The sequence below is a fragment of the Halomonas sp. PA16-9 genome, from assembly GCF_009728585.1.
GTDB classification, from domain to species: domain Bacteria; phylum Pseudomonadota; class Gammaproteobacteria; order Pseudomonadales; family Halomonadaceae; genus Vreelandella; species Vreelandella titanicae.
On the sequence record NZ_CP040451.1, the window covers coordinates 3275836 to 3505456 of the forward strand.

At 53.9% G+C, this 229621-nt stretch carries 218 protein-coding genes and 16 pseudogenes (2 of these 234 running past the window's edge); 103 read left to right on the forward strand and 131 right to left on the reverse strand.

Annotated elements, in window-relative coordinates; genetic code table 11:
- Window positions 1-793 (forward strand): annotated as a pseudogene (locus tag FDY98_RS15285) (heme biosynthesis HemY N-terminal domain-containing protein) (it extends 484 nt beyond the left edge of the window).
- Between the two features lie 60 nt (window positions 794-853).
- On the opposite strand, the gene mscL reads toward FDY98_RS15285, so the two are convergent.
- Both mscL and FDY98_RS15295 read right to left on the reverse strand, forming a co-directional pair.
- Window positions 854-1381: a large-conductance mechanosensitive channel protein MscL gene (gene mscL / locus FDY98_RS15290; RefSeq protein ID WP_022521214.1), complete on the reverse strand. Its 528-nt coding sequence runs from the start codon at window positions 1379-1381 to the stop codon at window positions 854-856.
- Between the two features lie 150 nt (window positions 1382-1531).
- Window positions 1532-1975, reverse strand: coding sequence for a universal stress protein (locus tag FDY98_RS15295; RefSeq protein ID WP_027957998.1), 444 nt, complete (start codon window positions 1973-1975; stop codon window positions 1532-1534).
- Window positions 1976-2184: 209 nt separating this feature from the next.
- Here FDY98_RS15295 and FDY98_RS15300 point away from each other — a divergent pair, with 209 nt between their 5' ends.
- Window positions 2185-3087 carry a LysR family transcriptional regulator gene (locus tag FDY98_RS15300; RefSeq protein WP_009286235.1) on the forward strand — a complete coding sequence of 301 codons (903 nt, stop codon included), beginning with the start codon at window positions 2185-2187 and terminating at the stop codon, window positions 3085-3087.
- Between the two features lie 18 nt (window positions 3088-3105).
- Here FDY98_RS15300 and FDY98_RS15305 read toward each other — a convergent pair whose 3' ends face one another.
- The 23 genes and pseudogenes from FDY98_RS15305 to salA all read right to left on the reverse strand — a co-directional run bounded on the left by FDY98_RS15305 (window position 3106) and on the right by salA (window position 24143).
- Complete coding sequence (locus FDY98_RS15305; protein ID WP_027957999.1) at window positions 3106-3909, reverse strand: universal stress protein; 804 nt, start codon at window positions 3907-3909, stop codon at window positions 3106-3108.
- A gap of 28 nt (window positions 3910-3937) precedes the next feature.
- A complete protein-coding gene (locus FDY98_RS15310) occupies window positions 3938-5134 on the reverse strand; it encodes a benzoate/H(+) symporter BenE family transporter (protein ID WP_027958000.1) in 1197 nt (398 codons plus the stop codon).
- Between the two features lie 74 nt (window positions 5135-5208).
- Window positions 5209-5940: an ABC transporter ATP-binding protein gene (locus FDY98_RS15315; RefSeq protein WP_022521209.1), complete on the reverse strand. Its 732-nt coding sequence runs from the start codon at window positions 5938-5940 to the stop codon at window positions 5209-5211.
- Window positions 5937-6704, reverse strand: coding sequence for an ABC transporter ATP-binding protein (locus FDY98_RS15320; protein WP_027958001.1), 768 nt, complete (start codon window positions 6702-6704; stop codon window positions 5937-5939). The genes FDY98_RS15315 and FDY98_RS15320 overlap by 4 nt, the downstream gene beginning before the upstream one ends.
- A 3-nt stretch (window positions 6705-6707) precedes the next feature.
- Window positions 6708-7766 (reverse strand): branched-chain amino acid ABC transporter permease, encoded by a 1059-nt coding sequence (locus FDY98_RS15325; protein WP_155705947.1) that lies wholly within the window; start codon window positions 7764-7766, stop codon window positions 6708-6710.
- A 12-nt stretch (window positions 7767-7778) separates the two neighbouring features.
- Window positions 7779-8639, reverse strand: coding sequence for a branched-chain amino acid ABC transporter permease (locus tag FDY98_RS15330; protein WP_027958003.1), 861 nt, complete (start codon window positions 8637-8639; stop codon window positions 7779-7781).
- Between the two features lie 65 nt (window positions 8640-8704).
- Window positions 8705-9877 carry an ABC transporter substrate-binding protein gene (locus FDY98_RS15335; RefSeq protein WP_027958004.1) on the reverse strand — a complete coding sequence of 391 codons (1173 nt, stop codon included), beginning with the start codon at window positions 9875-9877 and terminating at the stop codon, window positions 8705-8707.
- A gap of 89 nt (window positions 9878-9966) precedes the next feature.
- Window positions 9967-10455, reverse strand: coding sequence for a benzoate 1,2-dioxygenase small subunit (benB, locus tag FDY98_RS15340; RefSeq protein ID WP_027958005.1), 489 nt, complete (start codon window positions 10453-10455; stop codon window positions 9967-9969).
- Window positions 10456-10481: 26 nt separating this feature from the next.
- Window positions 10482-11849, reverse strand: a complete 1368-nt coding sequence (locus FDY98_RS15345) for a Rieske 2Fe-2S domain-containing protein (RefSeq protein ID WP_101148319.1) — start codon at window positions 11847-11849, stop codon at window positions 10482-10484.
- Window positions 11850-11892: 43 nt separating this feature from the next.
- A pseudogene (locus tag FDY98_RS29615) lies at window positions 11893-12545 on the reverse strand (dioxygenase family protein).
- Window positions 12512-12910, reverse strand: coding sequence for a dioxygenase (locus FDY98_RS29620; RefSeq protein WP_442907935.1), 399 nt, complete (start codon window positions 12908-12910; stop codon window positions 12512-12514). Before FDY98_RS29620 ends, FDY98_RS29615 begins: the two are co-directional and overlap by 34 nt.
- A 526-nt stretch (window positions 12911-13436) precedes the next feature.
- Complete coding sequence (locus FDY98_RS15355) at window positions 13437-14681, reverse strand: benzoate/H(+) symporter BenE family transporter (RefSeq protein ID WP_027958975.1); 1245 nt, start codon at window positions 14679-14681, stop codon at window positions 13437-13439.
- A gap of 63 nt (window positions 14682-14744) precedes the next feature.
- Window positions 14745-15428 carry a benzoate diol dehydrogenase BenD gene (benD, locus tag FDY98_RS15360; RefSeq protein WP_340146594.1) on the reverse strand — a complete coding sequence of 228 codons (684 nt, stop codon included), beginning with the start codon at window positions 15426-15428 and terminating at the stop codon, window positions 14745-14747.
- Window positions 15416-15538, reverse strand: a complete 123-nt coding sequence (locus tag FDY98_RS28335) for a hypothetical protein (RefSeq protein ID WP_340146595.1) — start codon at window positions 15536-15538, stop codon at window positions 15416-15418. Before FDY98_RS28335 ends, benD begins: the two co-directional genes overlap by 13 nt.
- Window positions 15535-16560, reverse strand: coding sequence for a benzoate 1,2-dioxygenase electron transfer component BenC (benC, locus tag FDY98_RS15365; protein ID WP_027958973.1), 1026 nt, complete (start codon window positions 16558-16560; stop codon window positions 15535-15537). The genes FDY98_RS28335 and benC overlap by 4 nt, the downstream gene beginning before the upstream one ends.
- 24 nt (window positions 16561-16584) lie before the next feature.
- The gene (gene benB, locus FDY98_RS15370; RefSeq protein WP_027958972.1) at window positions 16585-17073 is read right to left on the reverse strand and encodes a benzoate 1,2-dioxygenase small subunit; all 489 of its coding nucleotides are present in this window, start codon (window positions 17071-17073) and stop codon (window positions 16585-16587) included.
- A gap of 33 nt (window positions 17074-17106) precedes the next feature.
- On the reverse strand, window positions 17107-17895 hold the full coding sequence (locus tag FDY98_RS28340; protein WP_340146898.1) for an SRPBCC family protein: 789 nt from the start codon (window positions 17893-17895) through the stop codon (window positions 17107-17109).
- 239 nt (window positions 17896-18134) lie between these two features.
- A pseudogene (locus tag FDY98_RS28345) lies at window positions 18135-18473 on the reverse strand (Rieske 2Fe-2S domain-containing protein); the annotation flags it as partial.
- An 89-nt stretch (window positions 18474-18562) separates the two neighbouring features.
- On the reverse strand, window positions 18563-19537 hold the full coding sequence (gene catA / locus FDY98_RS15380; protein WP_027958958.1) for a catechol 1,2-dioxygenase: 975 nt from the start codon (window positions 19535-19537) through the stop codon (window positions 18563-18565).
- Between the two features lie 66 nt (window positions 19538-19603).
- Window positions 19604-19894 (reverse strand): muconolactone Delta-isomerase, encoded by a 291-nt coding sequence (catC, locus tag FDY98_RS15385; RefSeq protein WP_027958957.1) that lies wholly within the window; start codon window positions 19892-19894, stop codon window positions 19604-19606.
- A gap of 58 nt (window positions 19895-19952) precedes the next feature.
- Complete coding sequence (locus FDY98_RS15390; RefSeq protein ID WP_027958956.1) at window positions 19953-21071, reverse strand: muconate/chloromuconate family cycloisomerase; 1119 nt, start codon at window positions 21069-21071, stop codon at window positions 19953-19955.
- Between the two features lie 518 nt (window positions 21072-21589).
- A complete protein-coding gene (locus FDY98_RS15395) occupies window positions 21590-22762 on the reverse strand; it encodes an ABC transporter substrate-binding protein (protein WP_027958955.1) in 1173 nt (390 codons plus the stop codon).
- Between the two features lie 67 nt (window positions 22763-22829).
- Complete coding sequence (gene salA / locus FDY98_RS15400; RefSeq protein ID WP_051430625.1) at window positions 22830-24143, reverse strand: salicylate 1-monooxygenase; 1314 nt, start codon at window positions 24141-24143, stop codon at window positions 22830-22832.
- Window positions 24144-24345: 202 nt separating this feature from the next.
- Between salA and FDY98_RS15405 the strand changes: the two genes are divergently transcribed.
- Window positions 24346-25251: a LysR family transcriptional regulator gene (locus FDY98_RS15405; protein ID WP_027958953.1), complete on the forward strand. Its 906-nt coding sequence runs from the start codon at window positions 24346-24348 to the stop codon at window positions 25249-25251.
- 13 nt (window positions 25252-25264) lie between these two features.
- On the opposite strand, the gene FDY98_RS15410 is transcribed toward FDY98_RS15405, so the two are convergent.
- From FDY98_RS15410 to FDY98_RS15420, 3 genes are all read right to left on the reverse strand, one after another.
- The gene (locus tag FDY98_RS15410) at window positions 25265-25672 is read right to left on the reverse strand and encodes a nuclear transport factor 2 family protein (protein WP_022521199.1); all 408 of its coding nucleotides are present in this window, start codon (window positions 25670-25672) and stop codon (window positions 25265-25267) included.
- A gap of 39 nt (window positions 25673-25711) precedes the next feature.
- Window positions 25712-26533, reverse strand: a complete 822-nt coding sequence (locus FDY98_RS15415) for a 3-keto-5-aminohexanoate cleavage protein (protein ID WP_022521198.1) — start codon at window positions 26531-26533, stop codon at window positions 25712-25714.
- 113 nt (window positions 26534-26646) lie between these two features.
- The gene (locus tag FDY98_RS15420) at window positions 26647-28149 is read right to left on the reverse strand and encodes an SLC13 family permease (protein ID WP_027958952.1); all 1503 of its coding nucleotides are present in this window, start codon (window positions 28147-28149) and stop codon (window positions 26647-26649) included.
- Between the two features lie 919 nt (window positions 28150-29068).
- On the opposite strand from FDY98_RS15420, the gene FDY98_RS15425 reads away from it, so the two are divergent.
- From FDY98_RS15425 to FDY98_RS15470, 11 genes and pseudogenes are all read left to right on the forward strand, one after another.
- Window positions 29069-30013 carry an IS5 family transposase gene (locus tag FDY98_RS15425; protein WP_022519777.1) on the forward strand — a complete coding sequence of 315 codons (945 nt, stop codon included), beginning with the start codon at window positions 29069-29071 and terminating at the stop codon, window positions 30011-30013.
- Window positions 30014-30271: 258 nt separating this feature from the next.
- Complete coding sequence (locus FDY98_RS15430; RefSeq protein WP_022521196.1) at window positions 30272-31354, forward strand: TRAP transporter substrate-binding protein; 1083 nt, start codon at window positions 30272-30274, stop codon at window positions 31352-31354.
- A 2-nt stretch (window positions 31355-31356) separates the two neighbouring features.
- Complete coding sequence (locus FDY98_RS15435; RefSeq protein WP_022521195.1) at window positions 31357-31983, forward strand: TRAP transporter small permease subunit; 627 nt, start codon at window positions 31357-31359, stop codon at window positions 31981-31983.
- The gene (locus FDY98_RS15440; protein ID WP_022521194.1) at window positions 31976-33334 is read left to right on the forward strand and encodes a TRAP transporter large permease; all 1359 of its coding nucleotides are present in this window, start codon (window positions 31976-31978) and stop codon (window positions 33332-33334) included. The genes FDY98_RS15435 and FDY98_RS15440 overlap by 8 nt, the downstream gene beginning before the upstream one ends.
- 54 nt (window positions 33335-33388) lie before the next feature.
- Complete coding sequence (locus tag FDY98_RS15445) at window positions 33389-34012, forward strand: isochorismatase family protein (RefSeq protein ID WP_022521193.1); 624 nt, start codon at window positions 33389-33391, stop codon at window positions 34010-34012.
- A gap of 254 nt (window positions 34013-34266) precedes the next feature.
- Entirely contained in the window at window positions 34267-35244 is a 978-nt protein-coding gene (locus FDY98_RS15450) for a helix-turn-helix domain-containing protein (RefSeq protein WP_022521192.1), read from the forward strand.
- 440 nt (window positions 35245-35684) lie between these two features.
- Window positions 35685-36689, forward strand: coding sequence for a SphA family protein (locus tag FDY98_RS15455; RefSeq protein WP_009286253.1), 1005 nt, complete (start codon window positions 35685-35687; stop codon window positions 36687-36689).
- A gap of 31 nt (window positions 36690-36720) precedes the next feature.
- A complete protein-coding gene (locus FDY98_RS15460) occupies window positions 36721-37605 on the forward strand; it encodes a hypothetical protein (RefSeq protein WP_196518049.1) in 885 nt (294 codons plus the stop codon).
- On the forward strand, window positions 37566-37778 hold the full coding sequence (locus tag FDY98_RS26275; protein WP_196518050.1) for a hypothetical protein: 213 nt from the start codon (window positions 37566-37568) through the stop codon (window positions 37776-37778). The genes FDY98_RS15460 and FDY98_RS26275 overlap by 40 nt, the downstream gene beginning before the upstream one ends.
- Before the next feature lie 279 nt (window positions 37779-38057).
- Entirely contained in the window at window positions 38058-39515 is a 1458-nt protein-coding gene (locus FDY98_RS15465; protein WP_022521191.1) for a benzaldehyde dehydrogenase, read from the forward strand.
- Between the two features lie 98 nt (window positions 39516-39613).
- Window positions 39614-40419, forward strand: a pseudogene (locus tag FDY98_RS15470) (transposase); the annotation flags it as partial.
- Between the two features lie 163 nt (window positions 40420-40582).
- Here FDY98_RS15470 and FDY98_RS15475 read toward each other — a convergent pair.
- Complete coding sequence (locus FDY98_RS15475; RefSeq protein WP_022521188.1) at window positions 40583-40936, reverse strand: IS110 family transposase; 354 nt, start codon at window positions 40934-40936, stop codon at window positions 40583-40585.
- 507 nt (window positions 40937-41443) lie between these two features.
- On the opposite strand from FDY98_RS15475, the gene FDY98_RS15480 reads away from it, so the two are divergent.
- The 8 genes from FDY98_RS15480 to FDY98_RS15515 all read left to right on the forward strand — a co-directional run bounded on the left by FDY98_RS15480 (window position 41444) and on the right by FDY98_RS15515 (window position 49824).
- Window positions 41444-42295, forward strand: a complete 852-nt coding sequence (locus FDY98_RS15480) for a fumarylacetoacetate hydrolase family protein (protein ID WP_022521187.1) — start codon at window positions 41444-41446, stop codon at window positions 42293-42295.
- Between the two features lie 7 nt (window positions 42296-42302).
- Window positions 42303-43133, forward strand: a complete 831-nt coding sequence (locus FDY98_RS15485) for an IclR family transcriptional regulator (protein ID WP_022521186.1) — start codon at window positions 42303-42305, stop codon at window positions 43131-43133.
- 232 nt (window positions 43134-43365) lie between these two features.
- Window positions 43366-45057 carry a bifunctional 3-(3-hydroxy-phenyl)propionate/3-hydroxycinnamic acid hydroxylase gene (locus tag FDY98_RS15490; protein WP_230804236.1) on the forward strand — a complete coding sequence of 564 codons (1692 nt, stop codon included), beginning with the start codon at window positions 43366-43368 and terminating at the stop codon, window positions 45055-45057.
- Between the two features lie 115 nt (window positions 45058-45172).
- Window positions 45173-46159, forward strand: a complete 987-nt coding sequence (locus tag FDY98_RS15495) for a TRAP transporter substrate-binding protein (protein ID WP_022521183.1) — start codon at window positions 45173-45175, stop codon at window positions 46157-46159.
- 57 nt (window positions 46160-46216) lie between these two features.
- Window positions 46217-46732 carry a TRAP transporter small permease gene (locus FDY98_RS15500; RefSeq protein ID WP_022521182.1) on the forward strand — a complete coding sequence of 172 codons (516 nt, stop codon included), beginning with the start codon at window positions 46217-46219 and terminating at the stop codon, window positions 46730-46732.
- Complete coding sequence (locus tag FDY98_RS15505) at window positions 46729-48009, forward strand: TRAP transporter large permease (RefSeq protein WP_022521181.1); 1281 nt, start codon at window positions 46729-46731, stop codon at window positions 48007-48009. The genes FDY98_RS15500 and FDY98_RS15505 overlap by 4 nt, the downstream gene beginning before the upstream one ends.
- A 119-nt stretch (window positions 48010-48128) precedes the next feature.
- Complete coding sequence (locus tag FDY98_RS15510) at window positions 48129-49055, forward strand: VOC family protein (protein ID WP_022521180.1); 927 nt, start codon at window positions 48129-48131, stop codon at window positions 49053-49055.
- A 217-nt stretch (window positions 49056-49272) separates the two neighbouring features.
- Entirely contained in the window at window positions 49273-49824 is a 552-nt protein-coding gene (locus FDY98_RS15515; protein ID WP_196518051.1) for an aldehyde dehydrogenase family protein, read from the forward strand.
- 83 nt (window positions 49825-49907) lie between these two features.
- On the opposite strand, the gene FDY98_RS15520 is transcribed toward FDY98_RS15515, so the two are convergent.
- Window positions 49908-50585 (reverse strand): IclR family transcriptional regulator domain-containing protein, encoded by a 678-nt coding sequence (locus FDY98_RS15520; protein ID WP_196518052.1) that lies wholly within the window; start codon window positions 50583-50585, stop codon window positions 49908-49910.
- Window positions 50586-51026: 441 nt separating this feature from the next.
- Between FDY98_RS15520 and FDY98_RS15525 the strand changes: the two genes are divergently transcribed.
- The 8 genes from FDY98_RS15525 to FDY98_RS15555 all read left to right on the forward strand — a co-directional run bounded on the left by FDY98_RS15525 (window position 51027) and on the right by FDY98_RS15555 (window position 57722).
- Window positions 51027-52046, forward strand: coding sequence for a cupin domain-containing protein (locus FDY98_RS15525; protein WP_022521176.1), 1020 nt, complete (start codon window positions 51027-51029; stop codon window positions 52044-52046).
- A 30-nt stretch (window positions 52047-52076) separates the two neighbouring features.
- Window positions 52077-52823, forward strand: a complete 747-nt coding sequence (locus tag FDY98_RS15530; RefSeq protein WP_196518054.1) for a fumarylacetoacetate hydrolase family protein — start codon at window positions 52077-52079, stop codon at window positions 52821-52823.
- Window positions 52783-52917 carry a fumarylacetoacetate hydrolase family protein gene (locus tag FDY98_RS29625; RefSeq protein ID WP_442907964.1) on the forward strand — a complete coding sequence of 45 codons (135 nt, stop codon included), beginning with the start codon at window positions 52783-52785 and terminating at the stop codon, window positions 52915-52917. Before FDY98_RS15530 ends, FDY98_RS29625 begins: the two co-directional genes overlap by 41 nt.
- Before the next feature lie 13 nt (window positions 52918-52930).
- Entirely contained in the window at window positions 52931-54106 is a 1176-nt protein-coding gene (locus FDY98_RS15535; RefSeq protein WP_022521174.1) for a 3-hydroxybenzoate 6-monooxygenase, read from the forward strand.
- A 170-nt stretch (window positions 54107-54276) separates the two neighbouring features.
- Entirely contained in the window at window positions 54277-55278 is a 1002-nt protein-coding gene (locus FDY98_RS15540; RefSeq protein ID WP_022521173.1) for a TRAP transporter substrate-binding protein, read from the forward strand.
- 48 nt (window positions 55279-55326) lie between these two features.
- Complete coding sequence (locus tag FDY98_RS15545; RefSeq protein ID WP_022521172.1) at window positions 55327-55845, forward strand: TRAP transporter small permease; 519 nt, start codon at window positions 55327-55329, stop codon at window positions 55843-55845.
- 4 nt (window positions 55846-55849) lie between these two features.
- Window positions 55850-57109: a TRAP transporter large permease gene (locus tag FDY98_RS15550; RefSeq protein ID WP_022521171.1), complete on the forward strand. Its 1260-nt coding sequence runs from the start codon at window positions 55850-55852 to the stop codon at window positions 57107-57109.
- Window positions 57110-57248: 139 nt separating this feature from the next.
- Window positions 57249-57722 (forward strand): MarR family winged helix-turn-helix transcriptional regulator, encoded by a 474-nt coding sequence (locus tag FDY98_RS15555; RefSeq protein ID WP_035538076.1) that lies wholly within the window; start codon window positions 57249-57251, stop codon window positions 57720-57722.
- A 105-nt stretch (window positions 57723-57827) separates the two neighbouring features.
- Here FDY98_RS15555 and pobA read toward each other — a convergent pair whose 3' ends face one another.
- On the reverse strand, window positions 57828-59012 hold the full coding sequence (gene pobA / locus FDY98_RS15560) for a 4-hydroxybenzoate 3-monooxygenase (protein ID WP_022521169.1): 1185 nt from the start codon (window positions 59010-59012) through the stop codon (window positions 57828-57830).
- Between the two features lie 142 nt (window positions 59013-59154).
- Here pobA and FDY98_RS15565 point away from each other — a divergent pair, with 142 nt between their 5' ends.
- A complete protein-coding gene (locus FDY98_RS15565) occupies window positions 59155-60072 on the forward strand; it encodes a helix-turn-helix domain-containing protein (RefSeq protein ID WP_022521168.1) in 918 nt (305 codons plus the stop codon).
- Here the strand turns inward: FDY98_RS15565 and FDY98_RS15570 are convergent.
- The 13 genes from FDY98_RS15570 to FDY98_RS15630 form a co-directional block, all read right to left on the reverse strand.
- A complete protein-coding gene (locus FDY98_RS15570) occupies window positions 60065-61516 on the reverse strand; it encodes an aldehyde dehydrogenase (protein WP_022521167.1) in 1452 nt (483 codons plus the stop codon). The two genes, FDY98_RS15565 and FDY98_RS15570, sit on opposite strands and share 8 nt — an antisense overlap.
- A gap of 65 nt (window positions 61517-61581) precedes the next feature.
- Window positions 61582-62871: a TRAP transporter large permease gene (locus FDY98_RS15575; protein ID WP_022521166.1), complete on the reverse strand. Its 1290-nt coding sequence runs from the start codon at window positions 62869-62871 to the stop codon at window positions 61582-61584.
- Entirely contained in the window at window positions 62861-63388 is a 528-nt protein-coding gene (locus FDY98_RS15580) for a TRAP transporter small permease (RefSeq protein ID WP_022521165.1), read from the reverse strand. Before FDY98_RS15580 ends, FDY98_RS15575 begins: the two co-directional genes overlap by 11 nt.
- A 12-nt stretch (window positions 63389-63400) precedes the next feature.
- Window positions 63401-64426, reverse strand: a complete 1026-nt coding sequence (locus tag FDY98_RS15585; protein ID WP_022521164.1) for a TRAP transporter substrate-binding protein — start codon at window positions 64424-64426, stop codon at window positions 63401-63403.
- Window positions 64427-64750: 324 nt separating this feature from the next.
- Window positions 64751-65395, reverse strand: a complete 645-nt coding sequence (gene pcaG / locus FDY98_RS15590; RefSeq protein WP_022521163.1) for a protocatechuate 3,4-dioxygenase subunit alpha — start codon at window positions 65393-65395, stop codon at window positions 64751-64753.
- Between the two features lie 15 nt (window positions 65396-65410).
- Entirely contained in the window at window positions 65411-66133 is a 723-nt protein-coding gene (gene pcaH, locus FDY98_RS15595; RefSeq protein WP_022521162.1) for a protocatechuate 3,4-dioxygenase subunit beta, read from the reverse strand.
- 125 nt (window positions 66134-66258) lie between these two features.
- Window positions 66259-67206 carry a pca operon transcription factor PcaQ gene (gene pcaQ / locus FDY98_RS15600; RefSeq protein ID WP_022521161.1) on the reverse strand — a complete coding sequence of 316 codons (948 nt, stop codon included), beginning with the start codon at window positions 67204-67206 and terminating at the stop codon, window positions 66259-66261.
- A gap of 317 nt (window positions 67207-67523) precedes the next feature.
- Window positions 67524-68693, reverse strand: coding sequence for a bifunctional 3-oxoadipate enol-lactonase/4-carboxymuconolactone decarboxylase PcaDC (gene pcaDC, locus FDY98_RS15605; protein WP_022521160.1), 1170 nt, complete (start codon window positions 68691-68693; stop codon window positions 67524-67526).
- A gap of 11 nt (window positions 68694-68704) precedes the next feature.
- Entirely contained in the window at window positions 68705-69907 is a 1203-nt protein-coding gene (pcaF, locus tag FDY98_RS15610) for a 3-oxoadipyl-CoA thiolase (RefSeq protein WP_027958846.1), read from the reverse strand.
- Between the two features lie 26 nt (window positions 69908-69933).
- Window positions 69934-70707 (reverse strand): CoA-transferase subunit beta, encoded by a 774-nt coding sequence (locus FDY98_RS15615; protein ID WP_022521158.1) that lies wholly within the window; start codon window positions 70705-70707, stop codon window positions 69934-69936.
- Window positions 70707-71540, reverse strand: a complete 834-nt coding sequence (locus FDY98_RS15620; RefSeq protein WP_022521157.1) for a CoA transferase subunit A — start codon at window positions 71538-71540, stop codon at window positions 70707-70709. Before FDY98_RS15620 ends, FDY98_RS15615 begins: the two co-directional genes overlap by 1 nt.
- Window positions 71541-71739: 199 nt before the next feature.
- Window positions 71740-72987, reverse strand: a complete 1248-nt coding sequence (locus FDY98_RS15625; RefSeq protein ID WP_340146596.1) for a class-II fumarase/aspartase family protein — start codon at window positions 72985-72987, stop codon at window positions 71740-71742.
- Between the two features lie 198 nt (window positions 72988-73185).
- Window positions 73186-73869, reverse strand: a complete 684-nt coding sequence (locus tag FDY98_RS15630; RefSeq protein ID WP_022521154.1) for a TetR/AcrR family transcriptional regulator — start codon at window positions 73867-73869, stop codon at window positions 73186-73188.
- A 168-nt stretch (window positions 73870-74037) separates the two neighbouring features.
- Here FDY98_RS15630 and FDY98_RS15635 point away from each other — a divergent pair, with 168 nt between their 5' ends.
- From FDY98_RS15635 to FDY98_RS29630, 19 genes and pseudogenes are all read left to right on the forward strand, one after another.
- On the forward strand, window positions 74038-75129 hold the full coding sequence (locus tag FDY98_RS15635; RefSeq protein WP_022521153.1) for a DctP family TRAP transporter solute-binding subunit: 1092 nt from the start codon (window positions 74038-74040) through the stop codon (window positions 75127-75129).
- 88 nt (window positions 75130-75217) lie between these two features.
- Complete coding sequence (locus tag FDY98_RS15640) at window positions 75218-75715, forward strand: TRAP transporter small permease (RefSeq protein WP_022521152.1); 498 nt, start codon at window positions 75218-75220, stop codon at window positions 75713-75715.
- Window positions 75712-76977, forward strand: coding sequence for a TRAP transporter large permease (locus FDY98_RS15645; protein WP_022521151.1), 1266 nt, complete (start codon window positions 75712-75714; stop codon window positions 76975-76977). The genes FDY98_RS15640 and FDY98_RS15645 overlap by 4 nt, the downstream gene beginning before the upstream one ends.
- A 28-nt stretch (window positions 76978-77005) precedes the next feature.
- Entirely contained in the window at window positions 77006-78877 is a 1872-nt protein-coding gene (locus FDY98_RS15650) for a bifunctional sugar phosphate isomerase/epimerase/4-hydroxyphenylpyruvate dioxygenase family protein (protein WP_022521150.1), read from the forward strand.
- A complete protein-coding gene (locus FDY98_RS15655) occupies window positions 78874-79752 on the forward strand; it encodes a shikimate dehydrogenase family protein (protein WP_022521149.1) in 879 nt (292 codons plus the stop codon). The genes FDY98_RS15650 and FDY98_RS15655 overlap by 4 nt, the downstream gene beginning before the upstream one ends.
- Before the next feature lie 333 nt (window positions 79753-80085).
- Window positions 80086-80751, forward strand: a complete 666-nt coding sequence (locus tag FDY98_RS15660) for a GntR family transcriptional regulator (protein ID WP_158414237.1) — start codon at window positions 80086-80088, stop codon at window positions 80749-80751.
- A 650-nt stretch (window positions 80752-81401) separates the two neighbouring features.
- Entirely contained in the window at window positions 81402-82388 is a 987-nt protein-coding gene (locus tag FDY98_RS15670) for a TRAP transporter substrate-binding protein (RefSeq protein WP_022521147.1), read from the forward strand.
- Window positions 82389-82392: 4 nt separating this feature from the next.
- On the forward strand, window positions 82393-82860 hold the full coding sequence (locus FDY98_RS15675; RefSeq protein ID WP_022521146.1) for a TRAP transporter small permease: 468 nt from the start codon (window positions 82393-82395) through the stop codon (window positions 82858-82860).
- Window positions 82861-82888: 28 nt separating this feature from the next.
- A complete protein-coding gene (locus FDY98_RS15680; RefSeq protein WP_027958702.1) occupies window positions 82889-84166 on the forward strand; it encodes a TRAP transporter large permease in 1278 nt (425 codons plus the stop codon).
- Window positions 84167-84637: 471 nt separating this feature from the next.
- The gene (locus tag FDY98_RS15685) at window positions 84638-84901 is read left to right on the forward strand and encodes a hypothetical protein (protein ID WP_155705949.1); all 264 of its coding nucleotides are present in this window, start codon (window positions 84638-84640) and stop codon (window positions 84899-84901) included.
- Window positions 84894-85844, forward strand: a complete 951-nt coding sequence (locus FDY98_RS15690; protein WP_051430510.1) for an NAD-dependent epimerase/dehydratase family protein — start codon at window positions 84894-84896, stop codon at window positions 85842-85844. Before FDY98_RS15685 ends, FDY98_RS15690 begins: the two co-directional genes overlap by 8 nt.
- On the forward strand, window positions 85841-86581 hold the full coding sequence (locus tag FDY98_RS15695; protein ID WP_022521142.1) for an SDR family NAD(P)-dependent oxidoreductase: 741 nt from the start codon (window positions 85841-85843) through the stop codon (window positions 86579-86581). Before FDY98_RS15690 ends, FDY98_RS15695 begins: the two co-directional genes overlap by 4 nt.
- Window positions 86581-87369 (forward strand): sugar phosphate isomerase/epimerase family protein, encoded by a 789-nt coding sequence (locus tag FDY98_RS15700; RefSeq protein ID WP_027958704.1) that lies wholly within the window; start codon window positions 86581-86583, stop codon window positions 87367-87369. The genes FDY98_RS15695 and FDY98_RS15700 overlap by 1 nt, the downstream gene beginning before the upstream one ends.
- Window positions 87370-87443: 74 nt before the next feature.
- The gene (locus FDY98_RS26280; protein ID WP_027958705.1) at window positions 87444-87686 is read left to right on the forward strand and encodes a sugar phosphate isomerase/epimerase; all 243 of its coding nucleotides are present in this window, start codon (window positions 87444-87446) and stop codon (window positions 87684-87686) included.
- Window positions 87687-87690: 4 nt separating this feature from the next.
- Window positions 87691-87744: pseudogene (locus FDY98_RS28350) on the forward strand (hypothetical protein); the annotation flags it as partial.
- Between the two features lie 71 nt (window positions 87745-87815).
- Complete coding sequence (locus tag FDY98_RS28355) at window positions 87816-88025, forward strand: hypothetical protein (RefSeq protein WP_027958706.1); 210 nt, start codon at window positions 87816-87818, stop codon at window positions 88023-88025.
- On the forward strand, window positions 88012-88152 hold the full coding sequence (locus FDY98_RS28360; RefSeq protein ID WP_340146905.1) for a hypothetical protein: 141 nt from the start codon (window positions 88012-88014) through the stop codon (window positions 88150-88152). The genes FDY98_RS28355 and FDY98_RS28360 overlap by 14 nt, the downstream gene beginning before the upstream one ends.
- Before the next feature lie 74 nt (window positions 88153-88226).
- Entirely contained in the window at window positions 88227-89177 is a 951-nt protein-coding gene (locus FDY98_RS15710; protein WP_027958707.1) for an AEC family transporter, read from the forward strand.
- A 51-nt stretch (window positions 89178-89228) separates the two neighbouring features.
- Window positions 89229-89864, forward strand: a pseudogene (locus FDY98_RS29630) (SDR family NAD(P)-dependent oxidoreductase); the annotation flags it as partial.
- Window positions 89865-90010: 146 nt separating this feature from the next.
- On the opposite strand, the pseudogene hglS reads toward FDY98_RS29630, so the two are convergent.
- From hglS to FDY98_RS28365, 9 genes and pseudogenes are all read right to left on the reverse strand, one after another.
- Window positions 90011-91369 (reverse strand): annotated as a pseudogene (gene hglS, locus FDY98_RS15720) (2-oxoadipate dioxygenase/decarboxylase HglS).
- A gap of 47 nt (window positions 91370-91416) precedes the next feature.
- Window positions 91417-92913 (reverse strand): tripartite tricarboxylate transporter permease, encoded by a 1497-nt coding sequence (locus FDY98_RS15725; RefSeq protein WP_022521135.1) that lies wholly within the window; start codon window positions 92911-92913, stop codon window positions 91417-91419.
- 27 nt (window positions 92914-92940) lie between these two features.
- On the reverse strand, window positions 92941-93447 hold the full coding sequence (locus tag FDY98_RS15730; RefSeq protein WP_022521134.1) for a tripartite tricarboxylate transporter TctB family protein: 507 nt from the start codon (window positions 93445-93447) through the stop codon (window positions 92941-92943).
- A gap of 72 nt (window positions 93448-93519) precedes the next feature.
- Window positions 93520-94506, reverse strand: a complete 987-nt coding sequence (locus FDY98_RS15735; RefSeq protein WP_027958710.1) for a Bug family tripartite tricarboxylate transporter substrate binding protein — start codon at window positions 94504-94506, stop codon at window positions 93520-93522.
- 225 nt (window positions 94507-94731) lie between these two features.
- Window positions 94732-95775: a Gfo/Idh/MocA family protein gene (locus FDY98_RS15740; protein WP_027958711.1), complete on the reverse strand. Its 1044-nt coding sequence runs from the start codon at window positions 95773-95775 to the stop codon at window positions 94732-94734.
- A 30-nt stretch (window positions 95776-95805) separates the two neighbouring features.
- Window positions 95806-96255, reverse strand: a complete 450-nt coding sequence (gene aroQ / locus FDY98_RS15745; RefSeq protein ID WP_027958712.1) for a type II 3-dehydroquinate dehydratase — start codon at window positions 96253-96255, stop codon at window positions 95806-95808.
- Window positions 96252-97118, reverse strand: coding sequence for a shikimate dehydrogenase family protein (locus tag FDY98_RS15750; protein ID WP_027958713.1), 867 nt, complete (start codon window positions 97116-97118; stop codon window positions 96252-96254). The genes aroQ and FDY98_RS15750 overlap by 4 nt, the downstream gene beginning before the upstream one ends.
- A 57-nt stretch (window positions 97119-97175) precedes the next feature.
- Entirely contained in the window at window positions 97176-98705 is a 1530-nt protein-coding gene (locus FDY98_RS15755; protein WP_340146599.1) for a bifunctional sugar phosphate isomerase/epimerase/4-hydroxyphenylpyruvate dioxygenase family protein, read from the reverse strand.
- A complete protein-coding gene (locus FDY98_RS28365; RefSeq protein ID WP_340146600.1) occupies window positions 98684-99019 on the reverse strand; it encodes a sugar phosphate isomerase/epimerase family protein in 336 nt (111 codons plus the stop codon). Before FDY98_RS28365 ends, FDY98_RS15755 begins: the two co-directional genes overlap by 22 nt.
- Before the next feature lie 465 nt (window positions 99020-99484).
- Here FDY98_RS28365 and FDY98_RS15760 point away from each other — a divergent pair, with 465 nt between their 5' ends.
- The 7 genes and pseudogenes from FDY98_RS15760 to FDY98_RS15790 all read left to right on the forward strand — a co-directional run bounded on the left by FDY98_RS15760 (window position 99485) and on the right by FDY98_RS15790 (window position 106683).
- A complete protein-coding gene (locus FDY98_RS15760; RefSeq protein WP_027958714.1) occupies window positions 99485-100486 on the forward strand; it encodes a tripartite tricarboxylate transporter substrate binding protein in 1002 nt (333 codons plus the stop codon).
- Window positions 100487-100544: 58 nt separating this feature from the next.
- The gene (locus FDY98_RS15765; protein WP_022521126.1) at window positions 100545-101021 is read left to right on the forward strand and encodes a tripartite tricarboxylate transporter TctB family protein; all 477 of its coding nucleotides are present in this window, start codon (window positions 100545-100547) and stop codon (window positions 101019-101021) included.
- A gap of 21 nt (window positions 101022-101042) precedes the next feature.
- A complete protein-coding gene (locus FDY98_RS15770) occupies window positions 101043-102545 on the forward strand; it encodes a tripartite tricarboxylate transporter permease (RefSeq protein ID WP_022521125.1) in 1503 nt (500 codons plus the stop codon).
- Between the two features lie 74 nt (window positions 102546-102619).
- A complete protein-coding gene (locus tag FDY98_RS15775; RefSeq protein ID WP_022521124.1) occupies window positions 102620-103282 on the forward strand; it encodes an HAD family hydrolase in 663 nt (220 codons plus the stop codon).
- A gap of 114 nt (window positions 103283-103396) precedes the next feature.
- Complete coding sequence (locus FDY98_RS15780; protein ID WP_022521123.1) at window positions 103397-104191, forward strand: IclR family transcriptional regulator domain-containing protein; 795 nt, start codon at window positions 103397-103399, stop codon at window positions 104189-104191.
- A gap of 143 nt (window positions 104192-104334) precedes the next feature.
- A pseudogene (locus FDY98_RS15785) lies at window positions 104335-105184 on the forward strand (DUF72 domain-containing protein).
- Window positions 105185-105339: 155 nt separating this feature from the next.
- Complete coding sequence (locus FDY98_RS15790; protein WP_027958716.1) at window positions 105340-106683, forward strand: sodium-dependent transporter; 1344 nt, start codon at window positions 105340-105342, stop codon at window positions 106681-106683.
- Window positions 106684-106772: 89 nt separating this feature from the next.
- Here the strand turns inward: FDY98_RS15790 and FDY98_RS15795 are convergent, their stop codons facing one another.
- Window positions 106773-106988, reverse strand: a complete 216-nt coding sequence (locus FDY98_RS15795; RefSeq protein ID WP_022521120.1) for a PA3496 family putative envelope integrity protein — start codon at window positions 106986-106988, stop codon at window positions 106773-106775.
- A gap of 325 nt (window positions 106989-107313) precedes the next feature.
- Here FDY98_RS15795 and hexR point away from each other — a divergent pair, with 325 nt between their 5' ends.
- The 3 genes from hexR (at window position 107314) to FDY98_RS15810 (ending at window position 111670) form a co-directional block, all read left to right on the forward strand.
- Window positions 107314-108168 carry a transcriptional regulator HexR gene (gene hexR / locus FDY98_RS15800; protein WP_022521119.1) on the forward strand — a complete coding sequence of 285 codons (855 nt, stop codon included), beginning with the start codon at window positions 107314-107316 and terminating at the stop codon, window positions 108166-108168.
- A gap of 77 nt (window positions 108169-108245) precedes the next feature.
- Window positions 108246-110444, forward strand: a complete 2199-nt coding sequence (gene uvrD, locus FDY98_RS15805) for a DNA helicase II (protein WP_027958717.1) — start codon at window positions 108246-108248, stop codon at window positions 110442-110444.
- Between the two features lie 131 nt (window positions 110445-110575).
- The gene (locus FDY98_RS15810) at window positions 110576-111670 is read left to right on the forward strand and encodes a TRAP transporter substrate-binding protein (protein ID WP_022521118.1); all 1095 of its coding nucleotides are present in this window, start codon (window positions 110576-110578) and stop codon (window positions 111668-111670) included.
- A 79-nt stretch (window positions 111671-111749) separates the two neighbouring features.
- Here the strand turns inward: FDY98_RS15810 and FDY98_RS15815 are convergent, their stop codons facing one another.
- The gene (locus FDY98_RS15815) at window positions 111750-112166 is read right to left on the reverse strand and encodes an acyl-CoA thioesterase (RefSeq protein WP_022521117.1); all 417 of its coding nucleotides are present in this window, start codon (window positions 112164-112166) and stop codon (window positions 111750-111752) included.
- A gap of 208 nt (window positions 112167-112374) precedes the next feature.
- Between FDY98_RS15815 and FDY98_RS15820 the strand changes: the two genes are divergently transcribed.
- The 7 genes and pseudogenes from FDY98_RS15820 (at window position 112375) to FDY98_RS15850 (ending at window position 118914) form a co-directional block, all read left to right on the forward strand.
- Window positions 112375-113262 (forward strand): PstS family phosphate ABC transporter substrate-binding protein, encoded by an 888-nt coding sequence (locus FDY98_RS15820; RefSeq protein WP_230804270.1) that lies wholly within the window; start codon window positions 112375-112377, stop codon window positions 113260-113262.
- A 134-nt stretch (window positions 113263-113396) separates the two neighbouring features.
- The gene (locus FDY98_RS15825) at window positions 113397-114512 is read left to right on the forward strand and encodes an ABC transporter permease subunit (RefSeq protein ID WP_022521115.1); all 1116 of its coding nucleotides are present in this window, start codon (window positions 113397-113399) and stop codon (window positions 114510-114512) included.
- Window positions 114509-115932: pseudogene (pstA, locus tag FDY98_RS15830) on the forward strand (phosphate ABC transporter permease PstA). The gene FDY98_RS15825 and the pseudogene pstA overlap by 4 nt, the downstream one beginning before the upstream one ends.
- A complete protein-coding gene (pstB, locus tag FDY98_RS15835; protein WP_009286293.1) occupies window positions 115926-116741 on the forward strand; it encodes a phosphate ABC transporter ATP-binding protein PstB in 816 nt (271 codons plus the stop codon). The pseudogene pstA and the gene pstB overlap by 7 nt, the downstream one beginning before the upstream one ends.
- Before the next feature lie 31 nt (window positions 116742-116772).
- Window positions 116773-117498, forward strand: a complete 726-nt coding sequence (phoU, locus tag FDY98_RS15840; protein ID WP_009286294.1) for a phosphate signaling complex protein PhoU — start codon at window positions 116773-116775, stop codon at window positions 117496-117498.
- 78 nt (window positions 117499-117576) lie between these two features.
- Entirely contained in the window at window positions 117577-118332 is a 756-nt protein-coding gene (gene cysZ, locus FDY98_RS15845; RefSeq protein WP_009286295.1) for a sulfate transporter CysZ, read from the forward strand.
- 87 nt (window positions 118333-118419) lie between these two features.
- The gene (locus FDY98_RS15850) at window positions 118420-118914 is read left to right on the forward strand and encodes a copper chaperone PCu(A)C (protein WP_022521113.1); all 495 of its coding nucleotides are present in this window, start codon (window positions 118420-118422) and stop codon (window positions 118912-118914) included.
- Window positions 118915-119006: 92 nt separating this feature from the next.
- Here the strand turns inward: FDY98_RS15850 and FDY98_RS15855 are convergent, their stop codons facing one another.
- From FDY98_RS15855 to FDY98_RS15885, 7 genes are all read right to left on the reverse strand, one after another.
- Window positions 119007-119357, reverse strand: coding sequence for a hypothetical protein (locus FDY98_RS15855; RefSeq protein WP_022521112.1), 351 nt, complete (start codon window positions 119355-119357; stop codon window positions 119007-119009).
- Between the two features lie 477 nt (window positions 119358-119834).
- Window positions 119835-120137, reverse strand: a complete 303-nt coding sequence (locus FDY98_RS15860) for a hypothetical protein (protein WP_022521111.1) — start codon at window positions 120135-120137, stop codon at window positions 119835-119837.
- Between the two features lie 650 nt (window positions 120138-120787).
- A complete protein-coding gene (locus FDY98_RS15865; protein WP_022521110.1) occupies window positions 120788-121102 on the reverse strand; it encodes a hypothetical protein in 315 nt (104 codons plus the stop codon).
- A 304-nt stretch (window positions 121103-121406) separates the two neighbouring features.
- Complete coding sequence (gene phoR / locus FDY98_RS15870) at window positions 121407-122699, reverse strand: phosphate regulon sensor histidine kinase PhoR (RefSeq protein WP_155705950.1); 1293 nt, start codon at window positions 122697-122699, stop codon at window positions 121407-121409.
- Window positions 122700-122701: 2 nt separating this feature from the next.
- A complete protein-coding gene (gene phoB / locus FDY98_RS15875) occupies window positions 122702-123391 on the reverse strand; it encodes a phosphate regulon transcriptional regulator PhoB (RefSeq protein WP_009286297.1) in 690 nt (229 codons plus the stop codon).
- A gap of 125 nt (window positions 123392-123516) precedes the next feature.
- Window positions 123517-124407: a 4-hydroxybenzoate octaprenyltransferase gene (ubiA, locus tag FDY98_RS15880; RefSeq protein ID WP_022521108.1), complete on the reverse strand. Its 891-nt coding sequence runs from the start codon at window positions 124405-124407 to the stop codon at window positions 123517-123519.
- Between the two features lie 35 nt (window positions 124408-124442).
- On the reverse strand, window positions 124443-125018 hold the full coding sequence (locus FDY98_RS15885; protein WP_035538082.1) for a chorismate--pyruvate lyase family protein: 576 nt from the start codon (window positions 125016-125018) through the stop codon (window positions 124443-124445).
- 199 nt (window positions 125019-125217) lie between these two features.
- Here FDY98_RS15885 and FDY98_RS15890 point away from each other — a divergent pair.
- The 4 genes and pseudogenes from FDY98_RS15890 to FDY98_RS15905 all read left to right on the forward strand — a co-directional run bounded on the left by FDY98_RS15890 (window position 125218) and on the right by FDY98_RS15905 (window position 128104).
- A pseudogene (locus tag FDY98_RS15890) lies at window positions 125218-126344 on the forward strand (NAD(P)/FAD-dependent oxidoreductase).
- Between the two features lie 108 nt (window positions 126345-126452).
- Window positions 126453-126725: an HU family DNA-binding protein gene (locus tag FDY98_RS15895; protein WP_007112276.1), complete on the forward strand. Its 273-nt coding sequence runs from the start codon at window positions 126453-126455 to the stop codon at window positions 126723-126725.
- Complete coding sequence (locus FDY98_RS15900) at window positions 126725-127081, forward strand: hypothetical protein (RefSeq protein WP_022521104.1); 357 nt, start codon at window positions 126725-126727, stop codon at window positions 127079-127081. The genes FDY98_RS15895 and FDY98_RS15900 overlap by 1 nt, the downstream gene beginning before the upstream one ends.
- Before the next feature lie 78 nt (window positions 127082-127159).
- The gene (locus tag FDY98_RS15905) at window positions 127160-128104 is read left to right on the forward strand and encodes a LysR family transcriptional regulator (protein ID WP_009286301.1); all 945 of its coding nucleotides are present in this window, start codon (window positions 127160-127162) and stop codon (window positions 128102-128104) included.
- On the opposite strand, the gene FDY98_RS15910 is transcribed toward FDY98_RS15905, so the two are convergent.
- The 5 genes from FDY98_RS15910 to FDY98_RS15930 all read right to left on the reverse strand — a co-directional run bounded on the left by FDY98_RS15910 (window position 128083) and on the right by FDY98_RS15930 (window position 133104).
- Complete coding sequence (locus FDY98_RS15910; protein ID WP_022521102.1) at window positions 128083-129633, reverse strand: aldehyde dehydrogenase family protein; 1551 nt, start codon at window positions 129631-129633, stop codon at window positions 128083-128085. The genes FDY98_RS15905 and FDY98_RS15910 overlap by 22 nt on opposite strands.
- Entirely contained in the window at window positions 129633-130535 is a 903-nt protein-coding gene (locus tag FDY98_RS15915) for an NAD(P)-dependent oxidoreductase (RefSeq protein ID WP_009286303.1), read from the reverse strand. Before FDY98_RS15915 ends, FDY98_RS15910 begins: the two co-directional genes overlap by 1 nt.
- A gap of 101 nt (window positions 130536-130636) precedes the next feature.
- A complete protein-coding gene (locus FDY98_RS15920; protein ID WP_027958722.1) occupies window positions 130637-131794 on the reverse strand; it encodes a M20 aminoacylase family protein in 1158 nt (385 codons plus the stop codon).
- A 10-nt stretch (window positions 131795-131804) separates the two neighbouring features.
- Window positions 131805-132299, reverse strand: coding sequence for an ABC transporter ATP-binding protein (locus FDY98_RS15925; RefSeq protein ID WP_027958723.1), 495 nt, complete (start codon window positions 132297-132299; stop codon window positions 131805-131807).
- Window positions 132286-133104, reverse strand: coding sequence for a DUF3100 domain-containing protein (locus tag FDY98_RS15930; RefSeq protein ID WP_027958724.1), 819 nt, complete (start codon window positions 133102-133104; stop codon window positions 132286-132288). The genes FDY98_RS15925 and FDY98_RS15930 overlap by 14 nt, the downstream gene beginning before the upstream one ends.
- Window positions 133105-133275: 171 nt before the next feature.
- Here FDY98_RS15930 and yccS point away from each other — a divergent pair, with 171 nt between their 5' ends.
- Window positions 133276-135480, forward strand: a complete 2205-nt coding sequence (yccS, locus tag FDY98_RS15935) for a YccS family putative transporter (protein WP_022521098.1) — start codon at window positions 133276-133278, stop codon at window positions 135478-135480.
- 9 nt (window positions 135481-135489) lie between these two features.
- Here yccS and recG read toward each other — a convergent pair.
- Together recG and FDY98_RS15945 are read right to left on the reverse strand one after the other, a co-directional pair.
- A pseudogene (gene recG / locus FDY98_RS15940) lies at window positions 135490-137567 on the reverse strand (ATP-dependent DNA helicase RecG).
- Complete coding sequence (locus FDY98_RS15945; RefSeq protein WP_022521096.1) at window positions 137564-138493, reverse strand: hydrogen peroxide-inducible genes activator; 930 nt, start codon at window positions 138491-138493, stop codon at window positions 137564-137566. Before FDY98_RS15945 ends, recG begins: the two are co-directional and overlap by 4 nt.
- Window positions 138494-138715: 222 nt before the next feature.
- Here FDY98_RS15945 and FDY98_RS15950 point away from each other — a divergent pair, with 222 nt between their 5' ends.
- The gene (locus tag FDY98_RS15950; RefSeq protein WP_022521095.1) at window positions 138716-139597 is read left to right on the forward strand and encodes an SDR family oxidoreductase; all 882 of its coding nucleotides are present in this window, start codon (window positions 138716-138718) and stop codon (window positions 139595-139597) included.
- Here FDY98_RS15950 and FDY98_RS15955 read toward each other — a convergent pair.
- The 4 genes and pseudogenes from FDY98_RS15955 to gmk form a co-directional block, all read right to left on the reverse strand.
- Complete coding sequence (locus FDY98_RS15955) at window positions 139594-139983, reverse strand: RidA family protein (RefSeq protein WP_022521094.1); 390 nt, start codon at window positions 139981-139983, stop codon at window positions 139594-139596. The two genes, FDY98_RS15950 and FDY98_RS15955, sit on opposite strands and share 4 nt — an antisense overlap.
- A gap of 97 nt (window positions 139984-140080) precedes the next feature.
- Window positions 140081-142224, reverse strand: a pseudogene (locus FDY98_RS15960) (RelA/SpoT family protein).
- Window positions 142225-142256: 32 nt separating this feature from the next.
- On the reverse strand, window positions 142257-142514 hold the full coding sequence (rpoZ, locus tag FDY98_RS15965) for a DNA-directed RNA polymerase subunit omega (RefSeq protein ID WP_007112267.1): 258 nt from the start codon (window positions 142512-142514) through the stop codon (window positions 142257-142259).
- A gap of 118 nt (window positions 142515-142632) precedes the next feature.
- The gene (gene gmk, locus FDY98_RS15970) at window positions 142633-143265 is read right to left on the reverse strand and encodes a guanylate kinase (RefSeq protein ID WP_022521092.1); all 633 of its coding nucleotides are present in this window, start codon (window positions 143263-143265) and stop codon (window positions 142633-142635) included.
- Between the two features lie 148 nt (window positions 143266-143413).
- Between gmk and FDY98_RS15975 the strand changes: the two genes are divergently transcribed.
- Window positions 143414-144109, forward strand: a complete 696-nt coding sequence (locus FDY98_RS15975; protein ID WP_022521091.1) for an extensin-like domain-containing protein — start codon at window positions 143414-143416, stop codon at window positions 144107-144109.
- 15 nt (window positions 144110-144124) lie between these two features.
- Here the strand turns inward: FDY98_RS15975 and FDY98_RS15980 are convergent, their stop codons facing one another.
- From FDY98_RS15980 to FDY98_RS15995, 4 genes and pseudogenes are all read right to left on the reverse strand, one after another.
- Complete coding sequence (locus FDY98_RS15980; protein WP_027958727.1) at window positions 144125-144376, reverse strand: hypothetical protein; 252 nt, start codon at window positions 144374-144376, stop codon at window positions 144125-144127.
- 121 nt (window positions 144377-144497) lie between these two features.
- Window positions 144498-145710: pseudogene (locus FDY98_RS15985) on the reverse strand (MFS transporter).
- A 158-nt stretch (window positions 145711-145868) separates the two neighbouring features.
- The gene (locus FDY98_RS15990) at window positions 145869-146189 is read right to left on the reverse strand and encodes a helix-turn-helix transcriptional regulator (protein ID WP_022521088.1); all 321 of its coding nucleotides are present in this window, start codon (window positions 146187-146189) and stop codon (window positions 145869-145871) included.
- The gene (locus tag FDY98_RS15995) at window positions 146186-147529 is read right to left on the reverse strand and encodes a type II toxin-antitoxin system HipA family toxin (RefSeq protein ID WP_027958728.1); all 1344 of its coding nucleotides are present in this window, start codon (window positions 147527-147529) and stop codon (window positions 146186-146188) included. The genes FDY98_RS15990 and FDY98_RS15995 overlap by 4 nt, the downstream gene beginning before the upstream one ends.
- A 150-nt stretch (window positions 147530-147679) precedes the next feature.
- Here FDY98_RS15995 and FDY98_RS16000 point away from each other — a divergent pair, with 150 nt between their 5' ends.
- Window positions 147680-148306, forward strand: coding sequence for a DNA-3-methyladenine glycosylase family protein (locus tag FDY98_RS16000; protein WP_027958729.1), 627 nt, complete (start codon window positions 147680-147682; stop codon window positions 148304-148306).
- 3 nt (window positions 148307-148309) lie between these two features.
- Here FDY98_RS16000 and FDY98_RS16005 read toward each other — a convergent pair whose 3' ends face one another.
- The 3 genes from FDY98_RS16005 to FDY98_RS16015 form a co-directional block, all read right to left on the reverse strand.
- On the reverse strand, window positions 148310-149185 hold the full coding sequence (locus FDY98_RS16005; RefSeq protein ID WP_027958730.1) for a pirin family protein: 876 nt from the start codon (window positions 149183-149185) through the stop codon (window positions 148310-148312).
- 113 nt (window positions 149186-149298) lie between these two features.
- Entirely contained in the window at window positions 149299-150339 is a 1041-nt protein-coding gene (locus FDY98_RS16010; protein WP_027958731.1) for a zinc-dependent alcohol dehydrogenase family protein, read from the reverse strand.
- Between the two features lie 61 nt (window positions 150340-150400).
- Window positions 150401-150781 carry a hypothetical protein gene (locus FDY98_RS16015; RefSeq protein ID WP_340146601.1) on the reverse strand — a complete coding sequence of 127 codons (381 nt, stop codon included), beginning with the start codon at window positions 150779-150781 and terminating at the stop codon, window positions 150401-150403.
- A 286-nt stretch (window positions 150782-151067) separates the two neighbouring features.
- On the opposite strand from FDY98_RS16015, the gene hsdR reads away from it, so the two are divergent.
- Together hsdR and FDY98_RS16025 are read left to right on the forward strand one after the other, a co-directional pair.
- Window positions 151068-154601 (forward strand): type I restriction-modification system endonuclease, encoded by a 3534-nt coding sequence (gene hsdR, locus FDY98_RS16020; RefSeq protein ID WP_027958733.1) that lies wholly within the window; start codon window positions 151068-151070, stop codon window positions 154599-154601.
- A 168-nt stretch (window positions 154602-154769) separates the two neighbouring features.
- On the forward strand, window positions 154770-156395 hold the full coding sequence (locus tag FDY98_RS16025; protein ID WP_027958734.1) for a class I SAM-dependent DNA methyltransferase: 1626 nt from the start codon (window positions 154770-154772) through the stop codon (window positions 156393-156395).
- Window positions 156396-156594: 199 nt separating this feature from the next.
- Here the strand turns inward: FDY98_RS16025 and FDY98_RS16030 are convergent, their stop codons facing one another.
- Entirely contained in the window at window positions 156595-157539 is a 945-nt protein-coding gene (locus FDY98_RS16030) for an IS5 family transposase (RefSeq protein WP_022519777.1), read from the reverse strand.
- Here FDY98_RS16030 and FDY98_RS16035 point away from each other — a divergent pair.
- The 5 genes from FDY98_RS16035 to FDY98_RS16055 all read left to right on the forward strand — a co-directional run bounded on the left by FDY98_RS16035 (window position 157531) and on the right by FDY98_RS16055 (window position 163690).
- Window positions 157531-159288 (forward strand): restriction endonuclease subunit S, encoded by a 1758-nt coding sequence (locus FDY98_RS16035; RefSeq protein WP_196518058.1) that lies wholly within the window; start codon window positions 157531-157533, stop codon window positions 159286-159288. The genes FDY98_RS16030 and FDY98_RS16035 overlap by 9 nt on opposite strands.
- A gap of 25 nt (window positions 159289-159313) precedes the next feature.
- Window positions 159314-160912: an AAA family ATPase gene (locus FDY98_RS16040; RefSeq protein ID WP_027958541.1), complete on the forward strand. Its 1599-nt coding sequence runs from the start codon at window positions 159314-159316 to the stop codon at window positions 160910-160912.
- Window positions 160912-161721 carry a hypothetical protein gene (locus tag FDY98_RS16045; protein ID WP_027958540.1) on the forward strand — a complete coding sequence of 270 codons (810 nt, stop codon included), beginning with the start codon at window positions 160912-160914 and terminating at the stop codon, window positions 161719-161721. The genes FDY98_RS16040 and FDY98_RS16045 overlap by 1 nt, the downstream gene beginning before the upstream one ends.
- Before the next feature lie 341 nt (window positions 161722-162062).
- Window positions 162063-163202, forward strand: coding sequence for an ImmA/IrrE family metallo-endopeptidase (locus FDY98_RS16050; protein ID WP_027958539.1), 1140 nt, complete (start codon window positions 162063-162065; stop codon window positions 163200-163202).
- Window positions 163199-163690, forward strand: a complete 492-nt coding sequence (locus FDY98_RS16055; protein WP_027958538.1) for a DUF4411 family protein — start codon at window positions 163199-163201, stop codon at window positions 163688-163690. Before FDY98_RS16050 ends, FDY98_RS16055 begins: the two co-directional genes overlap by 4 nt.
- Window positions 163691-163765: 75 nt before the next feature.
- Here FDY98_RS16055 and FDY98_RS16060 read toward each other — a convergent pair whose 3' ends face one another.
- Both FDY98_RS16060 and FDY98_RS16065 read right to left on the reverse strand, forming a co-directional pair.
- On the reverse strand, window positions 163766-164644 hold the full coding sequence (locus FDY98_RS16060; protein ID WP_027958537.1) for a YicC/YloC family endoribonuclease: 879 nt from the start codon (window positions 164642-164644) through the stop codon (window positions 163766-163768).
- 105 nt (window positions 164645-164749) lie between these two features.
- Entirely contained in the window at window positions 164750-165766 is a 1017-nt protein-coding gene (locus FDY98_RS16065; RefSeq protein WP_009286319.1) for a substrate-binding domain-containing protein, read from the reverse strand.
- A 300-nt stretch (window positions 165767-166066) separates the two neighbouring features.
- On the opposite strand from FDY98_RS16065, the gene FDY98_RS16070 reads away from it, so the two are divergent.
- The 7 genes and pseudogenes from FDY98_RS16070 to rph all read left to right on the forward strand — a co-directional run bounded on the left by FDY98_RS16070 (window position 166067) and on the right by rph (window position 173024).
- A complete protein-coding gene (locus FDY98_RS16070) occupies window positions 166067-167050 on the forward strand; it encodes a substrate-binding domain-containing protein (RefSeq protein WP_035538034.1) in 984 nt (327 codons plus the stop codon).
- A gap of 76 nt (window positions 167051-167126) precedes the next feature.
- Window positions 167127-168254 carry an ATP-binding cassette domain-containing protein gene (locus tag FDY98_RS16075; protein WP_196518060.1) on the forward strand — a complete coding sequence of 376 codons (1128 nt, stop codon included), beginning with the start codon at window positions 167127-167129 and terminating at the stop codon, window positions 168252-168254.
- A gap of 32 nt (window positions 168255-168286) precedes the next feature.
- Window positions 168287-168613, forward strand: coding sequence for an ATP-binding cassette domain-containing protein (locus tag FDY98_RS26290; protein WP_196518062.1), 327 nt, complete (start codon window positions 168287-168289; stop codon window positions 168611-168613).
- On the forward strand, window positions 168606-169604 hold the full coding sequence (locus FDY98_RS16080; RefSeq protein ID WP_022521073.1) for an ABC transporter permease: 999 nt from the start codon (window positions 168606-168608) through the stop codon (window positions 169602-169604). The genes FDY98_RS26290 and FDY98_RS16080 overlap by 8 nt, the downstream gene beginning before the upstream one ends.
- Window positions 169605-169798: 194 nt before the next feature.
- Window positions 169799-170592, forward strand: a pseudogene (locus FDY98_RS28370) (ABC transporter permease).
- A gap of 13 nt (window positions 170593-170605) precedes the next feature.
- A complete protein-coding gene (locus tag FDY98_RS16090; protein WP_027958533.1) occupies window positions 170606-172162 on the forward strand; it encodes an FGGY-family carbohydrate kinase in 1557 nt (518 codons plus the stop codon).
- A gap of 139 nt (window positions 172163-172301) precedes the next feature.
- Window positions 172302-173024, forward strand: a complete 723-nt coding sequence (rph, locus tag FDY98_RS16095; RefSeq protein WP_196518269.1) for a ribonuclease PH — start codon at window positions 172302-172304, stop codon at window positions 173022-173024.
- A 58-nt stretch (window positions 173025-173082) separates the two neighbouring features.
- Here the strand turns inward: rph and FDY98_RS16100 are convergent, their stop codons facing one another.
- From FDY98_RS16100 to FDY98_RS16155, 14 genes and pseudogenes are all read right to left on the reverse strand, one after another.
- The gene (locus tag FDY98_RS16100) at window positions 173083-173427 is read right to left on the reverse strand and encodes a RidA family protein (protein WP_027958531.1); all 345 of its coding nucleotides are present in this window, start codon (window positions 173425-173427) and stop codon (window positions 173083-173085) included.
- Window positions 173428-173469: 42 nt separating this feature from the next.
- A pseudogene (locus tag FDY98_RS28375) lies at window positions 173470-174587 on the reverse strand (NAD(P)/FAD-dependent oxidoreductase).
- Window positions 174587-175975 carry an FAD-dependent oxidoreductase gene (locus FDY98_RS16110; protein ID WP_027958529.1) on the reverse strand — a complete coding sequence of 463 codons (1389 nt, stop codon included), beginning with the start codon at window positions 175973-175975 and terminating at the stop codon, window positions 174587-174589. Before FDY98_RS16110 ends, FDY98_RS28375 begins: the two are co-directional and overlap by 1 nt.
- A complete protein-coding gene (locus FDY98_RS16115; protein WP_081742576.1) occupies window positions 175972-176277 on the reverse strand; it encodes a (2Fe-2S)-binding protein in 306 nt (101 codons plus the stop codon). Before FDY98_RS16115 ends, FDY98_RS16110 begins: the two co-directional genes overlap by 4 nt.
- Complete coding sequence (locus FDY98_RS28385; RefSeq protein WP_340146602.1) at window positions 176252-176656, reverse strand: NAD(P)/FAD-dependent oxidoreductase; 405 nt, start codon at window positions 176654-176656, stop codon at window positions 176252-176254. The genes FDY98_RS16115 and FDY98_RS28385 overlap by 26 nt, the downstream gene beginning before the upstream one ends.
- Before the next feature lie 27 nt (window positions 176657-176683).
- A complete protein-coding gene (locus tag FDY98_RS28390) occupies window positions 176684-177316 on the reverse strand; it encodes an NAD(P)/FAD-dependent oxidoreductase (protein ID WP_340146900.1) in 633 nt (210 codons plus the stop codon).
- A 60-nt stretch (window positions 177317-177376) separates the two neighbouring features.
- Window positions 177377-178171 carry an ABC transporter permease gene (locus tag FDY98_RS16125; protein WP_027958527.1) on the reverse strand — a complete coding sequence of 265 codons (795 nt, stop codon included), beginning with the start codon at window positions 178169-178171 and terminating at the stop codon, window positions 177377-177379.
- Between the two features lie 11 nt (window positions 178172-178182).
- The gene (locus tag FDY98_RS16130) at window positions 178183-179085 is read right to left on the reverse strand and encodes an ABC transporter permease (protein WP_027958526.1); all 903 of its coding nucleotides are present in this window, start codon (window positions 179083-179085) and stop codon (window positions 178183-178185) included.
- 99 nt (window positions 179086-179184) lie between these two features.
- On the reverse strand, window positions 179185-179337 hold the full coding sequence (locus tag FDY98_RS29635) for a TOBE domain-containing protein (RefSeq protein WP_442907965.1): 153 nt from the start codon (window positions 179335-179337) through the stop codon (window positions 179185-179187).
- Between the two features lie 71 nt (window positions 179338-179408).
- A complete protein-coding gene (locus tag FDY98_RS16135) occupies window positions 179409-180140 on the reverse strand; it encodes an ATP-binding cassette domain-containing protein (protein WP_196518071.1) in 732 nt (243 codons plus the stop codon).
- 94 nt (window positions 180141-180234) lie between these two features.
- Window positions 180235-181269, reverse strand: a complete 1035-nt coding sequence (locus FDY98_RS16140) for an ABC transporter substrate-binding protein (protein WP_027958524.1) — start codon at window positions 181267-181269, stop codon at window positions 180235-180237.
- Window positions 181266-181406 (reverse strand): hypothetical protein, encoded by a 141-nt coding sequence (locus FDY98_RS16145; protein WP_155705954.1) that lies wholly within the window; start codon window positions 181404-181406, stop codon window positions 181266-181268. Before FDY98_RS16145 ends, FDY98_RS16140 begins: the two co-directional genes overlap by 4 nt.
- Before the next feature lie 47 nt (window positions 181407-181453).
- Window positions 181454-182362 (reverse strand): LysR substrate-binding domain-containing protein, encoded by a 909-nt coding sequence (locus tag FDY98_RS16150; RefSeq protein ID WP_027958523.1) that lies wholly within the window; start codon window positions 182360-182362, stop codon window positions 181454-181456.
- A complete protein-coding gene (locus tag FDY98_RS16155) occupies window positions 182359-183291 on the reverse strand; it encodes a LysR family transcriptional regulator (protein WP_081742575.1) in 933 nt (310 codons plus the stop codon). Before FDY98_RS16155 ends, FDY98_RS16150 begins: the two co-directional genes overlap by 4 nt.
- 97 nt (window positions 183292-183388) lie before the next feature.
- On the opposite strand from FDY98_RS16155, the gene FDY98_RS16160 reads away from it, so the two are divergent.
- On the forward strand, window positions 183389-184501 hold the full coding sequence (locus FDY98_RS16160) for an NAD(P)/FAD-dependent oxidoreductase (RefSeq protein WP_027958521.1): 1113 nt from the start codon (window positions 183389-183391) through the stop codon (window positions 184499-184501).
- Window positions 184502-184566: 65 nt separating this feature from the next.
- Window positions 184567-185316 (forward strand): transporter substrate-binding domain-containing protein, encoded by a 750-nt coding sequence (locus tag FDY98_RS16165; RefSeq protein ID WP_027958520.1) that lies wholly within the window; start codon window positions 184567-184569, stop codon window positions 185314-185316.
- A 98-nt stretch (window positions 185317-185414) separates the two neighbouring features.
- Here FDY98_RS16165 and FDY98_RS16170 read toward each other — a convergent pair whose 3' ends face one another.
- On the reverse strand, window positions 185415-186182 hold the full coding sequence (locus FDY98_RS16170) for an exodeoxyribonuclease III (RefSeq protein ID WP_009286323.1): 768 nt from the start codon (window positions 186180-186182) through the stop codon (window positions 185415-185417).
- Between the two features lie 141 nt (window positions 186183-186323).
- On the opposite strand from FDY98_RS16170, the gene pyrE reads away from it, so the two are divergent.
- Window positions 186324-186989: an orotate phosphoribosyltransferase gene (pyrE, locus tag FDY98_RS16175; RefSeq protein ID WP_027958519.1), complete on the forward strand. Its 666-nt coding sequence runs from the start codon at window positions 186324-186326 to the stop codon at window positions 186987-186989.
- On the opposite strand, the gene FDY98_RS16180 is transcribed toward pyrE, so the two are convergent.
- Entirely contained in the window at window positions 186990-187460 is a 471-nt protein-coding gene (locus tag FDY98_RS16180) for a tRNA (cytidine(34)-2'-O)-methyltransferase (protein WP_022521067.1), read from the reverse strand.
- Window positions 187461-187570: 110 nt separating this feature from the next.
- Between FDY98_RS16180 and rep the strand changes: the two genes are divergently transcribed.
- Window positions 187571-189640, forward strand: coding sequence for a DNA helicase Rep (gene rep, locus FDY98_RS16185; protein ID WP_027958518.1), 2070 nt, complete (start codon window positions 187571-187573; stop codon window positions 189638-189640).
- Between the two features lie 106 nt (window positions 189641-189746).
- Here rep and FDY98_RS16190 read toward each other — a convergent pair whose 3' ends face one another.
- Complete coding sequence (locus FDY98_RS16190) at window positions 189747-190622, reverse strand: c-type cytochrome (protein ID WP_027958517.1); 876 nt, start codon at window positions 190620-190622, stop codon at window positions 189747-189749.
- A gap of 184 nt (window positions 190623-190806) precedes the next feature.
- Entirely contained in the window at window positions 190807-191757 is a 951-nt protein-coding gene (locus tag FDY98_RS16195; RefSeq protein WP_027958516.1) for a GNAT family N-acetyltransferase, read from the reverse strand.
- A 169-nt stretch (window positions 191758-191926) separates the two neighbouring features.
- On the opposite strand from FDY98_RS16195, the gene FDY98_RS16200 reads away from it, so the two are divergent.
- From FDY98_RS16200 to FDY98_RS16210, 4 genes are all read left to right on the forward strand, one after another.
- Window positions 191927-192607 carry a response regulator transcription factor gene (locus FDY98_RS16200; protein ID WP_027958515.1) on the forward strand — a complete coding sequence of 227 codons (681 nt, stop codon included), beginning with the start codon at window positions 191927-191929 and terminating at the stop codon, window positions 192605-192607.
- On the forward strand, window positions 192604-192813 hold the full coding sequence (locus FDY98_RS28395; protein WP_340146603.1) for a hypothetical protein: 210 nt from the start codon (window positions 192604-192606) through the stop codon (window positions 192811-192813). Before FDY98_RS16200 ends, FDY98_RS28395 begins: the two co-directional genes overlap by 4 nt.
- Window positions 192814-193005: 192 nt before the next feature.
- Window positions 193006-193986: an ATP-binding protein gene (locus tag FDY98_RS16205; RefSeq protein WP_340146604.1), complete on the forward strand. Its 981-nt coding sequence runs from the start codon at window positions 193006-193008 to the stop codon at window positions 193984-193986.
- 131 nt (window positions 193987-194117) lie between these two features.
- Window positions 194118-194717 carry a CBS domain-containing protein gene (locus FDY98_RS16210; RefSeq protein WP_027958514.1) on the forward strand — a complete coding sequence of 200 codons (600 nt, stop codon included), beginning with the start codon at window positions 194118-194120 and terminating at the stop codon, window positions 194715-194717.
- A gap of 89 nt (window positions 194718-194806) precedes the next feature.
- On the opposite strand, the gene nhaD is transcribed toward FDY98_RS16210, so the two are convergent.
- From nhaD to FDY98_RS16235, 5 genes are all read right to left on the reverse strand, one after another.
- Window positions 194807-196273 (reverse strand): sodium:proton antiporter NhaD, encoded by a 1467-nt coding sequence (gene nhaD / locus FDY98_RS16215; RefSeq protein ID WP_022521061.1) that lies wholly within the window; start codon window positions 196271-196273, stop codon window positions 194807-194809.
- A 157-nt stretch (window positions 196274-196430) separates the two neighbouring features.
- Window positions 196431-198257: a glutamine--fructose-6-phosphate transaminase (isomerizing) gene (gene glmS, locus FDY98_RS16220; RefSeq protein WP_027958513.1), complete on the reverse strand. Its 1827-nt coding sequence runs from the start codon at window positions 198255-198257 to the stop codon at window positions 196431-196433.
- 187 nt (window positions 198258-198444) lie between these two features.
- Window positions 198445-199815 carry a bifunctional UDP-N-acetylglucosamine diphosphorylase/glucosamine-1-phosphate N-acetyltransferase GlmU gene (gene glmU / locus FDY98_RS16225; RefSeq protein WP_027958512.1) on the reverse strand — a complete coding sequence of 457 codons (1371 nt, stop codon included), beginning with the start codon at window positions 199813-199815 and terminating at the stop codon, window positions 198445-198447.
- A 1-nt stretch (window position 199816) separates the two neighbouring features.
- On the reverse strand, window positions 199817-200986 hold the full coding sequence (locus FDY98_RS16230) for an FAD:protein FMN transferase (RefSeq protein WP_027958511.1): 1170 nt from the start codon (window positions 200984-200986) through the stop codon (window positions 199817-199819).
- A gap of 12 nt (window positions 200987-200998) precedes the next feature.
- A complete protein-coding gene (locus FDY98_RS16235; protein WP_027958510.1) occupies window positions 200999-201799 on the reverse strand; it encodes an undecaprenyl-diphosphate phosphatase in 801 nt (266 codons plus the stop codon).
- 217 nt (window positions 201800-202016) lie between these two features.
- Between FDY98_RS16235 and FDY98_RS16240 the strand changes: the two genes are divergently transcribed.
- Window positions 202017-203210, forward strand: a complete 1194-nt coding sequence (locus FDY98_RS16240; RefSeq protein ID WP_022521056.1) for a cation diffusion facilitator family transporter — start codon at window positions 202017-202019, stop codon at window positions 203208-203210.
- A 26-nt stretch (window positions 203211-203236) separates the two neighbouring features.
- Here FDY98_RS16240 and mgtE read toward each other — a convergent pair.
- The 19 genes and pseudogenes from mgtE to argC form a co-directional block, all read right to left on the reverse strand.
- A pseudogene (mgtE, locus tag FDY98_RS16245) lies at window positions 203237-204618 on the reverse strand (magnesium transporter).
- A 173-nt stretch (window positions 204619-204791) separates the two neighbouring features.
- On the reverse strand, window positions 204792-205220 hold the full coding sequence (locus tag FDY98_RS16250) for a F0F1 ATP synthase subunit epsilon (protein WP_027958509.1): 429 nt from the start codon (window positions 205218-205220) through the stop codon (window positions 204792-204794).
- Between the two features lie 24 nt (window positions 205221-205244).
- Window positions 205245-206624 carry a F0F1 ATP synthase subunit beta gene (gene atpD / locus FDY98_RS16255; protein WP_009286338.1) on the reverse strand — a complete coding sequence of 460 codons (1380 nt, stop codon included), beginning with the start codon at window positions 206622-206624 and terminating at the stop codon, window positions 205245-205247.
- A 73-nt stretch (window positions 206625-206697) separates the two neighbouring features.
- Window positions 206698-207585, reverse strand: a complete 888-nt coding sequence (gene atpG, locus FDY98_RS16260) for a F0F1 ATP synthase subunit gamma (protein ID WP_009286339.1) — start codon at window positions 207583-207585, stop codon at window positions 206698-206700.
- 68 nt (window positions 207586-207653) lie between these two features.
- Window positions 207654-209198 carry a F0F1 ATP synthase subunit alpha gene (atpA, locus tag FDY98_RS16265; protein ID WP_009286340.1) on the reverse strand — a complete coding sequence of 515 codons (1545 nt, stop codon included), beginning with the start codon at window positions 209196-209198 and terminating at the stop codon, window positions 207654-207656.
- 16 nt (window positions 209199-209214) lie between these two features.
- On the reverse strand, window positions 209215-209751 hold the full coding sequence (locus FDY98_RS16270; protein ID WP_027958508.1) for a F0F1 ATP synthase subunit delta: 537 nt from the start codon (window positions 209749-209751) through the stop codon (window positions 209215-209217).
- 11 nt (window positions 209752-209762) lie between these two features.
- Window positions 209763-210233 (reverse strand): F0F1 ATP synthase subunit B, encoded by a 471-nt coding sequence (locus FDY98_RS16275; RefSeq protein WP_022521052.1) that lies wholly within the window; start codon window positions 210231-210233, stop codon window positions 209763-209765.
- A 76-nt stretch (window positions 210234-210309) separates the two neighbouring features.
- Complete coding sequence (gene atpE / locus FDY98_RS16280; protein WP_022521051.1) at window positions 210310-210537, reverse strand: F0F1 ATP synthase subunit C; 228 nt, start codon at window positions 210535-210537, stop codon at window positions 210310-210312.
- A 76-nt stretch (window positions 210538-210613) separates the two neighbouring features.
- Complete coding sequence (atpB, locus tag FDY98_RS16285) at window positions 210614-211441, reverse strand: F0F1 ATP synthase subunit A (RefSeq protein ID WP_009286341.1); 828 nt, start codon at window positions 211439-211441, stop codon at window positions 210614-210616.
- 32 nt (window positions 211442-211473) lie between these two features.
- Window positions 211474-211866: an ATP synthase subunit I gene (locus FDY98_RS16290; RefSeq protein ID WP_022521050.1), complete on the reverse strand. Its 393-nt coding sequence runs from the start codon at window positions 211864-211866 to the stop codon at window positions 211474-211476.
- A gap of 205 nt (window positions 211867-212071) precedes the next feature.
- Window positions 212072-213001 carry a ParB/RepB/Spo0J family partition protein gene (locus FDY98_RS16295; protein ID WP_009286342.1) on the reverse strand — a complete coding sequence of 310 codons (930 nt, stop codon included), beginning with the start codon at window positions 212999-213001 and terminating at the stop codon, window positions 212072-212074.
- 15 nt (window positions 213002-213016) lie between these two features.
- Window positions 213017-213784, reverse strand: coding sequence for a ParA family protein (locus tag FDY98_RS16300; RefSeq protein ID WP_009286343.1), 768 nt, complete (start codon window positions 213782-213784; stop codon window positions 213017-213019).
- A 61-nt stretch (window positions 213785-213845) separates the two neighbouring features.
- Window positions 213846-214505 carry a 16S rRNA (guanine(527)-N(7))-methyltransferase RsmG gene (gene rsmG, locus FDY98_RS16305; RefSeq protein ID WP_009286344.1) on the reverse strand — a complete coding sequence of 220 codons (660 nt, stop codon included), beginning with the start codon at window positions 214503-214505 and terminating at the stop codon, window positions 213846-213848.
- A complete protein-coding gene (mnmG, locus tag FDY98_RS16310) occupies window positions 214502-216406 on the reverse strand; it encodes a tRNA uridine-5-carboxymethylaminomethyl(34) synthesis enzyme MnmG (RefSeq protein WP_027958507.1) in 1905 nt (634 codons plus the stop codon). The genes rsmG and mnmG overlap by 4 nt, the downstream gene beginning before the upstream one ends.
- Window positions 216407-217023: 617 nt before the next feature.
- Window positions 217024-217794, reverse strand: a complete 771-nt coding sequence (locus FDY98_RS16315) for an amino acid ABC transporter ATP-binding protein (protein WP_027958506.1) — start codon at window positions 217792-217794, stop codon at window positions 217024-217026.
- Window positions 217795-217805: 11 nt separating this feature from the next.
- Entirely contained in the window at window positions 217806-218477 is a 672-nt protein-coding gene (locus FDY98_RS16320) for an amino acid ABC transporter permease (RefSeq protein WP_009286346.1), read from the reverse strand.
- A 118-nt stretch (window positions 218478-218595) separates the two neighbouring features.
- The gene (locus tag FDY98_RS16325) at window positions 218596-219372 is read right to left on the reverse strand and encodes a transporter substrate-binding domain-containing protein (RefSeq protein ID WP_009286347.1); all 777 of its coding nucleotides are present in this window, start codon (window positions 219370-219372) and stop codon (window positions 218596-218598) included.
- Window positions 219373-219533: 161 nt separating this feature from the next.
- The gene (erpA, locus tag FDY98_RS16330; RefSeq protein WP_007112206.1) at window positions 219534-219887 is read right to left on the reverse strand and encodes an iron-sulfur cluster insertion protein ErpA; all 354 of its coding nucleotides are present in this window, start codon (window positions 219885-219887) and stop codon (window positions 219534-219536) included.
- Window positions 219888-219990: 103 nt separating this feature from the next.
- Window positions 219991-221025, reverse strand: coding sequence for an N-acetyl-gamma-glutamyl-phosphate reductase (argC, locus tag FDY98_RS16335; RefSeq protein WP_027958504.1), 1035 nt, complete (start codon window positions 221023-221025; stop codon window positions 219991-219993).
- A gap of 134 nt (window positions 221026-221159) precedes the next feature.
- Here argC and FDY98_RS16340 point away from each other — a divergent pair, with 134 nt between their 5' ends.
- From FDY98_RS16340 to FDY98_RS16360, 5 genes are all read left to right on the forward strand, one after another.
- Entirely contained in the window at window positions 221160-222995 is a 1836-nt protein-coding gene (locus FDY98_RS16340; RefSeq protein ID WP_027958503.1) for a chloride channel protein, read from the forward strand.
- Between the two features lie 9 nt (window positions 222996-223004).
- A complete protein-coding gene (gene hemJ / locus FDY98_RS16345) occupies window positions 223005-223436 on the forward strand; it encodes a protoporphyrinogen oxidase HemJ (protein ID WP_022521043.1) in 432 nt (143 codons plus the stop codon).
- Window positions 223436-224245: a bifunctional hydroxymethylpyrimidine kinase/phosphomethylpyrimidine kinase gene (gene thiD / locus FDY98_RS16350; RefSeq protein ID WP_022521042.1), complete on the forward strand. Its 810-nt coding sequence runs from the start codon at window positions 223436-223438 to the stop codon at window positions 224243-224245. Before hemJ ends, thiD begins: the two co-directional genes overlap by 1 nt.
- A gap of 36 nt (window positions 224246-224281) precedes the next feature.
- Window positions 224282-225562 carry a glutamate-1-semialdehyde 2,1-aminomutase gene (gene hemL, locus FDY98_RS16355; RefSeq protein WP_009286351.1) on the forward strand — a complete coding sequence of 427 codons (1281 nt, stop codon included), beginning with the start codon at window positions 224282-224284 and terminating at the stop codon, window positions 225560-225562.
- An 80-nt stretch (window positions 225563-225642) separates the two neighbouring features.
- The gene (locus FDY98_RS16360) at window positions 225643-225987 is read left to right on the forward strand and encodes a hypothetical protein (protein ID WP_340146605.1); all 345 of its coding nucleotides are present in this window, start codon (window positions 225643-225645) and stop codon (window positions 225985-225987) included.
- Window positions 225988-226122: 135 nt separating this feature from the next.
- Here the strand turns inward: FDY98_RS16360 and FDY98_RS16365 are convergent, their stop codons facing one another.
- From FDY98_RS16365 to FDY98_RS16390, 6 genes are all read right to left on the reverse strand, one after another.
- Window positions 226123-226830 carry a hypothetical protein gene (locus FDY98_RS16365; protein ID WP_155705956.1) on the reverse strand — a complete coding sequence of 236 codons (708 nt, stop codon included), beginning with the start codon at window positions 226828-226830 and terminating at the stop codon, window positions 226123-226125.
- 59 nt (window positions 226831-226889) lie between these two features.
- Complete coding sequence (locus FDY98_RS16370; protein WP_051430503.1) at window positions 226890-227441, reverse strand: hypothetical protein; 552 nt, start codon at window positions 227439-227441, stop codon at window positions 226890-226892.
- Window positions 227442-227696: 255 nt separating this feature from the next.
- Complete coding sequence (locus FDY98_RS16375; protein ID WP_027958501.1) at window positions 227697-228527, reverse strand: CsgG/HfaB family protein; 831 nt, start codon at window positions 228525-228527, stop codon at window positions 227697-227699.
- Between the two features lie 70 nt (window positions 228528-228597).
- Entirely contained in the window at window positions 228598-229011 is a 414-nt protein-coding gene (locus tag FDY98_RS16380; protein ID WP_051430502.1) for a curli assembly protein CsgF, read from the reverse strand.
- A complete protein-coding gene (locus FDY98_RS16385) occupies window positions 229011-229532 on the reverse strand; it encodes a CsgE family curli-type amyloid fiber assembly protein (RefSeq protein WP_027958499.1) in 522 nt (173 codons plus the stop codon). The genes FDY98_RS16380 and FDY98_RS16385 overlap by 1 nt, the downstream gene beginning before the upstream one ends.
- A 24-nt stretch (window positions 229533-229556) precedes the next feature.
- Window positions 229557-229621 carry the final stretch of a response regulator transcription factor gene (locus FDY98_RS16390; protein ID WP_027958498.1) on the reverse strand. The gene runs 628 nt beyond the window's last position, so the window shows 65 of its 693 coding nt (coding positions 629-693); its start codon lies off the right edge, out of view; its stop codon occupies window positions 229557-229559.

Here is a 229621-nt window from a genome sequence, read left to right on the forward strand (position 1 = left end):
AAATGATGATTGAGCGTCAGCAGCCGGAAGAAGCCCTGGCGATTCTGAATCGCCTGGATAAGAAGCTCTCCAACCACCCCAGGTGCTCAAGCTACTCAAGCAGGTGCATTTAAGCGTCAACGATTGGGAAGGCTTACGGCGTTTGATTCCACGCTTGGCGGCGCAGAAGCTCATCACCCAGCAAGAGCGTGAGCAGTTGGAGTTTAAAGCCTACCGCGAGCTGATCGTGTTTGAAGCGCAAAACCCCACCAACATTGAGCGAGTGCGTGGCCTTTGGGCTGATATGCCCGACTACCTGCGCGGCAACACCGAGCTGATCGTGCTATACAGCGAAGCGCTGATTCAAGCCCACGAAGAGCCCATTGCCGAGCGCTTGCTCAACCACTCGCTGGATCACCACTGGGACGCACGCTTAGTAAAACGCTACGGCCTGCTGAATGTGAACGCCGGTCGCCAACTAGTTAAAGCCGAGAAGTGGCTGCAGGAGCGCCCCAACGACCCCGAGCTGCTGCTCGCCTGCGGTCGCCTCTCGCTGCGCACCGGCCAGTGGCAAAAGGCGTTGGAGTACTTTGAAGCCAGCCAGCGGCAGCGCCCTAATGGCGAAGTTTGCGCTGAACTTGCACGTCTCTATGCAAGCCTTGGCGAGCATAATAAGAGCCAGCTCTACTATCGCCACAGCGTCGAAATGCTGGCCAAATCGCTGCCATCGCTGCCGCAACCCAGCGATGCTAACGACAGCAAAAAGCCCGGCAGTAAGCAAAAAGACAGCAAAACCATTAAGAAAAGCGCCTAGGGTTGCTGCTGGTATAACGTGAAAGGGCGCCACTTCAGCAGTGGCGCCCTTTTTAGTGGCTCAAGGTTTGGCGGGTGGCATTTGCGGTGGCGCAGAGGTAACTTCAACCGGCGTTTCAGCCTCCGCTGGCTGATCCAGCATTGCTGTGCAGTGGCCACAGCGCGTGGCTTTGATCGGCACCACCATCAAACAGTAAGGGCACGGCTGCTCCGTAGGGTTCGCAGGCGCTACCGCCTCTTCGCGCTTTAATCGGTTAATGGTGCGTACCAATAAGAAGACCACGAAGGCGACAATCATAAAGCTGACCACCGCATTGATAAAAAGCCCGAGGTTTAGCGTTACCGCCCCTGCCGCCTGGGCATCCGCCAGCGTCGCATAAGGGCCGCCCACCGCCCCTTGGCGTAACACTACAAACAGATTGGAAAAATCCACACCGCCCACCAACAAACCAATCAGCGGGTTCATCACATCCGCCACCAGGCTCTGCACAATCAGCGTAAACGCCCCACCGATAATGATCCCCACCGCCATATCGACGACGTTGCCTTTTACCGCAAACTCTCGGAATTCCTGGAAGAATTTTGCCATGTTCAAACGTCCTAACGTCTCGTTTTAGCCAATACCCTAGGTTATAGCGTCTTGCTAAAAGCATGGGCTAGGGTGTGTTAGACGGCAAGTAAATTTATGCAGGTTGAAGACTATTTCGGGGGAGGTGCGGGCAGATATCGACGTTGCTTTTTATTGACTCACCGTAATCACAGGACACTTGGCTGAATGGCCCACTTTGTGCGATACGCTGCCAATCACCACCCCCGCCAAGTCGCTTAACCCTCGGCTTCCCATCACAATGGTATCGATATTATTGGCGTTGGCAGCCTCTATAATGGCGCGGGCTGGGTCACCTTGCGTCAGCAACTCTTCAATGTGCTTAGCGCCCTCTGCCTGCGCGGAACTCACCGCCTGGGCCAATAGCTGTTCACCCACCTTCTCGCGTTCAGCAAGCGTAGTGCCTGCATCAATAGCACCAATGCCCCACACCAGTGTGGTCGTATAGGCAAGCGTTTCAGGTACATGTAATAAATAGAGCGTTGAGCCTTCTCTATCCAGCAGCTTACAAGCCACCTTCAAAGCTTGTTTAGCGCTCTCAGAGCCGTCGACAGGAACTAAAATACGCGCATACATGGCAGGTCTATCCCCTTTTATTCTAGCGTTCATTACTAAAGTCGTAGTCGATATTTCGCTTTTAAACGTTTAAATGCTGGTAGCGTTATGGCGCTTGGTTAGGCTGGTTTTAAAGTTGCCTTCAATACGTGAAAAGCATCACCAGCATGCTAACAAGCGAATGACAAAGCCAATATTGTTTAAGTAGCCGCTCATACCTTGGAGGTATCATGGAACTACGCCACCTGAGGTACTTCTGCGTCGTCGCTGAAGAGCTTAACTTTACCTGTGCGGCTGAACGGTTGCATATGTCTCAACCGCCTCTTTCCCGCCAAATCAAACAATTAGAACAAGAGGTGGGAGCTGAACTGTTTGAACGAAGCTCAAGAGGATTGCGTTTGACGCCGCCAGGTGTCTTTTTTCAGCAGCACGCTCTGCAGATTTTAGAGAAAGTGGAAGTCACCATCGACGCCACTCGACACATGGCGCGTAGCAAGCGGGCACTATTCGGCATTGGCTTTGTACCGTCCGTTTTTTACGGGCAGCTCCCAATGCTCGTGCGTGATTTGCGCCGCATGGATAATGTCGAGCTCTCCTTGGCAGAGCTTACGACAGTACAACAAATTCAGGCGCTCAAAGCGGGTCGCATCGACATGGGCTTCGGGCGTTTACGTATTGATGACCCCGACGTCGAGCAGGAAATTCTCTTCGACGAGCCATTAATTGCAGCTCTATCTAGCGGTCACCCGCTAGAGGGCACAACCCCTAGCTGCGAAGAGCTGGCCCGCTACCCTCTAATCCTTTTTCCCGCAAAACCACGTCCTAGCCTTGCCGATATGGTATTGGGAATTTTCCGCCGTCAAGGATTAAAGGTCGAAGTTGTGCAGGAAGCCAACGAGGTTCAAACGGCACTTAGCCTTGTCGCTTCCGGCATTGGCATTACGCTGGTTCCAGAGCAGGTAAAGCGTGTCCAACGCGATGGTATTTGCTATGTACCATTGGCCGATAAATCAATTACATCCCCCGTTATCTGCAGCCGTCGGCGGGGCGAAAAACCCTCCCCGCTTATGCAGGAAGCCAATGCTATTTTAGAGGTACTCGTTGAAAATCGCCGCTCTGGGCGCTACCCATAATGGCAGCAAGCCAGTGATTCAAGGTCGCAGAACAGCCACAGGGCAAGAAGCTTCATGCAGCACTTCGTGGCTGACACTGCCCGCCACCACCTGCGAAAGGCCGCTACGCCCATGGGTGGTCATGGCAAGCATCGTATTATGGCTACCCGCTAAATAACTGACGATAGAGTCGGCGGGGTCGCCATGAAGCACCTCCCAGTCTACTTCCAGTTTTTGCTCACTTTCGACACGGCGTGCCAGCGCGTTTAGATAGGCTGACTCCATCACATCGGTATGACCTAACGCTGTTGATTTTCTGGCAGCAGAGGCATCTATCACTTGCAACAATTGCAAACGAGCTCCCAAACGCTTCGATAAAGTTGCTACATAGGGCAAAATTTTCTCGGATAGCTTAGACCCATCAACACAAACGGCTAATACGTCGACCCGCTGGTGGGCTCGACTGTCATAACGGGGGCCACACAAATAAACCGGGCGGTGGGCTCGGCGAACAACTCCCGCCGTTACGCTACCTATTAGCATTTCTGACACGGGCCGCCGACCGTGCGCCATCATGCATAGACCGCTACTTTCTTGGCTGGCAAGATCACCGAGATACTCCTTGGCACTGTCATGGGCAACCACATCGAGTACTACCGCCTCCAGATGATGAGCCGCAATTCGCGCCTGCAACGTAGAGCGCCGCGCTGCTATATCGCCCTGCATCGGCACCACTGAGATAACGTTTACATCCGCTCCCAATTGCGCCGCAAATATCTGGCCAAATGCCAAAGCACGTAAGGAGTCTTCACTATCATCCATCGCCACAAAGATCTTTTGCATGGTTACACTCCGGCTACCACTACAGTAGCTACTGTTGTTTTTGAGTTTTCTGTTCAAGCGAGCGAAAGCGTCTATGCAGCAGGTTATAGGCAAGCGACCCAGCGACCACCCCCCAAAAGGCAGAGCCTAAGCCTAAAAAGCTAACGCCCGATGCAGTGGCAATGAAAGTAATGACAGAGGCTTCCAGGTGGCTCTTTTCGGCCGCAAAAGCACTAATATTGCTGGTAATAGCACCAATCAGCGCAAGTCCTGCGAGTACTGCCACAAACTCCCTCGGTAGCGAGGTAAACAGCGCCACAATAGTGCCCGCAAAAATAGCGCCAAACAGGTAGAAAACCCCGTTTGCCACCCCGGCGACATAGCGCTTATCAGGATCTTCGTGGGCCTCCTTACTCGTACAGATTGCTGCTGTAATCGCCGCGATTACAGTGGTAATACCGCCAAAAAAGGCGGTAAAAAAGGAAGTTACACTAGCCACGATAACGATTGGCCTAGCTGGGGTGGAGTAACCAGAAGTGCGCAGAATCGCCATGCCGGGCAAGAATTGTCCCGTCAAACTCACCAATACCAGGGGAATGGCCAGACTCAAGGTCGCATTCCAGGACCACTCGGGGTGGATAAACTGGGGATCGGCAAACTGGAGAGACACCCCCTGCAGACTGGCGCCCTCTAACAAGACTGCCATAGTGATACCGGCTATTAAAAGCAGTACCAAGCTGTAGCGCGGGGTAAGCCGCTTAAAGAGCAGGTAAGCGATAAACATACCAATCGCCAGTGCTGGCACGCTCTCCAATGAAACGAAGACTCCCACCCCGAACTGGAACAGAATGCCTGCCATCATCGCGCTAGCTATGCCCGGCGGTATCAGCCGGATAATACGGTCAAAAGAGCCCGTAACGCCGATCAGAAAAATGATCACGGCGGCCGTTAGGTAGGCGCCCACCGCTTCATTAAGCGTCAACCCTGGAAACAGTGTTACCAACAACGCAGTCCCCGGCGCCGACCAAGCGGTCACTACCGGCACTTTTAACCACAGGCTTAAAAAAATACCTGAGACAGCTGCGCCGATTGAGATGGCCCAAACCCAGGACGTCATCATGGTGCTGGATATTTCGGCGCTCTGAGCCGCCTGGAAAAAGATGGCGAGTGGCCCAGAATAAGAGACCAGCACCGCTACAAAGCCAGCAGTGATTGCTGGAATCGACAGATCCTTTTGCAATTGCATGCAACACACTTCCCCGTGTCAGTATTTAACGAGTATCCAACAGCTCCGGCAAGCACCTGCTTGCCGGAGCTGTATCAAGCAACGCCGAGGTGGGTTTCAAGAATTGATGGATTATCTTTTAGGCCCTGAGAATCACCGCTATAGACCACTTCCCCCTTGACCAGTAGCAGGTGTTTTTCTGCTATCTTCAGAAGGTTATCGATATTTTTATCGACGATAATGGTAGAAATTCCGGTCGCTTTGATCTCACCTATGATCTTCCAAATCTCATCGCGAATCAGCGGTGCAAGACCTTCGGTCGCTTCATCAAGGATCATCAGATCAGGGTTGGTCGTCAGCGCACGGCCAATAGAAAGCATCTGCTGTTCGCCGCCTGAGAGAAAGGAGCCATCATGATTGATACGTTGGCCCAGGCGCGGGAACGTATCCAGAACGCGCTCTAGCGTCCAGGGAGACTCCCCCCGCTCATTGGGACGTGCAGCCATAATCAGATGCTCACGCACACTGACGCCTGGAAAAATACCGCGTCCCTCCGGCACGTAGCCAATCCCTTGGCGAATCAGTTGCCAGGGGCGCCGCTTGGTCGCCGAGACGCCCTTAATAAACACCTCGCCACGCCGAGGTGGGACAAATCCCAGTATCGACTTCAGCGTCGTGGTCTTGCCCATACCGTTGCGGCCCAGCAGACTCAGCGTCTCACCAGGCATCAGGGTCAAATCCACCCCATGCAAAATATGGCTCTCACCGTAGTAAGTGTGCAGCCCCCGGGCATCAATTAATGGCGTATTGGTTTGCTCTGCGCTCATGCGGTTGCCCCCTCTTCATGACGCCCCAGGTAGACATCGCGTACCTTTTCGCTGGTGCGTATCTGCTCTGTCGGGCCACTCTCCAACACACAGCCATCGACCATGACGGTAATGCGATCAGCCAAGCGGAAGACCGAATCCATATCGTGCTCAATCAACACCAGCGTGTAGCGATCCGTTAGGCTGGCGAGCAGTTCGGTGACTTGAGCGGTCTCTTCACGCCCCATTCCCGCCATTGGCTCATCAAGTAGCATCAGCGATGGTGCCGTCGCCAATACCATCGCGATCTGCAGCTGGCGCTGCTCGCCATAGCTCATATCGGATGCGGTCGTATAAGCACGGTGGTTCAATTGGCAGGTATCCAGTACCTCCTGAGCGCGCTCGCTTACCTGCCGCGCGGTTTGGCGCGAACGCCAGCTGCCAAACACACCGCCCATGTGGATACGCGCCGCTAGTTCGCAGTTCTGCAGGCAGTTGAGGCGTGGGAATATGTTGGTTTTCTGGTGGCTGCGGCCAATGCCCAAGCGTGCGATCTGGCGCGCGCTTTTACCCTGGATCGGCTGACCGCGATAGAGCACCTGGCCTTCAGAAGGAGGGATCTCACCAGAGAGCAGGTTGATTAGCGTACTTTTACCCGCGCCATTAGGGCCCAAAATAGCGTGGATTTCATTAGATTTAACGTCAAAATCAACGTCGTTGACTGCCACTAAACCACCAAATCGGCGAGTCAACCCATGCGTAGCTAAGATGACTTCATCGCGCATAGCTTAGCCCTCCTTATTGTGGGTAATGGGTTGAACGGAGGGAGAGGCTTTGGGGTTTTCGACGGTTTCAGTCGTCGTTTGACGCTTGCGATTCCAGGGTGGTGCGATAATCAAGCCCGCAATACCACGTGGAAGGACTAAAACGGCAGCGATGATAGTCAGCCCCATGAGTATCGGCCAGTGGGTAGTCATATGCTCGTAGGTAAAGAGCAGAATCTCATAAGCGAAGGCGCCTAAAATGGGGCCAAAGATGGTGCCCATGCCGCCTAAAATAAGCATCATTAGCACTTCGCCAGAGGTATGCCAGCCGAGCTGAGCCGGATTAGCGAAGCCGTACTGCATCGCCGCTAACATGCCAGCAATCGCTGCCATCACCCCTGCGATAACAAAGGCAACCAGTTTATAGCCGCTGGTGGCATAGCCTAAGGCCTGCATTCGGTGCTCGTTGTCATGAATACCGTCGAGCACTTGACCAAAGTAGGAGCGAGTGAGCCAGCGTAGAAAGAAGTAGCCGAGAAGCAGCATCCCTAAACAGAAGTAAAAGAAGCTGTAAGGGTTATCAAGATCTACCAGCGTACGCTCCCCTAACGCCAAGCTCGGTCGGAACATAATAAAAACACCGTCGGTCCCTCCCGAGAACTGAGACGTACTAATGAAGTAGTAAAGCATCTGGCCAAATGCCAGGGTTGTCATGATGAAGAAGATACCTTTAGTGCGGATCACTAAAATGCCTATCACTAATCCCACACAGGCAGAGACGCCCATGACAAGTGGCAGCATCCACCACATTGACGCCGGACTAAAGTCAGGGCTGGCTAACGCCAGGGTGTAAGCGCCTAAACCGAAGAAGAGCGCATGACCCAGGCTGACTAAGCCCACGATGCCAACTAACAGATCCAGGCTCATGGCAAACAGTGCCAGGATTAACATCAGTGTTAGTTTCTCTAACATGAAATTAGCCTGATTACCGAATACGGCTTCTCCCCATAGAGGAAAAGCAGCCACCAACGCCGTTAATACCAGCATGATGAACGCAACGCGTTTAGGATATTTATGCAACATTTCTTACTCTCCTCACGCGAAAAGGCCACGCGGTTTCACCAGCAATACCGCTGCCATAATCAGGTAGATCACCATGCTGGCAAGGCTAGGGATGAGCACTGCCCCAAAGGTGGTGGCCATGCCAATAATAATGGCCCCCCAAAAGGCCCCCTTAATGGAACCAATACCGCCGATGACGACAACCACAAAGCAAGTGATGAGAATGCTATCGCCCATGCCTGGCGCAATGGAGGTGAGCGGTGCGGCGATCATCCCTGCAAAGGCAGTGAGCGCAACACCTACGCTGAAGATGAGCGTAAAGAGGGTACGCACATTGATTCCCAACCCTTCAACCATGTCACGATTAACCGCGCCGGCCCGAATGATGATGCCCAGCCGCGTATGGCGCATCACCCAATAGATCACCCCAGCCAATGCTAGGCAGACGCCCATCACAAAGAGGCGGTAGACCGAGTACTGTAGGTTGTCGGTCAGTTGAATACTGGCATCAAACGGCGCGGGCACCGCAACACGATGCACATCCCCTCCCCAAATAATCCGCTGCGCCTCGTTGAGCACTAAAATCAGTCCAAATGTCAGCAGCACTTGATAGAGGTGATCGCGCTTATAGAGCGTATCTAGAAACAGCCGCTCAATGATGAGCCCCAGTGCAATAGCGATGGGGATAGCCGCCAGAATGGCCAGCCAAAAATTGCCCAAGCGCAGGGTCAGGTCGTAAGCCAAATAGGCGCCAATCATATACATAGCGCCGTGGGCTAGGTTGATGATTCCCATAATGCCGAAAATCAACGTCAAACCGCTGGCAATCAAAAAAAGCAGCAGACCGTACTGCAGACCATTAAGTAGCTGTACGCTGAAAAATGCGAGATCCATAAGATCCCTCCGAGAATCAGAGTGAGGGGCAGGTCATGCCTACCCCAGAGTGCATACAGATGTTGTTACATCTGGCAGGCTTCATCGGGTACTTCTAGATTCTCATGAGCGATACGAACGACTTCGTGCTTGCCGTCGCGAATCTCGCGCAGATAAACATTTTGAATGGGGTGGTGGGAGTCGGAGAAGCTCAAGGGTCCACGCGGACTCGCCAACTGAACATTGGCCAAGACATCAATCAAGCGCTCCTGATTTGAGGTATCGCCACCCAGTACTGAGAGAGCCTGAACCAACATCATGCCCGTGTCGTAACCCTGTACCGCGTAAGTATCGGGCAGTTCACCGTAGGCTTTTTCGTAGGCCGAAACGAAGGATTGGTTCGCGTCATTTTCGAGGGTTTCGGCGTAGTGCAGCGTGGTCATAACCCCTTCGCCTGCGTCGCCCAGGGCCGCTAAATTACCCTCGGTAAGGAAGCCTGACCCCAGCAACGGGATGCTCTCTTTAAGACCTGCCGAGGCATAATCCCGTACAAAGCTGACACCGCCACCGCCCGCAAAGAAGGTATAAACAGCGTCAGGCTCAAGGCTAGCAATTTGCGTCAAGTAACTCTGAAACTCAGTACTGGGAAACGGAACTAAAATCTGCTCGACAATCTCACCGCCCTCAGCGGTAAAAGCCTCCTCGAAACCTGCCAGATCCTCTTTACCACCGGCATAATCCCAGGTGATCGTCACAATTTTGCGATGCCCTTGATCGTAGGCCACTTTGCCCATGGGATAGCTGTCTTGCCACATACTGAATGAAGTGCGGAAGACATTCGGCATGCACAGCTCATTAGTAGCGGCACCCAGCCCCGCGTTGGGAATAATTGTAATCGCGCCTGTCTGCTTAGCCACTCGCAGCATGCCCATGGCAACACCGGAGTGTACGGGCCCAATGACGAAGTCAACATCGTCTCCGTTAACTAGACGGCTCATGTTCTGAGGTGCTTTGGAGGGGTCAGCCTCTGAATCAAGCTCAACGTACTCCACATCACGACCACCTAACTGACCGCCCTCTTGCTCAATGGCAAGTTTCAGGCCGTTAGTAATGGCTTCTCCAAGTGCCGTATAGGTACCTGAGTAAGGGAGCATCAAACCTAGTCTCACCGGATCTTCATTGGCGATGGCACTGCCTGCTGACAGCATAGCAGTAGCGCTTAGGAGCATGGCAAGAGAGGTCTTTTTAAATGTTTTCATTATATTTTCACCAGGGTTGAGTTGTTGTTGGGTGGTTATTAGCAAGGTGGATACCGCAATAAGTGACATCCCTGTCTTATCTCTATCGATTACACGTGATACACATCGATGACTTGATGGATATAGTCGTTATTCAACTGCACGACTTTTCTTGTGATCAGCGGGCTCTCTCCCGATACGTCCAGGGTGTAGAAGCACGTGCCGAAGAAGCTGTCGGTCTTCTTGTAGCGGTGGTTGAGCGTGTGCCAGTTGAACCGCAGCTCCACCGTGTCACCCTCTTGGGACAGGATCTCCAGGTTGGACACCTGGTGGGTGGTGCGCGGCTCCGGCGTACTGGCCCCGCTGCGCTCGGTCTTGATGCGATACACTCGATCTTCCAACCCTTCACGGTTGGGGTAGTAGATCAGCGAGATCTCGCTGTGCGGATCGCGGGTGAGCTGGTCGTCATCGTCCCAGGCCGGCATCCAGAACTCGGCGTCTTTGCGGTACAACGTGAGCCACTCGTCCCACTCCCGGTCGTCCAGCAGCCGTGCTTCGCGGTACAAAAAAGCTTGGATATCGTGATAGCTAATGCTCATGGCACTTATCTCCTCTCTTCTGGCGCTTAGGCGGACGCGGTGGCGATAAACTGGCTGCGCTCTTTGTCGATGGCGCGCAGCATTTCGCTGACCCAGTGCTTGTGGTGCAGCACGTAGAGCCCTTCGTCTTCCGGGGAGGCGCCGCTGAGCAGGGGCTTCATGTCGATCGCTTGAGCCGTTTCATCGGCGCCTTCGATCCACTGTTGGGCCCCGCGGGAGAGGTCGTTCCATTCGGCCAGCGCCCCGTTGTAGCCCTCTTGGCAGGCGCGGAACTCTTCAAGGTCGTCGGGGGTGCCCATGCCGGAGACGTTGAAGAAGTCTTCGTATTGACGGATGCGCACACGCCGATCTTCGGCGGCTTCACCTTTGGGGGCGAAGCAGTAGATGGTGACTTCGGTTTTGTCCACGGCGATGGGACGGATCACGCGGATTTGCGTGGAGAACTGATCCATCAGGTAGACGTTGGGGTAGAGGCAGAGGTTGCGCGTTTGGTTGACGATGGAGTCCGCGCGCGCGTCACCCAACTGCTCCTGGATCCAGTCTTTGTGTTGATAGACCGGGCGCACTTCCGGGTTAAGCAGTCGGGTCCACAGCATCATGTGGCCGTTTTCATAGGAGTAGAAGCCACCTTTGCTCTTCGACCAACCGTCGGCGTCCACCGCTTTGGTACCACCGGCGTCGTAGTTGCGACGCTCCATGGTGGAGGCGTAGTTCCAGTGCACGGAGCTGACGTGATAGCCATCAGCGCCGTTTTCGGCCTGCAGCTTCCAGTTGCCGGTGTAGGTGTAGGACGAGGTACCGCGCAGGATTTCCAGGCCTTCGGGGGCTTGATCGACGATGTTGTCGATGACCTTGGTGGTTTCGCCCAGGTGTTGTTCGAGCGGTTGTACGTCGTCACTCAAGCTGCCGAACAGGAAGCCTTTGTAGTTTTCAAAGCGCGGCAGGCGCTTGAGGTTGTGGGAGCCATCCTGTTTGAACTGGTCAGGGTAGGCGCCGTTCTTCTCATTTTTGGCTTTGAGCAGTTGGCCGTCGTTTTTGAACGTCCAGCCGTGGAACGGGCAGGTGAAGGTACCTTTGTTGCCGCGCTTACGGCGGCACAGGGTGGCGCCACGGTGGGCACAGGCGTTAATCAGGCCATGCAGTTCGCCCTGCTTGTCGCGGGTAATAATCACCGGCTGGCGACCCATGGTGACGGTCATGTAGTCACCCGGCTCTGCGACCTGGCTCTCGTGGGCCAGGAACAGCCAGTTGCCTTCGAAGATGTGCTTGAGCTCAAGCTCAAAAAAGGCGGGGTCGGTGAACATGCTGCGGTGGCAGCGGAAGATGCCGTTATCAGGCTCATCTTGGACAGCGCCGCGCACGCGGGCTTCGAGCTGATCAAGCTGCGTGGTCATGATCTCTCTCCTCGTATTGATGATGTCGCGCTGTTATGTCTTGCTAAGGCGGACCAAGGGGAAGACCCACATTGCTCAAGGCATGAGGGTTATACCTTGGCGGTACCGGCGAGCTGGCTGGCAAGATCCTGCTCGTCTTCCTTGGCGCGGGGACGGGCGTGACGCACTTGCAGCTCGGGGGCTTCGGTTTTAGCCAGTTCGACGTTAAACACCACGTGGAGAACGGGCCCTCCAGGTCACGCTTGGCGATCTCGGCCGGATCTTCGATCCGCTCGGCGGGCACCACCAGCTCTTCCCGTGTCGCGAAGGCGAAGTCGTCAAAGGTGTAGGGGTCGCCCGCCAGGTTGATCTGGGTGGTCAGGTGCTGATGGCCCGGGGCGGAGACAAAGTAGTGGATATGCGCTGGGCGTTCGCCGTGACGGCCCAGGGACTTGAGCACTACATCAGTGGGGGCGCCTTCGGGGACGCCGTAGCCGGAGGGAATGATGCTGCGCGCGGTGTAGCGGCCTTCGCTGTCCGCATAGATCGTGCGGCGCATGTTGTACTCATCCGGGAGGGATCAAAGAACGAGTAGCCGCCCTTGGAGTTGCAGTGCCAAATTTCAACCTTAGCGCCGGGGATCGGGGTACCGTCGACATCGCGCACCTGACCGGTCAGCCACATCACCTCGGCATCAGGATCACTGCCGTCGTCCATGCGGGCGAAGCCTTCCGCTTCCGGGGCACCGGCCACGTAGAGCGGGCCTTCGATGGTACGCGGGGTGCCGCCGGTGCGCTTGGCTTCGGCATCGATGGCGTCCTGGCGCATGTCCAGGTAGTGATCAAAACCAAGCCAGGAGAAAGCAGGCCGAACTGGGTCTGGCCGCCCAGAGCGTTGAGCAGGTTGATCGCTGCCCAGTATTCTTCCTCAGTGACATCGAAATCATCGATCAGCTTGAACAGGTCGCCCACAAGGCGGTGCACAATTTGCTTGGCGCGATCGTTGCCACCGGTCTGGTCAAAGCCCGCAACGGTTTTGACAAAGTCTTGCACTTCGGGAGTATCGAATATCTTCACGGTCATGGTGAAACCCTATCGTTGGTTTTCTTGTTGTCTGGGAGCCCGGCGATAGTGGTAGTACGTTTTGAAGAGTAAATACGCCTATCAAGGGCCTAAAGACGACAGTTGTTGTTATGTTCGTCTCTAATATCGATCATGCCGCGACTTCCAGACCAATATCGTTTGAGTTCCTTTCCATACTTCATAGGTATCTCAGAGGGGGGTATTTTGAATATTTGTTTCCTAGGTAGAGCCAGCAAAAAACAGCTAACTTTCTATTTTAAAAGTAAAATCGTTAAATATTAATACTAAGCCTGCTAATAATGCCCAGCCAGACTCATCATTAACTTAACCTTTAAACCGATATCGTGGTTTTTGGGTGGCATAACATTCAGCTGACCTGCTCCAAAGGAGGAACAATTAATTTCAACTTGCGACAAAAGGATAAAGGGACAGTTAAACGTAAAATGGGACAAAAAAGACCCGCACTGCAAAAGCAGACACGGGTCAAGGAGGATAACCACTATGAAGTTGCAGGAGTTGTGTGAGATCAGCCGCTCTTTTTGGCTACCTCGCGGGTAAATATGAACTCGAAATCCTTGGTTTCAAAGATGGCCGAAACAATCACGCCCAGAACTAACGCCCAGAACGTGGCGCCAATACCGAGAATCTGAATTCCCGACGCGGCAATTAGAAAGGCAAACAGTGCACCTATTTCATGCTTCTTGCCTGAAAAGGCGATAGCCATCGATGAGGTGATTACGCGCATCAGTGCCAGCCCGGCGATAATGGCGATAAAGTAGCGCGGCGTAGCCTCCAGTAGACTAACCACATAGCCGTAGAAAGGGGCAGCAACCACAAAAATAGCTCCTGCAATCACCGCCGCTACCCAACGTTTGTCATGAGCCCCTGCTTCCGGTGAGGCACAGACTCCGGTCATGGGGGCGGCAATACAGGTACTGTGCAGATTGAAAAAAGCCGACACCATAGTGCCTAAACCGCCCACTGCTGTGATCGCATTAGCGGGCACTTCTTTGTAGCCCATTCCCTTCACTAGGCCGACGCCCGCTGGCGTTTCCATACCCACCAAAATGATCGCAAGTGGTAAGCCGTAGGTTAGGAAGGCACCCAGCGTGAACTCGGGAACGATGAATTCGGGAAAACGGATCGTCGCCTCGATACCAGACAGGTCAACGCCGGTTGCCATCAAGTACACAATGCCCGCCAGCATCGCCACAACCAGAGGCGGAACCTTACGTAAGAGGCGAGCAGAGAGGAAAAAAGCCAGGATCATGATAGAGGCTGGCACGATAGCGCTCTCCAACGGCTTAACCATGTTGAGGCCAAAGCTAAGTAGCATACCGCCCACCATGCCCATCACTATTGGCATCGGTATCAAACGCATAACGATACCCATCACCCCGGTCACGCCAGCAACTAGCGTAATAGCCCCCGCAATCAAACTTGCACCTAATGCAGCCTCTAAGCCGATTACAGGGATAACCGCTGCGAACATTAATGCACCGGGGATGGAGTTAGCCATTGGCAACGGCAAGCGGTAATAGGCCGGCATGAAGAGTCCAAACAGGCCGTTGATCATCAAGTAGCTGATCACCCAGATCATGATGAAGGAGGAGTCCAGGCCCGCAGAGGTGCCGGCACTAATGTGAACGACCCCAACGCTGAGCCCTAAAATTCCCGCCACTAGCCCAGTACTGGCGTTGTCGGCATTGAGGTCGCGCAGGAAATCGCGAGGCGCATGCCGTAGGCTGACGCCTTTCTCAATATGTTTCACGGTCTACTCCAGGGGATTATTGTGCTTAGAGTGATTGCTAGTTTTATCTAGAATTCACTATTGCTAACCAAGGTCACCGCCCGCTACGGGCAATACACTACCGGTGATATAACTGGCCTCGTCGGAAGCAAGGAATAGAATTGGCGCAACCATTTCATCCAATGTTCCATAGCGGCTCATCAAGCAGCTCTGCTTAGTCTGATCGATATGTGCTTGAAACCACGCCTTCTCAGTCTCGTTACTGGGCGTTGGCGTTCCACGCGAAATACGCCGTGGCGGGGCTTCGGTGCCACCGGGTGCCGTGGCGACGACACGAATACCGTGCTCGGCATACTCAAACGCCAGCGACGCAGTCATCGCATTGATACCGCCCTTTGCCGCCGAGTAGGGGATACGGTGAATACCCCGCGTTGCCGCTGAAGAGACATTGACGATGACACCGCTGCCCTGCTCAACCATTGTTGGCAGCGCCGCACGACAGCACCAAAGTGTAGGCATTAGAGAACGGTTGATCTCTGCGGCGATCTGCACCTCGCTAAACTCAGTAAAAGGCTTGAAGTTAATCGCGCCGCCAACGTTATTAACCAGAATATCGATACGACCAAAGTGAGAGAGCGTCGCCTGCATGACTTGCTCGGCGCCTTCCCATTTTTCTAGGTCGGCTTGTACCGCAATCACTTCGCAGCCCGGCTGGCTTAGCCCAGCAACGATCTCGTGGATATCATCAGCGCGATCTACCAATACCAAGCGCGCACCTTCAACGGCGGCGCGCTCAGCAACCCGCTGCCTTGAGCAGCACCCGTGACCACCATTACTCGATCTTGAAAACGTGGGCCGTCAAAACGTTGATTGCTCATGCGCTCTCTCCCACTTGATTAGGTGTGAACTTCTCATAGTGGAAGCTCTGGGGCTCGATTCCTTCAGCGTCGAAGTACTTCAACACAGCATCTACCATCGGGGGCGGACCACACAGGTAAACGTCCACATCGCCGTCATGCATTACCTCGGTGTCCATGTGGTGCGTCACGTAACCTTTACGCGAATGCTCGCTAGCCTCGTCGACCACTACGGTGGCGTAGGTAAAGCTAGGAATTTTTTCTACGAAGGCATCTAACGCATCCGTTTTGACTAGGTGGTCATCTTTATTGACGCCGTAAATCATATGAATCGGTGCATCACAGCCCTTTTCGACCAATTGCGCTAACATGGAGAGAAACGGAGCCAACCCAGTACCACCTGCCAGCATTAGCACCGGGCGCTTCACTTCCCTCAGGTAGAAGCTACCTAGCGGGCCAGTCAGCGTAAGCTTTTCACCCACCGCCGCGCGCTCGGTCAGGTAGCCGCTCATTACCCCGTTGGGGATGTTGCGAATTAAGAAGGTGGCGCGCTTATCCCCCGGCAATGAGCTGAAAGAGTAGGAGCGGTGCACCTCAGTACCGGGCACATCAATATGAATGTACTGCCCCGGCAGAAAGGCGAGGCCCTCGGCATCATCCAAATCAACGACGAGCTCAATACTATCTTCGGAAAGTTGCTCAACTGCTGCTACCGTGCTCTCAACCTTGCCCACCTGTGTTTTACATAGCGTGGATGCCACTGGCACTTGAATAACGCAATCCGAAGAAGGCACCATCTGACACGTGAGCACCTGGCCTTCCGCGGCTTCCTCATCGGAAAGCGCATCTTCCAGATACTCGTCACCCATGTCGAATTCGCCCTGTTCGCAGTGGCCTTTGCAGGTGCCACATACGCCGTCAGAGCAGTCCATCGGTAGGTTTACTTTCTGCCGGTAAGCAGCGTCGAGAACAGTCTCCCCCTCTTTACAGCCAATGAACCGGGTCACGCCGTCCTCAAAGTTGAGGGCAATGGTATAACTCATGGTTAACTCTCCTCTCTCCTCAGGTCACACGTGATACACGTCGATAACCTGATGGATATAGTCGTTATTCAGCTGCACGACTTTTCTTGTGATCAGCGGGCTCTCACCCGATACGTCCAGGGTGTAAAACGACGTGCCGAAGAAGCTGTCGGTCTTCTTGTAGCGGTGGTTGAGCGTGTGCCAGTTAAAGCGCAGCTCCACCGTATCGCCGTCTTGGGACAGGATCTCCAGGTTGTTAACCTGGTGGGTGGTGCGCGGCTCCGGCGTACTGGCCCCGCTGCGCTCGGTCTTGATGCGATACATTCGATCTTCCAACCCTTCACGGTTGGGGTAGTAGATCAGCGAGATCTCGCTGTGCGGATCGCGGGTGAGCTGGTCGTCATCGTCCCAGGCCGGCATCCAGAACTCGGCGTCTTGGCGGTACAGCGTGAGCCACTCGTCCCACTCCCGGTCGTCCAGCAGCCGCGCTTCGCGGTACAAAAAAACTTGGATGTCGTGATAGCTAATGCTCATGGCACTTTTCTCCTCTCTTCTGGCGCTGGGCAATTAGGCGGACGCAGTGGCGATAAACTGGCTGCGCTCTTTGTCGATGGCGCGCAGCATTTCGTCGACCCAGTGCTTGTGGTGCAGCACGTAGAGCCCTTCGTCTTCTGGGGAAGCACCGCTGAGCAGGGGCTTCATGTCGATGGCTTGGGCCGTTTCATCGGCGCCTTCGATCCACTGTTGGGCCCCGCGGGAGAGGTCGTTCCATTCGGCCAACGCACCGTTGTAGCCTTCTTGGCAGGCGCGGAACTCTTCGAGATCGTCGGGGGTGCCCATGCCGGAGACGTTGAAGAAGTCTTCGTATTGACGGATGCGCACACGCCGGTCCTCGGCGGCTTCACCTTTGGGGGCGAAGCAGTAGATGGTGACTTCGGTTTTGTCCACGGCGATCGGTCGAATCACGCGGATTTGCGTGGAGAACTGATCCATCAGGTAGACGTTGGGGTAGAGGCAGAGGTTGCGCGTTTGGTTGACGATGGAGTCGGCACGGGCCTCGCCTAACTGCTCCTGGATCCACTCTTTGTGCTGATAGACCGGGCGCACTTCCGGGTTGAGCAGTCGGGTCCACAGCATCATGTGGCCGTTTTCATAGGAGTAGAAGCCGCCTTTGCTTTTCGACCAACCGTCGGCGTCCACCGCTTTGGTGCCACCGGTGTCGTAATTGCGGCGTTCCATGGTGGAGGCGTAGTTCCAGTGCACGGAGCTGACGTGGTAGCCGTCGGCGCCGTTTTCGGCCTGTAGCTTCCAGTTACCGGTGTAGGTGTAGGACGAGGTACCGCGCAGGATTTCCAGGCCTTCGGGGCTTGGTCGACGATGTTGTCGATGACCTTGGTGGTTTCGCCCAGGTGTTGTTCGAGCGGTTGTACGTCGTCACTCAAGCTGCCGAACAGGAAGCCTTTGTAGTTTTCAAAGCGCGGTAGACGCTTGAGATTGTGGGAGCCATCCTGTTTGAACTGGTCAGGGTAGGCGCCGTTCTTCTCGTTTTTGGCTTTGAGCAGTTGGCCGTCGTTTTTGAACGTCCAGCCGTGGAACGGGCAGGTGAAGGTGCCTTTGTTGCCGCGCTTGCGGCGGCACAGCGTGGCGCCGCGGTGGGCGCAGGCGTTAATCAGGCCATGCAGCTCGCCCTGCTTATCGCGGGTGATAATCACCGGCTGGCGGCCCATGGTGACGGTCATGTAGTCACCTGGTTCAGCGACCTGGCTCTCGTGGGCCAGGAACAGCCAGTTGCCTTCGAAGATGTGCTTGAGCTCAAGTTCAAAGAAGGCGGGGTCGGTGAACATGCTGCGGTGGCAGCGGAAGATGCCATTGTCGGGGTCGTCTTGGACGGCGCCGCGCACGCGGGCTTCGAGCTGATCAAGCTGGGTGGTCATGATCTCTCTCCTCGTATTTATTATGTCGCGCTGTTATGTCTTGCTCAGGCGGGCCAAGGGGAGGGCCCGCCTTGCTCAAGGTATAGGGGTTAAACCTTGGCAGTACCGGCGAGCTGGCTGGCTAGATCCTGCTCGTCTTCCTTGGCGCGGGGACGGGCGTGACGCACTTGCAGCTCGGGGGCTTCGGTTTTAGCCAGTTCGACGTTAAACACGACGTGGGAGAACGGGCCGTCCAGGTCACGCTTGGCGATCTCGGCCGGGTCTTCGATCCGCTCGGCGGGGACGACCAGCTCTTCGCGGGTGGCAAAGGCAAAGTCATCAAAGGTGTAGGGGTCGCCCGCCAGGTTGATCTGGGTGGTCAGGTGCTGATGGCCGGGAGCGGAGACGAAGTAGTGAATATGCGCCGGGCGTTCGCCGTGACGGCCCAGTGACTTGAGCACCACATCGGTGGGGGCGCCTTCGGGTACGCCGTAGCCGGAGGGAATGATGCTGCGCGCGGTGTAACGGCCGTCGCTGTCTGCGTAGATCGTGCGGCGCATGTTGTACTCATCCTGGGAGGGATCAAAGAACGAGTAGCCGCCCTTGGAGTTGCAGTGCCAGATTTCAACCTTAGCGCCGGGGATCGGGGTACCTTCGACATCGCGCACCTGACCGGCCAGCCACATCACCTCGGCATCGGGATCACTGCCGTCGTCCATGCGGGCGAAGCCTTCCGCTTCCGGGGCACCGGCCACGTAGAGCGGGCCTTCGATGGTGCGCGGGGTGCCGCCGGTGCGCTTGGCTTCGGCATCGATGGCGTCCTGGCGCATATCAAGGAAGTGGTCAAAGCCGAGACCGGGCGAGAGCAATCCGAACTGGGTCTGGCTGCCCAGGGCATTGAGCAGGTTAACGCCCGCCCAGTACTCTTCCTCGGTGACATCAAAATCATCGATCAGCTTGAACAGGTCGCCCACAAGGCGGTGCACAATTTGCTTGGCGCGATCGTTGCCACCGGTCTGGTCAAAGCCCGCAACGGCTTTTAGGAAGTCTTGAACCTCGGGCGTGTCGAATATTTTTACAGTCATGGTGAAACCCTCTGTTTGTTATGGGGTGTTGTTGTAGTCATATGATCTGGCGTGTTACGTGGAGAGCTATCTATCGTCATCGCGCACTGAAGAGGGGTGACGACACAGCGGTTTGACGCTGATCTCCATATAGGGGAAGAGCGGCAGATTGCTGACCAGCTCTTGCAGCTCGGCGTTGTCTTCCACGTCAAAAATACTGACGTTCGAGTAGCTACCCGCCACCCGCCACAAATGGCGCCACTTACCCTGGCGCTGCAGGTCTTGGGAATACGCCTTTTCCGTTGCCTTGATCTTGGCTGCCTGCTCGGCAGGCATGTCGGGCGGCAACTTAACGGTCATCTCAACTTGAAACAGCATATGGCTCTCCTCTTTCATCGCGGGCGATCACAAGCGATGGCTTTATTTACTGCGGCTTTTACTTACGTGAGTAGTGCGCCAACTTATCTTCATCCAGGGTGATGCCGAGGCCAGCCCCTTGCGGTAACTCCACTCCAAACTCGGTGTAGTTGAGAGGGGTAACGACGATGTCGTCTTGCAAAAGCAGCGGGCCGAACATTTCCGTGCCCCAGGCCATTGCTGGCAGCGTTGCCCAGGCGTGTAGAGAGGCAGCCGTACCGATAGTGCCTTCCAGCAGGGTGCCGCCATATAAGCCAATGCCAGCCGCTTGGGCGACGTGAGCCAGCTCAAGTACCCCGTAAATACCGCCGGATTTGGCGATCTTTAGCGCAAAGGCACCACTGAAGCCGCCGCACACTAGATCAAGCCCGTCGCGGGCATCTTGCACGGCCTCGTCGGCGAGCATTGGCACATTGAAGCGGTTAGCCAAGCGAACTAAGCCGGCATGTTCACGAGCGCCAATGGGCTGCTCAATTAACTCGATGCCAGCATCCTGTAGCACCTGAATACCGCGAACGGCGGTGGATTCATCCCACGCCTGATTAACATCAACTCGCACGCTGGCCCGATCACCCAGCGCTTCCTTGATCGCCGCCACATGGCGCACGTCCTGATCCACCGGGTTAGCACCAATTTTTAACTTGAAGGCGCAGTGCTGACGCTGTTCTAAACGCAGCATGGCCTCATCAATATCTTTGGCGGTATCACCGCTGGCTAGCGTCCATAGCACGGGCAAGTGATCCTGACGTACGCCGCCCAGCAGCTCGGCGACGCTCAATCCCAAGCGTTTGCCCTGAGCATCCAACAGAGCCGTTTCTAATGCAGATTTGGCGATCATGTTACCGCGAGCATGACGGTTAAGCCGGGCACGCAACTGGTGGACATTGTTGGAGGGCTGGCCGACCAGCAAGGGGGCTAGATAAGTATCAATATTGCGCTTAATGCTCTCCGGGCTTTCCGGACCATAGGCCAGGCCACCAATCGTGGTGCCTTCGCCAAGCCCTTCGATACCGTCGGAGTGGCGCATGCGCACAATCACCATGGTTTGGCAGGCCATGGTGGTCATGGAGAGTTTGTGAGGGCGGATGGTCGGTAAGTCGACCAGCAGCGTCTCAATATGTTGGATGACGGTTGACATGCAGGCTCCAGCGTCTGGCAATCGTTGACTTGATGTCAGTTTGATTGCGCGAGGAAGAGGGAACCAATATTGTTTAGGTGCTTAGCCATACCGAGGAGGTATCAACACAGGGAGATGACTGCTTGTTTTTTTAGCGGGTAACTACCTTTATTTAACCACCCCGCCCTCTGCTCAGCTTCTCCAGCTCTACTCACATTCTGTAATTTTATATATTAATCAATAGCTTGTTAAATATGGTGGCGTTTTAACGGCGGTTTACCCATAAATGAGCGGTGTAATGATGGGTAAGGCATAGCAACACGGTGAGTACATAATATCTGCGACTAACTATTAAGGTGGCGGCATACTTGCCCCCACGCCACAGCCAGCTGGGTGGCTATCTCTTTTACGACAAAAGAATAAAACACATCATTGAGGCATGAGGCGTAAAGCAAAGGAAAGGAAAGGCAGCACGACGCTAGTCACACGATTTAGTCATACTGCCAACAATAAGAGGCGCTAATTCTCTTAAAACTCACTTACATCTGGCAATCAGCATCTGGTGACTCGAGTAGCTCATGCGCTACCGATAATACCTGGTGCCGACCATCGCGGATCTCACGCAGGTAGATATTTTGTATCGAGTGGTGGGACTTGGAGAATCGCAATGGCCCACGTGGGCTCTGCAGCTCAACGGCAGCGAGTGCGTCAATGAGTGCATCGCGGTCAGTGGTAGCACCTTCTACTGCATCAAGCGCTTGTATGAGCATGGCACCCGTGTCATACCCATGCACGGCATAGGCATCAGGCATCTCGCCGTAAGCCTCTTGATAAGCAGCTACGAAGCTCTGATTTTCTTCACTCTCCAGCGTTTCAGCGTAGTGTAGGGTCGTCAACACCCCCTCGCCCGCGCCCCCCAATGCTGCCAAATTACCTTCGGTCATAAAGCCAGAGCCCAACAGGGGAATATTTTCCTTAAGTCCGGCTGCAGCGTAGTCACGCACAAAGCTGACACCCCCTCCACCCGCGAAGAACGTATAAACCGCGTCGGGGTTGAGGCTGGCAATTTGCGTCAAATAACTTTGAAACTCAGTGCTGGGAAAAGGAACCAGAATTTGCTCAATAATCTCACCACCGGCTTCCGTAAACGCCTCCTCAAAAGCAGCAATATCCTCTTTACCACCGGCATAATCCCAGGTGATCGTTACCATCTCACGGTGACCGCGATCATAGGCTACTTTCCCCATGGGATAACTGTCCTGCCACATGTTATGCGAAGTACGAAAGACATTGGGCATGCAAAGTTCGTTCGTTGCCGCCCCCAAACCAGCATTGGGAATAATGGTAATAGCGCCGGTTTGCTTGGCAACGCGAAGCATCCCCATAGCCACACCTGAGTGGACAGGGCCAATAACAACGTCGACCTCGTCACTGTTAACTAATCGGCTCATATTCTGGGGGGCCTTGGAGGGATTGGCCTCGGAGTCAAGCTGGACATACTCGACTTCACGCCCTCCAAGCTGTCCACTATTCTGCTCAATAGCGAGTTTCAAACCATTGGTAATAGCCTCGCCCAGTGCCGTGTAGGTACCCGTATAGGGCAACATTAACCCCAGCTTTACAGGCTCGCCATCTTCAGCCATCGCAAGTTGCCCTGCCAGCAAAAAGCCTGCTCCAAGTAACGACGTCAGTGTTGTATTATTTGTTTTCATCGTTGCACTCTTTGTTGTAGTTCGTCTTTATAAAAGAAGTTATTGCTTTAAATGGGTAGCTTTTGGCTTACCCCCAGTTCTCGCTTGCTTCAAACTTCAAGCTATTTTTAGCGGCAATCACATCATCGTGCGGGTCATGATTCCAGAGCCACTCGAAGCGACTTTCAAGATTGTTAATTAGCTCGGCTTCATCGTCGCCGATGCCCTCTCCTGCATATTCGTAGACATCGCCCGCCTCATGGGAGGTACGCTGCACTTTGCAGGTACGGCTATGGCGTACTTGTTCAAAGGCAGACAACACAGTACTCACGTTGTTGCTACGGCAACTGGCATCCGCCAGCAGAGTCGCCAGCACATAGGCGTCCTCCAGCGCCTGACCGGCCCCCGCCCCCTGGTGAGGCACTAATGCATGGGCGGCGTCGCCAACGATCAGTACGCGGTCGCGTTGGTAGCGGGCAAGCTCAGGTAACTCATGCAGCGCCCAGCGCGTTGGCTCAGAAATGCATTCAAGAATGGCTTGGCAAGCCGGACTCCAACCTTCAAATACTTCTAGCATTTCCTCCTGGTTGACGGCTTGAACCCACTCTTCGCCTTCGGGCAGTTTAGGGTTCGGTATCGAACGATCCGTAATGAAGGCCACGACGTTAACGAGTTGGGACTGCTTAACCGGGAAGGTCAGAATATGGCGATCTTTGCCAAGATACATCTGAGGCACCAAGGCCAAGCGCCTCTCGCTGCCTTTAGCCTTTAGAGCAGCCTCTAGATCCCTGGTGGGAATCATGCCGCGATAAGCGTAAGTGCCACTCCAGAACGGAGTAATTTCACCGTACTGCTCCGGGGGTAGCACATGGGGGCGCACCGCCGACTTAATGCCGTCAAAGCCGATGATCACATCACCAGTAAAGTGAGTGCCATCATCGAAGCTGGCGGTGGCGCTGTCGGCGTCTTGCTTAACGTCTATACAGCGTTTGCCGAAGTGGGCGATACCCTCAGGCAGATTGGCAACAATCGCATCAAGAAAATCGGCACGATGCACCGAGGATTGGCCAACGCCAGGGGCTAAACTGGCGGTTAAGTAACCATCATCACTACCACGCCGCCATTCAAACCAAACATCCTCAAAGGGCGCTGGTGAGGAGTCGGCAATACGCTGATACGCGTCTTCCAACCCCAATAGCTGAATGGCTTTTACCGCATTGGGGCCAAAGGAGACACCCGCACCAATCTCTGAGAACTGAGGAGCCGCTTCGAAAAGCTGAACATCAAGCTGACTATCACGGGACAACGCGACGGCGAAGGCCACCCCTCCGATGCCACCACCTACGACGCCAATCGAAAGACGTTTTGGCTGTATATTTGCTACTGTGCTGTTAGCTACCATGATTTAACTCTGCTCAGGGGCTTATCGTTATGTGTTGAGCGTTATGCTCTCCCCTAACGCTATTCGGAAGCGCCAACTGCCACCACACAGCTTCCTTCATTCAGACTATAAACGGCGCTAATAACAAGATGAATCAACCAGTTAAAAACCTCTCTGACGACTGCATTCGACTATTGTGGAATACGTTGCGAGGCGCAAGGTGATGGAGAAACTTGCCAACATTGACCTGAATCTGCTGGTTGTTTTTGACTTGTTGTACCAAGAACAAAATACACAACGGGTGGCGCTGCGCTTGGGTATCACCCAACCGGCGGTGAGCCATGCACTGAAGCGTTTACGCCACTTGCTGGAGGACGAACTTTTCGAGCGCACGTCGCAAGGTCTGCAACCTACGCCCCGTGCCAGTCGACTGCACCCCGGCATTGCGGATGCGTTGGCACGAATGAACGACACGCTGAACCTATGCGACGATTTCAACCCCGCTAAGAGTGAGCGCACTTTCCATATCAACATGACCGATATCGGTGAAATAGTTTTTCTCCCACGCCTGCTGCAACATCTTTCACGCCATGCGCCGGGGGTTTCACTCAACACCGTGCGCAGCCACCATAATGACCTGAAAAACGAGATGGAGGAGGGAGAGATAGATTTGGCAGTTGGCCTGATCCCACAATTAGGGGCAGGCTTCTACCAGCAGCGACTGTTTGTACAACGCTACGTTTGCTTAATGCGCGAGCATCACCCGCTCGCTGCAGAGGAGTTTAGCCTTGAGGCGTTTCGCACAGCGCATCACGCTGTGGTGGTTGCCCGGGGAACCGGGCATGGCATTATCGAAGAGCAGCTTGCGCACGCTGGGGTTGTGCGCCCAGTTCGGTTAACACTGCCGCATTTCGCAGCGGTTCCCTATATCGTCAGCAGCAGCGATCTAGTGGTGACGGTTACCGATAAATTAGCCGAGGCAACGCGAACACGTTTCGGGTTAGCCATTCGTGAGCATCCCCTAACGTTCCCAGAAATCCCGATTAATCTTTTCTGGCACCGTCGCTTTCATCAAGACCCAGGCAACCGCTGGCTGCGTGGGCTGATGTTTTCTCTGTTCTCTGAATAGAGGTCATTAACGCCTAGGAGTTCGGCTTCGCCCACGCGGCGCGGGTGCTATGGGCTGCCGTTTTATTGGTAATTTTCCAGATGCCGTCGACCTTCACCAGGGCAATCACATCGACCCAGGAATCCGCCAGATTGTCGCTATTATCAAAGCCTAGCAGTACGCTGGCGACTTCTCCCGCCTGGGTGACGGCAATAAAGCGGCTCTTCACTTTACGGTGGCTAGCCGCCCAGCGCTCGAAACGGTCGCTGATCAAGTCAGTCGCCAACTTGCCACCAGCATCCACAGCAAAAATCCACGCATCCTTATGAAACGCCTCCTCCAGCTTTTCTCGACCGCCTTGAAAGCCATCCACATATAGCTGCACAACCCGTTTGATCTCATCGATCTCGGGTGCATCGCCCACAACAGTGATATTCGTCATCTTTTTACTCCTGCTTATTAATTGCTATTTTTGTACTGTTTATAACCCAAGCATCTCACGGGCCTGCTGCCACGTAGCCACGGGGCGCTGATATTTTTCGCATAAGGCGACGGTACGCGCGACCAGCGCGGCATTAGAGGGTGCCAGCGTTTTGCTATTCAGGCGAACGTTATCTTCAAGACCGGTACGGGTATGACCGCCAGCCGCAATCGACCACTCGTTAAGCAGGTATTGATTGGCGCCAATACCCGCACCGCACCACTGAGCCTCTGGCGCCAAGCGCTTGAGCGTCTCGATATAGAAATCAAACGTTGGCTTATCCGCTGGCATTGAATTCTTAACGCCCATCACAAACTGCACATAGAGCGGTGTCTTTAGCTTGCCTTGTTTGGAAAGCGCCACCGCTTGATGGATATGCGACAGATCAAACGCTTCAATTTCGGGCTTAATACCGTACTTGAGCATTTCCTCTGCAAGCCACTCCACCAACTGCGGCGGATTCTCGTAAACACGATTAGGGAAATTGTTGGACCCCACCGACAGGCTGGCCATATCAGGTTTCAATGGCAACATCCCGCCACGTGCCTCCCCTGCGCCGGAACGCCCGCCAGTTGAGAATTGAATGATCATACCAGGGCAATGCTTCTTGAGCCCTTCCATCAAACGACCAAACTTCTCGGGATCGGAGGAAGGTGTTTGATCATCGTTGCGCACGTGGCAGTGAGCAATGACAGCTCCTGCTTCGAACGCCGCCTGGGTGCTTTCAATCTGCTCATCCACCGTAATCGGCACGGCTGGATTGTTCTCTTTACGCGGCAGACTGCCGGTAATAGCGACGCAAATAATGCAGGGTTGAGACATAAACACCTCTCTCTGTTCTTATTGCGAACATAAATTTGCATTGCGAACAAAATAGACTGGATACTGATTAGCGTCAAATCGAAATCACTGCCAATGATGTTGTTCGTCATATTTTAGAAAGAGACATCGAAAACCAGAGGAACAATGGTGTAGAGCGCGACCATGATCACTAACAAACCGATGACATTGAGCCAAATACCTGCCCGAATCATGCTTTTGATGGGAAGATCCCCTGTTGCGAAAGCCACCGCGTTGGAAGGTGTTGCGACTGGCAACATGAAGGCGCAGCTCACGGCAAAGGTAACCACGATGGTCATCAGGAAGGGCTCAATGCCCAGCCCAACGGCGATAGATCCCATGATGGGGAAGAAGGCAGCTGCCGTCGCCGTATTGCTGGTTAGCTCGGTCAATAGGATAATCACGATAGCGGTGATGGCTAGAATCAAAATTAGGGGCAGTCCCGACAATCCCGATACGCTCTCGCCAACCCAGGCGCTTAAACCGGTGGCGGTGAACTGGGCTGAAAGTGTTAGGCCACCACCAAATAGAATCAGTACTCCCCAAGGCACGTCCCGCGTAGCCGACCACGCCAGCAATGCCCCTTTTCCTCTAGAAGCAGGAATTACAAACATTAGAATTGCCGCGAGAATCGCCACGCTGGTGTCGTTGATGTTGGAGAGCCAAGGCAGCGCATTCTGCACAAATGGAAATTGCGCGATTAATGGCAAAAATACCCAGCAGAACACTGCCCCAGCAAAGACCATCAATACACGTGATTCTTCAGGCGATAGTCGGCCCATACCCTTGAGTTCTGTCTCTATCATCGCTCGGCCTCCCTGAATATTCTCAACTTCCGAGCGGAACACCAGTTTGTTCAGGACTAGCCAAGCCAGCATCAGCATAGTGAATGAGAAAGGCACACCTACCAGCATCCAGTGACCAAAACCGATGCTAAGCCCGTGAGTGTCTTCCATGTAGGCGCGCATTAGCGCCATCGGTGGCTGACCGATCAGCGTCGCCATGGAGCCGATGGTGATGGCATAGGCGATGCCCAGTAGCACAGCAGCAGAAAACTTGGGCGTGTCATCACCGTTACCCAGCGACTTCACTAACGCAATGATCGAGACACCGATTGGCACCATAATCACTGCGGTTGCTGTATTGCTCACCCACATGGTGATGAACCAGCTTGCGAACATCAGACCGAAGACAATTTGAGCGGGTTTAGTACCCACGGTGAGCACCGTCAGTAACGCGAAGCGACGATGTAAATTCCAGCGCTGCGTTGCCAAGCCCAGCAGTACGCCACCCAATACTAGAAAGACAATGCTGTGAGCATAGGGCGAGGCGGTCGCTCCGACCGAGGCAATATCGAAAAAAGGGAACAGTACAAGCGGCAACAGCGACGTGACAGGAATGGGAATCGCCTCTGTCATCCACCAGGTGGCCATCAGCATAGCAATGCCTGCTACAAGACGAGCGTTGAAGGCTAGCGTTTCGGGTAAAAGGAAGAAAACACCCAAGCCAATGACAATGCCCATGACGAGCGAGATTGGTTTGAAAGCAGAAGCTTCAGCGTAGGGCGTTTGTTCAACGGCCACGGTGGTTTGCGACATGATCATTTTACCCGCAGAGCAATAACAGTGCAGGTGAGTGTTACTGCTCGGGTTCACTGATTCCAATACTTATCGGGTTGTTACCTATACCCAACCGATCAATGAGTCAAGACTGCAAAAATGCCTATGTAACGATAAAAAACAGAAATTTAGCCGTTATTTAGTTGTCACACTCATTGGTGAGGCACATTTTCAAAACGCAGGCTTACGGGGAATCCAACTTTTTTCACATTGGGTAATGTGCGACCAATAAATGACACTGTAGATGTCGTTATCTTTCGATGGCCGGTCGCCGGGAACTTGGAAGTACATTAACGAGTATGGGGTGGTAAGAAACACGAATCGAAAACTGACAATAGCACCGTGTTTGTCAACGGAAACCAGACGAAGTAACTAGTCACACAGCATCCGCAAACCTTGGGCACACCAGATCGGAGATAAGACGCGGAGTATTCTAGAGACGTTGTGAGTGCAATAGCATGATTTAAACCGTACACCCCCAGAGTTGGACTAATGGTAATACCGCATGACCGTTGATGACAGAACAATCCAAAGTGGCTAGATTCCCAACACATCTAACCTCTCCGCCCTCGCGCGAAAACAGCTGCAAATAAAAGCTACTATATAACAGCACAGGATTTAATCGAAAAAACCTATGAGCCCCCTTGGATCAGAAGAATGAACCGTCCTTGAATTTGTATTACAGTGAAAAATAAATCTTTAGCATAAAGGACTAAAGTATTATTTTATAAGTTCATTACACGATAATTTTTCATTCAAAGCACAGAGATCGTGATTTTATTCGTCTAAAAGGAAGCTTTTCATGTAAGAGTATTCTAAATACTAAGGAAGCTCTGAAAAAGTCACTGCCATCAGTGATAATACGGCTATCGTCAACTGCATAGGATTCAGTGCTGCCATGGATCAAATCACCTTCTCCGAAGCCGAGTACCAGAACAAGAAGAGAAAGACCCGCCGCGAACTCTTTCTGGAGCGGATGGACAAGCTGATCCCCTGGACGCAGCTGGAGAAGAAGGTAGTCCGTTATTACCCCAAGGGCGAGAGCGGGCGGCCTCCGTATCCGTTGTCTGCCATGCTCCGCGTCCATTGCATGCAGTTGTTTTACAACTTGAGCGATCCGGCCATGGAAGACGCCCTCTACGAGATCGAGTCCATGCGCCAATTCGCCGGTTTGAAACTAGACCGATTGCCGGACGAAACCACGATTCTCAAGTTTCGCCATTTTCTGGAACACCACGGCCTTGGCAAGGTGCTGTTCCAGGAAGTGAACAACCACCTAGAGAAAAATGGCCTGATGCTGCGCGAAGGGAGCATTGTCGATGCCACTATCATCTCTGCGCCTAGTTCCACCAAAAACAAAAAAGGCGAGCGCGATCCGGAAATGCACCAGACTAAAAAAGGTAGCTCTTGGCACTTTGGCATGAAAATGCATATAGGTGTCGACGATAAGCTTGGGTTGATTCACAGCATCGAGACCACGGCTGCCAATGTCCATGACATTGTGCCTGCCGATAAGCTCCTTCACGGTGAAGAGCAACGCGTCTTCGGTGATGCCGGTTACCTGGGTATTCAAAAACGCGACGAGCACAAGCACCGCAACGATATCTCTTGGTATATTGCCAAACGGCCTGGCACCCGCAAGAAGCTAGATGCCAGGCGACAGAAAGTCGAAAACATCAAAGCCAGTATCCGTGCCAAGGTGGAGCACCCCTTTCGGTACATCAAACAAGTTTTTGGTTATGGCAAGGCTCGCTATCGTGGACTGGCCAAAAACACTCAGCGCCTGCACTTGCTGGCGGCGTTCAGCAACCTGCTGATCAGTGAGAAATACCTATGGGAATAGGGCGATTGCGCTCCTTTCCCGCTCAATGAGCGGGAAAGGAGCAAAAATACACAAAGAAAGGGAGAAGAGTGTCTAAATTTTCGATTTTTGTAGGCTCAAGTAAGCGTTGATGAATATCGGCAGTTATTCAGACCTTCCCTAAATAAGACAAACCTTTAAGGCATGCCTTTAAACCTATTAAGTATTTGCTCTAGATTGCAGCGGTTGTGACCCTTTCAAGGCTAACAAACATACTCAAACATAAAATAAGGTAATGAGATGACTACAAAGAGCCTTGGACACTTAACAACCACCGCACGCATTATCCCGCTGGCAGCCGCTATAGCGGCGGCAGCAGTAGGTACTGCACACGCCAGCGAAAGGCTAGATGTCGCGAGCGCCTACTCTACTCAGAACCTGTTTGGCCAGAGCGCCAAGAACATCTCCGAAAGAATCAAAATGATGTCGTCAGGTGAGTTTGAGTTCGCCGTCCATGATCCGGGCGAACTCGTACCTCCGTTTGAGATCTTCAACTCTGTCTCGTCTGGTGCCATCCCCGCCGGCTGGACCAGCATCGCCTATCTTTCCGGCAACTTGCCCATTGCCAATCTCTATGGCGCTCTACCCTTTAGCCCACCCGCAGAGGCAGTGTTCTCCTGGACGTCTGCTGGCGAAGGAAGCGAGCTGTTGCAGAAGGCGCTGGACCCTTATAACGTCAAGTTCCTGGCTTGCTCCTACCTACCCCAAGAGCCAGGCGGCTGGTTCAACAAGGAAATCAACAGCACCGATGACTTGAACGGCCTGTCGATGCGAATCTCTGGGCTGGGCGCACAGGTTCTAAACAAATTCGGCGCTTCAACACAATTGATTCCCGGGAACGAAGTCTACCTCTCGCTTGAGCGTGGTCGGGTTGATGCCGCCGAGTTCTCGATTCCCCAAGTTGATAGTGCGATGGGCTTGGACGAGATTGCCGAGTATTACTATTTCCCCGGCTGGCAGCAAGGGGCAGGCTGGCTTGCACTGCTCATCAACCAGAGCGTCTGGGACGGATACAGCGATGCTCAGCGTGGGCAGATCAGTACCGCTTGTCAGGCCAATATCCAGAAAGAGGCTGATGAGGTGATCCCGGCCCAGGTAGAGACGCTACGTGAACTGGAAGAGAGTGGCGTCAAGATCCGCCGATTCCCTGATGAGGTTCTCAATGCCCTACACGATAGTTGGGATGAAGTGCGCAGCGAACTAATGGCTGAGAGTCCCGAGTTCGACGAAGCGTACACATCACTAATAGAGCATGCCGAAAAGATGCAGCAGTGGCATGACCTCCAAACCCTTCCTAGCAAAACAGATGTCCAAGGGGACTGACTATGACTACGGCCCCTCTCGCCCCTTGGCGTGAGCGTGGCGCTGCGGTCTCTTCCGCCCTGTCTCGACCCTTGGTCGGGCTGGGGCTGTTGGTAGGTCGCGTCACCAGCTGGCTGGTATTGCTGGTGATGGCGGCTGTCCTGTTGACCGTACTGCTCAACGCTACTGGCATCAACGAGATTGCTCGCTGGAACGATAAGGTGCTCCTTTTCGGAAATGCCCTGACCATCAACAGCATCACTGAGCTTCAGTGGCACCTTTTCGGTGTCTTGACACTGTTCGGAGGCACCTACGCCCTACATCACGATACCCATGTGCGTGTCGATCTGATTTATCACCGCTTATCGCCTAGTCATCGCGCCATGGTTGATGTGATCGGTCACTTGGTGTTGCTGATTCCCTTTTGTCTACTGGTCGCTTGGCTTTCTAAGCACTTCGTGACGATGTCCTTCTTGACAGGGGAGAAATCGAACTACGGGGGACTCACGGATCGCTATCTGATCAAGGCCATACTTCCCATCTCTCTGGTTTTCTTAGCCTTGGGAGCCCTTGGTCAAGTATTCGAGAAGCTAACCATCATCCTTGACCCGCGAAAAGCGGAGACAGATCACGAGGTCAACAATGGCTGAATTCATCAGTGAATATTATTTGGCGATGTTGATGGTGGTATCGCTGCTGGCCGGTATTTTTACCGGTTATCCTGTAGCGTTCCTGTTAGGCGGGCTAGGCATTATTTTCGCCTTCATCGGCGGCATTCCCGTTCCTTTCTTGGCCACAGTAGGATCACGTATCTACGGTGGTGTGGTCGAGAATTGGTTGATGATCGCCATCCCGCTCTTCGTGTTTATGGGCCTAATGCTTGAGAGTTCCGGCGTGGCGAGGCGATTGCTACTAACCTTGCAGCGTGTATTCGGGCGGACGCCCGGTGGACTCGCCATTTCTGTAGCTATTCTGGGCGTAGTGATGGCTGCCAGTACGGGCATTATTGGTGCGTCAGTGGTTATGCTTGGCCTTCTAGCGTTACCCGTGATGATGCGGCAAGGTTATCACCCGGAGATGGCCTGTGGGGTGATAGCGGCTTCCGGTACGCTTGGGATTCTCATCCCACCTTCCATCATGCTGGTTCTCATGGGCTCGATACTTCAAGTATCGGTAGGAGACTTGTTCAAAGCCGCACTAATTCCCGGGCTGTTGCTCGGCGCCCTCTATGTTGCTTACCTATTGATCATCGCTCGTATCAAGCCCCATTGGGCGCCGCTGCCGGACCTCGACGCCACTGACACCGACACATCTCCTCTCATGTTAGCCTTGGCGCGGGACCTGTTTGGCCCATGCGTGTTGATCTTCGCCGTACTGGGTTCAATCATGGCAGGGATAGCTACACCGACGGAGGCGGCGGCAATCGGTGCACTGGGCAGTGTGATCCTTGCGCTGCTGATGCGCAGTATTAGTTGGAACACACTTAGTAAAACCGTACAGGAGACCGCCCGCACATCGGCGATGATTCTGTTCGTCGTGATCGGTGCTACCAGTTTTTCTGTCGTCTTCAAGCGGTTGGGTGGTGATTACATGATCGAGGCCTTGATCACTGGTACGGGGCTTGGGCCCTATGGTTTGCTACTGCTGATCATGGGCTTGATCTTTGTGCTTGGTTTCTTTCTGGAATGGATTGAGATCAGCTTCGTGGTTCTCCCCTTAGTGGCTCCGGTGGTAGAAATACTGGATTTCGGGTTGGGACTAAGCAGTCAAGCCATTCTGATTTGGTTTGCCATTTTGGTCGCCATAAACCTACAAACGAGTTTTCTCACACCGCCCTTTGGCTATGCGCTGTTCTACCTTAAGGGAATTACGGAAGGTAAGATCGGAATCGGCACTATTTATCGTTCGATCATCCCGTTCGTCCTTCTTCAGATCACTGGGTTGGCTCTGTGCATATTCTTCCCTGCAATAGCGCTCTGGTTACCTGGTTTGTTGCCATGACTCCTTCGACACTATTTCCTATTTAGCCCATAGACATTTAAGAAGGAATGAGTAATGAAATTTGAACTAAACAACCCCACAAAAACTGCTCTTCTTGTCATTGACATGGAAAATGATTTTGTTAAGCCAGGTGCACCGATGTGTGTACCCATGGCTACTAAAGCTGTACCGAATATCAAGAAACTGATAGATGTCTGCAGGAAAAAGGGCGCCACGGTAATTTACACAACTCATGTGCACGGAAAAGATCGTGGCGACATGGGGCTGATGTCAGGTTTCTGGCCGCCTATCGACAGCCAAGAAGCTCTTGTTGATAACACACCAGGTACCGAAATATACCCTGACATCGCTCCTCAAGAAGGAGAGCTTGTCATCAAAAAGCATCGCTACAGTGCTTTCTACAACACGGATCTTGAAACTCAGCTTAGAAACAGAGGGATTGATACGCTTGTTATTACTGGCACTGTTACCAACATGTGCTGTGAATCGACTGCTCGAGGTGCTCAGTTCAGAGACTACAAAACCATTTTTGTTTCGGACGCTACCGGTACCATGTACCATCCAGACCTGGGTGCCGGTGCTATGAGTGCCGAAGATGTCCAAAAGGCGACACTAACAAGCCTTTCATTCTGTGTTGCTGAGATTGCATCGACTGATGAAGTCATAGAAAGACTTTGAAGCAAACAATATATTGCTGTTCATGAATTAAAAAAAGGGGATGAAGGCAGAAGCCAAAAAACCAGTTTCAACAAGGTCCTCCCTATTACTATTATTGCTGCTGCCCCTGCACTGACGCTCCCGGGGGGTCATCAACGCTTAGAGCGCTTAATATTCTTGAATACCGTATAGCCGCCAGCAACTGCTGCAATGGGCCAGCCTAAAGCTAAGGATGTACTTTTTAATAGCCACCTCACACAAAATGAGTGCGCACCATGAGACATTTTTCCAGCGTTAGCACAGAGCATTTCAGCCATACTAAACGCCTTAAAGAATGGCAAGATGTCATGAGTATTCATCTGGGGAAAACCCCGGAACGCATCCGGCGATTGGAAAGTACTTCGGTTTCACCACTATACAAAGAACCATTCAAGGGACGACTTGAATACGGCGCGCTTGGTGAGTTGCAATTCTGCAGAATGGTTTGCAGCCCTCACCGATTTTCTCGACGCATTAATAAAACCGCATATCGGGATGCTCACCCTGGGTTGCTGGTTTTACAAATGGGCGGAGTGAGCCAGGTTGAACAAAGTGGTAAAAGCTCTACCTTCACTCCCGGAGACCTCCTCTTTCTAGACTGTGGCCGACATTTCACTGTTACAAGTACCAAAAACTGTGAGTATTTAATGCTTCTTTGTGGCGATCTTGGCACGCCTGCCACCATCCCAAAAGATTTACGCATAAATAATCGGAATGGACTAGGCCGAATGCTCCATAATTTTATTGTCGACGCCTATACACAGTACCCTCTCCTGAACGATGCCACATCCTGTTCGCTAGGCAAAAGTATTATTTCCTTGCTCCAGAACACGGTTGAAAACAAGAACAAGGAAGAAGAGCTTGAGCATAACCCGCGCTTATTTAAGAAAAACTGGATAAAAGATTTCGTTGATAGGAACCTTTCTAGCCATGAATTAACCGTAGAGCGAATAGCCCAGATTGCGCAGTGCTCTACACGAACCCTTCATCGCGCATTTGAAGATGAAAGTGAGTGTAGTTTAAGTGAGTATATCTGGCAGCGCCGCTTAACCCGCTGTGCAGAAGACCTTCGAGACCCAAATAGCATAGGGCGCACGATTAGTGATGTAGCACATAAATGGGGTTTTACCTGTAGTGCACACTTTAGCAGATCATTTAAAGCTTCTTATGGCGTTTCACCGCGAGTCTTTCGCGATTCAGCCAGGGCCGGCTGATATTTCAAAACTTAATTTTACTTAACAAAATTAACGAAAAGCTATTAAGCAAACCCACTCATCTCTATCGGCTACCCATTGCTATGAGCCGAGCTACTTTCGAAGCCCTCCTCGCTCAACACAGGCTAACCATCGTATTCTCGGACAATATGTTGTTTGACAGTTGGCAGAGCTCCAGGCCCACCCCTCTTGCTTTCAATAATCACCTTCAAAAATGCCTCCCCGTATCTTGCAAAGGGGGGGCCATGAGCTTGAACTTTAAGTAACTCGCATACGCTACGACTCATGAAATGTCGTAATGGCACAGCTGTTCAAATATGTCGCTTTCAGACAAGACACGATCTTTTTTCTCTCCTAAAGTCAGGTGCAACAGAGGCATTAGGCCTCTGCATTAAAACTTAAACACCCAAAAACACTATAACAACAACAGGCCTTGATGTATGAATAAAGCTCCCATGTACGCACGTGCAATAATATCGTCGTCTCTATTTGCCCTGGTATGTTCTTCTGCCTTGGCGGCAAATGGTCCACCCCCACCTGCCGTTAGTCAGCCAGGTGGCATAAACCTTGGTAATACCAGTTTCTATGACGGCTTCGCTGGGCCGCCTGGACTTAATCACAATATTTACTTACAGCACAGTAGAGCAACGTCTTTCCGCGATAACGATGGCAATGATAATAAGGTTTTTGATAACCCAGAGTTCAGTGCCACCACTTTAGTAAATCAATTTACTTACTACTCACCAAAAACAATTGGGAGAGGAGGGCATTTAGGCTGGAGCATCATTCTACCAATCGTTTCACTCGATGCTGATTTTGGGGCTAAAGGCCCTCAATTAAAAGACAACGGCACAGGTTTTGGAGATATATCTCTTGGCCCAATGGTTCAGTTTGATCCAATAGTCGACGCTCAGGGACGGCCTACGTTCGTTCAGCGTTTGGCGCTTGATGTTTCGTTGCCTATAGGTGAATACGATGAGACTAAAGACTTTAATCCCGGTTCAAATTTTTACTCGATAAACCCTTATTGGGCGGCAACGTGGATGCCTGCTGAGCGTTGGGAAATGAGCTGGAGGCTGCATTATTTATACAACTTCAAAAACAGCGATCCTGCCAGCAGTACCTACCAGCTGTTCAATGGTGATCCAGTTCGCGATACCCAAGCAGGCCAAGCCGCCTGGTCAAACTTCGCCGCCTCTTATGAAGTCATTCCGAACGTGTCAGTTGGCTTAAATGGATACTACTTTAAGCAACTGGAGGACGACAAAGTCAATGGACAACGTCTTGAAGATTCGCGAGAGGAGGTATTAGGCATTGGACCAGGGCTATTGTGGAAAAACACCAAAGGGCCATGGCTTTGGTTCAACGTATATCACGAGACAGAAGTCGAAAATCGCGCAAAAAACGACTTCTCAGTCCAAGCGCGCTTAGCGTATCCACTTTAATTAAAATGAATCTACCACGAGGTGTAAAGCTATGAATAAGCCAAAAAAATGGATCGCAGATAAGATCGAGAGCCTCGATCCCTATAAAGATTACATCGAAATATGGAGACTTTCAAGCAGTTATCGCTTGAATGACTTCATGCAAAATTTTATTTATGCATTGACCTTCCCCAACTTTATCGTAACGGACTGGGGGTCAAAAGCTGTCTGGCGTGAAGATGGAGGGAAAGTACTTCACCAATCCACCTCGCGGGTTGAGCAGACGGGCAGTGCCAATGCTCTTTGGTGGTTCTATGGCCCTAACGATGAGAGAACTCTCAAATCTATTGAGAGTATAAATAAGCTTCATGTTTATTGGGCCAAAAAGTACCCTGGCGCATTCTCCTATAATGAAGATTACATCTATACGTTGGCGTTTTCTGCAACCACAATGCATCGCCTAAAACTGAAGATGGGGGCCCCTGGTATATCTGAAAAAGAGAAAATAGCGGCTCACCTTTTTTGGCGTGACATGTCTAAACTTTTTTATGCAGAAAACGGTCAACCCATCACAGGCTATCCAAATAGTTTTGAAGAGCTAGTAGAGTTCTGTGAGCAGTATGAAAACACTCCTAGGCCGACACCCGAGCGAGCCAACTTGGTAGCTAATGCTATCTATGAGCAGTTTGTTTTCAGGTTTTTTCCACCCCCGCTTCACTGGTTTGGCCATCAGCTAATTAGGGCCATGTCGCTACCCACTACGCTAAAAACGCTCGGTATCGACCACCCGACCCAATGGCTGCGGAGATTCTCCCGAAGCTTATGGGCTATATTTTCTGGCAGATGGAAGAAAACGCTGACGACCCAACCGAAAGCTATATCGAAGAAAGATTGCGGATGTCAAGCGAAGAGAAAAAAAGTATTCGGAGCGAGATAAAGGATCTGGATGGACGCTTTCCTGAACACTTTGCTCAACAATATAAGGACGACCCCAAATTTATTGGCTGTCCATACCATGCAGCCCTGGAGGCAGCAGCTTCTAGTAAAAAAAGTAACAGTGAAGATAATTTTGTTGACGAATTAGAGAAGAAGGCAGGGGCTTTAGACTAGGAGACTTCGGGGGCAATGAAGCATAAGTAGAACTTAGAATAAGATATTGTTGCTGACTTGCCCCTTATCCCAGTAAAACAATGATTTTTTGCGGCAGCCACAAACACGTAGTACAGAAACACGTAGTACAGAAACACCAAATAATATTTCGTCTACCTTTCTCCTCAATTGGCCTACTTCCTAGAACAGTTATATTTCCACATCAGCATATCAGTTGTTTCCGAATTAAAGCCATCTCAGTTAGTCATTACACTCGCAAATACAATAAGGAATATTTACATGAATGAGACTTCACCCATCTGGGAAGACAAAATTTACCTGGGACAGTGGCAAACTGCTGAAGGGCCTCAGGCTGCCGTAATTGGACCCGCCACCGGCGAAGTCCTCGCTAAAGTTCAGACGGCTACTCCCGTAGACGTAGGTCGCGCTGCACTTATCGCTAACTCAGCTCAGCAACATTGGGCCACGTTACCTTTCGATCAAAAAGCAGAGATCCTACGCCGGGCCGCCGCCCTGCTCAAAGAGCGGGCCGAAGAAATCAATCGCTGGAATATTCGTGAGTGCGGCTCTACAGCAGCCAAGGCTGAATGGGAACTGCAGGTTACCTATGAACAGGCCCAGATGGCCGCAGCACTCCCCATGCAACCCAACGGACAGATCTTCCCTTCTAGCATGCCAGGTCGTCGCAATTACTGGAAGCGGGTACCCATTGGCACAGTGGGGGTTATAGCTCCTTGGAACTTCCCCATCCTCTTAGCCATGCGCTCGGTCTTTCCTGCCTTAGCCATGGGCAACTGTGTGATCCTGAAGCCAGCCCCAATGAGCGCTATCTGTGGAGGTGCTTTGATGGCCGAGGTTCTAGAAGCAGCTGGCTTGCCGGAGGGCGTGTTCCACGTACTACCAGGTGGGCCCGAGGTGGGTGAGGCGTTGGTTCAACACTCGGATGTCGGCATGATCTCCTTTACGGGCTCTACCGCCGTTGGCGAGAAAATCGGCGAGACGTGTGGGCGCATGCTCAAGAAATGCGCCCTTGAGCTTGGCGGTAACAACGCGATGGTGATTTTGGACGATGCTGATTTAGATGCCGCTGCCTCTTCCGCAGCCTGGGGGGCTTTTCTCCACCAGGGTCAAATCTGCATGCAGGCAGGACGGCACTTAGTGCACCGTTCAGTGGCGGACAAGTACATGAACAAACTCGCCGAGCGGGCCACGCGCTTAGTCACGGGTGATCCTTGGAAACAGCAGGTACACCTCGGCCCGTTGATCAACGAGACCCAAGCGCGCCGCGTTGAAGAGATCGTGAACCGCTCTGTGGCCATGGGTGCTAACGTTGTCGCTGGCGGTAAACGCGATGGCAACTTCTTTGAAGCCACGGTTCTTAGCGGCGTGACGCCAGAAATGCCTGCCTTTGGCGAGGAGATTTTCGGTCCAGTGGCGCCGATAACACTCTTCGATAGTGACGAAGAAGCCATCGCCCTGGTCAACGCCTCGCCCTACGGACTCGCCGCTGCCATTCATTCTGCCTCCACGGAACGTGCCCAACGCTTCGCCGAGCGCATCCGCGTGGGGATGGTGCATATCAACGATCAGACTGTGAATAACGAATTCCAGGTACCCTTCGGTGGCATGGGCCGCTCAGGTACCAGCGGTCGCTTCGGTGGCCCCGCAAACCTGGATGAGTTCACCACCACCCAGTGGGTCAGTGTTATGGAACAAGGTATCCAGTATCCCTTCTAGCGCTCAATGAATTAAGCATTTGCTATTGATACGACGTCACCCCTTGATTGAGTAGCGCTACACTTTAGAGTCCGATCCTATGGGTAAGGAGATGGGACATGAAGAAGCGTTTCAGCGAAGAACAGATCATTGGTTTCCTGGGCGAAGCAGAAGCGGGACTGCCCATTAAGGAGCTATGCCGTCGGCACGGTTTCTCAGAAGCCAGTTACTATCTATGGCGCAGCAAGTTTGGTGGTATGAGCGTACCCGATGCCAAGCGACTCAAAGAACTCGAAGCCGAAAATGGACGATTGAAAAAACTGCTCGCGGAGTCGCTACTGGAGATGGAGGTCACTCGCGAGGCGCTGAGAAAAAAGTGGTGAGTGTACCTGCACGCCGAGATGTGGTGCGCTTTATGGTGTCACGTGGCCTCAGTGAGCGCCGAGCGCTCCGTGTCATCCGTATGAGTGCCAGTGCATTGCGCTATCAATCGGCTCCTGACCGTAATGAAGCATTGCGTGAACGCATTGTTGCCTTGGCCCATCGGCATCGTCGCTATGGCGCTGGCATGATCTATCTGAAGCTGCGTCAAGCCGGTGAACAGGTCAATCATAAGCGAGTCGAGCGTCTCTACGCAGCTGCTCGGTTGCAGGTAAAACGCCGCAAGCGCAAGAAGGTTCCCACGTCTGAGCGGATGCCCCTTGGCCGCCCTGGGGCCGCCAATCAAGTCTGGTCAATGGATTTTGTGTTTTACCGGACGGCATACGGGCGCGTGATCAAGAACCTCACCGTCGTCGACGACGGTACCCATGAAGCCGTGGCAATCGTGCCTGAGCGTCCCATTGGCGGACTTTTTTTAACACGTATTCCTGATCATCTGGCTTTACAACGTGGTCTACCTAGCGCCATTCGGACAGATAACGGACTACCTAAGGAACCCGCTCAATATGCACACAAAATCTCACTTCGTGCTCAACATGGGAACACTTGCTCACTACTCAGGCTCATGCGTCGCAACCATATCTAAAGGGTGCTCACCATTTCATTCACTAACGGATCGTAAAATGGTTGCATCATGCCCTGCTGCATCAAGTACATGATAACCCGCGCGTCTTTTTTGTCGTTTTATCCCAGCTTTTAAACAACATTTCACGCGCTCTGGCGCAGGCTAAAGACGACACCATATGGCACAAGGCCCCTTGAGACCTTAAACAATAGGCAATATTACGATGAAAGTCAGCCGTTGGCTCAAAGGCCACCAAAATATCTTCAGCAGATGCTTCTGCTGCATTAATGAGGTTCTGATAACCCATTAACGTGTTAGGAAACTTAAACGTTTTGGTACGACCTGACGGCCATAAAATGACCGCATCATGGGACGTTTTAGCAATGTCGATGGCGATCATCACCTTCACAGAGCTATTCTTTACGTTGTCAGCCATGTGTACATCTCCTAAATCCACTGATTGGCATCAAAGATTTTGGTACAGATGGCTGGCTCCAACCTGCTTATTCAGCAAGTACTACGGGCCAGAACATATCAGCGGTAAGTTATCGGCATGGGCGGAAGGTCGAGGTATTCAGCTCATGTTTATCCAGACAGGAAAGCCCCAGCAGAATGCTTATATAGAACGCTAAAATCGAACGGTCGCTATGACGGGTTAGCCCAATACTCTCTTTCAAAAAAAATTGACCTTGCCCTGAGCAAATTCACCAATAGACATTGGTCGTAGCCATAAGCGCTAATTATGGTGCTTAACACAAAAAAAAATCCATTCCTCAACGATATACGATTACAAAGCAATGTGTGTATAAAATCCTACATTGCGGGATATATTGAAATTACTCTATTGTGGCACTAGAATCATTTCAATAGAGTAAATAACATTAGTCGCTATCGTCGCTTGCTCACCTCTTCCGCCTCGCTAGCCCGAGAGAAAGGTTAAAATATGAAACTTGTTACATTCCGTTATCAGAACACCATCAGCATCGGTTTAGTGGATGGCGGCCGGGTCCTCGATCTCGCTCCCCTTGCCGATCGTCTAGGTGGTTCACTCAAGGAAATGATACGTAAAGGTGTTCTTTCCGACTTGGTGGGATTTGATACCTCAAGCTTAAATTCATTAAGCCTAGACGAAATTGAGTTTCTGCCGGTCATTCCGGATGCTGGCAAGATCCTCTGTGTGGGCATCAACTATACGACGCATGTGAAAGAGACGGGGCGTGATATGCCGATGCACCCGATGATATTCACCCGCTTCGCTGACTCCCAGGCGGGTCATCTAACGCCGATCATTCGGCCGTTTGTCTCGCACAAGCTGGATTTCGAGGGGGAACTGGCTGTGGTGATCGGCAAGACCGCGCGCCACGTCAAGGCTGAGAATGCCCTTGAATACGTTGCTGGCTACTCTTGCTATAACGATGGCAGCGTACGCGATTACCAAAAGCACACTATCCAGTTTATCCCCGGCAAGAACTTCCCTAACACGGGGGGATTTGGCCCATGGCTTGTGACTAGCGATGAGATTCCCGACCCGCAGGCGCTACACCTGACCACCCGCCTGAATGGCGACGTCATGCAGGACACCGATACCAGCGATATGATCTTTGGTGTGGCGGAACTGATTGAATACTGCAGTACATTTACCGAGCTGGCTCCGGGCGACGTTATTGTCTCCGGCACCACTGGCGGCGTGGGCGCCTTCCGCGAACCCCCGGTTTGGATGAAACCAGGTGATAGCATCGAAATTGCTATCTCGGGCATCGGTACCCTGCGCAACACTATCGCAGACGAGGCGTAATCAAGTTATGAGTCAACAGCATCCCGTGGCCCTTGATCGGCATATTGAGGAGCAGGCTTCCCGAGCAGGCAGAAGCAGCAAGAGCAATAGCAGTCTGGAAAGAATGCTGGTGATTCTGGATCTGTTCTCGGAAGAGGTACCGATCTGGTCGGTAGAGGCAATGTGCGATGCGCTGGGCTATACGCGTTCGACTGCTTATCGCTATACCAAGGAGCTGGCCGAAGCGGGGTTGCTGTTTCAGGTTGAGCCCCGGCGCTACGGCCTAGGCTCAAGAATCATCCAGTGGGATAGACAGCTGCGACTGACTGATCCCTTGGTAAAGGCGACGCGAGAGATCGAGCCTGAACTCGATGTCTTCGACGGTGAGCAGATCTGGATCGTATGTCGGCTATTCAATGATCAAGTGATTTGCGTCCACAGCCATGGTCACCTGAAAGAGCCTGTTAGCTATGCACGGGGTACGCCACGCCCGCTGTTCATGGGGGCGACATCGAAAATCATATTGGCCTACCTGCCTGCTCGCCAGCATATGCGGCTTTTCTTAGAGCATCAGCATGAGGTAGTGAAAGGAAGCTTGGGCTCGTCGTGGGAGGAGTTTAAGGACGTCCTCCAGACGATCCGGCGGCAGGGCTACAGCGAATCTCACGGTGAGGTGGATCCAAACCTCTTCGGGCTTGCCGCTCCCATCTTTGATGGTAACGGCAAGGTCATCGCCAGTCTAAGCTGCGTAAGACCACAAACGGCCTACCGTGAAGACCAAGCGGAGGAGCAGCGCCAGATAGTGATGGCCCTTGCGAATCGCCTAACCGAGAAGTTAACGCAGTTGATTAATTCGTAAGTTACAGATGATGTCTTGAGAAGATGCATCGAGGGCATGTAGCAAGGATATATAGCAAGAACAGTAGCAATAAGAGTGACGACTGAATCTATGCGCCAGAGTATCAGAATGACCGGAGGTAGGTCTTCCTGCACAAATAACACCCCGTTTCCTTCTTAACGCGATTTTTGTCGTCTGCCCTGGGCAGAGGGGAAGGATGCGTCTTAATGACGGTGTCGTAAGGACAACAGTAATGAAACAACAACCTGACAATACCAGTACCGCCGCTTTTTCACTAGCCGACCGCTTCTCTGTCATTATTGTCGGAGGTGGCCCCAGCGGGTTGACCCTGGCCAATCTGCTGGGAACCTATGGGGTTCGCACCCTGGTGCTTGAACGCAATCTCTCGACGGTGACCGAGCCGAGGGCGGTATCCATCGATGACGAGTCTATGCGAACCATGCAGGCCATTGGGCTTGAGGAGAGAGTACTTGCATGCTGCGCTCAGGACTATGGCTCGGTCTATCTGGACCTCAAGCGCGTGCCCTTCGCCAACATTGAACCGAGAGGGCGTGAGTATGGCTATGCGCGGCGTAATGCTTTTCACCAGCCAGAGTTGGAGGCAATCCTGTGTAACGGGCTCAAGCGCTTTGCCCATGTTGAGGCGCGCTTCGGCCATCGTGTTGTCGACTTTGTACAGGACGTCGATTGTGTGCGTTTAAGGGTCGAGACTGATGAGGGGCACTACGAGGTTGTTGCCGAATACATGGCGGCAGCCGATGGTGGACGCAGCTTTGTGCGCAGCGAATTGAATATCAAACTGAAAGGTCTTACCTACGAGCAGAAGTGGTTGATCATCGACCTCAAAGGGACGCAGGACAATTTCCGCCAGACTCGCGTCTACTGTGATCCAGCGCGTCCCTGCATCAACCTGCCTGGTCCCGGTGGCAGCCGCCGTTTCGAATTTATGCTGCTGCCCGACGAAGATGAACAAAAAGCAGTAGAAGAAGGGTACGTTCGCCAGCTGATGGCTGAGCATGGCCCGGATCGCGACGCAGAGATCGTCCGCAAACAGGTATATGCCTTTCATGCCCGCGAAGCTGAGAGCTGGCGTCAGCAGCGCATCTTCCTGCTCGGTGACGCTGCCCACTTAACCCCTCCATTCGCTGGTCAGGGCATGAACAGCGGCCTGCGCGACTCGGTGAACCTAGCCTGGAAGCTAGCTTGGGTGCTCAAGCGCAAGTTGCCTGAAACGCTGCTAGAAAGTTACGAAGAAGAGCGCAAACCGCACGCCTGGCAACTGATTGAAATGGCCGCCATGCTCGGCAAGTTCATGATGCCAAAGAGCCGTATACACGCAACATTGTTGCAGACTGGCCTGCGCTGGCTGAGCGTCTACCGCCCTGCTCGTGACTACGTTACCCAGATGCGTTACAAGCCGACGCCGCGTTTCGTCAGCGGTTTCTTCATCAGCGACGCTGCCTCTGCCCGCAAGACACGCACAGGACGATTGATTGCCCAGCCGATGCTTGAGAATCCCAATAGCGAGATGGCGCTGTTGGATCGCTACATCGACGGCCACTTCGCACTTATCACTTACCACCCTGATGCGAAGAGGGCGTTCGACGCTATCCAGCCTTGGCTCGAGTACCTACCGGATGATCTAAAGAAAGTGTGCGTTACTCCGCGCAACTACAACCCTGTTCCCGTCGAGGGTATAGAGGTATTGCGAGATGCTCACAGCCAAGCCAACGACTGGATATTCAGGGCGCATGGTGGCGAGCACGTCTTTTATCTGGTAAGGCCGGATCGCTACACCATGGCGGTTCTTAACAAGAACAATTTGCCCACGGATGCCATTCACCTGGGTGAGATGCTGCGCCCTCCCGAGTTCAGCGCTTTAGGTAATTCTCATCAGCCTTTGAGTACCGCCGCTACCCTGTAAAACCCAGCAACACCTACATTTTCCCGTCGATAGCAGGATGAGTACCCACGGTTAAGGGTAATCGTCTGGAAGGTGGATTCTTGAAGATAACTACTACAACAATACGGAGTACGACATGAAATTATCGAGCTTCAATCCCCTGTTAGTTGGCCTTGCCTGCGCTGCTGGCAGCCTTATGGTGTCCGCCACTGCGCAGGCCGAGACGCTTCGGCTCAGCACACCAGTACCGCCCAGTCATATCTTCAGCAAGGTCTCTGAACGCCTCGCGGGAAATCTCGGTGAACGCTCCGACGGGCGTTACGCTATAGAGGTATCCCCCTATGGCAGGCTGGGTAACGATAACGAGCTGATCCAGCTCCTCCAGCATGGCGCGGTGCAGTTCGGCGTGGTTCCCGCCGCATCGCTCTCCAGCCGCGAGTCCTCCTTTAATGGCTGGTTTCTACCTGGCGAATTCGAGAACTACGACGAGGCCGGAGCGGCAACACAGTTGCCAGCTGCCCTTAGTATGCTCGAAAAGCTGGAGCCCCAGGGCATGATCGGTCTCGGTTACATCATCGCCGGGATGCGGCACGTGCTGTCGACCGATTCGGTCGAGTCCATAGATGACTTAACCAATCAGAAGATCCGTGTCTTCCCCAATCCTGTCTTCAATGACTGGTGGCTGGCCAACGGAGCGGCGCCCACCGCGCTACCGACCTCCGAAGTCGCACCGGCACTGACCACCAATCTGTTGAATGCCGTCGACGTTGACCTTGACTTCGTCACTGCCCTGAAACTTTACCAGCAGGCTCCACACTTGGCACTCACCAACCATATGGCCTTCCCCGGCGTAGTGCTGGTCTCCAAAGCTTGGTGGGATAATCAGAGCGAAGCCGATCAGCAGATGATCCGCGAGGTCTTCCAAGAAGCCGAGCAGTGGGGCATTGAGGAGCAAGCACGTGTCGAGGAGGAAAATCTCGCCACGCTCAAGGACGCTGGCGTAGAAGTGGTCGAGATCAATACCGCTGGCTACGCAGAGACGGCTGCTGCAGTGCGTCAGACATATATCGATAGCGACCCGTTAATCGCCGAGTTCTATCACCAGGTCGTGACCAATCAATGAAGTGTGGATGCAGTAATGGCGTGGCCCAGGTCACGCCCATGCCGCATAGGGGGCATTATGCTTAACATATTGAAGTGGTGCGATAGCGCGCTGGCCCGACTGGAAACATGGGTGCTTATTATCCTGACGGGACTGCTGGCCGGACTGCTGGTCGCCCAAGTGGTGTTGCGTTATATATTCGGCACCCCACTTTTTTGGGCCGAGGAGGTGGCGTTGCAGATTCTAGTGGCCATCAGCTTCATTGGTGTCAGCCATCTACTTTATACCCGCTCGCTGGTGCGGATCGACATCATTCCCAGTCTTCTGCCCGAACGAGCGGCCCATTGCCTTGAGGTCTTTTTTTGCCTGCTCGGCCTATGTGTTTTGGCGATCTTCACCGCACTGACGTGGCAATGGATTGCCTCACCGCATACGCAAATCGAGTTGTCGCCAACGACGCAACTGCCGCGTTGGTACTACTTCAGCGTGATGCTCGTGGCGCTGATGGTCATGAGTTACCACCAGTTCGTCAGCCTTCTACTCTCCATCCATCGGCTGGTTAGCCACGAAGCCTCCGAGAGGGTGTGCACATGATCACCTTTTCCGTTTTCTTTATTACGCTGTTTCTCGGATTGCCTATTCTGCTGACGCTGATGCTGGGCACCCTGGTGTTCCTGCATCAAAGCGACCTGCTGTTGCTCTCCAGCAGCCTGCCCCTGCAGTTTTACGGTGCCCTAGAGAAGAATGGCCTGCTCGCCATTCCACTGTTTATGCTGGTGGGCGAGTTGATGAACCGAGGTGGGCTGACCGATCGCCTTGTCGAGCTGGCCAACCTGCTGCTTGGGCGCATGCGAGGCGGTCTAGCTTACGTCAACCTGCTGACTAACGCAGTGGCGGCCTCTATCCTGGGCTCTGCCATTGCCCAAATCGCGGTGATGAGTAAGGTCATGATCCCCGCCATGGAGAAGCAAGGTTATAAACGCGACTTCGCAGCGGCGGTGACCGTTTCTGGTGGTTTGTTGGGGCCGATCATTCCTCCCTCAATGATCATGATTATCTACGGCGTCATCGCGCTGCAGCCGATTTCCGCGCTGTTTTTGGCGGGGCTGCTACCCGGACTGCTGATCTTTCTGGGTTTTGTCGTCGTGGTGATGATGCTCGGCTTTATCCATGACTTCCCCAAGCTGGAGCGGACTGCACGGCGCAAGGTGAGCCTGATAGGGCTGCTTAAGCAACTTTCTCCGCTAATGATTCCGGTGTTTATCATTTTCGGCATCTCGGCAGGGGTGATGACACCCACTGAGGCGGGTGCCGTGGGCGCTCTGCTGGCACTAATCATCGGTAAGTGGATTTATCGCTCCATCCTTTGGAGCGACCTACCGGAAATATTCAAACAGGTCGCCCTTAACACCGCGTTGATCACAGGCCTTATTGCGGCGGCGACTATGTTCGGCTGGGCGCTCTCTTTTGTGGGCGTACCGGACCGCATCGTTGCGATGATTAATGCATGGACCCAATCGCCCTGGGTGTTCCTGCTGCTTATCAACCTGCTGGTCGTGGTACTAGGGATGTTCCTGGAGAGCATGAGCATTCTGATTGTGTTAGTGCCCATCGTCCTGCCAACCGTGCTGGCATTGGGCATTGATCCAATCCATTTCGGCGTGGTGATAAGTTTGGCGACTCTTATTGGCCTCGTGACACCACCGGTGGGGCCGGGCCTGTTTGTCGTTACCTCGACCACTCAAGTATCCATGTTCGGGCTGTTCAGAGCCATGATCCCATTTTTGATTGCCATGTTCGTGTGCATGGCAATCATCAACCTGGTGCCCGCCTTGTCGCTGTGGCTTCCGCAGCAATTAGGGCTTAGCTAATTAGCATAATGCACCAGACATGTCAGAGACGGCTTAACAATCAGCCATCTTGGTTAAACCAGAGCACCCTTGAATTAACAAGGCTACATTTCGGCAACTCACTAATCCTGGAGTAAATAATGAATAACAACCGACTGCTCATTGATACGAACCCTTCACAGCAAAAGCTGAGTGGGACGCGCGTCTCTCATATCGGTTTCCGTGTACCTGATATTGAGGCAACCACAGTTTTCTACCAGCGAGTATTAGGTATGGCAGTGCATGAAAATTCCTTGGAGGGCGTGGTACGTCTAGGCTGGGGAAGTGGGCACCACGTCATCGAACTAACATCGGGAAAGTACGCGCTAACCCACTTCGGATTTGAAACACAGGATAGCGAATCGATCAACGCACTGCAAAGCCGGCTAGAAGATGCCAATGTGGTCGTAAGGGCACTGGATGCTGCCTATATGGATGCAGCTGTTGGCGATCCGCAGGGCATTGAGTTTGAAGATCCCGACGGCAACCGAGTGCACTTTCATACGGCAATGGATCACCTAGGGGAACACCAAGCGGACATAGGGCGTCGGCCGATTCGCTTTCAACATACGACGGTTGGTAGTGACGACGTCAAACGGATGGTGGCGTTCTACGCCAATATTGTTGGTTTTTCTCTTTCCGACCAGCTTAGTAATGGCAATTTTGCGTGGCTGAGAAGTGATCGTGACCACCACACCTTAGCGGTTGTTGACATTGGAATGCGGGGTCAGTTGGACCATTACTCATTCGATCTCAGCGAGTGGGAGGATTTCAAGCAGTGGTGCGACCGACTAACCGATCTTAACGTAGAGGTTACCTGGGGGCCTGGCCGCCACGGTCCTGGCAACAACCTGTTCGTGTTCTTCGATGACCCAGCAGGAACTCATATCGAACTGTCGGCGGAAATGGAGAAATTCCACGACGATTTGGTGACGTATGTTCCTCGTCTTTGGGAGCCGACACCGCGCAGCGTCAACCTGTGGGGAGGCCAACTATCCAAATTCCGCAAAATGGCTAAAGAAGCGTGAAATGACATAAGGCCTTGTTCCATAGACCCTCTTCCATCTGTGGAAACAGATTGTCGGCGACCTCGGCTCCACGGGGTTGTCGACCCTTAGTCTAGATAGGCCAGTTTAGGTTTTTCAGTCATGAAGAAGGAGATCGTTTTACATGATTGTGCTGGAAAATCAAATTTTTCCGTATAGTAGATCGCCACTTAATACATCGTTCAGTGACGGAAAATACATGAAGAATCTCTCCGACCGGGCCGCCCGCTTAGTCACAGGTAACCCTTGGACACAACAGGTACACCTCGGCCCATTGATTGATGAGACACAAGCTAAGCACTTCGAGGAGAGCGTGAACCGCTCAGTAGCAATGGGTGCCAAGGTAGTCGCTGGCGGTAAACGCGATGGCAACTTCTTTGAAGCCACGGTTCTTAGCGGCTTGACGCCAGAAATGCCTGCCTTTGGCGAGGAGATTTTCGGCCCTGTAGCCCCCATTACACTTTTTGATACCGATGAGGATGTTATCGCATTAGTCAATGTTTCCTCCTATGGGCTAGCCGCCGCTATTCACTCCACATCTACAGAGCGAGCCCTGCGCATTGCTGATCGCATCAAAGTAGGCATGGTGCATATTAATGATCAGACGGTAAACAATGAGTTTCAGGTACCCTTCGGTGGCATGGGCCGCTCAGGTACCAGCGGTCGCTTCGGTGGCCCCGCAAACCTAGATGAGTTCACCACCACCCAATGGATCAGTGTGATGGAGCAAGGTATCCAGTATCCCTTCTAGCGCTCAATGAATTAAGCATTTGCGATTGACAAAAAGCCCTGTGCTGCGAAAGCAGGCACGGGGCAAAATAGATGGCGTCTTCATCACTTCTGCAATTGAGCCAAGTGCTGCATTTTACTGGTCATTTCTTGACCTGCTGCTGCTACAACGGGCATCAAAAAAGAGGTTACTTCCTCTGTTGCGACGGTTATCGGTAAGACGAGGCTAACACTTCCAAGAACTCGCTTGTCGTCATAAATAGGGGCTGAAATCCCAGAGGCACTTGTTCCAAGCTCACCTGCCGTGATAATAGCAGGCTGGCTTCTAAGCTCTCGAAGGCTTCGCTTGACCTCTGTCCAGTTGGCGCCAAGGCCAAACTGGTTGAATTTATCAGGAGCGTGGTTGAAGTAGGCTCTAGCTTGGCGTAAGGGTAAGTTGGCCAGAATCACTTTTGATGCAGCGCCTTGATATAAAGGTCGCGGCTGGCCACGCTCATAGCTAATCTCATGGTGCTGATAAGTCTCGAATTCCTCATGCACACACATTACTTGGCCGCGGAAGTAGCGGCAAAGGATGGCGATACTGGCAGAAGGTGCCGTGCTGAGCATTTCTCGCATAATACTTCTCGCCGCATGAATCATTGGATCGCCAATCCTTAGTTTACGGTCCAGCTCAATTATCGCCGGGCCAAGTACATACCTCCCTGTCGTATAGGCTGAAATATAACCGGCCGAGGCAAGCGTTCTAAAGTAACGGTAGGTCTGGCTGGCCGAAATCCCCAAGTGTACAGACGCCTCATCGACCGACCACTCCCTTTTTCTTCATCAGCGAACAGGGAAAGTAATCGCAGCAGCCGTTCCTGAGAATTCTCTTTCAAAGCCACCTCAACATTTCCCGTCTGTTAATAGCGCCCTTAAACCACTGCGCGCATCTTTTGCAAAGCTCACTAGGGGCTTACAGCAATAACTGACTGTCACACATGACCATCAGTTGCCTCAATACGCTGTGATTGCTTAAAAAAATTTTTGAGCGCCCAGCACCATAGCCTGTATCAAAGCCTCCAGAAGATAATACTTTTGTCGCAAATACATATTTTTGCCTTGACCCCAACCGCATAAAAAGCAAAATTATCACAATACGAAAAAAATTGTTTTATTTAAGGCAGAGACAATAATTGCTGATCCTTACAAACACGACATCAGTTGAATCTTAAGGAGGGGGCGATGACCGCCATAGCATTTAAAGAATTAATCTCCAAAGACAACATGGCACCACTCTGGGAAGTGCTGCGAGGTTTGACACCGCGTGAACCTAAACAAGTACTGGAGCCTGTTATCTGGCGTGATAAAACGATTCGCAAGAATATGGAGATGGCCTGTGAAGCCATTTCTGCTGAGGATGCCGAACGTCGCGTACTGGTGCTGGAAAACCCAAAGCTACGCGGTAAATCCTTGGTGACCACCTCGCTATACGCAGGCATTCAGATGATTTTGCCTGGCGAGGTAGCACCCAGTCATCGTCATACGGCTTCAGCATTGCGTCTGATTCTCAGTGGCGAAGGTGGCTTCACTAATGTGGACGGTGAAAAAGTAATGATGAGCCCTGGTGATTTCGTGATCACACCATCAGGGGTGTTCCATGACCATGGTGCCGAGGGAAGCGACTCGGTGATGTGGCTGGATGGCCTTGATGTACCTGTCGTGCAAATGCTTAACGCGGGCTTCTCTGCTGACGCCCCGCACAAACGCCAGGAAGTTCGTCGCCCGGCAGGCGATTCTGAAGCGCGTTTCGCATCCGGGTTAAGCCCAGTTGGGTATCAGTGCAATGGCACGACGAGCCCTTTGTTCCACTACCCCTATAAGCGCACCCGGGCAGCGTTAACCAAGCTCGCTGAGAGTGGTAATTGTGATCCTGCAGCTGGACTCAAGCTGACCTTTACCAATCCCACCAATGGTAAATCACCGATCCTTACCATGGGCGCTTATATACAACTTCTGCCACAAGGGTTTCAAGGTGTGGAGCATAGGGAAACAGATGGCGCGGTCTATTGCGTAGTGGAAGGTAGTGTCCGCGTTCAGGTCGAAGATCAGGAGTGGACGGCAAATCGGCACGATGTGTTTGTGGTTCCTGGCTGGGCCTGGCGTCGCTTCGAAGCCTCCGATGAATGTGTTTTGTTCAGTTTTTCCGATCGCCCTCTTCAGGAACATTTGGGCTTTTGGAAGGAAGAGAGAAAAAACGCGTAACCACTCCCTAATAAAAAGGATAAACATTGTATGAAAATCTGTTTGTTCAATAACCATCGCCTGGGTGTCGTAGAGGGTAACGAAGTATTGGACGTCTCAAGCGTCCTACCACTTATCGGTACCGCGGAATATCCCTACCCTCACGGAGATCAACTGATTGCTTGCCTACCAGAATTAATGCCTGCCATAGCTGATGCCCTACAATTCGCTCGGCGTTATCCTCTCAGTAAGGTGACATTGCGCCCTCCGGTTGCCAATCCAGGCAAGGTTATCGCGGCCCCTGTCAACTACCAAGCCCACCTAGATGAGGCAATTAAGGATACAGCTACCTTCTCCCGCGCACATGTGCGGAAGATACAGGAGACAGGACTGTTTCTTAAAGCTACCAGCTCAGTGGTCGGCTCCGATGATCCTGTATGCATCGGACTTCCGGATCGCCGAACTGACCATGAAATTGAATTGGTTGCCATCATTGGTAAGCGTGCCAAGAACGTTTTAGCCAAGGATGCGCTCTCCTACGTGGCCGGATACAGCATCGGCCTGGATATTACCATTCGTGGGCCAGAGGAGCGCAGCCTGCGTAAGTCTCTAGATTCCTACACAGTGCTGGGCCCCTGGCTGGTGACCGCCGATGAGATAGAAAACCCTCATGCATTAGCCATGACCCTTGATGTGAATGGTGAAGTGCGACAAAGCGCCAATACCAAAGATCTGATCATGGACGTAAGCCGAACTTATAGAGTTCGCCTCCAAATTCTACACCCTCGAGCCTGGTGATCTGTTGTATACCGGAACACCAGAGGGGGGGGGCCTATCCGGCCTGGTGACACCATTAATTGTGAGATTGAGCGTATTGGTAATATCAGTGTGAACGTGGAGGCATCATGAGCACTCAGCAGCCTATTCTTATTATCGGTGGCGGGATTGGTGGCCTTGCATCGGCACTGGCCTTGTCTCGCCTCGGCATCCCAACATTGGTTATTGAGCAGTCCGATGAGTTTCGTGAAGTGGGGGCTGGTATCCAAGTAGGACCGAATGGCTTCCGCGCCCTTGATCGCCTAGGGGTATTGGCGCAGGCACGTGAACTGGCGGTGTTGCCAGATGAGTTGATCATGATGGACAGCGTCAATGCCACGCCGGTCGTTGAGATCCCGGCGGGTGACTCATTCATCAAACGCTTTCAGTACCCCTATGCACTGATCCATCGTGCCGACTTGCACAACGTACTGCTCGACGCGTGTCGTGCATCGAGCAAGATAGCGTTTAGAACCTCTACTAGGGTCACCTCCTTTTCAGAGGCCGATGGCGAGATGAGTGTCACAACAGATCAGGGAGAGATAATCTCAGGAAGTGCTTTGATAGGGGCCGATGGCCTATGGTCTAAGGTTCGCGAGAGCATTATCGGCGATGGCGCTCCGAGGGTTTCCGGCCATATTGCCTATCGTGCGGTACTGCCTATCGAGGAAGTGCCAGAAGCCTATCGCCGTAATGCCATGATTCTGTGGGGCGGCCCCAAAAATCACCTCGTACAGTATCCGTTACGTGGAGGAAAGCTCTTCAACCTGGTTGCCGTGTTCCATAGCGACCGCTATGTGGAAGGCTGGAATACAGAGGGCGATCCTGAGGAGCTCAAGCGTCGTTTCGCTGGAACCTGCGATACGGTTCAAGAACTGTTAGCCAAGATTGATAGCTGGCGTATGTGGGTGCTGTGCGATAGAGAGCCTGTGAAAGAGTGGAGCCGTGGCCGTGCCACCCTGGTCGGAGACGCTGCTCACCCAATGTTGCAATACCTTGCCCAAGGCGCCTGCATGGCTATGGAGGATGCTGTTGTGCTAGCCGATGAGGTTGCCCACTGCAGTAACGATATTGCCAGTGCCTTTCAGGCGTACCAGCAGCGGCGCTACCTGCGCACCGGACGCTGTCAGATCATGGCCCGCGTTCACGGTGAGTTCTACCACGCGACGGGGGTTACGGCTGAACTGCGCAATGCCATGCTCGCTTCGCGGACGCCAGAGCAGTCTTATGAAGGACTGTCTTGGCTATATGACGAGGATATTTGACGCACCCCTAGATATAAGTAATTTCTAACAAAAAAGTAACCGCTGTTTACAACTCTTGCAAATTACCATGCCCATAAGATTTCAGAATTTCGCTTTTAACTTATGATTTTATAAGAGCACAACTAATTTGCAGTGAGTAAGAAAAAAACTCTAAAAACAAGGTGAATACAATGACAAACATGCTAAGCACTACAACTCGCTATCTTTGCGCAATTCCGTTAGGCCTAGCGTTAATTGCCAGCGCACAAGTCGAGGCCAAAGAGCTACGCCTGGGATTAATTACCCCACCTCAGCATATTTTGAATCAAACCGCCCAACGCCTAGCCGACACAGTGGCAGAGCGAAGTGATGGTGAGTTAACCATTACCATTTTCCCCTCCGGCCAGTTAGGTGATGAATCGGCCATGTTCACCCAAATGGAGACCGGACTGCTAGACATAGGGCTTATGACCGCTGCAGCTACCAGCCAGCGTGAACCAGCTTTCGTCGGTTGGTTCACTCCCTTCCTCTTTTCCAGCGTAGAGGAGGCGGCCAAGGCCACCGAGACAGACGCTGCTCAGCAGATGCTGGAGAACCTGGAGAGCAAAGGTCTGCACGCATTCGGCTATACCTTTGCGGGCATGCGCCATATTCTTATGCGCGAAAGCGCTGTTAACAGCGCTAAGGATGTTAGCGGCAAAAACATCCGCATTATTCCGTTCGCAGCGATGAATACCTGGTGGCGAGCCGTTGAGGCTCGGCCCACCCCTACAAGTTTACCGGATGTTTACCAAGGCCTCCAAAACGGTATGCTGGATGGTGTGGATATTGACCTCGATGCCTTAGTAGGTTCGGGCTTTTATGAAGTAGCGGAGCATCTAACACTGACTAGCCATATGGCGTTTCCTGAGGTAGCCATAATGGGCCAAGCATCCCGCGCTTCACTTAGCGATGCAGAACGCCAGCTAATTGATACCGCCATGGCTGAGGCACTTGCCTGGGGTACTGAGACGGAAATTGCAGCAGAAGCGAGCAACCGCACCTTGCTCGAAGACCGCATTAATGTGTATACGCTAGAAAGCGCTGAAGACACTTTCAGCACGGCGAACCAAGCGTTCGCTGAGCGCTTTGGCGATCATCCGCTTATCCAAGCATTCCAGCAACAGTCCACCGAACTCCTTAACGCTGAATAAAACGCGTCGGGGCGCTTCTGCGCCCCGAACCAAAGAGGCGTACCCAAGATGTATTTTCCCCAAGACACCTGGCTAACCAAGGCGAGCCGACAGCTAGCCAGGGCTGAACAGCTGCTCTGCAACGTACTGATAATAGCTTTTAGCGCGTTGCTTATTGCTAATGTTTTCGCACGATACGTACTCAACAGCCCACTTTTTTTTGCCAATGAGCTAGCCGTCTATATTCTGATTTGGATGGCGTTTCTCGCCATCTCTATCGCCATACATAACGACCAGCACGTACGTTTGACCATGCTGATTGCGATACTGCCTAAAGCGGCTCAGCGCGTTTGCTATTGGCTTACCGAGCTGATCTGCCTGGCGATAATGGTTACTGTCCTGTGGTACGCCATCGCTTGGCTGCGGTCACCTTCGATCCACTACGATATCGCTATTACGCTCGATTGGCCCAAGTGGCACTTCTATCTCATCGTGCCGCTTTTCTGCGTCACATCGATTTTTCACCTCATCGCTAGGCTTTTTGATCGCTCGCGAGCGGGTTTTGTCCTAGCCAACGACGAGGAATGACCCAATGACGCTTGCGGCTTTTATTGTGTTAATGCTGCTTGGAATGCCAATTGCCTTTGTCCTCCTGGCTTCAACACTTACCTTCGTGATCACTTCCGGCAACTACCGTCTATTTGAAAACCTACCCCAGGTTATTTTTGGCTCGCTAGAGGTATTTGATCTGCTGGCGATTCCCTTATTTATCCTGTTGGGCGAAATCATGAATGAGGGTGGTATTACACGTCGCATTATCACTGCCACACGTGCCTGGTTTGCGTGGATTCCTCACAGCATTGCCTATGTATCCCTCACCTCGAACTTGATGCTTGCCTCTATTATGGGTTCAGCGACGGCACAGATCGCTATTATGAGCCGAGTAATGACTCCCGAATTGGAGCGTGATGGTTACAACAAGGGGTTCGCCGCGGCGTTGACGGCAGGTGCTGGCCTGCTGGGGCCGATTATTCCACCGTCAATGGTGTTTATTATCTATGGTGTCATTGCTCAAGTGTCGATTGGTGCCATGTTCATGGGTGGTATTCTTCCTGGGCTACTGCTGTTTATACTGATCAGCGGCTTAATCGCGATCATGGCGCGTCGCGCGCGTAAGAAAGGAAGCGTTGATCAGGAACGCACACCTCTATGGCGTGCGACTCGTGGCGCACTGCTCACACTTAGCATTCCCATCGTCATTGTGGGCGGTATCGCATTTGGCATAGTGACGCCTACTGAATCCGCGGCGGCTGCGACGCTAATGGCGGTGGTGATAGGCGCCCTCTTCTTTCAAGAGCTTAAATGGGGGCAATTACCTGGCGTTTTGAGCCGAACAGCGCGCAATACCGCCATTGTGCTATTTCTGATTGTCGCTGCGAAAGCCTTTGGTTGGGTACTGGTGTACAACCAGATACCTCAACAGGTAGCCGGACTAATGCAAGGCACCACCGAAAGCCCGCTGGTATTTATGCTTCTGGTGTTTGTGATGCTGATGGTAGTAGGCATGGTGCTTGATGGGATCGCCGCGTTGATCATTCTAGTGCCAATTTTGCTCCCGGTGGCGCAGCAAAGTTATGGGATTGATCCTGTCCACTTTGGCATCGTCACCTGTATGACACTAAGCCTGGGACTGTTAACGCCCCCGGTGGGTGCAGGGCTCTATGTTGCCTCCGCTATCAGCAACGTTAGCTTGCCCCGCATTACGAAGTGGATCTTGCCTTTCATAATAGCGGCTTGCCTCGTCATTTTGGCGGTCATCTTTAATCCCTGGCTCGTTAACGTTTTCCGTTAACTCTAGCCGCTACCTCCGGCTTACTCTTTATCGATGTGGGGCACTGGCTAGTATCATGCTGGCCAGTGCTCCCATCCAGTGCCTATTACAGAAACTTCTGCTATGGTCACAGCGTATTTTATCCTTTATAAGACCCGACATGACCCGTTCACCCCTATCTGAAGCTTTTGAATTACCTGGCAATCTTTTAAGACGCTGCCACCAAATTAGCGTGGCTATTTTTCTGCGCAAGTGCGAGGCGTTCAACCTTACCCAACTGCAATATATAATCCTCTCTGCGCTTGAAGAGATGGGAGCCAGTGACCAAATCACCCTAGGTGGCTATACGGCGTTGGATCGCAATACCATCGCGGTCGTGGTTCGGAAATTAGAGGAGCGCGGTCTCATTACCCGGCACCGTAACCCTGAAGATCGTCGTTCGATGGTGGTGAAGCTCACCAAGGAAGGAGAGGCGTTACGAGAAGCCGTAGAGCCTGCTGTTGAAGAGGTTCAAAGTGATATCCTGGCGCCGCTTAACGCCGAGGAGCAACAGATGCTGCTTTCTCTACTGCAAAAGATCGCTAACGATAATAATCATTTAAGCCGTGTGCCCGTGCGCTTAAACGAAAGATAGCACTGTCAACAACTTCACGAAGTTTCATGGTATTTAAGCAAAAAAGCCCAAGCGATCACTTGGGCAATGAGAACAGAATGAGAGTAAAACGTTAAGTATTAACGGCTACTCAAGCGACTCATAGGGCAAACCGACATAATTTTCGGCGATGGTGGTCATGCCTGCTTTGGAGCTGGTTACGTAGTCCAGCTCGGCCAACTGCATGCGGCTGTTGAAATCTTCCTCATCAGAGAAATTGTGCAGCATGGAGGTCATCCACCAGGAGAAGCGCTCCGCCTTCCAGATACGCTTCAAGCACGTTTGCGAATAGCGCTCGATCAAATCCGTGCGGCCTTCCTGGTAGACCTTCACCATTAGCCGATAGAGCGTATTGACGTCGCTGGCGGCCAGGTTAAGCCCTTTAGCACCGGTGGGCGGTACAATATGCGCCGCATCGCCGACCAGGAACAGCCGCCCGTACTGCATTGGTTCGACCACATAGCTGCGCAGCGGTGCGATGCTCTTCTCGATGGAAGGCCCGGTGACAAGCTTGGCGGCCACCTCGTCTGGCAGGCGGCGTTTGAGCTCTTCCCAAAAACGCTCGTCCGACCAATCTTCTACCTTTTCATCCAGCGGTACTTGAAGGTAGTAACGGCTGCGGGTGGCGGAGCGCATGCTACACAGACTGAAACCACGCTCGTGGCTTGCGTAAATCAACTCATCAGAGACCGGAGGAGTATCCGAGAGCATCCCCAGCCAGCCAAACGGATAAACTTTTTCAAACTCTTTGATGCGGTCTTGAGGAATCGTCTGGCGGGAGACGCCATGATAGCCATCACACCCGGCGATGTAGTCGCAGTCGAGCCTAACCGTTTCACCACTGTGTTCAAAGGTGAGATAGGGGCTGTCACTCTCCAGGTCGTGGGGCTGAACGTTTTCTGCTTCATAAAGCGTTGTCGCGCCAGCGGCGGCGCGTGCCTCCATCAGATCCCGCGTCACTTCGGTTTGGCCGTATACCATGACTTTGCTGCCGCCGGTCAGTTCATCCAGTGCGACCCGCACGCGGCGGTTGTCGAACACAAGCTCAAAACCGTCATGGGGTAGGCCTTCTTTATCCATGCGCTGGTCAACACCCGCTTCGCGCAGCAGGTCTACCATGCCCTGTTCCAGCACACCGGCGCGGATACGGCTCAATACATACTCACCGCTGCGCCGCTCAACAATCACATTATCAATGCCTTGACGATGCAGCAGCTGTCCCAGCAATAGGCCTGAAGGCCCTGCGCCAATAATCGCGACCTGTGTCTTCATAGGGATGCCTCATCATTGTCATTATCTAAAACTTATGACTTGTATTTTTCAATGAAACACGCCGCATAATAAGGCATGATCTAGATCAATTATTGGACATTTAGCGTGTTATTACCCAACCTTAGTCGTAGAGGAGATATAGATGATGACAGCCTCGTCGGCAACCTCCGTTCCGGTATTTAAGCTCTATGGCGAGACGCAGCACTGGCCCACGCCCGACTTGCTCCACTGTGAGTCCATCCCCGAGCGCAGTCGTCTGCACGACTGGCGTATCCGGCCGCACCGCCATGCCGACCTCGTGCATATTCTGTTTATTTCTCACGGTAGCGTTGAGTTAGAGCTGGAGGGAACAAGCCACCAGCTGCAAAGCGCCAGCGCTATCGTGGTGCCCGCAATGGCTATTCACGGCTTTCTCTTTTCACCGGATGTGGAAGGACACATTATTACTCTGGCCAAGCCGCTGGCCGACCACTTACATGCACTAATGGGTGAGAGCAGTACGCTAAAAAAAGCCGACTTCTACTCTCTACCCCAGGCAACTCAGGCTGAACGAATTGCCACGCTGGTGGCTCAGATCGACCAGGAGTACCGCCAACCCGCCCCCGGACGCAACAGCCTGCTCGAAGCGCTTATCCAAGCCTTGGTGGTAGAGCTATCGCGTCTTAATACCGCTGGGCATCCAGCAAAACGTTATGGCCCCCGCCAAAGTGACAAGGGGCGGCAGCATATAGAGCACTATCAAGCGCTGGTCGAAGCGCACTATCGCGAACAACCTAGTATTGAGGCGTTAGCCGAGCAGGTAGGGGTGAGTAGCGCGCACTTGAATATGCTGTGTCGACAAATCGCCGGTCGCAGCGCCCTGCAATTGCTGCATGAACGCCTACTACTAGAAGCCAAGCGCCAGCTCACCTATACCAATATGACCATTGGCCAAGTCTCTGACAGCTTAGGCTTCTCTGAACCGGCTTACTTCACGCGCTTTTTTAAGCGTAATACAGCGCTTTCGCCGCGTGAATTTCGGCTGCGTCAAACGGTGGCGGTTAACGAGATCACTAAATAGGATAATGCCTTGGCCCTAGCTGCATCGTCATCCAGCGTAACTCTGTGAACTCTTCGATGCCTGCCTTACCGCCAAAGCGTCCGTAGCCGCTGGATTTCACTCCGCCGAAGGGCATTTGCGGTTCATCGTGTACCGTGGGCGCATTGATATGGCAGATACCCGTTTGTAAGCGCCCTGCCACTTTCATGGCGCGTGCGCTATCGCGGCTGAACACCGCTGATGAGAGGCCGTACTCGCTATCGTTAGCGATGCGCACTGCCTCTTCTTCACCATCAACACGGATCACTGCGACGACCGGGCCAAACGACTCTTCGCTATATAGCCGCATAGCACTGGTCACACCATCGATGACCGTGGCCTGCATCACCACGCCCTCGGCTTTACCACCCGCGGCTAAGTGCGCGCCTTGAGTGACTGCGTCATCGATGAGGCTATTTAGTTTTTCACCTGACTGCGCGTTGATTAAAGTGCCCAGGCTGTTGCTTTCATCACGTGGGTCGCCTGCTTTTAGCGCCTGAGCCCGCGCGGCAAACTTCTCCACAAAAGTATCCGCCACTTGGTTATCAACAATAACCCGCTCGGTGGACATGCAGATCTGGCCTTGGTTAAAGAACGCGCCAAAGATTGCCGCGTCCACGGCAGCGTCTATGTCGGCATCATCCAATACCAAAAACGGTGCCTTGCCACCCAGCTCAAGCAGCACGGGCTTTAAATACTTGGCCGCTTGCTCGGCAATGATTTTTCCAACGCCCGTGGAGCCAGTGAAGTTAATCCGCCGCACAGCAGGATGGGCAATTAACGCGCTTACCACGTCAGCGGCATCTTCAGGCGCGTTGGTAATCACGTTGACGATGCCCTCGCCCAACCCCGCTGCTTGCAGCACTTCACCAATTAAATGGTGTGTCGCTGGGCACTGCTCAGAAGCCTTCAAGATCACGCTATTACCACACGCTAAGGGCGTAGCAATGGCTCGCGTACCCAGAATAATCGGCGCATTCCAGGGCGCAACACCCACGACGACGCCACACGGGATGCGCACGCCCATGGCTATGCTGTCAGGCACGTTAGAGGGGATGATATCGCCCTGGATCTGGGTGGTTAACGCCGCCGCCTCACGCAGCACATCAGCCGCCACTTTAACGTTAAAACCTGCCCAGCCAAGGGTAGCGCCAGTCTCTTCTACCATCCGATCAATGAAATCCGCTTGGCGCTGCTCCATTAGTTCGGCGGCTTTCAGCAGCTTGGCGCGCCGCTCCCCAGGGCCCGTTTGTGACCATGCCTCAAACGCCTGGCCTGCGGCGTCGGCGGCCGCGTTAGCGTCACCGACACTTGCCGCCGCAGCAGTGGTCACCACTTCACCGCTTAACGGATTCGCACGGGTAAAGGTGGCTGTATGCTCGGCAGGGGTAGATTGGCCCGCTAACATTAGCTGAGTGGTGAACATGTCATAAGCTCCTGTAGTTGTGGTTGTGATCGCGCTGGCTTGAATAGAGGCAAGCGTACTTGCCGCTAGAGTAGAAACAGCGTGCTTAAAATGGGGAAAGCAATTAATAACGCCAGCCGTATCAGGTCGGAGACGACAAAAGGCGCCACCCCTTTAAATATCTCCCCCAGCCCCACGTGCGGTGCCATCGCTTTAATCACGAACACGTTCATCCCCACCGGCGGGGTCATCAGCCCCAGTTCAACGGTCAGTACGGTCAAAATACCGAACCATACCGGGTCGATACCCATCGCCTGAATAATCGGATAAACCACCGGTACGGTGATTACTAGCATGGCGATGGAGTCCATAAACATACCCAGCACAAAGTAGAGCGCCAGAATGCACAGCACCACGACGATAGGGGTTAGATCCATGCCGTAGAGCAGATCAGTAATCGAAAATGAAATACGCGACACCGAGATGAAGTAACCGAGCGTCTCAGCTCCCACCAGCATAAAGAAAACCACCGCAGACAGCGCCAAAGTCTCTTGTACGCTGTGCCATAGCTGCGCACCGCGCATGCCTTTCACTAGGGCGTAAAGCAGCGTGGCGAACGCACCGACGCTAGCGCCCTCCGTCGGTGTAAAGGCACCAAAATAGATACCTAAAATCATCACCAGAAAAACGCCAAAGAAGGGCACTAAGCCGGTTAGCGAGAGCAGTTTCTCTTTCCAAGCAGTGGGTTCACCCGCCACGGCAAGGGAAGGGCGCAGGTACATGACTACTGTAATGGTCAGTGAATACATCACCAGCCCCAGCAGACCGGGAATCAGCCCTGCCATGAACATATCGCCAACGGACTGTTCGGTAAGAATGGCGTAGATAAGCAGCGCGATACTGGGCGGAATCATAATACCCAGCGTGCCGCCTGCAGCCAGCGCGCCGGTCGCTAAGCCACGGTTATAGCCATAGCGCTCCATCTCCGGCAATGCCACCCGGGTCATGGTGCTCGCCGTGGCTAACGAAGAGCCGGAGATAGCGGAGAAGATACCGCAAGAGCCCACGGCCGCAATCGCCAGGCCGCCCTTCCAGCCACCGCAAATCACCCGGGTTGAATCAAATAGTTTACCGGCCATCCCCGAATGAGCAGCCAGCACACCCATTAAGATAAACATGGGCACGGCGCTGAAGCTGTAGTTGGAAAGTACCTCTACCGGGACGGTTTTTAACTGAGCGACAGCTGCGTCCCAGCTAATGATCTGGGCAAAGCCCACCACCCCCACGATCAGCATCGTGAGAGCAACCGGCACGCGCAGAATCATCAATACCAATAAAAGCCCTAACCCAATGGCACCAATCGCTTCACTCCCCATGAGCTGCCTCCTCACCTGCGGCATAAATCATGCCCAGCAACGCATGAATAAAACTACGCAGCCCGAGCAGCAAGCTGAGCACCGCTGCCAACTGGAAAATGGGGCCCATCGGCAGGCGCAGGTCTTGGGTTATTTCGCCGTGCCGACTGGCCGCTGCGGCCGAATCCAGCAAGCCCACAAATAGAATGAGCCCCAGCGCCATAAAGCCGAGGAAAAAGAACCCTTGCAAGCGATTTTTTATCGCTTGCGGCAAGCCGTGAGAGAACGCCTCTACCACCACTTGGCTTTTCTCCACATTAGCGGCCATGGCGGCTAATAGCGCAAACAGCATCAAATAGCTGACCAGCTCTACGCTGCCAGAAACGCGCAGTGCAATCGCACCTTCCGTTACACGCGATAGATAACGCGTACTTACATCGGCAATGGTCACTGCCAGCAGCCCAATCAGTGCGATGCCAGCCACCAAGCGACAAATGAGGGCCAGCCAGTGGCTGGCCCTGTAGAGAGTAGACTTCATAAAACCTTACCCCTATTGGGTACCACAAGACTCACTGGCTGCCAGTGCTGCTTGATATACATCTCGAACCTGATCCAGACCGCGCTCTTCCAACTGCGTTAGGTAGTTCTCAATGCCCGTTTCTAGCGGTTCCTGCCAGTCAGGATGCTCTAGCGGATTGGCGATTTCACGAATGGTATGGCCAGCGTCGGCCGCCTCTTGTTTACCTTCCACATCTAGGCGATCAAACACCGCACCGGCGTTTTCAGCCCATTTCATGCCTGAGTTATTATCGATCACCGCCTGCTGTTCGGGCGTCAAATTATCGTACGAACGCTGATTCATGGTGGCGACAAAGATCAACGTGTAAAACGGTACTTCAGTGTGGTAGCTCACCAACTCGTTAATGCGGAAGCCTTTTAAACCTTCCCAAGGAAAGCTCAAGCCATCAATCACGCCGCGCTGCATGGAGGTATAGATGTCTGGCGCTGGCATACCCACCGGGCTTGCACCCATATTTTCCAGCATCTCACCCGCCACAGCGGTGGGGCGGCGTATACGCAGCCCTTCCAGGTCGGCAGGCGTTTGCACATCGGTGTCGATGGTGTGGATGCCACCGGGGCCCGTGGTAAACATAAACAGCGGGCGGGTGTCTGCGTATTCGCTGTCCAAATGGCCGTCATCATAGAGCGTTTGCAGTACGCAAGCACCTTGCGTTGCCGTACTCGCTACCCCAGGTAGTTCAACGATCTGTGAGAGGGGGAAGCGACCGGCAGTATAGCCCTGGGCGGTGGCGCCAATATCGGCTATACCGTTGGCAGCGGCTTCATAAATGGAATCCGGTTTGGCTAGGGTACCGGCGGGAAACATTTGAATGGTTAGTTCACCATTGGATTCTTCTTCAATGGTATCAGCCCACGCCTGCAACACATCTTGGTTAACGCCTGAAGGGCCAGGCCAAAAGTGCGCCATACGCAGCGTAGTTTCTGCCTGGGCAGAGCTAACGGCAAGGCCAGCAATCGCTGCCGCCAACACACAACGGGATAGGGACATTTTCATAGGAACCTCCAGGACTTTCTTGGATTATTGTAAGTTCGTATAGCGAATACTAGTTCGCTTTAAGCATTCACATTAATTCACTATGAGGCGTAGGGCTAATCGACATTCGTCTATGTTCAGGCTATGTCGCCCGGTCTTTTCAGCTTCCTGCCTCGCATCACCAGTGTTGCTGCTTTCACGCCGTCTCCAAAAGGTACAATGACGGGTAAAAGTTGGATTTTTACAAGATCAATGCCCGACCAAGGTCGAACCCAAACAAAAAAAGCGCTGCTTACGGATAAGCAACGCTTTTCAGTTTTATTTACAAACTTTGCAGACGAGGGGCTAGAAATCAAAAAACACCGTCTCGCCTTCGCCTTGCAGGCGGATATCCAAGCGATAACGCACTTTGCCATCAGCTTCTTCCCGCTTGGCAATCAGGGTTTGCCGACGCGCCGGAGACTCGATACGTGATAGCACCGGGCACTGCGCATTCACTTCAGCCTCATCATCAAAATAGAGCCGCGTTTGCAGGTGGATGTTCACTCCACGGGCAAACAGCGTCAGGTTAATATGCGGTGCCATTAACTGCCCGCTAGGGTGCTCCACCGCGCCGGGCTTGATGGTGGTTAACGACCACTCGCTACCATGATCAAATGTGGTGGCGGTACGCCCAAAGCTGTTGAACGGCTTGCTGAGGTCGTAATCGGCTTGATAGTGGCCGTTGGCATCAGCTTGCCACGCCTCGACAAACGTATCGCGCACCAGATCACCGTTGCCGTCGATGACGGTACCGACCACTTCGATATGCTCACCCTCAGCATTGGGTTTGGCCATCTCGTTCCAGATCTCTTCCTCACGGACGGGGTTGCCTGCCGCTGCGAGTGCAAGACCAATATGCACGTAGGGGCCAGCGGTTTGCGAGGCAGTTTCACGCAGCATCAGCGCGCTGGTCGGCTGGCTGTTGGGCTGAATAGAAGGCTGTTTCATGATGTATCCTCGCCCTTATTGGTTTTCAAAGTAGGTTTGCAGCTCGCCGCGCACCACAATGTCAAAGCGATAGGCTAGGCAATCCATTGGCTTGCTGTGGGCCATATCCAACCGTCCGATCATAGTTTCAACGGCGTCAGGGTCCTTCAGCGTATGCACAATCGGGCAGAGAGGAATCAGCGGATCGCCCTCAAAATACATCTGGGTAATCAACCGAGTAGAGATTGAAGGGCCGGTGACTGATACGTGGATATGCGCGGGTCGCCAGCTATTCATGTCGTTGGGCCATGGGTAAGGACCAGGCTTGATGGTACGGAAACGGTAAAAGCCTTGGTCATCGGTCAAACAGCGACCTACACCGCCAAAGTTAGGATCCAGCGGTGCCAGACACTTATCGTTTTTGTGGCGGTAGCGACCACCGGCATTGGCCTGCCACATTTCCACCAGCGTGTGCGGTACTGGCTTACTGAACTGGTCGACAACTCGGCCAAACATGATGATCCGTTCACCTTGCGGCAACCCCTGACCTTGGCTGAAATTCATCAGTAGGTCGTTGTCATGCGGCCCCATGCGCAGATGACTAAAATTGGGACCAGTCAACTCAGATACGGTCGGCTGCTGCATGCTCACTAGCGCTTGCTGCGGCGAGCGTGCCACCGAAGTTTTGTAGCCCGGCGCGTAGGCAGGCGGGTGCCAGTTGCGGTCACGGGTCACAAAGCGGTTATGATTATTTTGCATGGCAAAATGCTCTTTATGGCTACAGGGGCAGAGGGGCATTGCCCCTTTACACTTTTACTCGCAAAGTGTGACCTGCGGCTCAGCCCTTGCCAATTGAAGAGTCATCTTCGCCCATAACTCATAGGTTATGGCTTTTGCGACCTTGGTTGAATGCGCTCAGCTGCCACCTGGCGTAGGGTTTCGCAAAACGCTTCACGGGGCAGCGACGTTTCCATGCTCGCATTCGTACAAATGCCCACCGAACCACCATGGGCTTCAAACGGCAGCGCGACCTTCACCAACTGACCTTTTTCCAATTCTTCGGCCACCGCTTCCCGGGGGGCTATCCAGAGCGCATCACTCTCCAGAGTGTAGCGATAGCTAACGGGCAGCGAGAGAGTTTCCAGCAGCCGCGGCGGCAGCTTAATGGCATGGCGCACGCAGAAACTGTCCACCTGCTGTCGCAGCGTGGTCTGCGGCGGCGGTAGCGCCCAGGGATAGGCAACCAGTTGATCCGCCGTGACCGGCGTGACGTGGGCAAGCGGGTGCTCTTTTCGCGCGACGATAACCAAAGGCTCATAATAGAGGTGTTCAAAGTAGAGGTCGCCAATCTCTCGCGCCTCGGTCATCCGCCCAACCACCATATCCAGCTCGCCCAGGCGCAGGCGCGACAGTAAATAGGCGCTGGCCCCGGTCACCACCGATACACTGGTATCGCCCTGGCCCGGCGGCGCGGCGGTATGCCAGCGCTGTATCGCCACTGGCAACAGGCGGCTCTCAACAGTGGAAAGCGCCCCGACGCGCAGCCAACGCCCGCCCCGGTGGGCATCGCCAATAGCGCTGACGCCTTCATCCAGCGCCCGTATGGCAGGGCCTGCATGTCGGAGCAGCGTCAACCCCGCTTGGGTAAGCGACACGCCTTGCGACGTGCGTTCGAAAAGCGGCGCTTCAAGAATCTCCTCAAGCTCGCGTATTGCCTTGGAAATGCCCGGTTGAGTAATCGCCAGCGCCTCGGCAGCACGCGCAAAGCTGCGCCGCTTGGCCACTTCGAGAAACGCCATCAAGTGACGTAGTTTGATTCGAGCGTTCAGCATGGCGTTCTATATCAGCGAAAAAAGATGCCCTACTTTCGCCGATTAGCGCAAACAATGAAAACGCTAAATTGACGCGAGTACGGTAAGCCGTGTGTCAGCCTGCACGCAGCTGGATATAACCAAGCTGCAAGCAAGGAGTAGCTCTTTTGCGATAGAGCGTTTCATCACTTAACCCTCTTGTTGTCTTTGTTGAGGGGTACAGCACCATCACACTGCTTTTGGCTATGCCGGGGTGTTGGCACTTCGATCAGCAATGGCTCACTCACTTTGCAAATGCATTGTTCTTAAAAAAAACAACCGCTCATGGAGCCACTAATCTACTCACCCCAGCCCAACTCCTTAGCGAGGGCAAAGGCGTGATTGGCGGCCGGAACGCCACCGTAAATCGCCACGTGCATCAGTACCTGGCGCAGTTCAGCTTCTGTCAGCCCAATCCGCTTAGCCGTTTTTAGGTGCAGCGTTAACTCTTCACGGCCAAGCGCGGCGAGAATACCGGTGGTAATCATGCTGCGCTCGCGGCGGGTTAGGTCGTCATTGGTCCAAAGCTCGCCCCAGGCCAGGCGGGTAATCATCTGCTGGAAGGGGGCGTCCAGGCTGTTGGCGTTGGCGGTAGAGCGCGCTACATGCTCGTCTCCCAGTACCTGCTTGCGGGTCTCCAGGCCTGTGGCGTAAGCCACGCCGTGGTTCGCCACGTCGCCCAAATCGGCGGCGAGCACCGTGAGTAACTTTTGTGCGAAGTGCGCCGGGGCTTCTACCGAGGGCACGTGGCCCACGCCGTCAAAAATCTCCAGTGGGACGCCGCCGAGTTCCTCAGACAGCGCTTCCAGCGTCGCGGGCGGGGTGGCCATATCTTCGCTGCCGCCAAATAGCTGCATTTCTACGTGCTTCGACGCCAACTTACCGGCAAACGTATCGCGGCCAAGCATTTCGCACAGCTGAGCGTAGGACTCATCGTCGCCACGGCCCATTTGTACGCACCATCCCGCTTGCAGCGCCGGGCTTGCCTCAAAGGCCTTTGGTGCAAACCAGCGCGGCACGATCTCTTCAGACATCGCCGCCAAGCCTTCCTGCCGCACGCGGCCTGCGCGGGTATTCCATAAGTCCGGGTTGCCGATCACTGCGCCGGTGTTGGTCAGCGTCGCAGTAAGCAGGCGGTCAGGGTGCGCCGCAATCAACTGCTGGCCGACCACGCCACCAATTGAGGTACCGGCGAAGTGAAAGCGCTCAGCGCCAGCAATATCTGCCAGCGCCAACGCTTCAGTGGCCAGGTCAGCGGGCGTAATCTGCTCACCGCTGACCGCTTGGCTTGCGCCGTGGCCGGGTAGATCCCAGGTCAGCACTCGGTAGCGGGGCAGCAGCGCGGGGATCACGTCGTCCCATACCGCTTGGCTCATGCCCAGCGGATGCGCCAGCACGATAAGTGGATTCACTTCCGAGCCGAGCAATCGGTAAGCGACGCTGCGGCCATTGATGCTATGAAATGCCATGATGGTCTCCGTTAAACGCGTTCAATCAGCGTGGCGATACCCTGCCCCACACCTACACACATGGTACACAGTGCGTAGCGCTTGCCGCTGTTTTGCAACTCATGGGCGGCGGTCAGCAACAGGCGGGCACCGGACATACCCAGCGGGTGCCCCAGCGCAATCGCGCCGCCGTTCGGGTTGACGCGTGGGTCGTCGTCGGCCAGGCCGAGGTCGCGCATACACGCTAACGCTTGGGCGGCAAATGCCTCGTTGAACTCAAACACATCGATATCGTCCATGGCAATACCGGTGCGCTTCAGCAGTTTCTGCACTGCCGGTACCGGCCCGTAGCCCATGATGCGCGGCTCGACGCCTGCCGTGGCCATACCAATAATTTTCGCCATCGGCTTAAGACCGTGCTGTTTGACCGCCGCTTCGCTGGCCACCAGCATGGCTGCCGCGCCGTCGTTGACACCGGAGGCGTTACCCGCCGTGACGCTGCCACCTTCACGAAAAGGCGTCGGTAGGCCTGCGAGCTTCTCCAGCGTGGTTTCCCGCAGATGCTCGTCCTGGTCAAAGATCAGCGGTGCCTGCTTGCGTCGCGGGATTTCGATGGCGGTGATTTCCTGGGCAAAGCGCCCGGCCTTTTGGGCGGCAGCGGCCTTCTGCTGAGAGCGCAGGGCAAAGGCGTCCTGATCTTCGCGAGAGATATTGAACTGCTCGGCGACGTTCTCTGCGGTCTCCGGCATGGAATCGACCCCAAACGCTTTCTTCATCAGCGGGTTGACCAAGCGCCAGCCAATGGTGGTGTCTTCGAGTTTTTGACTACGGGCGAAGGCGCTATCGGCCTTGCCCATCACGTAGGGCGCGCGAGACATGGACTCCACGCCGCCGGCCAACGCCAGCTCCATTTCACCCGCTTTAATGGCGCGAAACGCGGTACCCACCACGTCCATACCCGAGCCGCACAGGCGGTTCATGGTCGTGCCGGGTACCGAAGTGGGAATGCCCGCCAGCAGCGACGACATGCGCGCCACGTTACGGTTATCTTCCCCGGCCTGATTAGCACAGCCCATGAAGACTTCTTCAATGGCGGCAGGGTCGAGATCCGGCGCTTCTGCCAGTACGGCTTTAAAAATCGTCGCGGCAAAATCATCCGGGCGTACGCTGGCCAGGGTGCCACCAAAACGTCCCACGGCGGTGCGGCGGGGATGACATAGAAAGACGTCTTGCATAACAACATCGCTCATAAATAGCTCCTTTATGCGTCCGCGTGGGCCCGTTCGGTGCGCGCTTTGAGCTCACGCAAAATCGTCAGCTCGTTTTCGCTGGGCTCTGGAGTGCTTTCGAGCTGTTCGGCAAAGCGGATTTCCCAGCCGGTCGCGTCAATAACGTCTTCGCGGGTAACGCCAGGGTGCAGCGATACCACCACCAGCTCCTTGGTCTCCGGATCAGGCTTCATCACGCACAGGTCGGTAATCACCCGGGTGGGGCCTTTGCCGATATTAGGTACGTTATCGCGCCCTTTGCCGTCGCGGCCAAAGCCTAGCGTGGTGACGAAATCGACGTCTTTCACAAAGGCCCGCTTGGAGTGCTTCAAGGTGATAAACACTTCACCGGCATTGGTGGCGATTTCTGGTGCGCCACCGCCGCCCGGCAGGCGTACCTTAGGCGCTTTGTAATCGCCGATCAGCGTGGTGTTAAGGTTAGCAAAGCGGTCGATTTGCGCGGTGCCTAAAAAGCCCACGCTCACTTTGCCGCCCTGTAGCCAGTAGCGGAACATTTCGGGCACTGCCACGGTGGTCAGCGCTGACTCACACAGTTCGCCATCGCCGATGGAGAGCGGCAGCGTATCGGGCTTGGTTTGCAGCGTGCCGGACTCATAAATCAGCACCACATCAGGGGCGTGAGTCAGCCGCGCCAGGTTGGCGGCTTCCGAGGGAAGGCCGATGCCCACAAAGCAGGTCATGCCATTTTCAAGTGCCCGCGCAGCGGTCACCGACATCATTTCAGAAGAGGTATATTCCAGACTCATTAGGCTTTCTCCCCTGCATGATGTTGGGCAACGTTATAGACGTTGTCATCGAGCCACTGGGTGAAGGTGTCGCGGTCGCGAGCAATCGCATCCCACTCTTTATAAAAGCGGTTGCTGCGGCCGTAGTAGCCGTGGGTGTAGGAAGGCAGCGCGCCTTTCTCCGCTACCGCAACGGCGCTGATGGCCCAGCTGGGAATCACGCAGGCGTTGGGGGTAGCCCCCAGGCCATCAACAATCTCTTCCACCGTGACAATACTGTGCTTGGCGGCGAGTACGGCTTCTTTCTGTACGCCAACGATACCCTCTACCAGCACGTTTCCCTGACGATCCGCCCGTTGGGCGTGGATAATTGAGACGTCCGGACGCACCGACGGCACGGCGGCCAAGCGCTCACCGGTGAACGGGCACTCGATGAATTTGATTTGATCGTTGACGCTGGGCAGTTCGCTGCCGATGTAGCCACGAAAAACAGCCAGTGGTAACCCCGCGGCGCCCGCTTCGAAGGCGCAGGCCATGGCAGCGTGGCTATGCTCAAGAATCTCGATCTTGCACGGCCAGCCTTTCTCAACCGCATCACGCAGGCGGTGTAGCGATCCCACACCAGGGTTACCACCCCATGAGAAGATCACTTTTTTAGCACAACCCGCGCCAATCATCTGATCATAGATGATATCGGGGGTCATGCGGATCAGCGTCAGGTCACGTTTTTTCTGACGGATCACTTCGTGACCGGCAGCAAACGGAATCAGGTGGGTAAAACCTTCCATGGCCACGGTGGCGCCGTCTTGGACGTAGCGCGCTACCGCGTCATGCAAGCTGAGAAACTCGGCCATGATGGGTGCCTCTTAGCGGGTCGTTGGCGTATTTGTTAGTGAACTACAGCATATTGTTCGTTGAGCGAACATAGATCCTCTATACGAACAATCTACTGCTGAACATTCATTGGGTCAAACCCAACGGCGTCCACCTCACGGCCTACCGAATCCATCACCCCTTTCACAATCGAACTTAACGCTTTGTTTTTAAATACGCTTATTGGATTTCTAGCCATTTTCTGGCGCGCATGACCTGGGCCGCGCTGCTACCAAGGTATAAAGCGGGGTCGCAGGCATTACGCAGCGCCTCGGGGTCTACGGCCCCTTTCACATCAGGATGATGGGCGAGCACATCAGAATAGGTGCGTGCTTCCCGGCGTGAGGTTTCTGCTGCTTCTGCGCTAACAGCCTTGGCTCTATCCGTGCCTAGCGTAGGCGCCAGTATACGTGCGACGGGCTCCGCCATAATGCCGCCGCCAGTGGCCGACAGATTGCGCCACATGTTGTCGGGGTACACCTCGAGCCCCTCCAGCAGCACGGCCACTTGCTCTAGCGCACCCTCTACCAGCAGAGCGCTTTCCATCAGTGGCGCCCACTCCGCGTGCCACTCCCCCAATCCACGCTCAAGGGGTTGGGCGGCAGCGTTGATCAAAACGCTGGTGTGGCCATGCACTTGCCGCGCCGCGCCGCGAATCAGCGCGCTGCGTACTGGATTACGCTTATGGGGCATGGAGGAGGACTCCCCCATCCCGGGTGCCGAGGGTTCCGCGACTTCGCCGACCTCGGTCTGGGTGAGTAGCGCCACATCCAGGGCGATTTTTTCAGCGGCACCGGCGACCGCGTCTAACCCCGTACCGATGGCATGAATGGGGTAGCGGTCGGTATGCCAAGGCAGCACCGGCACCGCCAAGCCTAACCGCTCGGCCAATGCGTCCATCCACTCAAGCCCAAGGTTATCCCAACCCGAGTGCACGCCCACCGCGCCACCAAACTGAACGGGTAGCTCAACAGCGCTTAAACGGCGGCGCGCCTGCTCCAGGCCAATTGCCCAGTGAGCCACCTTCACCCCAAAAGTAACGGGGAGTGCCTGCTGCATTAACGTTCGACCCACCATGGGCGTATCAGCGTGAGCGTTCATCAACGTGAGCGCCGCTGAACGGCAGCGCACCAACAGTTCATCCAGCGCTGCCAAGCGTGGTTTAAGTAGGAGCATCAGCGCGGAGTCGACGACATCCTGGCTGGTCGCCCCTTGATGCCAGTAACGCTTGATGTCATCGGAAAGCAGCGAGCGGCTCTGCTTTACAAACGGAATCGCCACATTGCCACCGCTGGCGATGCCCGCTGCGATCTCTTCGCTATTGAAAGCCGCATTTTCCAACTGTTCGTGCATTTGCTGGCTAACCCCAGCAGGTACCGCGCCGCTGGTTTCCTGTACCTCGGCCAGGGCTAATTCAAAGGCCAGCATGGCATTCACCATGGCGTCATCGTCACACTCAGCGACGGCGCGCTCTCATAAAAGGATGCTTTAAAAATCCAGCAGGCATGGGCGTTACGCCTCCTATTAACGTTGTTCAGAACCAGCAAAACAGTTCATAAAGGCACGACTTAGAACAGAATTGTACATATGTTCGTCATTCGAACCATACGCTAAATAGGCCGGTACTTACGATTGCGACAGCGTGGCGTCAGTGCCCACGTAGCGCAGCACCATCTCGGTAACGTGATCTTCTAGTTTGCGCTGGTTCTCAGGCGCGGCTTGTTGCCAATCAAAAATCCGCGAAAAGGTGTGCTGGTTTGAGACATTGAAAAACGACAGCGCGCTAATCAGCCAGTGCAGTTCCCGAGGATCCAAGCCTTCACGAAAACAACCCTCTTCTACACCGCGGATATAAACGTTGGTGAGTACATCAATCACCCCGGCATTGAGTGATTGAATCAACTCTGACTGCGCTAAAAAGCGGCCATGATGAATATTTTCGATCATTACCAGGCGAATAAAGTCAGGGTTTTTGGCGTGGTGGCAGAAGGTAAAACGCACCAGTCGGCTAAGCGCCTCGAGCGGGGCCAGGTGGTCAAGATCCAGCTCGGCCTCCTGCAGGCGCACTTTCTGGTAGGCGGCTTCCAAGGTGTGTAGGTAGAGCGTCTCTTTATCATTAAAGTAGTAGTAAATCATGCGCTTAGAGGCGCGTGTTTTCTCGGCGATCTCATCGATCCGGGCCCCAGAGAGGCCTTTTTCTGAGAATTCGCGGGTAGCCACCGCAAGAATATCGGCGCGTACGGATTCGGGGTCATTTTTACGCCGTCGCCCCGCGGCAGGGGGACTGGCCTTGGTAGAAGGAGCTGTCATAGAGCATGCCTTTTATTGTCGTGGTCGTCTTTGGTCTAGTATGCCATAGCTTGACTGAACGTACCATTTCGTACATTGTTTATTGTGACAGGATGGAACGGCTAAACACGCCACTGCTTTAGGCTTTTCCAGACCTTATAACAACGGCCCGACAAGAGGACAACAACAATGTCTCTGACCCCTATGTTTACAAGCCCTATGTTTACCAACCCCAAGTTTATGGCCCCAAGGTTTACATTGAAGCAACTGCCTTTGAAACGCGCGCTGACGGCGGCCCTCGCGACGGCAACGCTGGTTGCCGCAGCGAATGCTTCTGCCCAAACGCTACGCTTTGCCCACGTCGACCCCGATGACTGGACCACCTCCAAAAAAGGCGCGGCGGGTCAGGTGTTTAAAAATCTGATAGAAGCCGAAACAGATCTCACCGTAGAGCTCTACCCCGCCGGAGCACTAGGTGGCGAAACCGAGCTGATTGAAGGCGCTCAGGATGGCACTATCAGCATTGCGATGGTCTCCGGCGCCTATGCCAACTTCTGCCCGGCGGTCGCTGTCACGGATATCCCGTACACCTTCCCGTCTGCGCCAGTGGCGTGGCAAGTGATGGATGGCGAGTTTGGTACAGCGTTGGCCGAGCACTGCTTGCAGGAAACCGGCCTACGCACGCTGGCTTACGGCGAAACGGGCTTCCGCCACTTCACCAACTCCGTGCGCCCGATCAACTCGCCTGAGGATATGGAAGGCCTGAAGTTCCGCGTTCAAACCATTCCGCTCTACCTGGAAATGGTTAGCGCTTTGGGTGGCGAGCCCCAGGGTATTGCCTGGGGTGAAGTACCCACAGCGCTGGCTACCGGCGTAGTCGATGGCCAGGAGAACCCGATCTCCGTGATCTACGGCAATAATTTCTATGAGTTTCAGGATTATTTGACCCTGGATCGCCACGTTTACGGCGTCGATCACCTGCTGATTAACGATGAGATCTTTCAGTCGCTAAGCGAGGAAGAGCAAGCTGCCGTTAAGCGTGCCGCCGTGGTTGCGGGTACCACCGGCCGTGCCATTCAGCAGTTCAACTCGGCTGAGGGGATCACCAAACTGGAAGCAGAGGGCATGGAGATCACCCAGCCCACCGCTGAGCAGATGGAGGCCTTCCGCGAAGCCGCCCAGCCGCCGGTTCAGGCGTACCTGACCGAAGAGCTTGGCGATGACGCAGAGTGGATTGAGCGCCTTTCTTCCGCTGTGGAAGAGGCGTCCGCGCGCTTCTAACCCCTGCCTAAACAAAGCGCGTTGCGAGTGGGCCTTAGGTGGCCCACTCGCGACCCTGCGTGCCTGACTATCGATCGAAGGTGCTCTTATGTCTCATCTTCTCGCCCGGCTACACCGCGGCCTGATCCTGTTCAATGGCAGCTTGGCAGGGCTTGCCATGGTGCTTATTTTCCTGCTGGTCGCGGGCAATGCCTTTGCGCGCTACACCTATGGCGGCTCCATTACCTGGGGAGAAGATACCGCCATCTATTTGATGATTTACGGCCTAATGTTTGGCATGTCCTGGGCGTACTTGCAGGACAAACATATCGGCTTTGACCTTATTCGTCGTCTACTGCCGCCGCGCTGGGTGCGCTGGCAGGCCGTGGCCGTTGACCTAGTAGTGCTTGTGGTGGGCATTGGCTTGATGTGGTCAGCCGTTGAATTCCTCGCCTCCCGCGGAGGCCGCACCTCATCAAGCACGGGGATGCCGATGTGGCTGTTTCAAGCCTCCATGCTAATTGGCGGCGGGTTGCTCAGCCTCTCTGCACTGGTGATGGCGGGCCTGCGTCTGAGCAATCAACAGGACGAGGAGACATCCGCATGATCTTTATACTGCTTCTAGCCCTTATTCTGCTTGGTGTGCCGTTTGCCTTTGCCATCCTCGGTTCGCTAACGGTGCTGATGAGCACCGGCGATTTGCCCTACCACATCCGTATCGTCTCTCAGCAGTTTTTCGGCGGGATGGAGTCTTTCCCGCTGCTGGCCATACCGCTGTTTATTTTGGCTGGCGAGCTGATGAACGAGGCGGGTATCACCCACCGGATTATTAACCTCGCCACCGCTATCGTCGGCCGTCTTAAAGCCGGACTGGCACACGTGAATATCTGGGCCTCGGTGATTTTTGCTGGCCTTTCCGGCTCGGCGATTGCCGACACCTCCGCGTTAGGGCGGGTGTTCATACCGTCAATGGAAAAAGAGGGCTACCCCCGGGATTTTGCCGCTGCGCTCACAGCTGCCTCTTCGGTCATTGGCCCGATTATTCCACCCAGTATTCCGGTGATTATCTATGCACTGACGGTGTCGGGTGTGTCGGTACCGGGACTGTTTTTGGCTGGTATCGTGCCGGGCTTTTTGCTGGCATTGGGGCTCTCCATCTACGTCTACTTTTTTGCTGGTGACCTTGGCGCCACCCAGTCAAAACAGCAGTCGCGCCGCCACGCCCTTCTCCACGGTCTGCTGCCTGCGCTCATGCCAGTGTTTGTGGTCGGGGCCATTCTTGCCGGTATCGTCACGCCCACCGAGGCGGCAGCCTTTGCCGTGGTCTACGCGCTGATTCTGGGCGTGGTGCTCTACCGCAATATCAAACTGGTGAACCTGCCCGCTATCTTCGCCCGGGCCATGCGCGACAGCGCGGTGATTATGGTGATCATGGGCGCCGTAGCGGCGGCCAACTGGGTGTTAACGTTTGAGCGCGTGCCCAACATGCTCACCGAGTGGGCACTGATGAGTATCGATACCCAGTGGACCTTCCTGATCGCCGTGATTCTGCTCCTGTTGGTGGTGGGTCTGTTTTTAGAGGGTATAGCGGCGATCTTGGTGCTCGTGCCGATCCTCCATCCCATTGCCATGGCGTTGGGTATCGACCCGCTGCACTTCGGCATCGTGGTGATCTTCAATCTGATGATGGGGCTGATCACGCCGCCCATGGGACTCTGCCTTTTTGTCGCAGACTCCGTCTCCGGCGTGGGAATGGGGCCAATTATCCGCCGCATTCTGCCGATGCTGGGCGTGCAGTTTTTGATTCTGCTGCTGATTACTTTCGTCCCCGCACTGGTCACCTTCCTGCCGCGACTGGCGGGTTACTGATGCTATTCAATGTAAGGAGCGTGATGCCATGTACTCATCCATTGCCACGGTTTGCCTAAGCGGCTCCCTGGAAGAGAAGGTAGACGCCATTGCTCAAGCCGGCTTTGAGGGGCTTGAGCTGTTTGAAAATGACCTAACGGCGTTTCCCGGCACGCCGCGGGAAGCGGGTGAGTTGATTCGCGCCCGCGGCCTTAAGCTGGTCACGCTCCAGCCGTTTCGCGATTTCGAAGGGCTGCAGGGGCGCGCACGGGAGCGGGCCTTTGACCGCGCCGAGCACAAATTCGACCTGATGGAGGAGCTGGGTACGGATCTGCTCATGGCGTGCAGTACCGTTCATCCCGACGCACTACCAGGCTTAAGCCGCGCCGCCGATGACTACTATGAGCTGGGCGAGCGTGCCGCGCGGCGTAATCTCCGCGTGGCCTATGAGGCGCTGGCCTGGGGTCGGCATATTCACGACTACCGCGATAGCTGGGAGGTGGTTCGCCGTGCAGCCCACCCCAATGTCGGCCTGGTGTTGGACACCTTCCATATCTTCTCCCGCCAGACCGAGCTGGGCACCATTGGCCGCATTCCGGGGGATCGCATCTTTCTGGTGCAGACCGCCGATGCACCGCGTCTCTCCATGGATCATCTGTCGTGGAGCCGCCACTACCGCTGTTTCCCTGGCCAGGGCGAGCTGCAGATGGATAAATTCATGGCCATGTTGGATGAGACCCGTTACGACGGCCCGCTCTCCCACGAGATCTTTAACGATGTCTTCCGCATGGGCCACAGCGACCAGACGGCCCGGGACGGGCTGCGTTCCTACCACTTGCTACGCAGCATGCAGGGCGACAGTGGCATTCCCGCACCGCAGCCGGTCGAGTCGGTCGCCTTTCTGGAAATTGCCGTTGAGCCTGCGGATTTAGCACCGCTGCGCGAGCTGCTCAGTGCGTTGGGTATGGCCTGCGTGGGGCGCCACCATACGCTTAACGCCGAGCGCTGGGCGGCAGGTGACGTTAATCTGGTGCTTAATGCCGAATCGAGCTTTACCGGCCGCACGCCAGGACGCGATGCCACCGCAGTAACGGCGATTGGCCTGCGCGTGGCAAATGCCTATGAGGCGTTTAAACGTGCAGACAAACTTGGCTACGATATTGTCGAACCTGAAGAAGTGGGCGCCAGCCACCGCATGAGCGCCCTGCGCAATGTGGATGGCAGCCTCTCCTACATTATTGATGACTCGCAGCTAAGCCGCACCTGGGATCGCGAGTTCCCTGTCGATGTGCAGCCGGTTCCTCAGGGGGCGCTGGTGGATATCGACCATATCAGCGTGGCGCTCTCCTACCACGACTACCTCTCGCTGATGCTGCAGTACCGCGCTATTTTCCAGCTGGCGCCAACACCCTCCTTCGATGTCACCGATCCCCGCGGGCTGATCCAAAGCCAAGTGCTGCAGAACTACAACGGCCGCTTTCGCCTGGCGCTTAACGCCAGCGCCTCGCCGGATACCGCCAGCAACCGCTTTGTGCGCCAATACGGCGGCTCGGGGATTCATCATGTCGCCCTGCGCACCAACGCCATGCGCGACACCAGCGCTGCGCTGCAGCAGGCGGGCACGCCGGTACTGCCAATCCCCGGGAATTACTACCGCGACCTGGCCGCGCGCTTCGACCTACCGGCGCAAACCCTGCAATGGATGCAAGCGCACCACATCCTCTTTGATCAGGACAGCGACGGTGACTTCCATCAGCTGTATACCCAACCCGGCCGCCAGGCGTTCTTCTTTGAGCTGGTGCAGCGTGAAGGGTACCAAGGGCTGGGGGCGCCGAACGCCTTTGTACGCGTCACCGCGCAACAGCGTTTGGAAGCGGCTATTAGCAGTCGTCATCAAGACAAGGGGGAGAGCCAAGCATGATCAAACTGGGGCTAGTAGGCGAGGGTATAGCAAAATCACAATCTCCCGATCTCCATGAGCGCTTGGGGGAATCATTGGGAGTGCCGGTGCGCTACGATTTAGTCGACAGCCTGGGGGTGACGGGTTTTGACTTTCCCAGCGCTATCCAAGCACTGCGCAGTGAGGGCTACCGGGGGACCAATGTCACCTTCCCTTTTAAGGAGAGAGCCGCGCAGCTGGCCGATATCCGCGGTGAAGGGGTGCGCCGGGTAGGCACCGCCAACACGCTGCTGTTCGATGAGCGCGGTCTACGCGCTGAAAACACCGATTACACCGGTTTTATCAGCGCCTACCGCCACTCTTTCGGCGACCAACCCGCGGGTGAGGTACTGCTGATTGGCGCCGGTGGCGTTGGGCGTGCGGTAGCGTGCGCGCTGGGAGAACTTGCCGTTAGCCACATCAATATTCTTGAACATGACACTGCCCGGGCAGAGAGCCTCAGCCGTGATCTTAACGCGATGGGCATTAAGGCGACGTGCATCACGCCAGAGCAGGCTCAGCGAGAACTGCCTCATTGGCAGGGCGTGGTCAACTGCTCCCCCATTGGTCACATCAATCACCCCGGCTGCCCCATCGATACCGCTGGGCTGAGTAGCCAGCACTGGGTCTTTGATGCGGTTTACATCCCCGCCCACACCGAGCTGTTAAACGCCGCCCACCAGGCGGACGCCAAAACACTGTCGGGTGTTGACCTGTTTGTGTTCCAGGGCGTGGATGCGTTTCGCTTTTTCACCGCCGATTGCATCGCCTCCGAACAGATCGATCCGCATGTGATACCGCTGCGTACGCATTATATTGAACAGTTGGTCTCCTCTTCTGCTCAATTCGTAACATAAAGCTCGGGCCATGAAGCACGAACAGATGCAAGGGAGCTGCGTTTTCGTTCTTAAAGCACCAACGTCAACCCTTGTCAGAACGACAGGTCTATGAGGAAACTCAACCTAATTCCCCTTTTCAGGTTACATGATAGCTTCAACCAGAGAGTGCTATATAAATCGACATGATCTACTTCAATACGACTTATTTTCAGAGTTGTATTTGGAAAGATAGGCACGTAAGAAATTGAATACTGTATGCTAATGGTAGATTTTTTTTTATAGTGGCGATTTATAGTGGGCTATAAAAGCCGGAAAGAGGGTAACTAGACCAATATGCCCAGCAAGCAAACCATGAACTTAGGACGCATTAAACGTCCGCGAACTCTAGCGATGGAAGTAGCGGATGAACTGAAGGCGGCAATCATCTCCACCAAGATTGGTCTAGGAGAAATACTTTCGGAAGAGCGTGTAGCGACCGAAATGGGTGTTAGCAGAACCCCTGTCCGCGAGGCTTTCTCGATTCTTCAGCACCAGGGGCTGCTTACAGTGCTACCTCGTCGAGGCAGCATTGTCTTCCGTCCAGATGCTAGCGACATTGAGATGCTGGTCGACTTCCGCCGGCAAATGGAACTGGGTGCAGCGAAGCTGGCTATTAACAGTGCGCCCGCCGAAACGTCGTCTGCACTGAACCGTATAATTGAAAGCATGGGCCACGCGCGTAACAACGATGAGTTACTAGCCTACACCGAGGCTGACGACGCCTTTCATGCCACTTTCTTCGAATTCTGCGGTAACCCTTATTATGGACAAGCTTACGAGCTGATCTCGGGGCGTATTAGTGCACTTCGTGCGCACCTTTCCGTGCCGCTGCAGATTTACCGCACGAAGGCTTATGACGAGCATTTAGCCATCGGGAACGCCTTCGAGGAAAGGGACGAGGAAAAGCTTCTGATTGTCTTGGAGCAGCATATCTCAGCAATGACAGAAAACTATGTGAAGGCGCTTGCCTCACTCTAATACCTGCCGAATTGACAGCCATAGACTCGGTGCCCTGTTTCGCATAAGAGTGATATTGCCTATATACGGCATACGTGGCTTTCAATCCTTCCCTCAGCTATTCAAACCAATCGATAACGAGGGCTTGAACTTTGTTTCGCAGAATTCAGGCCTGACATGTCATTGGTCCTGTTTGCTCGCTGAATGCGGCGTTCTCTATCTAAGCTCAACCACCTCGGATTCATACTAGCAATAGCAAAGAGACTAGCTTAGCCCCAAGGAACTGCTAACAGCACCTCACTTACCCGCCATCCTGTTACACAATCCAATATCTTCCAGAGTCACTCAGCGAAACGCCATGGTTTACCAGGGAGCATGACGTTGCGTCTGAGACAGAGGCAGAGGCAGAGGCAGAGGCAGAGGCAGAGGCAGAGGCAGAGGCAGAGGCAGAGGCAGAGGCAGAGGCAGAGGCAGAGGCAGAGGCAATGCTAACCCGTTGAAAAGACTGAATGCAGGCTTTTTTCATTCATTGAGAGCCCGTGCTTACGTCCTGCCATAAGGCAAAGATACTCCTGAGTGATCATTTATCTGCTTGTTGACATACTGTATGTCAGTGAATTAGATTTCTATCAGTGAGGCCGCCAGTAATCTTAAAAACAAAGGAAAACAAAATGTTTAAGAAGCCCCTTACCTTAGCGGTTGCTGTTGCAATAACGCTGGGAACCCAATACGCCACTGCACAAGATACGATCACGCTTCGCGTAGCACACTCTATGCCTACATCTCATAGCTACCAGTCCTGGATTGAGGATTTCGCGGTCGAGCTAGAACGCTTGGCTCCAGGTAAAATTGAGGTCGAAGCTTTCCCGAATGCCCAACTCGGAACCGAGACGGAATACCTTGAAGGTATGCAGTTTGGTGTGATTGAAGGAGCCGTAGTCGGACGCCACGGCCAGATTGATCAGCGACTCGAAGTTCTAAATTTGCCGATGATCTACAGAGATGCCAACCATCTAGATGAGGTCCTACGCAGTGGTAGTGAGGTTCAGCAGACGTTAGATGACATCATGTACGAAAATGGCTTCAAGGTGCTGGGTTGGGGGGAGCTGGGCTTCCGCGACATTACCACTTCTGGAGTACCAATCCGCAAGGCCCAAGACTTGGAGGGGCTCGATATCCGAGTGCCGAATGTCGAGCCATGGCTCATCGCCTTTCGTGAATGGGGCGCAAACCCTACACCGCTCGATTTTTCTGAACTCTACTCGGCACTTCAGCAAGGCGTAGTGGACGCGCAGGAAAACCCACCTGAGGTTATCGTTAACTCACGTTTCGATGAGGTTCAGGACACGCTTTCGCTGACTGAGCATGCCTCGATCCCATCGGAGTTCATTGTGTCTGCCCGCTTTTGGGAAGGCTTAGACTCCGATTTGCAAGAAGCCGTCATGGAAGCAGCGACGATCAGTCGTGATGCTCAGGTGCAAGCTACACGTGAAGCTAACGAAGCGTTGGTGAATGAACTGTCCGACCGTGGTATGACCATCGTTTCAGATGTGGATCGTGAGAGTTTTCGCGTTGGTGCCGAGGCTTCATGGGCAGCCTATGAGGATCGCATTGGCGCCGATCTAATTGAAGCCGTCCGCACCGCTGGCCAGGATTGAAACCATGGAACTGATTAGCCGGATCCTGAAGATCCTGATCGGCCTACTGCTGGCTGCGCTAGTGGCTGTCGTCACGCTGGGCGTTGTCTATCGCTACTTCCTTCAGTCTTCTCTTTATTGGGGGACTGAAGTGCCGAACATCATCCTGGTCTGGCTGGTCTTTCTCGGCAGCGTTGCCGCTTATCACCAGCACTCGCACATCGCTTTCACAGTGGTGAGCGAAATGCTGCCAGGCTGGCTCGGTCGCTGGAACGCGGTGATTGTGCTGATGGTGACGCTAGTCTTCTTCGGCATCATGTTGTGGCAGGGCGTTCTGCTAACACAACAGGGTATGACCTCGTTCACTGAAGCGTTGCGCATCTCTAAAGCATGGGTATATGGCGCTATACCCTTTTCCTCGGCGCTGATCGTGCTCATGGTGCTAGAACGGTTGGGCCCGGCATTAAAGGCTGCGGTCAGACGCGACGCATAATAAAACTAATCCGATAGGAAACTAACAAATGCTGCTGACAATCGCACTCGTCTTTGTCTTGCTGCTGCTCATTGGCGTGCCCATCGGTTTCGGTATGGGGCTTGCGGCTACCATCGCTATTTGGCTGGATGGCAGCTACCCGCTGCTGATCATCGGGCACAAAATGGTGAATGCCATTTCGTCGTTTTCGCTGGTTGCGGTGCCGCTCTTCATTCTTGCAGGAGCATTGGCTGGCGAAACGTCTATTGCGCAGCGTCTAGTGCGTTTCGCCGATGCAGTTGTTGGGCATATTCGTGGTGGCTTGGGACAAGTGAATGTTGCCGCCTCCATGTTCTTTGGCGGTATCTCCGGGTCGGCGGTGGCCGATACCGCGGCGCTCGGCTCACTCATGGTACCGCCAATGGAACGGCAGGGTTACACCCGAGAAGATGCGGGTGCCATTACCATTTGCTCATCCACCATCGGCGTACTGATACCACCCTCAATTCCCATGGTGCTCTACGGTATTACGGTGGGTGAAAGCGTGGGTCAGCTATTTCTCGCGGGGATTGTGCCTGGCTTGTTAGTGGGTCTGATGCTGATGGCGGCGGTCTTCACGATGGCCAAACGCAAAAAGTGGCCACGCCGCGAACGCCGTGCCACCCGCAGGGAGCTTTGGGAGAGCTTTAAAAGTGCCTTTCTTTCGCTGCTGCTTCCGGTCTTCCTGCTCGGTGCCATTGTAAGTGGACTGACGACGGCGACAGAGGCGGGCGTTATCGGCGTGATCTATGCGCTGCTGCTAGGCGGTGTGGTCTATCGTGATCAGACGCTGATACAGATGTGGAAGGTTCTGGTTAACTCTGCGATCAACACGGCCGTGCCACTGTTTATCCTCGCTACCACCTCCGTTACAGCCTGGATTGTTGCTGTGGAGAGATACCCAGACACCTTGGTACGCTTTTTTGACACGGTTGGATATGGCCCCTGGATGATCATCCTATTGATCATTCTCTTTTTGCTGGTGGTTGGGATGTTCATGGATCTTGTCCCGGCACTGGTGCTCTTCGCCCCAATACTGCTGCCTGTGGCAGAGGCGGCAGGCTACGATTCAGTGCACTTCGGCATCATTATGATCATGACGTTAGGGATTGGCCTGGTAACGCCACCCGTGGGCAACTGTATCTATCTAGGCTCGGTGATTGCGCGAGTCGGTGTTGGGCGCCTATCTATTGCCTCGTTGCCTTTCCTGGCCGTCAACATGCTGGCGCTGTGCCTCGTGGCCTTCTGGCCTTGGCTGACGCTGGCACTACCAAAACTATTCTACTGAGTCATCAGCTGCAGTTCCTTAGGCAATGCGGCAGGAGAACCAAATAATGACGGGATTTTTGGGGCAAGGAATACTTGCCAATTGGGGCGGTGTGACCGAGGTAGCAGAGACGGATTACAACGCTTGGCACAGCCTTGAGCACATGCCTGAAAGAATGTCGGTTCCGGGATTCCTTCGTGGTCGACGCTGTATTGCGGTGGAAGGAACGCCGGCTCACCGTCGCTACTTTATGATGTATGAGACTCGCACGCTTGAGACATTAGAGTCTTCGCCTTATCTTGCGCGCCTTAACGACCCAACGCCCTGGACGCAGCGAATTTTATCGGAATACATAGCGCCCTCGCGGACGATTTGCCGTGTCCTTGGCAGTGCAGGGCGTGGTGTCGGGGTTGGATCGCCACTTTTGAGTTTGGAGAAGATAAGCGAGACACGGCAACCGCATTCGCTAACGGCGACTGGATAGATAAGATAATGCACCTTGATGGCATATTGGCAGCTCATGCGCTCGAAGGTGATCCTACCACTGGCCAGCAGCCCACAAAGGAGAAAATCTTCCGCGAATCTCGCGATAAAGACATTACCGTCGCCGTTGCTCTGTTGGTTGAAGGAATGGATCGTGCCTCTGTTGAGGCGGCGATAGTGGCGCTTAAGAATCACCTGGGAGCACTTGCGTCTGACTGCATCACGCTTTACCAAACCCAGCACGTACTGAGCGATGTCGATGCCCATGAGTGATCTTGCCTTCCCTCCACTCCCCTCCGCAGAGGCGCCCAAAGTTCTTGTGACTGGGGCCGCGGGTTTCATCGGCGCTTGGACACTGCGCGCACTACTCTTTGAGGGCTACTGCCCCGTCGTATTTGACTTGAAAGAGGATCGCCGTTTGGTGGCCGCGATCTGTGGCTCGGATGCCGCCAACATGCTCAATTGGCACATAGGCGATATCCGGGACACCGATCAGTTGCAAGCAGCAGCCATGGGGACGGAGCGCATCATTCATCTAGCAGGCATGCTGACTCCCGGCTGCCGTGCTAACCCTCGGCTCGGGGCTGAAGTGAATCTGATCGGCCTGCTTAACGTCTTTGCTGTCGCACAAACACTCAACCAGAAGAGCGTGATCTACATGAGTTCTGCCGGGGTTTACGGCCCTAGCGGGGGCTCAACCCCCCAGCCAACAACGCTGTATGGGGCCTTTAAGTTGGCCGGCGAAATCTGCGCGCAGTCTTTCTGGGATAATGATGGGCTCGCCTCCGTCGGGGTGCGGCCTTATGTGGTTTACGGGCCTGGTCGCGAGATAGGCCTTTCTGCTGGACCAAGCCTTGCTGCACGTGCTGTGGCTGAAGGTCGATCGTTCACGATTCCCTTTACAGGGTTGCTTGACATGATTTATGTCGCAGACGTGGCCACAGCCTTTATGGCCGCACTGAAAGCCGATATTGCGGGCGCGCACGTGGTGAATTTGTTCGGCCAAAGAATCGAGGCCGTCGAGGTGGCGCGCATGCTTGACGAGCAGGCCAGCGAGGATATCTCGGTTACAGCAACGGGGGATCCGATGCCAATTGTGCTTCCGCCACCCGATGACAGTGCAGCCATATTGGTGGACTGGTCGCCCACACCACTTTCTCAAGGGCTGAAACAGACGATCAAATATTACCGAGCGAACGCTGGAGTAGAATCATGACAAGGAAGCTGGAAGGGCAAATCACGATCATTACCGGAGGGGCTCGCGGCATTGGACGTGGGATCGCTAAGCGCCTGGCGGCAGACGGCGCGCAGGTCATTATCTGGGATATCCGGCCCGAGTATTTCGACTCAGTGGCTGCGGGTTTCGAGCCAATTGACACCATGGCCGTCGATGTTGCTGATCCCGAAAGTGTTGCCACTGCCGCTCAAACAGTGCTGACTACGTATGGCGCTCCATCTATTGTTGTAAATAACGCGGGAATTAATGGGCCCGTCGTCCCCGTGACTGATTATGATTTCGAGACATGGCGACGGGTGATACAAGTGAACCTTGATAGCGTGTTCCTGGTTAGCCGCGCCTTCGTACCCGCCATGGTTGAAAAGAGCTACGGACGCATTGTTACCGTCGCCTCCATTGCTGGAAAGGAAGGAGTACCCGGCATCGCTGCCTACGCTTCGGCTAAAGCGGGAGCCATCGGTTTCACGAAGTCGCTCGCGAAAGAGCTAGTGACCAGCGGGGTTACTGTTAATGCTGTGGCCCCGGTAATGGTTGAAACAGAACTATTAGAGCAAATGACGGCAGAGCATATCGCTGCTTCGAAAGCGAAGATCCCGATGCAACGCCTACTCGGTATTGAGGAGCTGGCAGCTGTCGTGGCCTTCGCAGCTAGTCCTGAATGCTCATGTACCACGGGCTTCGTGTTCGATGCATCGGGCGGGCGGGCGACTTACTAATGGCTCATCCCATCGGACTCGCGCATTTGAGTGCAATGGAACTCGAGCCTGCTGCGCTCATCGACTTGGCGGCCGACACTGGGCATGCTTCGGTCGCGCTGCGCCTACATTCAGCGGCGGCCGGCACGCCCGTCTACCCGATGGTTCCTGGCTCTGTCGAGACACTGGCGCTGCGTGATTATGCCCATTCCCGGGGCATAGCTATTAGCGAAATAGAGCTAGTGCCGATCACCCACAACCTTGCGCCGGACACCCTACGACCTCTTCTGCAAGTAGCAAAGGAGCTGGGAGCAACCGGATTGATTGTTACCGGTGATATCGATGATCGAGCGTTGTTGATTGACCGCTTTGCAGCAATCTGCAAAAACGCAGCAGCACACGGGCTGCTTGTCCATCTTGAATTCATGCGCTGGCGTGCTGTTGGCACGCTCTCGGATGCACGTGAGGTGGTAGAGCGCTCCGAGCAGCATAATGCACGAATTCTGGTGGATTTGTTGCATCTTGCCCGCTCAGGCGGAACTGCTGAAGAGTTAGCCACGCTGCCACCGGATTTCGTCAATCTGGTGCAGATTTGCGACGCCACGGCTGAGCTTCAAGGCGATATTATTGCCGAAGCACGTGGCGGTCGACTCATGCCTGGTCAAGGCGCACTACCCATTCAGGACATGCTCTCAGCTCTACGCGGTACATGGAACGCAGCTCTTGAACTACCTGGCATGGGTGAAGGAGACGCTAGGCGTACAGCACTGGCCGAAGCACGGGCACAGGTTGAGAAGCTGTGTAGGTAAAGCACCCACGCTAGTCACCTTCCTGCCACGCCTATTGGGCTACTGATATTACTCAATGCAAGGAGCGTGATGCCATGTACTCATCCATTGCCACGGTTTGCCTAAGCGGCTCGCTCGAAGAGAAGGTAGACGCCATTGCCCAAGCTGGCTTTGAGGGGCTTGAGCTGTTTGAAAACGACCTAACGGCGTTTCCCGGCACGCCGTGGGAGGCGGGGGAGTTGATACGCTCCCGCGGCCTTAAGCTGGTCACGCTGCAGCCGTTTAGCGATTTCGAAGGTCTCCAGGGCCGCGCGGCGACACCTGCGTGTGGCCTATGAGGCGATGGCCTGGGGCCGCCATATTCACGACTACCGCGACAGCCGGGAGGTGGTGCGCCGGGCGGCCCACCCTAATGTCGGCCTGGTGCTGGACACTTTCCATATCTTCTCCCGCCAGACAGAGCTGGGATGCAAGCGCACCACATCCTCTTTGATCAGGACAGCGACGGTGACTTCCATCAGCTGTATACCCAACCCGGCCGTCAAGCGTTCTTCTTTGAGCTGGTGCAGCGTGAAGGGTACCAAGGGCTGGGTGCGCCGAATGCTTTTGTGCGCGTCACCGCGCAGCAGCACTTGGAAGCGGAAATTAACGGCAGCGCTCAAGATGCCGCTGTTTGACCCTGACCGTCTGCGGGCTGAAAACACCGATTGCATCGCCTCTGAACAGATCGATCCGCATGTGACACCGCTGCGTACGCATTATATCGAGCAACTTGTCACGCCTTCTGTTCACTCCATGCCATGAAGCGCAAGAGAAATAGCGTACAATTATTCGTTATTCGAACTTAACCATTTGCCTTCATGCGCTAAGGGGCCGCCATGCTCACTATACTTGGGATTACCACGCCCATATTCCTACTCATTGGCTTAGGCTATATAGCGAGATGGAGCGGTATTATTCAGCGCGATCAGATGCAGGGGGTGGGCGTATTTGTACTTTACTGCGCGCTGCCCGCGCTCGTGATTCGTGCGTTAACCCAGCAGCCTCTGGAAGATATTTTCAAGCTCAACTACCTGGTTGCTTACGGCCTGGGCTCTATCGCCGTGTTTAGTGGGGGGTTGCTGCTCTGCTTAAAACGACAGCGCCAGCCCCTTAACGCCAGTGCCATGCAGGCACTCGGTATGGCTGCGTCCAACAGTGGCTTTGTCGGCTACCCGGTGGCGGCCATGGTCATTGGCTCCCCAGCGGCGGTGCTCTTGGCGCTGAATATGGTCATTGAAAACCTGCTTATTATTCCCGCCGCGCTGATTTTAGCTGAAATGGGCAGCCATCAAGGTTCCAGCGTATGGAAAACGGTCAAACACACAGCGCTTAGCCTAATCAAAAATCCGGTGCTGATTGGTTTACTGGTCGGCATTAGTCTCGCGGTATCCCACGTGCAGATACCTGGCCCGCTGTTTAAAGCCATTGATATGCTAGCCGATGCAGCTGGCCCTGCGGCGCTTTTCGTCATTGGCGGGGCGCTGTTTGGCCTGCAGGTGAAAGGAATGGCCAGGGACGTTGGCCAAATAGTGGCCGGCAAACTCCTCTTTCACCCACTGGCTATATTCATCGCCTTTTATCTTGTCCCAGGTATCGACCCACTTTATATGGCCGGTGCGCTGCTGTTTGCTGCCGCTCCGTTGATCAGCATTTACCCCCTACTCGGCCAGCGCTATGGCTTAGCCGGGGTGAGCGCGGCGGCTCTGCTGGTGGCGACTATAGCCTCCTTCTTTACGCTTAGCCTAATAATTTGGTTGATGACGATGTCGGGACTGATGACGTTTTAACGTTTGGGTTTATACAAAAACAAAGATTGATGACCGCCAAGGATAACAAAAATGCATTCACACTCTGATCAAAGCAGAACATCTCAGCATCACTGCGCCGTGGTGACCGGCGGGGCTAGAAACATCGGCCAAGCCATTGCCCTGCGTCTCCAGCAGGAGGGTTACCAGGTTATCGTGGTAGATATTGTTGAGCCGGAAGCAGCGTCTTTGCAAGCTGATGCCGTCCTGGTCGACCTTGCCGATGCCGATGCCTCTCGCCGGGTGATGGCGAAAATAGCCGAGCGCCATACGGTGACCCGGTTGATCAATAACGTAGGCATTGTCGCCCCCGCGCTGCTTGAAGAGACGCGGCTTGAAGACTTCGACACATTAATGCACCTGAACGTCCGCTCGGCGCTGATATGCACACAGGCACTGCTGCCTTCCATGAAAGCAGCCGGTATGGGGCGCATCGTCATCAATGCCAGCCGCGTGGTGCTCGGCAAAGAGGCGCGCACCATTTACAGCGCCACGAAAGGAGCGCTGCAGTCTATGGCGAGAACCTGGGCGTTGGAGCTGGCGGAACACGGCATCACGGTTAACTGCGTTTGCCCCAGGGCCCTTGCTACCAGTGCCTTTTGGGAGAATAATCCTCCCGATTCTGAGCGCGCCCGTCGCATCATCGATAATATTCCGTTAAAGCGTATGGGTCAGCCCGAAGACGTAGCCCAGGCCGTCAGCTTCTTTTGCGACGACCGAAGCGGCTTTGACCGGCCAAACGCTGTTTGTTTGCGGCGGTGTTACGGTCGGATAGGCCAACCAAGGGCAGCGCGCTCAGCGCAGGCTACTCCCCCTTATGCGCCGCCCAGCTCGGCAAGTGCCTGGGCCAGCGAGTTGGCTTGGCGACGCTCATACAGCGCAATTTCATCCGTCACGGGCGGTGCCCAGGGCCTGCTCAAACGTCTGCTGGCTGGAGTGGCTGCTGTACTCATCGCGCGTCCCATCGCCCAGGTTAGACTGGAAGATGCCCGCCGCACTCACCGGCAGAAAATCTTCGTAGATCATGGGCGTTGCCACCAGCGCACCCGTTGCTAAAAGCCGTTCGATGTTATCGCTAGTGGCGTCCTCTGCCGTGTAGCCCGGCACTGCACGGTATGGAAAAATGCCAGCTCTTGGCGGCGCAGCGCGTCTTGATCATCAGGAAACTCAGCAAACGCTTGGGCTAAATGAGCTTGATGGTCAGCATTAGAAACGGCTGGATCGCCCTGACGTGAAGCAGCCAGCAACTGGTCGTAAAGCATTCGCCCTTTACGGGTCAAGGCAACCCCGCGCTGCTCGATTTCACCAAAGCGCGCCGTATGCTGGCCTTCTGCCTCATCCGCAAAGTAGATGGACTCCTCCAGTGCTTTAAAACTGGTTTGCCGTAATAGAATCGGGCAGTGGCGCCTAGGCGGCCCTTCAATAATCGCCTTCGGGGTAATACCTTTTGTCGGCATGCGCTGCTGCACCGCGTCTATGTCCAGGGTACGCGGGGTCAAGTGGTTGATATGCGGCCCGCGGAAGCAAACCACATCCGCGATCAAGCGATGCTCTTGGTGTAGCGCTTGATAGGTCGCTAAATCGACGGTGGCATCACGGTGCCAGCGGAAGGTTTCCAACGCCTCAACCACAAAGGTTTCGGCCTCGGCTTCGTTGAGCCCACCCTGAGCCTCAAAGCGTTCGATCAGGGCGACGGCCTGCGGGGTGACGATCTCTCGCGACGCTATAATCGCCGCCGCCCGTTCGCGCAGCTCGGCATCCGCAATGAGCTCAAGCCGGAGTAACGACGTGAACAAACGGAAAGGGTTTAACTTCAGCGCTTCATCGTCGATGGGACGAAACGCCGTTGCATGAACAGGCACGCCAGCGACTGAAAGGTCATAGTAACCCACCGGAAACATGCCCATAACGGCAAACATGCGGCGCAACAGCGCCAATTCTTCGGGGCTGCCCACTCGGATGGCGCCATGTCGCTCAACGTGCAACCGCTCCATCTCACCGTTTGCAGTGAGCGTGTCCGCTAGCCTGACATCGCGCTCAATGACCTCTCGATTAACATCCGCCACCAGCGAGAGCAGCGTGCCGTACTGGGGTACCTCTTGCTGATACATATCGGACATCGCTTGGGAAAAGCGGTCACGGATACGATCGGCACTATAAAAGTGGTCACTCATTGACTTGTTCTCTTGTCACATTCAAATGTTTGTAAAGCCTTAGCGGTTTAGGAGGTCTTAGACGTTATAGGACGCTTCCTGCGCGCCTCCCAAAAGCGATAAAACGCCAAGCCAATCGAGCCCACTGTCAGGGCAATAAAGAACCAAGTAATCGGGCCACGTACAAAAATTGATAGGTCATTGGAGCCGATTAAAAGAGAGCGGCGCAGGTTATCTTCAAACATCGGACCCAGGATAAAACCAATCAGAAACGGAGCTGCGGGTATCGCCGCCCGATTGAAGATATATCCCAGCACACCGAAGGCCAACATCAACCCAACATCGAAGGTATCGTTATTGACCGCATAGGCGCCGTATACGCAAAACATCAGGACGATGGGAAACAGAATCGGCTTTGGAATATCAGCAATTAATGAGAAGTACTTAATTGCCACATTACCCACCACCAGCAAAATAACGGAGCTGAGCATGATGCCCATAAACAGCGCATAAATCAGTGATAGGTTCTCTTGGAACATCAGCGGGCCAGGCGTCAAACCATGCACCATAAAGGCGCCGAGTATAATCGCGGTAATCACATCACCAGGAATACCTAACGAGAGCAGAGGGATCATGGTAGCGCCCGCGACGCCATTATTGCCCGCCTCCGCGGCCGCAACACCCTCGACTTCACCTTTACCGAAATTAGCCTTATTAGGCGAGCGCCTGCGCGCATCGCTGTAAGAAATAAACGCCGCCGCGGTGGCGCCAGTACCCGGTATCGCGCCGATGATGACCCCAATTAAACTGCCCCGTACGATGCTCGACATGCAGCGCTTCAGTTCGGAAAACGCCAAGCCAGCACCACTGGCCTTAGCCTTAATATGCGGCACCGCTTTTTTGCGATAAAACTCAATAATCTCCGGTATGGCGAATAGACCAATCAACAAGGGAATAAAGGAGATGCTATCCATTAAGTTGTAGCTGCCAAAGGTCAACCGCTGAGAGCCAAAGACATCGTCAAGCCCTACCATGGAAAGCAGAATGCCCAGCAAAGCCGCCATTAAGCCCTTAATCATCGAGCCACTGGCCAAGGAAATAATAATGGTCAGCGAGAAGCAGATCAGCCAGAAAAATTCTGGGGCGCCGAAATTAAGCGCGATCTTAGCCAGATAAGCGGCAAAGAAGATAAGCGCGATGTTGGAGATAAAATCGGCGATAACCGAAGAGTATAGCGCCGCCTTGAGGGCTTTCTTCGCATGCCCCTGCTGGGCCATGGGATAGCCGTCAAGCAGCGTACAGGCAGAAGCAGGAGAGCCTGGCGTGCGTATCAAGATCGCCGTAATCGAACCACCGTACATCCCCCCTTTGTAAATCCCCACCAGCAGCAAGATGGCGGCAATCGGCTGCATTGAGAAGGTGAAGGGTAGCGCTAATGCCACCGCCATTGTCGCGGTTAATCCTGGGATCGAACCCACCACCACACCGATGACAACCCCCACGGCGATCGCCAGGAAGTTCTCCAGGGTAAAGAATAGGTGTATGACTTCCGAAAAATTTTCCATAGCTCACCCAGTACGAGAATCAGTCAATCAGAGCCAAAACGGCATTATCGGAAGCGGTACATTCATCACTTCAACAAATAAGAATGTCACGACGATGGGAAACAGGAAGGCCAAGCTATACACCCACCATGTGCGCACAGGGTGGGCCACAAACAAGACGAGCGTTGCAAGGATGCCACAGAACACCGCGCCCATCGTTTCAAACAGGGCAACGTAGATCACTAACGCAACGACCATCATAAAGAAACGCCGCGGCGAGCCCTTTTCAATCGCTCGCTCATCTTCCTCGCGAGCACCTGTTACCAGTAAGCCTTGGAGGATGAGCAGAATGGAAAACAGCAAAATCAACCAACCCACGATCGTAGGCAGCCAGCGGGGCGACATCATCGGGTTTTGCAGAATGGGCGGCTCATTGATGTAGTTGGGTACCAGGTAAAAGACCAGCACAAGGGCAAATCCCAGCAGGACAACGCCTGCTATTACATCGCCGATGTCCTTTATCTTCACCCTGCGATGGGAATCCGATGTCGTCATCGCTGCCTTCTCCTAACAAATAAGAGAGGCGAGGACATAGCCCTCGCCTTAGCTTATTGGGGGTTACTGAACTTATTGACTGATACCAGCCTGCTCGGCAACCTCTTCCCAGCGCTGCAGGTCATCGGCGATAAACTGTTTGAACTCATCACCGGCCACTTGGCCCGGCTCAGCACCCAGCTGTTCGGCGAAATCCAGAAACTCTTCGCGCTCCATGACATTGGCTAGCGCTTCTCGCATTGTGCTCTGGGCCTCTTCAGGGAAGGAGCTGTGTGCAATCAGGCCGAACCAGGCAGTCGTGATGAACTGGTCGAGGTTATATTCACCGATTTCTGACAACGTCGGGACATCAGGAAGGTACTCGGAACGCTCGGCAGAGGTAACCGCCAGCGCGCGTAGATCACCTGAACGTATGTGCGAGAGCACCGCTGGCATGTTCTCAAACGAAACATCCACATCGCCGCTCAGCAACGCAGGAAGCGCCGCGCCGCTACCCGCAAAAGGCACTGCCGTCATATTCGTTTCGGTCAGCGTTTTGAATAACTCACCCGACATATGAATGGAGCTACCTACGCCGCTGTGGCTGAAGGTCATGTTGTCTTCTTTCGCAGCTTCGATAAACTCAATGACATTCTCATAGGGGCTGTCTGCGGGTACCACCATGACATTGGGGATATCGATCATATTTTGTAGAAAGACGAAATCTTCAACGGGGTCATAGGCCAGGTCTGGGTAAATCGCGGCACCAATCGTGTGCCCTGGGGATGCCATCAGGATGGTGTGGTCAGCATCACGGCCACCGCGGGCGAGCCGACCGGTGCCTACAGTGGAGCCCGCGCCTGGGCGATTTTCTACAATGACATTGGCATCAAGTTCTTGCTGGAGGAGATCAGCAACGCGACGCGACAAGACATCGGTAGTGCCACCCGGCGCATAAGGAACGACCAGGCGAATATCGCTAGTCGGCCACTCATTGGCGCTAGCGGAGGAAACAGTGAGACCGAGAGCCAAGGCGCTGCTGCAAACGGCGAAACAGGTTGCGGCAAAGATTTTTTTCATTTTAACTTCCTATTATTGCTTTGTTTTTATGTTCGCATTTCGTACATCTATTCGCGCTACATACAGCAAGATTACTCTTTTACTTTAGTCATAAAAAACACGACTTTAGTATAAATATCTAAAACTAAAGAATATTTAACTTAATAGGTTTAACAATAGACAGTATTCTAACTATCAGAAATGTTAACTCTTGTTGTGGAACGACAACTTATTTTGATAACTCGCCTAGAGTGCTATACACCGGCCTGTGGCAGCCGCATCGTAAATCGCCTCAACGACTCTTAGGTTTTGCAAACCATCGTGCACGCTGACCAAGGGCGTTGCTTCGCCGCGGATAACGGCGACAAAATGAGCAAGTTGGCAAGCCAAAGGGTCATCGCGGCGAACATCGAGTGTCAGCTCATCAAACGGTTCCCACCATGAAGCAACTTGCTCCTCACAGTAGCGTTTGATGCGCAGCGTCGGTACCGACAATGACCCCTGAGTACCGGCCACCAGATAACACTCCTCATCGGGGTAATGCGCGTAGACAGGATCCTCACCGCTAGACTGCTCCCAGCTACGCGGCGTGGCCGCCGTATCGCTCAGTAAAAATGTGCCCAGCGCGCCGTTAGCAAACTGAAAGTTAATGGCCGCGGTATCTTCCACGGTGAACTGGCGCGTGGCCTGGGAGGTCATCGCCTGCACATGGGTGATATCGCCCAACAGTGAGCGCAGATTACCAATCTCATGGATTAGGTTGATCAACACAGGCCCACCTCCCGGCTCCCTGCGCCATGCAGCCTCGTCAAAATAGCTATCCGGCTTATAAAAAAGCGCGCTTCCCTGAATAGCGACCGGCTGCCCAATCACCCCTTCGGCAATGATGGCACGCGCTTTGGCTAAAATGGGGCTATGGGCCCGGTGATGACCGACTAAAAGAGGGACTGAGGAAGTGCTTGCCGCGTTCAACAGCCGCTCGCCTTCCGCCACGCTATGCGCCACGGGCTTTTCAATTAGCGCAGGCACACCTGCTTCTATGCACAGCAGGGCTTGTTCCACATGTAGCGCGTTGGGGGTTGCCAAAATCACCCCGTCTACTGTTTGCCGGGCAAAAAGCGTGGGTAGATCCTGGTGGTGCTCAACGGCCAACGTATTGGCAAGGGTTTGCGTTGCAGCCCCTGGGCCAACAATGGCGGTTAGCGCTACCTGGGCACTCTCCTGGATCAAGCCGATATGGCGACGACCGATAACACCCGCCCCCACCAAGGCTAGTCGAAGTCTGGTCATGACAACCTTCTCAACTATTAATGGATCACCCTAGGAGATGCTCGCCGCTTTCATGATCGCATCCAGCGCGGCCTGATAACCCTGTGTGCCCAGCCCGGCAATGACGCCATCGGCACGCAGCGATACATAGGAGTGGTGACGGAAGCTTTCGCGCTTGTGTACATTAGAGATATGCACTTCGATGACCTTACCCTCAAAGGCGTTAAGCGCATCCAGAATCGCTACTGACGTGTGGGTATAGGCAGCGGGATTGATAATAATTGCCTGGGTACCATCAAGCCGTGCCGCATGAATAGCATCAATCAGCGCGCCTTCGTGGTTGCTCTGCAGGCAGTTAAGCTCCCAGTCAGCCATGACGGCTTTTTCACGTAGCGCGTTATTGACGTCTTCAAGGGTCTCATAGCCATAAATTTCCGGCTGGCGGGTACCGAGCAGATTCAAATTAGGTCCGTGCAGCACTAATACTTTACCTTGGCTCATTCGTCAGTTTCCTTGAGTAGTTCGCGACGGTAGTGGGCAAATAGCGTGGTTGACTGCTGGTCAGCCGCCTCGCGTTTAGCTTCATCTTCACAGAACAGCTTAAAGGCGTCGACGCCCTGATACACAAACAGGCTAACCCCGCTAACCACCGCAGCGCCCGCTTGCTTTGCCGCGGAAATAAATTCAGTGACGGCGGGCACGTACACCGCATCAAAAATCCAGTGGTGCGCCTGCACCAGCTCTGCAGGCAGCGGGCAGCCGGGGCTTTTTTCGTGCCCAATCGGTGTACAGTTTACTAGCCCATCGCAGTGGGGCACGGTATCAGCCAGCTGCGCGGCGGTAATGGTCGATGCAGTGAAACCGTGTTGCTGTAGCTCCTTGGCCAGCTGGCGCGACTTGGCGTCATCCAGATCCATCAGGATTACCTCGCTTGCACCCAGTTGCCCCAGGCCAAAAGCAACGGCTTTGCCGACGCCGCCGGTGCCCATCAACAGTACGCGGCCCGGTTTGCGCTCACCTAAGGTGGCACGAAAGCCACTCATAAAGCCGGTAAAGTCTGTGTTCTCCGCGATGATTTCGCCGTTTTCAAACACCAATGTATTGGCAGCGCCGACCATTTTTGCGCCCGTGGATAGACGGGAGGCCAGCCCAACGGCGGCCTCTTTCCAGGGAAATGTCACATTAACTCCGCGATAGCCTGCGGCGATGACTTTATCTACCTGTTTTGCCAGTGACTTAATCGGTTGCTCGTTGGCATCAAACAGGTCGTAAGTAGTAGGTATGCCGGTGAGCTGCCCCAGCCGAACATGCAAGTCCGGTGAACTGGAGTTCATAATCGCTTTACCGATTAGGCCAAGTTTCATTGCTATCCTCCCGAGCAGTGCCGCTTTGCACCGCCGCATTGTTTTCGTTTTGTCTAATTAGCGCTGGGCGGCCTGAGCGGCCAGGCGAATACCCGCGTTGGCAGCACCAAACTGCTGGTAGGTTCCACGCCGCTCAACGATTTCGAAGAAGAATCGGCCCGAGAACGTTTCGGTATAGGCGTGGAGAAAGTCGCCTTCGTCGTTGCGATCAAACAGAATATTGCGCTTACGCATTGCCTCTAACAGCTCCTCTTCCAGCCCGTAGCGTGCTTCAAGATCGTCGTAGTAATTCTGCGGAATTTTCAGCAGCGGCAAGCCGCGCGTTTGTAGCTCATCAACCGTGGCGAAGATATCGTGGCTTTCAAAGGCGATCTGCTGCACGCCACCGCGAAACTCGCTCAGAAAACGCCCTGGCTGGGTATCCTGGGCCTGTGAAACCGTCAACGGGATGCGAATACTCTGCTCTGGGCTAATCACCGCTTGGCTGATCATCATGCCCCTTGGGTCGATGATCTCGTTCTCTGCGGCCGCGTTAAATCCAAATACGGTGCGGTGAAAGAGCTGCCAACTGAGTAGCTGCGTAGCGGGCAGTACGTAAGAGAGGTGATCTACCCGGGTGAGACCGGCCTCATTGCGGCTCTCTTGGTCAAACAGTTCAAAATCGGTTCGCCACTGCAAGTCCTCAGCCGCTTGATCATCCACCAGGTAAACAAGGCTGCCTTCTATACCCCGCAGCGCTGAGATTTCCATCTCGCCTTCGCCCACCTGGCCACGGAATGTCTGTGCTTTAAATGCTTTTGCACGGGCAAGCCCGCGTTCAACATCATCAACACGGAAACCCACCGCACACACTGAGGTGCCGTGAAGCAGCCGGAAAGTATGGGCAAAGCTGTCCGTTTCAAAATTGAGCACCAGATGAATCTCACCCTGCTTCCAGAGCTCGACATTTTTGGAGCGATGGCGGCCTACATGACGAAAGCCCAGTGCATCGATAAATTCGCCGAGCGGCGCGGCGCTCTCTTCGTCGAGGGTAAACTCTATAAAATGAATGCCGTTGTAGTTGGGCGCCGGGGGAATAGGGCTTGCCCAGGGGCCCTCCTCGATAAGGTTTTCGAGCAGAATGAGCGAACGAAGACCATCCAGGGCAGTGATTTCAGTTGGTGCGGCGCGAAAGGCGTCGCTAAAAATTTCCAGCGACAGCGGGCCGTCGTAACCGGTTTTGGCGAGTTCGGCCATGAAGGCTTTCAGCGGTAGGCGACCTTGGCCGGGAAAGCAGCGGAAGTGACGGCTCCACTGCAGTACATCCATATCCAGCAGCGGCGCATCTGCCACCTGGACGAAGAAGATCTTTTGTTTAGGGATTTTGCCGATGGCAGAGAGATCATGGCCACGCGATAGAATGTGAAAGCTGTCGAGCACAATGCCCAAATTAGGATGATCGACGCGCCGCACGGCTTCCCACGTATCGCGGTAGTCAGAAATATGCCTCCCCCAGGCCAACGCTTCAAACCCCACCCGAATATTCCGCTTCGCTGCCAGCTCGGCAAGCTCGCGCAAATCGGCCACTACGCGATCCATATCGTCCATGGCCTGAGGGATACATTGCTACACACCAGCAGAAAATCAGTGCCTAACTGCTCCATCAGTTCAAATTTTCGCTCTGCACGCTTTAGATTGCGGCTGCGCTGCGGCTCCGGCATCGCCTCAAAATCGCGAAACGGTTGAAAGGCAACGATCTTCAGCCCCAGGCGCTCACACAGCGCACGCACTTCCTGCGGCGAGCCATCAAAAGAGAGCAGGTCGTTTTCAAATATTTCTACGCCATCAAAACCGGCACGGGCAATGGCTTCCAGCTTAGTTCGCAGGTCTCCGCTTAAACAAACAGTGGCGATTGCGCGCATAGCATCCTCCCAGGTAGTGCTTTCAAGCGAATGAGCTCTAGCACCACGACTATTATGTGTCGCTATGGCTGAGCTAATGGCTTTCAGTATAGGTGACCATTGTTCGCATAGCGTTCTTTAGTTCGCATTATGCACGATAGGACGGGGGGTGGCAACCTGTTCCCTATACGACTAACACGACACCTATCAAAAACCGTTACTATATAGAGGTAATAGAGGTTTATTGTTATCAGAAACAATGGCTAATGCGCCCAAAACTCTATTAACACCTGCTAAAACAGCATGTTTAGTACTGCCTTGTAACGGCCATCACGCAATATTAAACCTTGGTCTTATACGAAGGTTTGTTGATTGACAGCCGCCATAGCGATCACTAGTGTTCGCCTTAAGCACTTAAGTTCGTAAGGCGAACTAATATCGCCTTTGGCAGCAACTAATATAATAACTCGTTGGAGGATAAGCATTATGACTAAGCCACTTTTCACCCAGTTGGCTATCGCTATCGGCTCTTTGGCAGTCGCGGGGGGCGCCCTCGCCGATTATCCTGACCGTAACATTCAAGGTACCATCCAGTGGGGAGCCGGGGGCGCCACCGACAACGTCGTACGCAGCCTGACGCCCCACGTGGAAGAGGTTCTGGATACCACTATTGTTCTCACCAACCGTCCAGGGGGTACTGGCGTTATTGGCATGAACCACGTCATGCGCCAGCGCCCTGACGGCTATAACCTGCTGTTTGGTGCAGAGAATCCCCAGCTATACCCACTAATGGGCTTAGCCGATTTCACCTACGATGATATGTATCCTATCAATATTATCGGCCAAGGCCGGGTGGTTATTGCCACCCATCCTAATAGCCCATTCGATACTTTCGCTGAGCTGCTTGAGTACGCCCACGAAAACCCCGACGAGCTCAAAATGGGCGGTACCGGTGCCGGTGGCTTGCCCAGTACGATTCACGCAATGATCAACTCTGTCGACGATCTTCATGTTCGCACAGTGACCTTCGGTGGAGATGGACCTGGTGTTACGGCACTGCTGGGTGAACATATCGACTTTATGCCGCTAAGTCTTTCTGCTGTGGCCGAACAAATCCGCGCGGGCCGCCTGAAGGGCCTGGCCGTGCTGGGTAGTGAAGAACTGGAGGATCTGCCGGACGTTCCGCCGATCACCGATGCTATCCCAGAGCTTGATTCATTCTTGCCTTGGGGCCCGTTCTGGGGTGTCTTTGTGCGTGAAGATACACCCGATGACGTAAAAGCTACCTTGGAAGATGCTTACGAGCAGGCCGTTGCCAGCGATGGTTTCCAAGAGTTCTTAGCTAATTTTGGTGGCGAATCGCTCAACCTCAACGGTGAAGAAGCGCAGCAATACCTGGATAACTGGCAATCCGTCACAGCATGGTCAATGTTCGAAGCGGATGCGGTCGAAAAATCCCCTGAAGAGTTAGGTATTCCACGCCCCTAACGCTATCTTCCTATGACTTAGGGGACAGGATTACCACCTGTCCCCTTGGAGTCTCTGTATGACTAAAAAAATTGAGCGCGTTCGGGCGGGAGAAAAGGTCTTTGACTGGTTGCTTCTGCTGTTTAGTGTCGGCGTCCTCTACGAGGCTTATCGTATCGATAATGGGGTGCAGCTGAACTCCGCTGGCTCATTTCCTGTCGGGCTCGCCTTGATAATGCTCGCTTCCTCAATAGCCATTATCTTCAGCCATCGGCGCAAGCAGCGAGATCCCCAAATTCACAGCGCTAGCCAAGAGTTTAAAGTGTTTTTACATGAGCATTTTAAAACGCATATTGTGGTGTTCTCGATAGTATCGATGCTCTATTTAGTAGCTATCGTATGGACAAGCTTCTATGTAAGCACCTTTATCTTTTTAGCCGCTATGTTCATTTATTATCGTCAAGGAAAAATCATTAGTTCTCTAGTGATTGCTTCGCTTGCCATTGCGGTAATTTATGTACTTTTCACGATAGTGTTTCGTGTCTATCTTCCTTGATAATGAACCCCGAGGCATCCAATGAGTGATACCTTCTCCTATCTGCTCATGGCTTGGCTTGATCCAGGTCTATTGGGCTTAACTGCCCTGGGCGTGATCGCCGGTATTTACATCGGCGCTATTCCCGGCCTCTCGGTTACGATGGCCGTCTCCATTCTGATTTCATTTACGTTTTCCTGGGACATTAATAACGCGCTAGCGCTGATGGTGGGTATTTATGTCGGCGGCGTTTACGGCGGTTCGCGCACGGCCATCCTGCTCAATATTCCTGGTGCCCCATCAGCGGTCACAACTGCTTTCGACGGTTACCCGTTAGCCCAGAAAGGTGAAGCGGGCAAAGCGATCGGTCTGAGCACCGTGATGTCGGTCATCGGTGGCTTGATTGGTGTGGCCGTACTCGCTGCCACGGCCCCGCACCTTGCCGATCTTGCTCTTAAATTTGCCCCCCGCGACTACTTTTTAATCGCCGTCATGGGTTTACTATTGGTCAGCTCGCTATCGGGTAAATCGCTTGCACGCGGTATTTTCTCTGTCGCCCTGGGGGCCACCATTGGGTTGGTCGGCATGGACATGGTAACCGCCCAGCCACGCCTAACCATGGGTAGTATGGAACTGCTGGGCGGGATTCATTACGTGGTGGTCATGATTGGCCTGTTTGGTGTCGCGGAAGCGTTTTACCAGCTACATAATATGGCCAAAGTGCCCGTTAAACAGAACGTCGATAAGATCGTTCCGCCTCTTAATATGGTGCTCAAGTTTTTACCGCTTTCTTTACGCACGTCTATTATCGGCGTCGTGGTTGGCGCTCTCCCCGGTACTGGCGGAGATATTGCATCACTGTTTGCTTATGATCACGCCAAGCGCACAGTTAAAAACCCTGAAGTGCCTTTTGGTGAAGGCGCGTATGAAGGGCTTGTGGCACCTGAAACCGCCAATAACGCAGCAGTGGGTGGCGCTTACGTACCTATGCTTACCCTCGGCATGCCGGGTGACGCAGTCACCGCCGTTATTATCGGTGCACTAGTCATTCATGGCCTGAATCCAGGCCCAATGCTGATGATCGAAACACCCTATATCTTTTGGTTTACGGTCGGCAATTTAGCATTGGCCAATATATTCCTGCTCATCTTTGGGCTCACCGGTATTAAGCTTTTTTCAAAAATTGTTGAAGTGCCTAAAGCCATTATGATCCCGCTGATATTGGTGCTGTGTGTGGTAGGTACCTACTCGCTTAACAGCAGCATGACAGAAGTTTATTGGATGCTAGGCTTTGGCATATTGGGCTACTGGCTGAAGATGTTTGGCTTTCAGATGGGCCCGATTATTCTCGGTGTCATTCTTGGCCCGCTGCTGGATGAATCTTACCGACAGGCTATGTCATCGGTCGGTGACAGCAGTACGGATTTCCTACTCGCGCTGGTAATCAACCCACTTTCATTAGTGCTTACCTCAGTGATTGTGCTGGTTTTACTAGGCAATACTCCCCTAAAAAGTTGGTTATATTCACGCTTCAAACGTAGCTAATGTTCGTGTAACGGCACTTGTCGCCTAGGTATAGTGCCGTTTTTTGCCTGGAACCTAGCCAGCGGAGTAGTTCCGTGAGTGATGACGATACGATTCCTTCTTATGCATTGGTGTTTGACTTCGATGGCGTTGTTCTCGATTCAGCAACCCTAAAACGCCAGGCGTTTGCCGACGTATACTGTCAAGCGCCGGAAGCTCAGTACCGCGCCATCGTGGCCTACCTTAGCAGACGCGGTGGTCAGCCTAGAGAGGTCAAGTTTCGCCATATTGAAGAACACATCCTGGGCAAGCGAGCCAGTGACGCACGTATTCAGGCGCTTTGTGAGCAATTTAAAGCCAGTGTCGAAGAGCACTTACTGACCGCACCGCCCATTCCCGGAGCGCTAGAATTTTTAAGCGATTGGCACCACCACCAGTGGCTATATTTGCTCTCTGCCACCCCCGAACAGGAACTCAAGGCCATTGTGGAGCAGCGCCAGTTGGCGCCTTACTTTAAAGAGGTGGTGGGAGCGCCCCCAGACAAAGCCACGGGCTTACGCAACTTACTCACCCGACACCAACTAGCAGTGAAAGCCACCGTTATGATTGGCGATTCGTATAATGACTATCGCGCCGCACGCTCAAACGGAACGCTTTTTGTCGGTGTTACAGCGAATCCCGCTCAATCTCCTTTCCCAGCCGATGTCATCACGATTAAAGATCTACGCACATTGGTTCAAGCGCTCAACCGTTTATAGCGCCGTACACGGCGAATATATTCGCCAGCCAAAGTCGCGCATACATGTTCGCCATTCGAACAATATGCTATATTGATCTTTAAAATTTACGCCTATTCCGATGAGTGGACACCGATGGAAGAACAGCTTCAGGATGAAATGTTAACCCCCGATGACCGCGACTTCGTGACCGCGCTGGCGAGTGGCCTGGAAGTGATTTTAGCATTTGATGAGGGCCACCCAAGGATGACGCTTAGCGAAGTGGCCGCACGCACAGGCATGAACCGGGCCAAGGCCCGACGCTTTCTGCTCACCCTGCATGCACTCGGCTATGTGCGCAAACAGCAGCGCTACTTTGAGCTAGCGCCGCGAGTACTGCAACTGGGTTACTCGTTTTTGTCCGCCAATAATTATCGCAGCGCTATTCAGCAGTATTTGGAGGAGATAACCAACGAATGCGGTGAGTCATCCTCATTGGGTGTACTTGATGGCGATGATGTCATTTATGTTGCGCGCTCAGCGGCGCGTCACCGCTTGATGGCCATTACTCTGTCCATAGGAACCCGTTTACCGGCCGCATACACCTCAATGGGGCGCGTTCTGCTAGCCCAGCTGTCAGAGGCTGAGTTGGATGCCTACTTAGAGCGAATAACCCTACAGCGCCATACGGATAAAACCTTTACCTCTAAAAGCGAACTAAAAAAGTGTATTCACAAGGCCCGCCAGCAAGGCTACGCCATTGCCGATCAAGAGCTGGATTCAGGCTTACGCTCGCTGGCGGTACCGGCGTTTGATGCGAATGGCAAACTGTTAGGGGCTATTAACATTAGTACCAACGCGGCACGTATCGATTTAGACACCCTGCTCAAAGAGTACTTGCCGCTGCTGCAATCAAAAGCGCGTCTTATCCGCACCACCATTAGCTGCTAACCCGCCAGTGCGCCAGCCTCTGCTCACCCACGGCATACTGGCGCCGCATCTATAGACGTTTTAGAGCCGCCATTCACGCTTAACGGGCAAGGCTCTTAACCTGTTACATTAGCGCTTGATCTTGTCGATGTAGGCTGGCACCCATGACGCTTCCTCTTTATCTAGGCTTGCCTATGTGGGCCAATCAAGACTGGCTGGGCAACCTTTATCCACGCCACGCCAAAACTGAGCTGCTAAGCGATTACGCGGCGGTGTTTTCCAGCGTTGAGGGCAACACTACCTTTTATAGCGGTACCCCAAAGCCGGACACCATTGCTGCCTGGGCGCGCCAGGCACCATCCCACTTTCGCTTTTGTTTTAAATTACCTGCCAGCGTAACCCACGATCAACGGCTAACGCGGTTAGAGGAGGCCTGGGCATTTTTAGCGGCGCTAGAACCTCTGCACGACCGCCTTGGCCCCACCATGGTGCAACTACCACGAGATTTCGGTCCCCAAGAGCTTCCCCAGCTTGAAGCGCTACTTGCCGCTTGGCCTACCCATTTGCCTTGCGCGGTCGAGGTTCGCCATCCTGAGTTTTTCCACAAAGGGGCCGCCGAAATTGCCCTTAACCGCCTGTTGATAACTTATTCGGCCAACCGCGTGATGCTCGACGTGCGCCCGCTCTTCTCAACCCCGGCAAATGACCATTTGGGCTTGGCCCACGCCCAGCAAGAAAAGCCGAAACTCCCGCTACACGTGCTTTCCACGGCAAATTTTCCTGTCATTCGCTTTATTGGCCATATTGACAAAACGATTAATAGTGACTACTTCACCGCCTGGAAAGCCCGCCTAAAGCTGTGGATAAGTCAGGGGAAACCCCTTTCTTTTGCATACTGCGGACAACCGCGAGTCTCCCCACATGGCCCGCTTACTCTATAACGCACTAGGAGAAGTGACGCCATTACCCGCTCTTGGCCCCTTCGCGGGTGAAAAGCAAAGCCAACTGTTTTAACCCACCTTTTTAGGTCAGCTAACTGGCATGCTTGCGGTCGATCAGATAAATTGCGCTTACTTTCGGAAAAGCACGCTGGCAATGACGCAATTTTCCGAAAACTAGCGTGTTCAACACGCAGTGACTTACACAACAATCGACTTAATGGGTGATGTATGGCGAAGCTTGCGCATGCGCAGTGGTCATCGCGAATGACCTTTGTGCTGGCCGCCGCTGGTTCGGCGGTGGGTCTAGGGAATATCTGGAAATTTCCGTATATGGTGGGTGAAAGCGGCGGCGCTGCTTTCGTATTTGTGTATTTGCTCTGTATCGCGCTGATCGGCTTGCCCATTCTTGTCTCTGAGTGGCTATTGGGGCGGCGCGGCCAGAAGAACCCCGCCAGCACCATGTCAGAACTGGCGCGCACGGCGAAAAAGCCCAAAGCCTGGGCCATCGTGGGCATTAGCGGCATTGTCGGGGCCTTCTTGATTTTATCGTTTTACAGCGTGATTGGCGGCTGGTCGCTCTACTACACCGTCAACTCGGTGAGCGGTACTTTTAGCGGTCAAGATGCCGATGGCATTGGCGCGCTATTTAATGGCATGTTGAGTAACCCTGGGTTGCTGCTGCTGGGCCACTCCGTGTTTATGCTGCTGGTCATTGGGATTGTCGCCCGCGGCGTTACCAAAGGCCTTGAAGGCGCTGTACGCATTCTGATGCCAGTCCTCGCACTGCTGTTGGTCGTGCTGATTGGTTACGGCATGACAACCGGCCACTTTGGCGAGGCGTTGACGTATATGTTCAACCCGGACTGGAGCAAGCTCACAGCAGAAACTGTGCTAGCCGCCTTGGGCCACGCCTTCTTCACCCTCTCACTGGGTATGGGCATCATGATGGCTTACGGCTCTTATCTGGACAAAGAGATCAATCTGCTGCAAACAGCCCGCACGGTCATTATCATGGATACCGTCATCGCTTTAGGCGCGGGTTTAGCTATCTTCCCGATCGTGTTTGCTAATAATCTGGATGTCGCTTCGGGCCCAGGGTTGATTTTCGTCACCCTACCGCTGGCCTTTGGCAATATTGATGGTGGTTTACTGTTAGGTTTGATGTTCTTTCTGCTACTGACATTTGCGGCATTAACATCGGCCATTTCACTGCTTGAGCCCGTGGTGGAATTCATTGAAGAGCGCACGCCGCTAGGCCGCGTCATGGCTACCGTTGTGGCCGGTGTGGGTGCTTGGTTACTGGGTATTGCAGCGCTGCTGTCATTTAACGTGTGGAGCGAACCGCTGCTGTTTGGACTGGGCGTGTTTGACCTGCTGGATACGCTGACCAGCAAAATAATGCTGCCGCTGACGGGGCTGGGTGCAATCCTATTCACCGCTTGGTGCCTGGAGCGCAGCAGTGTGGAAGACGAACTGGGTCTTTCAGCGACCGGCAAGAGCGTATGGAACATCATCGCGCGCTATGTAGCGCCCGCTGGCGTTATTGCCGTGTTCGTAACAGGGCTAATCTAAGCTGAGCCGCCAAGGCCCTGCTAACCGGCAGGGCAGCGTGGTTCTGCGCAGATAATAGTTGCGCCCCTAACCTCTTGGCACCCTAAAACTTAGTGCAATTCGCTCTCTTGCCGATCTTCATCAGGCAAGGGGGCGATATCCCGCGATAACTTTTGAAACTCACGATGAAGCTCAATACCCCGCCGCGCTCTTAAGCTGCGTTGGGCAGCGCTGCGCTGGCGCTGGGCATGCTCATCGACTTCCATACTCATAAAGATGTCGAGCAATTCGCTTTTAACCGAGGTAATTCGTTCGACGTTTCTCATAATCGACGTTCCTCCAGATGAATATGCCTTCGTCCACCTGCATCCGTGACGACTGTGATGATGCAGTGCGGCACTTCAATTATTACTATAACCTACTTGACAAAATGATGACCAATCTTAAAAAAACTGACTAACGACCTTAAACGCTGTTGGATCGCTGCCTAATAGTTTGTGGCCCTATGGGCTCATTGAGGCATACTGTCCTTATCGCATTGAAGCAATACGAAGCATCACAGTGAGCAGATAGGCAGAAACGGTCGTTTAAAACGACTGTATATTGGCGTACTGTTAACTACCTGTTGGTTGAGCACCCAAGGAGCTGAACGTGAGTCGCGCCCTGTTCGATGAAATGAGACGCCGCATGGAGCACTTTCGACGCTCCGAGCAAAAAGTGGCGCGGTTTGTACTGCGCAACCCCGAAGAGGTCATCCACATGCGCATTGTGGATCTGGCCACCGAAGCCACCGTTAGCGAACCTACCGTGGTGCGCTTTTGTCGTGCGCTGGGGTGCAATGGCTTTCAGGATTTCAAGCTACAGCTGGCGCAAATGCTGGCCAGCGGCAGTCAGTTCGCGCAATTCTCCATGAACGACAGCGACTCGGTCGCTGAATTTTCCCACAGCATCTTCGATTCGACCGTGGGTACACTGCTCTCGGTTCGTGACCGGCTGGATAACGATGCCCTGGGCCGTGCGGTAAACGCCCTGGCGATGGCCAACCGGGTCGAGTTCTATGGCTTTGGGGCTTCCGGTGCAGTGGCCTTTGATGCCCAGCACAAGTTTTTTCGCCTGCAGATCTCCACTTCTGCCTACGCCGACCCGCATATGCAGAATATGTCGGCAGTGACCTTGAACGATGGCGATGTGGTGGTGGCAATTTCACAAACCGGCCGTACCAAAGCGCTAGTCGCCAGCGTACGCCTGGCTCGCGAGGCGGGTGCAACAGTCATTGGCCTGTGCCCCAGCGGCTCGCCACTCGCCGAAGAGGTCAGCCTGCCGCTGTATATCGATGTTCATGAAGACACCGAGATTTACACCCCGCTTAGCTCGCGCATTGCCCATCTGGTGCTGATCGATGTACTCGCCGTGGGTGTGGCCAAAACCCGCGGGCCGAAACTCGCCGAACAGCTCAAAGCGGTTAAAAAGAGCCTAAATACGCTGCGCTTTCCTGAAGAATCCTAATCGTTAACCTGTATACACAGCCAGTTCGCTGGCTGTGCTAGACTAGCCGCCTATTTTTTGATCCGGCAGCGGCTACTATGGACGACGTCACGGCGATTCTCGATCAGCTCAACTCCGCCCAGCGCGAAGCAGTGAGCGCCCCCCAAGGTAATCTGTTGGTGCTCGCAGGCGCAGGCTCCGGTAAAACCCGCGTGCTGGTGCATCGCATCGCCTGGCTGATGCAGGCCGAAGGGCTGTCCCCTTATGCCCTGCTGGCAGTGACCTTTACCAATAAAGCCGCCAAAGAGATGCGCACCCGCCTTGAGGCACTGCTGAGCATCTCGATGCGCCATGTATGGGTGGGCACCTTTCACTCCATCGCCCACCGCCTGCTGCGCACCCACTGGCAGGACGCCAAGCTGCCGCAACACTTCCAGGTTATCGATTCTGACGATCAGCTACGCCTGGTCAAACGGTTGCTGAAAGATTACTCCATCGACGACGAACGCTTCCCACCCCGCCAAGTGCAGCACTTTATCTCCGGCTGCAAAGAGGAGGGGCTGCGCCCGCACCAGGTCAATGTGGATGGCGATGCCTACATGGGCCAGATGGTTGAGCTCTACGAGCGCTACCAGCTCACCTGCGAGCGCGGCGGCCTGGTCGATTTCGGTGAACTGCTGCTGCGAAGCCTGGAGCTACTACGCGACAACCCGGCGCTGTTAAACCACTACCAGGAGCGCTTTGGTCATGTACTGGTAGATGAGTTCCAAGATACCAATACCCTGCAATACGCTTGGCTAAAACTGCTCACCGGCATGAAGACGCCGATGACGGCGGTGGGTGATGACGACCAGTCGATCTACGGCTGGCGCGGTGCCAAGGTGGAGAATATCAGCCGCTTTGAGCAAGAGTTTCCGCAAACCCACACCGTACGGCTTGAACAGAACTATCGCTCCACCAGCGCCATCCTGGAAGCCGCCAATACGCTGATCAGCCACAACAGCGAGCGGATGGGTAAAAACCTGTGGACTAACGGCATCGAAGGCGAGCCGATCTCAATTTACGCTGGGTTTAACGACCTGGAAGAAGCCCGCTATATCGTCGATACCATCAAGGAGAAGGTCGACGAAGGCTTTAACCGCCGTGATATCGCGATTCTCTACCGCTCAAACGCTCAGTCGCGGCTGCTGGAAGAGACGCTGATTCGCCAAGGCATGCCCTACCGTATTTACGGCGGCCACCGCTTCTACGAGCGCCTGGAAATCAAGAATGCCCTGGCCTACCTTCGCCTGATGCTCAACCGCGACGACGATGCCTCGCTGGAGCGGGTGATTAACGTACCCACTCGCGGCATCGGCACGCGCACGGTCGAGATTGTCCGCCTGCGCGCTCGGGAACAAAGTATCCCTCTCTGGCAAGCGCTCCACGATGCGATTAACGACGGCACCTTGAAAGGCCGCGCGGCCAATGCCGTGCAAACCTTCGCCAACCTGATCGAGCAGCTCGATAACGATGCCTCTGGCATGGCGCTGCACGAAATTATCGATCACGTCACGATACACACGGGTCTGATAGAGCATCACAAAAGTGAGCGCGGCGAGAAAGGCCAAGCGCGGGTCGAGAACCTGGAAGAGTTGGTTACCGCTGCCCGTGCCTTTACCCAAGGCGATGTCTTTGAAGCGCCTGAAGCGGGCGAAGGCATGGCGGCACTGGAAGCATTTCTCTCAGAGGCCGCTCTTAACGCAGGCGACCACGAAGCCGAAGAGTTTGAGGACAGCGTACAGCTGATGACGCTGCACTCCGCCAAAGGCCTGGAGTTCCCGGTAGTATTTATTGCAGGTGTCGAGGAGGGGCTGTTTCCACACAAGATGTCCCTGGAAGAGCCGGGTAGGCTCGAAGAGGAGCGCCGGCTCTGTTACGTCGGCGTCACACGCGCTATGCAGAAGCTCTACCTCACACACGCCGAAACCCGCCGCCTGCACGGCAAAGAAGTGTTTCCACGCCCGTCGCGTTTTTTGCGCGAACTACCGCCGCACCTACTCGAAGAAGTCCGTCTGCGCGGGCATATTTCCCGCCCAGTCACCGCGTCGCGCACCTCCTTTGCTCAGCAAAGTGTCGAGAGCAGCGGTGATATACCCGCCTTACATGTCGGCCAAGGCGTTGAGCACCCGGTGTTCGGCGAAGGGATTATTCTTAACGCGGAAGGCGAAGGTGCCCGCGCCCGGGTACAGGTCAGCTTTGAAGGCGAAGGGGTCAAATGGCTAGTGCTTGGTTTTGCTAAGCTAACGCCGCTTTAAGCCGCTACGCGCGTGGCGTTGAGTGCAATGGCTTGCCGATTAAAACCCGCTTAGCGCATACTGGCGAACGGACATTGCGCCTTTGTGCGCGCTGACAAAAAAATCCTATAATCTCCGGAGTTTTGCTCACCATGCAACGCCGTCACTTCCTCAAAACTGCCAGCCTTGGCGTCGCCGGGGCCGTTGCCGCCCCCTTCGTAACCACCTCAAGTGCTCGCGCTCAAGAAACCTTCACCTGGGACATGGTCACCTCGTGGCCAAAAAACTTCCCTGCCCTGGGTACTGGTGCGAATGATTTCGCCCGCCGGGTAGAACAGCTTTCCAACGGCCGCATGCAGATCCGCGTCCACGGCGCGGGTGAACTGGTACCTGCCCTGGAAGTCTTCGATGCGGTAGCAGCTGGTACCGCTGAAATGGGCCACTCTGCCTCTTACTACTGGCGTGGCAAAGTCGCTGCCTCACAGTTCTTTACCGCTGTACCCTTCGGTATGACGACTACCGAAATGAACGCCTGGTTGTACCACGGCGGCGGTCAGGAGCTTTGGGATGAGATCTACGCCAATCACAATCTGAAGCCGTTTGCCGTGGGCAATACCGGCACGCAGATGGCGGGCTGGTTCAAGAAAGAGATCAACTCACTCGACGACATGCAGGGGCTGAAACTTCGCCTGCCGGGCCTGGCGGGTGAGGCGATGAACGGCATCGGCGTCAGTACGGTTACTATGCCAGGCTCAGAAATTTTCACCTCGCTGCAAACCGGCGCGCTGGATGCCGCTGACTGGGTGGGGCCGTATAACGATATGGCATTCGGCCTGCATCAGGTGGCTGACTACTACTACACCTCGGCGTGGAACGAGCCCTCTGCGGTACTGGAAGGGACGATCAACCTGGATGCCTGGAACTCCCTGCCAGAAGACCTGCAGGACGTGATCCGCGAAGCGGCGCGGGCGTCTAACCTGGCCATGATCAGCGAATTTGCCTTCCGCAACGCGCAAGCACTGGAAACTCTGGTCGATGAGCATGGCGTTCAGCTACGTACTTTCCCTGACGACGTAATGGCAGCGCTTCACACCTCTTCACTGGAAGCCATCCAGCGCCAGGTCGACAGCGACGAAGAGTCTCGCCGTGTTTACGAGTCTTATTCAGCTTTCCAGAAGCTGCTGCGCCCGTTCAGCGATGTGGGTGAATACGCCTACCTCAAGAACCGCGATAACGTCGACGGTTAATGAGCCGCTAGACAAATAAACGATAAGCACGACAAAAGGGCGCCCTAAGCGCCCTTTTGCTATTTCAAGTTGAAGTGAGCTAGTCGCTATGTACTGCTCGGATGCGCCCATTATCGTCCAGCGCAACCATCACAAAGCGCGCCTCGGTAACTTTTTGGCGCTCCTCTATGCGTTGCCCATGGGGAGGACGCACCCAGACCTCCACATCAATCTTGATCGAGCTATGACCAATTTCTTGCACTTGGGTGTAAACGCTGACCATTGAGCCAACGCGCACCGGGCTTAAAAAGTCCATGGCTTCAATCGCCACGGTCGCCGTGCGACCACCCGCTTCACGACCGGCCGCCAGCTCAGCCGCCTGGTCCATTTGATTGACCAGCCATCCACCGGGTATATCACCATAAAAATTGGTATCTTGGCGGGAAGCCAGTAGTTTTAAAGTAAGCTGCCCTTGAGGGGCCGGTACGTCATCCAAATCGGTTTCCAGAAGAGTCATGAGTTAGTCGCTTAGTCAGTTTATTGTTGTAAACGTTGCAGAGTGGCACGTTGTTTATGCGTGTTGCTGCATCGCAACACAAAGGAATGAATTTAGTTAACCATAAGAGGACGCTCGTTTGAATACTCGTTTGACGACTCTTTGCATTAATCGGAGGTTAACTTCCGCCGTCCGTCGCACCGTATTGAGCGGAGTGGCGTTTATACTGATGCTGATAACGCCCCTGACCTGGGGGCAGCAGCCAACAGTTATTAGCGGCACCTTGGGCGCGGTGGGCTCCGACACTATGGCGGGGCTAATGCTGCGCTGGGGTGAAACCCTCACCACCCGCTATCCTGACGTAAAGCTGCAGTTTCAAGCAAGTGGTTCAGCCAGTGCGCCCACGGCGCTGATGGCTGGCACCACCCGGCTTGGTCCGATGTCTCGTCCGATGACCAGCGAAGAGCGTGATAACTTTATTGAGCGCTATGGCTATCCACCGCTGGAATTAAAAGTCGCCCGTGACGCACTGATTGTAGTCGTACACCGCCATAACCCCTTGCGCGCTCTGACCCGCCAGCAGGTTGATGCGATCTTCTCAACCTCGCTGGCCTGCGGTGGTGAAACGCCGATCAGGCGCTGGGAGCAGCTATCGGCAACCCGTGACTGGTCATTTGGTAGCATTGCGCTGCATGGGCGTAACCTTGCCTCGGGTACCCATGGGCTATTTCAACAGCGGGCGTTATGTGGCGGTCTTTTTCGTAACGACATTAGTGAGCACCCCGGCTCATCGGCGGTGGTCGCGGCCGTTGGCGAATCTGCCAATGCGATGGGCTATGCGGGGTTTAACCACCTCACCCCAGCCGTGCATGCATTGAGCCTGTATAACGATGATGGCATTGCGATACCGCCCGATGAAGCGGCTATACAGAGCGGTGACTACCCGCTGTCGCGCTATCTTTACCTCTATGTGAACCTACCGCCGGGGGAGAACTTACCCCCCGCCGAGCAGGCACTGCTCAAGTTGATTATGTCCGATGAGGGCCAGCAGATTGCGCGCGCATCCGGCTTTGTACCATTAACCTCCAGTGTCCTTAGTGCACAACAGAGGTGGTAAACCACTGTCATCTAACTGACACATAATTGTCTTAGGGTAGGGATCCTGTCTATGTACTGTTTTTCACCACATCCTGGTTTTTCACTACCTATTGGTCAGCGCTATGATCACCTCGGTTTTGCCATGATATCCACATGACCCTACCTCGGTTAACCTCTACTCGACAGCCGCTTAGGCTGCTGCAAGACCGCATGGCCACCGGTTTAATCACCGCTGGCGGCATAGGTGTGCTGTTGGCAATCCTGGCTATCGGTGTCTTTTTGGTATGGGAAACCCTGCCGCTGCTGGCGATTGGCGATACCTTAGCGCTGGCTAAGCTCTCTCCCCTGGCGTGGGGCACGCTCAAAGCCGCCCTAGCCGCACTGCTGTTCGCCATTCCCGTGGCCTTGGGGGCCGCCATCTACTCCGCGCTGTTTATGTCAGCGCGCCTGCGCTCGCGGATCAAGCCCGCGCTCGAAATGATGGAGGCGATCCCCGGTGTGGTGGTGGGCTTTATTGCCGGGCTTATTTTGGCACCTTGGGTAGAACGCCATCTCGCCAGCGCTTTGGTGCTGATCATTTGGCTGCCGCTTAGCGCAGCGCTTGCCGGCTTACTCTGGCAGTGGGCCAAAACACGCCTACGCCGCCGTTTACCGCTCTCTTGGGCGGGTCTCTGGCTAGTTCCCTGGCTCTCTGTAATGGTGGCGATAGCACTATGGCTCGCGCCCTGGATGGAGCAGCAGTGGTTAGGCGGTGATTTACGCCAGTTACTCGACCAGCGCTATGGCATGGATTACGCCACCCGTAACGCACTGATTGTCGGCATTGCCATGGGCTTTGCCGTTATTCCCAGCATCTATTCACTGGCAGAAGACGCGCTCGCCGATGTGCCTGCCAGCTTAATCGAGGGCGCCCAGGCGATGGGGGCCAGCCGCTGGCAGGCGCTATGGAAAGTGGCGCTGGTGGCAGCGGGCCCAGGTATCTTCTCGGCGATAATGATCGGTGCGGGCCGGGCGGTGGGCGAAACCATGATAGTGCTTATGGCCAGCGGTAATACGGCTCTGTTTAGCGCCAGCCCCTTCGAAGGCATGCGCTCCATGGCCGCGGCTATCGCCATTGAGCTGCCTGAAGCGTCACCCGGTGGCCAGACCTACCATCTGCTGATCTTGGCCGCACTGGTGCTGTTTATCTTCACGTTTCTGGTCAACACCCTTGCCGAGGTCGTCCGCCAACGCTTACGCCGCCGCTTCCGCCAGATGGGGGGCACATGATGAACTCTGCGACCCACACCGCCTCTCGCCGCCGTCGTTTTAGCCGGGTAAATGATGTATGGCCCTGGCTTTGCGCAGCCAGCGTAGCGCTCTCCCTGCTGATGCTGGGCGCCTTACTCGCGCTACTGCTGGTACGCGGGCTAGGGCACTTTTGGCCCGCTACGCTGGAAGAGGTCACCCTTGACTCGGGTGAAACCTTTGCTGGTCAAGCTGTGCGCGAAGTCGCGCTACCCCAGCGAGCTGGGGATGAACGCCTCTACTTTACCGGCAACCAGGATATAGAGGGCGTTCGCTGGCGCTGGGTGGCGATTGATGACATTGCCGAGCGCGCCCAGCCAGACGATTTGATTCGTCTTGATCGCAGCCCCTGGGGTGACTTTATTGGCCGTTTGGTGGCCATTGAGCAGCATGATCAACGCTGGGAGGGAGACGCTGCCTGGCAGCGATTAAACGCTTTATTGGTACTTCCCGCCAGCCAACGCCAGGATAGCCAACTGCTGCTTACCACCGTGGACGGCCAAACCCTGCGCCAACCGCTGGCCAGCGTGGCGAGCGCTCAGGCTCCCAATGCCATGAGCGTGTGGCAGAAAACGCTCGCCTGGGGGATGCGGTTTGGCGGTTTCTGAGTGAGGGCCCACGGGCCGCCAATACCGACGGTGGCGTCTGGCCCGCGATATTTGGCACGGTGCTGATGGTGATTTTAATGTCGGTGATGGTGACCCCGTTTGGGGTGCTGGCCGCTATTTATCTCAATGAAATCGCTCACCAGGGGCGGCTGACCCGGCTGGTACGTATTGGTGTGCGCAATCTGGCGGGCGTTCCGTCGATTGTGTATGGCGTATTTGGTTTGGGGGTGTTTGTGTACGGCATCGGCGGCTCGCTGGATGAGTGGTTTTTCAGCGATACCCTACCTTCGCCCACCTTTGGCACCGGCGGCCTGTTATGGGCGTCGCTCACCCTGGCACTGCTGACCCTACCAGTGGTGATTGTGGCAACAGAAGAGGGGCTGGCGCGGATTCCCGAGGCGCAGCGGGAAGGCGCCGTGGCGCTCGGCGCCACGCGCTTAGAGATGCTCACCCGCATTGTACTGCCCATGGCGGCCCCCGCCATGCTGACAGGCGTCATTTTAGCGGTAGCTCGCGCGGCCGGCGAAGTAGCGCCGCTAATGCTGGTTGGCGTCGCTAAGCTGGCGCCTCAAATGCCCATCGATGGTGAGTTTCCTTACCTACATTTAGAGCGCAAGTTCATGCACCTTGGCTATCATTTATTTGATACCGCCTTTCACGGCGAAGATGTGCAGGCTGCCATACCGCTGGTTTACGCCACAGCGCTACTTTTAGTGTTAATTGTGCTGGTGCTTAACCTAACTGCCATATTTCTGCGTCATTATCTTAGGCGTCAACGGGGAAACGAATGCTAGCGTCATTACATTCAGCCAATACCTCTCAGGCACCAGTGGCGCACTTTTCGTCCGAGCACAGCTGCCTGAGTATCGATCACTTTAGCCTCGCCTACGCGGGGAAAGAGGCGTTGCGCGAGTTAACCCTCAGTGTTCCCCGGCATCGTGTAACGGCCTTTATCGGCCCGTCAGGTTGCGGTAAGTCGACGTTGTTACGGGCAATTAACCGTTTGCACGATCTTAATGAGTCAGTCACCCACAGCGGCCAAATCACGCTGGAAGGGCAGGATATTCATGACCCGCAAATGAATGTGACTGAGCTGCGGCGGCGTGTCGGGATGGTGTTTCAAACGCCCAACCCCTTCCCTATGTCGATCTATGAAAACGTGGCCTTTGGGCTACGACTGCAACAGCGCATGCCCAAGCGCAAAAGGGACGACATTATTGAGTGGGCGCTAACTTCCGCCGCTCTGTGGGATGAAGTGAAAGACCGCCTACACCGTTCCGCTTGGCAGCTTTCCGGTGGCCAGCAGCAGCGTCTGGTGATCGCCCGTACCTTAGCAGTACAACCCGACGTGCTACTGCTTGATGAGCCAGCATCAGCTCTAGACCCAATTTCAACCCTCAAAATTGAGGAGTTGATCCGTAACCTCAAGTCGGAGCTGACGCTGATCCTGGTCACCCACAATATGCAACAAGCGGCGCGCGTATCGGATTACACCGCCTTTTTGCATCAAGGGGAGCTGGTTGAATACGGCCCTACCGATCAGGTCTTCACCAACCCCCGTTTGCAACGCACTGAAAACTACATCACCGGCCGTATCACCTAGGCCTTAGCAACTGAACCGTCAGGAGTGCTCCATGGATATTACTAGCGACTCTCACAGCCAGCATATCTCTCGCCAGTTCAACCAGGAGCTGGAAGAGCTGAAAACCCACCTGATGGCCATGGGCGGTCTGGTGGAAAAACAAGTGCAGGACGCTGTCTTTGCCCTACTGGAAGGAGACACCCGGTTAGCCGAGCAGGTGCGTGACAATGACCGCCAAGTCAACGACCTGCAGCTGCAAATCGACGACGAATGCACCCGCGTACTGGCGCGCCGCCAGCCTGCTGCTTCCGATTTGCGTCTGGTGCTGGCCGTCATCCGCGCCACCTCAGACTTAGAGCGCATTGGTGATGAAGCCAGTAAAATCGCCCGCAACGCCCTGCTCCTGAGCGAAAGTTCTAGCACCATTCGTGGCCTGGTGGAGGTGCGTCACATTAGCGAGCACGTACGTAAAATGCTGCGCGATGCGCTCACCGCCTTTGCCCGCTTTGATACCGACCTGGCTATGCAGGTCGTACGCGAAGACGAACTGGTGGATGACGAGTACAGCAGCGCTATGCGCTCATTAATGACCTTTATGATGGAAGACTCACGCTCTATTACGTCAGTACTCAGCATCATGTGGGTACTGCGCGCGCTGGAGCGGGTAGGCGACCACGCCGATAACCTTGCTGAGTACGTGGTCTATCTCGTCAAAGGTTTGGATATTCGCCATAGCGACACCGATGAACTGGAACCACAGGTGCCAAAAAAGTCTTGACCTGATGGGGCTTTCCTCCTGCAATACGTCCAGGCTGCCACGCAGCCTGGACGTTGGAATCACGAGGAGCTCACCTAAATGCTGGATGCTGTCACTGCGCTTAGCCGAGGTACACGCTGTGTGTATCAACCGGGTATGCGCCGCTATGTTTTTCTGCCTATTCTGGTCAACCTGATTGTCTACGTGAGCATGTTCAGCTTTGTGCTCAACCGTTTTGATGGCTGGCTCGCCCATTGGATGGGCATGGTACCCGCTTGGCTTGACTGGTTATCCTGGCTTATCTGGCCCCTGTTTGTGATTAGCCTGTTGGTGGTGGTGTTTTTTACCTTCACGCTGGTTACCAGCTTGATTGCAGCCCCTTTTTACGGCTTTTTAGCCGCCAAAGTTGAAATCCAAGCCACTGGCCGCGAACCCATTGATGACCGAAACCTGACCAAAACAGCCATCGATGCTGTGGGACGCGAGTTTGTTAAGCTCGCCTATATTCTGCCTCGTGCCGCAGGCCTATTTGTGCTTAGCTGGATTCCAGGCGTCAATATAGTTGCTCCGCTACTCTGGGCACTGTTTTCTGCCTGGGTGATGGCAATCACTTATCTAGACTACCCAATGGATAACAACAAAGTAACGTTTGCCGATATGCGCCAACGGCTCTCTAAGCGCTGGTGGCAAAGCCTCACCTTTGGGGGGTTAGTGACCTTAATTACCTGGATTCCGCTGGCCAACCTGTTTTTGATTCCCGGCGCCGTTGCGGGTGCCGTACTGCTGTGGGACGACCACTATAGAGACGTACGTAGCGACAAACGTGGCGATGCACGTGGCATTACACCGCAGTAGGCGCCTATTACCCAGGCTACGTCACTTTGCTACCTTTATGTTTTGTTCGTCTATCCTGGGCTCAATCAACAACAAAGGAATCACCGCATGATAAAACCGATGGCTTGGCTGGGTGGCGTACTCTTGATTGGCGCTATGTCTATTTCGATGACATCTATGGCGTTAGCCCACGACGTAAAAACAGAGACTCTTCGCATTGCGCACCCCTTCGCTACCCCAACCCCACCGGGTGCGGTAAACGGTGCCGCCTACCTTGATATCACCGCCGTTTCAGGCCCCGTCACTCTGGTTGGCGCGAGCAGTTCTGCGAGCAGCAACGTTGAGCTGCACGATATGCAAATGGACGGCGATATGATGCAGATGCGGCATGTGGACGAGATTCGTGTCGAGGCAGGGGAGACTTATACCATGCGCCCTGGTGGCGGCTTTCACTTAATGCTGATTGGCTTAACCGAGCCGCTGAAGGAGGGTGAGCGGTTTCCCCTCACGCTCACCTTCGCTGAACAAGGTGACGTAGACATCGAGGTCTGGATACAGAGCGCCCAAGACGGTAGCGAAGCTGCTGATGGGCATCACCACTGATGTCGTTGGCTTTTAACACATAGCAAAAACCCCACCAAAGCGGGGTTTTTAGCGAGTAACGCTTACATTAGCAGTTACACTTATCCTATTATTTACCAGTCGGTGCTATCACCTTCATCCCGGTTGAGTTCTCCAGGAGTGTAACCCTCTTGGCGAGAAGTAGGCCCTTTTTCAGCCGTAGAAGGACGGCTACTGGAAGGCGAAAAGTCCAAGCTATCAGCTTCGTCACGGTTCAAGTCGCCCGCAGAGACATGAGATGGTTTGGAAGCTGCATGCGACTCAGGTTTGTTAATGACATCCTGACCAGCGGTGCGGTCTTGGTTCAGTTCAATAGATGAGTGCGCCATCGCCATGGGGCTCGCGACCAAACCAAAAGCAATACCTACTATGGCGACTTTTTGGCTCATTTCTTTTAACAGCAAGATGTTCTCCTCATTATCCATGGATTCCGTTCATCGATGATTAGAACGGCTATTACGCTTTGCGTTGCATATTAGGCGTCAAAAAAGTTAGCTCACCCTTTACGGTCAAAATGATTGTGAGACCGGATGCCTGAGACATAACCCACCGGCAGGCTGATGATGGGCAGTGTATAAATAGCGACGCAATGAAATTAGGCTCCGCTAGAAAGCCGTACCTTAAACTAAAACAAGAATAGTGTGGGAGAGGTGTTGGATGCCACAAAAAATCAGACCCCGCATCAGCAGGGTCTAAGGACACAAGACTTTGACAATGACTAGCGCTAGCTTCCTTTCCTTTTGCGGGGCTGCTCCAACCTTGGAATTTAACCCTGACCAACGCTCTGATTGTCGTTTGATTCATTCCTTGAATCGATATGCATCCGTATCGGTGTGACACGCTTTCGCGTGTTTAGCTCACGTGTTAATCGTAATATATTTCTTCAGAATTGCAAATTTTTGTTACCAAACGTTTCCATCACCTACGTCTTGGGTCAAATCTTTTGCTGTGTACTCCGCTTGAGCGCTAGTGTGATGCGACTCTGCCTTGATGACTCGAGGGCGGTCGCCTTCGTCATACATCAAATCAGAGGGGCTAAATTTAGCCTGACCCGAGGTATGATGTGATTGAGCTTGAATAGGCTCATCGTCAACGGTCAAATCTTGATTTGCTTCGATGGACATATGGGCAAAGGCAAGCGGGCTTGCCAGCAAACCAAAAGAGAGACCTACGACGGCTGCTTTTTTAACAAAATCGTTAAACATACTATTTACTCCTGGTGACCGTTTGATACCGCTGAAGTGAAGTGAGAAGGGCTCTCTGGCCAGATCTCACTGCGGCTAGCTTCACTACCTCTAGAGAGCATATGTAATGCCAACTCTCTTATAAAAATAAAATACTTATATAAATCAATAATTTAAAATAAATACATTGCGCACAATTATACGCCGCTAAAAACAAAAGCACGCTAATTACATGTGCACTAATGACACATGCGCAAAACTGTCTGTGCCTTTATGACACACTCAGCAAAATAAAAGGCTCGATGCCAACAAAGCGCTACGGCATCAATTCATAAAAAACAAAACATGGCATTGGATAGAGAGGCGCAAAGAAAGATCGGCGGAAAAGATAGGGGAGAAAGTAGCGGGGGAATAAGCGAGATAAAAAGTAGGCAGCAAAAATTAGGCCCCGCATTGCGGGGCCCGATATCAGAATTGGCTATAGGTAATAACTAACGCTAGCTTCCACTCCTTGTGCGGGGCTCCAACCTTGGAATTAACCCTGACTAGTGTTCTGATTGCCTACTGATTCATCCGTGAATCTTAAAAGCATTCTTGCTTTTGTAACATCCTGTTAATCGCTTATTCATTCTCTGAAAAGCTTTTAATGATATCTAAAAGGTCATAGATAATTAGCTACCGCCATTTTCTTCTACAAGCTCATCCTTGTCATACTCAGCATCGTCTGAGTGACTGCTTGATTGCGGATCCATGTCGCTGGCACCATCACCTTCGTCATGGGTTAAATCGTCAGTCATGTCTGTTGTATCACTGCCAGTTGAACTACCGGTACCTTGGGAATCCATCGGTTGCTCGTCAGCGGTAATACCTTGGTTTTCGTCAATCGCCGAATTTTCATCAGTTTGTGCAAAAGCTAATGGGCTTGCCATCAGACCAAAAGATACACCTAAAATGCCAGCTTTCTTGAGAAAATCCTTGGACGTCATATCCTACCTCCGATCGCTGTTTAGTACCGCTTAATGAAGAAAGAAAGGCTTACTGAGAAGCCAGCAATTCCTGCGGTCATCTTCCTTCAATCTGTACTCTGCAGAAGGCATGCCAAAAAACTGAAGAATATAAATAAAAACAACAAAATCAAACTCTTACTTAAAAATAAGTTATGCCAAAAAGGCATCAACTGAGTCACCACAACGCTTTGAGCTGTGTAAAAATGGCACATGGGTAAAGCTTTACCAACCTTGCATGCCAATATTGCACATTGTTACAAATATTATGCGATGGAATGACTTGCTAAATTAAACAAGACGCGAGGGGGGGAAGGGCGCAGCGAAACAACGCACCCTTGCCGGGAAGGGACTCAATTTGTAGTTGCGCATCGTGGCGCAACAGCACGTGCTTAACGATCGCCAAGCCTAAACCTGTGCCGCCAGTCGCAGTGCTGCGCCCCTTATCAACCCGGTAAAAGCGTTCTGTTAGTCGGGGAATATGAACGGGATCAATCCCTTCACCGTTATCTTCCACATCGATATAGCCGCCACCAGTAGCGCTAGCTTTCCAGCGCAGGGTGATTTGGCTGCCAGCAGGCGTGTAGCGAACCGCATTAAAGGCAAGGTTAGAGACGGCGCTGCGAATCTCCTGTTCACTGCCTAACAGTCGGGCATCGCTCTCAAGGGCGACGGTAATGGTATGACGTTGATGCGATAGGGCCAGCGCATCATCACAAACGCTTTGCAGTAAAGGCTCGAGTGGCAGTGGATGATGATCTTGGCCGCCCTGGTCAATTTCCAAACGCGAGAGCAGCAATAAATCGTTGACCAGATTCTGCATCCGCTGGGTCTGTTCCTGCATTTGCTGAATACTACGTCCCAAGCGCGGCGGAAGCTGGTCGGAGATATCACTGTAGGTTTCCAAATAGCCGGAGAGAACGGTCAGCGGCGTACGTAACTCATGGGAAACGTTGGCGACAAAGTCGCGCCGCATCTGCTCAAGACGATGCAAGCGGGTGATATCGCGAGCCATCACTAAGCGTTCGTCGTCACCGTAGAGGGTAATTTGATACTGCAGGATTCGCCGTTCATCAATCGGTGAGGTGAGCGTTAACGGCTCACTGTAGTTACGCGCATTAAAATAGCTGATAAAGCCCGGGTCGCGCAGTAGGTTGGTAATGTGTTGACCACGATCATGGGCGGTTTGTAGCCCCAGCATGGCGGTGGCGGCGCTGTTCCACCACTCCAAATCACCGTGGCGATCAAGCATGACCACGCTATCACGCATTGCTTCAGACGACTCTTGAATACGTGCCAAAGTAGCCCGCAGACGGCTTTGGGTGATGCGCTGACTTTTTTGATAGCGGTATAAACGATCGAATAGCTCGCCCCACATCCCGCGAGCGGCAGGCGGTTCATCGTTAGGGTGGAGGGTGAGCCACAAATAGAGTTCGCGTAACTGTCGTAAGTGGTAAAACAGGCATCCCGCAAGCCCTGCTGCGAGCCCCAGCCCAGCCGAGCCCAACAGCCAGCCCAAGCAAGTGCCCAGCGTGGCCAGCCACGCTATTCGCCACAGCTCACGACTCCATAAACGCACATTTACACCCGTGCAGAGAAACGGTAACCGGTACCCCGAACCGTTTGGATCAGGTTTTGATGCACGTCACCCAGCGCTTTACGCAAGCGGCGGATATGCACATCGACCGTGCGCTCTTCAACGTAAACATTGCCGCCCCACACTTGGTCAAGCAGCTGGCTACGTGTGTAAGCGCGCTCTTGGTGAGTCATAAAAAACTGCAGCAAACGGTACTCGGTGGGGCCCATTTCCAGCGCTTTGCCGTGGGCACTTACCCGGTGGCTCACCGGATCAAGCAGCAGGCCGTTAATCTCAATCGGGTCTTCAACGCCACGTGGCGTCGCACGGCGCAGCACCGCTTTTAGCCGTGCCACCAATTCCCGGGGTGAAAAAGGCTTGGTGATATAATCATCGGCACCGGCTTCAAGCCCTTGAATTTTATTATCCTCTTCGCCTTTCGCGGTGAGCATAATAATCGGGATTTCAGCGGTGGTTTCTTCACGTTTTAGGCGTCTCGCCAGCTCAATACCGCTAGTGCCGGGCATCATCCAGTCCAGCAGCAGTAAATCGGGTTGGTGGTCGACCACCATGGCATGGGCATCCTGGGCGTTATCCGCTTCGAGCACGCGATAGTCAGCCATTTCCAGCGCTACCGCGATCATCTCGCGAATTGACGCCTCATCATCGACAATCAGAACGGTCTTGGCGGTCATACCAGAGCCTCACGGTGTTCAAAGAAACTAGTTCAAAGAAAAACAGTTCAAAGATAAACAGATCAATGACATGTCAGTGACGATAACACCATGACTTGATGACAATTACATGACAATCGCCTCGATCAGCCAGCCGCAGGCCACCAACTTAGCGCGATACCGGCAAAAATCAGCAGTCCCGACCAGTGATTATTGAGAAACGCCTGGAAGCAGGCATCCCGCTCCTGGTCGCGAATTAAGCGCTGCTGATGCAGAAAAGTCGCTGCCATTGCCGCTAGCCCTAACCAGAAGAAACCACCTAAACCAACCCGCCAGCCTACCCAAGCCAGCAACCCCAGGGTGGCTAGCTGGAGTAAGCCGATAATCAAACGATCCGCATTTCCAAACAGCACGGCCGTCGATTTAATGCCAATTTTTAAATCGTCGTCGCGATCGACCATGGCGTACTGGGTATCGTAGGCCACTGTCCAGCACACATTAGCGCAGAATAGCAGCCATGCTTCCAGCGGCACGTGGCCGAGCACGGCGCCAAAAGCCATCGGAATTGCCCAGGAAAAAGCCGCGCCCAGCACCACCTGAGGAAAGTGGGTATAGCGCTTCATAAACGGATAAATAATCGCCAGCAGCACCCCGCCCAGCGAGAGCAGCACCGTAAACCAGTTGGTCAGTAATACCAGAATAAACGCAGCGGCCACAAGGGCGATAAACAGCAGTTGAGCTTCGGTTTCGCTGATACGGCCCGTCGCTAGCGGACGTTGTTTTGTGCGTTTCACATGCCCATCGAAGTGGCGATCCGCATAGTCATTGACCACGCAGCCCGCAGCGCGCATCACATAAACGCCGGCCACAAAAATCAGCAGCACATTTCGCCCTGGTACACCTTCCGCAGCCACCCATAATGCCCACAGCGTCGGCCACATCAAAAGCCATGTGCCTATCGGCCGATTCAAGCGCATCAGCTGTAAAAAATCTGCCACGCGAGCCCATCCCTTCGGCCGCAACAGTGAACGATCCATGCTTACCTCACGAAGAATAAGATGCAGGCGCTAGCCTAGCGCGAAGGCAGGCCAAGATCATCCGCCATCGCCGTCAAAAAATACTCTTGCACTAATAATGACAGACTGCCGTGCTTACAGCCGTGATAAAAAACAGAGCGCCTTCCCCAGGCACAGCCTTCCTGTATGCCGTTGACGCTAGCAAACTGGGGGGGATGCGTCGTTACTTCCAATGGCCCACGCACTAAACCCGGCTGGCGAAATAGCCAACTACCTAGCGAGCGCTCGCCCAAGCACTCTAGCCGTTGGCCCTTTACCTGTGAGAGCGGGGCGACCGAGCGCGCCACCACCCATGGCGTTCCATCTAAGCACAGCGCCACTTCCCGCAGCCAGGCGTAACGCTTGGCACCAATGCCCAGCGCCTGAGCCTCATCCTGGCGCGGCCAACCAACCCCCTGGCGCAGCAGTCGTACTCGAAACGGCTTCTCGCCACCTGCGACCATTAAGCGGGCGGTTAACGAGTCGGTGGAGGCAACCCACTGCCACCAGGAAGCACTCATCGCCGGGCGCGCCGCATCAATCGGGCGCCAGCGGGAAAATAGAGGAGTTTGCCGAAAAGCAGCAGCCGTCACCGAGTTCTCCAGGGCAATTAACGGGTTGGCTAGTGTAACATGGGCACTGAAAGGCTTTTGTTTCAGCAACTTTTTTAACGACTCGGTTTAGCGCTTCTTTTTTCGCAATCTTATTTAGCAACTTTTTTGGTGTCTGCATGCCCGCCACCCAAACACAAAAACGTCTTCTCACGCTGCGCTGGTGATTATTGGCACTGGAATGGCAGGGGTTGGCCTTGCCCGGCGTTGCGCCGATTGGGCGACCAACGCTCAATCACGCTGGTGAGCGCTGACAGCGGCGATGATTACAGCAAGCCGTTGCTCTCCACCGGCTTCGCCAAGGGCCTCGCGCCCGAACAATTAGCCCAGCGCAGCGCTACTGACCTGGGCGAAGAGCTAAATGCCCAAATGGTTATCCACACCCAGGTAACCGCACTGGATGTGGATAACCAAACAATTCTGCTTGAAGACGGCATGGTGCTCGGCTACGACACACTGGTACTGGCCACTGGCGCTGCACCACGGGCGCCCTTCAGCATTGAGCCCAGCGTAGCCCCACGCTGCTTTACCATTAACGACCTGGATGACTACCGCCGCTTTCACACGGCGCTAGGCCATGGCCCTGCACGGATGGCGATTGTTGGCGCGGGGCTGGTCGGCTGTGAATTTGCCAACGACCTCCACGCTGGCGGCCATCGTGTCAGCCTCATTGCCCCAGAAGGAACCCTACTTCCTCGCTTGCTGCCACCGCCCTTAGGGAACGCCCTAGGCGATGCCTTTAGCGAAGCAGGTATCCATCTTCACCTTGCACGTTCGATTGATTCGATAGCGGCCGAAAGCGGCGAAGATATCGTATTACGTCTGGATAACGGCGACGCTGTCAGCGCTGATCTCGTGTTGATGGCAACCGGCCTTGCACCTCGCACAGCACTTGCCGAATCGGCTGGTTTAAACGTATCACCTGGCGGTATAGTCGTTGACCGCCAGTTGCGTACATCGCACCCCAATATCTACGCCCTAGGCGATGCAGCCTGCGTAGACGGTGTTAATGCCATGTACGTGCAGCCACTACAAGCCAGCGTTAAGGCGCTGGCGGCAACCCTTTCAGGCGCGCCCACGCCGGTTAGCTTCGGTGCTTGGCCGGTAGTGGTTAAAACGCCGCTGCTACCAGTGGTGGCCTACCCGCCAACGAACACGCCTGAGCACTGGCGAATTGAAGGCGAAGGCGGGGATATCAGTGCCTTGGCTGAAAATAAAGACGGTCGTTTGATTGGTTTTGCGTTGACAGGCGGCTGCGTGAGAAGGAAAGTGGAGCTTTCCAGAGCAGCACCTGCACTGCTAGGCTGATTTTCGTCGCGTTCACGACTAGGCTAGAGAAGTTAACCTAATCGGCTACGCACCCAACAACATGCATTTGTTTGATGTTTGATTTCTTTTAAAAAGGGGAGATTCCTTATGCGCAAACCTGAACTCGCTGCAGCCATCGCTGAAAGTGCCGACCTATCCAAAGATAAAGCTGGCCAAGTGCTGAACGTTATTCTGGATGAGATCACCAACAGCGTTGCTAAGGGCGAAGATGTCGCTTTGATTGGTTTTGGTACCTTCACGGTACGTGAGCGCGCAGCACGTACCGGCAAAAATCCGCAAACCGGTGCCCCGCTGCAGATTCCGGCCAGCAAAAACGTTGCCTTTAAGCCAGGCAAAGGACTTAAGGACGCCGTTTCTTAATGAAGCTCAAGCTGACGCTGTGGCTACTGGGCGTACTGCTCAAACGTGCCCTGCGCCGCAAGCCGCGCTTTCGTGAACAGTTAGAACGCATGCGCGGCCTGGACTGGGGGATTGCCACGGAAGATCTAAGTATTGCCCGCCACTACCGGATGACACCGAAAAGTATCAGTACCGGCAAAGGGCTGCCTGTGGACTTAGATCTTGAGCTACGCTTCCGTGATCAGAATACCGCCTTGAAAGTGCTCAAAAAGCCAACACAGCAGGCCTTTCTCGACGGCATGATAAACGGCGACGTGCGCTTAGTGGGTGATTCCGCCGATATGAATAAGCTGCAAAAACTACTCAAGTATTTGTAGCGGTTTACGATTGGCATAGGGTAACGGCTTAGATTAAATAAATTTAGGCTGAACAAGGTAGAGGTATAAAAGCTATCGATGGACATACCTCATCAACGCCTCGTTTACTTTCGCGTTACCCTTGAGTCTGGCTCCGTGCGCCGCGCAGCGGCGCGCTTGGATATTGCTCCCTCGGCGGTAAGCCGGCAAATTGCTTTGCTGGAAGAAGCCTTGGGAGCGACGCTTATGGAGCGTCAGCGCGACGGCATTTCGCCTACTCCGGTAGGCGAAATGCTGCTTGAGTACTGCGAGCGCCGCGGCGCCCTTGATGAAGGGTTTATTGCGTCACTTGAATCCTACCAACGCATGGAAACCGGCAAGATATCGCTTACCGTCGGAGAAGGGTTTGTCAGTGACCTAGTAGCCTCCCCACTGCATGAATTTACCCAACGCTATGCGGGCATTCAGCTCGATATCCATACCGCAGGCACCTCGGGCATTATTGACGCTGTTGTCGGCGATCACAGTCATATCGGCTTGATGTTCCATGAGCGTACCCATCCCCAGCTGCGTTTCTGGTCATCTACTCCTCAGCCACTCATGGCCATTCTGCCGCCCGACCACCCGTTAACCAGCCAAACGGCGCCGCTCACGCTTACCCAGCTTAGCGACCAGCCCATGGCCATGTGGGACACTACCCATGGGGTGCGTCAAATGGTTGACCAAGCCTTTCAGCAGTCGCGTATAGCCCCGCGCATGGCGATGAATACCAACTCAATGGTGATTCTGGCCCAATATGTGCGCAGCGGTATGGGGATTACACTGCTACCCGCCTTTGCCGTCGCCCACGATTTAGAGCTCGGCACGTTAGTGGCGCGCCCGGTAGATAATCCGCTTTTTCAGCGCTCCCAGGCCCACATGGTCACGCGGGTAGGCCGCCAACAGCCCAAGGCCAGCATTCTGCTGCTACGCCACCTGCAGCGCTGGATGCAGGCGTTTCGCGCCCCAGGCTCGGTAAGCGATCAACCAACACCACTGCCGTAACCGAACGCCACACTGGCTTCAGGGGCTGTTTCCACCCAGACGCTTTGCGGCACCGTATATTCGCGCAGGCCATCCAAGCCGCTGGAGCGACCGAAGCCGCTATCGCCAAAGCCACCAAACGGTGACATCACGCTGATCGCCTTATAGCTATTGATCCATACCGTACCAGCACGCAGTTGCCCAGCTACGCGATGCGCTCGCGCTACGTCCTGGCTCCAAACGGCGCCAGCCAAGCCAAAGCGGGTCTCGTTGGCGAGCTGAATGGCCTGATTTTCATTGTCAAAGGCCATGGCCACCAGCACCGGACCGAACACTTCTTGTTGAGCAATCTCCATATCCGGCGTGACATCGACCAGCACGGTAGGGGCGATAAAGTAGCCCTGAGCCTCGGTAGGTAATCCCTCTGGCCGTTTACCGCCCGTTAACAACGTTGCGCCAGCGGCTACCGCCGCGTCGATCATGCGTGTGACCTGCTCAAATTGGCGGTGATTCTGCAAAGGCCCCATGCGGGTCGCTTCATCGTTAGGCAGGCCCACCGAAATCTGTTCCGCCGCCCGCGCCAAACGGCTGGTGACTTGCTCAAACACCGGGCGCTCGATCAACAGCCGCGAGCCCGCCACACAGCTCTGGCCGGCGGCGGCAAAAATGGCCGCCTGGGCACCCGCGACAGCTTCATCCAGCTTGGCATCGGCAAACACAATATTGGCGGATTTGCCCCCCAGCTCTAACACGCTGGGCACCAACCTCCTCGCGCCCGCTTCAGCAATCATGCGACCACTCTGGGGAGAGCCCACGAACACCAGTTTGCTGATGGCAGGGTGGTCGGTCAGCGCTGCGCCGGTCGACTTGCCCAGCCCGTTGACGATATTGATCAGCCCTTTAGGAAGTCCGCCGCTTTCAAGTAGCTTGGCAATCACCACCGATGAAAAGGGCGTCAGTTCGGAAGGCTTTAGCACCACACCATTGCCCGCCGCAATGGCAGGGGCTAACTGCCAGGCACAGGTGAACATCGGGGCATTCCAGGGGGTAATCTGCCCCACCACGCCGTAAGGTACATGGCGCACATAGTTAAGATGCGAGGTAGGCACTGGAATCACTTCGCCATGCTGCTTGTCGCACCACCCCGCGTAGTACTCGAACATCTCGCGTACTTTGCCTACTTCAGCCCGGCAGTCACGAATCGGCTTACCGGCCACCACACTTTCCAGCTGAGCCAGCGCCTCTTCATGGCCCGCCAGGCCGCGTATGGCGGCATTCATGCGCCGTCCACGCTCGCTGGCGGTTAGCGCCATCCATTCGCGTTGGCCTCGCTGTGCCGCTTGGGTAGCACGCTTAATCAGTCCAGCACCCGCATCGCGATAGCTCACCAGCGTTTCGCCGGTGGCTGGATTGGTCAGGGTGATCACGTCCCCCTCTCCCGCCACTAAACCGCCATCAACCCAGTTGCTCAGCAGCGTGGTGGCCGTTAATCCAAAACCTTCGAGTAGCGTGGCAAGGTGATCTTGGGCATGTTGGCTAAGTGCGTTCATTACTGCTCCTCCGCCTGGCTGGCACGCGCTAATATCGGCGTGGTGATATGGTTAAAGTCATCGCTATCGGTTGGTTGTTCGGGGTTCGCGTGCCAGGCATCGACCACGGCTTGTAACAGCGGCGAGGGGATATCCAGTTGCTCAGCGGCATCCCGGGCCAAACGTAAATCCTTACGCATCAAACCGGTGGTAAAGCCTGAGTCAAAACGCTCACTCAACACCCACTCTGGGAAGTTCACCTCGCTGACCGCGCTGCGCCCCGAGCCACTGTTAAGGCCCGCCAAGCAGGCCGCGGGGTCAACGCCCGCCTTGACTGCCATAGCAACGGCTTCGGCGGTGGTTAACAAGTGCGCGGCACACAGGTAGTTATTGGCAAGCTTGACCACATGGCCGCTGCCCGGGCCGCCCACATGGGTACGCTTGGCCGACATGGCTTCCAGCATCGGCAATACCCGCTCAATGGTGGCGACATCGCCTCCTAACAGCATCCCTAGCTTGCCGCTGGCAGCTCCTTTCGGGCCGCCGCTGACCGGGGCATCCAACCATAGAAGGCCCGCTGCGGTTACTTTTTCGGCCAGTTCACGCGTCACGGCGGGGTCACTGGTGGAGGTATCGACAATCACGCTACCTTTCGGCGCAAGGTCAAGCAGGCCTGGCGATTGCTCGATCACCTCACGCACATGGGCAGAGGTGGGCAACGACAGCAGGTAAACGTCGCTAGCGGGTAATTCTTCGGGAGCCACAACGGTTAGTCCTTGAGCAGCAAGACGCGATCGCGCTTGCTCAAATACATCGCTACCCGTTACTTCAAACCCTGCTGCTTTGAGGGTGAGCGCCATATTGCCGCCCATCTGCCCCAAACCAATGACGGTAATCGATAAAGGGGTGGTGACTAAAGACATAGTAAAGCTCCTTTAAACGTCATGAAGACGCTATGTTCCGGGTAGACGCTCCCCTACCCAGAGGGCATCAGAGAGCGAATAACGTGTATTAAGTCAGGAATTTAGACGAGTAACGCCCTTACCAGCTCCACCCAGTAGCGCGTGCCCAGCGGCAGCAACGCGTCGTTAAAGTCATAGCGGGGGTTATGCAGCGAAGCGGACTCCTCGCCATTGCCCATCCAGATATAGGCACCTGGGCGCTCGGCCAGCAGGAACGAGAAATCCTCAGAGGCCATACTGGGCGGCGGGTTGCGCACCACATTGTCGCTGCCGAGTAAGCTTTCCAGCACCGAGGCGCAGTGCTGGGCATGTTCAGGGGTATTGATAGTGGCGGGATAGCAGCGCTGGTAATCCAGCTCAACGGTTAAGCCGTGAAACTCCGCCAAGCTGGCAATCGCCTGCTTAAAGCGTGCCTCCAAGTGCTCTTTAAGCGCCATATCAAAACAGCGCAGCGTGCCGCGAAGCGCCACCTGTTCGGGAATCACATTGAAGGTATCCCCCGCGTTAATACTGGTAATACTCAGCACGGCAGATTTGTCTGGCGGCGTTTCGCGGCTCACCAGCCCTTGCAGTTGGCTGATCAGTTGGCAGCTCGCCAACACCGTATCAGTACCTAAATGGGGCATCGCCGCATGGCAGCCCTTGCCAGTCAGCGTCAGGCTAAAGACATCGAAGGCGGCCATGACGTCGGTATCGTGCACCGCTGCCACGCCTACGGGCAGACCCGGCCAGTTATGCAAGCCGTACACGGCATCCATGGGAAAGCGCTCAAACAGCCCCTCTTCAACCATCACCCGCCCGCCGCCTGCGTTCTCTTCGGCGGGTTGAAAGATGAACACCACCCGGCCTTTGAAATCCGGCTGCTGCTTTAACGCCCAGGCAGCGCCCAACAGCATGGTAGTGTGTCCATCGTGGCCACAGGCATGCATCTTGCCCGGCGTTTGCGACGCGTAGGCAAGCGCAGTCTCTTCGCGAATATCCAAGGCGTCGATATCGGCCCGCAGGCCGATGGTTTTACCTTCACCTTGTTGACCATCCAGAGCGGCTACCACACCCGTTCCGGCAATCCCGGTGGTTACCTCAAAGCCCCACTCAGTCAGCAGCTCGGCAATGCGTGCGCTGGTGCGGTGCTCTTCAAAAGCCGTTTCCGGGTGCTGGTGGAAATCATGGCGCCACGTTTTTAGTTCTGCGCAATCCGGTAAGTCCACTGAAGCAGTCATCGTCTTGTCCTTAAAGCATCAAGTGGGCGACAACGGCAGAGCCAATAAAGGTACCGGTAAAGACCAGCAGGGCCACAATCACCAGCTTCCAGCCAGTCTGCTTGAACATGGCAAACTCACGACCGGTAAGCGCCAGCCCTGCGTAGGCCAATACCGGCGTGACCACTGCCAGGAAATCCACCTCGGCCAACCGTGCGATGATCCACCCATTACCCGGGAAGAACGGCAGCGTCGCGATAATACTAACCAGCGACACCCAGGCCACGCTGGGCAGGTAAAAAGGGCAAAACCGCCCAACCACCAAGCCGATAATGACCATGGCATACAGAATCAACATGCCGGGCAGCGCATCTAATAAAGGTGAACCGTTGACGATATTGCTAAACCACGCCGCCACACACACTGCCGCCAGTACCAACGCGGTTTTGCCTAGCTGATTTTCGGGACGTAGCTCTTTTAACGCCTCAGCATCGAACTGATCGATTGGGCTCTCATGAGTTTTCATGGCTAACCTCCTGGCGCGAGCCTTTTAAGCGCTTGTACATCCACTCAGTGATCGGTAGCGCGATAAATAGCGAGATATACAGACCGGTGGCGTAGGTAAGCAGGTTGCTTGCCCCGGCAAAGGCGAGTAGTTCGTCTTTGGATGCGGGTACCGCTTCAGCTAAAGCTGCTGAACACGCCGCCACCATACTGCCACTGCCCACCCCGCAGGCCATGGCCAAAGCACGAATATCGAGAATATCCAGCGAGGCGATATAGCCCGCCATTAAGGCGAAATAGAGCGTACCGAACATGGTGCCCACTACGTAAACGCCCATAATACCGATACCTTCAGGGCTTCTCAGCCCGTAACGATCTGAAATAATGGCAATATTGGGCTCACGGGCGATAGAGTAAGTGGCACCGATCGCTTCACGTCCCATTTTGAGGACTAATACTGCAAAGGGGAGCGCTATGAGCATGGTGCCCAGATTACCCAATTCCTGGAGAATCAGTGCAGGGCCGGCGGCGATGATCTGCTCGATCGCTGGGCCAATGGTGGAACCGAATTTGGCGATAAACGGCAGGATGGCGATTAGAATAATCGGGCCCGCCGCATTGCTGACCGGCTTGGGAATGACTTTGCCCATTGCCGAAAAAAGATGAGGGTTGAACAGAACGCCAATCACAAAGGCATAGAGCAGCGGTAATAACAACAGTGTTCCAGGCCCGAGGGGGATGCGTACGATGCCGACCCACTCGGCAAACATCGACGTCACAATCACCGTAAGGTGAAGACGCCAGTCCAGCAGCAGTTTGATATCCATAGGAGTGTCCCTGTTTTTTTTAGAGTCACTCCGAGTATCGAAAGGTTACTGTTTCAATCATAGGGCTTTAGTGCGCTATTTTTTAGAACACCCAAACGTTGAGTGCTGAGTAGCGACATCCAACGCCTACGCATTTATACTAAAGTCTAACAACCATCTATAAGAGCTTTTATGCCCATATCTTTGCCGCTACGGCGCCTTTGGACTCTTGATAAATTCGCCTACAGTCTGCGCGTTTTTATAGCGTTCAGCGGTGCGTTGCTATTTAGCGGCTTAATGGGCGATGTAGCGCTGGTCATTCCGCTTTTTCTCGGCATTATCGCCTGCGCGCTGTCTGAAACTGACGACAGCTGGCAAGGCCGTCTTCAGGCACTGCTGGTAACGCTGGTGTGTTTTACGTCAGCTTCCTTTATCGTGCAGTGGCTATTTCCCTGGCCGTGGCTATTTGTAGTGGGCCTGGGGCTTTCGACCTTTTGCCTGATTATGCTCGGAGCAATCGGACAGCGTTATGCCACCATCGCTTCCGGCACGCTAATACTCTCGATCTACTCGATGATCAACATCGAGCAGCACGGCGGGGTGGATGAAGACGTGGCGGCGCGCCAACTGCTGCTGTTGGCTGGAGCGGTGTGGTATGGGCTAATTTCGGTGGTGTGGTGCGCACTGTTTTCGCGCCAACCGGTCAAGCAGAGCATGGCACGGGTGTACAAAGCGCTGGGTGAGTTTCTGATACTGAAATCGGCGCTGTTTGAACCGGTGCGCGGTGTGGATGTGGAAGCCCGCCGGGTGGCCTTGGCGCGCCAGAACGGCAAAGTCGTCGCTGCGCTCAATCAAGCCAAAGAGATGATTTTTAGGCGGCTTGAAGGCCAGCGCGGCGACCAAAAACTCAACCGCTACCTGCGTATCTACTTTATTGCCCAGGATATTCACGAACGCGCCAGCTCCACCCATTACCCCTACAGCGCGCTCAGCAAAGCCTTTTTCCACCACGATGTGCTGTTTCGCTGCCAGCGGCTGCTGGATCAACAAGGGCGCTCCTGCCGTCAGCTAGCCAAATCGCTGCTACTCAATAGACCGTTTGATCATCAGCAGAGTGAAGAGGCGCTGGCTGACCTGCACGCCTCGATTGAGAACCTGCGCGGCCGTGGCAAGCCCGAGTGGCGCCCACTGCTTTACCCATTGAGCGCGCTGGCAGAGAACCTGGCCACCCTGGAAAATCAGCTCGCCAGCGCCCACAACCCCGGCGTCAGCGATGAGCGGCGCGACAGTTCGCTGTATGACCGCTCGCCGTCGAGTCTGCAGGAAGCGTGGAAGCGGGTGCGCCTAAACTTTACTCTCGGCTCCCCCACTTTTCGCCATGCAGTGCGGCTCTCCATTGCCCTCACGACCGGCTATGGGCTGATGCAGTGGATCGACCCCGAGCAGGGCTTTTGGATTCTGTTGACCACGCTGTTTGTTTGCCGGCCCAACTTTGCCACCACACGGCGGTTTTTGTCCCAACGGATAATGGGCACGGTACTTGGCTTGGTAGTGGGCTGGGCTTCGATCAGCCTCTTTCCGCACCCGCTGGTGCAGAGCATGATAGCCGTGGCCGCCGGGGTCTCGTTCTTCGCTAACCGCGAAAAACACTATGTAATCGCTACTGCCTCTATCACCCTGCTCGTGCTGTGCAGCTTCAACCAGGTAGGCGACGGCTATAACCTGATCCTACCGCGGCTGCTCGATACCCTGCTTGGCTCACTCATCGCCGGCTTAGCGGTGCTTTTTATTCTGCCCGACTGGCAGGGTCGCAGGCTTTATCGCGAAGCCGCCAACGCGCTCAATAACCACCGCCGCTACCTGGAGGAGATTATCCACCAGTACGAGGAGGGCAAGCAGGATGACTTGGCCTATCGCCTGGCGCGGCGCAATGCCCATAACGCCGATGCAGCGCTCTCCACCCTGCTCACCAATATGCTCCATGAGCCGGGGCATTACCGGAAACTGGACGCGGACAACGGACTGCGCTTTCTGGTGCTCTCCAATACCCTACTCAGCCACCTCTCTGCACTGGGCGCCCATCGCCACCAGTTGGCAGACGATGAAGACGATGCCACGCTAGTGCCGGTAGCAAAACGTATTGGTGAGCTGCTGGGACAAATCGCCGAGCGATTAAACCAGCGCCAGCCGGTTGAGCCACTAGCGGATCAAGCTGCCGAGTTATTAGCCCAGCTAGAAGAGAAAAGTGCGCTATCAGCAGATGAAAAAGCCGTCACGCTCTACCGCCCTATCCAAAGCCAGCTACGCCTTATTACCGAGCAGCTCGCCCCGCTGGGTGAAGCTGCGAATCGTCTGGTGGGAAGTGAAGAGCATACGCCAAGCACCGCTAGCGTCTAACCAAGCTAACTACACCTGCCCATAGCGCCCTGCCGCCTCGCCAAGCCAGCGGCGCACCAGGACAGCGGTGACGTCTGGGCTGCCCTGTAGCGTTTGGGCCATGGCCGTTACCCGCTCTAGCAGGTCGGCATCGCGTTCCAGGTCGGCGATTTTCATCTGCGCAAGGCCGGTTTGGCGGGTGCCGAGCACTTCACCGGGGCCGCGAATTTCCAGGTCTTTCTCGGCGATGCGGAAGCCATCGGTGGTTTCGCGCATGACCGCCAAGCGCTGGCGGGAGCTTTTCGACAGCGGCGGATGGTAGAGCAGCACACAGAAGCTTTCCGTGCGCCACGCCCTACCCGGCCGCGCAGCTGGTGCAGTTGGGAAAGCCCCAGACGCTCGGGGTTTTCGATAATCATCAGGCTGGCGTTGGGTACATCCACTCCCACCTCGATCACCGTGGTAGCCACCAGCAAATCCAGCTCCCCCGCTTTGAAGGCGGTCATCACCTCGGCTTTCTCGCTCGACTTCATGCGCCCGTGAACCAAGCCCACCGCCAACTCGGGCAGCGCTATGGTTAGCTCATCGCGGGTAACCTCGGCCGCCTGGCACTGCAACGCCTCGGATTCATCAATCAACGTGCACACCCAATACGCCTGACGACCTTCGCTGCAGGCCAGCCGAATACGCTCAACCACTTCAGGGCGGCGTTCGTCGGGCACCACCACGGTTTTTACCGGTGTACGGCCGGGGGGTAGCTCGTCGATCACCGAAACATCCAGATCCGCGTAGGCGCTCATGGCCAAAGTGCGCGGAATCGGCGTGGCAGTCATGATCAACTGGTGTGGGGTTAGCCCGCCCGCCTCGCCCTTCTCGCGTAACGCCAGGCGCTGATGCACGCCAAAGCGGTGCTGCTCGTCAATGATCGCCAATCCCAGGCACTGGAAGTGCACGTCGTCCTGAAACAGTGCGTGAGTGCCCACCACCATACGCGCACGCCCATCGGCAATCGCCGCTTTAGCATCCAGCCGCGCCTTGCCTTTGAGCTTGCCCGCCAGCCATGCCACTTCGATCCCCAGCGGCTCAAACCAGGCTTTAAACGAGCGGTAGTGCTGCTCAGCGAGGATTTCAGTCGGCGCCATGATCGCCGCCTGGCAGTTGCCCGCCAGGGCGCTCAGCGCGGCCATGGCGGCGACCACGGTTTTTCCCGAGCCGACATCGCCCTGGATCAGCCGCAGCATCGGTGCCGGGCGACTTAAATCGTGGCTGATCTCCTCCAGAACGCGGCGCTGGGCACCGGTTAAGGCAAACGGTAATTGGGCCAAAAAGCGCGCCTGCAGACTGCGCCCAGAGGGTAGCGTCGGTGCGCCATCCGCCTGAATACGCAGGCGAACTTCGCGCAAGCTTAGTTGGTGGGCGAGCAGCTCTTCCAGCGCCAGCCGCCGAGTGGCCGGGTGCTGGCCACTGGTCAACTGCTCTATATTCACATCGGGAGGCGGCTGGTGCAGCAAGTGCAGGCTGGCGTGTAGGCCTGGCAACTGAAAGCGTTGAAGCAGGGCATCGGGTATTACATCGGGCAAGGCCTCGGGGGCGCTGTCCAGTAAACCGAGCGCCTGCTGAGCCAGAGCACGCAGCCGCGGCTGGTTCAACCCTTCGGTGGTGGGATAAATAGGCGTGAAATACTCCTCCACCGGGGTCTCACTACCGCCACTGAGCCGGTATTCCGGGTGGTAGATCTCTAAACCGGTCGCCCCAGCCCGCGCTTCGCCAAAGGCGCGCACGGTCGCACCTGGGCGCATCTGTTGCTGCTGGGCCGGTGAGAAGTGAAAAAACCGCAGGCTCAAAATACCGCTAGCATCACGCAGGCGCACCAGCAGGCTGCGGCGGCGCCCTTTGACTACGTCGCAAGCGGTCACTTCGCCCTCTATCACCGCCTCCTGACCTGCACGCAGCAGGCCAATAGGCGTAAGCCGCGTGCGATCCTGATAGCGCAGCGGCAGGTGGAACAACAGGTCGCTTACCTGCTCGATACCCAATCGACCCAGTTTCAGCGCCAGCGCTTCGCCTACGCCCTTCAGCGCGGTGATGGGCGCGGAAAGATCACTCATAGGGCGCTTTTCACGGCTTTAGTAGGTTGGCGGCAGTGGCTGATCGCTTGAATCAGCGCCTCAATAGCCTTAGGACGGGGAAAGCTCGCCCGCCAGGCGATCGCCACGGTGCGCGACGGCGCTGGCTCCACAAATGGCCGACTGGCCAGCATGGCATTTTCATACTGGTCGGTGCCCAGCGCAGACTGCGGCAGCACCGTAATACCTAATCGAGAGGCCACCATATGGCGAATGGTTTCCAGCGACCCGCCTTCGGCGATCAGCGTATTGTTGGGGCTGTTGAGTTTTTGGGTAATCGCCGGGCAGGCTTCCAGAATTTGATCCCGAAAACAGTGTCCTTCGCCGAGCAGCAGCAGGCGCTCTTCGAGTAAGTCCTCTTTATTGATCGCTTCCCGTTCGACCCATGGGTGGTTAGCGGGAATGAGAACTTCAAAGGCTTCGTCGTAGATTGGCTTGGTGACCACATCGGTTTCAGTAAACGGCAATGCCACAATAATCACATCCAGCTCACCGCTTCTTAGCTTGGCGCGCAGCGTACCGGTCATGCCCTCTTCAATATAAAGAGGCATTTGCGGGGCCGCGTTCGCCAGGGCAGGCACTAGATGAGGAAACAGGTAGGGCCCAATGGTGTAAATCGCCCCAATGCGCAGCGGGTTGGCCAACTGATCTTTACCCGCACTGGCGAGCTCAAAAATCAGGCTACTCTGCTCCAGCACACGCTGGGCCTGGGCGACGATTTTTTCACCCAGCGGGGTAACTTGGACGGTGGACTTGGAACGCTCAAAGAGCGGCGTTTCGAGCTCTTCTTCCAGCTTTTTCACCGCCACCGAGAGCGTGGGCTGTGAAACGTGGCAGCGTTCCGCCGCACGGCCAAAGTGACGCTCCTGGGCAAGGGTTACGATGTAGCGAAGTTCTGTTAAAGTCATAGCGGTGCCAGTGGCATCCTCTCGTAGCAGCTCGTGACTAGGGCTTGTATGAAAAAAGTAAAGTGATGTATGCAAGGCCTTGCATCATGACAGTCAGCGAGACGGAAAAGGACAAGCAAGCTCTGCCGTCGGTCTTCTCAACCGACAATATCTCGGTTCAATGTCATCGTTGGTAGAGACTTTGCATCTAATAGGGAATATTAATCAAGAGGAGTGAGCACGGTGAAGCTAACCGTACTGATTATCGGCTGTGGCGATTTAGGGATCAACCTTGGGCGCGAGCTGCTTGAGGAAGGGCACCAAGTGATTGGCCTACGCCGCAACGTGGAAGCCTTAAAAGACACCGGCATTACACCGCTGGCGTTAGATCTGGATAGCCTTGAAGAGGCCGATGCCAAAAGCCTGCCCCAGGCTGACTATGTGGTCTATACCGTCAGCGCTGACCGTTTCGAAGAGAGCGCGTATCAAAGCGCCTATCCGGAAGGTTTAAAGCGCGTGCTGAGCGTGATGGAGCAGCACAAAACGCCTCCACGTAGGGTGTTTTTCGTCTCTTCAACTAGCGTGCATGGCCAGCAGGAGGGCGAGGTCGTTAACGAAGAGAGCCCCACCGACCCCACTAGCTTCTCTGGCACCCTAATGTGCGAGGCTGAGCAGGCGCTGATCAATCACCCCCTGCCGGGCACGGTGATTCGCTTTTCCGGCATTTACGGCCCTGGCCGCGATCGACTGATTCATCAGGTTGCTGAAGGCCGCGTGGCTGCGATCACTCCTGTGGTCTACTCCAATCGCATCCACCGCGACGACTGCACAGGTATTATTGCCCACCTGATTCGCTATCAGGAGCGCGGTGAGACGCTGGATGATATCTACCTGGGCAGCGACTGCGAACCGGTCACCATGCATAACGTAATGATGTGGCTGGCCGAGCAGTTAAAAGTAGAGGCCACAGAGACCATGCAGTCCCCTTTACGTCGGCGAACGAGCAAACGCTGCGATAACCAGCGCATATTGAGCACTGGTTATCAGTTCCGCTTTCCCAGCTACCGCGAAGGCTATGCACAGGTACTCAAAGAGGGCGGCTTTCTAGAGCTAAACAAAGCCTAGTCACCGATAACCATCACCGCTTCCGCTTCCACCTGGCTGCCTTTGGGTAGTGCTTTGACGCCAACGGCGGCGCGGGCGGGGAAAGGAGCGGTGAAGAACTCCTCCATGACTTGGTTAACAATCGCAAAGTTATCCAAGTCCACCAGGTACAGATTCAGCTTCACGATATCGCTTAGCGAACCCGCTGCTTCTTCGCACACTGCCTGAAGGTTGGTGAAAACTTGGCGTGCCTGAGCTTCAAAATCCTCTGACACAATCGCCATGGTCGCGGGATCCAGCGGGATCTGGCCAGAGAGATAAACCGTGTTGCCCGCTTTAATGGCCTGGGAGTAAGGACCAATAGCCGCGGGGGCTTTGCTGGTGTTGATAACGGCCTTATTGCTCATACGTTGTTTCGCTCCTGTAATGGGTAACACTTAATTATTTGATACTGAAAAATAGCAATCGCTGCCGATTTATATCAGCATGTTGTTATGTATAGTATTAATTAGCGAGTCGGGTAATTTTGCCAACGTTGGGAAGGTTACGGATGCGTTTAATGATGCGTGCCAGATGCACACGACCTTTCACCGACAGCGTCAGATTGACGGTGGAAAGGTGGGCATCGCGCTCTTCAATACCAATCCGCTCAATATTGGCATCGGCATCGGTGACCAGCCCGGCAAGCTCTGCGACTAGCCCACGACGGCTCTCAATTTCGATACGCAGCGCGACCGGGAAATCTTCATCAATGGTGTCCGACCACTCCAGCGCGAAGAGCTTATCAGGGTCATTTTTATCGGCGAAGTTCTTATCCACCACGTTTTTACACTCAGCGCGATGCACCACCAACCCTTTGCCTGTGGAAAGGTGGCCCACCACGGGGTCGCCTGGTAGCGGATGGCAGCAGCGCGCAAAGTTAATCACCATGCCTTCGCTGCCGCTGATCATGACGGCTTTGCTACCCTCCCCGCCTACAGGGTGCTCATAGCTTTCGCCATGCGCCGCAGCCACTAGGCGGCGTGCCACCACGTGGGTCATGCGGTTGCCCATCCCGAGCGACTCCAACAGAGCATCCTCAGAAGAGACATCCAACTCTTTGAAGGCGCGCTTAAGGGCGCTCTCATCCAGTTCTTCCAGGCTGGTATCGAATGGCGCCAGGGCTTTATTGAGCAACCGTCGTCCCAGCATGACCGCTTCGGTCTGCTGCTGATATTTAAGCGCGTGACGGATTGCCGAACGCGCCTTTGCGGTGGTCACAAAATTGAGCCAGGTAATATTGGGCTTCGCACCGGGGGCGGTGATAATTTCCAGCGTCTGTCCGCTCTCTAAGCGCGTCGAGAGCGGCGCCAAATGGCGATCAATGCGGCAAGCGATACAGCTATTGCCGATATCCGTGTGCACGGTGTAGGCGAAGTCGATTACGGTAGCGCCCTGGGGCAGCTCCATAATATCGCCTTTAGGTGTGAACACGTAGATATCGTCGGGGAACAGGTCGTTTTTAACGTGCTCGATAAACTCCAGCGAGTCGCCAGCGTGGCGCTGCATTTCCAGCAGGCCCTTAACCCAGGCGCGAGCACGTGCATGGCTGCCCTCGGCAATCGGATGGGAAGTCTGCCCCGCTTTATAAAGCCAGTGGGCAGCGATACCGTTATTGGCCATGGCCTCCATTTCACGGGTGCGTATCTGCACCTCAATGGGCATACCGCGGGAACCAAACAAGGTGGTATGCAGGCTCTGGTAACCGTTAGCTTTGGGAATCGCAATGTAGTCTTTAAAGCGCCCCGGTACCGGCTTATAGAGGTTATGCACCACGCCTAGAATACGGTAGCAGCTGGCCACATCTTCGGTAATGATGCGAAAGCCAAACACATCCATAATTTCGACAAAGGGCTTACGCTGGTCGCGCATTTTTTTATAGATCGACAGCAGATGCTTTTGGCGTCCAATGACGGTGCCATTAAGCCCGTCATCGTCCAGGCTTTTTTGCAGGGAGGACTGTATTTCGCGCATGGCACTACGCCGGTGCCCCGCGCTTTAGCAACCGCACGCTTGATGCGCTCCGAGCGCATGGGGTGAATCGCCTGAAAGGAGAGATCCTCAAGCTCGATACGAATCGTATTGATACCCAGCCGCCCGGCAATTCGCGCGTAAATTTCCAACGTTTCACGGGCGATGCGACGCTTTTTATCTGGGCGTAGGGCGCCCAGGGTGCGCATGTTATGCAACCGGTCAGCCAGCTTGACGATGATAACGCGAATATCCCGCGACATCGCCAGCACCATCTTCTGAAAATTTTCCGCCTGGGCGACGGCTTTGTCTTCAAAGGTGATTTGGGTAAGTTTGGATACCCCATCTACCAGCTCTGCTACCGGCTTGCCAAACTGAGCCTCCAGGGCTTTTTTGGATACGCCGGTGTCTTCGATAACGTCGTGCAGCATGGCGGCCATCAGGCTTTGATGATCCATGTGCATATTGGCAAGAATATTCGCTACCGCCAGTGGGTGGGTAACGTACGGCTCGCCGGAACGCCGCCGCTGGCCGTCGTGGGCCTGCTCAGCATAGTAAAAGGCGCGTTTGACCTGCTGGATCTCATCCGAGGGTAAATAGCCGCCGAGTCTATCGGCCAGGTCATCAATGGTGAACATCTACCGCGCCTCTATCGGTTTCGTTGAAAACGTTAGTCGTCGATATGAGTAGGCGCCATAGCCGGGCGCGGACGAACAGCGGCTTCAACGGGCTCGTCCAGTACAGTGTGATCGACTAGGCCTGCGGCAATTTCACGCAGCGCCATCACCGTAGGTTTATCATTTTCCCAAGGTAGCAGAGCATCGCGGGAGCCGCGCGCCAGCTGGCGAGCGCGCTGAGTGGAAATCATCACCAGCTTGAAACGGTTTTCAACATTTTCAAGACAATCTTCAACGGTTACGCGAGCCATGGGAGCCTTCCTGTTATGACGGAACCGGGCCGACACCGTAGAGAACGGCGCCGACCCAGTGAAAAAATGGTGCGACAAAAATAGTGCAACGCAATAGAAAGTAGTAGAACCGTATAGATTACTCGACCGTAGGCGTCTGTGACAAGAGCGCAGCCAACAGCGGCGCGTGGCGCTCGGTCATTACCGGGCGACTTAAGCGACGGCTGATCACCAGTGACTGTAACTCCTGCAGCGCCGTGGTGAAGTCATCATTAACGACGAGGTAATCATATTCGTGGTAATGGGACATTTCACTCACCGCATCGCGCATCCGCCGGGCAATCACCGCATGCTCATCGGTGCCACGGCTAGCAAGACGTCGCTCCAGCTCCTCGCGGGAGGGCGGTAGAATAAAAATCGACACTGCATCAGGCATTTGTGTGCGTACCTGCTGAGCGCCCTGCCAGTCGATTTCCAGAATGACGTCCTGACCTGCCGCTAGCAATACCTCTACTGCCTGGCGCGAGGTGCCGTAGTAATTATCAAATACTTTGGCATACTCGAAGAACTCACCCTGCGCGATCATCGCTTCAAACTCGGCTACATCGGTGAAATGATAATTGACGCCATTCACCTCACCCTCGCGCTTGGCACGCGTAGTGTGCGACACCGACACTTGAATCCCATCCAGGCTTTCGATTAGCTCGCGCACCAAGCTAGTCTTGCCAGCACCTGAGGGGGCAGAAACGATAAACAGCGTACCTTGGGACATGAAGTACTTTCCCTTCAGTTAGCAAAATAAGTAGCGAAAAACGTAGTAAACGCAAGTAAAGCGACTGCAGCAGAGCAGCAAGGCTGCGCAGTATCGCACACCCAGCGCGACGACTGTAGCGTTGGTGGTGACATACAGGGAGGTAGGCATGCGCAGTACGCTATTTATTTTAGCCCTGATTGCGCTGGGCGTAGCCCTGCAAAAAGGCATCATTGAGATTCCCCGCCACTGGGCACCATGGGCTCCGCTGCATATTGACGACCCCATTACGCCGGTCACACAGCTTAAGTTAAGCCGCTTGGCAGACGACCGCGCAGGCTGTTTAGCTGCGTTAGATACCGTCCCCGAGGGCGAGCTGCGCTATACGCCATTGGCCGATTACGCCCCCACGGCGAGCTGCCCGCTTGCCAATATCGTGCGCATGCACTCTAGCGGCGTCGCGTTCAATCAGAGTTTCGTGGCCTCCTGCCCGATGGCGCTGGCGTGGGTCATGTATGAACGCCACGCGTTACAGCCTGTCGCCGAGGAGATTCTGGGTAGCCGAGTGAGCCAGGTTAACCACGTAGGTAGCTTTGCCTGCCGTAACGTTTATGGCCGCGAAGCCGGCAGGCGCAGCGAACACGCCACCGCCGAAGCGCTGGATGTAGTGGGATTTCAGTTTGAGAACGGCCAGCGTATTACGCTGATCAATGACTGGGATGATGAAGGCGAGGTAGGTGAGTTTTTACGCGCTGCGCGGGATGGCGCCTGCCATACCTTCGGTAATGTATTGGGGCCCGATTACAACGCCGCGCATGCGGATCACTTTCATATGGGCATGCGCGGATTTAGGCTGTGTCGCTAAGAGATCAACCATTACTTATTCGAGATTGATGTCATCTGCATCGGTGGCGGCACCGGTGGCAGCACCAACGCCACCGCCGATAACGGCGCCTTGAACGACGCTACCACCGGTTACGGCTGCGGCACCCGCGCCAATGGCAGCACCGACACCCGCGCCGCTAGTAGCGCGCTCGCCAGTGGAGGTACCGCAGCCCGCCAAGCCAACGGTTAACGCCACCACCGCGCCGAGGGTCAATATACGTGTCGAATTCAATACCTGAATGTGCATGGTCATCTCCTTATGGGTTACTACCCTTACACAGTAGAGAGAATTCGACTTTTTAGCCATGTTAATTATCACTGTTCGATAACTAGGCAACTGGACAATCGTGACGCGACGTTAGCCAACGCTAGGCTCGCTGGGCCACGGCGCCGTAGGTGCGCTTTTCCAACCATCGCCCAGCGGCAAAAATCACCAAGCCACAGAGTGCCAATCCCGCACCGACCAAGCCCGTGCTCGACCAGCTAAAGCCAGCGCTGATTGCCAAGCCAGCAAGCCACGCCCCTAGGGCATTGGCACCGTTAAAGGCCGCGTGGTTGAGTGAGGCCGCCATGGTTTGGGCATCTTCCGCCACATCCATCAAGCGGGTTTGTAATGAAGGCGCTAGTGCCATACTGGTGCCCACCAGGCCAACAAACAGCAGCCCCGTCCAAACGTTATTCGCCGCAAAGTAAAACAACCCTTGTACCACGCCACACCAGAGCAGAATGGTAGGTATGGCACGCATCAGGTTTTTATCCGCCATGCGCCCGCCGATTAAGTTACCGGCAATAGAGCCCAGGCGCGAAAATGACCAGCACCAACGGCCCCAGCGCTTCGCTCATACCCGCCTGCTGGGTTAATGTCGGCATCACATAGCTAAAAATTGCGAACATGCCGCCGCAGCCGATGCAGGCAAGCGCCAGGGTAACCAACACCCGCTGCTTAAGCAGCGCTGAAAGCTCACGCACCGGGCTTGCTAGAGTATCGACGGGCTGCACCGGTACATAGAAGCGGATCAACAGGGCGGTGAGCAACGCAATACCACCGACACCCGCAAAGGCGATCTGCCAGCCCAACAGGTTACCCGCCCAGGTACCCAGCGGCGCACCGATCAGAATCGCCACGGTTAAACCCATCATCACCCGGGAAACAGCCCGCGCCCGTTGGTCTATCGGCACGGCTCCCGCGGCCACCAGTGCGGCGATGCCAAAATAAGCGCCGTGAGGTAAGCCAGCCAGAAAACGCAGCCCTACGAATGACCAGAACCCTGGTGCCATGGCACTAGCAATATTGCCCACCGCAAATACCAGCATCAGCATAATCAACAGCGACCGCCTAGGTACTCGCGCGGCCAGCGCCGAAATCAGCGGCGCACCGACTACCACGCCCAAGGCGTAGCTGCTTATTGCGTAACCCACTTGCGGTACCGTTACCGCTAAATCACCCGCCACACGGTTCATCAGGCCCATAATGACGAACTCGCTGGTGCCGATTCCAAAGCCGCCCAGCGCCAACACAAATTCGGCCAAACGCGGGTTGCGCGCCAGCCCTTGAGACGACGATGCTGTCGAATCCTGCATGCTTAACTCCTTGGGATACCGCCCGGTTGGTATCACGATGGCGCAAATGATCGCAGGATTAGACGAAAGTAGAAACATGCTGCGTTTAAAAAGTTAGCGGGCGAACACAATCGTTAAGTTGGGTTGAATAGGAAATGTTTGGATAAGGTGTTTGGCGGTCAGGCGCTAGGGGATTCCACTGAAAGCAACCGCTCACGCAGATGACGGTTACGCGGCACCAAGCCGGTTTGCAGGCCCAAGGGGCGGAATACTTGGTTTAGCAGCGCCAGTGTAGGGCTTGCTTTATCGGCTTCCAGATCAGACAAGGTGCGGCGACTGATACCCACCAGCTCGGCATATTGTGTCTGCGACATTCCCAATACTTCGCGGCGTAGTTGACGCAGCACCTGCCCTGAGCTGATCTCTTCCCGCAGCAGCTGGGACAATAGCGCCATAAGTAGTGCCTCGCGCTCAATGCTAGAGAGTTCTTTGCGTTTCATACCAGCCCCCAGCGGCGCAGCTTAGCATCCAGATAATTTAACCCCACCGCATTCGATGCTAGCAACGCTTCCGGCACTCCCCGCGCAGCAAGTCGTTCTTTTAGCCCGACTAACCGCCTCCCCAGCGCTTTTAGCTCTGCCATCAACTGCTCGGCTGGCACATAGGCATTTAAATTCTCCGTAATGGCTACCCAGCTGAATTCAGGACCCTCTTCAAACGGCGCGCCCCAAGTGGTGGTGCGAATAATACCTTCTGGGTCAGCCTTCATGGGCGCAAAATCGTAGACTGGCGCCAGCCAGATTCCCTGAGGCGTTTTCAACAGCGCCGTATTGCGGCCATGGTTATCGCTATTAGCAAAAGCGACATTAAGCAGATCACGTTTCACCCACTCGCTCACGAAACGCGCCGTATCAAAATGACCTCCTAACTCGCGAACGCGGTATTGCTGGCTCAACAGGCCAACCAGTGCCTCAATCACGTCAAAATGGTTTAAGAAGCTTCCCGGCTGACGCTTCATCGCGGAATAAACCGACTCCAGCCCATACAGCGTTCGCTTCCCAGCGGGGTAATCAACATCAAAGCGGGGCAACCACAGCGATGGATAGCGCTCGCCTTCCAGTAGCCGCATCCTTTGAGTGTCGATCGTCGCTATGCCGAGTGACGCCAGCTCATGATAGAAATGGTATTCGGCGCGAAGGATATTGTTATCAAGCTCGGTGCGCTGGCCGCGAGGAAATTTCACCAGATAGTGCTGGTCGGTATTCGCCGGGTCATCCTGATAGGTATCGATCCAGACCTGATCGTTTGGCGAACAGCGTAGCAGTAGCTTAGGCGCTTCACCGCCAGCTCCGGTCGCACCACCCCCAGCGGCTCCCATTTGCTGCGCATAAGCAAGAAAATCGCTATCTCGATCCACAACATCGCGTAAGGCAAAGCGCTGCTGCTCTAGCGTGCTACCTACTGGACGCTCGGGAAGGGCCTCTTTAATACGTAAATTACCCACCGGAGCAATCGTCCCTTTAGCCAATAGGGCGTAATCTTGTTCAGCCTCAGTAAGCGCCGATATCCCCAACTGCGTGACCCAGTAACGGCGGCTGGCCCCAGAAGGCATGATATCGTCTAAAAAAGCGAACCAGCGTGGCGATTGATGGGTATTCATTAGCTCAATCGGCAAAAGCAGGCTGCAAGCATGCTCATCATCGCGATCCAACCATTCAAGGGCATAGTCGGTGATATAGCCCAAGCGCGCAGGCCCTCGGCGACCTTGCGCTGGATGCTCAATCACCAGCTCAGCGGCATCGTGCCACTGGCCATGATGAAATGCCTGGATGGTTAGCAACATGGGCCACCTTAATTGAGCAGTTAATGACTGAGCAGCTTAATGCTCAATAGTGTAGTTCAAGACACAGTAATGTGCATTTTAATGCTCATAAATATATAAAAACCCAATTATTGAGCAATATAATACTCATTTTAACCAGGAGTAATAATGCCAGCTGATGACCCATCTTTTAACACGATCGAACACGCCATGGCTGAACTCGCCAAGGCCGACACCGATATCGCCCGTGCCCTGCCTCTAGTGGGGGCGCCATCCCCCCGGGAGCGCGATAAAGGCTTTGCGACATTCTTCTCCACCATCGTTAGCCAGCAGCTATCTACCGAAGCGGCTCGCGCGATTATGGGTCGTGTAAATACACTGCTGCCCGAGCTTCACGCCAAGGCAGTGATGGAGGTAGAGGGCCAAGCGCTGCGCGATGCGGGGCTTTCCTGGCGCAAGATCGAGTACGCTAAAGGGCTGGCAGAAGCAGAGTTGGCAGGCACTTTTAGCGCCGAGGGGCTGGAACAGCTAAGCGACGACGAGGCGATTGCCGCGATTACCGAGCTACGTGGCTTTGGCCGTTGGAGTGCCGAGATCTACCTGATGTTCTCGCTGCAACGCCCAGATATTTTCCCCGCCGATGATCTCGCCCTGCGGGTGGCGCTGGGTCGCTTAAAAGGCATGGACGACAAACCCACGCCTAAACAGGCCCGCCAGTTGGTGGAACACTGGGCGCCCTGGCGCAGCGTGGGTTCGCTGTTTCTGTGGCACTACTATCGCGGCGAGCCGCTTTAAATACTAAGCATCCAGACCGCCGAACTTACCGTTCTGGTAGTCCTCGACCGCCTGAACGATCTCTTCACGGGTATTCATTACAAAAGGGCCGTGGGAGTAGACCGGCTCATCGATCACATCGCCATGACCAAACAGCAGCCGCGCATCGCTACTGGCTTCGATATCGAGGCTGTCACCTGTGCGATCTACTTCAATTAGGTGATGCGGCTTGACTGGCTCGCCACCCACCGTGACATCGCCATCCACCACGTAGAGAAACACCTGCCGTCCTGACGCCACGGGCAACTGTTCGTGGCTACCGGCAGGCAACCGTAGCGTTGACATAAACACGCCAGTCAGTGAGTTGATAGGGCCAACGCTACCCTGCCACTCACCAGCGATCAGATTCAGCTCACCGCCACCCGGCAACGCGATAGCGGGAATAGATTCTTGTTGCAGCCCTACGTAGCGCGGCTCGCTCATTTTCAAGTGCGACGGTAGGTTGACCCACAGCTGCAGAATCTCCAACGGGCCACCATCGCGTAGAAACTCCTCTGGCGAAATTTCCGCATGCACAATGCCGCTGCCAGCGGTCATCCACTGAACCCCACCTTTATGGATCACGCTTTGATGCTTGGCGCTGTCCGCATGGGCCAGTGAACCTTCCAGAATAAAAGTGACCGTTTCAAAGCCCCGGTGCGGATGCGGGCCAAAAGGTAGACCCTGATTGTTAGCCGGGTAGGTTTGAGGGCCATGGTGATTAAGAAACAGAAAGGGATCTAGCTGCTCCAAACTAGGCCCCGGTAGCGGCCGACGAGTGGTTAAATCGCCAATATCATCGCGCTTGGCCGGGTGCTGGGCGATTACGCGGCGCACGGTTTGGTTAGTGTTTGCTGGCATAACTTACTCCTTATCAATACTTTCCAGCGTAAAACCTATAGCCGCGGATGAGGAGCGAATAATTTGCCCTGTTTCGTTGAAGGAAATTGTTATTAAAAGTCTCAGCGGTTTCCTCAAAACTCGGTCACCACCGTCACGCCCGCCCCTTCGAACTTATCCATGTTCATTAACGCATCAATCGACTGCTCAAGATTGATTCGTTTGCCGATCAGCTTTTCAGGCGCCAGCTTTCCTGACTCGATCATCGCCAGCATGGCGTCATAACGATGCGCCTGCATGCCGTGGCTACCCAGTATTTCAAGCTCATGGGCAATGACCTTGCTCATGGGAATGGCGGGCGTGCTGTTCTCGGCCAACATCAACCCCACCTGTATATGCTTGCCACGTTTACGCAGATTGCTGATGGAGTTAAAGCAGGTCGTCGGATGCCCTAGCGCATCCAGCGATACGTGAGCGCCTCCCCGGGTTATCTCCGCAACTGCTTCAACCACATTGGCCACCTTGGCGGCATTCACAGTGGCAACGGCGCCCAGTTGACGGGCCAGAGTAAGCGCCTCCTCCGAAATATCGATGGCAACGACGTTGGCACCGATGGCGTTGGCAATCATTACGGCGGATAGACCAACACCTCCGCAACCGTGAATGGCCACCCACTGCCCAGCCGATGTTTGGCCCTGATCGACGACCGCCCGAAAGGAAGTGACAAACCGACAGCCCAGGCTGGCCGCCGTCGCGAAGTCGAGTGTCTCTGGCAGCGCAACCAAGTTCACATCGGCATAGTGAATACTCACATACTCGGCAAATGAGCCCCAGTGAGTGAAGCCGGGCTGAAACTGGCTATCGCACACCTGATGGTTGCCCGAGTGACACTCTGGGCAAGTGCCACAGCCACCCACGAACGGCACCGTGACGCGGTCGCCAAGGCGCCATTGCTTTACATCTTTACCAACGGCTTCGACTACGCCTGCCAGCTCATGGCCCGGCACATGGGGAAGCTGGATATCGGTGTCATGCCCCACCCAGCCATGCCAGTCGCTGCGGCAAACTCCTGTCGCTATCACTTTCACCACAACGCCATGCGGCTCAGGGGTGGGATCAGGTAATTGCTGGACGCGGGGAGGGGCGGAAAATTGCTCAAAAACAACGGCTTTCATAAAGAATTCCTAACCTATATCGGTTTTTACTTTATAAAGTCTTATGCGGATAAGAAGCAAATTATTGGCCGCTAACGCTTAACCGCCCCACGACCTGCAACGATTCATCCATTGGACGCACCACGATCATCTCACCCGAACCAACGCCGCCACCCATCAGTGCGGTGATATTTACCTGGTAGGTAACCAGCAGTAAATTCCCCGACCCCTGCCATGCGGCAATCTGCTCTTGGGCGGTTTGGGTAATTGACGCCTGATCACCGCGACCGCGAAAGAACGAATCCAGCCAGGGGGGTGGCGCATGAGAATCACCAAGCCGCCTTCTTGGAGTGCTTGCCAAGTGGCGTCGTTTGCTTGGACGCTGAGTGGCAATGCACCCAGCAAAGCGAGCAGTAGCGTTAAGGTGAGGCGGCGTAGGGTGGGCATGGGGAGAGTTCTCCATCGATGGCTAACAAGAACTACTCTTACTCAAGTTCACCGGTTGTCTGCACAAAGGTTTGATGTCACCAACTTGCGCAATATGCGCCAGTTTTACCAGAGCTTTCCAATTCGCGACGCAGTGCGTCTCGGATTGAGCTGGATACATCATTTCAAAGTTGTGTTTAAAGCTAATCAAGAAAGCCAACCTCCAAAAGTAGGCTTAGCTAAGCACACCCTATTTCATTAGTATGGGTTTTGATGAAGCATTCGCGACAAAGCCAATTTGCAAAACGTGGAGAGTAAATCTAATGACAACACCCTATCCACCCAGCAACTTTGGCTTTTTAGCAGAGCATGACGCGCTATTTGTGGAACTAACGGCCTCCGCCGAACGCGCCTTTGCTAGCGACCCCAACACCACATTGATTAAGTTGCGCCAGTTGGGGGAAGCGCTCGCCCAGCATATGGCGGCGATGTCCGGGGTAGAGTTTGACGAGCAAACCAGCCAAGCCGACCTGCTCTACCGTTTAAATCGCGAGCTACGCCTTGAACCTCAGGTCAAAGAGCTATTTCACACCCTGCGTATCGAGGGAAACAGAGCCACCCATCAGTTTCGCACCCGCCATAAAGAAGCCATGGATGGCCTGAAGCTGGCTCGTGAACTGGCCATCTGGTTTCACCGCTCGTTTGGCACCGCAGGTACCACCTTCAAACCTGGCCCGTTTGTACCGCCCGCCGACCCCAGCGCACAGTCGCGCCAGCTTCAGGCCGATATCGAAAAGCTCCGCCACGAGCTTCAACACGCCAACAAGGCACTGGACAGTAGCCAGCAGCTTAGCCAGTTGGTCGAACAAGAGAAGCAGGAGTTTGAGGCGCTGGCCTTGGCCATGGATGAAGAGTCCCGCGCCCTGGCCAAACAGGCGCAAAGCCACGAACAGGCACTCGCCCAGCAGCAACAGGCTTACGAAGCCAAAATCCGCGCCCTGCAAACACAACTCACCGCACAAGGCGAAAACAGCGTTAATCAGCAGCGCCAGCAGGTAGCCAGTAACACCAAAGCCGCCAGCGACACATTAGTACTGAGTGAAGAGCTAACACGCATACTGATCGATCAGCAGCTCAATGAAGCAGGCTGGGAAGCCGATAGCCAAGAGATGACCTATCAAAAAGGCGCTCGCCCCGAGAAAGGTACCTACCGCGCCATTGCTGAATGGCCCACTCAGCCAGCACATCAAACCAACGGCCAAAAGGAACGAGCAGACTATGTACTGTTTTGCGGCTTAACGCCAATTGCCGTTGTCGAGGCTAAAAAAGAGAACACCAATGTAGCGGGCAAGATTGATCAATCCGAGCGCTACAGCAAAGGCCTAAGCGTTGAGCCACCGCTGGTCGGTGCCTGGGAGCTTGCCGGGCGAACCATTGCATGGCCCGCTGATGAAGAAGGACACTTTAAAGTACCTTTCGTGTACTCCTGCAACGGACGTCCCTATCTGCCACAGCTTGCTGAGCAGTCGGGCACCTGGTTTCGAGATACACGAGAACCCAGCAACACCCGCCGCGCCCTGCCCCGTTTTCATACCCCCGGCGGCCTGCTAAACCTGCTCGAACGCGATAGGGAAAACGCCGACAAGCTGCTCAAACAAGAGCCTTTCGGTTACCTGCGGCTCAGGGAGTACCAGCAAAAGGCGATTCTGGCGACGGAACACGCGTTGGCCCACGGCACCCGCGCGGCCCTGCTGGCCATGGCCACGGGTACCGGTAAAACCCGCACCATTATTGGTCTTATATATCGGTTTTTAAAAACCGAACGCTTTCATCGCATCCTGTTTCTGGTCGATCGTACCGCCCTTGGTGATCAAGCGATTGATGCCTTCAACGAAGCCCCGCTGGAGCAGAACCAAACCCTGAGTAAGATCTACAACGTGGCAGAACTGGGCGATATGGCAGCAGAAGCGGAAACCCGCGTGCAGGTCGCCACCGTGCAAGCCATGGTGAAGCGCATTTTTATGAGCGACCAGCCGCCGCCGATTGATCAATTCGACTGCATCATTATCGACGAAGCCCACCGCGGCTACACGCTGGATCAGGAGATGACTGAAGGCGAGCTGGCCACCCGCGACGCTAGCCAGTACCTCTCCAGCTACCGCCGGGTGCTCGACTACTTTGATGCGGTTAAAATCGCGCTCACCGCCACCCCGGCCAAGCACACCAGCGAGATTTTTGGTAAGCCGGTGTACACCTACTCCTACCGGGAAGCAGTGGCGGACGACTGGCTGATCGACCACGAGCCGCCCGTCCGCTATGAAACCCTGCTGACCCAAGAAGGCATCCTGTTTGAGAAAGGTAAGCCCATCGAGGTAATCAACACCCAAACCGGCGAAGTCGATACCACTGAACTTGAAGACGAGCTGCGCTTTGACGTCGACGCCTTCAATCGCCAGGTCATCAACGAAAATTTCAACCGAGTGATCTGCGAGCAACTGGCCGAAGAGCTAGACCCGTTTGGCGACGAAAAAACGCTGATTTTCTGCGCCACCGACCTTCATGCTGACATGGTCAAACGCCTGCTGGATGACGCCTTCAAAGCGCTCTATAACGGCAGCTACAACCAGGCAGCGGTGGCTAAAATCACCGGCAAAAGCGACAAGGTGGACCAACTAATCCGCCGCTATAAAAACGAGCGCTACCCCAATATCGCGATTACCGTGGATCTACTCACCACCGGTATCGACGTGCCAAAAATCTGCCACTTGGTATTTATGCGCCAGGTGCGCTCGCGAATTCTTTTTGAACAGATGATTGGCCGTGCCACCCGCCGCTGCGATGAGATCGGCAAGACCGTCTTTACCATCTACGACCCGGTGGATATCTACGCCGCACTGGCGGAGGTCAACACCATGAAGCCGCTGGTGCGAGACCCCAATATCAGCCTTGAACAGTTGGTAGATGAGCTGACCGATGAGCACCAGCTGGAAAACGCCCTGAATAGCCCCGGTGAACAGCAGGGCGAAAGCCAAGCCGATGTCGTGTTAAGCCAGCTCAGTCAAAAAGTCATGCGTGTACTGCGTAAGGCCGATAACAAAGCGGAGAATAGACCCGCTCTAAAACAAAAGCTTGATGACTTACAAAACCTGTGGGGCGTGGAGCCCAACAAGCTCCATGAACATTTACATAAGCTGGGCCCAAGGCAGGCATCCGCATTTCTTCGCCAGCATAGCGGCTTGATACACCAGCTAGCAGAGGTGAAGCACCTGGTGGGCAGCGAACGTATGCCGGTGATTTCCGACCACGACGATGAGATTCGCGAACGTAGCCAAAGCTACGGCGTTCACAAACGCCCAGAAGATTACCTGGATAGCTTCAATACGTTCATCAAAGAGCAGATCAACCAATCCGCCGCCCTAGCCGTGGTGGTCAACCAACCTCGCGACCTAACCCGCCAACAGTTGAAAGACGTGAAAGTACTGCTGGATAACCACGGCTACTCGGAAGCCAACCTGCAAAGTGCCGTGCGCAACCACACTAACCAGGATATTGCCGCCAGCATCATCGGCCACATTCGCCGCGCTGCCCTCGGCGAGCCGTTAAAACCGTTTGAACAGCGCGTGGCCGATGCCATGGATCGCCTCTATACACAGCACGACTGGACGCCCAACCAGCGCAAGTGGCTAGGAAAGCTGGCCAAGCAGCTCACCAAAGAAGTGATTCTCGACCGGGACACCGTCAACCAGCTCCCCGCCTTCCAAGGCGGCGCAAAGCAGCTGGATAAAGTGTTGGGGGAGCAGTTGGATAGCGTGTTAGCAGAGCTAAATGAGGCGATGTGGCCGCCCAAAAGTGCATGATGGATCAATGTCGATCTTTTAGCATTTTTGGCATAGCGCCTTTAACGACTAGCCATCATATGTATAGAAAACCGGCTTTTCTTAACATGTGCTCTGTAACGTGCAAAGATTTCGGCCTTTTCTATACATGTCAGCGCTTCAATCGCTTTTTATCGTCCTAGGAACCCCATGACCCACAACGACATCGTTCAAAAACTCTGGAATCTGTGTGACGTACTGCGCGATGACGGCATTAACTACTCCGACTACGTGACCGAGCTGGTGTTACTGCTGTTTATCAAGATGGTGCATGAGAACACCGAAGCGGGCATTCTGAAAAAGCACCCGCTGCCCGAAGGCTGCCGCTGGACAGACCTTAACAACAAATCCGGCATTAACCTGCTGGACGACTACAAGCGCATTCTGCTCAGTCTCTCCAGCGGCCGCGATGGCACCGGCCGATTGATTCATACCGGCCCGCTGATCAGCGCCGTTTACGCCGATGCGCAAACGCGCTTGCGGGAGCCTCGCCACTTAGAGCAAATGATCAAAACCCTGGATCAGATCGACTGGTTCAGCGCGCAACAAGATGGCCTGGGCGACTTGTATGAAGGCCTGCTGGAAAAGAACGCCAGCGAAACCAAATCCGGCGCGGGCCAGTACTTCACGCCACGAGCTCTGATCAACAGCATGGTACGCTGCCTAAAGCCCCAGCCCGGTGAGCTTATTCAAGACCCAGCGGCGGGTACGGCGGGCTTTTTAACCGCCGCAGACCAGTACATCAAAGAGAACACTGACGACCTCGCTGACCTGGACGCCCAGCAGCAGCTGTTTCAGCAAAACAACGCCTTTGTAGGCATTGAACTGGTGCCCGGAACTCGCCGCTTGGCACTAATGAACTGCTTGCTACACGGCATGGAAGGCGATGACGAAGGCGTGGTGCGTTTGGGCAACTCCCTGGGCCAAGCGGGCGCAAGCCTCGCCAAAGCCGATGTGATACTGGCCAACCCGCCCTTCGGTACTAGCAAAGGCGGCGATGCCAGCATTACCCGCGATGACCTCACCTTTCAAACCAGCAATAAGCAACTGGCCTTTCTGCAGCATATTTATCGCAACCTGAAACCCGGTGGCCGCGCCGCGGTAGTACTGCCGGATAACGTGCTGTTCGAGGCCGGTGTGGGGGCGGACGTGCGTCGCGATCTGATGAATAAATGCAACCTGCACACCATTCTGCGCTTGCCCACAGGCATTTTTTACGCCCAGGGCGTCAAGACCAATGTGCTGTTCTTTACCAAAGGCAGCACGGCAGACAAGCTCCAGGAAGAGAGCTGCACTGAAAATGTGTGGGTCTACGATCTGCGCACCAATATGCCCAACTTTGGCAAGCGCACCCCCTTTGACGAGAAGCACCTAATGCCATTCGAAACCGTTTTCGGTGAAGAGCCCAACGGTCAAAGTAAACGCCAAGAGGGCGAGTGGTCTTTTAATGCCGAAGAGATCAAAGTTGATATAAGTTCAACGGATGAAAATCAGAATATAGACGATGATCGTCTAGCCAAATCCCGCTGGCGCTGTTTCAACCGTGCGTGGATTGCCGAACACAAGGGCGATTCGCTGGATATCAGTTGGCTAAAAGATAGTGACAGTGTGGATGCTGATAACCTACCGCAACCCAGCGTGCTGGCTAGTGCCGCAATGAACGAGCTAGTGCAGGCACTCGGTGAGCTGGATAGCTTGATGCGGGAATTAGGAGCAGAAGATGAAGCTGATGGTCAGCGGGAATTGTTGAATGACTTTTTTAGTAGGGGGCTGTAATGGAGAGTGCAGCTGCAAAATGTTGGCAACACACGACTCTCGGTTCAGTGATTGAACTAAGGAAGGTCTGAATAACTGCCGATATTCATCAACGCTTACTTGAGCCTACAAAAAATCGAAAATTTAGACACTCTTCTCCCTTTCTTTGTGTATTTTTGCTCCTTTCCCGCTCATTGAGCGGGAAAGGAGCGCAATCGCCCTATTCCCATAGGTATTTCTCACTGATCAGCAGGTTGCTGAACGCCGCCAGCAAGTGCAGGCGCTGAGTGTTTTTGGCCAGTCCACGATAGCGAGCCTTGCCATAACCAAAAACTTGTTTGATGTACCGAAAGGGGTGCTCCACCTTGGCACGGATACTGGCTTTGATGTTTTCGACTTTCTGTCGCCTGGCATCTAGCTTCTTGCGGGTGCCAGGCCGTTTGGCAATATACCAAGAGATATCGTTGCGGTGCTTGTGCTCGTCGCGTTTTTGAATACCCAGGTAACCGGCATCACCGAAGACGCGTTGCTCTTCACCGTGAAGGAGCTTATCGGCAGGCACAATGTCATGGACATTGGCAGCCGTGGTCTCGATGCTGTGAATCAACCCAAGCTTATCGTCGACACCTATATGCATTTTCATGCCAAAGTGCCAAGAGCTACCTTTTTTAGTCTGGTGCATTTCCGGATCGCGCTCGCCTTTTTTGTTTTTGGTGGAACTAGGCGCAGAGATGATAGTGGCATCGACAATGCTCCCTTCGCGCAGCATCAGGCCATTTTTCTCTAGGTGGTTGTTCACTTCCTGGAACAGCACCTTGCCAAGGCCGTGGTGTTCCAGAAAATGGCGAAACTTGAGAATCGTGGTTTCGTCCGGCAATCGGTCTAGTTTCAAACCGGCGAATTGGCGCATGGACTCGATCTCGTAGAGGGCGTCTTCCATGGCCGGATCGCTCAAGTTGTAAAACAACTGCATGCAATGGACGCGGAGCATGGCAGACAACGGATACGGAGGCCGCCCGCTCTCGCCCTTGGGGTAATAACGGACTACCTTCTTCTCCAGCTGCGTCCAGGGGATCAGCTTGTCCATCCGCTCCAGAAAGAGTTCGCGGCGGGTCTTTCTCTTCTTGTTCTGGTACTCGGCTTCGGAGAAGGTGATTTGATCCATGGCAGCACTGAATCCTATGCAGTTGACGATAGCCGTATTATCACTGATGGCAGTGACTTTTTCAGAGCTTCCCTAAACTATGGAAAGCCCTTACCAGCCAAAGTAAGGGATGGGGCTATGTTCCCTGTTTTTGGTTCAAATGGAGAAGTAGGCAAACATAGTTTTCCATTAGTAGAAAAGCCTGGACTTATCATTGGAAGAAAAGGGTCTTTCGGCGAAGTGCATATCTCAAAAGAGCCCTTTTTTCCTATTGACACTACTTATTATGTTGATAGTTTTCATGGGCAACCCATACGTTATTGGCTTTATCAGCTTCGTTATTTACCTTTAAAGCAACTAAATAGAGCAACTGCTATTCCTGGTCTAAATAGAGAGGACGCTTATTCTCAAGTTATCGCGCTCCCTGCCCTCGCCGAGCAAAAAGTTATCGCCCAAAAGCTCGACACTCTACTGGCTCAGGTCGAAAAAACCAAAGCCCACCTTGAGCGCATCACTCAAATTCTCAAATGCTTCCGTCAATCAGTGCTGTCCGAAGCGGTGGCAGGACGGTTAACGGAGGAGTGGAGGAAGGAAAATTTTCCTAAACTATCTTCAGAGGAATTCAACAAAGAGATAAAACAGTATCGTTTTGAAAAATGGATATATGAACAAGAAGAAAAGTTTGAAGCCAAAGGCAAACGACCTGTAAATAAAACTTGGAAAGAAAAATATACCGAAGCTAAAATTGATGAAAAAATTGTGCGAAGGGAACTACCACAGGGCTGGATTTATCAACCTTTAGACGGTCTTATTTATATTTCAGCCCGAGTCGGTTGGAAAGGATTAAAGGCTTCCGAATACACAAATGATGGTCCGCTTTTTTTGAGCGTTCATTCATTAAACTATGGAAGAACTGTAGAATTATCAGAAGCCTTCCATATTTCTCATGAACGATACAATGAAAGCCCAGAAATAATTCTTAAAAATGATGATATATTACTTTGCAAAGACGGAGCAGGAATAGGAAAAATAGGCATAGTTAAAGACTTAGACCATCCCGCGACTATCAATTCATCACTGCTGCTCATTAGGCCGGGGAAATACTTCGTTCCTGAGTATTTGTATTTCTTTCTTGCCGGTCCATCAATGCAGAGGATCGTTCAAGAACGCATGACAGGATCGGCCGTTCCTCATTTGTTTCAGCGTGATGTCAAAGAATTTGTTTTGGAAATCCCGCCTCTTGAAGAACAAACTGAAATTGTGAAGCGCGTCGAAGAACTTTTTGCTTTTGCAGATAACATCGACCAAAAAGCCAATACTGCTTTAGGTCGGGTCAATAACCTTACGCACACGATACTGGCTAAAGCCTTTAGAGGTGAACTCACCGCTGAATGGCGTACCGAAAACCTAGATTTAATCAGTGGGGTTAATAGCGCAGAAGCCTTACTGGCCAAAATAAAAGCCGAACGTGAGACCTTAAAAAAACAACCTAAACCCAAGCGCAACGTAAGGGGAAAAAGGATAGGTAGCAGTATGAGCAAGCAAATCATCAAGGTGACTGAAGCGTTAAAGCAAGCAGGTACCTCCCTTAGTGGGCAACAGCTATTAGAGGCCGCTGGTTACCCCAGCGATAGTAACATCGAAGAGCTTGAAAAATTCTTTCTGGATATCCGTGAGGCTCTAAGTCGCGATAAATCTATCGTAAAAATTGAGCGCAGTGAAGATGGGCAGGACTGGTTTTCCTTGGCAGAAGCAGATACCAATGAATAAAGCACAACGCTAATAAGGGCAACCCATGAAAGTCGATAAACTACATGTTCGCTCACGCTTTAAGAACCTTGAAAACGTCATGGTGGATTTTGATAAAGACCACCTGATGACCGTAGTCGTTGGTCGTAACGGTTCTGGTAAATCAAATGTTCTGGAAGCGCTGGTGGTCATATTCCGCAATCTCGATTTAGGAGAAGCGCCGCCATTTTCTTATGAGTTAGTTTATCGTCTTGGCGAAGCCCACAAGTTACACCAGCCCAGTCATCGTTGGTTGGAAGTCACAGTTGATGCCGACCCGACTCGTGGCACATTAGCGAAGCAATACGAAGTTACTGTAAAAGATTTATTAGACGAACAACCTACTGATCTTCTTAAAGAAAATCCTGTGGGCAAAGCGGTACCTTTTTCAAAGATAAAACGTGATAAAACCGGTAAAGCGGCTTACTTACCCAACTATGTATTTGCCTACTATTCCGGGCCCAGCGATCGATTAGAAAACCACTTCAAAAAACACCGTACGGATTTCTATCGTCGCTTGTTGAAAGATGAGCTGGATTTAAAAGGTGATATTCGCTCACTATTCTACGCCAAACCCCACCATAGCCAATTCGTATTGTTGGCATTTTTCTTGTCAGAAAAAGACAATGCAGAAAAAGCCTTCCTACTTGAGCACTTAGGCATCCAAGGCTTGGACAGCATTCACTTTGTGATGCGTCAACCTGGTTGGGCCAAGAAAAGAGGGGAACTTTTCTGGGGCGCTCGTGGTGTTGTACGTCGTTTTTTAGACGAATTAATAAAGTATACTTTATCGCCAGTAAAAATAACGCGACAAGAAGACACATCATTAACTGGAAGCAATATCCGCAACGAGTTTTTGCATTTATTTTTACCGGACGTGAGTGCCTTACGTGATTTCGCGCGAGATCTCAGCGCAGATGAATTGTTCAAAATGCTGGAAAGTACGCTGCTTTCTGAAATTATTTCCGAAGTAAGCATTAGGGTTAAAGTTTCTAGTAGTGAAGAGCCTCTCACCTTCCGCGAACTCAGTGAAGGTGAACAACAATTACTTACAGTACTCGGCCTACTCAAATTTACCGGCGGTAAAGACTCATTATTTTTGCTAGATGAGCCCGACACTCACTTGAATCCCTCATGGGCGGTTAAGTACCTAAAATTCCTGCGCGAGTTCGTCCCCAATCATGAAACTAGCCATTTGCTAATGGTCACCCATCACCCACTGGCTATTGCGGAATTGCAAAGAGAACAGGTTCAAGTAATGAAAAGGGACGAAGAGTTTCAAGTTCATGCGTATATGCCAGAAGAAAGTCCACGCGGAATGGGTATAAACCTCATATTGCGTAGCGATATGTTTGGTCTTAAAACAACACTTGATGAAGATACTAATCAAAAGCTTGCTAATAGAAATGCATTGGCTGCAAAAGAAACGCTTTCTAAAGAAAAATTTATTCGTGAAGAAGGCAAACCACCTGAAGATGATGAGCAATATCTTACTAGGCTTAATTTTGAGCTTGAGAAGTTAGGCTTCAACTTGGCGACGGATGACCCTGATTACCTTGAATATCTTCACGAGAAATATCATGGTGTAAAAGAAGGAATTCACTGATGCGCTGGATATGCAAGGATGACATCGAAGAGTGCTTAAAACAGGCTTGGCGTGAGATGGCTGAGCAAGCAAAAGTTGAGCTTATTGATGCGCCAGATAATGAGGCACGAAAGGCTATCTTGAGGAAAGCCACATCCTCCAATATTTGGCGTGAATTCTACAAATTATTACCTGAACATTTAAAGAAGAAATGCTGGTATTGCGAAGCCGAAGAAATAAGATCCGACATGCCAGTCGATCATTTTAGACCAAAAAACAAGATCAAAGAGGAGGCAGAGCACGATGGCTACTGGTGGCTAGCGTTTGACTGGGATAATTATCGATGCGCATGTACTTTCTGCAATAGCCGTAGAGTATTTGATGAAACTCAAGGGGGTAAAGCATGCCATTTTCCGATTAATAACCCAGAGCAACGAGCATTCACCCCTGATGATCACGACAAACTTTGTAATGAACGCCCTAACTTTCTTGATCCGTTTAATATTGATGACGAAAAGCTACTCTGGTTTGATAATGATGGAATTCCTACTCCCAAACCAGAGGCAACCGCGGAACAAAAAACAAAAGTCGAGAATTCAATCGAAATATTCCACTTGCATGAAGCCCGTATAGCCAGAGCAAGAAATAAAGTACGCATAGAGATCGAGAATCAGGTCAGAAAAATAAAGAATAACGACAATATTCCGGGTGCGAAAGCGAAACTCCGGCGAATGGTACGGGATACTGAAAAGCTATCTCGCGCAGCTGTTATCTACTTGCGTGCGCACCGAGAACTCCCAGAAGTGAAGGATATACTTAATTTAGACTGATTAAAGACATATGCATCAATTCAAGAATGCTTACGCTGTTTTTAAAAAGTTGATTACTTAAGAAAGCTTATATTCAGACCAAGCTGGTGCCGCCGAGTGGGCATCCAGCAAACCAAACTTGCTCAACGTTGCCCTGACATGGACCAAAAAACGCGTGTACGTAGTGGACAGCACCGATTTTTGGGCAGGCAAGAAGTACTTTTCTGATACCGAGGAACTGCTTGCCCAAGAAAAAGCATAAACACTCTGAGCGTTAATCTATTGGGTGCTATGCACGGTACTGCTAGACTCAGTTTCACAATGACTCGATCCACTAAGATAGATACATAGGAAAGCCTCGTATGGCCAAGGCAAATATCAACACCCAGATGCTGACCTGGGCGCGCGAGCGCTCCGGCATCCCGGTGCATGAATTTGCACACAAGTGCGGGGTGAACGAAGAAAAACTGCTGGCTTGGGAAGCGGGTGAACAACCCATCACCTTCCGTCAGGCGATGCAGTTTGCCGAAAAAGCCTACGTCCCTTTTGGGTACCTGTTTCTCACAGAGCCTCCCGAAGAAGTGCTGCCCATTCCTGACCTTAGAACGCTGGAAGGTCAAGGCGTCACACGCCCAAGCGCTGAACTTCTTGACCTGATCAAACTGATGCTTCAGCGCCAGGAGTGGTACCGGGACTATTTAAAGCAGCACTTTACTGAGCCCAACCCGCATGTTGGCCGCTTTTCTGCTAATCCCTCTGTCGATGAAATCGTCGCCGACATGCGCTCCCAGTTAGGCGTTGGGGATCACCCTAAGCGTGGCAGATGGGATGACTATTACCGCGATTTGACCCAGCGAATCGAAGCACTGGGCATCCTGGTGATGCGCCAAGGCAACCTTGGACATCACACACGTCCTTTGCGCGTTGAGGAGTTTCGCGGGTTTGCCATTGTGGATGACTATGCACCTATCATTTTCGTCAATCATGGCGATGCGCTAGGTGCGCGCTTATTCACCCTGATCCATGAGCTTTGTCATGTTTGGATTGGGCAATCTGGCATTTCCGACGGAAACGCTAATACGCACCGCCAACAAGAAGTGCTTTGTAATGCCGTCGCGGCAGAGTTTTTAGTACCAGAACAAGAATTCAGCTCTCTTTGGCAACACGATTTAGCGCACTGGCAAGATAACTTACCCACGTTGGAAGCCCACTTTCACGTCAGCACCTGGACATTGGCGCGCCGTGCGCTGACGCTCAGTTTTATCACTCAAGCGCAATACGGCCATTATATTGCTGAACAGCAGGCGCTTTATAAAATGCGTGAGCGTAGTGGTACACCTACGTATTTCCAGACTAAAAAATCCCAAATCAGCCAATCATTTTCTAGGGCGGTCGTCAGTGAAGCGCTTAGCGGTCAGTTGATGTTACGCGAAGCTAGTGCCCTGCTAGGCGGAGTCAAACCGAATAAAATAGAGCGCTTCGCTAAGGAGCTGGGCATTTGAGATATTTACTGGACGCAAATACCTATATAGAAGCGAAAAACCAGTACTACGGAATGGATATTTGCCCCGCTTTCTGGGACTGGCTGGATAAGCAGTTTGCGCTAGGTACCATAGCCAGTGTCGATATGATTGGCCGCGAGCTTAAAGAAGGTAACGATCAGCTGGCCAGCTGGGTTCGAGAACGGCCAGACCACTTTATCAGCAACGACGATGAACTAACTCAGGCTCTATTTGCTGACATCGTACAGTTCGTTATGGAAGGCGACTATAACCCCGGCAATCGCGACAACTTCCTGGCAAAAGCAGACCCGTGGATTATTGCCAAAGCTAAAGCCATTGGCGCCAGCGTGGTGACTCATGAAGCTGTCGCGGCCGTTAATACGCGAAAAGTTAAAGTCCCTAATATCTGTCAGCAATTCGAAGTACCCTGCCTCAACACTTTCCGTTTTCTGCGGGAATTAGAAGCTCGGTTTGTTCTTGGTCAATGAGCCCAGTTCAAACGGTTTAAACATTACCCCATTCACTGCAATAAGTGCCGTGAATAGCTACTTTACTAAACTGCCTCACTCAATATTCTGAATCTGTTCCCGCATCTGCTCGATCAACACCTTCAACTCCACCGCGCAGCGGGTTGTCTCAGCCACTACCGATTTTGACGAGAGCGTGTTGGCTTCGCGGTTGAGTTCCTGCATTAGGAAGTCCAAACGGCGGCCTTTGGGGCCTTTCTGGGCGAGCTGGTGGCTCACTTCTTCGATATGCGCGGTCAGGCGGTCTAGCTCTTCATCCACATCAGCTTTTTGCGCCACCAGCACCAATTCGGCTTCCAGGCGCTGGGGGTCGAGTTCGGTTTTGGCGACTTCCAGGCGTTCCAGCAGTTGGGCGCGTTGGCGCTCCAGAATCTGCGGTAGCAGGCTGCGCACGGTGGCGACCTGCTCACTTACCGCAGTCAGGCGGGTGGTGATCATCTCGGTGAGCTTTTCACCTTCACGGGCACGGGCGTCAATCAGCTCATCCAGCGCTTGGTCAAACAGCGCTTTGGCGGCGGCCTTGATGGCGTCTTGGTCAAGGTGCTGGGTTTCCATCACGCCGGGCTGGTTGAGTAGCGCAAGTGTGGTGGGCGGCACGGCGCTGGGCACTTGCTGCTGAATGGCGGTTAGCGCATCAGCAATGGCGGCTAAGCGGGCGCTGTTAACAGCGGGGGCTTGGGCGGTTTCGGCGCTCTCAAAGCGAACACTGCATTCGACTTTGCCACGGGCTAAACGGGTGCGCAGCGCTTCACGCAGCACTGGCTCTAGGTCACGCAGGCTTTCATGCAGGCGGAAGTGAGGCTCTAAATAGCGCTGGTTCACCGAGCGAATTTCCACCTGCAGCGTGCCAAACGGGGCAGCCTGCTCGGTGCGGGCAAAGGCGGTCATGCTGTGTACGCGGCTGGAAGTGGCCATGTTTCATCCTGGTAGTGAATAACGGTGTATAAAGCATTGCCAACAGTCGTGTCTCAATGGCTAGCCTATTCATTCGATTCAGTAAATGCTGTGCGAAAGAGCGTATCAAACACCCATTATTTCTGGCTGAACCTCTATGAGCAGACGGGAATCCCGCGGTGGTGTATCAATCAGCTCGAAGACGCGGTCGATCATCTCGATCACATTTTGCCGAACCATCATCAAACGCGGATGAAAGGCAGCGGCAAGAGGATCCCAGTCAAAACAACCAAAAATAATGTCATCTAGATAATAGCCATTTAGCTGTAACCCACGAACGATGCCCTCAAGAGAAATCGTGGAGTTGACGAACATAGCGCTGGGCAGAGTAGACCGGTTACGCATGTATGTTGCCAACGCAGCCTGGGCCTTATCGGCAGCATAATCGCAGGGGAGGATATTCTCTTCCGCCGTCGCCAGCCCCACCTCCTCTCTCGCTTGCTTGAAGCCGGCAATACGCTCGCGGGTATTGTGATCCTCATCACGGCCGCCAATAAATAGCACAGGGTCATCACTGCGCTTCTCTTCAGCAAGGCGGTTGAGGATGGCATGGGTAAGCTGTCGCGCGCCATCACGGTTATTGGAAATCACCGACGGTGCCTTACTGCCAGGAAGGTCGAGATTAATGCTTTGCACGCCGCTCTCTGCACACATCTGTGCAATCGTATCCGGATCCGTTGCGCCGGTGCATACCAGGCACTCGACACGGTAAGCCAGCATCATACGGGCTGCTTCGCACTCTTGCTTGGGATCTCGATTCGTACACGAAACAATCGCAAACAGCCCCCGTCGACGTGCTTCTGATTCGAAGTGTTGGGCTATCGAACTGAAATAGCGGTTGTCGTACAGCGGCAGGATCATGCCGATGATACCTGAGCGTTCGCGCCGCAAGGCACGGGCCTGCATGTTGGCCGAGTAGCCTTCCGACTGGGCGAGCGAAAGAATTTTGCTGGCAAGTTTCTTACTGATGCGACGGCGCTGCCAAGTGCCGTTGAGCACGGCACTGACGGTACTGGGCGATGTTTCTGCCAACCTCGCCAGGTCGTAAATAGTCAGCCGCTTGGATGAAGAGTCGCTAACCACGTGGCAGCTCCTTGCGATTAGATAAAAGTAGCATTGACGTGATGATGCAATAGATCAATCCTACGCTATGCACAACCGATTGTGCATTCTCGACTAAATGACAATAACGATAGCGATGATGCATCGCTTAGGTACCACTCAACGTATCCAGCACTGTGTAAAGCTCCTATGCATTGTGAGGCTCGGAAGCGTCTGCGCCATTTCATTTGACCATGGCGCAACGTACAGCAGCACTATTAAAGCGCTTCAATGCACTCTATTCCACTGACTGGGTCAGCCAACAGCAAGCAGGAAATCACAATGAAATACAAAGCACTTCTTACCGCAGCTACGCTAACAGGCATTATCGGCAGCACCAGCGCAATGGCTCAGGAGTCTCCTACTATTGCCGTGGTCGCCAAGGTGGGTGGCATCCCCTGGTTCAATGCCATGGAAATGGGCATCGAACAAATGGGTGAAGAGCTTGGAGTAGAAGCCTATATGGTAGGCCCCACCAGCGCTGACCCCGCCCTGCAGGTACGTGCGATAGAGGATCTGATCAGCCGTGGCGTTGATGTCATTGGTGTTGTCCCGAATGATCGCGAGGTTCTTGAGCCGGTATTGGAACGAGCACGTGATCAGGGAATTATCGTACTGACCCATGAAAGCCCCGAATCGGTCAACATCGACTACGACTTTGAAATGATTTCAGCGCAGCAGTTAGGTGAAGAGCACGCCAAGCTATTGGCTGACAACACCGGCTGCGAAGGCTCTTATGCCGTTTACGTTGGCGGCCTCAGCGTGCCCGCTCACAACGCCTGGGCAGATGCTGCCGTGAGCTGGCTCGATGATAACTGCTCGGGTTTGACCCAGGCCGCTGATCGTTTCGGCGTTGCCGAAAGCGTCGATGACAGCCGCAACACCACCCTGGACTTGCTGCGTGCCCACGAAGACTTGGCCGGTATCATGTCGTTTGGTAGCCAGGGAACCATCGGCGCTGCTCGGGCCGTGAAAGAGCGGGGGCTGGAAGGGGATGTTGCCGTTATGGGCCTGTTCTCTCCTGGCCAGGGGCGCCGCCTGGTGCACGAAGGTGTAATTACCGGTGGTTTCCAGTGGAGCCCTCTAGACGCAGGCAAAGCGTTCGTTGCCCTGGGTGAGATGCTCTATAACGGCGAAGAGATTACCGATGGCGCCGAATTGCCGGTACTGGGTGAAATTACCCTGGACGGCAAAACGATCTTTGCCTCACAGCCACTCAAGCTGAGCAAAGATACCGTGGATGAGCTGGCAGAGCTCGGCCTGTAAGACTGCGCTTATTGATCGTGTAAAGGCTGCCGCGCTCCTGAAGAGCGCGGCAGTGATGTTGAGAGAGGAGCCTCCAATGGGCGATATCGCGATTCGAGCGCGTCACGTTAGCAAGATTTTCGGTCAAAGCCGGGTGCTCGATGATGTCGAATTCGAACTTCGCCGGGGTGAGGTGCTTTGCCTTGCAGGTGAAAACGGTTGTGGCAAAAGCACGCTCATTAAAATTATTAACGGCGTATACACGCCTGAAGAGGGGGTAGAGTTTTCGTTTGGCGATGAAACGCTCTCTGCCATTAGCCCGATAGAGGCGCGCAGCCGGGGCATCCATGTGATCTGGCAAGACCTCGCGCTGTTCCCGCACCTGACCGTCGCGGAAAATATCGTCTTCGATGACTACGTTGCCAAGCCTTGGCGGCCTATTTCCTATAAAGATGCGCTGACGCAATCACGCGAGATCATTCAGCAGTTTGGCCTCGACCTGGATCCGATGGCCCGTGTTGAAGACCTTTCGATTGCCCATCGCCAACTCGTTGCTATTTGCCGGGTGCTGCGTGCAGGGGCCAGTATCATTTTTATGGATGAGCCCACCGCCTCGCTTACCTATAAAGAGGTGCACACACTGCTGGGCATTACCCGCTCACTGGCGGCGAAAGGTATTTCCATTGTCTTGGTCAGCCACCGGCTGGTGGAAGTGTTGGAGGTGTGCCAACGCGTCACCGTGCTCCGCAACGGGAAGTTGGTCGGCACCTACCCCACCGAGGGGATGACCCAGGCACGACTTTCAACCCTGATGACCGGGCTGGAACTTGAGTTTACCCCTCGTGCTGAAATGCACAAAGGCGCCCCGGTACTGGAGCTTAAAAACTTAAGCCGTGAAGGGGAATTTGAAAATGTCTCTTTCACCCTGCATCGCGGTGAAATTCTTGGCCTGACGGGTTTGCTGGGCGCAGGGCGTACCGAAATAGCCCACACGATTTTTGGGATGACCCAGCCCACTTCAGGGCAACTGCTAAAAGAGGGTCAACCGCTGGCGCTGCGTTCCAACCGCGATGCCGTGCGCCATCGCATTGCCTATCTCTCTGAAGACCGACTCAATCTTGGCTTGGTGCAAAACCAGTCCATCAATATGAATACCGCAGTGACAGTACTACCAAGGCTGGAAAAACCGCGCTTTTTCTCTCCCCTCAGCGCATCAAGGCACTGACCGCCCACTGGATTGAGCAGCTTAAAACCAAGGTGAGTGATGCCGAGCTTGCGGTCTCCTCATTATCCGGTGGTAACCAGCAACGCATTGCACTCGCCAAATGGCTAGCCACTGAACCCGACGTTCTCATTCTTGACTGCCCGACGATTGGTGTCGATGTAGGCGCCAAAGCCGGTATTTTCGACATCATCAGAAATCTTGCCGACCAGGGCATGGCCATCATTCTGATTTCGGATGAAGCAGGAGAAATCTGGATGAACGCAGACCGTGCGCTCGTATTGCGCGAGGGGCGCATCTACTCCGAGGTCATACCTGCGGAGACCACGGAAGAAGCGCTGGAGGCGATCATCAATGCATAAACGACTGCTAAACAGAAGGATCGGCACTGAAGGTACTCTATTGAGTATCCTCATGCTGCTGTGCGTAGTGTTGGCACTAGCGACCGACAGCTTTCTCACCTTTCAGAATCTGTTCGACCTGCTTAACAATCAGTCGGTCAATATCATCTTTGCAGTGGGCCTGGTCGTCGTTCTGATTGCGGGTGGGATAGATATTTCCTTCGCAGTGGCGGCATCCGTTGTGCAGTACGTGGTGCTGTCACTGCTGATGAATTACCTGGGCGGGGGCAACTGGTTGCTTGGCATCCTGCTTTCGATGCTGGTTGGCATGCTACTGGGGCTCTTCAATGCGCTGCTGATCCATCGCTTCCGAATAGTTTCGATCATCGTCACCATCGGCACATTTAACCTGTTTTTCGGCCTCTTGATGTATTTCACCAGCGGGGTGTCCATCTACGATATCCCCGATTGGCTCTACTACTCCGTTCCGCTGCTTGACCTACCCGCCGAACGCGGATCAGCCACGCTCTACTTACCCGCGGCAGTCATGGTGGTGATGGTAATACTCACCTGGTTCATTCTGGCCCGCACCGGTTTTGGTCGCGCGATCTACGGTTTCGGATCAAATCCCGAGTCCGCCCGCCGCTCTGGCGTTAGTGTCTGGAAGATCCATGCCTTTGCCTACGGCTGGCTGGGTCTATGCGCGGGGGTGGCGGGCCTGATGCAGGCACATATCGTACAAGAGGTCGTGCCCAACGCCTTGATAGGCCAGGAGTTGCCAATTCTGGCGGCTGTCGTGCTAGGCGGCGCCACCCTGGGTGGTGGGCGCGGCTCAGTGCTCGGCGCCGTACTGGGTGTTCTGCTTCTCGCCGTTGTCCAAAACGGCCTGAACCTGCTGGGCGTCACTCCTTACGCCTTCCGCATGATTGTCGGGCTGATTATCTTGATTGCGATCACCACCAGCAACCTAGGCAACCTGTTGCCCCGCACCACCAAGGCGAGGAACGTATGAATAAGCGCCTGAATAAACAGCCCTCCACGGCCGGACTCCGCCTGGGGGGCGATACCATTGAAGTGGCCGCCATGACGGCTCTGCTCATCGGCAGTATTGGACTCTTCTCGCTATTGGCACCGGGCTTTCTGACCGCCACTAATTTTGGCTCGATGTCGATGCAGCTGCCGGAGCTGGGGTTACTCTCACTGGCGATGTTGCTGCCCATCATTTCCGGTGGCCTGAACCTCTCGGTTACCTTTACCGCCAATATCGCAGGGCTGATGACCGCTTGGCTGGTACAGGGGTTACTGGCGGGCATGGGCATACTAAGCGTTCCCATAGCGATTATCGCCGGGCTTGCCGTCGGCGCTGCCGCAGGCTGTTTGATTGGCGTTATCGTTGCCTATGTGGGCGCCCACCCCATTTTGGTTTCTCTTGGGGCAATGATCTTTCTGCAGGGTGTGGGTGAGTTTTTAACTCGTGGTGGCGGTATTTCAGGCATGCCGGAGGTATTTCAAACCATCGGCAGCGGCAGTTTTCTGGGCATACCAATCCCCATGCTGATCTTTCTCGCCGCTGCCGCAGGGTTGATCTACATCATGCATTTCACCCGTACTGGCTTTTCGATTTATATGCTGGGCTCCAACTCTCGGCGACGGAGTACTCGGGCATTAACGTCAAGCGCGTGCTGATCACCGTCTACACGATTTCCGGCATTTTGGCAGGGTTAGCGGGCATGGTGATGCTCGCCCGCTTTAACTCTGTACGTGTAGGCCACGGCGAGAGCTACCTACTGATTACGGTTTTGGCCTGTTTTCTGGCCGGGGCAAACCCCTTTGGTGGCTTTGGCCGCGTACTGCCACTGGTGCTGGGCTTGATGAGCCTGCAGGTAATCGCTTCCGGCATGAACCTGATGGGCGCCAGCCAGCATCTAGCCACCGCGGTATGGGGGGCTTTTCTAATTATTGTAATGGCACTACGTATGCCATTTATTAAACAGTCGTGAGTAAGGTTTTCCCATGCGTCATCAAGAACATGTTCTAGGCATTGATATCGGTACGGGCAGCGCCCGAGCAGGCATTTTCACGCCGGATGGCGTGATGCTAGCCGAAGCGAAAACACCGATTGCGATGCATCGCCCTGCCGAGCACCACGTGGAGCAAAGCTCAACGGATATCTGGCGCGCGGTATGCAGCGCAACCCAGTGCGCCCGCGAGGCTGCCGGTGTAACGTCCGATTCCATCACCAGTATGTCGGTGAGCGCCACCTGCTCGTTGGTGCTCCTTGATAAGCAGGATAAGCCGCTAGCGCTCTCATCGGGTGATGAAGCGTGGAATATCATTGTGTGGATGGATCATCGGGCAACCGCAGAAGCCGCTGAGTGCACGGCTACCCAGGCAGCGCCGCTGCGCAACCTGGGTGGTGTCATGTCTCCAGAGATGCAGATGCCTAAGCTCATGTGGTTGAAGCGGCACCGGCCCGAGCTCTATGCAAAGATCGGCTACGCTGGTGATCTAGGCGATTGGCTGGGCTTTAAATGCACCGGCTCTCTTGAACGCTCGGTCTGCATGCTCTCCTGCAAGTGGACGTTTGACCCACGCCCTGGTCATGGCTGGGATCATGACTTTCTAAAGCAGATCGATATGCAGGATGTACTCGAGTGCGCCCGCCTGCCCGAACAAGCCCTTCCCGTGGGCGTAGCACTTGGGCAGTTGACAGAAGAAGCCGCCGATGACTTGGGACTGACGACTCGGTGTACCTTCGCAGTGGGCATGATTGATGCCTATGCCGGTGCACTTGGAACGCTAGGCAGAAGCCTCGCTGATGCTCCCGAGCGCCGTCTTGCCGTGATTGGCGGCACCTCCACCTGCCATATCGGCGCCCAGCCCGAACGGCGCGAGGTACCCGGCGTGTGGGGCCCCTACCCGGGTGCGCTATGCGATGGTTTTGTTGCCAACGAAGGGGGGCAAAGCATTACCGGTGCCCTTCTAGATCACCTGGCGGCACTATTTTCAGCCAGCAGTGAATTCGGCGATGATCTTCACGGCGCGTTATCAGACCTTCTACTCGAACGCTTGGCATCCGGCGACCCAGCTCCTGACACCCATGTTTGTCCTGACTTCATTGGCAACCGCTCGCCCTTGGCGGATCCGGAAATTCGCGGCACCATCACGGGATTGACCCTTGATACTCCTCGCGAGAGCTTCATCAAGGTCTATTGGGCGGCAGCCACCTCGCTGGTTTACGGCACCCGCGCCATCATAGAGCGTATGAATGCCCATGGTTATGCCATCGATACCCTGCACCTCAGCGGAGGGCATGGACGTTCAGCACTATTACGCAAGCTCTATGCCGACGGTACCGGTTGTCGGGTTGTGCTGGCGGATGCGCCGGAACCCGTACTACTTGGGGTAGCCGTGACGGCCTTGGCTGCCCAGGCCAATGGTGAGGTGCTCAGCGTTGCCAATGGCCTCACCCCTGGCGAACAAACATTAGAGCCCGACCAGGAAATGCAGGCGCTGCACACTGCGCGTTATGCCGCTTTCAAGAAACTTTACGAAGGGCGTCTCGACTGACACAACCAACCTATTTCATGACGCTAGCTGGACGTTAAGCCAATCAGCGCACTCTCAGACGTGTACAATGGAGGGCTTTTCCCAGTTACGCGTTTATCGAGAGGTACTATTTGTGAGCAGTGCTAAGCGTCCTGATGTTGTGCGCCCCAGTGGTCGCGAAGCCGACCAGCTCCGTGAGATCCGCCTGACCCGTGATTACACCCGCCATGCGGAAGGTTCTGTACTGGTGGAGTTTGGTGATACTAAAGTGCTGTGTAATGCCAGCGTAGAAGCTGGTGTGCCGCGCTGGCTGCGCGGCAAGAATCAGGGCTGGGTCACCGCTGAGTACGGCATGCTGCCCCGCGCCACTCACACCCGCAGTGGTCGTGAAGCGACCCGCGGCAAGCAAGGCGGCCGCACGCTGGAAATTCAGCGTTTGATTGGCCGTAGCCTGCGTGCCGCGGTGAATTTGAAGAAGCTGGGTGAGTTCACCATTACCGTGGATTGCGATGTAATCCAGGCCGATGGCGGTACCCGTACCGCAGCGATTACCGGTGGCTGCGTAGCGCTGATCGATGCGATCCGTTACCTGCAGCGCGAGAAGAAGATCAAAGCCGACCCTTTCAAGCAGTTGGTGAGCGCTATTTCTGTGGGCATTTATAAAGGTGTGCCGGTGCTGGATCTGGACTACCCGGAAGATAGCAAGGCCGATACCGACCTGAACGTGGTAATGACCGAAAGCGGCGAGCTGATCGAAGTACAGGGTACCGCCGAGGCCGGCGCCTTTACCCGTGCCGAGCTAAATGACATGCTCGATTTAGCCGAGAAAGCAGGCGATGCACTTCGCGATCATCAGCGCGAAGCGCTGGGTATTCGAGGATAGAATAGTTTAGCAAATACTATTGCTGGCGAAAGAGTTCGCCAGCAATAGCTATATGCCTTTACTTAACAGCAGTCACTACTAATTCCAAAAGAACATTCTCACCTAGGTCAGCAACACCTAACGTAGCTCGGGCTGGAAGATGGTCAGCATCAAACCATTTAGTCCACACCTCGTTCATCCCTTTCTTAAGGTTTAAATCAGAAACATAAGCAGTTGCAGTAACAATTCGCTTATTGTCTGTGCCTGCCTCTGCTAAATACTGCTCTAACTTATCAAGCACTTGTTTGGTTTGGCCTGCCATATCAAGCGTAAGATCATCAGCAATTATTCCACCGAAGAAAACAAAGCCATTCGCTTCTACAGCGCGGTGCATAATAGGTGTTTGGATATGTCGTTTAATCATAATAAGCTCCTGTTTGCCTTAATTGGCGTACGCTAACTCGTCCTATTCAGGACAAGGTGTTTGAAACCTTTGAATAGAAAAAGGAGTGATGGGGAGCTTGGGCTCTCGCTCCATGGCAAGATCGGCGACTATTTCTCCAGTAATGGGGCCTAACTGATAGCCGTGAGCAGAGAACCCAAACGCGTGAATAACATTGTCGTGTTGACTGCTGAGACCTATCACAGGAATGTGATCCTGCATGACTGCTTCGACGCCTGCCCAGGTTCGCATGATGCGTGCCTCTTTCATGAACGGAAACAGGCTGACGACGGTATCGGCATTCTCCGCCAACCCACCCAAGCGGGTTTCGGCCACATGGCGAGCAATATCCACGACACCGCGCACCCCTCCTCCAATCAAAACCGTACCGTTCTCAAACTGCTTAAAAGATAATGGCCGCGATGTGGCGCCCACTACTGTCCCTAAAAATGGCGATAGTCGCTCAGTGATCATTAACATGGGAGCCTCAGCAGTGAGGGGAACCGGCTCTCCAAGCCATTTGCAAAGCTCTCCTGCCCAAGCGCCAGCACAATTGACAAGCAAATCGGCATCAAAATGCTCTTCGCCTCCACTCAGACGCCAGCCATTTCCCTTAGGCTCTATATCAGTTATCTCGATACCTTCGCGGAAGCAGGCGCCCTGGCGTTCAGCTTCGCGACGCCAGGCAGTAACAGTGCGATAAGGATTGGCAAAGCCATCGCCATCACACGCAAGCCCACCTGGACAATGGCCAGCCAACGCCGGTAGCCGCTTGCGTAGCTCATCACGGTTGATAAGCTTTTCATGGTGGTACCCAGGTTTTGCACTTGGCGCTCACGTTCGTTGAGGATGGCCATATCATTATTGTTTTCAGCCACTTTGATTTGCCCAACAGGACGAAACCCACAATCGTCACCGACAATACTCGTCATGTTCTGCCAGCGTTCCCAAGCAGCTATCGCTAACGGTATCTCTGCCGGGTGCCTGCCGAGCCGACGTACACCACCGGCATTGACACCCGAGGCATGGCGACCGGCATAGGCCTTATCAATGACAGTGACCTCATACCCTTGATTACTTAATCGCAGCGCAGCACTGCAACCATGAAATCCCGCGCCCACAACCACTACACGACGAGACATCAGCCTTCCTCCGCCGCCTTTGCAAGCTGTCCGAGGGTGATCGGTTTGAAAGGTGGTCGCAGCCTGTAATAGCCGGTCTCTTCAACACTCTGCTGATTGGCGTCTGCCAGCAGTTCGCTCACGGTAATACCACACATACGGCCTTGACACGGCCCCATGCCACAACGAGTGAATGACTTAGTTTGGTTGGGCCCTAGGCAGCCCATTTCGGCCATACGCCGGATTTCTCCGCCGGTTACCTCTTCGCACCGACAGGCTAGCGTATCGTCATCGGGTAAACGCCATTGTTTTGCAGGTCTATACAACACATCGAGAAAAGGTCTAATAGCAGTGTCACGCGCTAGTGCTTTACGAATTGGTTGGGCGCGTTCAGTACTGTTTGCCAAGGTTAATTTATCTAGCGCCAGGGCAGCCCCCAGGCCCGCTAATTGACCTTGCATGGCCGCAGCCTTAGCTCCTACGATACCGCCTCCATCACCCGCTACGGCAATACCTGGGATATCGGTGTTCAACCACTCATTCAGACGTGGTCTCCAAGATAATTGCTGCTCATCCCACTCATGGTGGCAATCCACCGCCCGAGTGATTTGGGTATTGGGGATAACTCCTTGATGAAGTAGCAAGGTAGGCGTTTCAAGTGCCTGCCATTTATCAACGCCCTGTTGCTTCCATAAAACGCGCTCCAACTGACCACTACCTTCGGCGCGCAGAGCGCTTACGCCTTTAATGTGGCGAACACCTGCACGACGTAGTTCACGTAAGAGTCCCACCCCCTTTAATAGGGTGCTGGCATTACGTAACGCACCGGGAATGTGCTTAAGAGCGTCGCGATATCGATTCCGTGGCGTAGTATCAAGAATGGCCGCTATCTCGACACCTGCGCGAAGATACTGAGTGGCTAGCAGCAATAATAAGGGGCCACAGCCGGCTAATACGACTGGAGCCTGGGGCACGGCCCCGGCACTCTTGAGCAATATTTGACCACTTCCTGCTGTCATGACCCCTGGCAATGTCCAACCAGGTATTGGCATTGGCCGCTCCATGGCTCCTGTGGCAAGGATGATATGTCGCGCACAGATCATTTCTGCCTTGTCATCATGCAATAGCCCGATTTCACGCTGCCGGGTCAATTGCCACACGGTGGTTGCAGGACGATAGTCAATTTGAGGGTCTTTAAGCCCCTTGATTAGAGACTCGCCAGACCAGTAATCCTCGCCAAGAATCCGCCGATCACGCACAGGGGTACTTTCCAATGCACGATAAATTTGACCACCCGCCGCAGGCTGCTCATCTATTACCACCGGCGTAATGCCATATTCGAGGGCAGTAGTTGCTGCGGCCATACCTGCTGGGCCTGTACCGAGAATGACTAGGTCATGCGTAATCATGAAGTTAATCTCCTGGCACCCTGCTGTGTATGGACATGCATCCCATCGCGAACCTCCACTTGGCAGGCCTGAACATTGGGATTGCCATCAACTTCCACCAAACATTCAAAGCACACACCCATCATGCAGTAAGGAGCACGAGGGGCATTACTAACCGGCGTACTCCGGCAGATACTAATGCCCGAAGTGAGTAATGCCGCAGCGACAGTATCGCCAGGGCGAGCCGTCACGGTCTGCTCATCAAAGCGGAAAGTTACTACCGCTTCGTTAGTGGCTTCAGGCGGGGATAGACGTTTGAACATGGAATCTCTCCGCAGTAAAAGGGGTAATTTCAGAAGGTGCTTCAGCGCCTGCAAACCAGGGCGCCAAACACTTTGCATGGGCTGCGGCTAACGTCACACCGCTATGGCAACAAGCGATAAAAGCCCCAGGATGACTTTCAGATGCTTGATAAAGTGGATAACCATCAGGTGTCATAACTCTCAAGGCTCCCCAACTGCGAACCACTCGAGTATTTGCAAGTGCCGGTAACGCTCTTACGGCGCGCTTAGCAATTTGAGCAAGCACGGGTGTTTCTGTACCGTCATTGAAACCGACGTCTTCATGAGAGTCGCCCATGAGAATTGAGCCCTCTCCGGTCTGACGTAGATAGGTCGTTGGTAGGTTAAGCAGTGGCCGCATTCGTTCAGTAACCAGGATTTCACCCGATTAGGTATTAATGGTGCATCTAGCCCTACCTGCGGAGCTAGTTCTCGGTTGCCAAGCCCTGCAGCCAAAATGACACGGCCCGCCGCAATGGTTTGATGATTGCTCTCGATCACATAACTCCCCATTACGCCGAATCTCCTTTACCTTGCCAACAGCAAGGAAGCGGCCTCCATGGCAACGAATGCCAGCATGTAGCGCTCGAAGCAGATAAAGAGGATTAGCGTGCCCATCCCAGCTTGACCATGAAGCGCCCGTTACGCTTTCGCCAATTTCAGGAATCAAGTCATGTAACTGGTTATGGTTCAGCATTTTGAACGAAAACTGGCGATCCGTTGCTTGAGAAAGTGCATCAAGATCTACTTCGCGACTCGCCAATTCCGCTTCGCTATAGCAAAGATGGACTCCCCCTGGGTTGTGGTGCTGAGTTGCGACCCCTGTCAACTCAAAGAGCTCTTGAGAAAGTGCCGACCACTTGGATGCAGAACGCATACTCCATTGGGAATAACGTGGTATTTCCTGCCCCTTTCCTTGAACCCAAACCAATCCAAAATTACCTCGCGATGCACGATAGGCCACATCACCTTCATCTAGTACGCTAACTTGGTGACCTTGGCTGGCTAGGCCATAAGCAATTGCACTACCTACTAATCCCCACCAATGACGGCGAAATCACACTGCTGCATAGTCGGCTCCTTAACCTTTACCGATAAGAACTTTGTCAATTCCATAGAGCCGGTCGAGCAGCACCATAAATAGCACCGTCAAAACGATTAACACCGTAGAAACAGAGGCAATTAATGGATCGACGGTATGAGCAATATGGTTGTACATCTGAACAGGCAGCGTTGTTGTGCTGGGTGAGGCCACGAAAATGGTCATCGACAACTCATCAAAGCTGGTAGTAAACGCTAAGATCCAGCCACCGGCGACTCCTGGGAGAATCATCGGTATGGTGATGCGCCGAAACATCGTCCACTGGGAAGCGCCTAGTGATAAAGCAGCCTTTTCCGCACTACGATCCATGCCAAATACAGATGCCATCACCAAGCGCATGGTATAGGGCATAACGATAATCACATGAGCTGCAATGAGTGCCCAAAAGCTACCGTAAATGCCTATTTGAGAGAAGAAACTGAGGAATGCTACCCCAAGTACAACATGAGGAATCATTAGCGGTGATAAAAACAAACCCACTAATGCATCGCGACCACGGAAACTATAGCGGACAATAGCTAGCGCTGCCGGCACCGCTAACAGGGCCGAAATACTGGCAGCAGCAACGCCAAGATAAAGGCTATTCCAGAAAGCACGGATAAAAGCAGGGTACTCAAATATTGCCACGAACCAGCGAAGAGAAAATCCATTTGTCGGGTAAGAGATATAGCCATTCGGTGTAAAAGCTACCAGTATTACCACTACTAAGGGAGCAAGTAGAAAAACGACAAATAACGAGTGAAACGCAAGGGCAAGTTTACTGTTATGTAACATTCGGGAGTCTCCTAGCCCAGGGTGCGACGAAAACGCCGCTCCATCATGCGGTTATAACTCATCACCACGACAACATTGGCCACCAGCAGCACAATGGCTATTGCAGCCCCCATAGGCCAATTCATAGTGTTGAGATACTCATCGTAAGCAGCAGTAGCCGCTACCTTTAGACGGCGCCCACCAATAATGGCTGGAGTGGCAAAAGCACTGGCTGACAAGGCAAATACAATCAAGCTGCCGGAAAGGATACCGGGCAATATTTGGGGAATTACTACGCGTCGAAAAACTGTCCCGTGGCTAGCGCCTAACGACAAACCAGCATGTTCTACCGCAGGATCAAGCTTCTGAAGAGCGGCCCAAACCGAGATCACCATCAATGGAACTAAAACATGTACCAGCGCAAGAATTACGCCGGTGTGAGTGTACATCAAGTTACCTGCACTAGACTCAGCAATACCAATTGCTTCCAAAAATTTACCCAGTAAGCCATTACCACCAATCAGCAATACCCAACCAAGTGTTCTCACTACTACTGAGATTAATAATGGTGCCAAAGTAACGACTAGAAATAACGAACGCCACGGATTACGCATTCTTGAAAGAATATAAGCTTCTGGTACGCCTATAATAATACAGAGAATTACTACTGCTACACTAATACCATAGGTACGCAGAAATATTTCGTGGAAGTAACTATCTCGAAGAACTTCATAATAGTTTTCAAGGCCAAATGAAGAAACAATACCAATCGAATAATCAAAGCTATTAAAACTAAGTATCAGCGTCATTATTAGTGGCATGCCCAATAGGGCAAGAAAAAAAATAGCACCTGGCGCACTCAGTAACCACGGCACCGGATTAATTGTACGAGTACGCGACACAGAAGGAGATAGGCTAGAGGTGAGCTCAGTCATGTGCTTGCTCCCCCAGAATACGTACAGCTCCTTCCTGCCAGCGAATTCCTACATCTTCGCCAACTGCGGCCCCCTGCACTCCTAAATTAGGTTGAGTAATTAATAGCTCGCCGATACTACTATCCACTTGGTATAACCAGTGATTCCTAGAAATAACCTTGTACGAACACGTCCGTTTAGTTGGCCAGCACCTTGATGTGTTAGCTCTAATTTTTCTGGACGGATTGATAATTGAACCTGGTCACCTTGCATATCGTTAGGCACAGAGATTTCAAGTTGGTAATCACCTAGTTTTACCTGAGCTTGGCTACCGATTTGCTGATCTATGTGGCAAGCAAATAAATTGGTCTTTCCAAAAAAGATGAAACAAAGTTATTTTTAGGATTTTCATAAGCTGAAAATGGCTCATCAACTTGTACGACCTTGCCCTCATTCATAACCACAACACGATCACTAAGTGAAAGTGCTTCCGATTGATCATGTGTAACCATCAGGGTTGTAGTGCCAACCTGCTGCTGAATATTCCGCAGCTCAATCTGCATGTTTTCTCTTAATTGTGCATCAAGGTTTGAAAGAGGCTCATCAAGTAGTAACAACGGCGGACGAATTACGAGAGCACGAGCCAGAGCGACACGTTGGCGTTGCCCGCCAGATAGTTCGCGAGGATACCGATCTTCCAGATGATCAAGACGAACCAGTTCCAACGCTTCCCGTACTTGTTGGTGACTCTCACTGATCGGAACTTTGCGCATTTCCAGACCAAATCGAACATTTTCTGCGACGGTCATATGGGGAAAAAGGGCGTAGCTTTGAAACACAATTCCTATTCCCCGCTGATTGGGTTTACAGGACGTAATATCATCGCCGTTCATCCAGATGCGCCCGCGAGAAGGCTCAACAAAACCAGCAATCATTTGCAATGTAGTGGTCTTCCCACACCCCGATGGGCCAAGCAGGGAGACAAACTCGCCTTGGGCAATATCAAGCGTCATATCTTGCACAGCTACGTTATTGCCATAACGCTTAGTCAATGACTCTAAATGCAGAAAACTCATGGTATAGGACTCCCACACACCCTTACCTATCATGTTGAAAGCAAGGGTGTGTTGTCTTAAGTGTTATCAACAAAGAAAGAGATTAAGCGCAGGATTAGCGCTCAACCTGACGGTTCCATCGATTAGTCCACTCAAGACGATTAGGGTTAATAACATCCCAATCCACAGCTACTAGCTGGTCGACCTTTTCCCCATAAGGAAGGATTTCCGCTAAATCATCGGGTAATTCTGCATTTCGCTGCGCAGGCCCCCAGCCTTGCGTATCAGCCAACAATTCTTGAGACTCAGGGGTCAGCAAATGTTCAACAAATGCTTCGGCTAACTCGCGTTCTTCGCTACCTTCTATTACACAGGCAGCAACCATCAAAGCAACGGCGCCTTCTTCAGGATATGCAAAGGCGCCAGGGAAACCGGTATTAGCAAGCGCGCGTAAACGCCCGCTACCCCAAACTGATAAAGCAATTTCCTCATTTTGGAAAAGTTCTGACATTTTGCCTGCAGAAGGCTCAAAAGAGAGAATATTGGGCGCGGCTTCTTCTTGCATAAAGATGAAGCCAGGATCGATATCGCTTTCACCCCCACCGTTGAGTCGTGCCGCCATCACCAAGGCATGCACGCCATACGTATTGCTAATGGAAGGAACAACCAACTTGTCGGCAAATTTTTCATCGGCCAAATCATTCCAAGATGAAGGTGGCTCCCATCCATTACGCTCAAACATTTCGGCATTGTATGCAAAACCAGAAGCGACTAAGCCAACACCAACAGCCTTGTCATCAGGGAAGCGCGCAATGTCGTAGACATCGTCTAACATAGCGGTATTTTGCATCGGTGAGCAGAAGCCTAGATTAATAGCTTGGTACATCGGGCCATCATCCATCAGCACTACATCAAGCTCTTGGTTTCCACGCTGGGCTTGCAGCTTAGCCAAGGTATCGGTGGAATTTCCTGCTACATAGATGATTTCCGCCTCATGCTCCTCAAGGAAGGCTGGAATGATTTCATCACGCATAGCTTGTTCGGTAGAACCACCATAGGAACCTACGTATAGCGGTTCAGCAAGAGCTGTATTCATGCCAAGAAATACCAGTCCTGCCATTGCGGTCGTTTGCTTATTCAGTCTTTTCATATTTGCAGTGTCCTGTCATTGATGTTGGTGTTTTGCTTGTTGTTATCAATGGCCGCCACCGCTTCTGGTATTGCTAGAAAACGGTCAGAAGGCGTGGGCAGTGCGACCTTCAATGAAGCTAGCACTGCTTCAGGCATCAGGACTAATGCCTTTTGTTAGGCACCTTATTCGCTAATGTTATGGGTTAGCCAAAAAAGGGATTATCAAGCTGATTAGCCAGATAAACTTTTACTTCATCCAGAAATTCCAAAACTAGACGTGATGGAGGTCGAAATGCAGGAAGCACGGCACTGTAATGAAAAGGTATTTTGGGTGAAAAAGGACGTATAACTAGGCCACGCGAGGCATAGCTACCTGCTGTAATAGGATCTATTAATGAAACGCCTGCACCCGACAAAACGAGTTCACAAGCAACGCTCGATAATTGAGTTTCGATGCGCATACGCCGCGCAACACCTGCTTGATGGAAAACATGGTCAATAAGGGGTCTGACATCCTGTGTCTGCCCCAGTGAAACAAACGGCTCGCCTTCCAAATCTTCTGCAATAATAGCTGCTTGCTGCGCCAATCTATGCTCAGGCAACATTACTAAGCACAACTCACCGCTAGCAATAGGGAGTACGGTGACAGAGGGATCCTCCAGATGCATGCCTATTAAACCTGCATCACACTGCTGAGTTGCCACCCACTCTAATACTCGTTGCGAGCTATGTGCTTGTAATGATACCGTTATTCCCGGATGACGTGATGTGAAGGAGTGGATAATAGGAGGTAATGCACTAAGCGCGAGAGCTGGCATGCAGCTTAAGAAAAGCCTACCCGTTCGAAATTCTCTAATTTCTTTAGCTGTATCGGTAATCTTATCAAGTCCTACAAATGCTCTATCAACATCCTCATATAGCGCTAAGGCTTCAGGTGTTGGAATTAAGCGACCCTTGCTTCGCTGAAATAATGAAAACCCTACGTAATACTCTAAGTCGTTTATCAAACGGCTTACTGCAGGTTGTGAAACATGCAGAGTCTGTGCTGCCCTAGTAACGGTTTTATGTATCATCACCGCACGAAAGGCTTCTATCTGCCTAAGATTAATCATGCGCTATCTGTCCAAGTTGAAAATACGGATACTTGTTTAAAATGCTCTCTAAACAGAATAATAAAATCCTTTGCAAGCTGAGATAGAGGCTGATCTCGTGTTGTTAACAGCGCAAAATCTTCACTCAAGGCGGGCTTGAAGGGGCGCAAAATTAGTTCTTCTCCTTCGAAAACTTTTGCGCTGATTGGATCAATAATCGCAATTCCAACACCTTGTCGAACCAATCGAACAGCTTGAAGAGCGAGAGAAACCTCCAAGTAACTTTTGGGTTTGATACAACGAGTTTCCATGAGTTTTTCCAGATCAAGTCGCAAAGGATCCTGAGGTTCAAAACTGATTAGCGTCTGGTTATCTAAATCATCTACTTCTATTATTTCATGGCCTGCCAAAGGGTGGTGACGAGGTAAAGCGCATAGGCTACCAAGGCTAAATACTTCGCTACCCACTCGATCATCGGCTTCAGCAACAATAGCAAAGCCCATATCACAACGTTGTGTAATTACATCCTCAATGACTTGCTCCGAACGAAAAGTAGCCAGTTCAAGTCGTGCATCAGGGTGCTGAGGGGCAAAAGCCGCCAACACATCAGGTAAAAAAGTAATCCCCAACAAGGGCATAGCACTAATACGCAATCCACCCACTTCTCTTCCGCTAATACGGCGTGCGGTCTCGCGGAGATGTTCCATTCCACTCCACATTCGCTGCACCTCGCGATGAAATAGGCGTGCTTCAGGTGTCGGCACCAAGCGCCCCCGTACACGTTCGAATAACGTAAAACCCACATCATGCTCCAGTTGCTTTAACAAACGCGTAACACCTGGTTGGGCGATCAGCATACGTCGTGCTGCACCGGATACAGTGCCAATTTCCATGACATGCTTAAATGCAAGGACTTGACGGTCGCGCAGATGAAGAGAGGGAGTAGTCATAACTTTTACACATAAGGTGGCCAATCATTGGTATTGGATCGTATAGCCTATACCTGCCTATAGTCGAGCTTACTTTAAACTTGATTGAGCAAGCGGCATGCAATTTGACTTCTTGATTATTGGTGGTGGCGTAGTAGGCATGGCTGTTGCCTATGGCCTACTGCGCAGAGGTCAAAAAGTTATCATGCTGGACGAAGGAGATGATGTTTTACGCGCATCACGAGGCAATGCCGGACTAACGTGGGTGCAGGGAAAAGGTGTGGGCATGCCTCGTTATGCAGAGCTGAGTCTACAGTCAAGCGATGCATGGCCTTTCTTTGCTAGTGAGCTTAGCGAGCGCAGTGGTGTACCACTTGAGTACTCTCGCCAGGGCGGCATTGATATTTGCTTTGATGTTCAGGAAGCCGAAGCACGTGTGGCCAACTATCGTAAACTTCAGGCTTCATCACCCTATCTCGCACGCTATTTTCAATGGGAGTACTTAGATAGACAGGCTCTGTTAACCCACCTCCCTGGCTTGGGTGAAAGCATTCACGGGGGCACTTGGTCTCCCCATGATGGTCATTGCAATCCGCTATTGCTTTTGCGCGCACTATTAACAGCTAGCCTTAAGATGGGTCTTAGCTATCATCCAGGCTGCTCGGTTCAGCACCTCGAACCAAATAGAGCGGGTTTCACTGCCAATACCCTAGGCGGTAACTTTTCAGCCGAGCGTATTATCGTAGCTGCAGGCCTAGGAGCGAAGCACCTCTCCCCCATGTTGGGTCTGAACGGAGATGTCTTCCCATTGCGAGGGCAGATCCTCGTAACGGAAAAAATGCCTCTGATATCGCAACTTCCTACACCACAGATAAGGCAAACCGATAACGGTAGCTACTTGATCGGTGACGCCCATGAGCACGCAGGCCTAAACAGGGATGCGACTACCAACATCATGGCAGAATTAGCTGCTCGAGGGGTACGTATTTACCCGCACCTGAAGAACGCCAAAATAGTGCGTGCTTGGGGTGCGTTAAGAGTTATGACACCCGATGGGTTTCCACTTTATGAATCGTCCAAAGCCTACCCAGGTGCCTATAACATCAATTGTCATAGCGGAATTAGTTTAGCTGCTTTCCACGCCGAAGAGCTGGCTCAAGCCTTGCTGCATGACCGATTGAGCTATGAATTTAGCGAATTTTCTAGTGCACGCTTTAGCAAGATTAACTAACAAAAACTTTATACCGAGAGTACGACGCCTCACACAACCATCGATAAAATCAAGAGGAATGCGAAATGCGTCAAGCTACCTGCTGCTTACTTTTCACGACAGTATTGATCGGCGGCCTCGCCCATGCTGATAGTAAGCCACTACGTATTGGGGTCGATGTTCCCTATGCGCCTTATCAGTATAAAGAGCCTGATGGCACCATCACAGGGTTTGAAGTTGAATTAGTCAATGCTGCTTGTGAACGCATGCAGCGCGAGTGCGAATGGGTAGAACAAGGTTGGGATGGAATTATTCCTGGGTTAATGGCGCGCAAATACGACCTTATAGCGTCAGCAATGAACATCACGGAAGAGCGTTCACGGCAAGTTAGCTTCTCGGCTCCCTACTACCAAGTACCATCCGTTTGGGTTAAAAGCATAAATAATGAGTACGACCTAGAAGGTGACTTGGCAGGGGTAGCAATCGGCGTGCAGCAGGCCACTATTCAAGATGAATATGTTACTAACTACTATCCTGATGCGGATATTCATCGATATGGTGATTCAGGCTCTGTAGTTGCCGACATGCATGCTGAGCGCCTTGATCTGGTTTTCACCGCCTATTCTCTTGCTCAAGAAACGATGCTCAAGGACGAGCGTTTTCTACAAACGGGGGACTTAATTACCGGCCCTGAGTCGATTTATGGCCCCGGTATTGGTGCTGCTTTCCGCCCACGAGATGAAGCACTAATAGAAGCATTTGATAAGGCGATGCAAGAAATTAAAGAAGATGGAACATTCGACAATATTTATAACAATTATTTTAAAGATCAGTAACCTAATGGTTATTTATATTCTTTCCTAGGCACAACGCAACAAGCCGACCGAAGGGTCGGCTTGTTGCTTACTAACAGACGGCAACGCGGGCAAAGCGCTTAAAGCGCTAGGTCGTACTCAACGATTAGCGGTGCGAACTCTGAGAAGGTCGCATCGTAATCGATCCACGCGTCGACCACGTGGCGGCGGAAGTTGGGGCCGACTAACTGATAGTCGATCCGCCAGCCTTCCTGGCGCTCACGAGGCACGTCTTGGTCAAGCTTCGGCCACCAGGTGTACTCACCTGCATCGCGGTTAATTTCGCGGAAGGTATCGATAAACCCGGTGGGACCAAGCACCTGATCCATCCAGGCGCGCTCTTCCGGGCGGAAGCCTGAGGTCAGTTGATTATCCGACCAGTTAGCCAAATCGACGGTTTTATGGGCAATATGCCAGGTACCGCAGAGGATGTATTCGCGGCGTTTGCGCGACATCTTCGTCAGGTACTCTTGGTACTGCTCCATAAACGCCTGTTTGGCTTTTTGGTCACTTCCATCAGGCATCAAGAAAGAAACGATACTGAAGCGTTCATAATCCGCCTGCAGAAAACGTCCTTCATGATCACACTGTGGAAACCCAAGGCCATACATAATCGCCTTGGGAATTTTGCGGCAATAGAGTGCCACACCGGAGAAACCGTCCTCTTCGGCATCCAGGAAATAGCCTTCATAGCCTTCCGGATACAGAATGTGGTCACCCAGTTCAAAACTTTTTGCCTTGATGTTCTGCACGCAGACCACGTCGACATCCTGCTGAGCCAGCCAGTCCAGGAAGCCACGATCGACGGCATCACGAATACCATTGACATTGATGCTGGCAATTTTCATAAATCGTCCCTTTTGCGTCGCTGCTGTATGATACCCGACGTTTAGACGTTTGGGTAAAGGCAGCTAGTAAAACTTGCCATTTACCCCACTTTTATTGTTGCTTTCGTACTGATTTAAACCTACCGCCTAGTGAGGAATGCCGTGGCCACCACTCTACAACCCTACCAGCGCGATTTCATTGCCTTTGCCATTGAGCAAGGCGTGCTTAAGTTTGGCGAGTTTACGCTTAAATCTGGCCGCGTTAGCCCCTACTTTTTCAACGCAGGGCTGTTTCAAACCGGTCGTGCGCTGGCCAAACTGGGGCGTTTTTACGCCCAGACGATTGTCGATAGCGGCTTAAACGCCGATGTGTTGTTTGGCCCGGCGTACAAAGGTATCCCACTGGCGGCAGTCACCGCGGCGGCACTGGCCGATCATCACGACCGGGATATGCCCTACGCCTTCAACCGCAAAGAGGCTAAAACCCACGGAGAAGGCGGCAATATTGTGGGCGCACCGCTTGCTGGCGATATTTTGATCATTGATGACGTGATTACCGCGGGCACCGCGATTCGCGAAGTGATGACGCTGATTGAGCAGAGCGGTGCTCAGGCCGCCGGGGTAATTATCGCACTCGACCGTCAAGAGCGCGGCCAGGGCGAGCAGAGCGCGATTCAGGAAGTGCAGGCTCAGTATGCCATGCCGGTGGTCAGTATCGTTACCCTGGAGCAAGTGCTCACTTATCTGGAAGAGCATGCCGGTGGCGAAATGCTCGCTTACGCTGAAGCGATCAGGGCTTATCGTGACCGCTATGGGATTGCTGGCTGATTAGACCTGCAACGCGCCAGCAAAACCTTGCTGGCGCCACGCCTCGTAGCTCACAATAGCCACGGCGTTGGACAGGTTTAGGCTACGGTTGTTCGGCTGCATGGGCAGGCGCAATTTATGCTCCGAAGTTAGCGCTTCATGCACCTGGGGTGAGAGCCCAGCGGTTTCAGAGCCAAACAGCAGTACATCGCCTGGGGCAAAGTCCGCATCGCTGTAGGTGCGGGTTCCCTTGGTAGTGATCGCCCAGATGCGCCGCCCCTGCATGGTTTGCTGAAAGGCGCTAAAATCGGCGTGGCGAGTGACGTTGTCGAGGTCGCGGTAATCCAGCCCGGCGCGACGCAGCTTCTTCTCTTCCAGGTCGAAGCCAAGCGGCTCAATCAGGTGTAACCGGCAGCCATTATTGGCCACCAAGCGCATGATATTGCCCGTATTGGGCGCCATACGCGGTTCAAAAAGCGCTACTTCAAACATCTCCACCTGCCTGTTTATTATGCATTCGCCAAGCGGACGATTGTACTTGAAACCGTACTTGAAATCGTAATTGAAACCGCCTGCAACTCTCGTAGAGGACGACCGACGCCATGACGCCCGCAACGCCCAAGAGCATTCTTAGCCGCATCAAAGGGCTAAACCCGCGCCAACAGGAAGCCGTGCGCTACATTGATGGCCCTTGCCTGGTGTTGGCGGGTGCAGGTTCCGGTAAAACCAGCGTTATCACCACTAAAATTGCCTATTTGGTGCAAGAGTGTGGGATGAGCGCGCGCAGAATCGCCGCGGTGACCTTTACCAATAAAGCCGCCCGAGAGATGAAAGAGCGCGTGGGCCAGATGCTCCACGGCAAAGAGGGCCACGGGCTGACGGTCTCTACATTTCACACCCTGGGGCTGAATATTATCCGTGGCGAGCTTAAAACCTTGGGCTATAAACCGGGCTTTTCGCTATTTGACCCGGAAGACGCCAAAGCACTGCTGCGCGATTTGATGAATAAAGACGCTCAGGTGGACGCCGAGCAGATCAACGCCGTGCAGAGCAAAATTTCCACCTGGAAGAACGACTTGGTGCTGCCCAGCGATGCGCTCTCGTTTGCGGCTGATGACGATGAGCACTTTGCCGCTCGGGTGTATGAAGCCTACGTACGCCATTTAAAAGCCTACAACGCGGTGGATTTCGACGACCTGATTCTGCTGCCGGTGGTATTGCTCAAGAACGATCTGGAAGCGCTCGAGCGCTGGCGGCGCAAAATCCATTACATGCTGGTGGATGAGTACCAGGACACCAACGTCTCCCAGTACCTGTTGGTGAAACTGCTAATGGCGGAGCGCTCCACATTCACCGTAGTGGGCGATGATGACCAGTCGATCTACGCCTGGCGCGGTGCACGCCCTGAAAACCTGATTACCCTGGGTGAGGATTTCCCACGCCTGAAAGTCATCAAGCTGGAGCAAAACTACCGCTCTACCGCCACGATACTGCGCGCAGCCAACACACTGATCGCCAATAACCCCCACGTTTACGAGAAGACACTATGGTCTGATATGGGCGACGGCGCGCCTATTCGAGTAATCGTGAATCGTCATGAAGAGGCGGAGTCTGAGCGGGTCGCCAGCGAAATGCTCACCCGGCGTATCAAGGAAAAGGCCGAGTGGCGGGACTTTGCGGTGCTTTATCGGGGCAATTTCCAGGCCCGCTTGTTAGAGCTTAAGCTGCAGCACTACCAAATTCCTTACAAGCTCTCCGGTGGTACGTCGTTTTTCTCGCGCAACGAGATTAAAGACACCATGGCTTACCTGCGCCTGCTGATTAATCCCGCCGACGACAACGCTTTTTTGCGCATTGTGAACGTGCCACGCCGCGAAGTGGGCCCTGGAACGGTAGAGAAGCTCGCCAACTATGCTACAGAACGCTCAATTTCGCTGTTTGCCGCCTGCCATGAGCTTGGGTTGGAGCAAGTATTACCGACCCGAGCCGTGGAGCGTTTGTCGCGCTTTACCCACTTTATCGACGGCGTGCGCAAGCGCATGGATCAAGGCGATGCCATTGCCGCCATTCGCGACATGCTGCGGGATATGGATTACGAAGCTTGGCTGTATCAAAACGCCAGCGCGCCCACCGTCGCCGAACGTCGCATGGCCAACGTGTGGATTCTAATCGACCAGCTAGAAAAATCCCTCAACCGCGACCCAGAGGACGATACCGATTCCACCGAGACCGAAACCGACGGCGTAGAAGCAGCTATTTCACGCTTGGTACTGCGCGATATTCTGGAGCAGCAGGCGGAAGAGGATGACTCGGATAGAGTACAGCTACTCACCATGCACGCCTCAAAAGGCCTGGAGTTCCCCCACGTCTATTTAATGGGCTTGGAAGAGGATCTACTGCCTCACCGCAACGCCATCGAAGTAGGCACTGTGGAGGAGGAGCGGCGGCTGGCCTATGTGGGCATTACCCGGGCGCGGCGCACGCTAACGCTGACGCTTGCCCGCCAGCGCAAAGCCTACGGTGAACTGATGGACTGTACGCCCAGCCGCTTTTTAGACGAGCTTCCCGGGGAGGATTTGGAGTGGGAAGGTCGTGCCGATAAAGAGGATCCGGATAAGAAGCAGGCCCGCGGTAAAGACGCCATTGCCGGGCTGCGTTCGCTGCTGGGGTGATAAAGTGGGAGTTATAAAATTAGGCTTTTAAAAAAAGAATATCCACAGGGCGGCGACTAAAACACCCTGTGGATAAATTTACCAAGCTAAATCATTGCTGCTTACTTTACTGGGCTTCAGCCATTAAATAATCGACAACGGCCATCACTTCTTCATCGGAAAGATTGGGATTACCGCCTTTGGCTGGCATAGCGCCGATACCGTTAATGGCGCTGGCGTAGAGCTCATCAGCCCCCTTCTCTAAACGCGTCGCCCAAGCTTCTGAATCGCCAATTGTCGGTGCGCCAGCAACGCCGTTATCGTGACATGCCACACAGCCAGAACTTGCGTAGAGAGCTTCACCGTCTAAGTCGCTGCCACCGCTGGCTTCTTCAACTGCTGCCGCGTCTTCTTCACTCGCTGCATCGTCGTTAGAAGCCATTTCTTCAGTTGCCGCTTCACCTTCAGCAGCGGCGGTCTCTTCGGTAGCGGCCTCATCGGCGGCACCTTCGTCGCTAGAAGCTTCGGCCTCTGCAGCAGCTTCATCACCGCCACTCAACTCGGGCACTTCCATAACCGGCTCAACCATATAGGCGACCGCCGCTTCCACTTCTTCATCGGAAAGGTTGGGGTTACCGCCTTTCGCCGGCATGGCGCCAATACCGTTAATAGCGTGATCTAGCAGCGTGGCGAAGCCTTGTTCAGCACGTTCAGCCCAGGCCTCTTCATCACCACGAATAGGTGCGCCCGCAGCGCCCGATTCATGACAGGCGCTACATACATTACCGTAGATGCCCTCACCGTCGATATCACCGCCACTGCTACTATCGCTAGGAGGTGCCGCTGCGGTGCCACAGTCTTGGCCTTGTAAACAGAGTTGACCCACCGGCGCCAAACGCTCGGCAATCGCATCACGTGCGGCGTCATCTTGGGCATAAACACTGGATGTGCCCGCCATGAAGCCGAGGGCCGCCAGCCCGCTCATGATCAGCTTAGCTTTCACTCTCACCACCTCTTGAGTATTGTCATCAAACTTTTATCCTCAACCCCTGTGCGTGGCAGCGCCAATATCGACGGTGCGCAGCTGAGACGCCAAGACGTGCATATAGGACTAGTATAACGGCAACGCAAAGCGCAAGAAAATGCTACTAAGCGCGCCTATTCAACCGTTGACTACTATTGGCAGCTTAATTTGGCAAACTCCTCCTCTCACCACTGCCTTTCCAGGCGAATAAACGTTGCTGCGCATAGCGTATGAAACCCGCCTGCTGGTAAAGCCGTTTAGCCGGTAAATTTATGTCATCTACCGCCAGCGTGACCTCCTGCACGCCAGCCTGCTGGGCAAGCGCGAGGCCTTTATTTAACAACGAGCGCCCCAAGCCTTTGCCACGCCAATTCGGTGTTAGTCCCATTAACATTAGCTCCCAACGGCCTAGCGCAGGGCGCGGCGCAAGCAGTAGCACACCCACCACAGCCTCGTGATAGCCCACTGCGTACCAGTGCCGTGGCGCTTGGGGATCCTGCTGATAAAACCCATTCAATAACTCTTCCACTGAGAGTACGTCGCGCAGGGGTCGGCTATCCAGCGAACCCTGACCCACTGCGGCCAGCAGATTCAGCTGTTCCGCCCAAGAAAACTCGCAAAGCGGCTGCAGTGAAAGCGGCAGCGCTTCATTCATCGCTAAGCGGTAGCGGCTACTGCCGGTTAAATGATCCAAGCAAGCCAAACGCTGCATGCCATGCTCACGTAGCAGCGCTTCTGATACGGGCGCCTGGGATGACAGCTCCAAGTGGCACAAGCGAATGTTGTGGGCTTCTACCCATGCATTGGCCGCACGCAATAGCGCGCTAGTATGCACACCCTGTTCGCTGGGCAACGGCTTGGGTAACCATAGCTGCGCCATATTCATGGGCAGAGGTTGTACCCAGATGGCGCTCACTAACTGGCCTGCCTCAATAGTTATCCATAGCCCATCCCACTGGACATCTGGTTGATTGTACATTGCCTTTACGGCAGCGCTCAGTGCCGCTTGCTGTTCAGGGTCATGAGCAGCAGCCAGCTGCAGCAGTGCCTCGCGACGCCGTGCTGGCGGGCAAAGTACTACCTCTGGGCTATTTGAGGGGTCACTAGACGTCATGGCTGATCAATCAAATGCCGAGCTCCGAAGAAGTAATAAAGCGTGCTACGTTATTAGCCTACAATTTATAACCTCATCCTGACGTCCTAAGCCTTTGCACGCCACCCTTATCCGTGCTTATTTCAAAGGTTAATGGCAGCGAATGATTTAAAGGAGTAACCATCCCGCCATGCGTATATTGTTGGTAGAAGACGATCCGAGCTTAGCCTCGGGCATTCGCTTGGCATTAAAGCCCGAGAATTTCACGGTGGATCACCTGAGTGATGGCGTTAGCGCCTTGGCCGCGTTAAAGGAAGGTGAACCTTTTGATGCGGTCATTCTCGATCTGGGGCTACCGCGTATGGATGGTATGCAGGTACTGGAAACCGTGCGGCGGCTGGGCAATCGCGTGCCCATTTTGGTATTAACCGCTCGCGATGCCGTCGATGAACGTATCGCCGGGTTGGATGCAGGTGCCGATGATTATTTAACCAAGCCGTTTGAGGTCGCTGAATTAAAAGCCCGCCTGAGAGCCTTGTTGAGACGTAGCAGTGACCAGGTAAACAGCGCCCTGGAGTGCCGAGGTATTCGCCTTGATCCGTTAACCATGCAGGTTAGCTACCAGGGGAAACCCGTGGTGTTATCACGACGGGAATTAACCCTGCTGCAAGAGTTTATGAGTCACCCTGGGCGAGTGTTCACCCGCGATACCCTAACGCGCTTGGTCTATGGCTGGGATGAAGATGTAGAAAGCAATGCCATTGAAGTACATGTGCACCACCTTCGGCGAAAGTTCTTTCCTCACCTGATTCGCACACTACGCGGCATTGGTTACGTAATGGATAAAACGGACCAGGATCAGCACTCATGACCTCTATCCGCCAACGCACTCTGGGGCTAGCGCTGCTGGTGTTTGGCATTAGCATGCTGGTGATTGGCTTTATCAGCTATCGCTACGCTGCCCATGAAATTGAAGCACTGTACGATGCCAGTCTTGAGCAAAATGCGCGCTTATTAGAAGGTTTGTTGCAAGCACCGCTGCCAGATGAAGCCCGGGTGTACTGCTCAACAGCCTAGAAAGCGCTCTAGGCAAAACGGCGAGATCTGATCGACGCTTTGCAGGTTACCGGGCGGATAGCCAGCTGGGCTTTCAGCTATGGGAACGGAACCGCCTCCTGTTGCGCTCAGCTAATGCCCCTGAGTCGCCGTTGGCCGATCTCCCTTTGGGTTTCACTAGTCAGTCTATTGATGAGATCCAATGGCGCATTTATGTACTCGACATCCCCAACTCCATACAGGATTGTGGTTAGCGAGCGCGAAGACGTTCGCGGGGAGCTGATCAGGGCGGTAGCATTGCGCACGTTACTGCCCGACCTGATTGGCCTGCCGCTACTCACCGCCCTGCTGTGGTGGTCGATTGGCTGGGGCTTGGTACCACTGTTGCGCATGGCCGAGCAAATTCGCAATCGTGATCCGCATAATTTACAGCCCCTCACCCTCAGCCCACTGCCCCAGGAACTAGATACTATCGCCGGTGCGCTCAACCGGCTGTTAGAGCGAATCCGCATAATGCGCGTGCGCGAAAAGCGCTTTATTGCCGATGCCGCCCATGAATTACGTACCCCGTTAGCAGTGCTTGATCTACACGCCCAGAATGCCCTGACTGCCGACAATCTTGAAGATCGTCAGGAGGCGCTCAGTCACCTTCGCGGCGGCGTTGCACGGGCCACGCGCTTGGTTACCCAACTCTTAACGCTGGCTCGCCTGGAGCCTGAAGAGGAGTCGCAGCCTGAATACCGCACTAGCCAGTTGCTTAGTGAAGTGCGTGAGACCCTGGCCAAGCTTTCGCCGCTGGCCGCTGAGCGCGAACAGCAGCTACTGTTAAATGCAGATGAGCAGGCAGATTGGTCGATATTAGAAGAGCCCGGTGCCATTGAAACCCTGGTACAGAATCTGGTCGGTAATGCTATCCAACACTCGCCTAACCATAGTGTCATCAGCATCACCCTAGCGACGACGCCACAAAGCTTTCAATTAACGGTGGATGACCAAGGCCCGGGGATACCAATCAATGAACGCAAAAAAGTGGTTGAGCGCTTTCAACGCTCGGGCCCCAGTGCTGGTTCAGGATTAGGACTTTCCATCGTTGAGCGGCTGGTCACACGCCATAGCGGCACCCTTCAGCTTGATGATGCCCCCAGTGGGGGATTGCGTGTGCGTATTGTTTTACAGCGCCTAAAAGAGGAGTAGCACCCTCTTTTCTTGCTAAACTGAGTTTTATGAGTCTCTTAAGGTTGCGATAAGAATTGCGTGCAACTGTGGAGGTGCAAGGCGAGCCAGACACCCACGGCTCCCTCTTTTCTCCACATGGAGGTACCCTGATGAACCAAGTGACTTTTTCACCTAAACCCTTAATTCAACTAGGCTCAGCACCACTGCTAGCCAAGCCAACTGCGCGGCGGCTACTGCCTACTAGCCCAGCGATGACGGTACTGACCGACTTTTCCCAAGTCATGCCTCAATCCGTTGATGCCGACACGCCTATCGACGAGGCGCATCTCAAGATGCGTTATAGCGGTGTAAGACTGCTGTTCGTGATGGATCACCAAGCGCACTGCATCGGCATTATTAACTCAAAAGAAGTGATTGGTACGCGGCGTATCAACATCGCCATGCAGCAGCGTAACCTCAGCCGCGAAGAAGTGACCGCTGAAATGATCATGACCCCGTGGCACAAGCTTAGCGCCATGACCATCGCCCAGCTGGCATCGCTGACCATTGAGGATCTGGTGCTGTCGATGGAAGCCGTGACCGATCAACACCTGTTAATCACAGAGCAAAACGATAACCACGAACTTAGAATTCGCGGCATTATCTCAGCCAGTGATATACAGAGCGCGGTAGGTAAAGAAATCAACCCGGTGCCTATGGCGAAAAGCTTCGCTGATATTTGCCAAGTCATAACTGGCCACGATCTATAACGACTGATCGTTAACCCATTTAATTTACATCTAGAAACGCCCCTCACTGGTTACTCAGTGAGGGGCGTTTTCAGTTTGCTATACAGCGTTTAAAACAACGCGCCGTTAATCCAAAGATGTGTCGCGATGCTAGCGGCATAGCCTAACAAAATGGCTGGTACCCAGCGAAGGTGTACGGCAAAGGTATAGATACCTCGTGCCTGGCCCATAAGGGCAACACCTGCAGCTGAGCCCATAGAGAGCAAACTACCCCCCACGCCTGCGGTTAAGGTAATCAACAGCCAGTTACCCTCCGTCATATCCGGGGCCATGGAAAGTACTGCGAACATCACCGGGATGTTGTCCACGACTGCCGAGATAAGCCCCAGCACCACGTTCGCCCACACCGGGTTCCAACTGCCGTAGAGCGTTTCGGAAAGCAGGCTGAGGTAGCCCATAAAGCCAAGGCCACCCACACACATTACAACCCCGTAGAAGAACAGCAGCGTATCCCACTCGGAACGGGCGATACGGCTGAAAATATCGAAGGGAACCACGCTACCCAGCTGCTCCAGCTTCTTCCAATCGCCCCGGCGGGAGTAGCGCTCACGCTTGCGTTCAAGCGAACGCGGCAGGCTGCGGCGTAGGTAGTAACCAAAGAACTGCAGCAGGCCTAAACCAAACATCATGCCCATGGCAGGCGGTAAGTAGAGGATAGAATGGCACAGTACCGAGATGGCCACGGTAATCAAAAACAGTACGATAATTCGCCGTGCGCCGCGCTTGAGCCAGACATTCTCTTTAAGCGAAGCAGGCTGACGATTGACGATAAAGAAATTCATGATAACCGCAGGCACCATGAAATTAACCACCGCCGGAAGCAGCAGCGCGAAGAAGCCTTCAAATGGTACTTGGCCCGCCTGCCACACCATCAGCGTGGTGATATCGCCAAATGGGCTAAAAGCACCACCCGCGTTAGAAGCTACCACCACATTGACACAGCAAAGGCCGATAAACTTATTATCACCCTCGGCCACTTTGAGTACCACGGCGCACATCAGCATGGCGGTGGTCATATTGTTGGCAATCGCCGAAATACCGAATGCCATGACACCGGTAATCCAGAACAAGGAGCGATAGCTGAAGCCTTTACGCACTAGCCAAGAACGTAGCGCATCAAATACCCGACGCTCTTCCATGGCGTTGATATAGGTCATTGCCACCAGCAAAAACAGCAGTAGCTCAGCGTATTCAAGCAGTGTTTCACGGAAGGCGGTTTCCGCCTCTTCCGGCATCCCCGCTTGTACATAGACCCAGGCCACTAGCGCCCAGATAAGCCCTGCCGCAACCAGCACCGGCTTAGACTTACGCATATGCAGTAGCTCTTCACTCATCACCAACGCATAGGCGAGCACGAAGATCACGACAGAAGAGATACCGGCAAGCGAAAGAGTAAGATCAAGGGGCCCAGCGGCGGCATAAGAGAGGGAAGGAAAGACAAAAAGCGTGCAGGCGAGCAACAACCAAGCGACCCGGCTAGCATAATGCCGGGTTACGTGGACGTTTGGTGGTTTCATGGCGATGTTATCCAATCAGAAGGGAAAAAGACCGCCACGATCATAAGCACCCTAATCACATGCTGCAACGCAACGGTTGCGCATAAGATGCGACTTATTGCCGCATCTCGTAAAGCATTTTTATTAGTTCAACTACTCACAAGGTTTGGCGTCGTCGTCACTCCACCGTCACGCTCTTGGCCAGATTACGCGGCTGGTCAACATCGGTACCCTTGAGCACGGCCACGTGGTAACTCAATAGCTGTAGCGGCAGGGTATATAGCAGCGGCGCCAGCGCTTCGTGCACGTGTGGCAGGGTCAGCACACGAATATCTTCCTGGACGTCGATACCCACGCTTTCATCGGCGAACACAAACAGTTTGCCGCCGCGGGCACGGACTTCCTGAAGGTTGGATTTTAGCTTTTCAAGCAGATCATCGTTGGGGGCGACCGATATCACTGGCATTTCGCTATCCACTAGCGCCAGCGGGCCATGCTTTAACTCCCCTGCGGGATACGCCTCGGCATGAATATAGGAAATCTCTTTGAGCTTTAACGCCCCCTCAAGAGCAATCGGATAGTGAGCCCCGCGCCCCAAGAAGAGCGCATGATGTTTCTCTGCAAACGCTTGGGAAAGTATTTCGATCTGGCTATCCAACGCCAACACCCGCTGACACACCTCCGGCAACGTGCGCAGCGCAGCGATAATATCCGGATACTCAACCTGATTTTTGGCTTTACTGACCGAAAGCGTCAGCAGCATTAACGCCACTAACTGGGTAGTAAAGGCTTTGGTAGAGGCCACGCCAATTTCAGGGCCCGCGCGGGTCATCAGAGACATATCCGACTCCCGCACCAGCGAACTACCGGGCACGTTACAAATCGCCAGCGAGCCCACATAATTGAGGGTTTTAGCAAAGCGTAAAGCAGCCAGGGTGTCAGCGGTTTCGCCGGACTGGGAGAGGGTGACAAACAGCGTGCCTTCGGGCACGACCGGGTGGCGGTAGCGATATTCAGAGGCCACCTCGACCTGCACCGGCACCCCCGCATAACGCTCCAGCCAATAGCGCGCCACCAGCCCCGCATGGTAGCTGGTGCCGCAGGCAATGATATGCACGTGGCGAGTGCGCTGGAAAAGCGCCAGCGCATCGGGGCCAAAGCTCTCTATTAACACGCTTTGAGCGCTCAGCCGCCCCTCTAGTGCCGCCTCAATCACCGTTGGCTGCTCGAAAATCTCTTTGAGCATATAGTGGCGGTAATCGCCCTTACTGGCCGCGCCATCGCCGTGCTCAAAGGTATGGATAGGGCGCTCGACGTCGTTACCGTGGCGATCCACTATGCGAATGACACCCTGCTCGCGCAGCTCGACCAAATCGCCCTCTTCAAGGTAAATAAAACGATCTGTGACCGGCAGCAGCGCCAGCGGGTCAGAGGCTAAAAAGGCCTCATTAATCCCCACACCGACCACCAGCGGACTACCTTGGCGCGCGCCAACCACCACGCCAGGTTCTTGAGCACACATTACGCTCAGTGCGTAGGCGCCGTCTAAGCCGTTAACGATCTGCTGGGTAGCATCAAACAGGCTGAGCCCATCAGCCAGCTTTTCGGAGAGTAAGTGAGCAATTACTTCGGTGTCGGTTTCTGAGCTAAACGCATAGCCACTGCGCTGGAGGCTCTCTTTTATAGCCTCGTAGTTCTCAATGATACCGTTATGCACAACGGCAACCTGATCGCTACTGTGGTGCGGGTGCGCATTGGCCTCAGAGGGTTTACCGTGGGTTGCCCAGCGGGTATGCGCGATACCCGAAAAACCCGGTAGCGCGGCCTTATCCAATTGAGCGGTAAGCGCCGCCACTTTTCCAAGCGCACGATGGCGGGTTAATACGCCGTCGTTGAACACCGTCATACCGGCTGAATCGTAGCCGCGATATTCCAGGCGTTTTAGTCCTTCTAATAGAATTTCTTGGACGTTGCGCTGGGCAACGGCGGCTACAATGCCACACATAATCACTCTCCTAGTTTATTAACCAGAGCTCTTCACAAACGCTACTCGACCAACCCGCTGAACGGTAGAACGACGACCATTGATTATAAATACGTCTTTTTAATGATTCTTAGCACCATTTTAAAAACGATTTTAAGCGCTTTTAAGGACTGACTCAAGAGCCCTCTTTAATTGCTTCCTTCCCGCCCTATGGCTTTGTCACTTTACTGGGACGCAGCCAATCAATTTTTTCTAGCTGACGGCCTCGCGTAACGGCCAACGCATAGTCGGTGACATCTTTAGCAATCGTAGACCCAGCTCCTATGGTAGCGCCTTTGCCTACTGAAACAGGTGCGACCAAGGCGGTGTTCGAGCCGATGAAGGCGTTATCACCAATGTCGGTGTGGTGCTTGTTAGCGCCGTCGTAGTTACAGGTGATCGTGCCTGCACCCACGTTCACGTCACGCCCCAATCGGGCATCACCGACGTAGCTTAAGTGATTAATCTTACTGCCCTCACCAACATCGGCGTTTTTGGTTTCAACGAAATTGCCCACCTTGGCTTTTACTGCTAGCCGCGTGCCGGGGCGAAGTCGCGCAAAGGGGCCAACCTGGTTCAGGCCAGCTGCCACGGTGCCGTCTATCACGCTGTGGGGCTCTATCACGCTCTCTGCACCAATGGTGCTGTTTTTGATCACGCAGTAGGGGCCAATGCGCACACCCTCGCCTAGTTCCACCTCGCCTTCAAATACACAACCCACGTCGATAAACACATCGTGACCACAGGTCAAACGTCCGCGCACATCGAGTCGTTCGGGGTCGGCAAGTGCCACTCCTTGTGCCATTAACTTATCGGCCAACTGGCGTTGATAAACGCGCTCCAAGCGAGCCATTTGCGCTCGATTATTAACCCCTTCCACTTCAACGGCGGAGGCCGGTTGGGCAGTGCATACCTTGATGCCTTCCGCTGCGGCCATGGCAATTACATCGGTCAGGTAGTACTCACCCTGGGCATTTTCTGCGGAGAGCTGCGGTAACCAGCGTTTAAGCTGGGCACTCGTCATGGCCATAATACCGGTATTGCATTCGGTAATCGCAAGCTCGGCGCTGCTGGCATCTTTTTGCTCAACAATCGCCACTGCTTCGCCTGCGTCGTCACGCACAATTCGCCCATAGCCCGTGGGGTCAGCTAGCGTTACCGTCAACAGCCCCATGTGCTGCTCATCCACATGGGCCAACAGCTCGCTCAGGGATTCCCGCTGCAGCAGCGGTACATCGCCGTAAAGGATTAACACCTTACCGCTCCCTAACTGCTCGAGCGCTTGCGCCACCGCGTGTCCGGTGCCCTTCTGCTCGGCCTGAACGGCAAACTTTACAGGCTTTTCTGCCAGCACTTCGCGCAGTTGGTCAGCGCCATGGCCAATAACGACATGGGTGCGATCCGGCTGCAACCCTGAAGCGGTATCCAGCACGTGCTGCACCATTGGCTTGCCGGCCAAGGGATGCAACACTTTAGGAATTTGTGAACGCATCCGCGTGCCTTTACCCGCGGCGAGAATGACAATATCCAGTTCTTGCATACTATTCACCTATTACTGATGGGTCAGCGGGCGCCGGGCTGTCTGTGGCGGGGCTGTTGGTCGCTGGGGCTCGTCGTTGTTCAATGCCCAACTCATTAACCAGTGTTTCCCCAAAATAATTAACAAATTCCGGGCTAGCAATGCTGCGCCACTGCTCGCCATCACGCACGAGCAAAAGCACTTTAAGGTTATTCTCAATGGCCAGTTGCATCGCCTCCTGTTCGCCAACCACCAGTAGCGCCGTCGCCCAGGCATCTGCCCAGGCATTGGAGGGATGGAAAACAGACACCGAGGCAAGCTGGTGGGTCACCGGCCGCCCCGTGCGCGGATCAATGGTGTGGGAAAAGCGCTGGCCATCCACTTCAAAATAGTTGCGGTAATCACCCGAGGTGGCCACCGACATACTCTCTAACGGGATAATATGCTGAGCACGCTGCTGGCCATTTTCAGGCACCTCAATGCCAACCTGCCAGGGCGTTTGTTCTTCCTCATCACGCAGGCCGCGGGCGATCAGTTCTCCGCCAATATTGACTAAGTAGTGCTCCAGCCCCTGCTGTTCCAGGTAAGCAGCTACGCGGTCAGTTCCATGGCCTTTGGCCACGCCGGAAAGGTCGACAAACACATCGCGGGTACGCCGCGCCTGCATATTTTGGGTGTCGATTTCTAGCGCATCAATGCCTACCTGGGCAAGCTCCTCGGACAGGGCATCGTCGGAAGGGACGGTTTCAGGCCGTGCACCGGGGCCAAAGCTCCATAAATTGACCAGGTCGCCTACAGTAATATCAAAAGCGCCGTGGCTGGCTTCCGCGACGGATTGGCTAATCGCAAGCACGTCAATAAGCTCATTGGAGAGCGGCTGCCACTCATCTAAAGGCGCTTCGTTGAAGGCGATCAGCTCCGAGTCATCCCGGTAGGTCGACATCGCCTGATCAACGTTCTCTAGCTCTGCTTTGAAGCCCTCTTCCAATTCAAGGGACTCGCCCTGAGTGAGCGGATCCATAATGGTCACCTGGTAGAAGGTGCCGAAAATATTGCCATCAAAGCGTACCGGTGGTTCCAGAGGTCGATCACTCTCTGAACAGCCTGCCAAGCCTAACCCCAAGCCCAGCAGTGAACCCGTTACGATCAGTGCACGTCCCCACCTTGCTGTGCGTTCAACAGCCTTTTTCATCGTTGCTTTATCCTAAAAATAAAAGAACCACAGCAGCCAGGCGCCGAACAGCACGCGATAAATCACAAAGGGCTGCATTCCCAATTTTTTTATAACCACCAGAAAGTAGTGAATACACAAATACGCGCTTACTCCCGATAACAGGGTGCCCGCCAACATCGCGATCCAATCAATCGACTGTGGAGCGCTAAACAGCCCTACTGCTTCTAGGCCACCTGCCAGCACAATCACCGGGATTGATAATAAGAAAGAGAAGCGCGAGGCGCCTTCTCGGTTCATGCCCACCATCAGCGCCGCGGTAATGGTAATCCCCGAGCGCGAGGTTCCTGGGATGAGTGCTAGCGCCTGGGCACCACCAATAATAAGCACATCCTTCAAACGCAGTTGGTACTCGCTGCGCGTACCCTCTTTACGCCAATCGGCATACCCCAACAATAGCCCGAAACCAATTAAACTGAAGCCGATAATCAGCGTAGAGCGCATAAAATGAGAAATAACATCGTGCATTAGTAACCCAATAAGCCCCACCGGGATGGTCGCTAACGTCACCCATAAAGCCAGTCGTGCGTCTTCGTTCACTCCTTTGCCGCTGAGCGCAGCCAAGCTGCTAATGACCATCTGCCAAATTTCCTGCCGGAAATAGATAATCACCGCGGAGAGGCTGCCTAAATGTAGGGCAACATCAAAGGCTAGGCCTTGATCTTGCCACTCTGTCAGCACAGGCACCAAGATTAGGTGGGCAGAGCTTGAAACGGGTAAAAATTCTGACACTCCCTGAACAACCGCTAACACCACCACCTGGAGCCAATCCATAAAAAAATCCTGTGCATAGAAACAATTTAATGGTTGCAATGGCGCTTAAGGATACACATCCACCTATTCGTTGTCCGCCATTGCCTTTGCTGAGACTAGCCACCACTGACACACAAAGGTATCGTTTCACAGCCTGAAAGCAGTGGAGGCTATAGAGGATATAAGGAGTGCGCTACAATAGGCGTCTATTGAATGCGTGCGTCCTTGCAAGGTACCCATGACTCAGACCATCGATACGCCAGTGGTTCACGACCAAGCGCGACTTAGCCAAGAGGCCAAGCGCGTTACCTACATCGGAGCATGGCTGGATGCCCTGTTGAGCATCGTCAAAGTCGCGATCGGTTTTATGGTCGGCTCAGCGGCGTTGATTGCCGACGGCATTCACTCCCTATCAGACTTAGTCACCGACGGCTTTGTCCTGGCGGCCATTCACTATGGGCGTCAGGAGCCCGATAAAGACCACCATTACGGCCATGGCCGTATCGAAACCCTGACGACCCTGCTGCTGGGAAGCGTGCTAATTTTCGTGGCTGGCGCGATTGCCTGGTCGAGCCTGGATCGCCTGTTTAGCGGCGCCGACGTTAACGCCCCTGGCGCGCTGGCAATCGTGATTACTGTCATCGCGCTGTTTAGCAAAGAGTGGATTTTTCGCTACACCATGCGGGTTGCCAAGCGGGTAAAGTCAAAGTTACTCGAAGCCAACGCCTGGCACTCGCGCAGTGATGCATTATCCACTGCCGTGGTGTTGGTAGCCTTGGTGGGCGCCCAGTTTGGCTTGGGTTGGCTGGATGCCGTGGCCGCCATCATTGTGGGTTTATTAGTCGGCAAGGTAGGTTTGGACTTGCTGTGGGAGTCGGCGCGGGAATTGGTGGATACCGCACTACCAGAGGACGTACAGGATCAGATGCACGATGTTGCCTGCAGCGTTCCGGGGGTGGATAGTGTTCACGATCTGCGTACCAGGCAATCCGCCGGCTGGGTAATGGTCGACCTACACGTGGTGGTCGGGCCGAAAATTACCGTGTCGGAAGCCCACGAAATCGGTAACGAAGTCAGCCGTCGCCTACGCCACGAGTTCCCCGCACTGACCGACGTGATCTTCCACGTTGACCCCGAAGACGACGCCGGGGCGGGTGATCCTAGCCGCCTTCCCGGCCTTCCGCTCCGCCCTGAAGTAGAGGCTGCCCTGGATGCACGCTGGTACAAGCACCCTGTGTGGCGCACCCTGAACGAGCTCCAGTTGCACTACTTGGACGATAAGGTGTCGGTATCATTGATCATTGATGACGCAGTGCATCAGCCGCCCCAGTGCCTCGCTAGCCAACTAAAAGCGCTGGCTAGCGATATCGAGTGGCTCGGCCACGTCGAGGTGCTGTTTATCACCCGCGCTGCCAGTAGCTCGATGCGCTAGAGCCACTACCCGCTGGTTGTTTCCTCTTATAACCCCGTCAACAGCAGTGTGGCGATGCTGAAGTAGATCACCACCCCAGAGGCATCAATCAAGGTGGTGACCAGCGGCGCTGATGCCGTGGCAGGGTCGACCTTAAAGCGCTCGAGTACGAACGGCAGGCACATCCCCAACAGGCTGCCAAACAGCACGATGGTCACCATGCTCAAGGCGACCACCATTGCCAGCTCTTCTCCCCCGCGCATAATGCCAATAGGCGTTACCGCAATGGCCATGGTGATACCCAGTGACCCGGCGACAAGTAGCTCGCGGCCCAGTAGTTTACCCCAATCTTTGACGCCAACGTCACCGGTCGCCATGCCACGCACCATCAACGTGGCTGCCTGAGCCCCGGCGTTACCGCCACTACCGATCAATAACGGTAAAAAGAATACCAGCGCTACCTGGGCGGCAATGGTCTCTTCAAAATAGGCAATCCCGGCCCCCGAAAACAGATTGGCAAAGACCAGCAGTACCAGCCAGAACACGCGCTTACGGTAGAGGCTCCAGAGCTTCACACGGCTTACGCCATCTTCCAGTTGGCCGATCGACATCCCCTTGTGGAAATCCTCTGTCGCCTCGGATTCAGCAACATCCATCGCGTCATCGTGGGTCACGATACCGACCATGCGTTCATCGGCATCGATCACTGGCAGCGCCAACAAGTCATACTTCGCCACAATACGGGCGACATCTTCCTGGGCACTATCAACCCGTGTACTGATGACATCCTTGATCATAATGTCATCAACAATGGCGCCGGGGGTGCCACCATAAGCTGACGCAGCGACATGGTACCGATCAGTTGTCCGTCGCTATCCAGGATATACAGCTGATAGACCGTTTCCGCATCCGGAGCGGTCTGGCGTACCCTCATCATCGCCTGCGACACCGTCATGCCACTGGCTATGGAGACATAGTCAGAGGTCATGATGGCGCCGGCGGTACCCTCTTCGTAGCTGGCAAGCCGCTTCAGGTCTTCTCGCTCGCGGTGAGCCATGCGACGCAGCAGTGCCTCACGACGGTCTTCATTGAGAAGATTGAACAGATCGGCACGTTCGTCCGACCCCATTTCTTCGAGCAGCTTGAGAACCTGACTGTCATCCAGCTTTCCTACCACCTCGAGCTGGCTCTCCCCAGGCAAATAGCCCAGCACATTGGCTGCCCGTTCCGCTGAAAGAATATCCAGCAGAGCGAGCGCCGCAGGCAGCTCTTCGTCATCCTCGATCATCTCTTCGAGCACTTCACCGATATCCGCGGAGCGGGTTTCGGCCAAACGCAAAGAGAGCACCGATTTACTGGGCACTTCCTTGCCCAACTCGTCGAGCAGCTCGGCTTTTAATTCCTGTAGGCTTTCATCATTCAGTGCCATGATTCTCCCCCCTTGCGCTTACAAGCGTCGTGCTACCGAGCTAATCCATCACCCAGCCCATTCTACTGACCAAACTCATCATACTTACTTATTTGACTGCCAAACAAAAAAACGCCCCTTAAACCCTGGTAGCGGGTTTAAGGGGCGTTGGACACACGCCAAGTGCGTGAGTATTAGCCTTTACCCGCCTTTTTACGCAGCTGCTGAATCGTTCGCAGCTGTGCAACGGCTTCGGCAAGTTCAGCGGCAGCACGAGTATAATCGAGCTCCGATGACTTCTCATTAAAGGCTCTCAGCGCCTGCTGACGCGCTTCTTCGGCAGCGGCCTCGTTGAGGTCGCTGGCACGTGATGCAGAGTCGGCCAGAATCGTCACGACATTCGGCTGGACTTCCATGAAGCCCCCCGAGACAAAGAAGTTCTCTTCCTTGCCGCCATCGTGAATCACGCGTACCGGACCCGGCTGAAGCTCGGTCAGCAGCGGGGCGTGACCCGGCAAAACACCCAGGTCACCCATAATCCCGGAAGCAATCACCTGCTCAACGGTACCTGAGAAGATCGATGCTTCAGCGCTGACGATATTGCAAGTAAAGCTATTCGCCATAGCGAATCCCCCTAATGGACGGGATTACTTCTTCATCTGGTTGGCTTTCTCGACGGCTTCGTCGATGGAGCCGACCATATAGAAGGCCTGTTCCGGCATATCGTCGTATTCGCCAGCAAGAATGCCCTGGAAGCCACTGATGGTGTCTTTCAGTGAGACATACTTACCTGGTGAACCGGTAAATACTTCGGCCACGAAGAACGGCTGCGACAAGAAGCGCTGGATTTTACGCGCCCGGGAAACGGCCAACTTGTCTTCGTCAGACAGCTCGTCCATACCCAGAATGGCGATAATATCCTTAAGCTCTTTGTAGCGTTGAAGAACGTTCTGCACACCACGAGCGGTGGCGTAGTGCTCTTCACCGACGACCAGCGGATCCAACTGACGTGAGGTGGAGTCCAACGGATCGATCGCCGGATAGATACCCAGCTCGGCGATAGAACGTGCCAATACCACGGTAGCATCCAGATGCGAGAAGGTGGTCGCCGGCGACGGGTCGGTCAAGTCATCCGCAGGTACGTAAACGGCCTGTACGGAGGTGATTGAGCCGGTTTTCGTCGAGGTAATACGCTCCTGCAGAACGCCCATCTCTTCAGCCAGCGTAGGCTGATAACCTACCGCTGATGGCATACGGCCCAACAGTGCCGATACTTCGGTACCCGCCAGGGTGTAGCGGTAGATGTTATCGACGAACAGTAGAACGTCGCGGCCTTCATCACGGAATTTCTCAGCGATGGTCAGGCCGGTCAACGCTACGCGCAGACGGTTACCCGGGGGCTCGTTCATCTGACCATAAACCAGCGATACCTTATCGATAACGTTGGATTCAGTCATTTCGTGATAGAAGTCGTTACCCTCACGCGTACGCTCACCAACACCGGCGAATACAGAGTAGCCACTGTGCTCGGTGGCGATGTTGCGGATAAGCTCCATCATGTTAACGGTCTTACCGACACCGGCGCCGCCGAATAGGCCAACTTTACCACCCTTAGCGAACGGGCAGACCAAGTCGATAACCTTGATACCGGTTTCCAGCAGCTCGTTAGAAGCTGCTTGGTCGGCATAGCTCGGTGCTTTACGGTGGATCGGCATACGCTCTTGCTCACCGATCGGTCCCGCTTCGTCGATCGGTTCGCCGAGTACGTTCATAATACGGCCCAGCGTTTCCTTACCTACCGGTACGGAAATGGCGGCACCTGTGCTGGTCACGTCCATGCCACGCTTCAAGCCCTCAGTGGAGCCCATGGCGATGGTGCGCACCACGCCGTCGCCCAGCTGCTGCTGGACTTCGAGGATGGTCTCAACATCGGAGACCTTCAGCGCGTCGTAGACCTTGGGCACAGAGTCCCGCGGAAACTCTACGTCAATCACCGCGCCGATGATTTGTACGATACGTCCGCTCATCTTGGTTCCTCTCTAAAACCTGCAAATGAAACCTGTCTGCCGGGAGTCGCTTAAATAGTCGACTCCCTAGGCGTTATACGGCAGCAGCGCCGCCGACGATCTCAGAAATTTCCTGGGTGATGGCGGCCTGACGGGCCTTGTTGTAGACCATCTCCAGATCGTCGATAAGGCCGCCTGCGTTGTCAGTGGCACTTTTCATAGCGATCATTCGGGCGGCTTGTTCGCAAGCGCCGTTTTCCACTACCGCCTGATACACCTGTGATTCGATGAAACGAACCAGCAGGCTATCGAGCAACGCCTTGGCGTCCGGTTCATACAGGTAGTCCCAGCTTCCGGGACGGGCGTTTTCGTCGTCTTGCTCAGCGTCTGCGCCCATATCAGGCGACAGCGGAAGAAGCTGACGAACCACTGGCTTTTGGGTCATGGTGTTCACAAACTCGTTGTGCACCACGTAAAGCCGGTCGAGACGTCCTTCATCGTACGCTTCGAGCATGACCTTAATACTGCCAATCAGACCTTCAACGGTCGGGGCTTCGCCTAAACCACTCTTCGCCGCCACCAAATTGCCACCGTAGTTGCGGAAAAAGGTGCTGGCCTTAGCGCCCAAAGCGCAAAAATCCTGCTCTGCGCCCTGCTTTTTCCACTCGCTGGCCTGTTTAAGTAAGGCTTTGAAGAGGTTGTGGTTCAAGCCACCGCACAGACCACGGTCTGTAGAGACCACAATGTAACCAACGCGCTTAACCTCGCTACGCTCGACCATATAGTCGTGCCTGTACTCGGGGTTCGCGTCGGCAATGTGGCCGACCACATTGCGGATCTGCTTAGCGTAAGGCTGACTAGCTCTCATCAGATCTTGCGCTTTACGCATTTTAGATGCAGCCACCATTTCCATGGCGCTGGTGATCTTCTGCGTATTTTTAATGCTCCCGATCTGGGTGCGTATCTCTTTTGCAGCTGCCATAGCGATCTACCCTTCGTTCGTGGCTCTCAGAAAGCATGCAAACCCGTCCATCACAGACGGGCTAGACATTACCAGCTCTGAGTCGCCTTGAACTTCTCGAGACCCGACTTCAAGCTGTCTTGAATCTCACCATTGTAGTCGCCGCTCTGGTTGATCTTGTCGAGTAGATCAGCGTGCTCAGACTTCATGTAGTCGTGCAAGGCACGCTCGAAGTCCAGCACCTTGTTCACTTCGACATCATCCAGGAAGCCTTCGTTGGCGGCATACAGCGACAGCGCCATTTCAGCGATCGACATCGGCGAGTACTGGTTCTGCTTCATCAGCTCGGTAACACGCTGACCGTGCTCAAGCTGCTTACGCGTCGCTTCATCAAGATCAGAGGCAAACTGCGAGAACGCCGCCAGTTCACGGTACTGGGCCAAGGCTAGACGTACGCTACCGCCCAGTTTCTTGATGATCTTGGTCTGCGCCGAACCACCCACACGAGAAACCGACAGACCTGCGTTAATCGCCGGACGAATACCGGAGTTAAACAGGTTGGTTTCCAGGAAGATCTGACCGTCGGTGATCGAGATCACGTTGGTCGGGACAAACGCGGAGACGTCGCCGCCCTGGGTTTCGATGATCGGCAGCGCGGTCAAGGAACCGGTTTTGCCTTTCACTTCGCCGTTGGTGAACTTCTCAACGTAGTCGACATTAACTCGTGCAGCACGCTCAAGTAGACGCGAGTGGAGATAGAAGACGTCACCAGGATAGGCTTCACGACCCGGCGGGCGACGCAGCAGCAGCGATACCTGGCGGTAGGCGACGGCCTGCTTGGAGAGGTCGTCATACACAATCAGCGCGTTCTCGCCGCGGTCGCGGAAGTATTCGCCCATGGTGCAGCCAGAGTAAGCGGCCAGGAACTGCATGGGAGCCGGATCGGCAGCGCCAGCGGCGACGACGATGGTGTGCTCCATGGCGCCGTGCTCTTCAAGCTTGCGTACCACGTTGGCAATGGTCGACTGCTTCTGGCCAATCGCCACGTAGACACAGGTCACGCCTTTGCCTTTCTGGTTGATGATCGCATCAATGGCAATGGCGGACTTACCGATTTGACGGTCACCGATGATCAGCTCACGCTGACCACGACCGATCGGCACCATGGCATCGATCGATTTCAGACCGGTTTGAATCGGCTCATCGACGGACTGACGGGTAATAACGCCCGGCGCCACTTTCTCAACGGCGTCGGTCATGGTGGTGTTAATGTCGCCTTTACCATCAATGGGGTTACCCAGCGCATCGACCACACGACCAATCAGCTCAGGGCCTACCGGCACTTCGAGAATACGACCGGTACACTTGGCGGTCATGCCCTCTTCGAGCTGCAGGTAGTCACCCAGCACTACGGCACCCACGGAGTCACGCTCCAGGTTGAGTACCATGCCAAAGATGCTGTTGGGGAATTCGATCATTTCACCAAACATCGCGTCTTCGAGGCCGTGAATTTTCACGATACCGTCGGAAACGGTCACGATGGTGCCCTGATTATGGGCTTCGGATGCGACGTCAAGCTTTTCAATTCGCTGCTTGATGATGTCGCTGATCTCGGAAGGATTCAGTTGCTGCATGCCATGTCCCTCAGACTCAAGCGGTTAGCGCTTCGGAAAGGCGGTTCAATCGACCACGTACGGAGCCGTCAATAACGGTATCGCCAGCACGCAGGATGACACCGCCAATAAGCGACTTGTCCACCTGAGTAGTAATAGAGATTTCGCGATTCAGACGTTTCTTAAGCGCGTTCGCTAGTTTGGTCTTCTGCTTACTATCTAACTTGTAAGCAGAGGTGACGTTCACTTCAACCCGCTGCTCGTGTTCGGCACGCAGGTGCTCGAACTGATCAGCAATGGAGGCCAACGCCATCAGGCGGCCCTGGTCAGCCAAAACAGTCAAAAATCGCTGTAAAGCCTCATCCTGTTGCTCAGGAATAAGCTCGACAAGCAGCGACACTTTTTGCTCGCTGTCTAATTTGGGACTGCTTAGCCGATGGCGCACGACGTCATCTGCTACCGCAACACTTAAAAAACCTAGCGCTTGTGACCAACTATCAAGCGCCTCATGATCACGCGCGTATTCAAACGCTGCCTTAGCGTAAGGACGAGCGACGGTAAGTAATTCCGCCATGGTTCACCTCCTTACAGTTCAGCAGCAAGCTCATCGAGTAACTTGCGATGGGCTTGTTCGTCGACCGACGCTTCAAGAACACGCTCGGCACCCATAACGGCGAGATAAGAGACCTGGGCACGAAGTTCATCCTTAGCGCGATTCACTTCTTGCTCAATCTCGGAACGTGCACTCGCTACTAGGCGTTCGCCTTCGGCGCGGGCCTGTTCGCGGGCTTCTTCAACTATCTGGGCAGAGCGTTTGTTGGCCTGCTCAAGAATCTGAGAAGCTTGCTCCTTGCTTTCGCGCAGCGTCTGCTCCGCCCGCTCTTGAGCAAGCTCAAGATCACGGTTAGCACGGCTGGCTGCATCCAAGCCATCAGCAATTTTTTTCTGACGCTCATGAAGCGCGTTGCTGATCGGAGGCCACACATACTTTAAGCAAAACCAGACAAAGATCGCGAAGGCGATCGTCTGCCCGATTAGCGTCATGTTGATATTCACAGGAATGTACCTCTGACAAGTTCGTGGCGACCGGAGTGAAACAAAACCGAGCGCTTAACGCTCGGCTGAGCTGTCATTAACCGGCAACAACGAAGATCAGGTACATTGCGATACCAACACCGATCATCGGAACGGCATCCAACAGACCTGCCATTAGGAAGGTTTTGGTTTGCAGTTGGTCGCCCAGTTCAGGCTGACGCGCTGTAGATTCCAGCAGCTTACCACCCAAAATAGCGAAGCCAATGCCGGTACCTAGAGCGCCGAGACCGATCATGATGGAAGCGGCAATGTAGATAAGTTCCATGGTAATGCTCCTAGTTTTTCAAGTTAAAGGTCGAGGGTTGAGGTTAAGGGTTAATGTGTTTCAAGCATTGCTCGGATTAGTGATGCTCGTGTGCAGCGCTTAGATACACCACGGACAGCACTGTAAAGATGAAAGCTTGTAGTACGACGATCAAAATATGGAAAATGGCCCACGGCACATCCAGCACCCAGATAGCCCAGAACGGCAGCATGGCGATCAAAATAAAGATCACTTCGCCGGCAAACATGTTGCCGAACAGACGCATCGCCAAACTAAACGGTTTAACCAGCAGCGCGACAATTTCCAGCAGGAGGTTAAAGGGAATCAGCGCCCAGTGGTTAAACGGGGTCAATGACAGCTCTTTGGCGAAACCACCCACGCCTTTAACCTTAAAGCTGTAGTAAAGGATCAGTCCGAATACCCCTAATGCCAAACCCAGCGTGGCGTTCACATCGGTGGTGGGGACAATTTTCATGTAGTCCACGCCCAGCTTGCTGAACAGCACGGGGAAGTAGTCGACCGGAATAATTTTGAGCGTGTTCATGAACAGAATCCACACGAACAACGTCAACGCGAGGGGGGCGATGATCGGGTTATGCCCTTTAAATGTCCCCTTGATCATGTCCTCGACAAACTCTACGACCATCTCAACGGCATTTTGCAGACCACTGGGTACTCCCGTGGTGGCCATTTTGCCCGCTTTGCGGAAAATCCAGATAAACAGCAACCCCATGGCAATCGACCAGCCCATGGTATCCAGGTGAATGGCCCAAAAGCCCATTTCACTTGCTTCTTCTGCTGAATGCGCCAGCGACCAGCCGTTCTCAGGATGATTGCCAAAGGTCAAATTCTGCAAGTGGTGCTGGATATAGTAAGTCGTTGAGACTTCGTTTCCTGCGGCCATGGATGTGTCACCTCAATCAGTTGTGCAATTTTCTAGGCATTAGCGTTTTTTGGCATTAACCAAGGCGTAAGCCAATGCGTTAGAACAACTGCAACATAAGCATAAAAAAAGAAAGTAGGGTTTGAGGGGGGCGCTGCCACGAACACTGCAACAAACAGTGCCACCGTCAAACCAAACTTGCCTGCCTCGGCGCGAAACAGGCGCATCGCTGCCTTTGAAGGGCTACTCGCGCGTAAAACCCCCATTCGTTTGATAAAAAAGGCGTGCGGTAATAAGGCTACCAGCGCCCCTTTAAAAACCGATGACACGCCTTCTAAATCGGCGACTAGATAGGCGGCCAACATACCAACGAAGGTGATCATCAGTTGCGCGATCGTGAGCCGAACGATGTAGGCTTTTCGACGCTGGGTTTCGTATCGCTGCATACCGGCCCAGCCTCACTGATAAAAACCAATACCTCGACCAGCTAATAGCTAGACAAACCAAGGCAACCTGCACAAATCTTGCGCGATTATAGGGAAGCGCTATCACACCTTCAACCGAAGTCGCACCGATTTTGCCCGCTTAAGGGCTGATTTGCGACCAAAGGGGGAAAACGTGTGCGCTTCTTACGTGATATTGAATAGCCTGCTATTTAATATGATTCAAGATGCCATCCAATTCTTCGAGGCTGGTATAACGTATCGTTAACTTACCTTTGCCTTTTTGACCATGATCAATGGAGACAGGCGCACCGAGCAGTTCGCCAAGATGTGTTTCAAGCTTGGCCACATCGGGCTGCTTGCTTTGACGGTTAGGCGTTTTGGTTGGTGTTTGGCTGGTTTGGACTTTTTTCACCAGCGCTTCGGTGGCCCGCACCGTCATATCGTTATTGACCACCTCATGAGCCACCTGCCGCTGCTGGGTGCTGTTCAGCGTCAGCAAAGCTCTTGCGTGGCCCATATCCAGGTCACCCCGTTCGAGCAGGGTTTGCACTTCCGGATCTAGCGCCAGCAGGCGCAACAGGTTGGCTACCTGGGTGCGCGATTTACCCACTGCGTCGGCAATCTGCTGCTGGGTAAGCTCAAACTCTTCGCCCAGGCGCTTGAGCGCCATGGCTTCTTCGATGGCGTTGAGGTTTTCACGCTGAATGTTTTCGATCAGCGCCAGCGCCAGGGCAACTTCATCGCTGACTTCCCGGATCACCGCCGGGATAACGTCCAGCTCAGCAAGTTGGGCTGCCCGCCAGCGACGCTCACCGGCAATAATTTCGTAGCGATCCACGCCAATTGGACGCACGACGATGGGCTGCATCACGCCCTGGGCGCGAATGGAGTCTGCCAGCTCTTCTAGCGCTTCGGGCTGAATATCCCGGCGCGGCTGATATTTACCTCGCGTTAATTGCCCTAACGGCAGACGTTCAAGGCGATCTTCGCTAACGTCATCGGCCGCGGCACTACGCGCGGCGTCAGAAAGCTCCAACGGGGTGCCGCTACCGGCAAGTTCTAAGCTGTCACGGCGACGGGCACCGGCACCAATCAGGGCATCCAGGCCACGTCCCAGCGCGGGTTTACGCGTCATTCGCTTTTCCTCATTTTATAACGCTAGGCGACGAATCATCTCTTTCGCCAACACACGATAGGCCTGGCTACCACGGGAGAACCGGGCATATTGCGTAACGGGTAATCCGTGGCTCGGCGCTTCGGCAACTTTGACGTTGCGAGGAATGGTCGTTTTCAACAGCATGTCGCCAAAATAGTCACGCAACTGCTTATCCACTTCCCGCGTTAAGCTGGTGCGCTTGTCATACATAGTGCGCAAAATGCCCGCAATGGCAAGATCAGGATTCACATTTTGCTTAATCTGCTCAACGGTATCGAGCAGGGCCGACAGCCCCTCCAGGGCGTAAAATTCGCACTGAAGAGGGATCAGCACGCTATCGGAAGCCGTTAATGCATTCACGGTTAGCATGTTCAAAGAGGGCGGGCAGTCGATCAACACTACGTCATAGGCATCCGAGACCGAAGCTAGTGCGTTGGTTAAGCAGCTCTCGCTTTTATCGCGATCTAGCAGCTCGACTTCGGCGGCGGTGAGATCACCGTTACCCGGCAGTACGTCGTACTTGACCGCCAGCTTTTTGACAATCGTATCAGCGGCCGTTGCTTCGCCCAGTAGAACGTCAAGCACGCTTTTATCGAGCTCGTATTTATCGATGCCGCTGCCCATGCTGGCATGGCCTTGGGGGTCAAGATCCACCAGCAGTACGCGACGGTCGAGCGCAGCGAGACTGGCCGCCAGGTTAACGGCCGAGGTGGTCTTGCCCACGCCGCCTTTTTGGTTGGTCAGGGCAATGATCTGGCTCACTTACTCAACTCCTTCTGGGGGTCAGAATCAACGTTCAGCTTTCAACATTCAGCTTTCACATTTAGCTTTCAACATCCAAGATCAGCAGCTGCCGCTGGGCCGCTTCAAAGGGTACTTCCAATAGGTGACGCTGATATAAACGTATACCGGCGGGCAGGTCGCGCAGTTCATCATCCGCCCCCGGGCCTTTCATGGCTAACCACTGGCCATCGGCGCTGGGTAGCTGGCGGGTCAAGGTGACAAAATCGACCAAGCTGGCAAATGCTCGGGAAATCACCTGATCAAAAGCGGCGGCTTCAAACTGTTCCACCCGCGCCTGTACGGGAGTGACGTTTTCAAGCCCTAACTCCATTACCGCCTGACGCTGAAAGCGCACCTTTTTGCCATTACTATCCAGCAGTGTTACATCAAGCTGGGGGGCTAATATCGCTAATACGATACCTGGAAGCCCAGGACCCGCACCTACATCCAGTAGCCGCGGCCCCTGCACATAGGGCAACACAGCGGCGCTATCCAACACATGACGCGACACCATGTCGTCCACATCGCGCACCGCTGTGAGGTTATAAGCCCGATTCCACTTGTGCAACAGTGCCAATAAGCCTAGCAGCTGTTGGCGTTGATGTTCGTCAACGGCGATGCCTAATTGGGTAAGGCCTTGATCGAGCCGTGGTGCAACGCTTGTAGGTAGCGTCTTCAACAGTGGGTTCAACGAACTCATCCGTTAACTACCTCAGCTGCGGCTACCAACCGGCGCTTTTTCAGATGCACCAGCAAAATAGAGACGGCCGCCGGTGTAACGCCTGAAATCCGCGCCGCATGAGCAAGCGTTTCCGGCCGCGCTTCAGCCAGCTTTTGGCGAATTTCGTTAGACAAACCTTCGACTTTTAAATAATCCAGCTCCGCAGGCAGTGGCGTGGCTTCGTGGCGCTTGAGTTTATCGATCTCATGCTGCTGACGATCGATATAGCCTTGATACTTAGCCTGAATCTGCACCTGCTCGGCGACTGCTGGGTCAGTGACCAGGGTGCCCTCAATGCCGGGCAGATTGGCCAAATCGCTGTAATTCAATTCAGGGCGTTTAAGCAGATCACTCAAGCAATACTCGCGAGTGAGCGGTGCCCCGGTTTTTTCGGCCACTTGCTCAGCCGCTGGGCTTCCCGGTTGTATCCACAGGGTGCTTAGCCGCGCGCGCTCTTGTTCGATAGCCTCGCGTTTTTGGCTAAACGCTGCCCAGCGCGTGTCGTCGACAAGACCCAATTCCCGGCCCGCTTCGGTTAAGCGCAAATCCGCGTTGTCTTCCCGCAACAGCAGGCGGTACTCCGCACGGGAAGTAAACATCCGGTAGGGCTCTTTGGTACCCATAGTGATCAGATCATCAACCAGTACACCGAGATAGGCTTCATCGCGGCGGGGATACCAGGCGTCCAGCTCCTGAGCGCGGCGGGCGGCATTCAGGCCTGCGAGCAAACCTTGAGCACCGGCTTCTTCGTAGCCGGTAGTGCCGTTGATTTGACCGGCAAAAAACAGGTTGTGGATAAATTTAGTTTCCAGCGAGTGTTTTAAGTCTCGTGGGTCAAAAAAGTCGTACTCAATGGCGTAGCCAGGCCGGGTGATATGGGCGTTTTCCAAGCCTTTGATGGAACGCACCACCTGAATCTGCACGTCAAAGGGCAGCGAAGTCGAGATACCGTTGGGGTAGAGCTCATGGGTATCCAAGCCTTCGGGTTCGATAAACACCTGGTGGCTGGATTTATCGGCAAAGCGATGAACCTTGTCTTCTATCGATGGGCAGTAACGTGGCCCAATCCCTTCGATGACGCCGGAATACATCGGCGAGCGATCAAGATTGGCCAGAATCAGATCGTGGGTGTGCTGATTGGTGTGAGCAATGTGGCAACTCACCTGCTGAGGGTGCATCTCCCGCGATCCCAGGTAGGACATAACCGGCGTTGGGCTATCACCGGGCTGCTCTTCCAACTGGGAAAAATCCACGCTTTTGGCATTGATGCGCGGCGGCGTACCGGTTTTTAGGCGGTCAACCCGAAACGGCAGGGCGCGCAGACGTTCAGCCAGCGCGTTGGAAGGCGGGTCGCCCGCTCGGCCGCCTTTGCTTTGATCCAAACCAATATGAATCACGCCACCCAAAAATGTCCCGGTACACAGCACGACGCTGTCGGCATGAAAGCGAATGCCGGTTTCCGTGACGACGCCTCGTACGGTGTCGTTATCCACAATCAGATCACCAGCGGCTTGCTGGAAAATCGTTAAGTTGGGCTGGTTTTCCAGCATTCCGCGGATCGCTGACTTGTAACGGATGCGGTCAGCCTGGGCACGGGTGGCCCGAACGGCGGGCCCTTTGCTGGCATTGAGCACACGAAACTGGATACCACCCAAGTCCGTGGCAAGCCCCATGGCGCCGCCCAGTGCATCAATTTCCTTGACCAAGTGACTTTTGCCGATGCCGCCAATCGCGGGATTACACGACATTTGGCCCAGAGTTTCGATGTTATGGGTGAGCAGCAGGGTCTGACAGCCCATGCGAGCAGAGGCCAGTGCGGCTTCAGTTCCCGCATGGCCACCGCCGATGACAATCACGTCAAAGCGGTCGGGGTAATTCAAGAGACACCTCGTCTTGTGCCTGTCGGCACGGATGATGTGGCCAATGCAGTCGATTCTAGACGCAGCCACCTTAGATCAATGAGTCGGCAAGTATAAACCCCCTGTGGGTAACCGTCAGGTTTTTCCACACCCCAAATCGCTAAACCGCCTCTATTAATAACAACATAAATATAAAATAAGAGAAGTTCTGTAAATGTTGTAACTACTAGTGTGGACAATTTCTGTGTATAAGCGATTAATTATTAATTATTTCATCAACTTATATTGTTGACTTCTACATGTTTGAAGGCGGGAGTGCCTGGGTAGAAAGGGTGCTAAGCCTGTGGATGAAATAGCGCCTTATCCACAGATGCAATTGGCCACGGCTTATCCACCGGCCAGTACCTGGGTTGTTACCGCAGCTGTGAACAAGCAACGTTGGGTGTGGAGCTAACGCTGAGAGACGCCCATGGTAGTCCTTGCGGAGATAAAAACGATTAATGTAAAAAAAGTTTATCCACAGGCAAAAAAATGGCCTGTCGTGTCGACAGGCCGGTAAAAAAGCGTCATTTCGCATTAGCGAACGCGTTATTTAGGTGCCAAGCGCAGGTCTACGCGAGGGCATTGAGTGTTCACATCTAGTGTTTAAGCACCCGCGCAAGGAAGGATTGAGTACGTTCATGTTGCGGTGAATCGAACAGTTTTTCCGGGTATCCCTGCTCGGTAATCTCGCCTTTATGGATAAAAATCACCCGGTCGGCAACCTCACGGGCAAAGCCCATTTCATGGGTAACAATCACCATGGTCATGCCCTCTTTGGCCAGTTCACGCATGGCATCGAGCACTTCACCGATCATTTCCGGGTCAAGCGCCGATGTGGGCTCGTCAAATAGCATCAGCCGGGGTTCCATGGCCAAGGCACGAGCGAGCGCCACACGCTGCTGCTGGCCGCCTGAGAGCTGGCTGGGGTACTTATCGGCCTGGTCGGCGATACCCACCCGGTCAAGCAAACGTTTGGCATTGCTGACCGCGTCGTCACGGCTTAAACCGCGCACTTTCATCGGCGCCAGTGTGACATTATCAATGACGCTGAGATGGGGAAACAGGTTGAATTGCTGAAAAACCATGCCCACTTCGGTGCGGATGGTTTGCAGTGCTTGGGTGCTCTTTCCATAGGGCAGCAGTTCATTGTCATCGACCACCAGACTGCCTGATTGGAACTCTTCCAGGCCGTTAATACAGCGAATCAGCGTCGATTTACCTGAGCCACTGGCGCCGATGATCACGACAACTTCACCGGGCACAATCGTAAGGTCAATATCGTTGAGTACGTGCAGGCTGCCAAAGTGCTTGTTGAGCTGCTGCATACGCACAATTGGTTGCGTTGTGTTGTTCAATGTCTCGCTCATTGCGCGTGTCCTTATTGTCCGGCCAGGCCTCTGCGCTCAAGTTGGCGCAGGATGATGGAGAGCGTCCAGGTGATCGCGAGATACATCAGGGCGACCATAAAGTAGACCTCAAGGGCCGTGAAGGTGGTGGCGATATAGATCTGCCCTTGGCGCACCAGCTCACTGACGCCAATCACTGAAAACAGGGAGGTATCTTTGATACTGATGATGCCCTGGTTACCAAGAGGCGGGATCATGCGCCGAAACGCCTGGGGCCAGATAACGTAGCGAAACGCCTGAGTGCGGGAAAGGCCCAGAGAGAGCGAAGCTTCCCCTTGACCGCGCTCAATTGACTGCACACCGCCACGCACGATTTCAGAGATGTAAGCGCCGGAATTAACGGCGATCGCGGCAATACCGGCGACCAGGGCGTTAATTGGCCCACCCAGCAGTTGTGGTAAGCCGTAAAAAATAAACAGTACTTGAACCAGAATCGGCGTGCCGCGGAACACTTCGACATAAATGATGGCCGGCCAGCGTAGCCAGCGCAGGGGGCTAATGCGTAACAGGCCAAAGAATATGCCGATAAAAAAACCAATGGCCAAGCCGCCAAATGAGATAAGTAGCGTCCAGGGAATACCCGGCAGCAGGTAAGGGATAGACCCAAACGCCGCCGACCAATCAAACTGAAAATTGACGTCCACGCGTAGACTCCTGAAACAAAAAAGCAGTTGGCAAAAAACACATGATCAACGCAGCAGGGCCGGGGGTTTTGGCCACCCGGCCCTGTAATGGCGTTACGCTATTATAGAGGTTTTACACTCACTCTTCGCTGGGGGCTTCACCAAACCATTTGGTGTAGATCTCATCGTAAGTGCCGTCTTCTTTCATCGCGGCGAGCGCTTCGTTGGTGGGTTCCACCCACTCGCTGCCTTTGTGGAAGACGATGCCGTACTGCTGACCTTCATATAGCGGGCCAACAACCTTGGTACGGCCTTCGCCACGGGTTTGCGAGAAGTAGGCAACGTTAGGGGCGTCATAGAGCACCGCGTCAACGTTGCGGCCTAGCAGCGCCATGTACATGTCGGCAGTACCCGGGAAGGGGGTGATGTCAGCATCTTCGCCAAGCTCTTGCTGCAGGTAGTCGTAGCTGGTGGAACCAATTTTGGTACCAACGGCGAGATCCTGAAGGTCTTCTAGTGTTTCGACGCTGTCATTGTCGGCACGCACAATAATGCGAAGACCGGAATCGTAGTAGGGGTCGGAGAAGTCGACAACTTCGGCACGCTCTTCCGTAATGGTGGTACCGGCAATGGCGATTTCCTGGCTGCCGGTTTGCACGGCGGGAATGATGCCGGAGAACTCCATGGTCGTGAGGTTGACTTCAAAACCTGCGCGTTCGGCGACTTCGTTGATGATATCCATATCGAAGCCGACCATTTCGCCGGTCTCTTGATCCATCATTTCAAACGGCACAAAGCTTGGGTCAGTGGCCACGTTCACCGATGGCGTTTGGGCCATGGCGGCAGTGGCGCTGCCCAATCCCAGTGCAAGCGCCAGCGTTGTTTTGGTTAGGCTGAGTGGTAGTGCTATTTTCATAAGTTTCCCCGTGCTTTATATGGCTGATGGCGGGTTACAAAGCGGTTTTTTACCGTTTGATGCTCTTTATAAACCGTTATTTAAGCCGTTGTTGACCTATTAACCTTGGCGAGAAACCGTCAGGGCGTCAAGTCACGGGGAGCGCTGCGGGCCAACGCTGTTTAGACCATAAAGGAGGCGCCGCAGCCGCAGGTGGTGGTGGCATTAGGATTTTGAACGCGAAAACGTGCGCCCGCCAGGCCCTCTTCGTAGTCGACGGTGGAGCCTACCAAGTATTGGTAGGAGAGGGGGTCAACCACTAGGGCTGCGTTACCGAACTCTATTACGGTGTCATCGTCGGCGACGTTTTCGGCAAAGTCGAAACCGTACTGAAAACCTGAACAGCCGCCACCAGTTACATAGACCCGCAGTTTAAGGGATGGGTTATTTTCTTCTGCAATCAGCGCATTAATACGTTTTCGTGCGCTATCAGAGAGCAGTAGTGGAGTAGGAACAAAGGCTTCTGCACCGCTCATGGGTACCTCCCGCGAGCTTTAAGAACGAATAAATCGGCATTGGGGGGTGATTATGGGTAATTCCCAGCAAATTGGTCAACTATTCCTGGGAATTACTAAAACATTAAGGCATCAAGGCCGGGGCTGAGAGACCGGTGTTCTCGTCAAAACCGAACATCAGGTTGAGGTTTTGAATCGCCTGACCCGAAGCACCTTTGACCAGGTTATCGATCACCGATAGCACGACGACGGTGTTGCCATTGCCCGGGCGGTGGACTGCCAAGCGGCAGGTGTTGATGCCTTTGACACTGCGCGTTTCAGGGTGGCTCCCCGCGGGCATCACATCGACAAAGGGTTCGTCGGCGTAGCGCTGCTCAAAGAGTGTCTGCAGGTCGCCCGGCTCAGCGGTTAGCTGGCCGTAGAGTGTGGAGTGAATGCCGCGAATCATCGGCGTTAGGTGGGGCACAAAGGTTAAACCCACTGTGGATTGCTGGATATCCCTAAGTCCTTGGCTAATTTCCGGCAGGTGGCGGTGGCCCGAAGCGCCGTAGGCCTTCATCGACTCGCTGGCTTCGGCAAGCAGTGAACCCACTTTAGCGCCACGGCCTGCGCCGGTAACGCCGGATTTGCAGTCAGCAATGAGTTGGCTTGGGTCGATCAAACCCGCTTCCAGAAGCGGCAGGTAGCCCAACTGAACGCTGGTGGGGTAGCAACCGGGAACCGCAATTAAACGTGCGTTTTTGATTTTCTCTCGGTGCATTTCCGGCAGCCCGTATACTGCCTCTTGCAACAATTCCGGGGCACCGTGGGCCTGGCCGTACCAGCGGCTCCACTCGTCAGCATCGCGCAGCCGGAAATCGGCCGATAGATCAATCACCCGAGTGCCGTTTTCGAGTAGCTCACCGGCTAGGGCATGGGCAACGCCATGGGGTGTGGCAAAAAATACCGCATCCATGTCGCCCAGCTGTTTGGCGTCCGGCTCGCTAAACGCCAAGGTGTCGTAATGGCCGCGCAGGTTGGGGTACATATCGCACACCTTGACGCCGGTTTCCGAGCGCGAGGTAATCATGGCTACGTTGACTTGGGGGTGCTGGGCGAGTAGCCGCAGTAGTTCAACGCCGGTGTAACCTGTACCGCCAACAATGCCGACCTTAATCACAAATCACTCCTTACGGATGCTGCTGAGTAGAAAACCAAATTCGCTATTAGCTTAAGCATAGGACACCAAGCTGTTTAAGCGTATCCAGCTATGATACACAAGAGTGTAAAGATACAAGAGTAAGGAAGGTCGCTGTGGCGCGTTTTTCCCGATCGGATTTTACCTTAGAGAGTTTTCGTCGCCAGTTGGCCAATGTCGACGCCCTTCCGCAACTCTGTTTGCTGGGCCTTGTCTCGGGGGTTATTACCGGCGCTGTGATGGTGGCGTTTCGGCTGCTATTGGAAGCGGGCGCCGCGCTCTACATGACCGATGGCGACCCAGAAGCGTTTGAAAGCATGGTGCCCTGGCTGCGTGCGCTGCTACCTATGTTGGCGGTTACCCTTGTGGGTGTGCTGCTGTACCGGCAAAAACCGGCAGCGCGCAAGCTGGGCGTTGGCCATGTAATTGAGCGGCTTACCTATCATCAGGGCCGTTTTCCGTTACGCAATTGGTTAAATCAGTGGTGGGTAGGTGTTGTGGTGGTATTGGGCGGGCTCTCTGCTGGGCGCGAGGGCCCGGCGATTCATTTGGGCGCGGCGGCGGCCAGTGGACTAGGCCAACAGATGCGTTTGCCCAATAATAGTCTCAGGGTACTGGTGGCGTGCGGTACCGCAGCAGCTATTTCCGCTTCTTTTAACACGCCTATCGCGGGTGTCATCTTTGCCATGGAAGTGGTGATGATGGAGTACACCTTGGTGAGCTTTATGCCCGTGATTTTGGCCTCTACCATGGGTGCGCTGGTAGCACAGTTGGCTTATGGCAATGAACCCGCTTTTCGTATCCCCGAGATAGCACTAGGTTCACTGATCAACTTGCCGTGGATTGTGGCTACCGGGCTGGTGATTGGTCTGTTAGCGGGGCTGTTTATTCATATTTCACGCAACCAGCGGATTATGCTGTGGCCGCTCTGGATGCGCCTTGGCTTGGTGGGTGTGGCAACTGGCGCGGTGGCTTGGTGGTTCCCTCAGGTTCAGGGCATCGGTTATGACAGCGTGGCGGCGGCGCTCAATAACCAGCTGGAAATTAAAGTGCTGCTGGCGCTGATGATCGTCAAACTACTGCTTACAGCGCTAACTGTCGCTGGCGGCGTACCCATCGGTATTATCGGCCCGGTGTTGGTCATAGGTGCTGCCACAGGTGCACTGTTTGGTTTACTGGGAGGCTGGCTTTGGTCTGATAAAGCCGCGGATCCTGGTATTTACGCGATGCTAGGCATGGCCGCAATGATGGGGGCGGTGTTACAAGCGCCTCTTGCTGCCCTAATGGCGCTTTTGGAGTTAACCCATACGCCGAGTATCATGCTTCCCGGCATGCTGGCGGTGGTGGTGGCGTGCTTAACCTCGCGTCAATTGACCGGCTGTGAAGGTTTCTTTATTAGCACGGTGCGCTACGGGCTTCACCCGCTTCAGCAGCCTTTGATGCAGGCACTCTCACGGGTTTCGGTGCCTGCGGTGATGGAGCGTCAACTGGTGCGCACCGAGCGAATGATCACCCCTGATCAAGCGCGGCTTTTATTAGAGAAGAACCCAGTGTGGTTAGTGATTGAGCGGTCAACAGAGGAAAAACCTGTGCTGGCGCTAAAAGCCGCTGAATTGGCACGCTGGCTACTTGAGCACGATGAGGCGCTGCAGGGGGATGAGCCGCCTGAGGATGAGCTGATTGATCTACTGGAAATCCCCGGCCAGCGTTTAGAGCTGGCGCCGATTGGTTTACAGGCGACGCTTTCCGAAGCGTTTCTAAAACTGCAGGATAACGCTCTGGGGGCGCTCTACGTCGTTCATGGCTATCGCCCAAAGCAGCGGCGTATTTCAGGTATTATCACCCGTGGCGCCATCGAACGTTATTATCACTACACTGACCCCCGTGGTGCCGACCTTCGTGACAATGAAGTACGAGAGAATGATACCCGTAAGAAGGACTCATCACTTTAAGGAGCGACAATGTACCTATGGGTAAAGGCCATTCACTTAATGGCCGTAGTGACGTGGTTCGCTGCGCTGTTCTATTTACCCCGCCTGTATGTGTATCACGCCACTGCGCGGGATAACGGCGACGAACAGGCCATCAGCTATTTCAAAACCATGGAGCGTAAGCTCTACCGTGGCATCATGACCCCATCGATGATTGCGGTACTCATTTTTGGTGGCTGGATGCTCTATCTGGTGCCCGAATGGTTTAGCCAGGGCTGGATGCATGCCAAGCTGGCGCTAGTGGTTCTGCTTATCGCCTATCATCACGTTTGTTTGATCTATTTGAAGCAGTTTGCCCAGGATCGTTGTACCAAAGGCCATGTGTTTTTTCGCTGGTTTAATGAGGCGCCGGTGATTGCGCTCGTGGCGATTATTCTGCTTGCCGTTGTGAAGCCCTTTTGATGCGCCAACCGCTTCCCCCCGTGGTGTTGGTACTCGCCGGACATGATCCGACTGGTGGCGCTGGGTTGATCGCTGACAGTGAAGCCATTGCGGCCTGTGGTGGTTGGGCGGTAACGATCCCCACTGCGCTGACGGTACAGAATTGTCATAATGTGACCCGCGTGATCCCTGCTGAGCCGACCGCGATGCGCCAAATGGCCGAGGCAATTAGTGAGATGCAGGTCGCGGCGATTAAGATTGGCCTACTCGCTGACGAAGACACCCTGCGCGCAGCGGAGCAAATTATTCGTCGTTTTCCAGGCATTCCCGTGGTGGCCGATCCGGTCTTTAAGGCCGGTGGCGGAACTGAGTTATCCACACCTGCTTTGCGACAATTGTTTATTGATCGCTTGTTACCGCTTGTGGATATCTTAACCCCGAATCGCGCTGAGTTGGCTCAGCTTACGCCCGACATCATCACTCCTTTCGATGATACGGCCCGTGCGGTGGCACTGATGTCACAGGGGTGCCAAGCCATTCTGGTCACTGCCACGGATGAGCCGCTGCCCGGCAACGACCAACAGGTGGTGCACACCCTGCACTCGCCTGATACTACTCGCCAGTGGCAGTGGCCACGTTTGCCTGAATTGTTCCATGGTTCTGGCTGCACGCTGGCATCGTCTCTAGCTGCTCGTCTCGCTGTTGGTGAGCGCTTACCAACAGCTTGTGAGCAGGCTCAGCACTTTACTTGGCAAAGTTTGTCTCAAGGCTTTCAACCGCCCAGCGGCCAGTGTTTGCCACATCGTTTTTCACGGGCTGCCCGTTTTTGATCCTATCTTCTGTACGCCATTGACCGAGAGGATGCCATGACTACATCAGCTGAACTGTTCGATCTTGCCAGTCGCCATATACCGGGCGGAGTAAACTCACCCGTCCGGGCGTTTAAAGGGTTGCACCGCCCGCCGGTCTTTATGGAGCGTGCTCAAGGTGCCTTTCTGTTTGACGTCGAAGGCAATCGCTACGTGGATTATGTCGGCTCCTGGGGGCCCATGATCACTGGGCATGCCGACCAAGACGTATTGGCAGCCGTACGGGCGCGATTAGACAACGGCCTGTCCTTTGGTACCCCTACCGCAGTCGAAACCACCATGGCGGATTTGATCTGCGAGATGATCCCCTCCATGGATATGGTGCGTATGACCAGCTCGGGCACCGAAGCCACCATGTCGGCGATTCGCCTGGCGCGAGGTACCACCGGCCGCGATAAGATCGTTAAGTTCGAGGGTAACTACCACGGCCACTCTGATTCACTGCTGGTTAAGGCGGGCTCTGGCGCGCTTACCCACGGCGAACCCAGCTCACCGGGCGTGCCCACGTCGCTGGCTGAACACACTATTACCCTGTCGTTTAACGACCCTGAAGGGGTTGAAGCGTGTTTTAGCGAAATTGGCGATCAGATTGCCTGCATCATTGTTGAACCCGTTGCCGGCAATATGAATTGTATTCCGCCTCAACCGGGCTTTTTGGAAACGCTGCGCCGAGTATGTAACGAGTATGGCAGCGTGCTGATTTTTGACGAAGTGATGACTGGTTTTCGAGTGGCATTGGGCGGTGCCCAAGCCCACTACGGTATAGTGCCTGATCTAACCTGCTTGGGAAAAATTGTCGGTGGCGGCATGCCGGTGGGCGCCTTTGGTGGCAAGCGCGAGATAATGCAAAACATCTCCCCCCTGGGGCCGGTTTACCAAGCGGGCACATTGTCGGGTAACCCGTTGGCGATGGCTGCAGGTGTGGCACTGCTAACCAAACTACAGGTACCGGGCTTCCACGATGCGCTTACCCAGCGGGTTAACACCCTTTGTGCGGGCCTTCAGGAGCGTGCCAATGCCGCACGGGTGCCGATGATGACGCAGTCGGCGGGCGGTATGTTTGGACTTTTCTTCACCTCTCAAAGCCGTGTGGATAACTTTGCCCAAGCCACCGCCTGTAACCCGGATGCCTTCCGCCGCTTCTTTGGCGCGATGCTCGATCATGGCGTTTACTTGGCGCCTTCTGCTTACGAAGCAGGCTTTATGTCCAGTGCTCATACCCCGGAAGACATTCAGTTCACGCTGGATGCAGCAGAAAAAGCCTTTGCGGTAATGTAACGGCACGTAACCTAAAGCCAGCTATACTGTCAAGAGCCGCTCAACTTGAGCGGCTCTTGGCTTATATGAGAGTTACACTCATGGCACGACCAACGGCTTGGCGATACATGATCTGCGCAGCGGGGCTGCTGGTTTGCTTCCCGCTGGCTGCTCAGTCGCCTCAGGAGCAGGACATGACCCAGATCCATATCACCATGAGCGGTTCGCCGGGTGCTGCGTTTTCCGCCCATTGGCGCATTACCCATGAAGGCGAAACCACCGAACACGTTGAAGAGAGTGGGACGGTACCTGCTGAATACACCTTTACCGGTACAGAACTCGAAGGCACGGTAAAGCTGTTAAGTGACGATGAGCGGCTAGAGGTGGACATTCAAAAGGGCAGTAACCGGTCGCGTTCGTCGACTCAGGGGGCAGGGGGACATTGACGTTGATGATTCGTTAATGTTTGCATTCTTACAGTAATAAAAAAACCGCCCCTTAAGGGGCGGTTTACATGAACTCGATTTATTACCACTGAGTAGAGATAGCGGAGTTGTTATTGCCAACTTGCACATGAGTAGCTACTGCGGCGGTGGAATTCTGACGGATAGTAGATACGTTCTCCATACCATACTGACCCACACATTCGCCACATGACCAACGCCGTCTTGATAAATGTAAGATGCACTTAAGTCAGCATTGACCTGGATTACATTCGCATCGTTGTCATTACCGTTCTGGCTAATTAAACTCCAAGTTTCATCAGTACTGAGCGTTTGGTAAACATCGGCTGAGTTGCCATTACCTGTTTGCTCAATGATGGAGTCACTTTTATCAGAGTTTAATACTTGTCTTACATTTGCAGTATTGTGACTGCCGTCTTGCAGTATATAAGAATCATTTAGCTCTCCACCGGATTGCACGACAGAGGCATCATTGCTAGTACCAATTTGGTAAACAATTGACTCATGCTTTGCGCCGGTTTGGTATACCGACGAAGTGTTATCATCACCCAATTGCCCAACGCGTGAGTATTGTTTGCTACCGCCTTGGGTAGTTTCAGCATCGTTACCGTTACCAGATTGAAGGATTAATGATGTACGTGTTGGATCACGGTCAAATCCATTTAATCCAGAGCGAATACCCAGCTGCGCATCGAACACGGGTTTAGTTGTAGTGTTCGCACTTGGCGTTGTAGTTGAGTTTTGATAGTCTCGCGGATCAGCAGAAGCTGAAAATGCGCTAACTAGTGCGATGGCGGCAGCGAGAGTAGCGATTTGAGTTTTCATGGTGTTTCCCCTTGGTTTGATCGTCTTGCGCTGGTTGTTACTGAGAAGCTAAATGCGACTCAGTAGGTATCGATAGCGACCGGTCGTGCATTGCCCGAGTAATTTTGTTGTTCGACGCTAATGCTGCGTTGGCCACTGCCCGATTGTGAAATTGATATATCTCCGCTAATACCTAATTGATGAATATCAGCCCTAAAGGATAAATTGTTTCCTTGTTGGGAAATGTTGGCAGCGTTGTCGTTACCCACTTGCCAAATCACGCCAACATTGTCACCACTACTTTGCGTAATATTGGCTTGGTTATTATTGCCAAGTTGATTAATATGTGAAAAGTTTGCGAATTGATAACTTGAAGAGCGTGATTGGGTTACATTAGCTTGGTTGTTATAACCTTGTTGTTGAATAATGCTAACATTTCCTGCTAATACTGAGTTATCCACTTGAGCTGCATATTGATAAACTCGTGAACTTTCTACTAAATTTGTTGAAAATTTATCGTTAGCTTCGGTTGTAGTAATTGCCACTATCATAAGAACGGCTGCTACAAGAGAGTAGTGCCAGTTCTTATTGGCTTTACATTTTGTAATTTTGTAGCTGTCTGAAGGTTGCATACATTGTCCCTTTGAAACTAATTGTATCTTTTTGTTTCATGGGTTGAGTTTGGACTAATTTGAGATAATTTCTATCATATTTTTTATTAAGACTTAGTTTGTTATTGTAGTAATTTATATTTAATAATTGTTTAGGTTTGTGGTTTTTGATTTACCATTTTTCTAATACCAGTAGCTTTTGAATAAAAAAAGCTGCTCAATGAGCAGCTATAGTCAATATCGCTAATGCTTTTTTAGTGTTTTATAAAAGTACGTTTAAAGCATTGGTATGGAGGCGTTAAGATATTCACTTAAAATAGTATCTTGAATATTTGTATCCGGTGCTAAATTCCAAAGTTGGTTTTCAATACCTCTTGCGATGAGGTGAATTACGGAAGATTCAATCGCTGACATGACCGCTAACTGAACAGGCTCATTCGTGGTAAGGCCTACCTCAGCCTCGAGTAGACGACGAAAATCGATAAAACGATAAACTCCTGCTCGCATCTCTTTAGAGTAAATTGTTTTTGTAGTGGTTACGTTAGCCAAGACTTCCCCGGTGGATATTTCAACCGCACGTAAATTGACCGTTACCTGATCAACTTGGTATTGACCTGAGGCGCCAATACCGAAATATTCAGCGCCAGCTCCCCCTGTGCGTACGTTGGATTCATAAGCTATAATACCTCCTTCCAACATCACTGAGGCAGCACGCAGCGACGGAAGTGTATCGGGCTGACCAAAGCGTTCGAATTCGGCGCGGATAATGCGTCTCTCGGTAAGCAGGTTTTGTAACCCCACACGCTCAAGCGGTATAAACCAACCAGAATCCGCCAATGCACCGGTCAGCATTGCTGCGGCACCTTGGGTAACAGCGGTCGAAAACGTGCTTGCGGGGGCTGGGCGATATTGGCCAGTTTGATCACGAAAGTCATAAACTGAAACAAAAATGCGCCCTGCCGGTGGCGGTAAAGAGACCAGATCTTGGTAAGTGGCGCCTCTTGGAGTGAGAGTTGGTTGTGCACCTTCCAAGTTTTCAGACGTCGCGACCATACCTGCACAGCCAGTGAGTAAACTGGCTAGTATGATAGATACAATAATTTTCATGGTGTTCCCCTGATGAAACAGGTTGGGTTTGTCTTTTTTAATTTCTTTGGAATTGTTGTTTAACTATTTTTTAAGGATTGAATAGGCCACCCACACTGATTTCTGTAACGTCACCAGTTATTTTATCAACAACGCGTACGACGAGTTGCCCACTATTATCACTCACCACTACCCCAAACTCATCACTATCAAAACTTCCTTCACTGACCTCTCCACGACTGACGTCAGAAATTAGCTGGGAAATAAGTCTACTTTCCAAATTTTGTAACAAGCGTTCAGTTGAAGATAGGCTTTGAAAACTGCGTGTATTTGGATCTTTATTTGTATCTTGCGCCTGCGCTTTCCCTAGCAAATAGCTGCCCACAAAGGGGTCGCCCCCAAAGGATGGATTAAGTGGCTTGTAGATTAAATCCCCAGCCTGGGATGTTGCGCATAGTAAAGCGGACAACCCGGTTACGACTAAGCCATTTTTTATAGATTTCATTAGAATAACTCCTCTTTCCCCAAGTCTTGGTCGGAAGATACCGCTGCGGATATTTGCCGTTCAATCAGTGCTCTTTCGACGGTCTGCACGGCTTCCCCAGCCGCCCTATCGGCTTCATTTATTCTTGGGGAGAGCTGTGTGCGGAAATACATACGATTGCCTTCCATTACCCATATTTGGCTACCCCATCGGGCATCTGGGCGCTCTTTAATGGTGATGGTGGCATTGCCAATAATCAGGTTATCCATCGCCCGTTGGCTAAAGGCACGATAAAAGGTTTTACCGGCCATGGTGATCGTGCGGTCTACCATGACGCCAGTCAGCTCACTTCCCCCGTTAGCGTTGCCGCGCACTTCAGGCCCATCAGGGCTTGAGAGCTGATTAATCGCGTCGATGGCCGCTTGTTCGTTAGCGGGCAACACTTCGTCCGAAGGAACTGGCTCGTTGGCCAGTACTAAAGACGACATGATCCACATCGCTATGGTTAAAGAGCCGATGCTCAAACGGCGTATTGATGGCATGACAGTTACCCTTGCGCATTAGCGCTAACGATGTCGTTGAAGACTGCGTGCGGTCTCAATATTGGGCAGAATCGGGCCCAGGTTCTGAT

Excerpts from the sequence above, each read along its gene's own strand:
- FDY98_RS16045 (WP_027958540.1), top strand. The coding sequence starts at position 160,912 with ATGCGCTGGATATGCAAGGATGACATCGAAGAGTGCTTAAAACAGGCT.
- FDY98_RS15420 (WP_027958952.1), bottom strand. The coding sequence starts at position 28,149 with ATGTCGCAAACCACCGTGGCCGTTGAACAAACGCCCTACGCTGAAGCT.
- FDY98_RS15675 (WP_022521146.1), top strand. The coding sequence starts at position 82,393 with ATGGAACTGATTAGCCGGATCCTGAAGATCCTGATCGGCCTACTGCTG.
- FDY98_RS15645 (WP_022521151.1), top strand. The coding sequence starts at position 75,712 with ATGATCTTTATACTGCTTCTAGCCCTTATTCTGCTTGGTGTGCCGTTT.
- FDY98_RS15535 (WP_022521174.1), top strand. The coding sequence starts at position 52,931 with ATGAGCACTCAGCAGCCTATTCTTATTATCGGTGGCGGGATTGGTGGC.
- FDY98_RS16365 (WP_155705956.1), bottom strand. The coding sequence starts at position 226,830 with ATGAAAACTCAAATCGCTACTCTCGCTGCCGCCATCGCACTAGTTAGC.
- FDY98_RS15625 (WP_340146596.1), bottom strand. The coding sequence starts at position 72,987 with ATGCTGGCCTTTGAATTAGCCCTGGCCGAGGTACAGGAAACCAGCGGC.
- FDY98_RS16060 (WP_027958537.1), bottom strand. The coding sequence starts at position 164,644 with ATGGCCACTTCCAGCCGCGTACACAGCATGACCGCCTTTGCCCGCACC.
- FDY98_RS28365 (WP_340146600.1), bottom strand. The coding sequence starts at position 99,019 with ATGCGCGCAATCGCCACTGTTTGTTTAAGCGGAGACCTGCGAACTAAG.
- FDY98_RS16205 (WP_340146604.1), top strand. The coding sequence starts at position 193,006 with ATGTACTCGACATCCCCAACTCCATACAGGATTGTGGTTAGCGAGCGC.
- FDY98_RS15920 (WP_027958722.1), bottom strand. The coding sequence starts at position 131,794 with ATGACTGCTTCAGTGGACTTACCGGATTGCGCAGAACTAAAAACGTGG.
- FDY98_RS15680 (WP_027958702.1), top strand. The coding sequence starts at position 82,889 with ATGCTGCTGACAATCGCACTCGTCTTTGTCTTGCTGCTGCTCATTGGC.
- FDY98_RS16050 (WP_027958539.1), top strand. The coding sequence starts at position 162,063 with ATGGCCAAGGCAAATATCAACACCCAGATGCTGACCTGGGCGCGCGAG.
- hemJ (WP_022521043.1), top strand. The coding sequence starts at position 223,005 with ATGTACCTATGGGTAAAGGCCATTCACTTAATGGCCGTAGTGACGTGG.
- pcaG (WP_022521163.1), bottom strand. The coding sequence starts at position 65,395 with ATGAAACAGCCTTCTATTCAGCCCAACAGCCAGCCGACCAGCGCGCTG.
- FDY98_RS15550 (WP_022521171.1), top strand. The coding sequence starts at position 55,850 with ATGACGCTTGCGGCTTTTATTGTGTTAATGCTGCTTGGAATGCCAATT.
- FDY98_RS15425 (WP_022519777.1), top strand. The coding sequence starts at position 29,069 with ATGGATCAAATCACCTTCTCCGAAGCCGAGTACCAGAACAAGAAGAGA.
- salA (WP_051430625.1), bottom strand. The coding sequence starts at position 24,143 with ATGGTAGCTAACAGCACAGTAGCAAATATACAGCCAAAACGTCTTTCG.
- FDY98_RS16270 (WP_027958508.1), bottom strand. The coding sequence starts at position 209,751 with ATGGCGGAATTACTTACCGTCGCTCGTCCTTACGCTAAGGCAGCGTTT.
- FDY98_RS15865 (WP_022521110.1), bottom strand. The coding sequence starts at position 121,102 with ATGACGTCCAAGGATTTTCTCAAGAAAGCTGGCATTTTAGGTGTATCT.
- rsmG (WP_009286344.1), bottom strand. The coding sequence starts at position 214,505 with ATGAGTTCGTTGAACCCACTGTTGAAGACGCTACCTACAAGCGTTGCA.
- FDY98_RS15855 (WP_022521112.1), bottom strand. The coding sequence starts at position 119,357 with ATGGATAATGAGGAGAACATCTTGCTGTTAAAAGAAATGAGCCAAAAA.
- FDY98_RS15660 (WP_158414237.1), top strand. The coding sequence starts at position 80,086 with ATGAACTTAGGACGCATTAAACGTCCGCGAACTCTAGCGATGGAAGTA.
- FDY98_RS15910 (WP_022521102.1), bottom strand. The coding sequence starts at position 129,633 with ATGAACGCACTTAGCCAACATGCCCAAGATCACCTTGCCACGCTACTC.
- FDY98_RS15465 (WP_022521191.1), top strand. The coding sequence starts at position 38,058 with ATGAATGAGACTTCACCCATCTGGGAAGACAAAATTTACCTGGGACAG.
- FDY98_RS16380 (WP_051430502.1), bottom strand. The coding sequence starts at position 229,011 with ATGAAATCTATAAAAAATGGCTTAGTCGTAACCGGGTTGTCCGCTTTA.
- FDY98_RS16210 (WP_027958514.1), top strand. The coding sequence starts at position 194,118 with ATGAACCAAGTGACTTTTTCACCTAAACCCTTAATTCAACTAGGCTCA.
- FDY98_RS16200 (WP_027958515.1), top strand. The coding sequence starts at position 191,927 with ATGCGTATATTGTTGGTAGAAGACGATCCGAGCTTAGCCTCGGGCATT.
- FDY98_RS16015 (WP_340146601.1), bottom strand. The coding sequence starts at position 150,781 with ATGGAGAACTCTCCCCATGCCCACCCTACGCCGCCTCACCTTAACGCT.
- hsdR (WP_027958733.1), top strand. The coding sequence starts at position 151,068 with ATGACAACACCCTATCCACCCAGCAACTTTGGCTTTTTAGCAGAGCAT.
- FDY98_RS15575 (WP_022521166.1), bottom strand. The coding sequence starts at position 62,871 with ATGGGGAGTGAAGCGATTGGTGCCATTGGGTTAGGGCTTTTATTGGTA.
- cysZ (WP_009286295.1), top strand. The coding sequence starts at position 117,577 with ATGCTGGATGCTGTCACTGCGCTTAGCCGAGGTACACGCTGTGTGTAT.
- FDY98_RS15670 (WP_022521147.1), top strand. The coding sequence starts at position 81,402 with ATGTTTAAGAAGCCCCTTACCTTAGCGGTTGCTGTTGCAATAACGCTG.
- FDY98_RS15430 (WP_022521196.1), top strand. The coding sequence starts at position 30,272 with ATGACTACAAAGAGCCTTGGACACTTAACAACCACCGCACGCATTATC.
- FDY98_RS16160 (WP_027958521.1), top strand. The coding sequence starts at position 183,389 with ATGCAATTTGACTTCTTGATTATTGGTGGTGGCGTAGTAGGCATGGCT.
- FDY98_RS15435 (WP_022521195.1), top strand. The coding sequence starts at position 31,357 with ATGACTACGGCCCCTCTCGCCCCTTGGCGTGAGCGTGGCGCTGCGGTC.
- FDY98_RS16040 (WP_027958541.1), top strand. The coding sequence starts at position 159,314 with ATGAAAGTCGATAAACTACATGTTCGCTCACGCTTTAAGAACCTTGAA.
- FDY98_RS16250 (WP_027958509.1), bottom strand. The coding sequence starts at position 205,220 with ATGGCGAATAGCTTTACTTGCAATATCGTCAGCGCTGAAGCATCGATC.
- FDY98_RS16385 (WP_027958499.1), bottom strand. The coding sequence starts at position 229,532 with ATGCCATCAATACGCCGTTTGAGCATCGGCTCTTTAACCATAGCGATG.
- FDY98_RS15915 (WP_009286303.1), bottom strand. The coding sequence starts at position 130,535 with ATGTCTTTAGTCACCACCCCTTTATCGATTACCGTCATTGGTTTGGGG.
- FDY98_RS15690 (WP_051430510.1), top strand. The coding sequence starts at position 84,894 with ATGAGTGATCTTGCCTTCCCTCCACTCCCCTCCGCAGAGGCGCCCAAA.
- FDY98_RS16165 (WP_027958520.1), top strand. The coding sequence starts at position 184,567 with ATGCGTCAAGCTACCTGCTGCTTACTTTTCACGACAGTATTGATCGGC.
- FDY98_RS16325 (WP_009286347.1), bottom strand. The coding sequence starts at position 219,372 with ATGAAAATAGCACTACCACTCAGCCTAACCAAAACAACGCTGGCGCTT.
- FDY98_RS15640 (WP_022521152.1), top strand. The coding sequence starts at position 75,218 with ATGTCTCATCTTCTCGCCCGGCTACACCGCGGCCTGATCCTGTTCAAT.
- FDY98_RS15695 (WP_022521142.1), top strand. The coding sequence starts at position 85,841 with ATGACAAGGAAGCTGGAAGGGCAAATCACGATCATTACCGGAGGGGCT.
- FDY98_RS16170 (WP_009286323.1), bottom strand. The coding sequence starts at position 186,182 with ATGAAAATTGCCAGCATCAATGTCAATGGTATTCGTGATGCCGTCGAT.
- FDY98_RS15580 (WP_022521165.1), bottom strand. The coding sequence starts at position 63,388 with ATGAAGTCTACTCTCTACAGGGCCAGCCACTGGCTGGCCCTCATTTGT.
- FDY98_RS16135 (WP_196518071.1), bottom strand. The coding sequence starts at position 180,140 with ATGAGTTTTCTGCATTTAGAGTCATTGACTAAGCGTTATGGCAATAAC.
- FDY98_RS16370 (WP_051430503.1), bottom strand. The coding sequence starts at position 227,441 with ATGCAACCTTCAGACAGCTACAAAATTACAAAATGTAAAGCCAATAAG.
- FDY98_RS28385 (WP_340146602.1), bottom strand. The coding sequence starts at position 176,656 with ATGCGGCCACTGCTTAACCTACCAACGACCTATCTACGTCAGACCGGA.
- FDY98_RS15320 (WP_027958001.1), bottom strand. The coding sequence starts at position 6,704 with ATGCGCGATGAAGTCATCTTAGCTACGCATGGGTTGACTCGCCGATTT.
- FDY98_RS15710 (WP_027958707.1), top strand. The coding sequence starts at position 88,227 with ATGCTCACTATACTTGGGATTACCACGCCCATATTCCTACTCATTGGC.
- FDY98_RS16130 (WP_027958526.1), bottom strand. The coding sequence starts at position 179,085 with ATGACTGAGCTCACCTCTAGCCTATCTCCTTCTGTGTCGCGTACTCGT.
- FDY98_RS15475 (WP_022521188.1), bottom strand. The coding sequence starts at position 40,936 with ATGGCTGACAACGTAAAGAATAGCTCTGTGAAGGTGATGATCGCCATC.
- FDY98_RS15310 (WP_027958000.1), bottom strand. The coding sequence starts at position 5,134 with ATGCAATTGCAAAAGGATCTGTCGATTCCAGCAATCACTGCTGGCTTT.
- FDY98_RS15315 (WP_022521209.1), bottom strand. The coding sequence starts at position 5,940 with ATGAGCGCAGAGCAAACCAATACGCCATTAATTGATGCCCGGGGGCTG.
- FDY98_RS15765 (WP_022521126.1), top strand. The coding sequence starts at position 100,545 with ATGACTAAAAAAATTGAGCGCGTTCGGGCGGGAGAAAAGGTCTTTGAC.
- pcaH (WP_022521162.1), bottom strand. The coding sequence starts at position 66,133 with ATGCAAAATAATCATAACCGCTTTGTGACCCGTGACCGCAACTGGCAC.
- atpG (WP_009286339.1), bottom strand. The coding sequence starts at position 207,585 with ATGGCAGCTGCAAAAGAGATACGCACCCAGATCGGGAGCATTAAAAAT.
- FDY98_RS16155 (WP_081742575.1), bottom strand. The coding sequence starts at position 183,291 with ATGACTACTCCCTCTCTTCATCTGCGCGACCGTCAAGTCCTTGCATTT.
- FDY98_RS16235 (WP_027958510.1), bottom strand. The coding sequence starts at position 201,799 with ATGGATTGGCTCCAGGTGGTGGTGTTAGCGGTTGTTCAGGGAGTGTCA.
- FDY98_RS16000 (WP_027958729.1), top strand. The coding sequence starts at position 147,680 with ATGCCAGCTGATGACCCATCTTTTAACACGATCGAACACGCCATGGCT.
- FDY98_RS15655 (WP_022521149.1), top strand. The coding sequence starts at position 78,874 with ATGATCAAACTGGGGCTAGTAGGCGAGGGTATAGCAAAATCACAATCT.
- FDY98_RS15305 (WP_027957999.1), bottom strand. The coding sequence starts at position 3,909 with ATGCAAAAGATCTTTGTGGCGATGGATGATAGTGAAGACTCCTTACGT.
- FDY98_RS15955 (WP_022521094.1), bottom strand. The coding sequence starts at position 139,983 with ATGAGCAATAAGGCCGTTATCAACACCAGCAAAGCCCCCGCGGCTATT.
- erpA (WP_007112206.1), bottom strand. The coding sequence starts at position 219,887 with ATGAGCGGTGCAGAAGCCTTTGTTCCTACTCCACTACTGCTCTCTGAT.
- FDY98_RS15490 (WP_230804236.1), top strand. The coding sequence starts at position 43,366 with ATGAAACAACAACCTGACAATACCAGTACCGCCGCTTTTTCACTAGCC.
- pcaDC (WP_022521160.1), bottom strand. The coding sequence starts at position 68,693 with ATGGCATTTCATAGCATCAATGGCCGCAGCGTCGCTTACCGATTGCTC.
- FDY98_RS29620 (WP_442907935.1), bottom strand. The coding sequence starts at position 12,910 with ATGACCGTGAAGATATTCGATACTCCCGAAGTGCAAGACTTTGTCAAA.
- FDY98_RS15395 (WP_027958955.1), bottom strand. The coding sequence starts at position 22,762 with ATGAAAACAAATAATACAACACTGACGTCGTTACTTGGAGCAGGCTTT.
- FDY98_RS16240 (WP_022521056.1), top strand. The coding sequence starts at position 202,017 with ATGACTCAGACCATCGATACGCCAGTGGTTCACGACCAAGCGCGACTT.
- FDY98_RS28335 (WP_340146595.1), bottom strand. The coding sequence starts at position 15,538 with ATGAGCAATCAACGTTTTGACGGCCCACGTTTTCAAGATCGAGTAATG.
- FDY98_RS16140 (WP_027958524.1), bottom strand. The coding sequence starts at position 181,269 with ATGAAAAGACTGAATAAGCAAACGACCGCAATGGCAGGACTGGTATTT.
- FDY98_RS15455 (WP_009286253.1), top strand. The coding sequence starts at position 35,685 with ATGAATAAAGCTCCCATGTACGCACGTGCAATAATATCGTCGTCTCTA.
- FDY98_RS15630 (WP_022521154.1), bottom strand. The coding sequence starts at position 73,869 with ATGACAGCTCCTTCTACCAAGGCCAGTCCCCCTGCCGCGGGGCGACGG.
- nhaD (WP_022521061.1), bottom strand. The coding sequence starts at position 196,273 with ATGAAACCACCAAACGTCCACGTAACCCGGCATTATGCTAGCCGGGTC.
- FDY98_RS16075 (WP_196518060.1), top strand. The coding sequence starts at position 167,127 with ATGGGCGATATCGCGATTCGAGCGCGTCACGTTAGCAAGATTTTCGGT.
- FDY98_RS29635 (WP_442907965.1), bottom strand. The coding sequence starts at position 179,337 with ATGCAAGGTGACCAGGTTCAATTATCAATCCGTCCAGAAAAATTAGAG.
- FDY98_RS15750 (WP_027958713.1), bottom strand. The coding sequence starts at position 97,118 with ATGAAACTTGGCCTAATCGGTAAAGCGATTATGAACTCCAGTTCACCG.
- atpA (WP_009286340.1), bottom strand. The coding sequence starts at position 209,198 with ATGCAGCAACTGAATCCTTCCGAGATCAGCGACATCATCAAGCAGCGA.
- FDY98_RS15530 (WP_196518054.1), top strand. The coding sequence starts at position 52,077 with ATGAAAATCTGTTTGTTCAATAACCATCGCCTGGGTGTCGTAGAGGGT.
- FDY98_RS16025 (WP_027958734.1), top strand. The coding sequence starts at position 154,770 with ATGACCCACAACGACATCGTTCAAAAACTCTGGAATCTGTGTGACGTA.
- FDY98_RS16030 (WP_022519777.1), bottom strand. The coding sequence starts at position 157,539 with ATGGATCAAATCACCTTCTCCGAAGCCGAGTACCAGAACAAGAAGAGA.
- FDY98_RS15635 (WP_022521153.1), top strand. The coding sequence starts at position 74,038 with ATGTCTCTGACCCCTATGTTTACAAGCCCTATGTTTACCAACCCCAAG.
- FDY98_RS15735 (WP_027958710.1), bottom strand. The coding sequence starts at position 94,506 with ATGAAAAAAATCTTTGCCGCAACCTGTTTCGCCGTTTGCAGCAGCGCC.
- FDY98_RS15930 (WP_027958724.1), bottom strand. The coding sequence starts at position 133,104 with ATGGATATCAAACTGCTGCTGGACTGGCGTCTTCACCTTACGGTGATT.
- FDY98_RS15415 (WP_022521198.1), bottom strand. The coding sequence starts at position 26,533 with ATGTCTCAACCCTGCATTATTTGCGTCGCTATTACCGGCAGTCTGCCG.
- FDY98_RS15450 (WP_022521192.1), top strand. The coding sequence starts at position 34,267 with ATGAGACATTTTTCCAGCGTTAGCACAGAGCATTTCAGCCATACTAAA.
- atpB (WP_009286341.1), bottom strand. The coding sequence starts at position 211,441 with ATGGCCGCAGGAAACGAAGTCTCAACGACTTACTATATCCAGCACCAC.
- FDY98_RS15480 (WP_022521187.1), top strand. The coding sequence starts at position 41,444 with ATGAAACTTGTTACATTCCGTTATCAGAACACCATCAGCATCGGTTTA.
- catC (WP_027958957.1), bottom strand. The coding sequence starts at position 19,894 with ATGCTGTTTCAAGTTGAGATGACCGTTAAGTTGCCGCCCGACATGCCT.
- FDY98_RS26280 (WP_027958705.1), top strand. The coding sequence starts at position 87,444 with ATGTACTCATCCATTGCCACGGTTTGCCTAAGCGGCTCGCTCGAAGAG.
- benB (WP_027958005.1), bottom strand. The coding sequence starts at position 10,455 with ATGAGCATTAGCTATCACGATATCCAAGCTTTTTTGTACCGCGAAGCA.
- FDY98_RS15510 (WP_022521180.1), top strand. The coding sequence starts at position 48,129 with ATGAATAACAACCGACTGCTCATTGATACGAACCCTTCACAGCAAAAG.
- FDY98_RS16080 (WP_022521073.1), top strand. The coding sequence starts at position 168,606 with ATGCATAAACGACTGCTAAACAGAAGGATCGGCACTGAAGGTACTCTA.
- FDY98_RS15990 (WP_022521088.1), bottom strand. The coding sequence starts at position 146,189 with ATGAAACGCAAAGAACTCTCTAGCATTGAGCGCGAGGCACTACTTATG.
- rep (WP_027958518.1), top strand. The coding sequence starts at position 187,571 with ATGACGCCCGCAACGCCCAAGAGCATTCTTAGCCGCATCAAAGGGCTA.
- FDY98_RS16195 (WP_027958516.1), bottom strand. The coding sequence starts at position 191,757 with ATGACGTCTAGTGACCCCTCAAATAGCCCAGAGGTAGTACTTTGCCCG.
- FDY98_RS15505 (WP_022521181.1), top strand. The coding sequence starts at position 46,729 with ATGATCACCTTTTCCGTTTTCTTTATTACGCTGTTTCTCGGATTGCCT.
- FDY98_RS15495 (WP_022521183.1), top strand. The coding sequence starts at position 45,173 with ATGAAATTATCGAGCTTCAATCCCCTGTTAGTTGGCCTTGCCTGCGCT.
- ubiA (WP_022521108.1), bottom strand. The coding sequence starts at position 124,407 with ATGGATCGTTCACTGTTGCGGCCGAAGGGATGGGCTCGCGTGGCAGAT.
- FDY98_RS15650 (WP_022521150.1), top strand. The coding sequence starts at position 77,006 with ATGTACTCATCCATTGCCACGGTTTGCCTAAGCGGCTCCCTGGAAGAG.
- FDY98_RS15790 (WP_027958716.1), top strand. The coding sequence starts at position 105,340 with ATGGCGAAGCTTGCGCATGCGCAGTGGTCATCGCGAATGACCTTTGTG.
- phoU (WP_009286294.1), top strand. The coding sequence starts at position 116,773 with ATGGATATTACTAGCGACTCTCACAGCCAGCATATCTCTCGCCAGTTC.
- FDY98_RS15760 (WP_027958714.1), top strand. The coding sequence starts at position 99,485 with ATGACTAAGCCACTTTTCACCCAGTTGGCTATCGCTATCGGCTCTTTG.
- FDY98_RS15555 (WP_035538076.1), top strand. The coding sequence starts at position 57,249 with ATGACCCGTTCACCCCTATCTGAAGCTTTTGAATTACCTGGCAATCTT.
- FDY98_RS15780 (WP_022521123.1), top strand. The coding sequence starts at position 103,397 with ATGGAAGAACAGCTTCAGGATGAAATGTTAACCCCCGATGACCGCGAC.
- glmS (WP_027958513.1), bottom strand. The coding sequence starts at position 198,257 with ATGTGTGGCATTGTAGCCGCCGTTGCCCAGCGCAACGTCCAAGAAATT.
- FDY98_RS15410 (WP_022521199.1), bottom strand. The coding sequence starts at position 25,672 with ATGACGAATATCACTGTTGTGGGCGATGCACCCGAGATCGATGAGATC.
- FDY98_RS15945 (WP_022521096.1), bottom strand. The coding sequence starts at position 138,493 with ATGACTTTAACAGAACTTCGCTACATCGTAACCCTTGCCCAGGAGCGT.
- FDY98_RS15515 (WP_196518051.1), top strand. The coding sequence starts at position 49,273 with ATGAAGAATCTCTCCGACCGGGCCGCCCGCTTAGTCACAGGTAACCCT.
- FDY98_RS15725 (WP_022521135.1), bottom strand. The coding sequence starts at position 92,913 with ATGGAAAATTTTTCGGAAGTCATACACCTATTCTTTACCCTGGAGAAC.
- mscL (WP_022521214.1), bottom strand. The coding sequence starts at position 1,381 with ATGGCAAAATTCTTCCAGGAATTCCGAGAGTTTGCGGTAAAAGGCAAC.
- atpD (WP_009286338.1), bottom strand. The coding sequence starts at position 206,624 with ATGAGCGGACGTATCGTACAAATCATCGGCGCGGTGATTGACGTAGAG.
- FDY98_RS15545 (WP_022521172.1), top strand. The coding sequence starts at position 55,327 with ATGTATTTTCCCCAAGACACCTGGCTAACCAAGGCGAGCCGACAGCTA.
- FDY98_RS15685 (WP_155705949.1), top strand. The coding sequence starts at position 84,638 with ATGCACCTTGATGGCATATTGGCAGCTCATGCGCTCGAAGGTGATCCT.
- FDY98_RS15905 (WP_009286301.1), top strand. The coding sequence starts at position 127,160 with ATGGACATACCTCATCAACGCCTCGTTTACTTTCGCGTTACCCTTGAG.
- FDY98_RS16150 (WP_027958523.1), bottom strand. The coding sequence starts at position 182,362 with ATGATTAATCTTAGGCAGATAGAAGCCTTTCGTGCGGTGATGATACAT.
- FDY98_RS15565 (WP_022521168.1), top strand. The coding sequence starts at position 59,155 with ATGATGACAGCCTCGTCGGCAACCTCCGTTCCGGTATTTAAGCTCTAT.
- FDY98_RS15330 (WP_027958003.1), bottom strand. The coding sequence starts at position 8,639 with ATGGATCTCGCATTTTTCAGCGTACAGCTACTTAATGGTCTGCAGTAC.
- FDY98_RS15615 (WP_022521158.1), bottom strand. The coding sequence starts at position 70,707 with ATGAGTCTGGAATATACCTCTTCTGAAATGATGTCGGTGACCGCTGCG.
- FDY98_RS15850 (WP_022521113.1), top strand. The coding sequence starts at position 118,420 with ATGATAAAACCGATGGCTTGGCTGGGTGGCGTACTCTTGATTGGCGCT.
- FDY98_RS15700 (WP_027958704.1), top strand. The coding sequence starts at position 86,581 with ATGGCTCATCCCATCGGACTCGCGCATTTGAGTGCAATGGAACTCGAG.
- FDY98_RS15730 (WP_022521134.1), bottom strand. The coding sequence starts at position 93,447 with ATGACGACATCGGATTCCCATCGCAGGGTGAAGATAAAGGACATCGGC.
- FDY98_RS15900 (WP_022521104.1), top strand. The coding sequence starts at position 126,725 with ATGAAGCTCAAGCTGACGCTGTGGCTACTGGGCGTACTGCTCAAACGT.
- FDY98_RS28355 (WP_027958706.1), top strand. The coding sequence starts at position 87,816 with ATGCAAGCGCACCACATCCTCTTTGATCAGGACAGCGACGGTGACTTC.
- glmU (WP_027958512.1), bottom strand. The coding sequence starts at position 199,815 with ATGCAAGAACTGGATATTGTCATTCTCGCCGCGGGTAAAGGCACGCGG.
- FDY98_RS15860 (WP_022521111.1), bottom strand. The coding sequence starts at position 120,137 with ATGTTTAACGATTTTGTTAAAAAAGCAGCCGTCGTAGGTCTCTCTTTT.
- thiD (WP_022521042.1), top strand. The coding sequence starts at position 223,436 with ATGCGCCAACCGCTTCCCCCCGTGGTGTTGGTACTCGCCGGACATGAT.
- FDY98_RS15755 (WP_340146599.1), bottom strand. The coding sequence starts at position 98,705 with ATGGACGATATGGATCGCGTAGTGGCCGATTTGCGCGAGCTTGCCGAG.
- FDY98_RS16375 (WP_027958501.1), bottom strand. The coding sequence starts at position 228,527 with ATGAAAATTATTGTATCTATCATACTAGCCAGTTTACTCACTGGCTGT.
- FDY98_RS15770 (WP_022521125.1), top strand. The coding sequence starts at position 101,043 with ATGAGTGATACCTTCTCCTATCTGCTCATGGCTTGGCTTGATCCAGGT.
- FDY98_RS16360 (WP_340146605.1), top strand. The coding sequence starts at position 225,643 with ATGGCACGACCAACGGCTTGGCGATACATGATCTGCGCAGCGGGGCTG.
- FDY98_RS15815 (WP_022521117.1), bottom strand. The coding sequence starts at position 112,166 with ATGACTCTTCTGGAAACCGATTTGGATGACGTACCGGCCCCTCAAGGG.
- FDY98_RS16145 (WP_155705954.1), bottom strand. The coding sequence starts at position 181,406 with ATGCCTGAAGCAGTGCTAGCTTCATTGAAGGTCGCACTGCCCACGCCT.
- FDY98_RS15325 (WP_155705947.1), bottom strand. The coding sequence starts at position 7,766 with ATGTTGCATAAATATCCTAAACGCGTTGCGTTCATCATGCTGGTATTA.
- FDY98_RS16005 (WP_027958730.1), bottom strand. The coding sequence starts at position 149,185 with ATGCCAGCAAACACTAACCAAACCGTGCGCCGCGTAATCGCCCAGCAC.
- phoB (WP_009286297.1), bottom strand. The coding sequence starts at position 123,391 with ATGACCGCCAAGACCGTTCTGATTGTCGATGATGAGGCGTCAATTCGC.
- FDY98_RS28360 (WP_340146905.1), top strand. The coding sequence starts at position 88,012 with ATGCCGCTGTTTGACCCTGACCGTCTGCGGGCTGAAAACACCGATTGC.
- rpoZ (WP_007112267.1), bottom strand. The coding sequence starts at position 142,514 with ATGGCTCGCGTAACCGTTGAAGATTGTCTTGAAAATGTTGAAAACCGT.
- FDY98_RS15825 (WP_022521115.1), top strand. The coding sequence starts at position 113,397 with ATGACCCTACCTCGGTTAACCTCTACTCGACAGCCGCTTAGGCTGCTG.
- gmk (WP_022521092.1), bottom strand. The coding sequence starts at position 143,265 with ATGTCCCAAGGTACGCTGTTTATCGTTTCTGCCCCCTCAGGTGCTGGC.
- FDY98_RS15570 (WP_022521167.1), bottom strand. The coding sequence starts at position 61,516 with ATGTTCACCACTCAGCTAATGTTAGCGGGCCAATCTACCCCTGCCGAG.
- FDY98_RS15485 (WP_022521186.1), top strand. The coding sequence starts at position 42,303 with ATGAGTCAACAGCATCCCGTGGCCCTTGATCGGCATATTGAGGAGCAG.
- pstB (WP_009286293.1), top strand. The coding sequence starts at position 115,926 with ATGCTAGCGTCATTACATTCAGCCAATACCTCTCAGGCACCAGTGGCG.
- FDY98_RS15740 (WP_027958711.1), bottom strand. The coding sequence starts at position 95,775 with ATGACCAGACTTCGACTAGCCTTGGTGGGGGCGGGTGTTATCGGTCGT.
- FDY98_RS15460 (WP_196518049.1), top strand. The coding sequence starts at position 36,721 with ATGAATAAGCCAAAAAAATGGATCGCAGATAAGATCGAGAGCCTCGAT.
- FDY98_RS15895 (WP_007112276.1), top strand. The coding sequence starts at position 126,453 with ATGCGCAAACCTGAACTCGCTGCAGCCATCGCTGAAAGTGCCGACCTA.
- FDY98_RS16090 (WP_027958533.1), top strand. The coding sequence starts at position 170,606 with ATGCGTCATCAAGAACATGTTCTAGGCATTGATATCGGTACGGGCAGC.
- FDY98_RS16110 (WP_027958529.1), bottom strand. The coding sequence starts at position 175,975 with ATGATTACGCATGACCTAGTCATTCTCGGTACAGGCCCAGCAGGTATG.
- FDY98_RS15620 (WP_022521157.1), bottom strand. The coding sequence starts at position 71,540 with ATGGCCGAGTTTCTCAGCTTGCATGACGCGGTAGCGCGCTACGTCCAA.
- catA (WP_027958958.1), bottom strand. The coding sequence starts at position 19,537 with ATGACTGTAAAAATATTCGACACGCCCGAGGTTCAAGACTTCCTAAAA.
- FDY98_RS15795 (WP_022521120.1), bottom strand. The coding sequence starts at position 106,988 with ATGAGAAACGTCGAACGAATTACCTCGGTTAAAAGCGAATTGCTCGAC.
- FDY98_RS16100 (WP_027958531.1), bottom strand. The coding sequence starts at position 173,427 with ATGATTAAACGACATATCCAAACACCTATTATGCACCGCGCTGTAGAA.
- FDY98_RS16290 (WP_022521050.1), bottom strand. The coding sequence starts at position 211,866 with ATGCAGCGATACGAAACCCAGCGTCGAAAAGCCTACATCGTTCGGCTC.
- FDY98_RS15980 (WP_027958727.1), bottom strand. The coding sequence starts at position 144,376 with ATGCACATTCAGGTATTGAATTCGACACGTATATTGACCCTCGGCGCG.
- FDY98_RS16295 (WP_009286342.1), bottom strand. The coding sequence starts at position 213,001 with ATGACGCGTAAACCCGCGCTGGGACGTGGCCTGGATGCCCTGATTGGT.
- yccS (WP_022521098.1), top strand. The coding sequence starts at position 133,276 with ATGCCCATATCTTTGCCGCTACGGCGCCTTTGGACTCTTGATAAATTC.
- FDY98_RS16010 (WP_027958731.1), bottom strand. The coding sequence starts at position 150,339 with ATGAAAGCCGTTGTTTTTGAGCAATTTTCCGCCCCTCCCCGCGTCCAG.
- FDY98_RS15335 (WP_027958004.1), bottom strand. The coding sequence starts at position 9,877 with ATGAAAACATTTAAAAAGACCTCTCTTGCCATGCTCCTAAGCGCTACT.
- FDY98_RS15820 (WP_230804270.1), top strand. The coding sequence starts at position 112,375 with ATGCTGATAACGCCCCTGACCTGGGGGCAGCAGCCAACAGTTATTAGC.
- pcaF (WP_027958846.1), bottom strand. The coding sequence starts at position 69,907 with ATGCAAGACGTCTTTCTATGTCATCCCCGCCGCACCGCCGTGGGACGT.
- FDY98_RS15390 (WP_027958956.1), bottom strand. The coding sequence starts at position 21,071 with ATGTCAACCGTCATCCAACATATTGAGACGCTGCTGGTCGACTTACCG.
- FDY98_RS16115 (WP_081742576.1), bottom strand. The coding sequence starts at position 176,277 with ATGTTCAAACGTCTATCCCCGCCTGAAGCCACTAACGAAGCGGTAGTA.
- FDY98_RS16180 (WP_022521067.1), bottom strand. The coding sequence starts at position 187,460 with ATGTTTGAAGTAGCGCTTTTTGAACCGCGTATGGCGCCCAATACGGGC.
- FDY98_RS15405 (WP_027958953.1), top strand. The coding sequence starts at position 24,346 with ATGGAGAAACTTGCCAACATTGACCTGAATCTGCTGGTTGTTTTTGAC.
- FDY98_RS15540 (WP_022521173.1), top strand. The coding sequence starts at position 54,277 with ATGACAAACATGCTAAGCACTACAACTCGCTATCTTTGCGCAATTCCG.
- aroQ (WP_027958712.1), bottom strand. The coding sequence starts at position 96,255 with ATGAGCCAAGGTAAAGTATTAGTGCTGCACGGACCTAATTTGAATCTG.
- FDY98_RS15925 (WP_027958723.1), bottom strand. The coding sequence starts at position 132,299 with ATGAAAACTCATGAGAGCCCAATCGATCAGTTCGATGCTGAGGCGTTA.
- FDY98_RS16230 (WP_027958511.1), bottom strand. The coding sequence starts at position 200,986 with ATGAAAAAGGCTGTTGAACGCACAGCAAGGTGGGGACGTGCACTGATC.
- FDY98_RS15295 (WP_027957998.1), bottom strand. The coding sequence starts at position 1,975 with ATGTATGCGCGTATTTTAGTTCCTGTCGACGGCTCTGAGAGCGCTAAA.
- hemL (WP_009286351.1), top strand. The coding sequence starts at position 224,282 with ATGACTACATCAGCTGAACTGTTCGATCTTGCCAGTCGCCATATACCG.
- FDY98_RS15440 (WP_022521194.1), top strand. The coding sequence starts at position 31,976 with ATGGCTGAATTCATCAGTGAATATTATTTGGCGATGTTGATGGTGGTA.
- FDY98_RS15585 (WP_022521164.1), bottom strand. The coding sequence starts at position 64,426 with ATGAAAATGTCCCTATCCCGTTGTGTGTTGGCGGCAGCGATTGCTGGC.
- FDY98_RS16125 (WP_027958527.1), bottom strand. The coding sequence starts at position 178,171 with ATGTTACATAACAGTAAACTTGCCCTTGCGTTTCACTCGTTATTTGTC.
- FDY98_RS15445 (WP_022521193.1), top strand. The coding sequence starts at position 33,389 with ATGAAATTTGAACTAAACAACCCCACAAAAACTGCTCTTCTTGTCATT.
- FDY98_RS15345 (WP_101148319.1), bottom strand. The coding sequence starts at position 11,849 with ATGACCACGCAGCTTGATCAGCTCGAAGCCCGCGTGCGCGGCGCTGTC.
- FDY98_RS15975 (WP_022521091.1), top strand. The coding sequence starts at position 143,414 with ATGCGCAGTACGCTATTTATTTTAGCCCTGATTGCGCTGGGCGTAGCC.
- benB (WP_027958972.1), bottom strand. The coding sequence starts at position 17,073 with ATGAGCATTAGCTATCACGACATCCAAGTTTTTTTGTACCGCGAAGCG.
- FDY98_RS15300 (WP_009286235.1), top strand. The coding sequence starts at position 2,185 with ATGGAACTACGCCACCTGAGGTACTTCTGCGTCGTCGCTGAAGAGCTT.
- benC (WP_027958973.1), bottom strand. The coding sequence starts at position 16,560 with ATGAGTTATACCATTGCCCTCAACTTTGAGGACGGCGTGACCCGGTTC.
- FDY98_RS16315 (WP_027958506.1), bottom strand. The coding sequence starts at position 217,794 with ATGAGCGAGACATTGAACAACACAACGCAACCAATTGTGCGTATGCAG.
- FDY98_RS15500 (WP_022521182.1), top strand. The coding sequence starts at position 46,217 with ATGCTTAACATATTGAAGTGGTGCGATAGCGCGCTGGCCCGACTGGAA.
- FDY98_RS15525 (WP_022521176.1), top strand. The coding sequence starts at position 51,027 with ATGACCGCCATAGCATTTAAAGAATTAATCTCCAAAGACAACATGGCA.
- pcaQ (WP_022521161.1), bottom strand. The coding sequence starts at position 67,206 with ATGCTGAACGCTCGAATCAAACTACGTCACTTGATGGCGTTTCTCGAA.
- FDY98_RS15810 (WP_022521118.1), top strand. The coding sequence starts at position 110,576 with ATGCAACGCCGTCACTTCCTCAAAACTGCCAGCCTTGGCGTCGCCGGG.
- pobA (WP_022521169.1), bottom strand. The coding sequence starts at position 59,012 with ATGAAGACACAGGTCGCGATTATTGGCGCAGGGCCTTCAGGCCTATTG.
- FDY98_RS26275 (WP_196518050.1), top strand. The coding sequence starts at position 37,566 with ATGTCAAGCGAAGAGAAAAAAAGTATTCGGAGCGAGATAAAGGATCTG.
- FDY98_RS28395 (WP_340146603.1), top strand. The coding sequence starts at position 192,604 with ATGACCTCTATCCGCCAACGCACTCTGGGGCTAGCGCTGCTGGTGTTT.
- FDY98_RS16070 (WP_035538034.1), top strand. The coding sequence starts at position 166,067 with ATGAAATACAAAGCACTTCTTACCGCAGCTACGCTAACAGGCATTATC.
- atpE (WP_022521051.1), bottom strand. The coding sequence starts at position 210,537 with ATGGAACTTATCTACATTGCCGCTTCCATCATGATCGGTCTCGGCGCT.
- uvrD (WP_027958717.1), top strand. The coding sequence starts at position 108,246 with ATGGACGACGTCACGGCGATTCTCGATCAGCTCAACTCCGCCCAGCGC.